At 72.5% G+C, this 163,912-nt stretch carries 142 protein-coding genes and 2 tRNA genes; 97 read left to right on the top strand and 47 right to left on the bottom strand.

Going from position 1 to position 163,912, the window contains the following annotated elements; all coding sequences use genetic code 11:
- Positions 1–262: 262 nt before the first annotated feature.
- The 7 genes from ASG49_RS08470 (at position 263) to ASG49_RS08500 (ending at position 7,030) form a co-directional block, all read left to right on the top strand.
- Positions 263–922 carry an ABC transporter permease gene (locus ASG49_RS08470; protein ID WP_056540227.1) on the top strand — a complete coding sequence of 220 codons (660 nt, stop codon included), beginning with the start codon at positions 263–265 and terminating at the stop codon, positions 920–922.
- A 61-nt stretch (positions 923–983) separates the two neighbouring features.
- Complete coding sequence (locus ASG49_RS08475; protein ID WP_056540229.1) at positions 984–2,168, top strand: betaine/proline/choline family ABC transporter ATP-binding protein; 1,185 nt, start codon at positions 984–986, stop codon at positions 2,166–2,168.
- Entirely contained in the window at positions 2,165–3,013 is an 849-nt protein-coding gene (locus tag ASG49_RS08480) for an ABC transporter permease (protein ID WP_200936258.1), read from the top strand. Before ASG49_RS08475 ends, ASG49_RS08480 begins: the two co-directional genes overlap by 4 nt.
- 248 nt (positions 3,014–3,261) lie before the next feature.
- Positions 3,262–4,200: a glycine betaine ABC transporter substrate-binding protein gene (locus ASG49_RS08485; RefSeq protein WP_056540238.1), complete on the top strand. Its 939-nt coding sequence runs from the start codon at positions 3,262–3,264 to the stop codon at positions 4,198–4,200.
- A gap of 134 nt (positions 4,201–4,334) precedes the next feature.
- Complete coding sequence (locus tag ASG49_RS08490; RefSeq protein ID WP_056541157.1) at positions 4,335–5,489, top strand: CaiB/BaiF CoA-transferase family protein; 1,155 nt, start codon at positions 4,335–4,337, stop codon at positions 5,487–5,489.
- 4 nt (positions 5,490–5,493) lie between these two features.
- On the top strand, positions 5,494–6,255 hold the full coding sequence (locus ASG49_RS08495; RefSeq protein WP_056540239.1) for a pentapeptide repeat-containing protein: 762 nt from the start codon (positions 5,494–5,496) through the stop codon (positions 6,253–6,255).
- 10 nt (positions 6,256–6,265) lie between these two features.
- On the top strand, positions 6,266–7,030 hold the full coding sequence (locus ASG49_RS08500; RefSeq protein WP_056540241.1) for an SDR family NAD(P)-dependent oxidoreductase: 765 nt from the start codon (positions 6,266–6,268) through the stop codon (positions 7,028–7,030).
- Here the strand turns inward: ASG49_RS08500 and ASG49_RS08505 are convergent.
- A complete protein-coding gene (locus ASG49_RS08505) occupies positions 7,027–8,496 on the bottom strand; it encodes a serine hydrolase (RefSeq protein ID WP_056540243.1) in 1,470 nt (489 codons plus the stop codon). The genes ASG49_RS08500 and ASG49_RS08505 overlap by 4 nt on opposite strands.
- Positions 8,497–8,663: 167 nt before the next feature.
- Between ASG49_RS08505 and ASG49_RS08510 the strand changes: the two genes are divergently transcribed.
- From ASG49_RS08510 to ASG49_RS08555, 10 genes are all read left to right on the top strand, one after another.
- Positions 8,664–9,878 (top strand): acetyl-CoA C-acetyltransferase, encoded by a 1,215-nt coding sequence (locus ASG49_RS08510; protein ID WP_056540245.1) that lies wholly within the window; start codon positions 8,664–8,666, stop codon positions 9,876–9,878.
- Positions 9,879–9,919: 41 nt separating this feature from the next.
- Positions 9,920–12,097, top strand: a complete 2,178-nt coding sequence (locus ASG49_RS08515) for a 3-hydroxyacyl-CoA dehydrogenase NAD-binding domain-containing protein (RefSeq protein ID WP_056540246.1) — start codon at positions 9,920–9,922, stop codon at positions 12,095–12,097.
- Positions 12,098–12,275: 178 nt separating this feature from the next.
- Positions 12,276–12,980, top strand: a complete 705-nt coding sequence (locus ASG49_RS08520; RefSeq protein WP_056540249.1) for an ABC transporter ATP-binding protein — start codon at positions 12,276–12,278, stop codon at positions 12,978–12,980.
- A gap of 37 nt (positions 12,981–13,017) precedes the next feature.
- Positions 13,018–14,544, top strand: a complete 1,527-nt coding sequence (locus tag ASG49_RS08525) for a hypothetical protein (protein WP_056540252.1) — start codon at positions 13,018–13,020, stop codon at positions 14,542–14,544.
- Positions 14,545–14,691: 147 nt separating this feature from the next.
- Positions 14,692–14,970 (top strand): LPXTG cell wall anchor domain-containing protein, encoded by a 279-nt coding sequence (locus ASG49_RS08530; RefSeq protein ID WP_056540254.1) that lies wholly within the window; start codon positions 14,692–14,694, stop codon positions 14,968–14,970.
- Between the two features lie 110 nt (positions 14,971–15,080).
- Positions 15,081–16,811: a DUF4012 domain-containing protein gene (locus tag ASG49_RS08535; protein ID WP_056540257.1), complete on the top strand. Its 1,731-nt coding sequence runs from the start codon at positions 15,081–15,083 to the stop codon at positions 16,809–16,811.
- Positions 16,812–16,865: 54 nt separating this feature from the next.
- Positions 16,866–18,134, top strand: a complete 1,269-nt coding sequence (locus ASG49_RS08540; protein WP_056540260.1) for an acyl-CoA dehydrogenase family protein — start codon at positions 16,866–16,868, stop codon at positions 18,132–18,134.
- Positions 18,131–18,916, top strand: coding sequence for an SDR family NAD(P)-dependent oxidoreductase (locus ASG49_RS08545; protein ID WP_056540262.1), 786 nt, complete (start codon positions 18,131–18,133; stop codon positions 18,914–18,916). Before ASG49_RS08540 ends, ASG49_RS08545 begins: the two co-directional genes overlap by 4 nt.
- Positions 18,913–19,989 (top strand): phosphotransferase family protein, encoded by a 1,077-nt coding sequence (locus tag ASG49_RS08550; RefSeq protein WP_056540265.1) that lies wholly within the window; start codon positions 18,913–18,915, stop codon positions 19,987–19,989. Before ASG49_RS08545 ends, ASG49_RS08550 begins: the two co-directional genes overlap by 4 nt.
- A gap of 2 nt (positions 19,990–19,991) precedes the next feature.
- A complete protein-coding gene (locus ASG49_RS08555) occupies positions 19,992–20,684 on the top strand; it encodes a histidine phosphatase family protein (RefSeq protein WP_056540266.1) in 693 nt (230 codons plus the stop codon).
- 149 nt (positions 20,685–20,833) lie between these two features.
- Here the strand turns inward: ASG49_RS08555 and ASG49_RS08560 are convergent, their stop codons facing one another.
- The gene (locus ASG49_RS08560; RefSeq protein ID WP_056540269.1) at positions 20,834–22,918 is read right to left on the bottom strand and encodes an MMPL family transporter; all 2,085 of its coding nucleotides are present in this window, start codon (positions 22,916–22,918) and stop codon (positions 20,834–20,836) included.
- Between the two features lie 50 nt (positions 22,919–22,968).
- Here ASG49_RS08560 and ASG49_RS08565 point away from each other — a divergent pair, with 50 nt between their 5' ends.
- On the top strand, positions 22,969–23,421 hold the full coding sequence (locus ASG49_RS08565; protein ID WP_056540273.1) for a MarR family winged helix-turn-helix transcriptional regulator: 453 nt from the start codon (positions 22,969–22,971) through the stop codon (positions 23,419–23,421).
- 260 nt (positions 23,422–23,681) lie between these two features.
- Positions 23,682–24,443 carry an SDR family oxidoreductase gene (locus ASG49_RS08570; RefSeq protein WP_056540274.1) on the top strand — a complete coding sequence of 254 codons (762 nt, stop codon included), beginning with the start codon at positions 23,682–23,684 and terminating at the stop codon, positions 24,441–24,443.
- Positions 24,444–24,455: 12 nt separating this feature from the next.
- On the opposite strand, the gene ASG49_RS08575 is transcribed toward ASG49_RS08570, so the two are convergent.
- Both ASG49_RS08575 and ASG49_RS08580 read right to left on the bottom strand, forming a co-directional pair.
- Complete coding sequence (locus tag ASG49_RS08575) at positions 24,456–25,997, bottom strand: PH domain-containing protein (RefSeq protein ID WP_056540276.1); 1,542 nt, start codon at positions 25,995–25,997, stop codon at positions 24,456–24,458.
- Positions 25,994–26,557, bottom strand: a complete 564-nt coding sequence (locus tag ASG49_RS08580; protein WP_235561985.1) for a PH domain-containing protein — start codon at positions 26,555–26,557, stop codon at positions 25,994–25,996. The genes ASG49_RS08575 and ASG49_RS08580 overlap by 4 nt, the downstream gene beginning before the upstream one ends.
- 110 nt (positions 26,558–26,667) lie before the next feature.
- Between ASG49_RS08580 and recC the strand changes: the two genes are divergently transcribed.
- The 6 genes from recC to ASG49_RS08610 all read left to right on the top strand — a co-directional run bounded on the left by recC (position 26,668) and on the right by ASG49_RS08610 (position 38,590).
- Positions 26,668–29,973: an exodeoxyribonuclease V subunit gamma gene (recC, locus tag ASG49_RS08585; RefSeq protein WP_056540280.1), complete on the top strand. Its 3,306-nt coding sequence runs from the start codon at positions 26,668–26,670 to the stop codon at positions 29,971–29,973.
- Positions 29,970–33,347 carry a UvrD-helicase domain-containing protein gene (locus ASG49_RS08590; protein ID WP_235561986.1) on the top strand — a complete coding sequence of 1,126 codons (3,378 nt, stop codon included), beginning with the start codon at positions 29,970–29,972 and terminating at the stop codon, positions 33,345–33,347. Before recC ends, ASG49_RS08590 begins: the two co-directional genes overlap by 4 nt.
- Positions 33,344–35,161: an exodeoxyribonuclease V subunit alpha gene (gene recD, locus ASG49_RS08595; protein WP_082533957.1), complete on the top strand. Its 1,818-nt coding sequence runs from the start codon at positions 33,344–33,346 to the stop codon at positions 35,159–35,161. Before ASG49_RS08590 ends, recD begins: the two co-directional genes overlap by 4 nt.
- A 2-nt stretch (positions 35,162–35,163) precedes the next feature.
- Entirely contained in the window at positions 35,164–36,774 is a 1,611-nt protein-coding gene (gene betC, locus ASG49_RS08600) for a choline-sulfatase (protein WP_200936259.1), read from the top strand.
- A 68-nt stretch (positions 36,775–36,842) separates the two neighbouring features.
- On the top strand, positions 36,843–37,904 hold the full coding sequence (locus ASG49_RS08605; protein WP_056540287.1) for a CE1758 family FMN-dependent luciferase-like monooxygenase: 1,062 nt from the start codon (positions 36,843–36,845) through the stop codon (positions 37,902–37,904).
- Positions 37,901–38,590 (top strand): CE1759 family FMN reductase, encoded by a 690-nt coding sequence (locus tag ASG49_RS08610; RefSeq protein ID WP_082533958.1) that lies wholly within the window; start codon positions 37,901–37,903, stop codon positions 38,588–38,590. The genes ASG49_RS08605 and ASG49_RS08610 overlap by 4 nt, the downstream gene beginning before the upstream one ends.
- A gap of 3 nt (positions 38,591–38,593) precedes the next feature.
- Here ASG49_RS08610 and ASG49_RS08615 read toward each other — a convergent pair whose 3' ends face one another.
- From ASG49_RS08615 to glgX, 6 genes are all read right to left on the bottom strand, one after another.
- On the bottom strand, positions 38,594–40,120 hold the full coding sequence (locus tag ASG49_RS08615; protein ID WP_056540290.1) for a long-chain fatty acid--CoA ligase: 1,527 nt from the start codon (positions 40,118–40,120) through the stop codon (positions 38,594–38,596).
- Positions 40,121–40,158: 38 nt separating this feature from the next.
- On the bottom strand, positions 40,159–40,956 hold the full coding sequence (locus ASG49_RS08620) for an SDR family NAD(P)-dependent oxidoreductase (RefSeq protein ID WP_056540293.1): 798 nt from the start codon (positions 40,954–40,956) through the stop codon (positions 40,159–40,161).
- 91 nt (positions 40,957–41,047) lie between these two features.
- Positions 41,048–41,959, bottom strand: coding sequence for a M15 family metallopeptidase (locus tag ASG49_RS08625; RefSeq protein WP_235561987.1), 912 nt, complete (start codon positions 41,957–41,959; stop codon positions 41,048–41,050).
- 157 nt (positions 41,960–42,116) lie between these two features.
- The gene (gene treZ, locus ASG49_RS08630) at positions 42,117–43,874 is read right to left on the bottom strand and encodes a malto-oligosyltrehalose trehalohydrolase (protein ID WP_056540296.1); all 1,758 of its coding nucleotides are present in this window, start codon (positions 43,872–43,874) and stop codon (positions 42,117–42,119) included.
- Entirely contained in the window at positions 43,864–46,197 is a 2,334-nt protein-coding gene (gene treY, locus ASG49_RS08635; protein ID WP_056540300.1) for a malto-oligosyltrehalose synthase, read from the bottom strand. Before treY ends, treZ begins: the two co-directional genes overlap by 11 nt.
- A 14-nt stretch (positions 46,198–46,211) precedes the next feature.
- The gene (glgX, locus tag ASG49_RS08640; protein ID WP_056540304.1) at positions 46,212–48,443 is read right to left on the bottom strand and encodes a glycogen debranching protein GlgX; all 2,232 of its coding nucleotides are present in this window, start codon (positions 48,441–48,443) and stop codon (positions 46,212–46,214) included.
- Between the two features lie 140 nt (positions 48,444–48,583).
- Here glgX and thpR point away from each other — a divergent pair, with 140 nt between their 5' ends.
- Positions 48,584–49,174 carry an RNA 2',3'-cyclic phosphodiesterase gene (gene thpR, locus ASG49_RS08645; protein ID WP_056540307.1) on the top strand — a complete coding sequence of 197 codons (591 nt, stop codon included), beginning with the start codon at positions 48,584–48,586 and terminating at the stop codon, positions 49,172–49,174.
- Here thpR and ASG49_RS08650 read toward each other — a convergent pair.
- The gene (locus ASG49_RS08650; protein WP_056540310.1) at positions 49,153–50,502 is read right to left on the bottom strand and encodes a deoxyribodipyrimidine photo-lyase; all 1,350 of its coding nucleotides are present in this window, start codon (positions 50,500–50,502) and stop codon (positions 49,153–49,155) included. The genes thpR and ASG49_RS08650 overlap by 22 nt on opposite strands.
- A gap of 71 nt (positions 50,503–50,573) precedes the next feature.
- Here ASG49_RS08650 and ASG49_RS08655 point away from each other — a divergent pair, with 71 nt between their 5' ends.
- Complete coding sequence (locus ASG49_RS08655) at positions 50,574–51,320, top strand: CPBP family intramembrane glutamic endopeptidase (protein ID WP_082533959.1); 747 nt, start codon at positions 50,574–50,576, stop codon at positions 51,318–51,320.
- Between the two features lie 4 nt (positions 51,321–51,324).
- On the opposite strand, the gene ASG49_RS08660 is transcribed toward ASG49_RS08655, so the two are convergent.
- Positions 51,325–52,224: an NAD(P)H-binding protein gene (locus tag ASG49_RS08660; protein WP_056540313.1), complete on the bottom strand. Its 900-nt coding sequence runs from the start codon at positions 52,222–52,224 to the stop codon at positions 51,325–51,327.
- Positions 52,225–52,308: 84 nt separating this feature from the next.
- Here ASG49_RS08660 and ASG49_RS08665 point away from each other — a divergent pair, with 84 nt between their 5' ends.
- A complete protein-coding gene (locus ASG49_RS08665; RefSeq protein WP_056540315.1) occupies positions 52,309–52,941 on the top strand; it encodes a hypothetical protein in 633 nt (210 codons plus the stop codon).
- On the opposite strand, the gene ASG49_RS08670 is transcribed toward ASG49_RS08665, so the two are convergent.
- A complete protein-coding gene (locus ASG49_RS08670; RefSeq protein ID WP_056540320.1) occupies positions 52,938–53,333 on the bottom strand; it encodes a hypothetical protein in 396 nt (131 codons plus the stop codon). The genes ASG49_RS08665 and ASG49_RS08670 overlap by 4 nt on opposite strands.
- Before the next feature lie 13 nt (positions 53,334–53,346).
- Positions 53,347–53,790, bottom strand: coding sequence for a nitroreductase family deazaflavin-dependent oxidoreductase (locus ASG49_RS08675; protein ID WP_056541181.1), 444 nt, complete (start codon positions 53,788–53,790; stop codon positions 53,347–53,349).
- 61 nt (positions 53,791–53,851) lie between these two features.
- On the opposite strand from ASG49_RS08675, the gene ASG49_RS08680 reads away from it, so the two are divergent.
- From ASG49_RS08680 to ASG49_RS08725, 10 genes are all read left to right on the top strand, one after another.
- Positions 53,852–54,787 (top strand): 1,4-dihydroxy-2-naphthoyl-CoA synthase, encoded by a 936-nt coding sequence (locus ASG49_RS08680; protein WP_056540323.1) that lies wholly within the window; start codon positions 53,852–53,854, stop codon positions 54,785–54,787.
- 32 nt (positions 54,788–54,819) lie between these two features.
- A complete protein-coding gene (locus ASG49_RS08685) occupies positions 54,820–55,359 on the top strand; it encodes a hypothetical protein (RefSeq protein ID WP_056540326.1) in 540 nt (179 codons plus the stop codon).
- A 70-nt stretch (positions 55,360–55,429) separates the two neighbouring features.
- Entirely contained in the window at positions 55,430–56,341 is a 912-nt protein-coding gene (locus ASG49_RS08690; RefSeq protein ID WP_082533960.1) for a sigma-70 family RNA polymerase sigma factor, read from the top strand.
- Positions 56,338–56,574, top strand: a complete 237-nt coding sequence (locus ASG49_RS08695) for a hypothetical protein (protein WP_056540329.1) — start codon at positions 56,338–56,340, stop codon at positions 56,572–56,574. The genes ASG49_RS08690 and ASG49_RS08695 overlap by 4 nt, the downstream gene beginning before the upstream one ends.
- Before the next feature lie 28 nt (positions 56,575–56,602).
- Positions 56,603–57,286, top strand: coding sequence for an NAD-dependent deacylase (locus ASG49_RS08700; RefSeq protein WP_056540332.1), 684 nt, complete (start codon positions 56,603–56,605; stop codon positions 57,284–57,286).
- Positions 57,287–57,455: 169 nt separating this feature from the next.
- Positions 57,456–58,205, top strand: coding sequence for a VIT family protein (locus tag ASG49_RS08705; RefSeq protein ID WP_056540335.1), 750 nt, complete (start codon positions 57,456–57,458; stop codon positions 58,203–58,205).
- A gap of 116 nt (positions 58,206–58,321) precedes the next feature.
- The gene (locus ASG49_RS08710) at positions 58,322–59,536 is read left to right on the top strand and encodes an NAD(P) transhydrogenase subunit alpha (RefSeq protein WP_082534017.1); all 1,215 of its coding nucleotides are present in this window, start codon (positions 58,322–58,324) and stop codon (positions 59,534–59,536) included.
- Positions 59,533–59,859 (top strand): NAD(P) transhydrogenase subunit alpha, encoded by a 327-nt coding sequence (locus tag ASG49_RS08715; RefSeq protein ID WP_056540337.1) that lies wholly within the window; start codon positions 59,533–59,535, stop codon positions 59,857–59,859. Before ASG49_RS08710 ends, ASG49_RS08715 begins: the two co-directional genes overlap by 4 nt.
- Entirely contained in the window at positions 59,856–61,253 is a 1,398-nt protein-coding gene (locus ASG49_RS08720; RefSeq protein WP_056540341.1) for an NAD(P)(+) transhydrogenase (Re/Si-specific) subunit beta, read from the top strand. Before ASG49_RS08715 ends, ASG49_RS08720 begins: the two co-directional genes overlap by 4 nt.
- Positions 61,254–61,383: 130 nt before the next feature.
- The gene (locus ASG49_RS08725) at positions 61,384–63,561 is read left to right on the top strand and encodes a PAS domain-containing sensor histidine kinase (protein ID WP_056540345.1); all 2,178 of its coding nucleotides are present in this window, start codon (positions 61,384–61,386) and stop codon (positions 63,559–63,561) included.
- A 9-nt stretch (positions 63,562–63,570) separates the two neighbouring features.
- Here ASG49_RS08725 and upp read toward each other — a convergent pair whose 3' ends face one another.
- Positions 63,571–64,212: a uracil phosphoribosyltransferase gene (upp, locus tag ASG49_RS08730; protein WP_056540348.1), complete on the bottom strand. Its 642-nt coding sequence runs from the start codon at positions 64,210–64,212 to the stop codon at positions 63,571–63,573.
- 81 nt (positions 64,213–64,293) lie between these two features.
- Between upp and ASG49_RS08735 the strand changes: the two genes are divergently transcribed.
- From ASG49_RS08735 to ASG49_RS08780, 10 genes are all read left to right on the top strand, one after another.
- Positions 64,294–64,827: a tRNA adenosine deaminase-associated protein gene (locus ASG49_RS08735; RefSeq protein WP_056540350.1), complete on the top strand. Its 534-nt coding sequence runs from the start codon at positions 64,294–64,296 to the stop codon at positions 64,825–64,827.
- A gap of 33 nt (positions 64,828–64,860) precedes the next feature.
- Positions 64,861–65,292 carry a tRNA adenosine(34) deaminase TadA gene (gene tadA / locus ASG49_RS08740; protein ID WP_056541183.1) on the top strand — a complete coding sequence of 144 codons (432 nt, stop codon included), beginning with the start codon at positions 64,861–64,863 and terminating at the stop codon, positions 65,290–65,292.
- 38 nt (positions 65,293–65,330) lie between these two features.
- Positions 65,331–65,420, top strand: a tRNA-Ser gene (locus tag ASG49_RS08745).
- Positions 65,421–65,883: 463 nt separating this feature from the next.
- Positions 65,884–69,114, top strand: coding sequence for a helicase-related protein (locus ASG49_RS08750; protein WP_056540353.1), 3,231 nt, complete (start codon positions 65,884–65,886; stop codon positions 69,112–69,114).
- On the top strand, positions 69,111–71,873 hold the full coding sequence (locus ASG49_RS08755; protein WP_056540356.1) for a DUF1156 domain-containing protein: 2,763 nt from the start codon (positions 69,111–69,113) through the stop codon (positions 71,871–71,873). The genes ASG49_RS08750 and ASG49_RS08755 overlap by 4 nt, the downstream gene beginning before the upstream one ends.
- Before the next feature lie 70 nt (positions 71,874–71,943).
- Positions 71,944–74,943 carry a DUF499 domain-containing protein gene (locus ASG49_RS08760; protein ID WP_056540362.1) on the top strand — a complete coding sequence of 1,000 codons (3,000 nt, stop codon included), beginning with the start codon at positions 71,944–71,946 and terminating at the stop codon, positions 74,941–74,943.
- A 562-nt stretch (positions 74,944–75,505) separates the two neighbouring features.
- Positions 75,506–78,181: a MobF family relaxase gene (gene mobF, locus ASG49_RS08765; RefSeq protein ID WP_056540371.1), complete on the top strand. Its 2,676-nt coding sequence runs from the start codon at positions 75,506–75,508 to the stop codon at positions 78,179–78,181.
- A 188-nt stretch (positions 78,182–78,369) separates the two neighbouring features.
- A complete protein-coding gene (locus tag ASG49_RS08770; protein WP_056540374.1) occupies positions 78,370–78,606 on the top strand; it encodes a hypothetical protein in 237 nt (78 codons plus the stop codon).
- Entirely contained in the window at positions 78,599–78,793 is a 195-nt protein-coding gene (locus tag ASG49_RS08775) for a helix-turn-helix domain-containing protein (protein ID WP_056540377.1), read from the top strand. The genes ASG49_RS08770 and ASG49_RS08775 overlap by 8 nt, the downstream gene beginning before the upstream one ends.
- 36 nt (positions 78,794–78,829) lie before the next feature.
- Positions 78,830–79,582, top strand: a complete 753-nt coding sequence (locus tag ASG49_RS08780) for a helix-turn-helix domain-containing protein (RefSeq protein WP_156384249.1) — start codon at positions 78,830–78,832, stop codon at positions 79,580–79,582.
- A 313-nt stretch (positions 79,583–79,895) separates the two neighbouring features.
- Here ASG49_RS08780 and ASG49_RS08785 read toward each other — a convergent pair whose 3' ends face one another.
- Both ASG49_RS08785 and ASG49_RS18565 read right to left on the bottom strand, forming a co-directional pair.
- Positions 79,896–81,209: a hypothetical protein gene (locus ASG49_RS08785; protein ID WP_056540383.1), complete on the bottom strand. Its 1,314-nt coding sequence runs from the start codon at positions 81,207–81,209 to the stop codon at positions 79,896–79,898.
- 335 nt (positions 81,210–81,544) lie between these two features.
- Positions 81,545–81,928, bottom strand: coding sequence for a hypothetical protein (locus ASG49_RS18565; protein ID WP_156384250.1), 384 nt, complete (start codon positions 81,926–81,928; stop codon positions 81,545–81,547).
- A gap of 144 nt (positions 81,929–82,072) precedes the next feature.
- On the opposite strand from ASG49_RS18565, the gene ASG49_RS08795 reads away from it, so the two are divergent.
- Positions 82,073–82,543: a hypothetical protein gene (locus ASG49_RS08795; RefSeq protein ID WP_156384251.1), complete on the top strand. Its 471-nt coding sequence runs from the start codon at positions 82,073–82,075 to the stop codon at positions 82,541–82,543.
- A 258-nt stretch (positions 82,544–82,801) separates the two neighbouring features.
- The gene (locus ASG49_RS08800) at positions 82,802–85,243 is read left to right on the top strand and encodes a DUF262 domain-containing protein (RefSeq protein WP_082533962.1); all 2,442 of its coding nucleotides are present in this window, start codon (positions 82,802–82,804) and stop codon (positions 85,241–85,243) included.
- A 1,366-nt stretch (positions 85,244–86,609) separates the two neighbouring features.
- Here the strand turns inward: ASG49_RS08800 and ASG49_RS08805 are convergent.
- Both ASG49_RS08805 and ASG49_RS08810 read right to left on the bottom strand, forming a co-directional pair.
- Positions 86,610–87,332 (bottom strand): hypothetical protein, encoded by a 723-nt coding sequence (locus tag ASG49_RS08805; protein ID WP_156384252.1) that lies wholly within the window; start codon positions 87,330–87,332, stop codon positions 86,610–86,612.
- Between the two features lie 255 nt (positions 87,333–87,587).
- On the bottom strand, positions 87,588–88,865 hold the full coding sequence (locus ASG49_RS08810; protein WP_056540394.1) for a site-specific integrase: 1,278 nt from the start codon (positions 88,863–88,865) through the stop codon (positions 87,588–87,590).
- 314 nt (positions 88,866–89,179) lie between these two features.
- On the opposite strand from ASG49_RS08810, the gene ASG49_RS08815 reads away from it, so the two are divergent.
- Positions 89,180–89,617 carry a hypothetical protein gene (locus tag ASG49_RS08815; RefSeq protein ID WP_156384253.1) on the top strand — a complete coding sequence of 146 codons (438 nt, stop codon included), beginning with the start codon at positions 89,180–89,182 and terminating at the stop codon, positions 89,615–89,617.
- A gap of 21 nt (positions 89,618–89,638) precedes the next feature.
- Here the strand turns inward: ASG49_RS08815 and ASG49_RS08820 are convergent, their stop codons facing one another.
- Together ASG49_RS08820 and ASG49_RS08825 are read right to left on the bottom strand one after the other, a co-directional pair.
- Positions 89,639–90,196, bottom strand: a complete 558-nt coding sequence (locus ASG49_RS08820) for a DUF305 domain-containing protein (RefSeq protein WP_056540400.1) — start codon at positions 90,194–90,196, stop codon at positions 89,639–89,641.
- Positions 90,197–90,272: 76 nt separating this feature from the next.
- Entirely contained in the window at positions 90,273–90,701 is a 429-nt protein-coding gene (locus ASG49_RS08825; RefSeq protein ID WP_056540403.1) for a DUF6153 family protein, read from the bottom strand.
- Between the two features lie 54 nt (positions 90,702–90,755).
- Here ASG49_RS08825 and ASG49_RS08830 point away from each other — a divergent pair, with 54 nt between their 5' ends.
- The gene (locus ASG49_RS08830) at positions 90,756–91,244 is read left to right on the top strand and encodes a DUF427 domain-containing protein (RefSeq protein WP_056540406.1); all 489 of its coding nucleotides are present in this window, start codon (positions 90,756–90,758) and stop codon (positions 91,242–91,244) included.
- Between the two features lie 12 nt (positions 91,245–91,256).
- On the opposite strand, the gene ASG49_RS08835 is transcribed toward ASG49_RS08830, so the two are convergent.
- Positions 91,257–91,652: a low affinity iron permease family protein gene (locus tag ASG49_RS08835; RefSeq protein WP_056540407.1), complete on the bottom strand. Its 396-nt coding sequence runs from the start codon at positions 91,650–91,652 to the stop codon at positions 91,257–91,259.
- A 62-nt stretch (positions 91,653–91,714) separates the two neighbouring features.
- Here ASG49_RS08835 and ASG49_RS08840 point away from each other — a divergent pair, with 62 nt between their 5' ends.
- Complete coding sequence (locus tag ASG49_RS08840) at positions 91,715–92,959, top strand: glucose-1-phosphate adenylyltransferase family protein (protein WP_056540410.1); 1,245 nt, start codon at positions 91,715–91,717, stop codon at positions 92,957–92,959.
- Between the two features lie 16 nt (positions 92,960–92,975).
- Here the strand turns inward: ASG49_RS08840 and ASG49_RS08845 are convergent, their stop codons facing one another.
- Complete coding sequence (locus ASG49_RS08845) at positions 92,976–94,085, bottom strand: NADH:flavin oxidoreductase/NADH oxidase (RefSeq protein ID WP_056540413.1); 1,110 nt, start codon at positions 94,083–94,085, stop codon at positions 92,976–92,978.
- A 129-nt stretch (positions 94,086–94,214) separates the two neighbouring features.
- On the opposite strand from ASG49_RS08845, the gene ASG49_RS08850 reads away from it, so the two are divergent.
- The 12 genes from ASG49_RS08850 to araA all read left to right on the top strand — a co-directional run bounded on the left by ASG49_RS08850 (position 94,215) and on the right by araA (position 108,134).
- Positions 94,215–95,180: an amidohydrolase family protein gene (locus ASG49_RS08850; protein WP_056540416.1), complete on the top strand. Its 966-nt coding sequence runs from the start codon at positions 94,215–94,217 to the stop codon at positions 95,178–95,180.
- Entirely contained in the window at positions 95,162–95,770 is a 609-nt protein-coding gene (locus ASG49_RS08855) for a cysteine dioxygenase family protein (RefSeq protein ID WP_235561989.1), read from the top strand. The genes ASG49_RS08850 and ASG49_RS08855 overlap by 19 nt, the downstream gene beginning before the upstream one ends.
- Positions 95,771–95,796: 26 nt before the next feature.
- On the top strand, positions 95,797–96,822 hold the full coding sequence (locus tag ASG49_RS08860) for a substrate-binding domain-containing protein (RefSeq protein ID WP_056540420.1): 1,026 nt from the start codon (positions 95,797–95,799) through the stop codon (positions 96,820–96,822).
- Positions 96,823–96,850: 28 nt separating this feature from the next.
- Positions 96,851–97,903 carry an aldose epimerase family protein gene (locus ASG49_RS08865; RefSeq protein ID WP_056540423.1) on the top strand — a complete coding sequence of 351 codons (1,053 nt, stop codon included), beginning with the start codon at positions 96,851–96,853 and terminating at the stop codon, positions 97,901–97,903.
- A 303-nt stretch (positions 97,904–98,206) separates the two neighbouring features.
- Positions 98,207–99,214, top strand: a complete 1,008-nt coding sequence (locus ASG49_RS08870) for an ABC transporter substrate-binding protein (protein ID WP_056540426.1) — start codon at positions 98,207–98,209, stop codon at positions 99,212–99,214.
- Between the two features lie 76 nt (positions 99,215–99,290).
- Complete coding sequence (locus ASG49_RS08875; protein ID WP_200936260.1) at positions 99,291–100,934, top strand: sugar ABC transporter ATP-binding protein; 1,644 nt, start codon at positions 99,291–99,293, stop codon at positions 100,932–100,934.
- Positions 100,927–101,976 carry an ABC transporter permease gene (locus ASG49_RS08880; protein WP_235561990.1) on the top strand — a complete coding sequence of 350 codons (1,050 nt, stop codon included), beginning with the start codon at positions 100,927–100,929 and terminating at the stop codon, positions 101,974–101,976. The genes ASG49_RS08875 and ASG49_RS08880 overlap by 8 nt, the downstream gene beginning before the upstream one ends.
- Positions 101,973–102,992, top strand: a complete 1,020-nt coding sequence (gene yjfF, locus ASG49_RS08885) for a galactofuranose ABC transporter, permease protein YjfF (protein WP_082533964.1) — start codon at positions 101,973–101,975, stop codon at positions 102,990–102,992. The genes ASG49_RS08880 and yjfF overlap by 4 nt, the downstream gene beginning before the upstream one ends.
- A complete protein-coding gene (locus ASG49_RS08890) occupies positions 102,989–104,095 on the top strand; it encodes a LacI family DNA-binding transcriptional regulator (protein ID WP_235561991.1) in 1,107 nt (368 codons plus the stop codon). Before yjfF ends, ASG49_RS08890 begins: the two co-directional genes overlap by 4 nt.
- A complete protein-coding gene (araB, locus tag ASG49_RS08895) occupies positions 104,092–105,885 on the top strand; it encodes a ribulokinase (protein WP_082533965.1) in 1,794 nt (597 codons plus the stop codon). The genes ASG49_RS08890 and araB overlap by 4 nt, the downstream gene beginning before the upstream one ends.
- Entirely contained in the window at positions 105,882–106,562 is a 681-nt protein-coding gene (locus ASG49_RS08900) for an L-ribulose-5-phosphate 4-epimerase (protein WP_056540430.1), read from the top strand. The genes araB and ASG49_RS08900 overlap by 4 nt, the downstream gene beginning before the upstream one ends.
- 72 nt (positions 106,563–106,634) lie before the next feature.
- The gene (araA, locus tag ASG49_RS08905) at positions 106,635–108,134 is read left to right on the top strand and encodes an L-arabinose isomerase (RefSeq protein ID WP_056540433.1); all 1,500 of its coding nucleotides are present in this window, start codon (positions 106,635–106,637) and stop codon (positions 108,132–108,134) included.
- A gap of 80 nt (positions 108,135–108,214) precedes the next feature.
- On the opposite strand, the gene ASG49_RS08910 is transcribed toward araA, so the two are convergent.
- Positions 108,215–109,459: an HNH endonuclease signature motif containing protein gene (locus ASG49_RS08910; RefSeq protein ID WP_056540437.1), complete on the bottom strand. Its 1,245-nt coding sequence runs from the start codon at positions 109,457–109,459 to the stop codon at positions 108,215–108,217.
- 65 nt (positions 109,460–109,524) lie between these two features.
- Entirely contained in the window at positions 109,525–109,962 is a 438-nt protein-coding gene (locus tag ASG49_RS08915; RefSeq protein ID WP_056541205.1) for a VOC family protein, read from the bottom strand.
- Positions 109,963–110,021: 59 nt separating this feature from the next.
- Between ASG49_RS08915 and ASG49_RS08920 the strand changes: the two genes are divergently transcribed.
- The 11 genes from ASG49_RS08920 to ASG49_RS08970 all read left to right on the top strand — a co-directional run bounded on the left by ASG49_RS08920 (position 110,022) and on the right by ASG49_RS08970 (position 124,392).
- Entirely contained in the window at positions 110,022–110,318 is a 297-nt protein-coding gene (locus ASG49_RS08920; protein WP_056540440.1) for a hypothetical protein, read from the top strand.
- Positions 110,319–110,325: 7 nt separating this feature from the next.
- Positions 110,326–112,017, top strand: a complete 1,692-nt coding sequence (locus ASG49_RS08925) for a hypothetical protein (RefSeq protein WP_056540443.1) — start codon at positions 110,326–110,328, stop codon at positions 112,015–112,017.
- Complete coding sequence (locus ASG49_RS08930; protein WP_156384254.1) at positions 112,014–112,700, top strand: hypothetical protein; 687 nt, start codon at positions 112,014–112,016, stop codon at positions 112,698–112,700. Before ASG49_RS08925 ends, ASG49_RS08930 begins: the two co-directional genes overlap by 4 nt.
- A gap of 68 nt (positions 112,701–112,768) precedes the next feature.
- Entirely contained in the window at positions 112,769–114,685 is a 1,917-nt protein-coding gene (locus tag ASG49_RS08935; RefSeq protein WP_156384255.1) for a KUP/HAK/KT family potassium transporter, read from the top strand.
- A 62-nt stretch (positions 114,686–114,747) separates the two neighbouring features.
- A complete protein-coding gene (locus ASG49_RS08940; protein ID WP_056540452.1) occupies positions 114,748–115,740 on the top strand; it encodes an aldo/keto reductase in 993 nt (330 codons plus the stop codon).
- A gap of 76 nt (positions 115,741–115,816) precedes the next feature.
- Positions 115,817–116,392, top strand: coding sequence for a TetR/AcrR family transcriptional regulator (locus ASG49_RS08945; protein ID WP_056540455.1), 576 nt, complete (start codon positions 115,817–115,819; stop codon positions 116,390–116,392).
- Positions 116,389–117,885 carry an MFS transporter gene (locus tag ASG49_RS08950; protein ID WP_056540458.1) on the top strand — a complete coding sequence of 499 codons (1,497 nt, stop codon included), beginning with the start codon at positions 116,389–116,391 and terminating at the stop codon, positions 117,883–117,885. The genes ASG49_RS08945 and ASG49_RS08950 overlap by 4 nt, the downstream gene beginning before the upstream one ends.
- A 34-nt stretch (positions 117,886–117,919) precedes the next feature.
- Entirely contained in the window at positions 117,920–118,789 is an 870-nt protein-coding gene (locus ASG49_RS08955; RefSeq protein ID WP_056540463.1) for a MoxR family ATPase, read from the top strand.
- The gene (locus ASG49_RS08960; RefSeq protein WP_056540466.1) at positions 118,786–120,216 is read left to right on the top strand and encodes a VWA domain-containing protein; all 1,431 of its coding nucleotides are present in this window, start codon (positions 118,786–118,788) and stop codon (positions 120,214–120,216) included. The genes ASG49_RS08955 and ASG49_RS08960 overlap by 4 nt, the downstream gene beginning before the upstream one ends.
- 107 nt (positions 120,217–120,323) lie before the next feature.
- Positions 120,324–122,444: an AAA family ATPase gene (locus ASG49_RS08965; RefSeq protein ID WP_235561992.1), complete on the top strand. Its 2,121-nt coding sequence runs from the start codon at positions 120,324–120,326 to the stop codon at positions 122,442–122,444.
- A 55-nt stretch (positions 122,445–122,499) separates the two neighbouring features.
- A complete protein-coding gene (locus ASG49_RS08970) occupies positions 122,500–124,392 on the top strand; it encodes an anthranilate synthase family protein (RefSeq protein ID WP_056540472.1) in 1,893 nt (630 codons plus the stop codon).
- A gap of 231 nt (positions 124,393–124,623) precedes the next feature.
- On the opposite strand, the gene ASG49_RS08975 is transcribed toward ASG49_RS08970, so the two are convergent.
- From ASG49_RS08975 to ASG49_RS09015, 9 genes are all read right to left on the bottom strand, one after another.
- Positions 124,624–125,988, bottom strand: coding sequence for a trypsin-like peptidase domain-containing protein (locus ASG49_RS08975; protein ID WP_056540475.1), 1,365 nt, complete (start codon positions 125,986–125,988; stop codon positions 124,624–124,626).
- Positions 125,989–126,032: 44 nt separating this feature from the next.
- Positions 126,033–127,430 carry a cell wall metabolism sensor histidine kinase WalK gene (locus tag ASG49_RS08980; protein WP_056540479.1) on the bottom strand — a complete coding sequence of 466 codons (1,398 nt, stop codon included), beginning with the start codon at positions 127,428–127,430 and terminating at the stop codon, positions 126,033–126,035.
- 21 nt (positions 127,431–127,451) lie between these two features.
- Positions 127,452–128,162, bottom strand: a complete 711-nt coding sequence (locus ASG49_RS08985) for a response regulator transcription factor (protein ID WP_056540481.1) — start codon at positions 128,160–128,162, stop codon at positions 127,452–127,454.
- A gap of 167 nt (positions 128,163–128,329) precedes the next feature.
- The gene (locus ASG49_RS08990; protein ID WP_056540484.1) at positions 128,330–129,184 is read right to left on the bottom strand and encodes a fructosamine kinase family protein; all 855 of its coding nucleotides are present in this window, start codon (positions 129,182–129,184) and stop codon (positions 128,330–128,332) included.
- Between the two features lie 58 nt (positions 129,185–129,242).
- Positions 129,243–129,845, bottom strand: a complete 603-nt coding sequence (locus ASG49_RS08995) for a maleylpyruvate isomerase family mycothiol-dependent enzyme (protein ID WP_082533968.1) — start codon at positions 129,843–129,845, stop codon at positions 129,243–129,245.
- Between the two features lie 4 nt (positions 129,846–129,849).
- Positions 129,850–130,851 (bottom strand): sigma-70 family RNA polymerase sigma factor, encoded by a 1,002-nt coding sequence (locus tag ASG49_RS09000; protein WP_056540490.1) that lies wholly within the window; start codon positions 130,849–130,851, stop codon positions 129,850–129,852.
- A 185-nt stretch (positions 130,852–131,036) separates the two neighbouring features.
- On the bottom strand, positions 131,037–131,546 hold the full coding sequence (locus ASG49_RS09005; RefSeq protein ID WP_056540493.1) for a low molecular weight protein-tyrosine-phosphatase: 510 nt from the start codon (positions 131,544–131,546) through the stop codon (positions 131,037–131,039).
- 1 nt (position 131,547) lies between these two features.
- The gene (locus tag ASG49_RS09010) at positions 131,548–131,931 is read right to left on the bottom strand and encodes a phage holin family protein (protein WP_056540495.1); all 384 of its coding nucleotides are present in this window, start codon (positions 131,929–131,931) and stop codon (positions 131,548–131,550) included.
- 18 nt (positions 131,932–131,949) lie between these two features.
- Complete coding sequence (locus ASG49_RS09015; RefSeq protein ID WP_056540498.1) at positions 131,950–132,660, bottom strand: GntR family transcriptional regulator; 711 nt, start codon at positions 132,658–132,660, stop codon at positions 131,950–131,952.
- A 134-nt stretch (positions 132,661–132,794) separates the two neighbouring features.
- Here ASG49_RS09015 and ASG49_RS09020 point away from each other — a divergent pair, with 134 nt between their 5' ends.
- The 3 genes from ASG49_RS09020 to ASG49_RS09030 are packed head-to-tail and all read left to right on the top strand — an operon-like array spanning position 132,795 to position 135,849.
- On the top strand, positions 132,795–133,724 hold the full coding sequence (locus ASG49_RS09020; RefSeq protein ID WP_056540500.1) for a dimethylarginine dimethylaminohydrolase family protein: 930 nt from the start codon (positions 132,795–132,797) through the stop codon (positions 133,722–133,724).
- A 10-nt stretch (positions 133,725–133,734) separates the two neighbouring features.
- Entirely contained in the window at positions 133,735–134,838 is a 1,104-nt protein-coding gene (gene hisC, locus ASG49_RS09025; RefSeq protein WP_056540503.1) for a histidinol-phosphate transaminase, read from the top strand.
- A gap of 51 nt (positions 134,839–134,889) precedes the next feature.
- Positions 134,890–135,849 carry a glutathione S-transferase family protein gene (locus tag ASG49_RS09030; RefSeq protein WP_056540506.1) on the top strand — a complete coding sequence of 320 codons (960 nt, stop codon included), beginning with the start codon at positions 134,890–134,892 and terminating at the stop codon, positions 135,847–135,849.
- Between the two features lie 75 nt (positions 135,850–135,924).
- On the opposite strand, the gene ASG49_RS09035 is transcribed toward ASG49_RS09030, so the two are convergent.
- The 3 genes from ASG49_RS09035 to ASG49_RS09045 all read right to left on the bottom strand — a co-directional run bounded on the left by ASG49_RS09035 (position 135,925) and on the right by ASG49_RS09045 (position 138,334).
- A complete protein-coding gene (locus tag ASG49_RS09035) occupies positions 135,925–137,553 on the bottom strand; it encodes an MFS transporter (RefSeq protein WP_082533969.1) in 1,629 nt (542 codons plus the stop codon).
- 65 nt (positions 137,554–137,618) lie between these two features.
- Positions 137,619–137,831 carry a DUF2945 domain-containing protein gene (locus ASG49_RS09040; RefSeq protein WP_056540509.1) on the bottom strand — a complete coding sequence of 71 codons (213 nt, stop codon included), beginning with the start codon at positions 137,829–137,831 and terminating at the stop codon, positions 137,619–137,621.
- Positions 137,828–138,334: an SRPBCC family protein gene (locus ASG49_RS09045; protein WP_056540512.1), complete on the bottom strand. Its 507-nt coding sequence runs from the start codon at positions 138,332–138,334 to the stop codon at positions 137,828–137,830. The genes ASG49_RS09040 and ASG49_RS09045 overlap by 4 nt, the downstream gene beginning before the upstream one ends.
- Positions 138,335–138,367: 33 nt before the next feature.
- On the opposite strand from ASG49_RS09045, the gene ASG49_RS09050 reads away from it, so the two are divergent.
- The 8 genes from ASG49_RS09050 to ASG49_RS09085 all read left to right on the top strand — a co-directional run bounded on the left by ASG49_RS09050 (position 138,368) and on the right by ASG49_RS09085 (position 146,923).
- Entirely contained in the window at positions 138,368–139,282 is a 915-nt protein-coding gene (locus ASG49_RS09050) for a DMT family transporter (RefSeq protein WP_056540515.1), read from the top strand.
- Between the two features lie 99 nt (positions 139,283–139,381).
- On the top strand, positions 139,382–140,026 hold the full coding sequence (locus ASG49_RS09055) for a hypothetical protein (protein WP_200936261.1): 645 nt from the start codon (positions 139,382–139,384) through the stop codon (positions 140,024–140,026).
- 277 nt (positions 140,027–140,303) lie between these two features.
- Positions 140,304–141,461 carry a pyruvate dehydrogenase (acetyl-transferring) E1 component subunit alpha gene (gene pdhA / locus ASG49_RS09060; protein WP_082533970.1) on the top strand — a complete coding sequence of 386 codons (1,158 nt, stop codon included), beginning with the start codon at positions 140,304–140,306 and terminating at the stop codon, positions 141,459–141,461.
- The gene (locus ASG49_RS09065; protein ID WP_056540518.1) at positions 141,461–142,438 is read left to right on the top strand and encodes an alpha-ketoacid dehydrogenase subunit beta; all 978 of its coding nucleotides are present in this window, start codon (positions 141,461–141,463) and stop codon (positions 142,436–142,438) included. Before pdhA ends, ASG49_RS09065 begins: the two co-directional genes overlap by 1 nt.
- Before the next feature lie 40 nt (positions 142,439–142,478).
- Positions 142,479–143,996, top strand: a complete 1,518-nt coding sequence (locus ASG49_RS09070) for a dihydrolipoamide acetyltransferase family protein (RefSeq protein WP_056540520.1) — start codon at positions 142,479–142,481, stop codon at positions 143,994–143,996.
- Positions 143,997–144,060: 64 nt separating this feature from the next.
- Positions 144,061–145,020, top strand: a complete 960-nt coding sequence (locus ASG49_RS09075) for an ABC transporter ATP-binding protein (protein WP_056540523.1) — start codon at positions 144,061–144,063, stop codon at positions 145,018–145,020.
- The gene (locus ASG49_RS09080) at positions 145,020–145,820 is read left to right on the top strand and encodes an ABC transporter permease (RefSeq protein ID WP_056540525.1); all 801 of its coding nucleotides are present in this window, start codon (positions 145,020–145,022) and stop codon (positions 145,818–145,820) included. The genes ASG49_RS09075 and ASG49_RS09080 overlap by 1 nt, the downstream gene beginning before the upstream one ends.
- Positions 145,821–145,972: 152 nt before the next feature.
- Entirely contained in the window at positions 145,973–146,923 is a 951-nt protein-coding gene (locus tag ASG49_RS09085; protein ID WP_156384256.1) for a hypothetical protein, read from the top strand.
- A 101-nt stretch (positions 146,924–147,024) separates the two neighbouring features.
- Here ASG49_RS09085 and ASG49_RS09090 read toward each other — a convergent pair whose 3' ends face one another.
- The 6 genes from ASG49_RS09090 to ASG49_RS09115 form a co-directional block, all read right to left on the bottom strand.
- Positions 147,025–148,032 (bottom strand): NAD-dependent epimerase/dehydratase family protein, encoded by a 1,008-nt coding sequence (locus tag ASG49_RS09090; RefSeq protein ID WP_056540531.1) that lies wholly within the window; start codon positions 148,030–148,032, stop codon positions 147,025–147,027.
- A 17-nt stretch (positions 148,033–148,049) separates the two neighbouring features.
- The gene (locus tag ASG49_RS18905; RefSeq protein ID WP_056540533.1) at positions 148,050–148,550 is read right to left on the bottom strand and encodes a GNAT family N-acetyltransferase; all 501 of its coding nucleotides are present in this window, start codon (positions 148,548–148,550) and stop codon (positions 148,050–148,052) included.
- Positions 148,547–149,521, bottom strand: coding sequence for an SDR family NAD(P)-dependent oxidoreductase (locus ASG49_RS09100; protein ID WP_056540536.1), 975 nt, complete (start codon positions 149,519–149,521; stop codon positions 148,547–148,549). Before ASG49_RS09100 ends, ASG49_RS18905 begins: the two co-directional genes overlap by 4 nt.
- On the bottom strand, positions 149,518–150,351 hold the full coding sequence (locus ASG49_RS09105) for a maleylpyruvate isomerase family mycothiol-dependent enzyme (RefSeq protein WP_082533972.1): 834 nt from the start codon (positions 150,349–150,351) through the stop codon (positions 149,518–149,520). Before ASG49_RS09105 ends, ASG49_RS09100 begins: the two co-directional genes overlap by 4 nt.
- 90 nt (positions 150,352–150,441) lie before the next feature.
- Positions 150,442–150,666, bottom strand: coding sequence for a DUF6458 family protein (locus ASG49_RS09110; protein ID WP_056540541.1), 225 nt, complete (start codon positions 150,664–150,666; stop codon positions 150,442–150,444).
- Between the two features lie 147 nt (positions 150,667–150,813).
- Complete coding sequence (locus ASG49_RS09115; protein ID WP_056540543.1) at positions 150,814–152,691, bottom strand: acyl-CoA dehydrogenase; 1,878 nt, start codon at positions 152,689–152,691, stop codon at positions 150,814–150,816.
- A gap of 268 nt (positions 152,692–152,959) precedes the next feature.
- Between ASG49_RS09115 and ASG49_RS09120 the strand changes: the two genes are divergently transcribed.
- The 5 genes from ASG49_RS09120 to ASG49_RS09140 all read left to right on the top strand — a co-directional run bounded on the left by ASG49_RS09120 (position 152,960) and on the right by ASG49_RS09140 (position 156,468).
- Positions 152,960–153,418, top strand: a complete 459-nt coding sequence (locus ASG49_RS09120) for an Rrf2 family transcriptional regulator (protein WP_056540546.1) — start codon at positions 152,960–152,962, stop codon at positions 153,416–153,418.
- A 129-nt stretch (positions 153,419–153,547) separates the two neighbouring features.
- Positions 153,548–153,997: a hypothetical protein gene (locus ASG49_RS09125; protein WP_056540549.1), complete on the top strand. Its 450-nt coding sequence runs from the start codon at positions 153,548–153,550 to the stop codon at positions 153,995–153,997.
- Between the two features lie 74 nt (positions 153,998–154,071).
- Positions 154,072–154,833: a signal peptidase I gene (locus ASG49_RS09130; protein WP_156384258.1), complete on the top strand. Its 762-nt coding sequence runs from the start codon at positions 154,072–154,074 to the stop codon at positions 154,831–154,833.
- Positions 154,830–155,330, top strand: a complete 501-nt coding sequence (locus tag ASG49_RS18575; RefSeq protein ID WP_056540554.1) for a hypothetical protein — start codon at positions 154,830–154,832, stop codon at positions 155,328–155,330. Before ASG49_RS09130 ends, ASG49_RS18575 begins: the two co-directional genes overlap by 4 nt.
- A gap of 52 nt (positions 155,331–155,382) precedes the next feature.
- The gene (locus ASG49_RS09140) at positions 155,383–156,468 is read left to right on the top strand and encodes a hypothetical protein (RefSeq protein WP_056540557.1); all 1,086 of its coding nucleotides are present in this window, start codon (positions 155,383–155,385) and stop codon (positions 156,466–156,468) included.
- A gap of 56 nt (positions 156,469–156,524) precedes the next feature.
- Here the strand turns inward: ASG49_RS09140 and ASG49_RS09145 are convergent, their stop codons facing one another.
- The 4 genes from ASG49_RS09145 to dcd form a co-directional block, all read right to left on the bottom strand.
- Positions 156,525–157,193: a DUF2461 domain-containing protein gene (locus tag ASG49_RS09145; RefSeq protein ID WP_056540558.1), complete on the bottom strand. Its 669-nt coding sequence runs from the start codon at positions 157,191–157,193 to the stop codon at positions 156,525–156,527.
- Positions 157,193–157,268: transfer RNA gene (locus tag ASG49_RS09150), tRNA-Gly, on the bottom strand. Before ASG49_RS09150 ends, ASG49_RS09145 begins: the two co-directional genes overlap by 1 nt.
- Before the next feature lie 42 nt (positions 157,269–157,310).
- Complete coding sequence (locus ASG49_RS09155) at positions 157,311–158,105, bottom strand: SGNH/GDSL hydrolase family protein (RefSeq protein WP_056540561.1); 795 nt, start codon at positions 158,103–158,105, stop codon at positions 157,311–157,313.
- A 4-nt stretch (positions 158,106–158,109) separates the two neighbouring features.
- Entirely contained in the window at positions 158,110–158,685 is a 576-nt protein-coding gene (dcd, locus tag ASG49_RS09160) for a dCTP deaminase (protein ID WP_056540563.1), read from the bottom strand.
- A gap of 123 nt (positions 158,686–158,808) precedes the next feature.
- Between dcd and ASG49_RS09165 the strand changes: the two genes are divergently transcribed.
- The 5 genes from ASG49_RS09165 to ASG49_RS09185 all read left to right on the top strand — a co-directional run bounded on the left by ASG49_RS09165 (position 158,809) and on the right by ASG49_RS09185 (position 163,850).
- Complete coding sequence (locus ASG49_RS09165; protein ID WP_082533974.1) at positions 158,809–159,843, top strand: iron-siderophore ABC transporter substrate-binding protein; 1,035 nt, start codon at positions 158,809–158,811, stop codon at positions 159,841–159,843.
- The gene (locus ASG49_RS09170) at positions 159,840–160,880 is read left to right on the top strand and encodes an iron ABC transporter permease (RefSeq protein WP_235561993.1); all 1,041 of its coding nucleotides are present in this window, start codon (positions 159,840–159,842) and stop codon (positions 160,878–160,880) included. Before ASG49_RS09165 ends, ASG49_RS09170 begins: the two co-directional genes overlap by 4 nt.
- Before the next feature lie 200 nt (positions 160,881–161,080).
- Positions 161,081–162,034, top strand: a complete 954-nt coding sequence (locus ASG49_RS09175) for an iron chelate uptake ABC transporter family permease subunit (protein ID WP_235561994.1) — start codon at positions 161,081–161,083, stop codon at positions 162,032–162,034.
- Positions 162,034–162,888, top strand: a complete 855-nt coding sequence (locus ASG49_RS09180) for an ABC transporter ATP-binding protein (protein WP_056540571.1) — start codon at positions 162,034–162,036, stop codon at positions 162,886–162,888. The genes ASG49_RS09175 and ASG49_RS09180 overlap by 1 nt, the downstream gene beginning before the upstream one ends.
- On the top strand, positions 162,885–163,850 hold the full coding sequence (locus ASG49_RS09185; RefSeq protein WP_056540574.1) for a siderophore-interacting protein: 966 nt from the start codon (positions 162,885–162,887) through the stop codon (positions 163,848–163,850). Before ASG49_RS09180 ends, ASG49_RS09185 begins: the two co-directional genes overlap by 4 nt.
- The last annotated feature ends 62 nt before the right edge of the window (positions 163,851–163,912 follow it).

A 163,912-nucleotide genomic window follows, 5' to 3' on the forward strand; every position in this document is an offset into this window, starting at 1 on the left:
ATGGCGCGGCGCTGATCACCCGGACGTCCGGGTAATCAGGCACTTGTCGGCTGTTGCAACAGCCGACAAGCAGCCGAAAAGGACGTCGAGCAGCCCGAGATGTCCGGTTCCGTCGTACGCCGTGCCGCGCCCGTCGTCGACCGCGGGGTCAGCAGCGCCGTCGAGCCGCGCACACCACGCGAACAGTCGTGCACCGCAATCACCGGCTGGGGGGCACCCGCCTGCGTATGGTGTCCCCACCTATCGAGCCAGGGGGCCGTCCGTGGAGAACATCACCAACTGGTTCACCTACGTCAACGACAACTTCGAGTACATCCTCGAGGAGACGATCAACCACGCGCGGATCGTGCTGATCGTGATCGCGCTGGCGACCGTCACCTCGGTGCTGCTGGGCGTGCTGATCCAGCGCCGCCCCGTCGCCCGGGCGGTCGTGCTGGCGCTGTCGGGGATCGTGCTGACGATCCCGTCGCTGGCGCTGTTCGCGCTGTTCATCCCGGTCGTCGGCATCGGCAACCCCCCGGCGATGCTCGCGCTCTACCTCTACGCATTGATGCCGGTGCTGCGCAACACGGTCACGGGCCTGGACTCGGTCAGCCCCGCGGTCGTGGAGTCGGCCAAGGGGATGGGCATGAGCAGCACCCAGCAGCTGCTGCGGGTGCGGCTCCCGCTCGCCTGGCCGGTCATCATGGCCGGCGTCCGGATCTCCAGCCTGATGACCGTGGGCATCGCGGCCATCGCCATCCTCGTCGGCGGCGACGGGCTCGGGAGCTACATCCAGGGCGGCCTGACCCGCTTCGGCCTGCCCAACTCGGAGAACTCCGTGTGGGCCGGCGTCGTGTTCACCGTCCTGCTGGGCCTGGTGCTGGACATCGCGTTCGCGATCTTCCAGCGCTTCAGCACCCCGCGCGGGCTCCGCGCCTAGCCGCGCCCAGCCGCGCCCGACCGTCCCCGTCGCCCTGAGACGTCCTGAGAGAGGCAGCCAGATGACCACCGAGCAGCAGAGCCCCGGCCAGCAGGCCCGCGAACCCAAGATCCGCCTCGACAAGGTGGGCAAGACCTACCCCGGCACCAAGGTCGCCGCCGTCGAGGAGCTGAGCCTGGACATCCACGAGGGCGAGATCCTGGTCCTGGTCGGCCCCTCGGGCTGCGGCAAGAGCACCACGCTGCGGCTGATCAACCGGATGATCGAGCCCAGCGGCGGGCGCATCCTGCTCGACGGCGAGGACGTCACCAAGGTCAACCCCGACAAGCTGCGCCGCCGGATCGGCTACGTCATCCAGCAGATCGGCCTGTTCCCGCACCAGACCATCGCGCAGAACATCGAGACCGTCCCGCGGATGCTCGGCTGGGACAAGCAGAAGGCCAAGGCCCGCAGCGAGGAGCTGCTCGGCATGGTCGGGCTGGACCCCGAGCGCTACCGCGACAGCTACCCCAAGGCGCTCTCGGGTGGTCAGGCCCAGCGCGTGGGCGTGGCCCGGGCCCTGGGTGCCGACCCCGACATCATGCTGATGGACGAGCCCTTCGGCGCCATCGACCCGATCACCCGCGAGCGGCTGCAGAACGAGTTCCTCCGCCTCCAGGGCGAGCTGCGCAAGACCATCGTCTTCGTCACCCACGACATCGACGAGGCGATCAAGATGGGCGACAAGATCGCGATCCTCGGCGAGCGCAGCACGATCCGCCAGATCGACACCCCCGAGCGGATCCTGGCCTACCCGGTCGACGACTTCGTCGACGACTTCATCGGCACCGGGTCGACGATCAAGGGCCTCAACTTCCTCAAGGTCAGCTCGCTGGCCCTGACCGACTACCCCACCCTGGAGCCGGGCGGCACCGCCGAGGCCGGCCGCGCCGCGCTGCAGGACACCGGCCGCGAGTGGTTGGTCCAGCTCGACGAGAACCGCACCCCCGTCCGCTGGATCCACGCCGACGGCCTCGACTCGGCCGACCACGAGCGCGGCGAGCCGGTCGGCGACCTGCTGCACTCCCAGGACACCTTGTTCCACGCCCTCGAGCTGATGGTGCAGAGCGCGTCCGGCGAGACCTGCGTCGTCGACGACGCGGGCGCCTTCGTCGGCGTGGTCCGGATGGCCGACCTCGCCAAGGCGATCCGCCGGGCGCAGTACGAGGCGCGGATGCACTACGAGCAGATGGAGCGTCAGTCGTGAGCGACGCCGCCTACGGGCCGGCGATGAACCGGGTCGACACCCAGCCCGAGGCCGTCCCGGAGCCCGACGCGACGGCGACGTCCTCCGCACCCCCCGCGACGCGGCGGGCGCGGGCGATCAGGACGGCCGGCCTGTGGCTGGCGCCGGTGATGATCGGGTTGCTCGCGCTGCTGTTCTTCTTCTACTACCGCGGCCTGCAGGCCGACGGCAACAGCACCGTGATCTCGGCCCTGGACTGGGGCGACAAGCTGCTGCCGCAGACCATCCGGATCGTCTACATCGCCTTCTGGTCGACCGTCATCGTGATCCTGGTGGCGGTCCCGCTCGGCATCGTCCTGACCCGTCCCGCCGTACGCCGGATCAGCCCGTTCGTCCTCGCGGTGGCCAACTCCGGCCAGGCGCTGCCGGCGTACGGCCTGCTGGTGATCTTCCTCGGCATCATGGGCCAGGGCCGGTTCACCGTCATCGTGGCGCTCTCGCTCTACGCCCTGCTGCCGGTGCTGCGCAACACCATGGTCGGCCTCGACGGGGTCGACCGGTCGGTCATCGAGGCCGGGCGCGGCATGGGCATGACCAAGATGCAGGCGCTGACCCGCATCGAGCTGCCGCTGGCCGTGCCCATCGTGATCGCCGGGGTGCGCACCGCACTCACCCTCAACATCGGCATGGCCACGCTGGCGTTCCTCATCGGCGGCGGCGGGCTCGGCATCACCATCCAGACCGGCCTGAAGCTCAACCAGGACCCGATCCTGATCGTCGGCGCGTGGCTGGTCGCCCTCGTGGCCCTCAGCTTCGACTGGCTGGGTGCGGTGGCCGAGCGCGTGCTCAAGCCCCGCGGTCTCTGAGCCCACGGCGCCACCGGACGGTTCCGGGCGCAACGGGGCAGACCCGGGCAGACCCGCGCGTGGACGAGACCAAATCGTTGCAACCGCGTGCGATTGCGCCCGGCGGAGGCGACCCTCCACCCCTACTGTGAGCACACCCACGGCACGGCGCCCCGCGTCGCTGCCCGTCGGTCCCGTTCGCGCGGGGCTCGCTCCGGTCGGTGGGTCCGACCGGCAGGGGTCGTTGCTTCCTCACGAAGGGTGAACCGATGCGCAACCACAAGAGACTGATAGCGGCGTCCCTCAGCGTCGCCGTCGCGGCGGCCCTGGCCGGCTGCGGCGGTGGCGGCAGCGGGGGCGGCGGCGGCAGCGCCCTCGACGGCGTCAAGCTGACCGTGGGCTCCAAGGACTTCACCGAGAACATCCTGGTCGGCGAGATGTACGTCCAGGCGCTCCAGAACGAGGGCGCCGACGTGACCAGCCAGACCAACCTCGGCGGTACGTCGGTGGCGCGCGATGCGCTTCTCAACAAGGAGATCGACGTCTACCCGGAGTACACCGGCACCGGCTGGACCGTGCACCTCGGCAACGAGAACCCCAGCCAGGACCCCGCCGAGCTGTTCAAGGTGACCTCCGAGCAGGACATCAAGGACAACAAGATCGCCTGGGTCGGCCAGTCGCCGTTCAACGACACCTACGGCTTCGCGGCCAACGGCGACCTCGCCAAGTCCGACGGTCCCTTCGACTTCGACTCGATGGCGGCCTACCTCAAGGAGAACCCTGACACCACGGTCTGCATGGAGACCGAGTTCCCCGACCGTCCCGACGGCCTCGTGCTGTTCGAGAAGGCCACCGGCTACAAGATCCCGCAGTCGCAGATCCAGATCCTCGACACCGGCCTGATCTACACCGAGACCAGCGACGGCAAGTGCGACTTCGGTGAGGTCTTCACCACCGACGGTCGCATCAAGGCCCTCAACCTCGAGCTCGTCGAGGACCCGGGCGTGATGATCCTCTACAACTTGTCCTTCACCTGGCAGGACGCCGTCTACCAGGAGCACGCCGAGACCTACAAGAAGCTCGCGGACGAGATCTTCAAGGACCTCGACGAGGAGAAGATGGCCGAGCTCAACGCCCTGGTCGACGTCGAGGGCCAGCCGGTCGAGCAGGTCGCCAAGAAGTACCTCGAGGACATCGGGCTGCTCTGAGCCTCCCCGTCCCACCGATCGACCCGTCCACAGCCCCGCGGCACCCGCCGCGGGGCTGTGGTGCGTCCGGGCCTCGTCCGGGGCGACGTCCGGGGGACCTGGACCGTGACAGCAGTTCTGTCATGATCACGGCCATGACGTACGAGCTGGGTCGGGGCACGGGACCGCTGAGCGGGGTCAAGGTCGTCGAGATCGCCGGGATCGGTCCCGGTCCGCACGCCTGCATGACCCTCGCCGACCTCGGTGCCGACGTGGTCCGCGTCGAGCGGCCCGGCGGGTCGATGCTGACCGGTGGGCCGACCGACCTGCTCAACCGCGGCCGGCCCAGCGTCGCGCTCGACCTCAAGCACCCCGACGCCGCCGGGGTCGTCCTCGACCTGGTCGAGCACGCCGACGTGCTCGTCGAGGGGATGCGACCGGGCACCACCGAGCGGCTCGGCATCGGTCCCGAGCAGTGCCACGAGCGCAACCCCGCGCTGGTCTACGGCCGGATGACCGGCTGGGGCCAGACCGGGCCGCTGGCCGCCAGCGCCGGGCACGACCTCAACTACATCTCCATCACCGGGGCGCTGCACGGCATGGGCCAGGACCCCGCCCGGCCGCACTTCCCGAGCAACCTTGTCGGCGACTTCGGCGGCGGCTCGACCTACCTCGTCATCGGCGTCCTCGCCGCGCTGCTCGAGGCCCGCAGCAGCGGCCGCGGCCAGGTCGTCGACGCCGCGATCGTGGACGGCACCGCCCACGCCAACACGATGACCTCGGCCTTCCTCGCCGGGGGCTCGCTGCGCGAGGAGCGCGCCGCCAACCTGCTCGACGGGGGGATGCCCTTCTACGACCTCTACGAGACCTCCGACGGCCGCCACGTCTCGGTCGGGCCGCTCGAGCCGCAGTTCTACGACGAGCTGGTCCGGCTGCTGCCGCTGCCCGACGCGCCCGACCGCTACGACCTGGCCCGCTCCGGCGAGCTGCGCGAGCAGATCGCCGCCGCCTTCGCCACGCGCACCCTGGCCGAGTGGACCGAGGTCTTCGAGGGCACCGACGCCTGCGTGGCCCCCGTGGTGACGCTGAGCGAGGCCCGGACCCACCCCCACATGGCCGCGCGCGAGGTGTTCGTCGAGCACGAGGGCGTGGTGCAGCCCGCCCCAGCCCCCCGCTTCAGCCGTACGCCGAGCACGCTCAGCCTGCCGCCGGCCCCGAAGCCCGGCAACCTGACCCGGGAGGCGCTGGTCGCCTGGGGGGTGGCCGACGTCGACGGGCTGCTGGACCGGGGCGTCGTGGTCCAGTCGTGACGTCGTGAGCTCCGCCCGCACGCACCTGGCCGCCGACTGCGCGGCCTGCGTGGGGCTGTGCTGCGTGGTGCCGGCGTTCTCCACCTCGAGCGAGTTCGCCATCGACAAGCCCGCCGGGACGCCCTGCCCCCACCTCGGCGACCACTTCGGCTGCACCGTCCACGACCGGCTCCCCGAGCTGGGGTTCCGCGGCTGCACGGTCTACGACTGCTTCGGCGCGGGCCAGCGGGTCGCCGCGTCGTACGCCGGACGCGACTGGCGCGACCCGGAGGTGCGGCCCGCGATGTTCGCCGACTTCGAGGTCGTCGAGCGGCTGCACGAGCTGCTCTGGTACCTCGCCGAGGCCGACGCCCGCTGCCCCGACGCCGCCCTGCGCGAGGAGGTGGCCGGGCTGCGCCAGCAGGTCGAGCGGGCCGCCGCGGCTCCCGGCGACGTGGCGGTGCTCCGGCTCCAGCTGCGCGCCGACCCGCTGCTGGGCGAGGTCAGCGCCGCGGTCCGCGGCACGGGCGGCGTCGACCTGCGCGGCCACGACCTGGCCGGGCGCGACCTGCGCGACGACGACCTGGTCGGGGCGACCCTGCGCGGTGCCGTGCTGCTCGGTGCCGACCTGCGCGGCCAGGACCTCACCGACGCCGACCTGCTGGGCGCCGACCTGCGGGGGGCCGACCTGCGGGGCGCCGACCTGGCCGGGTCGCTGTTCTGGACGCGGCTGCAGCTGCGGGCCGCGGTGACCGACGCCAGCACGGTGCTTCCGTCCGCTGGGTAGCGTCGTGGGCATGGCTGACTCACTCGACGGAACAGTTGCCCTCGTCACCGGTGCCTCCAGCGGCATCGGTCACGCGACGGCCCGCTCGCTCGCCGCCCGCGGTGCGGCGGTCGCGCTCGTGGCGCGACGCACGGACCGGCTGGAGGAGCTCGCCGCGGCGATCACGGCCGACGGCGGCCGCGCGCTGACCGTCACCGCCGACGTGAGCGAGGCCGAGCAGGCCGTGGCCGCGGTGGTGCGCACGGTCGAGGCGCTCGGCCGGCTCGACACCGTGGTCAACAACGCCGGCGTGATGCTGCTGGGCCCGGTCGTCGACGCCCCCGTCGAGGAGTGGGACCGGATGGTCGACCTCAACGTCAAGGGCCTGCTCTACGTCGCCCACGCGGCGCTGCCGCACCTCCTCGAGGCGGCGCAGGACGGGCCGCGCCAGGTGGCCGACCTGGTCAACGTCTCCTCCGTCGCCGGCCGCGTGGCCCGCAACGGCAGCGGCGTCTACAACGCCACCAAGCACGCCGTCGGGGCGTTCAGCGAGTCGCTGCGGCAGGAGGTCACCCGCCGCCACGTGCGGGTCTCGCTGGTGGAGCCCGGCGCGGTCGCGACCGAGCTGGTCTCGCACAACCGCGACGAGGTGCAGGAGACCATCAACCAGCGCTTCGCCGACATGGAGCGCCTGGAGTCCGAGGACATCGCCGAGGCGGTCGAGTTCATCGTCACCCGGCCGCGCCGGGTCGCGGTCAACGAGCTGCTGGTGCGGCCCACCGAGCAGGAGGGCTAGCCGGCCGCCGGGCCCCGGTCGAGCGGCCCCCGCGCCGCGGAGTGCCACGGGTCGGGGCCGTTCAGCGGCACCTCGCGCCACCGCAGCCGTGCCTCGGGCGAGCCGGCGGCGTCGGTGCGGACCTCCACGCCGAACCGGTGGGCGGTCTCGACCACGAGGACCTCGGCGACGAACCGGTCGGCCTCGACCCAGCCGCCGCTCGCGGCGACCGGCAGCGACCAGCCGCCGCCCGCCTCGCGTCGCCAGGTCGACTCCGCCCAGCGGCCGTCGCCCAGCGCCACCTCGAAGGCCTCTTCGCCGCGGTGCAGCACCAGGCTGCTGCCGTCGGCCGCCACCTCCACCCGGTCGTACGCCGGGTCGAGGTCGGTCTCGCCGCCGGCGACGCGCGAGGCCGTGACCGACCCGGGCGCGGGGGCGGTCGCGGCGAGCGCCGGCACCCGGAGCCCGGCCAGCCGCTCGACCAGCGCCGCCTCGGCGGGCCCCACGTCGTCGGCCCGGCCGTCGAGCGCGGGCACCAGGTGGCCGCGGACCAGGTCGACCAGCAGCTGCATCTCGGTGGTCGCCGCGGTGGTCGCCACCACGAGGTCGTGCTCGGGCAGCACCACCATCAGCTGGCCGAAGGCGCCGTCGCCGCGGTAGCCGCCGCGCATCTGCCAGAACGAGAACCCGTAGCCCATCCGCCAGTCGGGGCCCGATCCCTCCTCGCGGTTGAGCGGCCCGGCGGCCCGGGTGGCCTCGGCCACCCAGTCCGGGTCGAGCAGCTGCTCGCCCTGCCAGCGGCCGCCGTCGAGGTGGAGCTGCCCGACCGCGGCGATCGCCTCGGTGACCAGGTGGGAGCCGCTGAAGCCGAGCTCGTGGCCCGCCGAGTCGCGGTGCCACGGCACCTCCTCGAGCAGGCCCAGCGGGCGCAGCAGGCGAGGCCGGAGCACGTCGAGGACGCCCTCGCCGGTCAGGTGCGCCACGATCCGCGACAGCACGTAGGTCGCCACCTGGTTGTAGGCGAACGCCTCCCCGGGGGCGTGGTCGAGCCGGGTGGCGACGACGCGGTGGAGCCACTCGTCGGTCGGGGCGGTGCCGCCGCGCAGCCCCAGCGCCGGCCAGGCGTCGACGTCGTGCCCGACCGTCATCGACAGGCAGTGCCGCACCAGCACGGCCTCCCAGCCCGGTGCGGCGTGCGCGCGGACGTCGGTCGGCAGCAGGTCGAGCACCGGGTCGTCGAGGCGCAGGCGACCCTCCTGGACCAGGAGGCCGATCGCGGTGGCGGTCAGCGTCTTGGACAGCGAGTAGGCCAGGTGGGGCCGCGTCGCGGCGTACGGGCTCCACCAGCCCTCGGCGACGACGTGGCCGTGGCGCACCACGACGAGGCTGTGCAGGTCGATGCCGGCGCTCTGGACCGCGTCGAGCAGGCCGAGGACGCCGGCGGCGTCGACGCCCTGGGCGTGCGGGGCGCTGCGGGGGAGGCTCATGCGAGGGACCGTACGCCGCAGCACCGCGCCTCGTGACCTGCCCCACACGCCGTCGTGCGTTGACGTTGACAGCAGTACTGTCACAATGATCGTGACACCGACGAGCCCGGCTCCGCCGCGACGCCGTCGGCCGCCCGTCACGCACCGCTCGAGTAGTTGGGACTCCCATGGCAACTGATGCGTTCGTCTACGACGCCGTCCGCACCCCGCGAGGCAAGGGGAAGAAGAACGGCACCCTGCACGAGGTGAAGCCGGTCGACCTGGTGGTCGGCCTCCTCGAGGCGGTCCAGGAGCGCAACCCCTCCCTCGACGCGAACCGCGTGGACGACGTCGTGCTCGGCGTCGTCTCGCCGGTGGGAGACCAGGGCGGCGACATCGCGAAGACCGCGGCGCTGGCCGCCGGCCTGCCCGAGACCGTCGCGGGCGTGCAGCTCAACCGCTTCTGCGCCTCCGGTCTCGAGGCCGTCAACCAGGCCGCCTCCCGCGTCCGCGGCGGCTTCGAGGACCTCATCCTCGCCGGCGGCGTGGAGTCGATGAGCCGGGTGCCGATGGGCAGCGACGGCGGCGCCTGGGCCATGGACCCCGCCACCGCGTTCGCCACCGACTTCGTGCCGCAGGGCATCGGCGCCGACCTGATCGCGACCCTGGAGGGCTTCAGCCGCGCCGACGTCGACACCTTCGCGGTGGAGTCCAACGCCCGAGCCGCCAAGGCCTGGGCCGACGGGCGCTTCGCCCGCTCGGTGGTCCCGGTGCGCGACCGCAACGGCATGGTCGTGCTCGACCACGACGAGTTCATCAAGCCCGAGTCGACCGTCGAGGGCCTGGCCAAGCTGCGTCCCTCGTTCGCCGGCATCGGCGAGCAGGGCGGCTTCGACTCCGTGGCTCTGGAGAAGTACCACTGGGTCGAGCGCATCGACCACGTCCACCACGCCGGCAACTCCTCGGGCATCGTCGACGGTGCCGCGCTGGTGGCGATCGGCAACGAGCAGGTCGGCTCCGACCTCGGGCTGACCCCCCGCGCGCGCATCGTCTCGGCCGCCGTCTCCGGCGCCGACCCGACGATCATGCTCACCGGTCCCGCCCCCGCGAGCCGCAAGGCGCTGGCCAAGGCCGGTCTCAAGGTCGAGGACATCGACCTGTTCGAGATCAACGAGGCCTTCGCCGCGGTCGCGATGCGGTTCATGCGCGACATGGGCATCTCCGAGGAGGTCACCAACGTCAACGGCGGCTCGATCGCCATGGGCCACCCGCTGGGCGCCACCGGCGCGATGATCCTCGGCACCCTGATCGACGAGCTCGAGCGCCGCGACCTCAAGCGCGGCCTGGCCACGCTGTGCGTCGGTGGCGGCATGGGCATCGCCACCATCGTCGAGCTGGTCTGAGCCGTCGTACGCCGCCCCTCCCCTTCTCGAACAGGACCCCGATGACTGACTCCGCAGTGAAGTACGACCGCGACGCCGACGGCGTCGTGACCCTCACCCTCGACGACCCGCAGTCGAGCGCCAACACGATGAACGAGCGCTACAAGAACGGCATGCACGCGGCGATCACACGGCTCGTGGCCGAGAAGGACGAGGTGCGCGGCGTCGTCGTGGCCTCGGCCAAGAAGACCTTCTTCGCCGGCGGCGACCTCAAGGGCATGGTGACCACCACCCGCGAGGACGCCGAGTCGGTGTTCCGCGAGGTCGAGCAGGTCAAGGCCGACCTGCGTCGCCTGGAGACCCTCGGCAAGCCCGTCGTGGCCGCCATCAACGGGGCGGCGCTGGGCGGCGGCCTGGAGATCGCGCTGGCCTGCCACCACCGGGTCGCGGTCGACGGGCGCTACGAGATCGGCCTGCCCGAGGCGACCCTGGGCCTGCTGCCCGGTGGCGGCGGCGTCACCCGCACGGTGCGGATGTTCGGCATCCAGACGGCGCTGATGGACGTCCTGCTCCAGGGTCCCCGGATGAAGCCGGCCAAGGCCAAGGACAAGGGCCTGGTCGACGAGCTGGTCGCGAGCCAGGACGAGCTGCTCCCGGCCGCGCGCGCCTGGGTGCTCGCCCACGCCGACGACGAGACCCCCTCGGCCAACCCCTGGGACCGCGAGGGCTACAAGCTGCCCGGCGGCACGCCCAGCAACCCCAAGCTCGCGGCGTTCCTGCCCGCGTTCCCCGCGATGCTGCGCAAGCAGGTCAAGGGCGCCGACTACCCCGCGCAGCGCGCGATCATGTCGGCGGCCATCGAGGGCGCCCAGGTCGACTTCGACACCGCCAGCCGGATCGAGTCGCGCTACCTGGCCGAGCTGATCACCGGGTCGAACAGCAAGAACATGATCCAGGCGTTCTTCTTCGACCTCTCCGCCATCAACGGCGGCTCGCTGCGCCCCGCCGGCGTGGAGAAGTTCACCGCCACCAAGGTCGGCGTGCTCGGCGCCGGGATGATGGGCGCCGGCATCGCCTACTCCTGCGCCCGCGCCGGCATGCAGGTCGTGCTCAAGGACGTCGCCCAGGAGTCGGCCGACCGCGGCAAGGCCTACAGCGAGAAGATCCTCGCCAAGGCCGTCGAGCGCGGCCAGCTCGACGAGGCCAAGAAGGCCGAGGTCCTCGACCGGATCACCGCGACCACCGACCCGGCCGACTTCGCCGGCGTCGACCTCGTCATCGAGGCCGTCTTCGAGGACCCCGCCCTCAAGGCCCAGGTGTACGCCGAGATCCAGTCGGTCGTGAGCCCGGACGCGCTGCTGTGCTCCAACACCTCGACGCTGCCGATCACCGAGCTGGCCAAGGCCGTCGACCGGCCGGCCGACTTCGTGGGCCTGCACTTCTTCTCGCCCGTGGACAAGATGCCGCTCGTGGAGATCATCCGCGGCGAGCAGACCTCCGACGAGACCGTGGCCCGTGCGCTCGACGTCGTCCAGGCGATCAAGAAGACGCCGATCGTGGTCAACGACAGTCGCGGCTTCTACACCAGCCGCGTCATCGGCACGATGGTCAACGAGGGCCTGGCGATGCTGGGCGAGGGCGTCCACCCGACCTCGGTCGAGCGGGCCGCCACCCAGGCGGGCTACCCCGTCGGCACGCTGCAGCTCTCCGACGAGCTCAACATGGAGCTGATGGCCAAGATCGCCAAGGCCACCGCCGACGCCGAGGGCGAGTCCTACACCGCCCACCCGGCCTCCCACGTAGTGCAGACCATGATCGACGAGGGTCGCCCCGGTCGGCTGCGGGGCGCGGGCTTCTACGACTACGACGAGAGCGGTCGGCGCACTCACCTGTGGTCGGGCCTGAAGGACCTCTTCCCGCCCGCCGACGAGCCCGCCGACATCGACGACCTCAAGGACCGCTACCTGTTCATCGAGGCGCTCGAGACCGCGAAGTGCTTCGAGGAGGGCGTCATCTCCTCGGCCGCCGCGGCCAACATCGGCTCGATCATGGGCATCGGCTACCCGCCCCTGACCGGCGGCACCGTCCAGTTCATGCAGGGGTACGACGGCCCGACCGGCCACGGCCTCGCCGGCTTCGTCGAGCGCGCCGACCAGCTGACCAAGCTCTACGGCGACCGCTTCGCCCCCACCGACCGGCTGCGCGAGATGGCGGCGAAGGGGGAGACCTTCCCCGCCTGACCCGCTCGTCCCACCGCCCCCGTCGCGCTCCTCGGCGGGGGCGGTGGCGTTCGACGGGCGGCGGGCGGCGGGCGGAGGCGGCGTACGCCGATCTACGAGCCGCACCCCCCGGCCCCGCCGCACCGATCCCCGCAAAACGGACACCTGGGCGGCGCTGCTCGGCGACCATGGTGGGGTGATGAGTCCGAGGGTCGACGTGCGCGGGTTGTGGGTGCGCTTCGGCGAGGTCGACGCCGTGCAGGGGATCGACGTCGCCGCGCAGGCGGGGCGGGCGACGGCGCTGCTGGGTCGCAACGGCGCCGGGAAGTCGACCACGATGCGGGTGCTGGCCGGGGTGATCCCCCCGACCGCCGGGCACGTGCAGGTCGACGGCGTCGACGTCGCCGCCGACCCGATGACGGTGAAGCGGCTGACCGGCTACTGCCCCGACGTGGGCGGCCTGGTCCCGCGCGCCACCCCGTGGGAGCACCTGCAGCTCTCGGCGCGGCTGCGTCGCCTCGACGGCTGGGAGCCCCGCGCCCGTGACCTGCTCGAGCGCTTCGAGCTCGGCGACGTCGCCCACCGGGTGACCTCGGGCTTCAGCCACGGCATGAGCCGGCGGCTCTCGGTCGTCCTCGCGGCGTTCCACGAGCCGGGGGTGCTGCTGCTCGACGAGCCGTTCGACGGGGTCGACCCGCTCGGCGTCGAGGCCACGCTCGAGGTCGTCGCCGACGCCCGCGCCCGTGGCGCCGCGGTGCTGGTCAGCACCCACCTGCGCGAGCTGGCGATGCAGGCGTGCGACCAGGCGCTGGTGCTGCGCGGCGGTGCCCGCGTCGCCACGCTCGGCTCCGACGAGCTCGGTGGCGAACGTGGGGCGGAGACCTACCGCGCCCTGCTCGGATGAGGGGCCAGCCACCCATGAGCACCCCGACGAGCACCCCGTGAGCGGGTCCACCACCTGGCGCGAGCTGCGCGGTGCCCGCCACGACCTGCCTGCGCTGCTCGCCTTCCGACGCTCCGGCCTGACCCCGGCGGCACGACGCCGCGTACGCCTCGGCGCCGCTGCGGTCGCGGTCCTCACCGTGGTCGTCGCGCTCGTCCCGGCGTACGTCGGCGACCCGGCCGACGCCGGCAACGTGCTGGCCCTGCTGCCGGCCGCCGCCCTGGGGTTCGCCGTGGTGGCGATCGTCTCCGCGGTGGCCTCGGCCGGGGGCCGGGAGCTGGTGCCGCGCGACCAGGCCGTGGCCTACCCCGTCTCCAGCGCCGTCGACCACCTCGGGGCGCTGCTGATGGCGCCGCTCAACATCGCCTGGCTGCTCCAGGCGTGGCTGCTGCTCGGGTCGACCGCCTGGGCCCTGGGGCCGACGTCGTGGTGGGCCTACCAGCTGCCCGTGCTGCTGTGGGTGCTGGTCGCGACCGCGCTGGCGCAGGTGGTGGGCTGGTGCGTCGAGGGCGTGCGCCGCGGCCCCCGCGGCCCGCTCGTGTTCCGCCTCGGGGTCGGCGTGCTGGCGGTGGCCGGTGCGGCCGTCGTGCTGACCGGCAGCGTCACCGCCGCGCTGGACCGCTCGCCGACCCGGCTGCTGCTGGGCGGGGTGCTCGACGGGTCGGCCGGCCGCTGGTGGCCCTGGGCTGCCGTGGTCGGTGGGCTGGTCGTCGCCCTGGCGGGGCTCGTGGTCGTCGGAGCCTGGCCGGCCGGCTGGGCGCTGGCGCGGCCGATGCGCGAGGAGCTGCGCCTCGAGGGTGGTCGTCACCGGGCCCGTCGTACGTCCCGCACGGAGCTCGGCGCCCTGGTCCGGCTCGACCGCGCCTCGATCTGGCGGTCGGTGCCGTTGCGGCGGGGCACCCTCGTGCTCGCCGTGATGCCCGGGCTGGTGGCGCTGCTGGGAGGACTGGACTGGCGCACCCTGATGATCCTCCCGGGCCTCGTCGTCTCGGGCGGTGCGCTGCTGTTCGCGGTCAACGCCTGGTGCCTGGACGGTCGCGGCATGCTGTGGCGCGAGAACCTCCCCGTCGCCCCCAGCACCGCGCTGCTCGCCCGGTGCTGGGTGCTCGTCGAGCTGCTCCTCGGGGCCGCCTCGCTCACGCTGCTGCTCGGGGCGCTGCGCGCGGGCGTCCCGACCGCCGCCGAGCTGGCGGCCGTGGTGTCGCTGACGGCCGTGGTCACCCTCCAGGTCGTCGCGGGCGCGTCGCGGTGGAGCGTGCAGCGGCCGTACGCCGCGGACCTCCGCAGCGCCCGTGCCACCCCGGCGCCCCCGGTGGTGATGGTGGGCTACAGCGCCCGGCTGGCGCTGAGCACGACGGTGACCAGCCTGCTGTTCTCCACCCTGGCGCTCCTCGGCAACGTGGCCGCGGTGCTGCTCGTGGCCCTGCTGATGCTGCTGTGGTCGGGCTGGCGCCTGGAGCGGGTCGCCCAGCGGTGGGACGAACCCGTCACGCGGGCCCGGGTGGTGGTGACCGTCGCGGGCTGAGGCGTCCACGTCGCGGACGGCCTGGTGTGACGCCGCACGGGACGGGGTAGGACCTGTGGGCTAGACCGCGAGTGGTCCCGCTGTGACGGGACCTGCCGCTCGCGTGACACGATGCACCATCACGGACCACCGACGGGGGAACGCACGATGAAGAAGCTGTTCGCAGGATCTGGTGTCGCGCTGGTCGCGGCCCTGGCCACCACCTGGGGCGCCGCCCCCGCGCAGGCCTACCCCAACGACACGCCGCCGAGCACCACGACCCCCAGCAGCGCCACGCTGGGCTCGGGTGTGGCCGCCTCCGGCACCGGTTCCGGCGTGCTGCCGCAGACCGGTGGCCCCGACACGCTGCTGCTCGTCGGTGGCGTCGCGCTCGTCGCCGTCGGCGGTGCCGCCGTCGTGGGCGTGCGACGCCGCGCGAACGGCTGAACCGCCCGCCGGCCGACGGCTCCGACCTCGGCGCCCGCCCGGACGCCCCCGCCGGTGAGCACGACCCCGGTGCCGGCCCCTGTGCGGTCAGACGCCGTCCGTGGGGCTGGGTGCTGCGCCTGGTCGCCCTCGTCCTGGTCGTGGCCGTCGCGGTGCTCGCCTACCAGGCCACCCGCACCGGCCTGGCCCTGCGACAGGCCGCGGTCGACGCCACCACCCTCCGCGCCGAGCTGGGGGAGCGCGACCTCGCCGCCGCCGAGCGCACCTCGAGGTCGCTCGCGGCCCGGGCCCACGTCGCCCGGAAGCACTCGGACGGGTTCCTGTGGGCCGCCGCCACCGCGTTGCCCGTCGTCGGGGACGACGCCGACGCCGTACGGCGGGTGGCCGCGGCCCTCGACGAGCTGAGTGCGCGAGCCCTGCCCGGCTCGCTGGACGCCGCCCGCGCGCTGCAGCGCGATCCGCTGCGAGGCGACGACGGGGCCTTCGACCTCGCCGCCCTGCGAGCCCTCCGGGCGCCGGTGACGCAGGTGAGCCGGTCCGTACGACGTGCCGACGCCCGTCTCGAGGACGTCGACGTCGCCGACCTGGCGGGCCCGATCCGCCCCCGGGTGGCCGAGGTCAAGGACCAGGTCGCACGGCTCGACACCGCGATGCTCGCCGCGGCGACCGCGACCGAGGTGCTCCCGGCGATGCTGGGCGGTGACGGCGAGCGGCGCTACCTGCTGGTGGTGCAGAACAACGCCGAGGTCCGGGGCACGGGTGGCCTGCCCGGCTCGGTCTCGGTGCTCCGGGTGCGCGACGGTCGGCTGACGCTCGGACGGCAGGGCTCGGCCGCCGACGCCGGGCCTCCGGGGAGCCCGCCGGCCGGGTCGCTGACGCCGGACGAGGGTCGCCTGTTCGGGCAGCAGATGGTCACGGACTTCCGCGACGCCAACACCACGCCCGACTTCCCGCGGGCGGCCTCCCTCATGGCCGAGATGGCCTCGCGGACGCTCGGCCCCCCGGTGGACGGCGTGGTCTCCCTCGACCCGGTCGTGCTGAGCGCGCTGCTCGAGGGCACCGGCCCGGTGCAGGCCCCGGGCGGACGGCTGGACGCCGACAACGTGGTCCGCAAGGTGCTGTTCGAGCCCTACCAGGAGCTGCCCCCGGAGGGTGGCGTCCAGGACGCCTACTTCGCCGCCACCAGCGCGGCCGTCTTCGACGCGCTGACCGGCGGCACGCTCGACGAGAGCACCGTGCTGGCGGGACTCGCCGCGGGGGCCCAGGACCGCCGGGTGCTGGTCTGGAGCAGGCGTCCGGCCGAGCAGGACCGGTTGCAGCGGGCGGGGCTGGCGGGCGCGGTGCCGCGCGACACCGGTGACCGACCCGCTGTCGGGTTCTACCTCAACAGCGGCACCCAGGCGAAGATCCAGTACTTCCTGCGCTACGGCGGCCGGGTCCGGTCGCTCGGGTGCACCGAGGACGGCCGGCAGGTGGTGCAGGCACGGTTCGCGATGCGGTCGGAGGTCCCCACCCCGGTCTCGCAGCTCGCCCCCTACGTCAGCGGCCTGGGCGACGAGGCCGAGCCCGGCGTCAACCTGGTCAACCTGGCGATGTACGCCCCGACGGGTGGCACCCTCACCGCGCTGCGCGTGGGCGGGGAGGCGGCGCAGGTGGCCACCGGCACCATCGACGACCGCGACGTGGCGGTGGTCCCGGTCGAGCTGGCCCCCGGCGAGCGGACCGAGGTGGTCGCCGACTTCACCACGCGTCGCGGGCAGGACGGCGACCCGGTGATGCAGTGGACCCCCGGGCTCGCCGCGGGCGCGACCCAGGCCGTGGCGACGAGTCGCTGCGGCTGAGCACGGCCCCGCAGCCCCGGGTGTGACGTCCGTCGCCCTCTGTAGGGTCGCGACATGGACTTCTCACCGTCGGACCGGGCCGCCGAGCTGACCGAGCGGGTGAGGGCCTTCGTCACCGATCGCATCGAGCCGGTCGCCGCGGCGTACCACCGCGAGGTGAGCCGGCAGGCCGACCCGGCGCGGTGGCAGGAGTCGCCGCTCCTCGACGAGCTGCGGGCCCAGGCCCGCGAGCAGGGCCTGTGGAACCTCTTCCTCCCGGCGGGGCACGGCGACGCGTGGGCGCAGGAGTACGGCACGGCCGGCGGCCGTGGCCTGACCAACGCCGACTACGCCCCGCTGGCCGAGCAGATGGGCCGGGTCTCCCACCTCGCGCCCTACGTCTTCAACTGCCACGCGCCCGACACCGGCAACATGGAGGTGCTGCTGCGCTACGGCTCGCCGGAGCAGCAGGACCAGTGGCTGCGCCCGCTGCTCGACGGGCAGATCCGCTCCGGCTTCGCGATGACCGAGCCCGGGGTCGCCTCCTCCGACGCCACCAACATGGACGCCAGCGCGATCCTCGACGGCGACGAGGTCGTGGTGAGCGGCCGCAAGTGGTGGACCAGCGGCGTGGGCCACCCCGACTGCCGGGTGCTGGTCTTCATGGGCCGCTCGGTGCCCGAGGACGACACCGAGACCGACCGGCACCGCCGCCACACGATGGTGCTCGTGCCCCTCGACGCGCCCGGCGTGAAGGTCGAGCGGCTGCTGACCACGATGGGCGTCCAGGACGAGCCGGTGGGCCACGCCGAGGTCTCCTTCGACCAGGTCCGGGTGCCGCGCGAGAACGTCCTGCTCGGCGAGGGCCGCGCCTTCGAGATCGCCCAGGGCCGGCTCGGACCCGGCCGGGTGCACCACTGCATGCGGCTGATCGGGCAGGCCGAGGTCGCCCTCGACCTGGCCGTGCGCCGCGGGCTGGCCCGCCAGGCCTTCGGCAAGCGCATCATCGACCTCGGCGGCAACCGCGAGCGGGTGGCCGAGGCCCGGATGGCGATCGACCAGGCCCGGCTGCTCGTGCAGCACGCCGCCTGGAAGCTCGACACCGCGGGCCCCGCGCACTCCCTCGGCGAGGTCAGCCAGATCAAGGTGGTCGTGCCGCGGATGGCGCAGGACGTCATCGACATGGCGATGCAGCTGCACGGCGGCGGCGGGCTCTCCGACGACGTCCCGCTCGCCGGCATGTGGACCACCGCCCGGGCGCTGCGCCTGGCCGACGGCCCCGACGAGGTCCACCGCGGCGTCGTCGCCCGGCTCGAGCTCGCCAAGCACCGGGACGCCCGATGAGCCGCGTCCTGGTCACCGGCGGGGCGGGCGGGCTCGGGGCCGCGCTGGCCGCGGCGTACCGCTCCCGGGGCGACGACGTCGTCGTGGCCGACGTGGCCGACGTGGCCGACGACCCCGGCACCGGACCGTTCCTGCACCTCGACGTCCGCTCCGACGACGACTGGGCCGCGGCCCGGGCGTGGGTCGAGCAGGAGTGGGGCGGCCTCGACGTGCTGGTCAACAACGCCGGCGTCGCCGGCGGCGGCCGGCTCGACGTGGCCACGCTCGAGGAGTGGCAGTGGATCACCGAGGTCAACCTCTTCGGCGCGGTCCGCGGCACCCGCACCTTCGTCCCGCTGCTCAAGCAGCAGGGGTCCGGCCTGATCGTCAACGTCGCCTCGCTCGCGGGGCTGGTGCACCCGGCCGGGATGGGCTCCTACAACGCCGTCAAGGCCGCGGTCGTGGCGCTGAGCGAGACCACCGGGCACGAGCTCGCGGAGTTCGGGGTGCGGTGCGCGGTCGTGTGCCCGTCGTACTTCCGGACCGGGCTGGTGGCCAGCCTCCGCGGCGCCGACCAGCTGCTGGAGCCGCTGATGCGCAGGCTGGTCGACCACGCCCCGCTCGGGGCCGACGACATCGCCGCGGAGGTGCTCGCGGGCCTCGACCGTGGCGACGAGGTGATCCTGCCCGACCCGGCGGCGCGGGCAGCGTACGAGTTGAAGCAGACCGACCGGACGGCGTACGACGAGACCATGCGGCGGCAGGCCTCGCGCCTGCACGACATGGGACGGGAGCAGGGATGAGCGAGCAGGGGACCACGCTGGAGGGCGCCAGCCCGGTGCGCGAGGAGGACGCCTTCGACCTCGACGCCGTGCGCCGGTGGCTGGCCGAGCAGGGCACCGAGCTGGGCGAGGAGGTGGAGGTGCAGCAGTTCGGGGGCGGTGCCTCCAACCTGACCTACTCGCTGCGCGACGGACGCCACGACCTGATCCTGCGGCGGCCCCCGGCCGGCCAGAAGGCCAAGGGCGCCCACGACATGACCCGCGAGCACCGCGTCCAGGAGGGGCTGGCCGGCGTCTTCCCGCTGGTCCCGCGCATGATCGCGCTGTGCACCGACGAGTCGGTCATCGGCGCCGACTTCTACGTCATGGAGCGCGTCGACGGGGTGATCCCGCGGCGCGACTTCCCGCCCGGCCTGGATCTCGACGAGGCGCAGGTGCGGCAGCTGTGCACCAACGCGCTCGACGTGCTGGTCGAGCTGCACGCCGTCGACGTCGACCAGACGCCGCTGGCGGCGATGAACAAGGGCGACGGCTACGTCGAGCGCCAGGTCTCCGGCTGGTCCCGCCGCTTCCGCGACGCCCGCACCGAGGACGTGGGCGACTACGAGGAGGTGATGGGCTGGCTGGAGGAGCACCGTCCCGCCGACGTGGGCCACTGCCTGATCCACAACGACTTCCGCTTCGACAACCTGGTGCTCGACCGCGACGACCCGACCAAGGTCGTGGGCGTCCTCGACTGGGAGATGGCCACGGTCGGCGACCCGCTGATGGACCTCGGCGGCACGCTGGGCTACTGGGTGCAGGCCGACGACGACGACTTCTTCCTGCAGTTCCGCCGCCAGCCCACGACGGCGCCGGGGATGCTGACCCGCCAGGAGGTCGTCGACTACTACCTCGAGCGCACCGGCCGCACGGTCACCGCCGACGAGTGGCGCTTCTACGAGGTCTTCGGGCTGTTCCGGCTCGGTGTCATCGCCCAGCAGATCTACTACCGCTACTTCCACGGCCAGACCACCAACGAGGTGTACGCCGGCTTCGGTCCTGCGGCGCGCTACCTCGAGCAGCGCTGCCGCGCGATCATCGCGGCCGGCTGAGCGTGGGCCAGCTGCTGCTCGTCCGGCACGGCCAGGCCTCCTGGGACGCCGACGACTACGACGTGCTGTCCCCGTCCGGCTGGGAGCAGGGACGGGTCCTGGGCCGTGCGCTGGCGTCCCGCGGCGTCGTGCCCGACCGGGTGGTGCGGGGCTCGATGCGTCGCCACCGTGAGACGACCGAGGCGGCGCTCGGCGAGCTCCCGGGTGCACCCTCGGCCGCCGACGTCGCCGTCGACCCCGCGTGGGACGAGTTCGACCACGTCGCGGTGCTCGAGGGCATGCCCCGGTCGGAGACGGGACCGCCGGCCGAGGCGCCCACCGACAAGCGCGGCTACCAGGCGCTGCTCGAGACGGCCCTGGAGTCGTGGATGCTCCCCGAGCACGCCGACCGCTACGCCGAGCCGTTCGCCGCGTTCACGTCGCGGGTCGACGACGCGCTGCGGCGTACGACCCAGGACGGCGCACCCGGCACCACGGCCGTCGTCACCTCGGGCGGCGCGATCGCCTGGGTGACCGCGAGCCTGCTCGCCGACGGCGACCCCGAGCTCGCGACCCGGCTGTGGCGCAAGCTCAACGTCGTCTGCGTCAACTCCGGCCTGACCCGCCTGGTGGTGGGCCGACGCGGCACGACGCTGGTCACCTTCAACGACCACGCCCACCTCGACGGGATGCCGGAGCTGACGACCTACCGCTGAGCCGCACGCGTGGCAGGTGTGTTTGCTGGCGCCCACCGAACCTGCGGCGACGTGGCTTCGTAGCCGAGCCGCCTCCGACGGGCTCGGGAGAGGGTGGCAGGTGCCACGGTCTCCCGAGCGTGCCCGGAATTCGTCCCCGCCGAGCTCTCCTAGCTGCGCGACCCGCCCACGACGACGTCGTCGGCGCGCTCCCGCGCGTGGTCCGGGCCGACCTTCCGCGGCCACCAGAACCGGTCGCCCAGCAGCAGCGCGAGGGCCGGGACGAGCACGGTGCGGACCAGCAGGGTGTCGAGCAGCACGCCGATGCAGATGACCACACCCAGCTGCGCGAGCACCACCAGCGGCAGCACGCCGAGCACCGCGAAGACCGCCGCCAGCAGCACGCCGGCGCTGGTGATGACGCCGCCGGTCGCGGCCAGCGCACGCAGCATCCCCTCCCGAGGGCCGTGCAGCCGAGCCTCCTCGCGGGTCCGGGTGACCAGGAAGATGTTGTAGTCGACGCCCAGCGCGACCAGGAACAAGAAGGCCAGCAGCGGCATCCCCTGGTCGATGCCGGAGAAGCCGAGCAGCCCGGAGAAGACCCACCAGCCGACGCCGAGCGCCGCGGCGTACGTCGCCAGGACGGTGAGCACGAGCAGCACCGGCGCTACCACCGCCCGCAGCAGGAGCAGCAGCGCCCCGAGCACGAGCAGCAGCACGAGCGGGAAGATCACCAGCCGGTCGCGGGCCGAGGCGTCGGCGAGGTCGACGGCCTCGGCGGTCGCACCGCCGACGTAGGTCGAGTCCACCCCGTCCAGCGCCGTGCGCATCCGCTCCACCGTCGCCTCCGCGGCCTCGGAGTCGGGGGCATCGGCGAGCACCACGCTGAGCTCGGTCCAGCCGTCACCCTCCCCACCCGGGGTCACGGACTGCACGCCGTCGAGGCCGTCGAGGGCGGACCGGGCCGCCTCGGGGTCCTTCGTGACCACGGTCGCCGGGTCGGAGCTGCCGGCGGGGAAGGACTCGGCCAGCCGCTCGCCGGCCGAGATCGCCTCGGGCGTCTGCAGGAACTGCTCGGCCGTGGGCAGCCCGAGTCGGGCGACGCCCAGGCCGGAGGCGAGCAGGGCGAGAGCGACGACGGTGCCCACGGCGAACAGGGCCGTACGCCGCGCCACCGCGTCGCCGACCCGGCGCCACAGCGAGTGGCCCTCGGCCAGCGAGGCGGTCCCGACGTGGGGCACCCGCGGCCAGAACACCCAGCGACCGCAGGCGACCAGCAGCCCGGGCAGGGCGCCGAGCACGAACAGGACGGCGACGACGATGCCGACCGCGCAGGCGATGCCGAGGCCGCGGGTGGTGGGGACCAGCGACAGCGCGAGGCAGAGCACGCCCACCACGACGGTGGTGGCGCTGGCGAAGACCGCCTCGGCCGTACGCCGCAGCGCCAGCCGCATCGCCTCGTAGCGGTCCTCGTGGGAGCGCAGCTCGTCTCGGTAGCGCGAGATCAGCAGCAGCGCGTAGTTGGTGCCGGCGCCGAAGACGAGCACCGAGAGGATGCCGGTGGTCGACTCGTCCCAGGGGACGACGAGCTCCTTGAGCGCCCGGGTCGCGAGCACCGCGGCGGTCTGGTCGGCGATGCCGACGACGGCGAGGGGCACCAGCCACAGCACCGGGCTGCGGTAGGTGATGACGAGCAGGATCGCCACCACGCCGGCGGTGGTGGCGAGCAGCCGGACGTCGGCGCCGTCGAAGACGGCCGCGAGGTCGGCCTGGATGCCGGCCGGGCCGGTGACCTCGGCGGTGACGCCGTCGGGCACGGCCGCGTCGAGGGCGTCGCGCAGGTCGCCGACGGCCGCGGCGGTGCCGGTGGCGTCGTTCGCACGCACCGGCAGCACGCTGATCGCCGCGGTGCCGTCCTCCGCGGCCACCAGCGCCTGCGGTCCGTCCGGCACCTCGACCCGGTCGACGTTGAGCCCGGCCACGGCCTCGCGCAGCGCGCCGACCTGGGCGTCGTCGAGCTCGCCGTTGTCGTCGCGCGTGAACAGCGCGATCGCGGTCGAGCCGTCCTCCTGCGGCAGCGTGTCGCGCACCTGGGCGGCGCGGGTGCTGTCGGTGCCGGCGGGCAGGGCGTCGTCGACCGCGCTGTCGCGGGTCGCCTGGCCGAGGCCGGCGATGGTGAGGACGCCGAGCACGAGCAGCAGCAGGCCGACGAGGAAGCTGGCGCGGTTCACGAGGAACCGACGGAGGGTGGCCACGGAGTAGGCTCCTGGTGTCTCGGTTGATGACTAACTAAGTGAGCAATCTAGTGAGCGAAGATAGCAGGTGGACGGACGCCTGGGAGCAGACCTCCTCGCTGCTGGCGCTGCGGGAGCTCACCCGGCTCGCAGAGCAGGTCGCCCCGGCGGTGGCCAACCGCGCCGGGCTGACCCACAACGAGCTGCGCACGCTCGAGCACCTCGTCGAGGGCCCGATGGGTCCCGGCGAGCTGAGCCGCGTCCTCGGCGTCAGCTCGGCCGCCTCGTCGGGCATCATCGACCGGCTCGAGGCCCGGGGGCACGCCAGGCGCGTCAGCCACGCCAGCGACGGCCGGCGTACGTCGGTGACGATCAGCGACTCCGGCCGCGCCGAGGTCGTGGGTCACCTGATGCCGATGTTCCGCGAGCTCGCCGAGCTCGACGCCGGCCTCACCGACGCCGAGCGCGAGGTGGTCACGCGCTACCTGCGCGGGGCGGCTCGGGCGATGCGGACGGTGACCTGAGCGGGCAGTTTCACCGGTTAGCCGGTGAAACTGCCCGTCGGTGACCGGAATGTCGGGTCTCACGGGCAGTTTTGCCGGTCGAGCCGCCCGACTTGTCCGTACGCCGCCCGGCTGGCCGCCCACCCGCGCCCGGTGTCTCCCGGGGTGGACCGGGGTGGACCGGGTGGACCGGGGTGGACCCGCCGCTGCCCGACCGATCGGCCACCCCCGCTGCGCGACCCGCGCCCGGACCGTAGGCGTCGCCCGGCAGGATGACCCGCATGGCACCCCACCGACAGACGATCCTCATCACCGGCGCGAGCAGCGGGCTCGGCGCCGAGATGGCCCGGCAGTTCGCCGCCCGGGGCCACGACCTGGCGCTGTGCGCGCGGCGCGCCGAGAAGCTCGACGCGCTGCGTGCCGAGATCGCCGCGTCCCACCCGGAGCGCCGCGTCGAGGTGCGGGCGCTCGACGTGACCGACGACGACCAGGTGTTCTCGGTGTTCCGGTCGTTCGCCGCCGACTTCGGCAGCATCGACCGGGTCGTGGTCAACGCGGGCCTGGGCAAGGGGGCGGCGCTGGGCACCGGCCGCTTCGACGCCAACCGGGAGACCGCGATGACCAACTTCGTCGCCGCGCTCGCGCAGTCCGAGGCGGCGATGGAGCTCTTCCGCGCGCAGGGCCGTGGTCACTTCGTCATGGTGAGCTCGATGTCGGCGATGCGCGGGATGCCGAAGTCGATGACGACGTACGCCGCGACCAAGGCCGGTGCGGCGCACCTCGCCGAGGGGCTGCGCACCGAGCTCTACGGCACCGACATCAAGGTCAGCGTGATTTACCCGGGCTACATCTCCTCGGAGATGAACGACCAGGTCGACCCGAGCAAGGTGCGCGGGATGGTCTCCACCGAGGTGGGCGTGCGCGCGATGGTCGAGGCGATCGAGAAGGAGAAGGCCTCGGCGTGCGTGCCGCCGCTGCCCTGGGCGCCGATGAGCGTGGTGATGCGGCACGCGCCGCTGCCGGTGCTCAAGCGGCTGCTCTGACCCGACGCGGCGTCAGGCCGCCAGGAACGGCGTGAGCAGGCCCGGGGTCGCCGCGTCCGCCAGCGCGACGGCGACGTCGACGGGCACGTCGAGCACCTCCAGCGACTGGCCGCCGGCGGCCGTGGTCGCCACCAGCGTGGCCAGCCCCGCACGGCGCTGGAACCAGGTCTGCTGGAGGTTCCAGCCGATGATCCCGGCGGTGTGCAGGGCGACGTGGCGCCCGCCGACGGTGCCCCAGCGCACCACGAGGTGGTCCTCGACCAGGGCGTGCCCGAGCCGCCGGTAGCGGTCGGCCCCGAGCGCGACCCCGAGCGGCAGCAGCACCACCGCGGCCGTCACCGCGGGCCACCACGGCACCCGGTCGAGCACCGCGGCCACCACGAGCGCGACGACGGGTACGCCGGCGCCGACGACCGCGCGCAGCAGCCGCCGACGGCGGGCGGCCGGCCCGTGGGGGCGCAGGGGCGCCTCGAGGCCGCCGTGGCCCAGGACGCGGGCGGCGGTCGCGAGCGCGACCCCGCGCGGAGCGGCGGGGGCCACGGTCGCGGTGCCCCCGGAGAGCACCGACCCGCCAGCAAGGAGGGCCTCGGTGCCGGCGGCGCCGGTGAGCCGCAGCCCGATCGGCTCGGTCAGGCGGGCGCCGCGCACGCGCGCGACCTCGACGCTGGTCTCCGAGGTGGTGGTCAGGCCGCGACGCACCTGCAGCGAGCGGCCCTGGCGGTCGCGCGTCAGCGTGAACCCCCAGTTGGTGACGAGGTAGCCCAGCACGCCCGAGACCGCGGTCAGCACGAGGAACACCAGGAGCCCGACCCCGACCAGGGGCAGCACGCGCACGTCGCCGAGCCGCTCGTCCAGACCGAGGTCGCTGACCGGGTCGATCCCCACGGCGTCGATGCCCTGCGACCCCACGGCCAGCACCGCGCTGGCGATGACCGCGCCCGAGGCGGTCAGCGGCGCGAAGCGGGCCCAGCGCGGGTCGAACCGGAGCAGCACCTCGTCGGGCTCGGCGACCGGGGCCGGAGGCGGCACGGAGGTCGGGTCCGCGGGCGCGGCGGGGGCGTCCGGGACCGCCTCCGAGCGGTGGAGCAGCAGCGCGCGCAGCTCCCGCGCCTCCGAGGCGGCCAGTCCGTCGAGCGCGAAGCCGTCGTCGCCGGTCACCGAGGCGCTGCCGGTGCTGATCCTGACCTGGGTGAGGCCGAGCAGCCGGTGGATCAGCGGCGCCGTCACCTCGACCGAGCGCACCCGGTCGAGCCGTGCGCTGAGCGTGGTGCGCTGCACCAGGCCGCGCCGCAGCTCCAGCTGGTCGGGGGTGATGCGGAACCGGGTGGAGAAGTACGTCGCGACGCCCAGCAGGACCGGGACGACCACGCCGGCGACCTGCCACCAGGTGCCCCGCGACCCGCCCACGACGACCAGGCCGACCAGCACCGGCAGGAACCGCAGCACCTGCTGCACCGGGTGCACCAGCAGCATCTTGGTGTCGAGGCGGCGCCAGGGCTGCTCGGGGACCGGGGTCGGGTTGGCGGCCGGAGCCGGCACCGGGGGCTCGGTCACGTCGCGTCGCCCGCCTCGGCGGTGGTGCGCCGCGTCAGCTCGGCGACCAGCCGATCGGCGGTGGCCGACTCGATGCCCTCGATCTTGACCGGCCCGGCGGCCGAGGCGGTGGTGACGGTGACGGTGGCCAGGCCGAGGAGCCGGGCGAAGGCGCCCTGCTCGACGTCGACGGTCTGCACCTTGGCCATGGGGGCGATCCGGCGCTCCAGGGAGAGCCAGCCCGACTGGGTGTAGACGGCCGAGTCGGTGCTCTCCCAGCGGTGGACCCGGTAGCGCACGAGCGGCGAGACCACGACGCCGACGACCGCGTTGACGGCCAGCAACGCCCAGACCCACCAGGCCAGGTCGAACCAGTCGAACCAGCGCACGACCAGCAGTCCCGCGAGCAGCAGCAGGTTGCCGGACAACGAGCCCAGCGCCCACATCACGGGAGCGCGGGGGGACACCCGGTGGCGCGGAGGACGCAGCCGCTGGACGGGGGCGTCACCGGCCGCCGATCCGATGCCCGTGGTGGCGTCCGGGGCGGCGAAGGGGTCCTCGGCAGGCTCCGTCGTGCTCACGTCACCAGCCTGTCAGACACGGCCGCGGCCCTGTCGGTGGCGAGGACTAGGGTCGCCCCGTCCCGGTCTCCACCGGGGTCCAGACCCGTCCCCGACCCCCAGGTCCGCCCGTGCCCCTGCTCCTCCACCGCGCCCCGCGGGCCGACGCGCTCGCCGACGGCCTCGCGGCGCTGCTCGCCGAGCCGCCGGAGGACCCGTTCGCCCCGGAGCTGGTGATCGTCCCGGCGCGGGGCGTCGAGCGGTGGCTCAGCCAGCGGCTCTCCCACCGGGTCGGGGCCGCACCGGGGCGGGAGGACGGCCTGTGCGCCGGCGTCGAGCTGCGCTCGCCCGCGAGCCTGGTCGGCGAGGTGCTCGGCACCACCGAGGACGACCCGTGGTCGCCCGACGCGCTCGTCTGGCCGCTGCTCCAGGTCGTCGACGAGGCGGCGGGCGAGCCCTGGTGCCAGACGCTGAGCCTCCACCTCGGGCACGAGCACGAGGGCGAGGAGCGCGAGCTGCGTCGGGGCCGTCGCTACGCCACGGCGCGGCGGCTCGCGCGCCACCTCGCGGCGTACGCCGTGCAGCGCCCGTCGCTGCTCACCGACTGGGAGGCGGGCCGCGACACCGACGGCGCCGAGGGAGTGCTCGACCCCGACCTCACCTGGCAGCCCGAGCTGTGGCGGCGGCTGGTCGCCCGGGTGGGGGCGCCGTCGCCGGTGGTGCGGCACCGCGAGGTCTGCGACGCGCTGGGCTCGGGCGAGCTGGACCCCGACCTGCCGGCCCGGCTCTCGCTGTTCGGCCACACCCGGCTGCCGGTCACCGAGGTGCGGCTGCTCGCGGCGCTCGGCGAGCGCCGTGAGGTCCACCTCTGGCTGCCGCACCCCTCCCCGGCGTCGTGGGCGGCCCTCACCGACCTCACCGGTTCGGTGGCCCGTGACGACGACCCCGCCCGGCGCCGGGTGCACCACCCGCTGCTCGCCTCGCTCGGCCGGGACCTGCGCGAGCTGCAGCGCTCGCTGCAGGAGGTCGGCCCCCTCGACGTCACGTCAGCGACGGAGGACCCGGCGGGTCCGGGGGAGACGACGCTGCTCGGCTGGTTGCAGGCCGACCTCGCCGCCGACCGCTCCCCCGACGAGGCCGGGCTCGACCGGGTGCTGCGCGGGGACGACCGCAGCGTCCAGGTCCACGCCTGCCACGGTCCGGCCCGCCAGGTCGAGGTGCTCCGTGAGGTGCTCCTCGGGCTGCTCGCCGACGACCCGACCCTGGAGCCGCGCGACGTCGTGGTGATGTGCCCCGACATCGAGGCCTACGCCCCGCTCGTCTCCGCCGCCTTCGGGATGGGGGAGATCGGCAGCCACCCCGGCCACCGGCTGCGCGTGCGGCTCGCCGACCGTTCGCTGACCCAGACCAACCCGCTGCTCGCCGTGGTGGAGCGCCTGCTCGACCTGGCCGGGGGCCGGGCCGAGGCCAGCGTGGTGCTCGACCTGCTGGCGACCGAGCCGGTGCGCCGTCGCTTCGGGCTCACCGAGAGCGACCTGGAGACCCTCACCGACTGGGTCGAGAAGGCCGGGGTGCGCTGGGCCTTCGACGGCGAGCACCGCCGTGACTTCGGCCTCGAGCGGTTCGTGCAGAACACCTGGCGATTCGGGATCGACCGGGTGCTGACCGGGGTGGCGGTGAGCGACGACGCCGACCGCTACTTCGGCGCCACGCTGCCGCTCGACGACGTCGGCTCCACCAGCATCGACCTCGCCGGCCGGCTGGCCGAGGCCCTCGACCGGGTGCAGCGCCTGGCCGGGGCGCTCACCGGCAGCCACCCGGTCGACCACTGGCTGACCACGATCGGCCGTGCGGTCGAGGAGCTGACGCTCGTGCCCCGGGGCGAGGAGTGGCAGACCGCGCAGGTCCACCGCGAGCTTGCCCAGGTGCTCGACGCCAGCGCCCGCTCCTGGGCCGGCGACCTCGAGCTGCGGCTGCCCGACGTGCGCTCCCTGATGGCCGAGCGGCTGGCCGGGCGCCCCACCCGCGCCAACTTCCGCACCGGCACCCTCACCGTCGCCACGATGGTGCCGATGCGCTCGGTGCCCCACCGGGTGGTGTGCCTGCTCGGGCTCGACGACGGCTCCTTCCCCCGCGTGGGGGCGGTGGACGGCGACGACGTGCTGGCCCGGCGCCCGCTCACGGGGGAGCGCGACGTCCGCAGCGAGGACCGCCAGCTGATGCTCGACGCCGTGGTCGCGGCCACCGAGCACCTCGTGGTGACCTACACCGGGGCCCACGAGACGACCGGCGCCCCGCGTCCTCCGGCCGTGCCGCTGGGCGAGCTGCTCGACGCCGTGGAGCTGACCGTCCCCGGCGGGCGCGACCACGTGCTCCGCTCCCACCCGCTGCAGGCCTTCGACCAGGACAACCTGGTCCCGCCGCGCCCGTTCTCCTTCGACGGCGCCGCCCTCGCCGGGGCGCGCGCAGCGGCCCGGCCCCGGGAGGCGCCGCCCGCCCTGGCCGGGGCGGTGCTGCCGCGTCCGGGGGGCGACGTCGAGCTCGCCGAGCTGTCGGCCTTCCTGCGCCACCCGGTCCGTCACTTCCTGCGCCGGCGGCTCGAGGTGGCCCTGCCCGACGAGGGCGAGGAGGTCACCGACGGGCTGCCCGTCGACCTCGACGGACTGCAGCAGTGGCAGGTGGGGGAGCGGCTGCTGGCCGACCTGCTGCTGGGCCGCACCCCGGGACAGGCGCGCGACCGCGAGTGGCGCCGGGGCGTGCTGCCGCCGGGCCGCCTCGGCTGGGACCTCGCCAAGCGACTGGCCGACCAGGCGCTGCCGGTCGCCGAGCTGGTCGACTCGGTGACGCAGGGCCAGCGCGCGACCGCGCGCGACGTCGACGTCGACCTCGGCGACGGCCGCCGGCTGCGCGGCACGGTGACCGGCATCCACGGCACCCGGGTGGTGCGCCACAGCTACTCCCGGCTCGGTCCGCGGCACTACCTCGACGCCTGGGTCCCGCTCCTCGCGCTGTGCGCCGACAGCCCCGGCCGCGGCTGGACCGCGGGCTCGGTGGGTCGGGGCCGCTTCCGCAGCCAGCCGACCGCCCGGGCCGCCTTCGCGCCCGTCGAGGAGGCCACCGTCCGGCTGCGCGAGCTGGTCGCGATCTACGACGCGGGCACCGCCGCGCCGCTGCCGCTGCCGCTCCGGACCGGCCACGCCTGGGCCGCCAACCCGCGCGCGGCGCGCCCCAAGGCCGAGGCCGAGTGGTCGCGGGCGCGGTTCGGCCCGGAGTGCGAGGACGAGGCCCACGTCCGGGTCTGGGGGGCCGACGCCCCGCTCGCGCGGCTGCTCGAGCAGCGTCCGCTGTCCGGCGAGGAGCGCGAGGGCCAGACCACGCGGCTCGGCGCGCTCGCCACCACGCTGTGGCGCCCCGTCCTGGATCGGGCGCGGTCGTGAGCGCCCCGACCGCCGGCACGCCGGTGCGCCCCGCGCCCACGCCCTTCGACCCGCTCGGCGAGCTGCCGACCGGCACCGCGCTGCTCGAGGCGAGCGCCGGGACCGGCAAGACCTGGGCCGTGGGGGCGCTGGTCACCCGCTACGTCGCCGAGGGTCGTGCCCGGCTCGACGAGCTCCTCGTCATCACCTTCGGCCGCGCCGCCAGCCAGGAGCTGCGCGAGCGCGTCCGCGAGCAGCTCGTGGCCGCGGAGCGGGCGCTCGCCGACCCGGTCGCGGCCCGGGCCGCCGGCGGCCTGACCGGCCTGCTCGCCGGTGCCGACGACGACGAGGTCGCCCAGCGGCGCGAGCGGCTGCGCCAGGCCCTGGCCGACTTCGACGGCGCCACCATCGCCACCACCCACCAGTTCTGCCAGCAGGTGCTGCGCTCGCTCGGCGTCGCCGGCGACACCGACACCGGCGCCGAGCTGGTCGAGCAGCTCGACGACCTCGTGGTCGAGGTGGTCGACGACCTCTTCCTGGCCCGCTACGGCGACCTCGCCCGGCCCCCCTTCACCCGGGAGGTGGCGCTCGGTGTCGCCCGCGTCGCCACCGGCGACCCGCAGTCGCTGCTCGTCGCCGAGGGTGCCGAGGGCTCGCCGGCGGTGGAGCGCCGCGACTTCGGCGAGGCGGTCCGCGCGGAGCTGGAGCGCCGCAAGCGCCGCCGCGGCGTCCTGTCCTACGACGACCTCCTCTCCCGCCTCCGCGACGCGCTGCGCCATCCCGACTCCCCGGCCCGCGCGCGGATGCAGCACCGCTGGCACACCGTGCTGGTCGACGAGTTCCAGGACACCGACCCGGTGCAGTGGCAGGTGCTCGACCTCGCCTTCGGCGGCGCCGCCACGATGGTGCTCATCGGCGACCCCAAGCAGGCGATCTACGCCTTCCGGGGCGGCGACGTGGTGACCTACCTCGACGCCGCCGGCACCGCGGTCGAGCACCGCACGCTGGCCACCAACTGGCGCAGCGACGCCCCCCTGGTCGACGCGCTGCAGGCGCTGCTGGGCGGCGCCGAGCTCGGTGACCCGCGCATCACCGTGCACCCGGTGGCGGCCCACCACGCCACCTCGCGGCTCACCGGGGCCCCGCGCCCGGCGCCGCTGCGGCTCCGCGTGGTCGACGGCCCCTCCGGTGAGAGCGGCGGGGGCACGCTCTCGGTCGACGCCGCCCGGCGCCACGTCGCCACCGACCTGGCCGACGACGTCGCGGCCCTGCTCGGGTCCGGGGCACGTCACGACGGCGAGCCGCTGCAGCCCGAGCACCTCGCGGTGCTGGTCTACAGCCTGCGCCACGTCGAGCTGTTCCAGCGGGCGCTGGCCGCCAAGGGCGTCGCCTCGGTCGTGCACGGGGGCAGCAGCGTGCTGCTGACCGAGGCCGGGCGGGAGTGGCTGACCCTGCTCGAGGCGCTGGAGCAGCCCCACCGCGCCGCCCGGGTCCGGTCGGTCGCCCTCGGCCCGTTCGTCGGCCTGACGCCGACGGCGCTCGACGCCGGCGGGGAGGACGTCACCGACGAGGTCGGCGAGCGGGTGCGCCGCTGGCTCGACCTGGTGCGGGCGCGCGGCATCGCGGCGGTGCACGAGGCCGTGGTGGCCGACGGGCTCGCCGAGCGTGTCCTGGCCCGGCCCGACGGCGAGCGGCTGCTCACCGACCTGCACCACCTCGGGCAGGTGCTCCACGACGAGGCCCACCGCGAGGGCCTCGGCGTCACCGGCCTGCTGGAGTGGCTGCGCAGCGAGCGCCGGGCCGCGGTCGGCAGCAACGCCCGCACCCGTCGTCTCGACACCGACGCCCGGGCGGTGCAGCTGGTGACGATCCACGCCAGCAAGGGCCTGCAGTACCCCGTCGTCTACCTCCCCCTGGCCTTCAACAAGTGGGTGCCCGACGACGAGGTCCCGCTCTTCCACGACGCCGAGGGCCACCGCACCCGCGACGTCGGCGGCACCCGCGACGGCCGCTCGGTGCGGCGCCACCGCGAGGAGCAGGCCGGCGAGGAGCTGCGGCTGACCTATGTCGCGCTCACCCGCGCCCAGAGCCAGGTGGTGGCCTGGTGGGCGCCCACGCGCGACAGCGTCAACGCCGGCTGGTCGCGGCTGCTGCTCGGCCGCACGCCCGGCAGCCCGACCGTGGCGACCCGGCTCGACGCCGTCCCCGGTCCGCGCGAGGCACGCCAGGCCTTCGAGCGCTGGGAGCAGGCCGGTGCCCTGGTCGTCGAGGACTCCGTGCCGACCGGGGCGCCGGCGCTGCCGCCCGGCGAGGGCACCCCCCGTCTCGACGTACGGCGGTTCGACCGGACCGTCGACACCGACTGGCGTCGCACCTCCTACTCCGGGCTGATCCGCGCCGAGGAGCAGGCCGCGACGCCGGGGACCGACGGTGCCACCACCGAGACCGAGCCCGAGCTCGCCGGCACCACCGACGAGCGCGACGGGGCCGAGGACGACCTGCCCGCCACCCCCGCCCCGGCCCGGGAGGACGCCGCCGACCTGCCCTCGCCGATGGACGGCCTGCCCGCCGGCGCGACGCTGGGCTCGCTGGTCCACGGCGTCCTCGAGCACGCCGACCCGGCCGCCCCCGACCTCCTCGCCGAGCTGGAGCTGCGGGTGGAGCAGGAACGCCGCTGGTGGGCGGTGGAGACGCCGACCCCCGAGCTGGCGCAGGCGCTGCTGCCGTCCCAGCACACGCCCCTCGGACCCCTGGTCGGCGACCGCACCCTGGCCGACATCGGGCTGCGCGACCGGCTGCGCGAGCTCGACTTCGAGATCCCGCTCGCGGGCGGCGACCGCCCCGGGGCGCAGGTGCCGCTGGCGGCGATGGCCGACGTGCTGCGCCGCCACCTCCCCGCCGACGACCCGATGCGGCCCTACGCCGAGCGGCTGGAGGCACCCGGGCTCGGCGACCAGCTGCTGCGCGGCTACCTCAGCGGCTCGATCGACGTGGTGCTGCGGGTCGGCGAGGGGGCCGAGCAGCGCTTCGTGGTGGTCGACTACAAGACCAACCGGCTGGGTGAGCCGGGTGCCCCGATCACCGCCCTCGACTACGCCCCGGCCGCGCTCGACGCCGCGATGCTGCACTCCCACTACCCGCTCCAGGCGCTGCTCTACTCCGTGGTGCTGCACCGCTACCTGCGCTGGCGGCTGCTCGGCTACGACCCGGAGGTCCACCTCGGCGGGGTGCTCTACCTCTACCTGCGCGGCCTCTGCGGACCGGAGACCCCGCGCGTCGACGGCGTGCCCTGCGGCGTCTTCAGCTGGCGGCCGCCGGCCGCGCTGGTCGTCGAGCTCTCCGAGCTGCTCGACGGCCGACCCGATCCGGTGCCGACCCCGGGAGGGGCGCGATGACCGCGACCACCACGAGCCCGTGGACCGACCCGGGCGACCGGCGCCGCGTGCTCGGCGCCACCGGGCTGCTGGCGACCTTCAACCACCCCGAGGTGCTGGCGGCCGCAGACGTCCACGTCGCCCAGCGGCTGGGGTCGCTGGCCGAGGAGACCGACGACCAGGTGCTGCTCGCCGTCGCGCTCGCCGTGCGCGCGGTGCGCACCGGCTCGGTGTGCCTCGACCTCGCGACCATCGGGTCGCTGCCGCTCGAGGACGACGTCGCGCTGCCCTGGCCCGAGCCGGCGGCCTGGACCGCGGCGGTGGCGGGCAGTGCGTTGGTCGCGCAGCAGCTGCTGCGCCTCGACGGCACCCGCCTCTACCTCGACCGCTACTGGCGCGAGGAGGGCCAGGTCTGCGACGACCTCGTCGCCCGGGTGCGCCGCGAGCCGCCCGAGGTCGACCTCGGGCTCCTCGAGGCCGGGCTGGAGCGGGTCTTCCCCGGCGAGGGGTACGCCGAGCAGCGCGACGCCGCCCGCGGGGCCGCCGTCCGCTGGACCACCGTGCTCACCGGCGGCCCCGGCACCGGCAAGACCACCACCGTGGCCGGCCTGCTCACCCTGGTCGCCGAGCAGCACGAGCTGCTGACCGGCCGGCCGCCCCGGATGGCGCTCAGCGCCCCGACCGGCAAGGCCGCTGCCCGGCTCCAGGAGGCCGTGCAGGAGGCGACCGAGCGGCTCGCCCCGGCCGACCAGGAGCGGCTCGGCGTGCTGCAGGCCTCCACCCTCCACCGGCTGCTCGGCTGGCGGCCCGACAGCCGGGTGCGGTTCCGTCACCACCGCGGCAACCGGCTGCCGCACGACGTCGTGGTCGTCGACGAGACCTCGATGGTCTCGCTGACGATGATGGCCCGGCTGCTGGAGGCGATGCGGCCCGACGCCCGGCTCGTGCTCGTGGGCGACCCCGACCAGCTGGCCTCGGTGGAGGCCGGGGCGGTGCTGGCCGACCTGGTCGCGGGCCTCGAGGACAGCGCGGACTCCCCGGTGGCCGCGCTGCGCCGCACGCACCGCTTCGGCGCCCGCATCGGCGCCCTGGCCGACGCGCTGCGCACCGGCGACGCCGACGCCGCACTGGCCCAGCTGCGCGCCGGCGGCGGTGAGGTCGAGCTCGTCGACGCCGCCGACGAGGCCGCGATGACCCGGTTCCGCGACGAGGTGGCCGACGTCGCCGTCGAGCTGCGCCGCACGGGCGAGGCGGGCGACCGGACCGGCGCGCTCGCGGCGCTGGGCGGCCACCGGCTGCTGTGCGCCCACCGCGAGGGCCCCTACGGCGTCGGCGGCTGGAACCGCCTGGTCGAGCGGCTGGTCGCGGAGCGCACCGGCGTCACCCACTACGACGAGTGGTACGCCGGCCGCCCGATCCTGGTGACCGCCAACGACTACGACCAGCTGCTCAACAACGGCGACATGGGGGCGACCGTCCGCGACGAGGAGGGCCGGCTGCGCGTGGTGGTCCAGGTCGGTGGCGCCACCCGCGAGCTGGCCACCAGCCGGCTGGCGGGGGTGGAGACCGTGCACGCGATGACGGTGCACAAGTCGCAGGGGTCCCAGGCGCGGGTGGTGAGCGTGGTGCTGCCCGACGAGCAGTCCCGCCTGCTCACCCGCGAGCTGTTCTACACCGCCGTTACGCGGGCCCAGGAGCGGGTCCGCGTGGTCGGCACCGAGGCCGCGGTGCGGGCCGCGGTCTCGCGCGAGGTGCAGCGCGCGAGCGGCCTGCGCGAGCGGTTGCGTGGCGCGCTGGCGGAGACCCCCGGCAGGGGTGTCACACTCCAGGAGTGACCGTGAAGCCTCCCGCGGAGCGACCCAACATCCTGGTCGTGATGTTCGACCAGGTCCCCCCCGACGCCCTCGGGTGCTACGGCAACGCGGCCGCGCGGACGCCCACCATCGACCGGCTCGCGCGCGAGGGCGTGGTCTTCGACGCGGCGTACTCCAACAGCCCGCTGTGCACCCCTGCGCGCTACTGCATGATGACCGGCCAGCTGCCCTCGGCGACCCGCGGCTACGACAACGCGGCCTACCTCGCGACCACCGTGCCGACCTTCGCCCACCTCGCCCGGTCGGCGGGCTACCGCACCGTGCTCGACGGCAAGATGCACTTCGTCGGCCCCGACCAGCTGCACGGGTTCGAGGAGCGGCGCACCACCGACATCTACCCCGCCGACTTCGGCTGGACCCCCGACTGGCTGCAGCCAGACGAGCGCGTCGACTGGTGGATGCACAACATGGACGCCGTCACCCAGGCCGGCGTCGCCGAGGTCACCAACCAGCTGCTCTTCGACGACGAGGTCGGCCACCAGGGCGTGCGGGCGCTGCAGGAGCTGGCCCGCGACGACGACGAGCGGCCCTGGATGCTGGTCGTCTCCTTCACCCACCCCCACGACCCCTACGTCACCCGCTCGCAGTACTGGGACCGGTTCGAGGGCGTCGACATCCCGCTGCCCCGCATCCGCCAGGGCGAGGTGCCGCTCGACCCGCACACCGCGCGGCTGCGCCACGTGAGCGCGATGGACGAGGTCGAGATCACCGAGCGCGACGTACGCCGGGCCCGGCGGGCCTACTACGGCAACGTGTCCTACCTCGACGACTGGACCGCCCGGCTGCTCTCGACCATGAAGGGCCTCGGGGTCGACGACGACACCGTGGTGATGGTCGTGGCCGACCACGGCGACATGCTCGGCGAGCGCGGGCTCTGGTACAAGATGAACTTCTTCGAGGGCGCGGCCCGGATCCCCCTGGTGATCCACAGCCCCTCCCGGTTCGCGCCCAAGCGGGTGGCCGCGCCCGTCTCGCTCGTCGACGTGCTGCCCACGCTGACCGAGCTGGTCGGCGAGGGCGTGCCGACGCTGGTCGACCCGATGCCCGGCCACTCGCTGCTCGGCCTGTGCCGCGACCCCGGCGCCCCGGACGAGCGGCCCGACGTCGAGCCGGTGCCACGCGAGGTGGTCGGCGAGTACATGGGCGAGGGCGCGATCGCGCCGATCGTGATGATCCGGCGCGGCACCTGGAAGTTCGTGCACTCGCCGGTCGACCCCGACCAGCTCTACGACCTCGCCGACGACCCCGACGAGCGGGTCAACCTGGCCGAGGACCCGGCGTACGCCGCCCGCGTGCGCCAGCTGCGCACCGAGGTCGCGGCCCGCTGGGACCTCGACCGGCTCAACGCCGACGTGCTCGCCGACCAGGCCCGGCGACGGCTGATCTGGCACGCGCTGCGCCAGGGCACGGTGACGCCGTGGGAGTACGACCCGCCGTACGACGGCCGGCAGCTCTACATGCGCAACCACCTCGACCTCAACGAGGTGGAGCGCAGTGCGCGCTTCCCACGGCCGACCGAGGTGCCCGACCGGTTCCTCGACCCCGACGTCGTGGAGCCCCAGCGCCCGGCCTGACGCGCGCGTGGAATAGGGTGACGTGTCACGTAGTTGAGCCAGCAACTACCAGCGCACCGGAGGCACCCATGGAGTTCGGCATCTTCACCGTCGGCGACGTCACCACCGACCCCACGACGGGCCGGACCCCGACCGAGCACGAGCGGATCAAGGCCACCGTCGAGATCGCCCGCAAGGCCGAGGAGGTCGGGCTCGACGTCGTCGCGGTCGGCCAGCACCACAACCCGCCCTTCGTCGCGAGCTCGCCCACGACGACCATGGCCTACATCGGGGCGCAGACCGAGCGGATCAAGCTCTCGACCAGCACCACGCTTATCACCACCACCGACCCGGTGCGCATCGCCGAGGACTACGCCACGCTGCAGCACCTGCTCGACGGCCGGATGGACCTCATGCTCGGCCGCGGCAACACCGGCCCGGTCTACCCCTGGTTCGGCAAGGACATCCGCGAGGGCATCCCGCTGGCGATCGAGAACTACGCGCTGCTCCACCGCCTGTGGCGCGAGGAGAACGTCGACTGGCAGGGCAAGTTCCGCACGCCGCTGCAGGGCTTCACCGCGACGCCGCGGCCGCTCGACGGCGAGGCGCCGTTCGTCTGGCACGGCTCGATCCGCAGCCCCGAGATCGCCGAGCAGGCGGCCTACTACGGCGACGGGTTCTTCTCCAACCACATCTTCTGGCCCGCCTCGCACACCGCGCGGATGGTCGAGTTCTACCGCCAGCGCTTCGAGCACTACGGCCACGGCCGCGCCGAGGACGCCGTGGTCGGGCTCGGTGGCCAGGTCTACCTCGGCCGCACCCACGAGCAGGCCGTGAACGAGTTCCGGCCCTACTTCGACAACGCGCCCGTCTACGGCCACGGTCCCTCGCTCGAGGACTTCACCCGGCAGACCCCGCTGACCGTCGGCACCCCGGCCGAGGTCGTCGAGCGCACCCTGTCGTTCCGGGAGTACGCCGGCGACTACCAGCGCCAGCTCTTCCTGATCGACCACGCCGGGCTGCCGCTGAGCACGGTCCTGCACCAGCTCGACCTGCTCGGCGAGGTCGTGGCCTCGCTGCGCACCGAGCTCGGCCTGGCCGCCGTCCCGACGCAGACCCCGGCCGCCTCGGCCTCGGGGAGCGCGGCATGAGCGACCCGATCCCGTTCCGTCGGACCTCGCCGGGTGCGCCCGGCGGGGCCGGCCGGGCGGTCGACGTACGCCGGGTCGTGGTCGTCTCGGCCGGGCTGTCCGACCCCTCCTCGACCAAGCTGCTCGCCGACCTGCTCGCCGAGGCGACCACCCGGGTCGCGACCGAGCGGGGTGCCGTCGTCGAGGTCCAGCACGTCGAGCTGCGGGCCCTGGCCCACGGCCTCACCGACGCGCTGCTGACCGGCTTCGCCAGCGGCGAGGTCGCGACGGCGCAGGCCCAGGTCGCGGCGGCCGACGCCGTCGTGGCGGTGACGCCGGTGTTCAGCGCGTCCTACAGCGGGCTGTTCAAGACCTTCTTCGACGTCCTGGAGCGGGGCACCCTGGACGGGGTGCCGGTCCTGGTCGCGGCCACGGCGGGCACCGCCCGCCACAGCCTCGTGCTCGACCACGCGCTGCGGCCGCTGTTCTCCTACCTGCACGCGGCGGTGCTCCCGACCGGTGTCTTCGCCGCCAGCGAGGACTGGGCGCGCGGGGGCGCCGACAGCGCCCTGCGCACCCGGATCGACCGTGCGGCCGGCGAGCTCGTCGACCGGCTCGTCGGTCCCCGGGCCCAGGCCGAGCGGCTCGACCAGTTCGACCGCGACGTCGCCGCGATGGGGTCGTTCGAGGACCTGCTCGGCGGCTGAGCCTCAGAGGCCGGCCTTGACCTCGTTCTTGAGGACCTTGCCCACCTTGGAGCGCGGCAGGTCGGGCCAGACGTGGACCTGCTTGGGCGTCTTGACCGAGCCGATCCGCGCCTTGACGAAGGCCCGCACCTCGTCGGGGTCGACCTCGGCGCCGGGGTGCGGCTGCACCACCGCCTCCACCCGCTCGCCCCACTTCTCGTCGGGACGGCCGACCACGGCGCAGTCGAGGACGGCGGGGTGGGCGAGCAGCGCCTGCTCGACCTCGGTGGAGTACACGTTGAAGCCGCCGGTGATGATCATGTCCTTGGCCCGGTCGACGACGAACAGGTAGCCGTCCTCGTCGAGGTAGCCGATGTCGCCGGTGTGGTGCCACCCGTGGCGCGAGGCCTCCGCGGTGGCCTCGGGGTCGCGGTGGTAGCCCGCCATCACCAGCGACCCGCGCACCACGATCTCGCCACGCTCCCCGACGGGGAGCAACCCCCCGTCCTCGGCCATCACGCCCAGCTGCACCAGCGGGGTCGGTCGACCGGCCGAGGCCAGCCGCTCGGTCGCGACCGAGCCGTCGGCGCGGTAGTGGTCGGCCGGGGCCATCGTCGAGATCATCATCGGCGCCTCGGTCTGCCCGAACAGCTGTCCCATCGGCCCGATCCGCCGCAGCGCCTCCTCCAGCCGGGTGGTCGACATCGGCGCGGCGCCGTACCAGAAGCACTGCAGCGCCGAGAGGTCCGTGGCGTCCAGCCGCGGGTGCCCGAGCACGAGGTAGACCAGCGTCGGCGGCAGGAAGGTGTGGGTCACCCGGTGCCGCTCCAGCAGGTCGAGGAAGCCCCCGACGTCGGGGCTGCGCATCACCACGACCTCGCCACCCAGGGCGAGCACCGGGAAGCAGAGCACGCCGGCGGCGTGGGTGAGGGGCGCGAGCGCGAGGTAGGTCGGCCGCCCCTCGAACGGGTAGCTCATCAGGGTCAGCGCCGTCATCGTCTCCAGGTTGCGCTGGGTCAGCATCACGCCCTTGGGTCGGCCGGTGGTGCCCCCGGTGCCGACGAGCATCGCCACGTCGTCGGCCCGCGCGGGCGGGGTGTCGATCGGCGCGTCGGCGCCCCTCGCGAGGAACTCCTGCCACGACAGCGCGCCCCCGACCTCGCCGTCGAGGCACACCAGGTGGGCCAGCTGCGGCAGGTCGTCGCGGATAGCGGCCACCAGCGGGGCGAACGCGACCTGGAAGACCAGCACCCGGCAGCCGTAGAGTTCGAGCAGCTCATGGTTCTCGGCCGCCTCGTTGCGGGGGTTGACCGGGCACCAGGTGGCCCCGGCCCGGCTGATGCCGAACACGGTGGTGAACGCGACGGGGTCGTTGGCCGAGAGGATCGCGACGCTCGCGCCGGGGGCGACGTCGAGGGCGACCAGGGACGCCGCGATCCGGTGCGAGAGCGCCTGCGTCTCGGCGTACGACGCGCTGGTGCCGTCGGTGGTCAGGCAGGGTGCGTCGGGCCCGAGCGAGGCGCCCTTGTCGAGGTAGTCGCACAGCCGCACGGGTCAGCCCCCGGCGTACGCGGTCCGGGCCGGGGTCCTCACATGCCCATCCCGCCGTCGACGGGCAGCCCGGCGCCGGTGACGAAGCGCGCGGCGTCGGAGGCCAGGAACACGACCGCGTCGGCCATGTCCTCCACGGTGCCCAGGCGTCCGGCCGGGGTCAGCTCGACGACGGCGCCGACCGCCTCCTCGGCGGAGGGGAACAGCCCGATCTCGGCCACGTCGTTGGCCAGGCCGGCGCCCATCGCGGTCGGCACCAGGCCGGGGTAGACGCAGTTGACCCGGACGCCGTAGCCGAGCTTGCCGGCCTCCGTGGCGGCGACCCGGGTGAGCCGGTCGACGGCCGACTTGGTGGCGGAGTAGACCGAGATGCCCGGGAAGGCGATGGTCGCGGCCACCGAGGCGACGTTGACGATCGCGCCGCCCTGGCCGGCGACGCCACCCGGTCGCATCGCGCGCAGGCCGTGCTTGAGGCCGAGGGTCGTGCCGAGCACGTTGACCTCGAGCATGGTGCGGACGTCGGCCGCCTCGACCTCGGTGATCAGGCTGGTGATCTCCACACCCGCGTTGTTGACGAGCACGTCGAGGCCCCCGAGCAGCCCGGCGGCCTCGGCCACCGCGCTCTCCCAGCCGGCGTCGTCGGTCACGTCGAGGCGCACGAAGCCGTGGCCCTCGCCCGGCAGCGCCTCGGCCACGGCCCGGCCCACGTCCTCCTGGAGGTCGGCCACGACGACGCGGGCGCCGGCGGCCGCCAGCGCCTTGGCCATACCCTCGCCGAGGCCCTGGGCGGCTCCGGTGACGAACGCCTTGCGGCCGGTCAGGTCGAACACGCTCATGACGCTCTCCTCGGGGTCGGTGTGACGTGCACCACCCTCGGTGGTGCCCCCGTGGGCGTCAAGGACCGGCCGGCGGCGGCCCGGCAGAGGTCTAGCGACCGTTCTCGCTGAAGTGCTGGTAGTCCTCCAAGGTGCGCCAGTCGCCGCCCCACTCCCACCCGATCGCGGCGAACGCCGCCACGACCGGCCCGTCGGGCGTGATCACGCCGGGTCGCACCCGGTCGCGGTCGAGGTACGCCGAGGCGAGCTCCGGCAGCACGTCGTCGCCGCGCCGGTAGGGGTTCTGGAACGGGTTGACGTCGACGGCCAGGCCCAGGGCGTGCTGGCTGGTGACGCTCGACCCGCGCACCGGGCGGCAGGCGAGCGCGCCCGTGGTGTTGCCGTCGCCGGTCGGCGGGGCGTCCAGCTCGTCGCGCCGGGTGATCCGCAGCTCCTCCATCGGGAAGCGTGCCTCCCACAGCCGGCGGAAGACGCCGACCAGGTCCTCGGCCACCCGGGCGGCGACCAACAGCTCGCCCGTGTGCCGCTCGCCGTCGAACCCGCGGAAGGTCAGTCGCACCCAGGCCAGGTCGGCCGGCCCGACGGGGCAGCCGGGCCGCCAGGTCGAGCGCCTCACGACTCGCTGCGGCGTCGGGCTGACCACCCGGGAGGCGAACCCCCGGCCGGGCAGGGGGCCCAGGGTGTCCGGCAGCGTGAAGCGTCGTACGCGCAGCTCGGGCGGGGTCGGGCGCACCACCCCGAATCCGTTCTCCTGCAGCGGCAGCACCCGGGTGCCGAGCCAGGCGGGCGGGACGGTGCCGGGCGCCGGGTCGGGGGCGGGCGTCCGGGTCGGGGTGTCCGTCGGGCTGGTCGACGGGGCTGGGCTGGTCGGGGCCGGGCTGCTCGGGCTCGTGGTCGGGCTGGGCGTCGGCGTCGCCTCCGGAGGGTCGGTGCCGCCGCACGCGGCCAGCATCGCCAGGGCGGCCGCGACGAGGGCGGCGGCAGCGCGGCGTACGACGATCACGGGACGAGTCTCGCCGACCGCGGGGGTGGTCGGTCCGGTGCGCGACGGGCCGTCCGCCCCCCGGCGTACGACTCGGCAGCCTTTGCTGGTGCTTGGCGGGCATCGCAACACCTGCCGAGCACCAGATTCCCCGGACGTCCGGGGAACCAGCAGCCGCTCACCCGACCCGCAGCAGCACCCCACCGTGAGCAGGTACGTCTACCCGGTCGGTCTGCAGCGTGACGCCGGACGGGGTGGCGAAGAGCTGCTCGGCGGGACCGGAGAGCGGCACCGAGGCCGGGGAGGAGCCGAAGTTGACCACCATCAGCGTCGCGCCGCGGCGCAGCGTGAAGACCCGCGACTCCTCGTCGGCGGTGCAGGAGACCGCGCCGAAGGACGGGTCGGTCAGGTCGGGCACGACGCGCCGCAGCCGGCCGAGCTCGCGGTAGGCCGCCAGCACGACCGCGTGACGACCCGAGGTGAGCTCCGACCAGTCGAGCTCGGACCGGTCGTAGGTCGCCGGGTCCTGCGGGTCGGGCACCTCCTGCTCGCCCCAGCCGTGGCTCGCGAACTCCGACCGGCGCCCGGTGCGGACCGCCTCGGCGAGCTCGGGCTCGGGGTGGGAGGTGAAGAACTGGAACGGCGTCGAGGCCGCCCACTCCTCGCCCTGGAACAGCATCGGCGTGAACGGGCCGGCCAGCGTCAGCAGCGCCGCGCAGACCAGCTGGTCGTCGTCGAGGGTGGCGGCGAGCCGGTCGCCGACGGCGCGGTTGCCGATCTGGTCGTGGTTCTGGTTGGCGACCACGAGCCGCCAGGTGGGCATCGCGGCGGTGTCGACGGGGCGGCCGTGGCGGGCGCCGCGGAAGCTCGACCAGGTGCCGTCGTGCAGGAAGCCCCGCTCGCACACCTTGGCCAGCGCCGACAGCGGCGCGAAGTCGCCGTAGTAGCCGCTCGTCTCCCCGGTCAGCGCCACGTGCACGGCGTGGTGGAAGTCGTCGCTCCACTGCGCGTGGATGCCGCGTCCGCCGGCCTCGCGCGGGGTGACCATCCGGGTGTCGTTGAGGTCGCTCTCGGCGATCAGCGTCAGCGGGCGTCGCAGGTGGGCCGACAGCGCGTCGACCTCGGTCGCGAGCTCCTCGAGCAGGTGGGTGATCGAGGTGTCGGCCAGCGCGTGGACGGCGTCGAGGCGCAGGGCGTCGACGTGGAAGTCGCGCAGCCACATCGCCGCGTTGTCGAGCACGTAGCGGCGCACCTCCGCCGACCCCTCACCGTCGAGGTTGAGCGAGGAGCCCCAGCTGTTCTGGCCGGTGGCGTGCAGGTAGGGCCCGAAGACCGGGAGGTAGTTCCCGGACGGCCCGAGGTGGTTGTAGACGACGTCCTGCACGACGCCGAGGCCGTGGGCGTGGCAGGCGTCGACGAACCGCTGGTACGCCGCGGGCCCGCCGTAGGGCTCGTGGACGGCGTACCAGAGCACGCCGTCGTAGCCCCAGTTGTGGGTGCCGTTGACCGCGTTGACGGGCAGCAGCTCGACCAGGTCGACGCCGAGGTCGACGAGGTGCGGGAGCCGCTCGATCGCGGAGTCGAGGGTGCCCTCGGGCGTGAAGGTGCCGAGGTGGAGCTCGTAGACGACCGAACCGGCGAGCTGGCGGCCGGTCCACCCCTGGTCGGTCCACGCGAAGTCGCCGGCGTCGAAGGTGCGCGAGCGGGCGTGCACGCCCTCGGGCTGCCAGCGCGAGCGCGGGTCGGGCTTGGGGGTCTCGTCGTCGTCGACGAGGTAGCCGTAGTCGACGACCGCCGCGGTCGGCGCGTCCTCGGCCGTCCACCAGCCGTCCTCGCCCTGCCGCATCGACAGCACCTGCTCGGCCCCGTCGACCACGACGGACAGCCGCACCCGGTCGGCGTCGGGCGCCCAGACGTCGAAGCGGTCACGCACCATCTCGGTCCTCCCTCACCAGCAGCGCGACCGGGAGCCCGGTCAGCAGCGTGCCGACCGGCACCGACCCGCTCAGGCCGGTGGCCGTGCCCAGCACGTCGCGCCAGTGTCCCCCGGGCAGCTCGACGACGGTCTCGCCCCAGCCGGTCTCGGCCAGGCCGAGCGGGAGCCGCGTGGCGAGGGTGACGGCGCCGCCGCGGTCGAAGGCGAGCACGTGGTCGGCGGCGGGCCCGGTCGCGGTGAGCGGGGCGTAGTCCCCGAACAGCTCGGACCGGTCGCGGCGCAGCCGCAGCGCGGTCGCGGTGACCCAGAGCTTGGCCAGCCCCTCGTCGTCGGGGCCCGACGGCGCGGCGGGGACGGCGGCAGCGGCGTCGAGGCCGGCCAGCAGCTCGGCGCGGCGGTCGAGGTCGACCGGGCGCCGGTTGTCGGGGTCGACCAGGCTCTGCTCCCACAGCTCGCTGCCCTGGTAGACGTCGCACACGCCCGGCGCGGTGATCGCGACCAGCTTGGCGCTCAGCGCGTTGCTCCAGCCGGCGTCGGCGAGCCGGGCCACCAGGTCGGTGACCAGCCCGGCCACGGCCGGGTCGTCGAAGGCCGCGTCGACGGCGGCGTGCACGGCCGCCTCGAACTCCTCGTCGGGGTCGGTCCAGGTGGTGCGGTCGCCGGCCTCGCGCATCGCCTTCTCGGCGTACGCCGACAGGCGCGCGCGCAGGTCGGAGGGCGGGGCGCCGTCCACGCGGGCCGGCCAGGCGCCGACCACGGCCTGCCAGAGCAGGTTGGCGAACCCCTCGTCGGGCACGGGCGCCAGCTCGAGCAGCCGGCCCAGTGCCTCCTCCCACACCTGGGGGACCTCGGCCAGGGCCAGGACCCGGGCGCGGACGTCCTCGCCGCGCTTGGTGTCGTGGGTGCTCAGCGTGGTCATCGCGGTCGGCCACGTGGCCTGGCGCTCGACCATCGCAGCGTGGAAGTCCGACGGCGTCACCACGAAGGTGCCCGGGTCGCCGCCCACCTCGTCGTGCGCGGTCAGCCGCGACCAGCGGTAGAACGAGCTGTCCTCGACTCCCTTGGCCATCACCATGCCGCTGGTCTGCTGGAAGCGTCGCGCGGCCGGGGCCTCGGGGTCGGCCAGCACGGGCGCCAGCAGGTCGAGCACGTCGGCCAGGTCGGGCCGGTGCCGCCGGGCCAGGGCGAGCGCCTCGTCGAGGTGCTCGCGCCCGAGCGGCAGGTAGGAGCGGTAGACCGGGAAGCAGGTCAGCGCCTCGGCCACGGCGTCCTCGGCGACGACGGGCGTCAGCCGGGTCCGGAGCGGCTCGGGGAGCTCGCGGACGATCCGGCGGGTCTCGGCCAGCAGGCCACCCGTCGCGACGGCGCGCTTGCTGTCGTGGACGAGCTCGTCCCAGTCCTCGTCGGTGCCGGGCAGGCCGCGCAGCCGGGCGTCGAGCGCGGTCAGCGGGGCCTCGCCGGCCGGGTCGGTCAGCACCCGGTCGAGCAGCGCCAGCACGTCGTACCCCGTGGTGCCGGCGGTGGCCCACGAGGTGGGCAGCTCCTCGCCGGGCTCGAGGATCTTCTCGACGAGCACGTAGGAGCCGCCGGTGAGGCGGGCCAGGTCGTCGAGGTAGGCGCCGGGGTCGCGCAGGCCGTCGGGGTGGTCGACCCGGAGCCCGTCGACCAGCCCCTCGTCGAACCAGCGGGCGACCTCGACGTGCGCGGCGTCGAAGACGTCGGCGTCCTCGACGCGGACGCCGGCGAGCGTGGTGACGGTGAAGAACCGGCGGTAGTTGAGCTCGGCGTCGCCGCGGCGCCAGTGCACGAGGCGGTAGTGCTGCTCCTCGAGCGTCGTCGTCCCGGGCGCCATCGGGAAGCGGTGGTCGTGGTAGCGGACCTCGCCCTGCGCCACCTGGACGGCGTCCTCGTCGTCGTCGCCGACCACGGGCACGAGCAGGCGGCCGTCGCCGGCCTCCCAGTCGACGTCGAAGTACGACGCGTACGCCGAGTCCCGGCCGTGCTGCAGCAGGTCCCACCACCACGGGTTCGCCGACGCGGTGGCGACGCCGACGTGGTTGGGCACCACGTCGACGAGCACGCCCATGCCGAGCCGGTGGGCCTCCGCCGCCACCGCGGCCAGCCCCTCGGGGCCGCCGCGCGACGCGTCGACCCGGGTGGGGTCGACGACGTCGTAGCCGTGGTCGCTGCCGGGCTCGGCCTGGAGCAGCGGGGAGAGGTAGACCCAGTCGATGCCGAGGTCGTGCAGGTAGGGCAGCCGGCGGGCGACCTCGGCGAGGTCGAGGTTGGCGGTGACCTGGAACCGGTAGGTGCTCGCCGGCACGCTTGCAGGGGGTGTCACAGGAGGGACCCCGCCTGCTGACCGGGGCCGGCGAGCGGAGCGTTCTCGCTGGTGTCGATGTTGCTGGCGCCGCCGCCCTGCACCGCGAGCGAGGCCGCGACCGAGTGGTCGGGCTCGCGCTCGGGCTCGTGGTGCTCGCGCAGCACCAGGATGGAGCGGGCGTGCAGCTCGACGGTGTCGCCCGCGGCGTAGGACCGACCGCTGTCGGCCACCCCGCCGGTGTCGACCACGACGTCCCAGGCCGGGGAGTACTCCTGCGGGGGCAGCGTGAGCGTCACCGCGTCGCCGACGTTGAAGAACAGCAGGAAGTCGTCGTCGACCACCGGGTTGCCGCGGGAGTCGCGGCCCGCGATGCCGTCGCCGTTGAGGTACATGCCGACGCTGCGCAGCCCGTCGCTCCAGTCGCCGTCCTCCATGACGCGACCGTCGGGGTGCAGCCACACGATGTCGTCGAGGCGCTCGCCGTCCTTGACGGCCTCGCCGGTGAAGAACTGCTTGCGGCGGAAGGTCGGGTGCCGCAGCCGCAGCCGGATCAGCGCCGCGGTGAAGTCGATGAGCGGCTTGTCGGCGGCGTCCCAGTGCATCCAGGAGATCTCGGAGTCCTGGGCGTAGGTGTTGTTGTTGCCGCCCTGGGTGCGTCCCATCTCGTCGCCGTGCAGGATCATCGGCACGCCCTGGCTCAGCAGCAGCGTGGCGAGCACGTTGCGCTGGTCGCGGGCCCGCAGCGCGCGGACCTCCGGGTCGTCGGTCGGGCCCTCCGCGCCGTGGTTCCAGGAGCGGTTGTGGCTCTCGCCGTCGTTGTTGTCCTCGCCGTTGGCGTCGTTGTGCTTCTCGTTGTAGGACACCAGGTCGGCGAGCGTGAAGCCGTCGTGGGCGGTGACGAAGTTGATGCTGGCGAAGGGACGGCGACCGGAGTTCTCGTAGAAGTCCGAGGAGCCGGCCAGCCGGGAGGCGAAGTCGCCGAGGTCGGGCTCGCCGCGCCAGAAGTCGCGGACGGTGTCGCGGTAGGCGCCGTTCCACTCGGTCCACTGGGGCGGGAAGTTGCCGACCTGGTAGCCGCCGGGGCCGACGTCCCAGGGCTCGGCGATGAGCTTGACCTGGCTCACGACCGGGTCCTGCTGCACGAGCTCGAAGAACGTCGCGAGCCGGTCCACGTCGTAGAACTCGCGGGCCAGCGCGGCGGCGAGGTCGAAGCGGAAGCCGTCGACGTGCATCTCGGTCACCCAGTAGCGCAGCGAGTCCATGATCAGCTGCAGCGAGTGCGGGTGGCGCACGTTGAGGGTGTTCCCGGTGCCCGTGTAGTCCATGTAGTACTGCTGGTCGTCGTCGACGAGGCGGTAGTAGGCCGGGTTGTCGATGCCCTTGAAGCTCAGCGTCGGCCCGAGGTGGTTGCCCTCGGCGGTGTGGTTGTAGACCACGTCGAGGATGACCTCGATGCCCGCCTGGTGCATCGACTTCACCATCTGCTTGAACTCCTGCACCTGCTGGCCCAGGTCGCCCGTCGCGGCGTACGACGCGTGGGGGGCCAGGAAGGCGAGGGTGTTGTAGCCCCAGTAGTTGCGCAGCCCCTTCTCGAGCAGGGTGTTGTCCTGCACGAACTGGTGGACCGGCATCAGCTCGATCGCGGTGATGCCGAGCCGCTTGAGGTGGCTGGTCACGGCCGGGTGGGCGAGGCCGGCGTAGGTGCCGCGCAGCTCCTCGGGCACGTCGGGGTGCAGCTGGGTCATGCCCTTGACGTGGGCCTCGTAGATGACCGACTCGTTGTAGGGGATCGCGAGCGCGCGGTCGCCCTCCCAGTCGAAGAACGGGTTGATCACCACGCCGTGGGTCATGTGCTCGGCGGAGTCGTCGTCGTTGCGCGACTCCGGGTCGTCGAAGTCGTAGCCGAACAGCGACTGGTCCCAGTCGATCTCGCCGGCGGTCGCCTTGGCGTAGGGGTCCAGGAGCAGCTTGTTCGGGTTGCAGCGCAGGCCCTTCTCGGGCTCCCACGGGCCGTGCACGCGGTAGCCGTAGCGCTGGCCGGGCTGCACCGTGGGCAGGTAGCAGTGCCACACGTAGGCGTCGACCTCGGTGAGCTCGATGCGGGTCTCCTCGACGCCGCCGCCCGGGGCCACCTGGAACAGGCACAGCTCGACGCGCTCGGCGACCTCGCTGAACAGGGCGAAGTTGGTGCCGCTGCCGTCGAACGTCGCCCCCAGGGGGTAGGCCTTGCCGGGCCAGATCTCCACGTGTGCTCCTCGGTGTTGCGGATTTGGAACGATCAAACCAAAGGTCGACCGGTCTCGTCGTACCCGCCCCACGCCGGAGTTCACGGCGGTATGGCCCGCGTCACCTCCCCACCCGGTGCCACACTCGCGCCGTGACCCGGATGTTCGTCGCCGTGCTGCCGCCGCCCGCGGTGCTGGAGCACCTCGAGGAGTTCCTGGCCCCGCGCCAGGAGGCCCGGGTCGAGGGGCGGCCGCTGCGCTGGACCCCGGTGGCGCAGTGGCACGTCACCCTGGCGTTCATGGAGCACGTGCCCGACCGGGCGTACGACGCCCTGGTCGACCGGCTCGCCGCCGCGGCCTCGCGCCGTCGGCCGGTGGAGGCCCGGCTCGCCGGGGGCGGGGCGTTCCCGAACCCCGCGCGGGCCCGGCTGCTCTTCGCGGGTGTCGAGACCGACCCGGTCGAGCTGGAGCGGACGGCCGTCGGTGCCCGCCACGCGGCGAGCGGGGCGGGCGTCGAGGTCGACGGCCAGCGGTTCCGGCCCCACCTCACCGTCGCGCGCGTCGCCCGGCCGGTGGAGGCCACCCGGTGGCTGCGGGTGCTGGACACCTACGCCGGGCCGACGTGGACCGTCGAGGAGGTGGCGCTGGTCGCCTCCCACCTCGGGGAGGGACCCGGGGGCAAGGCCCGCCACGAGGTGGTGGACGCCTTCGCGCTCGGTGCGCCGGAGGGTCAGTCGCGCCCACGGCCGTAGCGGTCCAGCGCCTCCTGGCGCTCCTCGGCGTGGTCGACGATGCGCCTGGGGTAGTCGTGGGCGTAGCCGTCCTCGGCGTCCCAGGGCTGGTGCGCCTGCTTGCCCTCGAGGTGGCGCAGCTCGGGGACCCAGCGGCGGACGTAGTCGCCGGACGCGTCGAACTTCAGCCCCTGCGTGACCGGGTTGAAGACCCGGAAGTAGGGCGAGGCGTCGGTGCCGGTGCCGGCCACCCACTGCCAGCCGTGGTTGTTGGACGCGATGTCGCCGTCGATCAGGTGGTCCAGGAAGTGTCGGGCCCCGACCGGCCACCACACGTGGAGGTCCTTGGTCAGGAAGCTGGCGGTGATCATCCGCACCCGGTTGTGCATCCAGCCCTCGTGGAGCAGCTGTCGCATCCCCGCGTCGACGATCGGGAAGCCGGTGCGGCCCTGCTTCCAGGCCTCCACGTCCTCGCCCGGGTCGTCGTAGGTCAGCGCGTTGACCGGGTTGAGGTCGTGCCAGGACGAGCGTGGGTTGTGGTGCAGCACGTCGGCGTAGAAGTCGCGCCAGCACAGCTCGGTGTCGAAGGTCCGCGCCCCGGAGCCGCCCCGACCCTGGGTCTCGGCGAGCAGCTGGCGGGGGTGCAGGACGCCGTACTTGAGGTAGGCCGAGAGCCGCGAGGTGCGGTCGGCGCCCGGGTCGTCGCGCGCGTCGTCGTAGTCGGCGACGTCGTGCTCGAGGAAGGACCGCGCCCGGCGCCAGGCGGCGTCCTCGCCGGCGGTCGGCATCGTCTCGGGCGCCTCCTCGAGGGCCTTGTCGAAGCGGGCGGCGACGCGCTTGTCGTCGTCGTGGTCGACCCAGTCCACGCCGCGGGGCGCCTGGACGGGGTCGTCCCACCCGACGTCGCGCCAGGCCCGGCTGAAGGGGGTGAAGACCTTGTAGGGGTTGCCCGAGCCGTTCTTCACGGTGCCGGGAGCCACGGCGTACGGCGTGCCGGTGGCGACGCCCTCGACGCCCTGGGGCAGCGCGTCGACCACGGCCCGGTCGCGGCGCAGGGCGTAGGGGGTGGAGTCGTTGGTGACGTGGACCCGCTCGGCCCCGACGTCCTCGGCCAGGGACGGCACCAGCGAGGCCGGGTCACCGATGCGGACGCACAGCCGACCCCCCATGGAGTCGTCGAGGGAGCGCAGGTTGGCAGCGAGCCACGCCCGGCGGGAGTGGCCGGCGGTGCGCCACAGCACGGGGTCGAGGACGAACAGACCCAGGACCGGGCCGTCGGACGCGGCGGCCCGCAGCGCCGGGTTGTCCCGCAGCCGGAGGTCGCGGCGGAACCACATGATCGAGGTCATGCGCCGACCCTACGAGGGACCACCGACCGGCCCCGGGGGTCACGTGCCCGGGGCCCGGTTAGGGTCGCTGCATGCGGACAGTCCGGGGCCTGCGCACCACGCTGCGCTCGAGCCTCTGGGACATGACCCCGCGCGACCACCGCCAGTCCGACCGGGAGTTCCGCCGCCGCCAGGTCGTGAGCGTGGTCGTGGTGCTGGTCGGCGCGGTCGTGCTCGGCTACACCCTCGGCTTCATCGAGCCGACCGACAGCAACCGCTTCTACGCCGCCACCGCGATCCTCGCGGGCGTCTGGACCGTGGGCGCGTTCACCTCGGGCCCGCTCCACCTCGGCCGGATCGGCGTCCCAACCCAGCCCGACACCCGTGCCCCGCGCCCCGTCGTGCAGCCGTTCCTGCTGGGGGCCGCGCTGGTGCTCGTCTTCGTGGCCGGGTCGTTCCTGATCCGGGCGGTGCCGTTCCTCGACGACAACCTGACGCCGTTCATCCAGACCGTCCTGGAGTACGCCCGCGAGGGCAACGCCTGGGTCCTGCTGGTCGTGACCGTGCTCAACGGCATCGCCGAGGAGCTGTTCTTCCGCGGGGCGATGTACGCCGCGATCCGCAAGCACCAGGTCGCGATCACGACCGTGGCCTACACCGTCGCGACCCTGGCCACCGGCAACGTGATGCTCGGCTTCGCCGCCATCGTGCTGGGCGTGATCGTCGGGCTGCAGCGCCGGGCCACCGGCGGCATCCTGGCGCCGATCATCACCCACCTGACCTGGTCGGTCTCGATGCTCTACCTGCTGCCGCTGATCTTCCTCGGCACGGCGACCTGAGCGCTCAGGCGCCCTTCTCGGCGGCGGCGCGGTCGCTGACGGCGCGTCGCACGGCCTCCTCGTAGCCCAGCGGCTCGCCGGGCACGACCTCGCGGATCGACTGCTCGCGGACCACGACCTCGATGCCCATCGAGTCGATCAGGTTGCGTCCGGTGGTGACGTCGACGTCGGTGACCAGCGCCAGCCAGCGCGAGGACAACCCGGGGCTGAGCACCGGCACCTTCACGATCGGGACCCGGCGACCGGTCTCGATCTCGGCGGCCACCCGCAGCATGTCGATGTAGGTCAGCTGGTCGGGGCCGCCGACCTCGAAGGTGCGGCCCATCGCGAGGTCCTGGTCGGCGACGCCGGCGAGGTAGCGGACGACGTCGTCGAGCGCGATCGGCTGCGTCTTGGTCGCCGCCCACTTGGGCACCACCATCGCGGGCAGGTTCTTGACCAGCTGGCGCGTGATCTCCCAGGAGATGCCGCCGTGGCCGACCACGATCGCCGCGCGCAGCACCGTGACGGGGACCCCGGTCTCACCGAGCAGGGTCTCGACCTCGCGGCGCGAGCGGAGGTGGGCCGAGAGGTCGCCGTCGTCGCCGAGGCCGCCCATGTAGACGATCTGGCGGACCCCGGCCGCGGCGGCCGCGGCGGCGAAGTTGCGCGCAGCCTGGGCGTCCTTGCGCTCGAAGTCGGCGTCGTCGAGGGAGTGGACGAGGTAGTAGGCGACCTCCACCCCCGCGAGCGGCTCGTCCAGCGAGTCGCGCTCGTCGGTGTTGCCCCCGACGGGCGTGCCCGGGCCGTCGTACTGCTCGGGGCGGCGGGTCATGGCACGGACCTCGTGGCCCTGCTCGATCAGGGCCGGCACCAACCGCCTGCCGATGAAGCCGGTCGCGCCGGTCACGAGGACGATGCTCATGGGTGCAGCCTAGGGAAGGGGTCCCCGCCGGGCCCGCCGGGCGGCGACATCTGGGCGACACGCGAGCGCAGTAGGGTCGCCCTCATGTCGTACCTGCTGCGGGTGGCGCTGCCGGACGTGCCCGGGTCGCTGGGACGCCTGGCGTCCGCGATCGGTACGGCGGGGGGCAACATCGACGCCATCGAGATCGTCGAGCGCACCGCCGACGGTCGGGCCGTCGACGACGTCTTCCTCGCCGCCGACCACGGCGTGATGCCCGACAGCATCATCTCGGCCTGCACGGCGCTCGAGGGGGTGGACGTGCTCTGGATCTCCCACTACGGCGCCGGCTCCAACCTCACCCGCGACCTCGAGGTGGTCGAGGCGATGACCTCGGAGCCCGCGCGGGCACCCGACACCCTGGTCGACCTGCTGCCCGCGACCTTCGTGGTCGACTGGGCCGCGCGGGTGCGGCGCAAGGGCGACGGGGGCGAGCTGGTCCACGGCTCCTCGGCGGCGCCGTCGACGATCCCGCCTGACATCCGCTGGCCCGCCGACCTCGAGCGCGGCGCGCTGATCGAGGTGCCCGAGGAGCTGGGCGAGATGCTGGTGGCCGGCTGCGCGCTGGGCCGCACCGAGATGATCGTCATGGTGCGGCGCGGCGGCCCGGAAATCCTGCCCTCGGAGATCGCCCGGCTCAGCCACCTCGCGGCGCTGGCGCAGTCGATCTCGCGCTAGTCGAGCGTGCCGCCGCCTCCGGTGCGCGGGAGGAAGCCCGAGCACATCAGGTGCAGGGCGTGGATCCGGCCGGCCTCGACGTCGAAGAAGGTGTGCTGCTCGCACACCAGGTCGACGCCGTCCTTGCGCATCTCGAGCTGGTAGCTCGCGCTGTTGACGTCCTCGACGGCGCCGGTGCGCGACCACCGGCAGCCGGTGATCTCCGTCTGGGGGCCGAAGAAGTCACCGAGCAGCACGTCGTCGACGAGGGTGGTGGCGTCGTCGGAGTCCCAGGTGCGTCCCGGGGCCATGCCGCGCATCCGGACCCGCGGGGCCATCAGCTCCAGCAGCGCGTCGCGGTCCTTGGCCACGATGGCTTCGACGAAGCGTTGTGCGACGGGGGGCGCCGTCATGCAGCAGACCTCCTCAGTCGACGGGCGTGAGCTTGAAGACCGGGATCTGGCGGTCGGTCTTCTCCTGGTACGACGCGTACGTCGACCACGTGTCGACCGAGAGCCTCCAGAGGTCCTCGCGCTCCTCGCCCTCGACCAGCTCGGCGCGGTAGGTCTTCTTCTCCGAGCCGTCCTGCAGCTCGACCTCGGGGTGGGCCAGGAAGTTGAAGTACCACTCGGGGTGCTCCGGGGCGCCGCCCTTGGAGGCGATCGCGACGTAGACGCCGTCGCGCTCGACCCGCATCAGCGGCGTCTTGCGCACGTAGCCGGACTTCGCGCCGACGTTGGTGATGACCACGATCGGGTAGTCGGTGCCGGGCAGCGTGTTGGCCTCCTGGCCGTTGCTCGCCTCGAACTGCTCGACCTGCTCGCGGACCCACTGGGCCTTGCTGGGGACGTACTCACCGGTGATCGCCATGCGGTCCAGCACAGCAGACCTGGCAGGTCCGCGCCAGCACCACCCGCTCTAGGGTCGCCCCATGAGTGCGATCGAGGGCGTCAGCGAGATCTTCGACCCGGCGGCCTGGGACGAGGTGCCCGGCTTCGAGGACCTGGCCGACCTGACCTACCACCGGGCCCGCGCCCACGGCACCGTCCGGGTCGCCTTCGACCGGCCCGACGTGCTCAACGCCTTCCGGCCGCACACCGTGGACGAGCTGCTGCGCGTGCTCGAGCACGCGCGCACCACCGCCGACGTCGGGTGCGTGCTGCTGACCGGCAACGGGCCCGGCGAGCGCCACGGCAAGTGGGCCTTCTGCACCGGCGGCGACCAGCGGATCCGCGGGCGGGCGGGCTACCAGTACGAGGACGGCACCGCCGGCGCCACCAGCGACGCCCGCACGCCGGCCGACCAGGCCCGGCTCGGGCGGCTGCACATCCTGGAGGTGCAGCGGCTGATCCGGTTCATGCCCAAGGTCGTCATCTGCGTCGTCCCCGGCTGGACGGCGGGAGGTGGCCACTCGCTGCACGTGGTCTGCGACCTGACCCTGGCCAGCGCCGAGGAGGCACGCTTCAAGCAGACCGACGCCGACGTCGGGTCCTTCGACGGCGGCTTCGGGTCGGCGTACCTCGCGCGGCAGGTGGGCCAGAAGGTCGCCCGCGAGATCTTCTTCCTCGGCCAGGAGTACTCCGCCGAGGACGGGGTGCGGATGGGCACGGTCAACCGGGCCGTCCCGCACGCCGAGCTCGAGCAGGTCGCGCTGGAGTGGGGCCGGCTGGTCAACGGCAAGAGCCCGACGGCGCAGCGGATGCTCAAGTACGCCTTCAACGCGATCGACGACGGCCTGGTCGGTCAGCAGCTCTTCGCCGGCGAGACCACGCGGCTGGCGTACATGACCGACGAGGCCCAGGAGGGCCGTGACCAGTTCCTGGAGAAGCGCGACCCCGACTGGACGCCCTTCCCCTGGTACTACTGAGTCCCCGTCCCCGACCCGCTGGGAGCCCCGTCGTGGCCGTCGCCCGCCGCCGTCCGCCGTACGCCGGGACCGCGCTGTGCCTGGTCACGGCGCTCGCGCTCGCCGGGTGCGGCGGCGACGGGACCACGCCGGAGCTCGGCGCCACCCGGGAGACCCCTCCGGGCGGGACCGCGGTCGCGGACCTCGAGGCCACCTCGGACGCCCTCGTGGAGGCCGTCCGCTCCTTCGCCGAGGACCAGGACGGCCTGCCCCGCACCGTGCGGCTGCGGACGCTGTCCGACGGTGAGGGCCGGTTCGCGCTCGAGGCGAGGCTGCGCAGCGACGCGGGCGTCGCGACGGTCGACGACGACCGGTTGCGGCCGGGGGTGGAGCTCGGGTGGTACGTCCCGTTCGTGCCGCCGGACTTCGCCGGGGTCCAAGCCCCGGGGACGGCTGGGTTCGGCTTCTGCCTGGTGAACCGGAGCGGCCGCCGGGTCACCGCCGGCGGGACCGCTCCGGACTCCTCGACCGCGACGGTGGACCCCGGCGGTGCGGGGGACTGCGGCGAGCCGCCGACGGACCCGGCGGGCTGAGGGCCGCGCGCGCGGGCCGGTCACACCGTCCGCCTCCGACGCGTCGGAGGGGTGGGAGCGAGGAGACGCGATGGATGTGACGACGCAGTTCGAGGGCGAGCGGCCACGCCTGGTGGCGCTGGCGACCCGGGTGCTGGGCGACCGGGACGAGGCCGAGGACGTGGTGCAGCAGGCGTGGCTGCGGCTCGACCGGACCGACCGGGCCGGCACCGGGATCGACAACCTCGCCGCCTGGCTGACCACGGTCACGACCCGGCTGTGCCTGGACCGGCTGCGGGCGCGGGTGCCGGTGCCCGAGGAGGAGCTCGAGCCGGGGGAGACCGCCCCCGACCCGGCCGAGGAGGTGGCACTCGCCGAGACGGTCGGGGTCGCGCTGCAGGTCGTGCTCGACCGGCTGAGCCCGCGGGAGCGGGTCGCGTTCGTGCTGCACGACAGCTTCGGCTTCGAGTTCGGCGTGGTCGCGTCGGTCCTCGCGACCAGCGAGACCGCCGCCCGCAAGCTCGCCTCGCGGGCCCGGGCCAAGGTCGCGCAGCCCGCGGCCGAGGACCCGCTGGCCGACTGGGAGGTCGTCGACGCCTTCATGGCCGCCGCGCGCGGCGGCGACCTCGCCCGGCTGCTCACGCTGCTGGCCCCCGGGGCGGGGGTCACGGCCGACGACGCGGCCGTGCTGGCGGGCACGCCGTCGCGCATCGACGGACGCGAGGCGGTCGCCGCGTTCTTCGACGGGAGCGCCCACGCCGCGTTGGCGGTCCACGTCGACGGCCGACCCGGCTACGCGTGGTTCCACCGGGGCGAGGCCCGGGTCGTGTTCGACTTCGACGTGGCCGACGGCCGGGTGCGGGGGATCGTGTTCCGGGCCGAGCCCGGGTTGCTGGGCCGGGTGGCGCGGCGTACGACGGTCACACCTGCGGCGTCCCACGCGTCGGAGGAGCAGGAGCCCGGGCCGACCGGTCCGGGCCGCGACGGAGAGGACCCACGATGAGGACCATGACCTGCCGCCAGCTGGGCGGCCCCTGCGACCTCGGGCACACCGGCGAGACCGCCGACGACGTCATCAACGCCCAGGACCGGCACCTCAAGGAGGCCGAGAAGGCGGGTGATGCGACGCACCAGGAGGCCCGCGACGCGATGAAGGCGCGGTGGCGGCACCCGAAGCGCTCGATGGACTGGTACCGCGGCGCCAAGCAGGCCTTCGCGGAGCTGCCGGAGGACTGAGCGGCGCGGCGTACGGCACCATGGGCCGGTGCGCGTCGTGGTGCTGACCGGGGCCGGGATCTCCGCTGAGAGCGGGCTCCCGACCTTCCGCGACGCCGACGGCCTGTGGGAGGGCCACGACCCGATGACGGTCGCGACCCCGGAGGCGTACGACGCGGACCCCGACCTGGTGCAGCGCTTCTACGACGAGCGCCGCGCCGCCCTGGCCCGCGTCGAGCCCAACGCCGCCCACCGGGCGCTGGCGCGGCTCGAGGAGCACCTCGGCGACGACCTCCACCTCGTCACCCAGAACGTCGACGACCTCCACGAGCGCGGCGGCTCCCGGCGGGTCCACCACCTGCACGGACGGCTGCGCGCGGCGTGGTGCACCGCGTGCGACGCCCGCCACGAGTGGACGACCACCCTCGCCGACCGCCCGCCCTGCCCGGCGTGCGGCTCCCGCGGGCTCCGGCCCGACGTGGTGTGGTTCGGCGAGGTCCCCCACGACACGCACCTGGTCGAGCAGGCCCTCCTCGACTGCGACCTGTTCGTCGCCATCGGCACCTCCGGGCTGGTCTACCCGGCCGCGGCCTTCGTCCACTACGCGCTCGGCTGCGGGGCCGACACCCTCGAGCTCAACCTGGAGGTCCCCCGGGTCAGCGACTTCGCCGCCTCCCATCGCGGCCCGGCCACCCGGACCGTGCCCGCGTGGGTCGAGGAGCTGGTCGGCTGAGGGGACGAAACGGGCGGGCGATGACCCAAAACTGCCCGTTCGTGCCCGGGATGCGGCTTTCCGGGGGCAGTTTCACCGGTTGGCCGGGGAAACTGCCCCGAACCCTGCCCCGCCCCAGGCCAGCCTCACCTTCGTTGTACGCCGCAACGGTGACCGTCACCATGGAGCGGTGACCACCTCGTCCGCACCCCGCACCGACGGCACCCCCGAGCCCGGGCAGCACGACCACGAGCCCCACGACGACTCCATCAGCGGACGCCTCAACGCGCTGCGAGCCGCGGTGCTCGGCGCCAACGACGGCATCGTCAGCGTCGCCGGCCTGGTCATGGGCGTGGCGGGCGCGACCACCGACCGCAACACGATCTTCGTCGCCGGCATCGCCGGGCTCGTGGCGGGCGCGCTGAGCATGGCGGTGGGGGAGTACGTCTCGGTCAGCACCCAGCGCGACACCGAGAAGGCGCTCGTCGCCAAGGAGACCCGCGAGCTGCGCGAGGAGCCCGAGGAGGAGCTGGCCGAGCTGATCGACCTCTACCGCCAGAAGGGCCTCGACGACGAGCTCGCGCGGGAGGTGGCTTTGCAGCTGACCGAGAAGGACGCCCTGCGCGCCCACCTCGACGTCGAGCTCGGCATCGACCCCGACGACCTGACCAGCCCGTGGCAGGCGGCCCTGGCCTCGATGGTGTCGTTCACGGCCGGCGCGCTGCTGCCGCTGCTCACGATCCTGCTCTTCGGCCCGGGCCTGCGCGCGGTGGTCACGGTCGTCGCGGTGACGCTGGCGCTGGGCCTCACCGGACTCCTCTCCGCCCGGGCGGGCGACGCGCCGGTGCGACCCGCGGTGACGCGGGTGGTGGTCGGCGGACTGCTGGCCATGGCGGTGACCTACGCCATCGGCAGCCTGATCGGCACCGGCACCGCCTGAGACGCGACCGGGGCGACAGCCCGGGAGGAGAGCCCGGGAGAACCGCCTGAGACAGGCGTCACAATCCCCGATCCTGTCGGTGTTCTCCTCTAGGTTCGGCCCGTGAGGTGGCCATCGTGAGGATCGCAGTCGTCCGAGAGACCCGGCCCGGGGAGACCCGCGTCGCGCTGGTCCCCGACCTGGTCCCCAAGCTGACCGCCCTGGGCCACGAGGTCGGCGTCGAGCCGGGCGCCGGCGAGCCGGCCGGCTTCGCCGACGAGCTGTACGCCGAGGCGGGGGCCGGCCTCGTCGACCAGCCGCTCCCCGGCGCCGACGTCGTCGTCAGCGTCAACCCCCTCGACCGCGACCGGCTGCGCCAGCTGCGCGAGGGCACGATCACCGTCTCCTTCCTCCCGGTCTCGACCTCGCTCGACCTCGTCGCCGACCTGCGCGACCTGCGGGTGACCGCGCTGGCCATGGAGCTCGTTCCCCGCATCTCCCGCGCCCAGTCGATGGACGCGCTGTCCTCCCAGGCGCTGGTCTCCGGCTACCGCTGCGCCATCGTGGCCGCGGGGCTGCTGCGCCGCTTCTTCCCCCTCAACATGACCGCCGCCGGCACCGTCCAGCCCGCCCAGGTGGTCGTCCTCGGCGCCGGGGTCGCGGGGCTCCAGGCGATCGCGACCTCCAAGCGCCTGGGCGCCGTGGTCCAGGCCTACGACGTCCGGGCCGCAGCCGCCGAGGAGATCCGCTCGGTCGGCGCCAAGGCCATCGACCTCCGGCTCGAGACCCTCGAGGGCACCGGCGGCTACGCCCGCGAGATGGACGAGGACCGTGCCGCCCGGCAGAAGGACGCGCTGGCCCCCTACATCGCCGGCGCCGACGCGCTCATCACCACCGCGGCCGTGCCCGGTCGCCGGGCGCCGCTGCTGGTGACCGCGGCGATGGTCGAGGCGATGCGCCCCGGCTCGGTGGTGGTCGACCTGGCCTCCGAGACCGGCGGCAACGTGGAGGGCTCGGTCCCCGGCAAGGTGGTCCGCATCGGCCACGCCCAGGTCTGGGGTGGGGACAACGTGCCCGCCCAGATGCCCGGTCCCGCGTCGAGCCTCTACGCCCAGAACGTCGTCAACCTGCTCGCGCTGATGACCCACGAGGGCGAGGTCGTGCCCGACCTCGACGACGAGGTCGTCGCCGGAGCGTGCGTCACCCACGCCGGCGAGATCCGCCACGCCCCGTCCCGCGAGGCGATCGAGGGCCCGGCACCCGCGCCCGTGGTCACCCCGGGCGCGCCGTCGGAGGCGCTGCCGCCCGAGGGCCAGCTCGACCCCACCGACCCGTCTGAGGAGCACCCGTGAACGACGCCGTCGTCTGGCTGACCATCTTCGTGCTCAGCGTGTTCGTGGGCATCGAGGTCATCGCCAAGGTCTCCTCGACCCTCCACACCCCGCTGATGTCGGGCGCCAACGCGATCCACGGCATCATCCTGCTCGGCGCGATCCTGGTCACCGGCACCACCGAGAACACCCTGGCGCTGGTCGTCGGGCTCGTGGCGATCGTGCTCGCGGCGGTCAACATGGTCGGCGGCTTCGTGGTCACCGACCGCATGCTCCAGATGTTCGTACGCCGCAAGCGACCCGCCAAGGTCGAACCCGGCGCCACCGAGGGGGGCGTGCGATGACCGCCGTCCCCGTTTGGGCCCAGCTCGTCTACCTCGCCTGCGCCGTCGGCTTCATCCTGGCCCTCAAGGGTCTGTCGGGCCCCCGCACCGCCCGCACCGGCAACCTCGTCGGGGCCGCGGCCGCGGTGATCGCCTGCGTCGTCCCGTTCTTCTACGTCGACCTCGACCACGTGGTGCTGATCCTGGTCGCGATCGCGGTCGGCACCGTCGGCGGCGTGGTCGGCGCCCGCCGCGTGCAGATGACCCAGATGCCCCAGATGGTGGCGCTCTTCAACGGCGTCGGCGGTGGCGCCGCGGCGCTGGTCGCCCTGCTCGAGCTCCACGAGATCCTGGAGCAGCCCGGCGGCGTGGACGTCGTCGGCTGGTTCGTCCTGGTGGCCACGGCCTTCACGATCTTCGTCGGCTCGGTCTCCTTCGCCGGCTCGGTGATCACCTTCGCCAAGCTCCAGGAGCTGATGAGCTCCGCGCCCCTGGTCTTCCCCGGTCTCGCGATCGTCTTCGGCGCCTCGCTCGTCGCCGGGGTCGGCCTCGCCACCCAGCTGGCGCTCTCGCCGGCGATGTGGGTCGGCATCGTGCTGGCGCTGGTCGGCCTGCTCTTCGGCGCGCTGCTGGTGCTGCCGGTGGGCGGGGCCGACGTGCCGATCGTGATCTCGCTGCTCAACGCCTTCACCGGGCTCACGGTGGCCGCGGGCGGCTACGTCCTCGACAACGTCGTGCTGCTCGTCGCGGGCACCCTGGTCGGCGCCTCCGGCACCTTCCTCACCCTGCTCATGGCCCGGGCCATGGGGCGCTCGGTGTCCAACATCCTCTTCGGCGCGCTCAAGGGCGGCTCGACGCTCGGCGCCGGCGTCGCCTCGGACCGTCCGGTGCGCTCGGCCGGGCCCGAGGACGTCGCGATCATGCTGGCCTACGCCGACCGCGTCATCATCGTGCCGGGCTACGGCCTGGCCGTGGCCCAGGCGCAGCACACCCTGCGCGAGCTCGTCGACGTGCTCGGTGAGCGCGGTGCCCAGGTCGACTACGCCATCCACCCGGTCGCGGGCCGGATGCCCGGCCACATGAACGTCCTGCTGGCCGAGGCCCAGGTGCCCTACGAGCAGCTCAAGGAGATGGACGACATCAACGGCGACTTCAAGGACGCCGACGTCGTCCTGGTCGTGGGCGCCAACGACGTCGTCAACCCGGCGGCCAAGACGACGCCGGGCGCGCCGATCTACGGCATGCCGATCCTCAACGCCGACGAGGCCAAGCAGGTGGTGTTCATGAAGCGCTCGATGCGACCGGGCTTCGCCGGCATCGAGAACGAGCTGCTCTTCGAGGACAACACCACGCTGCTCTTCGGCGACGCGAAGGACTCGATGGGCAAGCTGCTCAACGCCGTCAAGGCCCTCTGAGTCCAGCCCCCTCACCCCTGCGGGTGGGCGTGACCGACCGATCGCACGGTTTTGTGCCGAATCGCCACACAACGGGCGCTCGGCTCCACATACTGGTCGGCGTCCCGTCCGTCCGAGCAGGTGAGGGTGCATGCAGCAGGGCCAGTCGTCCGACGACCCCGTCGTGCTGCGCGCCCACCGGCGTACGCCGACCCCACCCGCTCCGGTGCGGGTGACGCTGCTGCTCCTCGCCGTCGTCGTCGCCGCGTGGCTGGGATCGCTCTCGATCGCCCCCGACGGGCTGGTCCCCGCGGTGTGGCCCGCCGGTGGTCTGGCCGCCGGCATGCTGCTGGTCTCCCCGCGCCGGTGGCGGCTGCCACTGGTCGGCGTGGTCGGCGTGGTCGGGGTGCTGGCCCACGTCGGCGTCGGGCTCCCGCTGCCGGCCGCGGCGGGTGCGGGCGCGGCGTACGCCCTGGCCTCGTGGACCACCCGCTGCCTGCTGGTGCGGGGCCACACCGGCCGCGTGGCGCTGCTCGAGCCGGGCGACGTGTCGCGAATGATCGGCGCGGTCGCTGGCGGCAGCCTGGTCGCGGGCGGCGGTCTGGCGCTCACGGCGGTGCTCACCGGCCACGGGCGACCCTGGCTGACGCTGCTCTCGGGCTTCGGCTCCACCGCCGCGGCCACGCTGGTGCTGCTGCCGCTGTTCCTCCGGACGCTGCCGTACGCCGCCCTCAGCGGCACCCGCGAGCGGCTCGCGCAGGCCGTGATCACCGTGGGCACGACGTCGGCGGTCTTCCTGGCCACCGACGTCCCGCCGGTGGTGTTCGTGGTGATGCCGATGTTCGCCTGGCACGCCTACCGCGGCTCGCTGCGCGGCGCGACGGTGCTGCTCACGGTGGTGGCCGCGATCGGCACCGCCGTCACCGAGCTGGGGCACGGCCCGATCTGGTCGCTGGGCCCGCGCTACGACCTCGCACCCGAGCTGGTCGACGGGGTGCTGCAGCTGTTCGTCATCGACTGCGCGCTGATCCTCCTCCCGCTGTCCGCGATGGTCACCCAGCAGCGCGCCGCGGCCGCCCGGGCGCGCGCGGAGCGGCAGACCCTCGAGCGGGTCGTCTACTCCGCGGCCGGCACCGCTATCGTGGCGACCGACCGCGCCGGGCTGATCACGGTGTTCAACCCGCAGGCCGAGGAGGTCTTCGGCCGCCCCGGCGCCGAGGCCATCGGCCGACCCGCCGACCTGCTGTGGTCCACGACCGAGCTGCGCCAGCAGGCCCGGGACCTCGGCACCGACGCCGACGTCCCGAGCCTGTGCCGCGCCGCGGTCGCCTCGGGGGAGCTCGACCGGCTCTGGCACCTCGGGGCCGGCGAGGAGGCCCGGGTGCTGCGGATGATCGTCTCCCCGCTGCCAGACGCCGACGGCGCCGAGACGGGCTACCTGATGACCGCCGAGGACGTCACCGAGCGCGAGGCGGCGCAGCGGGTGCTGGTGCAGACCCTGGAGCACCAGCGCGTGGCCGTCGCCCGGCTGCAGGAGCTGGAGCGGGTCAAGGGCGACTTCGTATCCACCGTCAGCCACGAGCTGCGGACGCCGATCACCAGCATCATCGGCTACACCGAGGTCCTCGAGGACGGCATGGTCGGTGAGCTGAGCGAGGCCCAGCTCGACATCGTCGACCGGGTCGACCGCAACGGCCGGCGGCTGCTGCTGCTGGTCGAGGACCTGCTGACGCTCTCCCAGATCGAGACCTCGCGGCTGGAGATCCAGCCCGAGCCGATCGACCTGCGCGAGGTGCTGCGCGGTGCCCACGACGCGATCTCGGCCACCGTCGGGCAGCGGCTGCTCGACGTCACCCTCACGCTGCCGGCGGCGCCCGCGCGCCACGACGGCGACCCGCGCCAGCTCGAGCGGATGGTCACCAACCTGCTCACCAACGCGGTCAAGTTCACCCCCGACGGCGGGGAGGTCCGGATCGGGCTGCGCGCCGAGGGGGGCCAGAGCGTCATCACCGTGGCCGACACCGGCATCGGCATCCCCGAGGCCGAGCAGGAGCAGCTGTTCACCCGGTTCTTCCGGTCCAGCACCGCCACCGAGCAGGCCATCCCCGGCACCGGCCTGGGGCTCACCATCGCCCGTGCGATCGTCGCGCTGCACGGCGGGACGGTCAGCATCGCCTCCCGCGACGGGCACGGCACGACGGTGCGGGTGCAGCTGCCGCCCGGCGTGCCGACGGTGGTCGCGGAGCGCGCGCCCGACGTGGCCGCGGGCGACGTGCCGACCCTCGTCGTGGCACCCGAGCCCGGCGGCGTCGGGACCAGCGTCGCCTGAGGCCGGCGGCTACTGCGCCAGGCCGTAGAGCCGGTCGCCGGCATCTCCCAGGCCCGGCACGATGTAGCCGCGCTCGTCCAGCTTCTCGTCCTGCGCGGCGGTCACCACGGTGACCGGCACGTCGACGCCCGCGAGACCGCGCTCGAGGTTGGCCACGCCCTCGGGGGCGACCAGCAGGCAGATGCAGGTGATGTGGTCCGCGCCGCGGTCGGTGAGGAAGCGGATCGCGGCGGCGAGGGTGCCGCCGGTGGCCAGCATCGGGTCGAGCACGTAGCACTGGCGGCCGCTCAGGTCGACGGGCAGCCGTTCGGCGTACGTCGAGGCCTCGAGCGTCTCCTCGTTGCGCACCATGCCCAGGAACCCGACCTCGGCCGTGGGCACCAGCCGCATCATGCCCTCGAGCATGCCGAGGCCGGCGCGCAGGATCGGCACCACCAGCGGACGCGGCCGGCTGAGCACGACGCCCTCGGTCGGGCCGACCGGGGTGGTGATGTGGGACGGCTCGACGCGGACGTCGCGGGTGGCCTCGTAGGCGAGCAGCGTCACCAGCTCCTCGGTGAGCCGCCGGAACTCCGGGGAGGCGGTGTCCTGGTCGCGGAGCGTGGTCAGCTTGTGGGAGACCAGCGGGTGGTCCACGACGTGCAGGCGCATGGCGTCACCGTAGTCGCATCTCGGTGGTCCACCCCCGGCCGCGTCTGACACCATCACGGGTGGAGCGGGAGGCGGTGTCCCATGTCGGGGACCAGTGACGCAGCGAACGGTGCCGGGGACGGCCGGCCGGACGAGGTCGACGAGGTCGACGTCGCCGTCCTGGCCTACCGCGACGAGGGCGACTGGGTCGTCGACGAGCTCCCCGACGACGCGCTGGTGAGCGTCGCGGCGCTGGTGGAGGAGCTGCAGCGCTGGACCGACGAGGACGGCAGCGACGGGGGTGCACTGGCGCTGGTCTCGGTGGCCGAGGACTTCGCCCTGCTGGTGCGGGTGCAGGGCGCCACGACCCGGGTGCTGCTCACCGACGCCAGCGCCGCCACCGAGTGGGCGCTCGCCCGGTCCGCGACCGAGCACCTCGGCATGCTGGTCGAGGACGACGACGAGACCGCTCCGGCCGGCGACCTCGGCATCGTGGCCGACCTGGGCATGCCGGCCAGCGAGCTGGGCGAGCTGCTCGACGACGAGGAGCTCTTCCCCGAGGAGCTGCTCAGCGAGGTCGCCGACGCGGCGGGGTTCGGCGCGGACTTCGACGACCTGGTCGACCTGGACGACTGACCCGTGCCGCCGACCGACCGCTGGGCGGGGCCGATGCGCGAGGCGCTCGCCCTGGCCGCCGAGGCCGCGGGGCGCGACGACGTGCCGGTGGGTGCCGTCGTGGTCGGTCCCGACGGCGAGGTCGTCGGCCGCGGCCACAACGTCCGTGAGCGGGACGCCGACCCGACCGGTCACGCCGAGGTGGTGGCGCTGCGCGCGGCCGCGGCCGCCCGGGGCGAGTGGCGGCTCACCGGCTGCACCCTGGTGGTCACGCTGGAGCCCTGCACGATGTGTGCAGGGGCGGCCGTGCTGTCGCGGGTCGACCGGGTCGTGTTCGCGGCGTACGACGAGAAGGCGGGTGCGGTCGGATCGCTCTGGGACGTCGTACGGGACCGGCGGCTGAACCACCGGCCCGAGGTCGTGGCCGGCGTGCTGGCCGAGGAGTCGGCCCGGCTGCTCGACCGGTTCTTCGCCGGGCACCGCTGATTTCAGCCCCGCCCACCCCGTCCGGTAGCCTTCCCGGCGGTGGCGTGTCCGAGCGGCCTAAGGAGAACGCCTCGAAAGCGTTTGTTGGCGCAAGTCAACCGAGGGTTCAAATCCCTCCGCCACCGCCAGACCAAACAGCCCCCGACCTGCGGAAACGCAGGTCGGGGGCTGTTTGTCTTCCCTGTCGTGCCATCTACGTGCCAGACGCACCCGGCGCACGGGGGCGGCACTGGTCAGTGGACCTCCAACCCGCAGTCTCCCGAGCGACTTCGAGATCGGCCTCCCGGGGGACTGGGGGACTGGGGGAAGGAGGGAGCGCTTCGGGTCACACGGGGCGTCGCTACGGGCCCGCCCGTGCAGTAGGCAGCTTCGGCGATACTGGCGTGCCTGCGCAGATATCTGAAGCGCTGCGGACGACTGCGCGATCGGCTCCTAGGGGGACTCGTGGGGAAACGGTCGGGAGGCGCGCAGGGCAGGCTCGTGGCCGTGTCTTCAGCGCGGACGTACGGCCGATTGTTCAACTCGGATCGTTCATGAGGCAAACTTCGCCCATGACTGGTCTCGCGGCGCTGACAGCGTGAGTCCTAAGCGATGAGCGATCGAGTCGACTACTTCTTCGAGCGCGGACAACTTGTTCGCGTCGCGTTCGAAGGCGTTCCTGAGTTCGCAGTCGTCCGGTACGCGCTGCCTGGTGAAGAGCCGGGATCTTGGGACCTTATTTTGGTCGACGACAACGACCGCAGGCACGAGGTGAACCTGTCCGCCGGCGACATCCACACTGTGCGACCGGTCGTCAGCGACGGCCGCGCGGATTCCGGCCGCGTGCTTGCGGCGATGTGGACCAGGTGGATGGACGCCGCGGCAGCCAACGCCGAGACCAGCGCTATGGCCTCGACACCTTTGAAGCCGTATGCCCATCAGACCACCGCCGTCTACGGCGCGATGCTTCCGCAGCCGCTGCTTCGGTTCCTGCTTGCTGATGAACCCGGCACCGGAAAGACAATCATGGCCGGGCTCTACATCCGCGAGATGCAGCGGCTTGGGCTAATACGACGCGCACTTATCGTGTGTCCGGCCAACCTCGCCACAAAGTGGGTCGACGACTTTCAGCGCCTTCTGGGCGGTGGACTGCGCCAGCTGACATCCGCCACGGTTCGCGAGGACGCGCTGAACTCGAACGACCTGTGGGTCGTCTCCCTCGAGCTCGCCGCGGTGAACCCCGCGGTGCAGGAAGCTATCCGGCCAGACAAGGCTGGCTGGGACCTGGTCGTGTTCGATGAGGCTCACCGACTCACACCCACCGCGGCCGGCTTCCACCAAGTCGGGCGACTGCTGGCGAAGAACACGCCAAGGGTGCTGCTCATGACCGCGACCCCGCACAGGGGCAAGGAATGGCTGTTCCGCCACCTGCTCCACCTGGTGGATCCCGCGATCTACCCGGACCCGGGCAACGACGCGAATGTCCCACTCAACGCTTTGCGCCCGGGACCGATCCACTTCCTGCGCCGCATGAAGGAAGACCTTGTCGACTACGACGGCAAGACGCGACTTTTCAAGGGCCGCACCGCCCATAATCACAACGTCCCCCTCTCGGCCACCGAGTACGGCTACTACCAGGCGGCGCTCGACATGGTCGACCGCTACTTCCCACCGATCGCGCAGCCGTTGGCACGAATGGTGTACGGCAAACGGGCCGCATCGACTTTGCACGCGCTGGCCGAGACCCTGAAGCGTCGTCAGCGCCACATGGGTGAGATGAGCGAGGCCGAGGCCGCGCTCATCGCCGAGCAGGACGGACAGGGCGACGAGACCGAGGTCGAGGAGGCCAAGGTCATCCACACTGGCTCAACGTCGACCAAGGCCGAGCGTGCCGCGATAAGGGTCTTGGTTGAGCAGATCGACACCACCCTTGCCACTCCCAGCTGGCAACCCTCGAAGTGGAGTCGGCTGGTTGATGACTGTCTGACCAAGAACGGCATCCAACCTGACAACTATGAGCAGGCGGTGATCTTCACCGAGTACGCCGATTCGGCCGAATGGATCGCCCGCCGCCTTGGGGCGGAGGGCTACACCGCCAAGATCTACTCCGGGCGCCAGAGCAAGCCCGATCGCGACGAGGTCCGCAAGGCCTTCATGCGCGGCGAATTCCAAATTATCGTGACTACTGACGCAGGGAACGAAGGCATCGACCTCCAGGCCGCCCACGTCCTAGTCAACTACGACATCCCTTGGTCGCTGGTCCGCCTCGAGCAGCGGATGGGCCGCATCCACCGCGTCGGCCAGACCCGGGATGTCTTCCTGTACAACCTGGTAGCCACCGACACACGTGAGGGCGACACTCTCTTCCGGCTGCTAGACAACTTCGTGACCGCAGCCAACGAGCTGCGCGGCCAGATGTTTGACAGCCTCTCTGCGGTTGCTGAGATCACCGGCGTCGACTACGACAAGTGGCTCTCTGACCTGTACGGCAACGACGAGGTCCGCAAACAGCAGGCCGTCGACGCAGCCCGTGCGGTCCGGTCTCATGAACTAGCCCGAGTCGCCCGGCAGGTCCGTGACAACGAACGCCGGCTGGCAAGCCAGGTCGACGCCGTAGCCGCTCTGACTCTTCTGCAGCGCGACTTGTTCGCACGGATCAACCCCGCCATCGTCGAGGCCTACCTCGACCGGCTCGCAGGAGCTGGCGTCGTCCAGTCTTACCCCACCGCAGCCGGCCCAGGATTTCGACGCATCTCACTCCCCGCAGGAAGGCGACTGCCCAACAGCCTCGGAGGCGGAAACTTCGTCCACATCGCCACCAGCGGTGAGGCCTTACGCCAGGCAGAGGCGAGCATCGACGTCGGCGACACGACCACACTCGGCCCAGGCGAGGAAGGTTTCACTGACCTCATCGAACTGGCCAATCAGACCCTCGCCGAGGACTTGCATCAGTCCGGTGCGGCCGCCGACCCAACGAGCCTCACGCCGTACGACCTATACGCCTACGAGGCGACCATGACCGAGAGCGACGGTAAGCGCGCGAGTGTCTGGGCCACTTTGATCAAGGTCGACGACAGCGGCAATGCTCGCGCGGTGCGTTGGGAGACGCTGGCCAACCTGGTCCCCACCACTCAGCACGGCACCTTCGCCCATCCGGCGCGAGAAGGCCGCGCGCTCGAGGCGGCTCACGAGGTCGCGGCAGCCACGGTGGCTGAGCACCGGCAGGTTCGCTCTGACTGGTTCGCCCAAGCCCGCCGCGACCTCACGAACCTCCCGCTCAACCTCACCGAATCTATCGAAGACCGCGACACCCGCGTCGACATGCGGCGACGTCTCAAGCAGCAGACGGAAGAGCGGCTCCAGGAGCTGCAGCGCCTCGTCGACGTTCAGCTCACCAGGCCAAATTTGATCGGTCGCATCCGTGTCATCGCCGCCGCCGACGTCCACGTCAGGGAAGAGATCGACGCGGAGTTCGTTTCCATGCGCCACACCCAGCAGCTTCTCGAGGGTGACGGCTGGGTCGTCGAAGACGTCCACAGCGAGGGCCGCGGGTACGACCTCGAGGCACGCCGCAACAGCCAGGTTCGTCACATCGAGGTGAAGGGCGTAACCGGCAGCGCCGCTAGCGACGGCATCCGGATGACCGGCAACGAGGTCCTCATCGCAACTCAGCACCGTATGGAGTATTGGCTCTATGTCATCGACCATTGTGCCGACGGCAAGGGCCGCTGCTTTGGCGCCTACGCGGACCCCGCCACGCTCTTTTCCAGTGACATGACGGGCGACGCGATCTTCCGTGTGCCAGGTAGTAGCCTTAAAAACGCCCCCGGAAGTAACGCATGACCCGCATGATTGAGCGCTGGTTCCCTTGTTCCCAAGTGAGCCAACAAAGCGCCAAAGGGTGGGGTTCTGGGGTCGCTGAGGCTGCACTGTTCACGTGGTTCGCCAAGCGCCCAACAGCGCAGGCAAAGGCCGCCATTATCTGCAGCCTCCTGCCATGGCCCGATGAGGAGTCAGACCAGGTGCGGCTCCAGAACCTAGTCGCAGAAGCGATGAAGGGTCGATATGCCGCCTGGGATGCGCTGCGCGCCGAAATCCTAAAGACTCATCCCGGAGGAGTCTCTGTGCTGGACCCATTCAGCGGCCGGGGAATGATCCCGCTGGAGGCGGCTCGGCTAGGGTTACAGGCCCATGCGATCGACTACAGCCCCGTTGCAATTATCGGGTCCGAGTTGCTTTCTGACTACATATTCCGTGACTGGTCTGGGGAGCCTCCCCTCTCCTTTGCGAGCACTGAGATAAACGATCAGCTAGACAATACAGTCCCGCGCCTGCAGTTGGACGTTGCCCGGTTCCTCCGCGAGGTTGGAACCAGGTTTTCGGAGGAAATGGACGAGTTCTATCCCAAGATCAGCAGCGAGTATCCCTGGGCGTATTTGTGGGCCGTTTCGTTGCCGTGCGTTGAGTGTGGCTACCGTTATCCGTTGTATGGCAACAATGTGCTGCAGCCTGGCTATTGGCGGGGGAGTGAGCGCAAGGGGGACCGGCGCCTTGACCCGGGGCAATCTTTTTCGATAGAAGCCGACCGTGCCTCGGGCACGTATTCGATCCGCATCCATGATGGCGAGGCTCGGCAGGCACCGACGCTGTCGCGAGTTGCAGGGCACGGGAAAGCCGCAGTATGCCCATTTTGCGGGCATGTGAGCGACCTAGCCGCGTGTCGAGCTCAGGCGAATGATGGTCAGGGACGTGATGAACTGCTCCTGGTGGCGGAGCACGACAAGACCCGAGGAAAGGTCTTCCGAGTCGTGACGAACGTCGAATTGGAAGCGATCGCGGCTGCACGCGACGCCTTGCACAAAGAGAAAGCGTTCGGCAGTTTCCTGCCCGCGGTGCCCAACGAACAGATTGCACCCGGAAACAATAATATAATAGGGCCTTCGATCTATGGGGCTAGGACCTACGGTGACCTGTGCAATTCCCGCCAGACTCTGTCCTTCGTGCGCTTGTGTCGTATCCACAACGAGATCTACCATGAACTTCTCTTGGCCGGGTTCTCCCATGACTACGCGGCGGCCCTATGTAGTTTTGGGGCAGCTGCAATGGGCCGGAAGATCATGCGATCGACGCGTGGCGCGCAGTTGCAGGTATATAAGGACGGCAGGCCGACCGGGATCAACAACATTTGGTTAAACGAGACCAGTCTGAGCTTCTCGTTCGACTATGCCGAGGTCGGTCTAGCCCACGGCGCGGGATCATGGAGTGAGGTGGCTTCGCGAACCGTAAAAGCGCTTGCCAATCTGCTCGAGGGCGCGAGCCGCGGAAGATCTGTAAATGTGTCTCGGGGAAGCGCCACGGCGCTGCCGATGAGGGACCAGAGCCTCACCGCAGTCGTAACGGACCCGCCGTACGATGAAATGATCCCGTATGCGGATGCCTCTGACCTGTATTTCGTTTGGATGCGGCGAGCGCTTTACGCTGCAAAACCGGCGATGGCGGTCAGCGCTGATCCATACGGTGCGCAAGAGAAGCAGGAAGAGATCATTGTCAAGCGTGTGCGAGGGCTAACGAAGCAGACTGAATTTGTGGAGCACCGAACTCGCGAGCATTACGACGCGCGTCTAACGCTCGCTTTCAGCGAGATGCGACGGGTCGTCCAGGGGGATGGCGTCGTCACGATCGTATTTGGGCATGGCGAGCCCGAAGTTTGGCAGCGGCTACTGGGGTCAATCGAAAGCGCTGGGCTTGTGATGACCGGCTCATGGCCAGCCAATACGGAGGCAGGTGGGCAGCAGGGAAAGGCGAACATTGAGACCACGCTGACGATGGCTTGTCGACCAGCACCTGCCGGGCGGCCCTCTGGGCGTAAGGGTGCGGTTGAGGCAGAAATCAAGAGCGTGATCGAGGAACGTTATCCGGACTGGGAGCGCTGGGGGCTAGCTCCAGCGGACATGCTCATGGCAGCGGCAGGTCCCGCCATGGAGGCTGTCGGACGCTACAGCGAGGTGCTCGACGCAAAGGGCGAGCGTGTTGACATTGCGACTTTCCTGCCGCTCGCTAGAGCTGCCGTTCAGGACGCGATGGCCGTCGAGATCAACCATCAGCCGCTTGAGACCTTCGATGCGCGGACCCGGTTTGCCCTTTGGTGGGTTCGCTTATATGGCCGTCAGGTCCAAGCAAAATCGGAACTGCGTTGGCAGGCTCTCGCCTCATCACTTGATCTCGACGCCGTGCGTGACCTAGTTCCCGACGCGGATAAGGGGGTTCGGTTCATGTACGCAAGCAAATTTCAGGGCAAGCTGACGGCCGAGTCGGCAGTTATCGACGTGGCGCTAGCCCTCGCGGCTGCGTCGGAAGACGGCCTCGAGTCCATGGGAGAGGTAATGGTCGCTGCCAAGCGCCATCCTGAGGACTCATATCTTTGGGCTGCAATCCAGTTCCTTGCTGACAGGTTGCCTGACAACGATCCCGATTCCGTTTCCTATACCAGGGTGCTGCGAACGAGGACGGGGATAAGCAACGCCGCAGAGACAGTGGCTGCAACCAACTTCCAGACATCCCGCGAGCAGCGCGAGGATGATTTGCAGTTGAGGTTGCTTTGAGCCAATCGATCGCATTCGCAGTTCGAAGCCCCCAAGGTTGGCAGCACCTCAACGTTCCAGGAGGACGGCAGTGAACATTAACGTGACTCCGTGGTGGAAGGCGCTGAAGATCCGCCGAGAGATACTCAACGCGTCCGGCCAAATCGACGACGTCCAGATGTCTCTGTTCCGCGCTGTTCACGGCACGGGTGCCGATCGACCGGAGTACGCCGATGCGACGTACTACGGCGACATCACCCACCCCACCGAAAGACTCATTGACCTCCTTACCGAGATCGCAGTGCGGATCGGCGGTGGTGACGACTACCTCAAGGCCCGCGCCGTCACGCGCCTAGACCAAGGCATGGGCGGCGGCAAGTCGCACGCTTGCATCGGTGCCTTCCACCTCGCCGCGCATCCGGACGCACTACTCGGTACTGAGCTCGGCCAGCAAGTAGCCGCGCGTGCCAAAGCGAAGACCGGCAAAGTGATCGCCGGTGACCTCCACCGGCCGCATGTCGTTGTGCTGCCCTGCGACAACATGACTCCCGGTGCCGGCGTCCAGGAGCTCGACGGGCCAGCCGTCAGCCTCTACGAAAGGTTCCTATGGCGCCTGTTCTCCAAGGACTACTCGCTCTACGAGCGATACCAGCCTTTCTGGAGCGACAAGCACAAGATCGCCGAGGCCTTACGGGCCGTCAACCGTCCGATCTTGATCATCGTTGACGAGGTCCTCGATTACATCGGCAACGGTCTGGACGGCACCATCAAGCCGGATATCGCCGCCCAGGATATGGCGTTCCTGCGCGCCCTGCTCGACGTTGTCAACGACGTCCCGCACACCGCGATGCTCATGGTCATGATCGCTTCGGACACAGACAAGACCGCCATCTCGCGAGCGGCCCGGGAGCGGCGCGACGATCTCAACAGCCTGCTCGAGCGCAACGGGACTCCGGCCACCGTGACCGAGGTAGGCGACTTCGCCGATATCCTCCGGCGGCGTCTCTTCGACTCAGAGCCTGCCATGGAGGTTCTCGCGGCGACTGCAAAGCTCTTTGACCCTGTGCTCGCGGACAAGGCCTGGGGGAAGTACGTCTGGGACTCGACCGGAGCTGACTGGCGCCGTCAGTGGTCGAGGGACGTCGCAGCCTGCTATCCGTTCCACCCGTTGCTAATGAGCGTGGCGAAGGAAGAATGGAGCAAGGTCACAGGCTTCCAACGAGTTCGCTCGACCATTCGGATTTTTGCGGCGACGGTTTATGCGCAGCAGCAGCGCGGCATGGCAGGAGAGTGGGTGCCAGCGCTTATCGGACCCGGCGACCTTCCGCTCTCTGACAGTGCTGTCCGAGAGGCCATTCTTGGCAGCGGCCTGGTTGAGGACGACCGAACCATCGCGAACTATCGCAGCCTGGCAGAGATCGAGGTTGTCAACCACGACGGGAGCAGCGGGACCGCCCGGCGGCAAGACCTAGACCGTCCCCGGGTCCTTTGGGCCGATAACAATCCGAGGGCGGCCGAGCGCGCTGCGACTTTCATCTTCCTAGCCAGCATTGTCGGCACTCTGCGCCCCGGTCGCGGCCGCGGCGCAAGCGCACCGGAGGTCAAGGCCGCCACGAGCGTCCCAGACACCAACTACACCGTTACCGACGCTGACACGGTCGTTGAGGAGCTGGTAAACCCTGACCGCGGCTTGAGTGCGCTGGACATCATCCCGGGCCAGGGGAATAACAAGCCGGCACGGTACTTTCTCTCCACCCGACTCACGCACCGGATGTTGGTCAACAACATCAAGCGGACCATCACCGAGACGGAACGCAATACGGTGATCGCGGATTTCGCTCAGAAACTCGCCAGCAGCGGCCCCTTCCGTGACCTGAAATTCGTCTCCGCCGACCTCGGCCGGCGTCCGACTGATGTCCTCTCGACCGCTGGCATCGATACTGCTTTCACCACGCGACTTGTCATCCTTGACCCTGCCCAATTCAGCCTCCGCAACGGGATGGAAGCCTCGACCCTGGAAGCCCTAGAGGTCGCCATGGGACTCGGCCAAGGTGCCCAACAACTTCCGATGCAATGGGCCAGCAGCGCGGTATTCGCAGTGGTCAACACCCAGCGCCGCAGCCTCGTGCGCGGGGTCGCCACCGAGTACCTCGCCCGGCAGAAGGCGCTCGCGGCACCCGAAGTTCAGGCCGACGAGGAATTGAAGAACACCGGCACCACAGAGTTGCGCGGCGCCAAGGAACAGTTAGAGAAGGCGATCAAGCGGGCGTACCAGCATGTCGCCTACCTCGCCCAGCCTGACCCTGACGGCGAGCGGTATCTGGACCAGCTGACGTTCGACGATGACAACTTCACAGCCCTGGACGGCACGATCGTGTGGAAGGGCCTGGCGCGCCGCGACAAGGTCCTCGACTCTGGGCAGTTCAATGCCAAGGCCCTACAGCACAACCTGCGCGATCAAGATTACGGCCGTACCCTGTCCGACATCCGCGCGTCGTTCTACAACGCCCCGCGGCTTCCGCTGCTCTACAACGGTGACCGAGACCTGCAGCAGGCGATCTACGACGCAGTCGATGATGGTGCGCTGAGCATCCTCGACGGGTCCGGGTCGGGTGTTGCGGTCACCGCTCCTAACCAGGTGAATCTGACCAGCGCGGGTCTGCGGTTGGCTAAACCGCAGCTGGCCACCTGCCCCAAGTGCGGTCAGTCAGCCCACGAAGGACCTTGTGTTGGCAGCGAATCCGGTGACACCAACAACGGCGGAGCAAACTTCCCGAGCAACCATGGCGGAGGAGGGACGTCTACCTCGGGCGGCAGTGGGTCGAGCAGTTCGGCATCGAGCGACGAGCAGGCAATACTGCCGGCCACGGAAAAGCAGGTCGCTTTCTCCTTCACCAGCAATCTCCTGGCGAGCGCGGACGGCGCCGACGGCTTTGCGGCGCTGTTCCGGTCGTTCTACATGGCCCTGGATGAACGGCAGATTAGCTACCTCCAAGGCGCCCTTCAGTTGGTCGTGGAGGCCGAAGCGGCCGAATCGATTCAGGAGAAGCTGAACGATCTCGGCATTACCGGGACGATAAAGGACCTGTGATTGACCCGGGGCCAGCGACGAGCAAGGCTGCTTCTCTGAGCTCGGTAGAGCGAGCGTGTTCCGATGGGGTGGGCGGCGACCGTCTTGAGCACATCCTTCCTAGCTCTCGCAGCGCCAGCACCTAACGGCAGGACGGAAGGCATCGACGCTAGAGAGTTACTCGACCCCGACTGGCTTGGCGCAGAGACAACGCCTGAAGGCGTTCGCAAAGTCGTACGCGGAGGGTTTGATCCCGGAAAGCAGGGAACGGCCACGTGCCCGACGACAGTGGTGTCGCTGTAGTAGGTGCGTGGCATCGCGCCGGAGGTCTGCATGGAAAGCCTCCGGGCTGCTCCACCCTGAGGGTTGAACTCAGCAGCAGAGGTCCTCGGCTCACACCTTGTCGTGACGACTGTTGACGACTTCCGAAACCACACTGGCCGCGCGCTCGCTGTCCCTCCAAATCAAGCGGCACGCATGCTACGAAGGTCCGTAGATCGGTCCGCCCTCTGGGCGGGCCGAACGTCATTTCAAGGCTAGTTGACGACGAGTGACGGCGGTGAGGCGACGGGTGCATGGCGGTGTGAAGTTCTACCGCGGCTCGGCCGGTGCCGCGCGCTCCTACGTGGAGGCTGACCGCTCGCGGGCCGACGACTACTACCTCGCCGAGGGCAGCGGGGTCGCGGAGCGGTACGTCGCCTCGGTAGACCCCGGGGGAGGTGCACCAACCTGTACCGGCGCGAGCGCTGGGGCCATGGACGGTGACGCCTACGAACGATGGGTCGGCGGATATGACCTCGCTTCCGGAGAGCCGAAGGGCCGGCTGCGCACGGACGCCAACGCGCTGCGGTTCGTCGAGGTCGTCGTCAACGGCCCGAAGACCTGGTCGCTCGTCGCCACCCTCCATCCCGAGATCGCCGCGGCGTACGACGCGGCGCAGGACCGTGCCGCGACAGAGATCATCGGGTGGCTGGCCGAGCATGCGACCACCCGGGTCGGTCCACGAGGTCGGCAGGTGCAGGTCCCGGTCGAGCAGCTCGAGGCTGCGGTGGTGCGGCACTACACCTCCCGGGCCGGGGACCCGCACCGTCATCTGCACCTGCAGGTCAATGCCCGGGTGTTCGCGGCCGGTCGGTGGCGGGGGCTGCACTCGGTGGGTGTGGTGGACAGCATCGAGGCGATCAATGGGATCGGCCACGCCGCCGTCATGTGCGACGCGGAGTTCCGGGACGCGCTCGCCGCGCACGGTTACAGCCTTGACCCCGAGACGGGCGAGGTGGTCCAGCTCGCCCGGTACGTCGGGGCGTTCAGCGCACGGGCATCGCAGATCACCCGGAACATCGACCGCTACGAGGCCGCCTGGCGTGCCGAGCACCCCGACGAGGAACCTGGCCCGCGATTACGTCGCGGTTGGGACCGGCGCGCCTGGGCGCAGGCGCGACCCGACAAGGTCGTCCCGACCAATGGCGCCCAGCTCGCCGGCCGGTGGCGCGACGAGCTGGCCGACATGGGATTCACCCCACCGCTCCGCACTGCTGGACATGGCGCGCGTCTGGGGACGGCGATCGGTCGGATCAACCGCGATGCGGTGATCGACCTGGTCCTCACCCGGTTGGGCGCCCGGCGGTCTGCTTGGAATGGCGCTGACGTCCGCGGCGAGGTCGAGCGGATCGTCGCCGCCGTGGACGTCGTCACCCCGCCATCGGTACGCCGCGAGCTGGTCGAGGACCTGACCAGTCGCACCATTGAGTCGTGCGTGCCGCTGCTGGCCGGCGACGACGTCCCCGAACATGTCCGGGTCCTCACCTCCCGCAACGTCCTCGGTGTCGAGGCCGACCTGGTCGACCGCCTCGCGGCCCGTGCCGAACACCCGACAGTCGCGCAGTGGCTGGGCCCGGTGGCCGCGCAGCAGCGGGGCCTGGTCGACGCGCAACGAGAGGTTGCCATTGCCCTGGCCGGCACCGGAAAGCTGTTGGTGATCGAGGGCGCGGCGGGAGCCGGCAAGACAACCACCCTCGCCGCGGCACGTGAGCTGCTCGACCTGCAGTCGCGGCGACTGGTCGTCGTGACCCCCACCCTGAAGGCCGCAAGGGTCGTCCAAGACCAGGTCGGCGCCGACGCGTTCTCTGCGGCCTGGCTGGTCCATCAGCATGGCTACCGGTGGGACGACAACGGCCGCCGGACCCGCGAGCCCGTCGGTCGCGAGCACGTCGACGCCAGGGCCCGGTTGCTGCCTAAAGACATGTTGCTGGTTGATGAGGCGGGGATGCTCGATCAGGACATCGCTACGGCGTTGCTCACCATCGCCGACGAGACCGGGGCTCGGGTTGCGTTCGTGGGTGACCGGCATCAGCTCCCGGCGGTTGGCCGTGGCGGCGTACTGGACCACGCCGCCCGCTGGGCACCACCCGAAGCGTGTCTGACGTTGGAGAGCGTCCACCGGTTCACCGACGCGACCTACGCCGACCTGACCCTCCTCATGCGGCGTGGTGTGCGCAGTGGCGAGGTCTTCGACGCCCTCGTCGACCGGGGTCAGATCGTCGTGCACCCCACCGACGTCGAACGCCTCCACGCCCTCACCACCTGTCATGCAGCGGACGGGTTGATCGTCGCGGACACCCGCGAACGAGTCGCCGCCCTGAACGCCGCCATCCGTGACCACCGGCTCACCACTGACCCCACCACCTCGCTCACCACCGCCGCCGGTGAGCAGGTAGGGATCGGGGACCGGATCGCCACCCGCCACAACGACCGCGCTCTCGGGGTCGCGAACCGCGACACCTGGACCGTCAGCCGCCTCTCCGGCGACGGGGCCCTGGCCGTGACCGGCCGCAACGGCGACCGGGTCCTGCCCGCGAGCTATGTGCGCGAGCATGTCGAGCTCGCCTACGCCACCACGGTGCACGGCGCTCAGGGCGAGACCGTCGACCAGGCCCACCTGCTTGTCGGCGAGACCACCGGTGCGGCCGCGGCGTACGTCGGCATGACCCGCGGCCGCCACCGCAACACCGCCCACGTCGTCGCCGAGAGTCTCATCGACGCACGCGCGCAGTGGATCGATGCCTTCAACCGCTACCGGGCCGACCTCGGCCCCGGGCACGCCGCCCAGACCGCTGCCGACGACGTCGAACGCTACGGCCCCCAGCTCCTAGCCAAGACGGTCCGCCAGCGCCATCAACTCGAACCCGCCATGTCCGCAACCCACCGGGACGGCCTCTACGCCCGACCTGCCCGTCGCTCGCCAGGGATCGGCTTCTGACATGCGTTGACGAGTTCACCCGAGGGCGTCCACTCAGGCTCCTCAGTGCGCCTGTTCACCACGGGGACAGGTGCCGACGTACGAGGAAGAGCACGGACATGGACCACCGACATCACCCCGCGCGTCCCCATCGCCCGGTCGTAAGTGACCGAGAGGACACCTCCCGACGAGCGAAGAAGGACAAGCAGATGGACCCGATCCAGATCCCCCGCGACTGGGACGACCGAGGCCTGATCACCTTCGAGGAGTTCTGCGACCTCATCCGCATCCCACAGCGCACCGTGCGTGACTGGCGCAGACGAGGCGTCGGCCCCCGGTGGGCACGCTTCAACGGCTGCGGTCGCCTCTACATCACCGTCGCCGAAGCCCGCCGCTTCCTCACCTCCGCGGCACCCACCACACGCAGGGAGCGGACCAATGGCTGAGAAGACCCTGCCGACCTACCTCAGCCTCGACGAGGCCGCCAAGGTCATGTCCCTGTCGGTGAAGACCATCCGCCGTCGCATCGCCGACGGCACCATCCCCGCCTACCAGTGCGGCCGACGCCCCATCCGCATCCGCCTCGACGAGCTCGAAGCCGCACTCCGCCGCATCCCCTCGGCCCGGTGGTGAGCGTGTCGCAAGAGGATCGGGCGCGGCACGGAAAGCATGGTGACGCCAGTCCGTAGCGCCGGTGCACGCACGCTCCCTTTACAGATAATGTCCCTGAGGGGGACAATAACTGTTGTGGCATCGATTGACATCATCACGACGAAAGAGGTCGCCCACCTCCTCGGCGTCACGACCAAGACCGTCTTCCGACTCATCGAGTCGGGTGACCTGACGCGCGCTGCCCGTGGACTCGTGGACCGCGCCTCCGTCGAGCGCTACCTCGCCAACCGGCAGGGTGGACGCACGCGGGTGTGGTCCGAGCACACCGCCTGGGGTGCCCTCGCCCTGCTGTCGGGCCTCACCGCCGACTGGCTCGGATCCGTTCAGACCTCGCGGCTGCGCTCGACGCTGCGAAGCATTGACACCGAGGACCTGATTGTTCGGCTTCGTGACCGTGCCACCGTCCACACCTACACCGGTCACCGCAGCGTCATCACCCGGTTGAGCGCCGACGACCGTCTCGTCGTCGTGGACACCACCGTGCTCGGCCAGGTCGCCGACACCACCCAGGTCAACGCCTACCTCGACCCCGCCCACCTCGCCACGATCGTCGGCAGCCTCGGCCTCAAGCAAGCAGCCGACGGGAGGATGACGCTGCGCGTGACGACCTTCGACATCGATCGAGTACGCCGGATTGCCAACCACGGAACGGCACTGGCCTCCGTCGACGCCGCTACCTCCCTGGACCCGCGAACCCGTGGGCTGGGGGAGCGGACCCTTGCCGACAGCTCGACGAGGCTGACTGCTTGAACGACCGCCCCGTCATCGACGTCCCGGCCGCAGTTGGCGGCTGGCCTGCTCCGTGGCCCAACGTCGCCGGTCTGCCGGCGTTCTGCCCTCAGACAGCTGGACGCTCGTCAGTGGCCTGATGACCCAGGTGCACACCGTCCACTACGGCATCGGCGTGGTCCGACCCACCAACGGCGTCGACATTGTCCTCCACCTCCAGACGTCCCGGCCCGCACCGCCATCACCCTGGAGTCGCTCGGCTACCGCCTGCGTCCATTCGCCATGGTTCGGGCGTCATGTTGCCCGTTGCCATCCGCATCCTCCGGATCTGCGATCAGGAGGCGCGTGCCGGGAGCACGAGAAGTGTTCCGTCCTCGCGCTTCTCGATGTCGATGACGACGTCGACATTCGAACCAGCGACGCCGGGGTCGAGGGCACGCAACCGGTACGACGCATCGAGGAGGCTGTCGACCTGCCTACGGGTCATCATCTTGTCTATGAGCCGTTTGGGGGTGCGGAGTTCGATCGCCGACAACCGTCGGAGGACGTGCTCGATACGGCCTTCTAGGTCGTTGATCCGCTGCTGATCCTCGCGGAGGCTTCTGGCGAAGTTCTCGAATGGGTTCTCCTGGTCGCCTTGGCCGGCTTCCACGCCCTGCAGGACGATCACTCGACGCTTGAGAGCGACGGCGAGCGCTGCCATTTCAAGATGGGCGCGGAATTCCCCGCCGTCTCTGGCAATACCGGGGAACGCCGCTTCTAGCTCTGTTACGTCGACATGGTCGTCCTTGAGGACTGCATCGAGCCCGTCTTCCCACTTCTTCACGCGGGCCCGGGCGCGCTGCGTGGCGATGCTGATCGCATGGACAGCCGAGTCCAAACCCAGGGATGCTCCGACCCTGCCGCGGTCCAGGAGAAGTGCCGTTGCCTTGTCGATGGCGTCGCTGCAGCCATCGAGCTCACTGCGCTCAGACTCCAACTGGTCGTCGTGGAGTTTCTCAAGGAGCTCCGTGATGTTCTCGATGGCTCTCTGCCGCTCGTGATCTGCATATGCACTCGCCCCCACGGCAACCGCCATGAGCACGAGCGGAGCGGCGACGGTCATGGCGGTGCCGGCCGCTGCCGTGCCCGCAGCGGCTCCGACAGCCGTGCCCGTTGCCCCGGCGGCTGCTGTCTCGACGGGAACGAACGTGGCCTTCGCAGCTACAACGCTCTTGCCAGTGCTTGCGACCAGGTCGCCGTAGACGCCGCCGTCGACCACCTTTGACGCCATCGGCTTCACGAGGCCTCTACCGAACTCTGCGGCCACTTTGTCAGGCACGTGCATTCGGTACAGCACTTCGCCGGACTCAACGACCCGAGTGACGGCGGGGACCTTCGACGAGTTGGCGACGAGGCGCGAGATCTCTTGCGCAAGTGGGCTCGTCGCGCCGAGAGGGAGCCCGCTGGTCCGATCACGCTTGACCGGGAGCGGATGAGCTTCCAACGTGACCAGCGGCGCCAACGCAAATGCGGCCAGCGCCGAGCGCAGTTCCGACAGACGTTGAGGCGTTAGTCCGCCCTCGTCGGGAATCGCGGGAACGCCAGTCGAACCCTCAGTCGTGGACAGGGTCCACAGCGGCACTACCGTGCCGTCAAAGTCGCTCATTGGTCTCCTCGCTCAGAATCCACACAGTATCGGCCGAAGCCGACAATCTAGGTGGGGCAACGGGGCTCCTCCCGAGCTCGGGTCGTCCGAGCCGGCGGTGTGACCCGCTCACTCGAGCGCACACCAGCGATGCCTGCGTGACTGTGATCAGTTCTTGTTGTGTCCGACCGATCGCGCGTGAAGCACTTCCTTCCAATACGACTCCCATAGCCGGCACCGATGGGGCATACCCGATCGCTTGGACAACGGGCCAAGACGTCAGCGTGCGCGTGAGGGGCGCGCCGACAGCGCCGGGAATGCCGCACCGAACTCAGAGCCGGGAGGCTGACGTCTGGTCACTCAGCGTCTGTCTCGATCAGCCAGACCTCGATGCGAGCGCCCGGCACCTCGCCGGGCCTTGGCTGGCGTTTGACGGCTCGGATCTCGTCCACCTGGTCATCGGCTGGCTGCGGCGTACCGCGCCACTGACGGAGGCCAAAGACTCCCTCCATGGCGTCCAGCGTGGGCTTCAGGAGATTGTCCAAGTCCCACACCTCGCTCACCCGGCGAGCTTCTCCCAACCGAAACTCCAGATAGACGGCAAAGCGTCCGCTCTGTGGGGAACATCCGGAGTCGGCCACGGCGCGGCGGACTGCCTCCTTCCACGACTTCTCGCCTGCCGTTGCGAAAGTTGCCGGACGGGAGGTCACGTCTAACGTCACCAGATGCCGTCGGGCCACCGACCCACTGTGACCCCGGCAAGTGGGGAGCAGCAAGCCCCAAGTTTGGTTGTGCCTGGGCTGGCGGCCGGGGGCACGCGGCGGCGTAACTCTGTAGAGGGCGTGGTTTCCCTGATCCCAGGCGAACTGACTACCGTCTCCTTCATGTCGGCTGGGATCTTCGCCATCGTCGGAGTCGCACTCGGCTCTGCCCTCGGCTACTTCGGCCAGCGGCTGATGGCCGGACGTGCCGAGGAGTTTGCGAGGAGAGAACGCCTCAGGCGGGAGCGAATGGACGCCTACAGCGCCTTCGCGGCAAGCGCCATGGAGGCACGCCGCGCCCAAATCAACCGTTGGTACCAACGTAGAGACGCGGGATCAGCAAGTTCCGAGTACGACGAGGCGAAGGCCGAGTCGTACCTGGGGCGCTCTGCTGCGTGGCGCGAACGGTACAGGGTCCAGCTGGTTGCTGACGACGAAGGTTTGAGCGGGCTTGCGGAGGCGGCGGTCAAGTCACTTAGGTCAATCCCAAAAGCCGAGACAAAGTCGGGCATGGAGCAGAGCGCAAAAGAGACACGGAGCTTGATCGAGCGCTTCGTGACAGATGCCGCAGCACAATTGTCTTCCCACGACTGATCGCGGCCGCGACGGCGCCCTGAAGCGGCGGAATGGCGCATCGCAAGCTGCTGCTGGCGACGCCCCACCGAATGCTCAACTAGAGATCCGTCTGAGAAAAGCTTGATGTCGCCTTCGTAGATCCCCTGCGGCCGCGGCAATGCCGTGCCCGAAGCAGCCGACCCGCTCTACTGAGGTGTGCATCTGAACCCGGGACCGGAGGCAGTACACGAATCCGATCTTCCGACGGTGAGCTGTCACGTTGCCTAGGCTCTTGACGTGGACACCAACGTACGGACGCCCCAGGAAGTTTTCTACCTGCCGCAGCACCTTGTCGTACCGCTGTTCCAGCGTCCATACGTGTGGACCGAGACAGACCAATGGCTCCCGCTTTGGAGCGACGTCGTCCGGATGGCCGAGCTGCGACTCAAGGAGCCGCACACGTCGGCTCGGCACTTTCTCGGCGCGGTCGTGCTGCAGGCCGGCATCCCGATCGTCGGCACGGTGCCTACCTGGAACGTAATCGACGGTCAGCAACGGATCACGACATTGCAGGTGCTGACGGACGCCGCGGCGCTGGTCTTCGAAAGCCGGGGGATCGACCCGCTCGCACAGCAGCTGGGCGACCTCACGCACAACCGACCGCACTTCGGTAACGAGGGTCGGTCGCGCAAACTGGTGCACACGAATCGGGACGGCGCTGCCTTCGCCGAGGTGATGGAGGCGGAGCCGCCGGTCGACTACGCCGCGCTGTCGCACTCGGGCGCCCTTATTACGAGGGCCCACGCGTTTTTTGCCGACCAGATTGTCCGGTGGCTCGATGAGGACAGCGACGCTGACGGCGCGGTGGAACAAAGGGCCACGGCGTTGACGGGCGTCATCGCGCAGGGCCTGCAGCTGGTCGTGATCGACCTGAAGGCTGACGAGAACTCCCAAGAGATCTTCGAGACTCTCAACGCGCGTGGCACGCCACTGACCGCGGCGGATCTCATCAAGAACTTCGTCTTCCAAAAGCTGGATGGCGAGGGCGGAGACGTGGCGAAGGCATACGCCGAGGACTGGCCCTTCGAAACGCCGTTCTGGGAGGCGGAAGTCAGCGTTGGTCGCTACCTCATCAGCCGCGGCTCACTCTTCCTCTCGCAGTGGCTCCAGTCGCGGGTCGGTGAGGAGATCGGCCCGCGTCAGACCTTCATCCGGTTCAAGCATCACGTCGACCACGAGGCCGGTTCTTCGATGAGCGAGCTCTTGCAGATCATCAAGAAGCAGGCTGGGGCCTATGCGTCCTGGCAGATCAACGCCGATGACACGACGCGCGCGTTGACGGTGCCAGAGAGAGCCTTCTACCGAATGCAGGCCGCCGGTGTTGAGCTCCTAAAGCCCATCGTGATCTGGCTGCACGACCCCTCGCTCGACATCCCCGCCGCCACGGCCGACAAGGTCACCGAGATGGTCGAGTCGTGGGTCGTACGCCGACAAATCCTGCGGCTCACGTCCGCTAACCTAGGCCGAACGGTGGCTGAGATCGTCAGAGCGTTCCGCACCTCGCCGTCCAACGGGTTGGCAGCGCAAGTCCAGGACTACCTGACCGCGCTAAACGCATCCTCGAACTACTGGCCCGGTGACGACGAAATCCGTCGGCACCTGGCAGACGAGCAGGCTTACCGCCGCTATCCCCGGGCCCGGCTTCGGATGTTTCTGGAGACCGTCGAGGATCAGCTACGCGCGACCCACCAATCGCCCAGTGTGCCGCGCAACGGGTTCCCGATCGAGCACATCCTTCCCCAGTCGTGGCAGCAGCATTGGCCGGTCGACGGGCTTGAGAAGGAGGTGGAGCGGGGCGAGCACGTGCACCGGCTCGGCAACTTGACGCTGCTCACGACTAGCCTCAACAGCGCGGTCTCGAACGGTGCGTGGTCCACCAAGCGCTCCAAGCTCGACAGCGCCGACGTCTTCCTTCTTAATCGCGCGGTCAAGCATGTCGACGAGTGGAACGAGGCCAGCATTGATGAGCGCAGCGCTGTCATGACAGAGGCTCTCTTGGCAGCCTGGCCCGTACCTGCAGGCCACATCGGCGCCGTCGCTGACAACGTCCCAGCGGCCGAGAAGTGGGTGGAGATCAAACACCTGCTCGCCGCTGGTCTGCTTGCTCCCGGATCGGTGCTGACCGCACGGCCGGGCAACTGGGCGACGGTGACGGCGACGGTCACACCGACTGGGCTGCTTGAGGTGAAAGGCCGTGTCTACGAGTCGCCATCGGCAGCAGGATCGGCGGTGCGTGGCGGCAGCACCAACGGGTGGAAGTTCTGGCGTCTTGAGGACGGCCGCTTCCTCTCAGACGTACGCGCCTCGCTGCGCGGGGAGAAGCCTGCTCCGCGCAAGAGCGGTTTCGACTGGGCTCCTATGCACGCAATCCTCGAGTCGCTACCAATCGGTCATTGGACGTCGTACACCGAGCTCGCGGACGCAATCGGTACGGCGCCGCAGCCTTTGGGCAACCACATCACCACGTGCCCCCACTGCGCTAACGCGTGGCGAGTTCTGACCTGGGACGGCCGGACCGCACCGCATTTCACCTGGACCGACCCGGAAGACAAGCGCGATCCCCAAGCCCTGCTCCTCGCCGATGGAGTCCGCCTAATTGACGGCAAGGCTGACCCGGCCCAGATGCTGCGCAGCGACCAACTCGCCGGCTTTGCCGAACGACCCATCGCAAACGTCTGAGTGCATCGTGTTCGGTTGGCGCCCGGCTGACGGCTGAGAGTTGGATTTCTGTGGCTTGGCCACTCCAGGTTGCCGCGGTCTGAATCGCGCCAATTGCCCAGGTCCTGATGCGAGCCTGGGACCGGCGGTATCGTCCCCTCCACCCGTCAACCCGCAGGAAACACCAGAACGGTGGATCAACTCGCCGGCTACCTGGACGCGCCCGCAGAGTGGCACATCAGGGCAGGTTTCATGGGTCAAAGCGGCGATATGGTGCGCCTAGGCGCGGGGGCCGAACGGACACGGCGGGCGGAGCCGGTGACACACACTGGAGCGGGACCAACGCAGACGGAACGGATCCCGATGAGCGACTTCTCAGCCGAACAGATTCGCGCAGGCGTTGCGCTGCAAAGCATGCGCGATACGTACCCGGACCTGGACCGGTGGCGTGCAAGATCTGCGCAGATCGAGGAGCCGCAGACCGGCAGTGAACTATATGGGGATGCGCAGATATGGCCCGGCTTCGCGCCGCACCAAGTGGCACGGGTCGCCCTAGTCTCGGCCGTCCAACACCTCAACCTGGTTCGGGCTTCTGTAGAAGCGAAGGAACTCTTCCCGATCGCCATGCCGACCGCACTCAGGGGCGCACTGCTCGGAGCGGCCAGGGGCGTCTGGCTACTAGCGCCAGACCTACGTCACGACCGACAACAGAGAGGACTGCGAACGGTCCACGAAGTCCACCGTCGATACCTCCAGTATCTGGAATCCAATCCTCCAGGCGTCGAAGCCGCCGAACTCGCCACCGCGATAGATCAAGTCAGACGTCGTCGCGATGCCGTCCGCCATCTTTGGTCAGCTTCGTCGGACTTGACGGCGTCCCAGGCTCCAACAGAGACGACCATCGTTGACACAGCAGCTGAAGTGGTTTTTCAAGACGCGCTCCAGCAGGATTCCATCAAAGGCATGTGGCGGACGCATAGTGGCGACGCTCACGGACTCCCTTGGCCTATTTTCACCCGCTCGTCGACGCAGGCCGTGCCCGCGGGACGGGTTGTCGGATATCCCGACCGCATGGCTGAGTACACCTCTGGCGGAGACCTATGGGAGATCTCTGAGTCCTTTAGTGCGTGCTACCGGCTTGCTCGCCGCGGGTGGAGTCTGTTCGATCGGCGTTGCGAGAGCGCAGCATGACTTGAATCGCGGATCAAGGCGGTTGGACACTGGCCGCTGTCTCGGCTGGATAGACGCCCCGGCCGCAGCAACGACGGCGATCGAATCGGCCGCGGCACTCGGCGTCGCTAGGGACCCGCAACGAGCGGCATTCGCCTGTCGCCGCAATGCCAAAGCGGCTCCGTCGAGGCGACGACTCTCGTCAACAGCCGGTGATTTAGCGGAAGTTGAGGGACCGATACAAAGCGTCGAGGTCAGCGGGAACGGCGATGGCGGTCGGTGGCTCTTCGAGGGTGCCGCCGGGTGAAAAAATGACGGCGTTGGCGGGATGGTCGAGGTTTGCAAGCAGGTCGATCACTTCAAGGGCGGTGAGGTCCAACCGTGCCGGAACGACGTTGCTCTCCGCTTCTTGGTGCCGATGCACAAACGCGACTGACTCACTGACAGCTTCGCCATCGAAGTCGTCAAACTGTTGGGAAATCCAGCGGGCTATCGTGTTGGCAGTGAGCAAACCTAGATAAAGATCCCCGTCGTAAATGGGGAGTTGCGAGTAGTCGTGATCGCGCACGTGAACAAGCGCCACGCTGATGGGGTCTTGAAGGCCCACCACAGCCGGAGCCGGCGGGTCGACAGGGCCGTAAATGGCCTCAAGGGCGAGCGGTGGGCTCAGGAGAAGGTCACGAATCTGCTCGATTTGTTCAAGCGTGTCTGGGCGAGGATCGGCGATCGGAAGACCGTTCTGGTAACGGCCATGGCTGATGGCATTGCGAAGGCGCGCGAACGTCTCGAGGGCTGTCTTGTGACGCGCAGGTAGCCGATGCTGTGAGGCGTAGTCGTCCAGCATGGACTTGAACGACGCTCTTGGCGACGCTGCCAAAGCGTCTCGTAGGTGGTTCTCGATGTCGTTGAAGACGGCGATGAACCGCGCGGCTGAAGTCACAGTTCTCACGGTATCGAGTGAACTCGGTGCCGCCAGGCCGAGCCACTGGGTGGCGCCAGTTCCGGCGGTAGGACTCAGGCCAGCCCCGCACATGAGGTTGCCGACGTTGGGTGACAGCGGCACAGTGCGGCAGACCTCCTGGTAGGTCATAGGAGCACAACGCCCGGTGACGGCCCGTCGGTCCTCGGTATGGCTCGTCCGTAGTTCTCTAAGCTCAGTGGTCGGGTTTGTCGGACCGGGGCCATATCGACGGGATCAGCCCCTCCCTCGGGTGCCTCGGGCAGAGAGCCGGCGACCCAGCTCGCGGTCGCGCTCGAGGCGGGAGTGCTGGTACCGCATGGCCATGCTCGGCGTGGAGTGGCCGAGCCGATGCATGAGCTCGGCCAGGCTCGCGCCCTCTTCGCCTGCCCAGCTCGCACCGGTGTGCCGGAGGTCGTGCAGGTCAAGATCGGAGCGACCGGCGACTCGCCTCGCCTCACGCCATCCGAAGCCCGGCCTGATCACGTCACCCTGAGGGTTGAGCACGGCCGCCCGTCCATTGAGTGTCGCCTCGGGCAGCTGTGCCTGAGGATCGCGGCGCGAGGGGAAGAGCAGTCCATCGGACCCGGGAGCCGCGAAGCGAGTCAGATGGTCCTCGACGGTTGACAGAAGGAACTCGGGGATCGAGACCGATCGGACTCCAGCCTCCGTCTTCGGGGCGCCGACCACGTTCGCGGTGAGCAGGCCAGAAGCCGGATCAGCCACTCGGGCGCGGACGACACCGCGGCTGATGTTCACCCAACCCAACGGTTCGCCTGCGCCGTCGGTGCCGAGCATGAGGTCGCCGCGTCGGAGCTCTCGGAGCTCCCCAGAACGCAGTGCGCACCACGTGGCAAGCAGGAGGAGCAGACGGAGCCGTTCGGGCATGGCCTCGACCATGGCGCCCAGCTCATCGAGGCTTGCCGGCCGCAAGTTCTTTCGGCCGTGCCGCGCGCCAGCCCCGCGCAGCTGTGCCGGGTTCTTGCTCAGCAGCTCGTCCTCGTCGACCGCCGTGTTCAGGATCGTGCGAACGGTCGTGTAGGCGTGTGCCTTGGCTGCCGGTCCAGCCGTCAGACCCTCGTGCCACTCCCGAACCGCTACCCGGGTGATCTCGTCGAGCGGAGTGTTGCCGAAGGTCGGATAGACATGGACCCGAAGACTGGACCGGTACTTGTCCCGAGTCGATGGCCGCAGCGGTTCCCCCCGGCTGTTGCGGCGGTTGTGGATCCACCGCTCCGCATACGACTCGAACGTCGGCAGTCGCCTCGCCTCCTCCTCCCTGCGCGCTTCCTCGAGTCGCACCTTCGGCGCCTTCCACACCTCGGGCTCGATGAGCAGCCGCCGCTCGGAGTGCAGCCAGGCCTCTGCATCGATGCGGGAGGAGAACGTGACGGGCGCGGCCACCAGGTCGCCCGACGGACTCGCGTAACGCGCTTGGAAGCTCCCGCTGGGCAGCCGCCGGATGCTGCCGAAGCCCCGCTTCTCGGTCCGCCGTGCCATCGAAATCGCCGCCATTTCGTGCCATCTACGTGCCAGATGACTCGAGTTTCGTGCCATCTACGTGCCATATCGAAGGCTACATCTGGCACGGCCTGACCACTGACATCCGACGGGGCGACCTATATCGTTGCAGGTCAGGGGATTACAAAGTCCAAATCTGGCCACTTCTGACCAAGTGACGGAGGGGCGGTCACGGAACTTTCAAATCCCTCCGCCACCGCCAGTCAGATGTGACCCGGGTCCCGTGTGGGCCCGGGTCCTCTGCGTCGCGGGCTCGTGTGGGTGAGACGCCCCGCGGGCGGCTGGGGGCGGTGTTCCATACTCGCCGGATGGACGACGGACTCGCGGCCGCCCATCCCCGGCTCGTGATGACCGTGACGCACACGTGGCAGTGGGGCCTGGTGACGATCTCCGACCCGCACGCCCTCGAGCCGCCCCGCGGGGAGGGCCGGGTCGTGGCCGACGGCCACTGGGTGGTGCTGCACGTCGCGCACGCCCAGGACACGTCGGCGGTCGAGGTGGGGGCGACGGTGCACGTGGAGGTGCGCGACGCCCCGCACCCGCGCACCGCCCGGCGGGTGCTCTACGACCACGTGCTGCTGACTCCCCGCGGGGCGGTCGCGATCGGCGACGCCGAGCACGAGGTGGTCGTGCCCGCGCACCCCGAGCGGACGGCGGTGCGGGTCAGCATGCGCGCCGGGGACGACCCCGACCGGCTCACCGACGTCTGGGTGGAGCTGGCGCCCGACCCGTACGCCGACCGCTGACCCGCCGCCGCGGCAGCGGCCTCAGCCCTGGTCGAGCAGCTCCTCCATCTCGGCGATCTCGGCCCGCTGGGTGCGCTCGACCTCCTCCGCGAGGGCGACGGCGGCGTCGTAGGTGCCGTCGGCCTGCTCGGCCCGGGCCATCTCGACCGCACCCTGGTGGTGCTCGACCATGAGCTCGAGCCAGAGCCGGTCGAACTCCGCGCCGCTCGCGTCGTCGAGTCGCTGCATCTCGGCCTCGGACATCATCCCGTCCATCCCCTCCATGTCGCCCATGCCGGCCATCCCGCCGGAGGTGTCGGGCACGTCCTCGCCCCACTCCTCCAGCCAGCCGGTCATGGTCTCGATCTCGGGGTCCTGGGCGGCGCGGATCTCCTCGGCCAGGCGGCGCACGTCGGGGTCACGGCTGGTGTCGAGGGCCTGGTCGGCCATCTCCACCGCCTGGGCGTGGTGCGGGACCATCTGCTGGGCGAAGCGGACGTCCGCCTCGTCGTGGTCGCTGCCGCCGCAGGCGGCGAGCAGCAGCAGGGACGCCGCTGCGAGCGCGCGGGTCAGCGTGGTGGTGCGGGCGTGCTGGGACATGGGGTTCCTCCGTCGGGTGGGCGTGCTGGGGGCAGGGGGTCGCGCCCGACCGGGTGAGGGTCGGGGCGCGGTCTGCTCAGCAGCGCAGGACGCAGAGGCGGGACAGGTCGGGCGGGTCGGGGTCGCGGGCCGGCGGCGCCCTGGTCGACGCGACGACCGCGGTCCGGTCGGGCCGGAGCAGCGGCCGGTCGCGGCGCAGCGCGAGCAGGCCGATGAGGCCGAGGAGGAGCACCGCGAGGCACAGCCCGGCGCTGGTGGCCGCCTCGTCCGAGGCGGGCGGGGCGAGCGGGGTGGCGGGCGTGAGCACGTCGGTGACGACGGCGACAGCCTGTTGGGGCTGGTCGACGTGGTGGCCGGCCCCGTGCCCCGCCGCCGTGCTCCCGGTGGGCTCGGCGCCGTGGTGGCCGGCCGCGCCGTGGGCCGAGAGGCCGTGCATGGCGAGCAGGCCCAGCAGGGCGAGCAGCAGCAGTGCCGCGCGGGCGCCCGGGTGCGTCGTCCTGCTCACGACTCCGAGGGTAGCCAGCCGCCGTGGCTTGGCGGGGCGGAGCAGGATCGGGGCATGCGCAAGGAGCAGCGCCGGGTCGAGCCCGGGCCCGGTCAGGAGTCGGTGTGGGACTACCCGAGGCCGCCGGCGCTGGTGCGCTCGGACCGTCGGGTCGTCGTACGACGGGAGGGGCAGCCGGTCGTGGACAGCACGCGCTGCTTCCGGGTGCTCGAGACCAGCCACCCGCCGACCTGGTACGTCGATCCCGCCGACGTCGTGGACGGCGCCCTGACCCCGTCACGGGCCCGCTCGACGTGGTGCGAGTGGAAGGGCGCGGCGACCTACTGGGACGTGCTCGGCCTCGAGGCCGCCGCCTGGTCCTACGAGGACCCGACGCCGGGCTTCGCCGACCTCCGGGGCTTCGTGACCTTCTACCCCTCGCGGCTGGAGTGCCTGGTCGACGACGAGCGGGTGCGGCCGCAGGAGGGCGGCTTCTACGGCGGCTGGGTGACCGACGACGTCGTCGGCCCCTTCAAGGGAGCCCCGGGCACGCTCGGCTGGTAGGTCCCGCCGACCTCAGTGCCGCTCCTCCAGCCCGACCGCCTCGCGCAGCCGTCGCGTGGCCTCCTGGAGCTCGGGGTCGCGCGCGGCGGAGGACTCCATCAGCGAGGCCAGCGCTTCGGCGAGCACGTTGAGCTTCTCCTGCGAGGCCTCCTCCGAGCGTCGGCCGGCGTTCTCCAGCAGCACCAGCAGCAGCAGCGACACCACGCTGGCGACGGTGTGGATCGCGACCTGCCACTCCTTGAGGTTGGGCCACAGCGGGGCGCTGGCGCCCCAGGCCAGCACGACGACGAGGCAGACCACGAAGAACGGGGCGCGGCTGACCTGCATGTAGGTCGCCTCGACGAACCGCTCGAAGGTCGACCGTCCGTCGGTGCTGTGGCGGTCCGAGGCCGCGTCGTTGCGTTCCATGACCGCAGGCTAGGGCCCCCGCCCCTTCCAGCATGCGGACACGACGGTGCGAGGATCACCCGATGAACCCCCTCCAGCGTCTCAAGACGCTCGCGATCATCCAGGCCGGCGGCGCGGGCGGCCGGATGGACGTCCTGACCGCGGAGCGGGCCAAGCCGGCGCTGCCGTTCGCCGGCAGCTACCAGCTGCTCGACTTCCCGCTGTCCAACCTCGTCAACTCCGGGGTGGACGACGTGTGGCTCTCGGTGTCCTACCAGGCCGAGTCGCTGGAGGAGCAGGTCCGCAACGGCCGGCCGTGGGACCTCGACCGCACCCGGGGCGGGCTGCGCCTGCTGATGCCGCGCGAGGGCAACGGCTCGCTCGACGAGGAGGGCTTCGCCCAGGGCAACGCCGACGAGCTGTTCCGGCTGCGCGACGACCTGCGCCGCGCCGCCCCCGACGTGGTGCTGGTGATGAGCGCCGACCACGTCTACCGCTTCGACCTCGGCGAGCTCGTCGCCACCCACCTGGACAAGGGGGCCGAGCTGACGATGCTCGTCACCGACCTCGCCGAGGTGTACGGCGAGGACCCGGCCGACCACGCGGTCGTGACCAGCAACCGGCTGGGTCGGGTGACCGGGTTCGCCTACAAGCCCGAGGAGCCCGACGGCTCGGTCGTCGTGTGCGAGGTGTTCGCCTACGACCCCGTCGTGCTCGTCGAGGTGCTCGAGGAGCTCCACCGCGAGCTGTCGCAGGCCGACTCCGAGCGTCCCGCGGGCGATTCCGGGCTGGGTGACTTCGGCGACCTGCTGGTGCCGCGGCTCGTCGAGCGCGGCAAGGTCTACTCCCACCGGCTCGACGGCTACTGGCGCGACCTGGGCCAGCCCCACCACTACCTCAACGCCCACCTCGAGCTGCTCGAGGGCGACACCGGGCTCTTCGACCCGGCCTGGCCGGTGCTGACCCAGCACCCCGAACGCACGCCGGCCTTCATCGCCTCGGGCGCGGTGGTCTCCGACAGCATGCTCAGCGCGGGCAGCAAGGTGCACGGCACCGTGACCCGCAGCGTGATCGGCCCCGACGTGGTCGTCGAGGACGGTGCCGAGGTGGTCGAGAGCGTGGTGTCCGCCGGGTCGGTGGTCCGGTCCGGTGCCCGCGTCCTGCGCACCCTGGTCGACACCGCCTGCGAGGTGGGTCGCGGCGCCACCGTCGGCAGCGCCGACACCGCCCTCGACGACGCCGACGCGATCACCATCCTGGGTCGCGACGTCGTCGTCGGGAGCGACGTCGAGGCCGGCTCCCGGGTGCCCCCGGGCGGCGTCGTCTGAGCCGCTCCCGACGGCGTCAGCGCCAGGTGCCGCGCGCGTGTTGCGGCGGCCAGGGCGCCTCGTCGACCGGCACGCCCAGCTCGTGGGCGGCGCGCAGCGGCCAGGACGGCTCGCGGATCGCGGCCCGGGCGAGCAGCACGACGTCGGCCTCGCCGTTCGAGAGGACCTTCTCGGCCTGGGCCGGCTCGGTGATCAGCCCGACCGCGCCGGTGGGCACGCCCGCGGAGCGGACGCCGGCCGACAGCGGCACCTGGTAGCCCGGCTCCACCGGGATCGACGCCGCGGCGTTGCCGCCCGAGGAGACGTCGACCAGGTCGACGCCGCGCTCGCGCAGCAGGCCCGCGAGCCGAGTGCTCTGCTCGAGGTCCCAGCCGCCGTCGAGCCAGTCGGTGGCCGAGATCCGCACCAGCAGCGGCATCCCCTCGGGGATCGCGGCGCGCACCGCGTCGGTGGTCTCGAGCAGCAGCCGGGCCCGTCCCTCGAAGTCGCCGCCCCACGCGTCGTCGCGGTGGTTGGACAGCGGCGAGAGGAACTCGTGGAACAGGTAGCCGTGGGCGGCGTGCAGCTCGACGGTGTCGAACCCGACCTCGACGGCCCGCCGGGCGGCGGTGGCGAAGGCCTCGACGACGTCCGCGATCTCCCGGGCGTCGAGCGCGGTCGGGGCGGCGTACCCCTCGAAGGGGACGGGCGAGGGCCCGCGGCTGGTCCAACCGCCCTCGGCCGCCGGGACGGTCCCCTCGGACCCGGCCCAGGGGCGGTAGGTCGAGGCCTTGCGGCCGGCGTGCGCGAGCTGGACGCCGATCGCGGCGCCCTGGGTGTGCACGAAGTCGACGACGCGCCGCCACGCCTGCGCCTGCTCGTCGTTCCACAGCCCGGCGTCCTCGGGGCTGATCCGGCCCTCGGGCACGACGGCGGCCGCCTCGGTCAGCAGCAGCCCGAAGCCACCGCTGGCGCGGGCGCCGAGGTTGACGAGGTGCCAGTCGTGCGGGACGCCGTCGGTCGCGGAGTACTGGCACATCGGCGCCAACCAGACGCGGTTGCGCACGGTCAGGTCACGCAACGTGATCGGCTCGAAGAGCGCGGGCACGGGTCCTCCTGGAGGGGTTGCGGGTCGTGGGACAGTCATGAGGCGTACGACGGGCCACAACCCTCGGCGCGGAGCCGCTGTTCCTCCGGACCGGTGAGACCCGCCCCACCCGCGTCTCAAATACGATAATGTCACTGCACTTACTACGTTTGGAAGGAGGTCAACGTCATGCCAGACCACCACACCACCGGCGCGGTCGACGTCCACCAGCACCTGTGGACCGACGAGCTCGTCGACCGGCTGCGCGCGCGCAGCCGGGCCCCCTACCTGCGGGGCTGGACCCTGCATCTCGAGGGGGAGCCGCCCTTCGAGGTGGACCCCACCCACCACGACGTCGCGACGCGCGTCGCGACCGACACCGACGCGGGGGTGGTCACGGCGTGCGTGGGCCTCTCCTCCCCGCTCGGCATCGAGCGTCTCGGCGGACCCGCCTCCCGGCTCCTGCTCGACGCCTGGCACCGCGGCGCCCGCGACCTGCCCGACCACTTCCGGGCCTGGGCCTCGGTCCCCGCGGTCGACGACGGAGCTCCCGACGTCGACGGGCTCTCCGCGCTGCTCGCCGAGGACCGCTTCGTCGGGCTGCAGCTGCCCGCGAGCGACCTGGCGACGCCGTACGGCTGGGAGGCGCACGCCCCGCTGCTCCGCGCCGCCGAGCTCGCCGACGCGCCGGTGCTCGTGCACCCCGGGCCCGAGCCGCGCCACGTGCTGCCGGGCCGGCTGCCCGACTGGTGGGCGCCGGTCGTCGGCTACACCGCGCAGCTGCAGGCGGCGTACTGGGCCTGGCACGCCGTCTCGGGCCGGGCGCTGTTCCCGAGCCTGCGCGTCGTGTTCGTGGCGGGCGCCGGGCTGGCGCCGCTGCTGACCGAGCGGCACCTGCTGCGCGGTGGCGAGCGCGAGGCGCTCGACCCGCTGCTCTACGCCGAGACCTCCGGGCTCGGCGTCCGGGCGCTGGAGTCGGTGGTGCGGGTGCTCGGGGTCGACGCCCTGGTGCTCGGCAGCGACCGGCCCTACGGCGAGCCGCTCACAGCATTGCTCGGCGACGCCGCCACGCACGCCGTCCGGGTGGCCAACCCGCGGCGCCTGCTGGGCCTGCCCGTGGCGGGGGGTGAGCGGTCGTGGCCGGCAGCGAGCTGAGCACCGAGGCGCGCGACCTCGGACCGGAGCGTGCCACCGGGGTCCCCGCCGAGCGCGCCGCGCCGCTAGCGTCCTACGACGACGACCTGCGGGTCGCCGACCTGCCCGACCGCGACCTCACCGAGGGCGAGCTCGAGGCCCTGGCCGCGAGCATCGCCCAGCAGCCCGCGCTGTGGCGCCACCTGGTGGCGTTCGGCGGTGACGAGCCGGGGGAGCGCGAGCGGGTCTACGCCTCGCTGCACCGCGACGCCCACGTCGACGTCTGGCTGCTGTGCTGGACGCCCGAGAACGACACCGGGTGGCACGACCACGACGTGTCCTCGGGCGCCGTCGCGGTCGTCGAGGGCGAGCTGGTGGAGAACAACCTGACCCTGCTGCACGGCGCGCGGGAGACCCGCGTCGGCGCGGGGTCGGTGTTCTCCTTCGGGCCCGACCACATCCACCGGCTCAACGGCGCGGTGCACGGGTCGGTCAGCGTGCACGCCTACAGCCCGCCGCTGTGGCGGATGGGCCAGTACGCCGTCAACGACGCCGGCGTGCTGCGCCGGGTCTCGCTGTCCTACGCCGACGAGCTGAGACCGCTCGACTAGGGGGTCGTGCCCCTACGATCACCGGCATGACCCCCCGTGCCGCCGGCGGCCAGCGGCCGCCCTCGATGGCCGACGTGGCCGCCCTGGCCGGGGTGTCGCACCAGACCGTCTCGCGGGTGCTCAACGACCACGCGCTGGTGCGCCCGGAGACCCGTGAGCGGGTGCAGGTCGCGATGCAGCAGCTGGGCTACCGGCGCAACGCCGCGGCCCGGGCCCTGGCCACCAACCGCTCGGGCCTGATCGGGCTGGTCGCGGCCCACCTCGGGCTGCACGGCCCGGGGATGATCTCGGTGGCGGTGCAGGACGCGGCCCACGCCGCGGGGTACGCCGTCGCGCAGGTCGGGCTCGCCGAGCTCGACGAGCGGTCGCTGCGGCGCGACGTCGACCGCCTGCTCGACCAGGCCGTCGAGGCGGTCGTGGTCGCGGTGGCCCAGCGTGCCGCGCTCGACACCGTCGCCGCCCTCGACCTCCCGGTCCCGGTGGTGCTGGTGCAGGGCGTCGTGCCGGGCCAGCCGATGGCGGCCGGCATCGACCAGGGCACGGGCGGGCGGCTGGCCACCGGCCACCTGCTCGACGTGGTGGACCGACGGGGTGCGGTGGCGCACGTCGCGGGCCCCGAGGACTGGGTCGAGGCGCAGATGCGGCGCGAGGGCTGGCGCGCCGAGCTGGAGGCGCGCGGCGTCGCGCCCGGACCGCTGCTCGAGGGCGACTGGTCGGCGCGCAGCGGCTACGAGGCCGGGCTCCGGCTGGCCGCCGACCCCGACGTCGCCGGGGTCTTCGTCGGCAACGACGCGATGGCCCTCGGGCTGCTCCGCGCGCTGCACGAGCAGGGGCGACGGGTGCCCGAGGACGTGGCCGTCGTGGGCTTCGACGACGCCCCGGAGTCGGCGTACGCCTGGCCGCCGCTGTCCACCGTGCGCCAGGACTTCGCGGCGCTGGGCCGCCGGGCCGTCGACCTCGCGGTGCGCACCCTCGACGGCGAGGTCGGCGCCACCGTGCCGCTCGTGCCGCCCGAGCTGGTGGTGCGCACCTCCAGCACCCCGACGGGCTGAGGCCGCCGCGCGCGACTAGCGTGCGCGCATGGCCGACTCGCGCGCGTTCCCCTTCGGCAGCTCGCCCCACGGCGAGGTCACCCGCCTCGTCGTCGGCAGCGCCCCCGGCCCGGTGCTGGAGCTGCTCGACCTCGGCGCCACGGTGCACCGGCTCTGGGTGACCGGCGGGGACGGCGTACGACGCGACGTGGTGCTGAGCCACCCCGACCCCGGGTCGCTGCTGGCCTCGACGTCCTACCTCGGCGGCACCATCGGCCGCTACGCCAACCGCATCGCCCACGGCCGCTTCGACGTCGACGGCCGGACCGTGCAGCTCGGCACCAACGACCGGGGCCACTCGCTGCACTCCGGCCCCGAGGGGTTCGACGTGCGGCTCTGGACCGTCGAGGAACAGGGTGAGGACCACGTGGAGCTCAGCCTGGTCAGCCCCGACGGCGACCAGGGCTTCCCCGGCGAGCTGCGCGTGCGCGCCCGGTTCACCGTCACCGCCGACGCGGTGGAGCTCGAGCTCGGCGCCACCACCGACGCCCCCACGCCGGTGTGCCTGACCAGCCACGCCTACCTCAACCTCGACGGCGAGGGGTCCGGCACCATCGACGGCCAGTGGCTGGCGGTCGCCGGAGCGGCGTACGTCGAGATCGACGCCACCGGCATCCCCGTGCCCGGCCCGCCCGCCCCTGTCGAGGGCACGCCCTTCGACCTGCGCGAGCCACGCCGGCTGGGGTCCGTCGTGCGGCTGGACCACCCGCAGCTGCGCGACGCCGGCGGCATCGACCACAACTACGTCCTCGACCCCGGCGAGGGCGTGCGACCCGTGGCGTGGCTGACCTCGCCCGCCACCCGCACCCGGCTGGTGCTGTCCTCGGACCAGCCCGGGCTGCAGGTCTACACCGGCAACGGCCTCGACGGCTCCGAGCCCTCCTCGGCCGGCGGCTGGCACCGCCAGGGCGACGGCCTCGCCCTGGAGCCCCAGGTCTTCCCCGACACCCCCCACCGCCCCGACTTCGGCGACGCCACCCTCCGCCCCGGCGAGACCTACCGCTCCACCCTCCGGTGGGCGTTCGAGTCGCTGGGGGAGTGAGCGGCGGGGCGCCGGCGCTGATCACCCGGACGTCCGGGTAATCCGTCGCTGGACGTCTGTTGCGAAGGCTGCCGAGTAGCCGAGAAGGACGTCCAGTCGCGTCGTACGCCGCCCGCCAGCCGCCGACCCGCCCGGTTTGTCCCGCTCTGGTTGTGAGCGCTCACAATTGAACCGGCAACCGTCACCGCGCAGGTCAGAAAGTCATGCGAAGGTGCTTGACGTCGGTTGATGTTAACGCTCACACTCGACGCAGTGACGTCAGTCACAGGAGCGACCTGGCTCCGAGACCGAGAGGACCTTGCAGTGCTGAAGAAGAGCTTGGTCGCCACCTGCGCGATCACCCTGGGCGCCGTCACGCTCACCGCCTGCGGCAGCTCCGAGTCGGGGGGCAGCGGCTCCGGCGGCTCCGGCGGCTCCGACGGCGGGCTGACGATGGGCTTCGCCCAGGTCGGCGCCGAGAGCGGCTGGCGCACCGCCAACACCAAGTCGATCCAGGACACCGCGAAGTCCGAGGGCGTCGACCTGAAGTTCTCCGACGCCCAGCAGAAGCAGGAGAACCAGATCAAGGCGATCCGCTCCTACATCCAGCAGAAGGTCGACGTCATCGCCTTCAGCCCGGTCGTGGAGACCGGCTGGGACACGGTGCTGCTCGAGGCCAAGCGCGCCAAGATCCCGGTGATCCTCACCGACCGCTCGGTCGACTCCAAGGACGACTCCCTCTACGAGACCTTCCTCGGCTCCGACTTCGTCCAGGAGGGCGAGAAGGCCGGCGACTGGCTGGTCGAGAACGCCGGCGAGTCCGACGTCGACGGTGACGGCAGCATCAAGGTCGTGGAGCTCGAGGGCACCACCGGCGCCGCGCCGGCGATCGACCGCAAGGAGGGCTTCGGCTCGAAGATCGCCGCCGACGACTCCATCGAGGTCGTGGCCTCGCAGACCGGTGACTTCACCCGCGACGGCGGCAAGAAGGTGATGGAGACCTTCCTGAAGTCCGAGAAGGGCATCGACGTCGTCTACGCCCACAACGACGACATGGGCCTGGGCGCCATCGAGGCCATCAAGGCCGCCGGTATGAAGCCCGGCACCGACATCAAGATCATCACCGTCGACGCGGTCAAGGACGGCATGACCGCCCTGTCGAAGGGCGAGATCAACTTCATCGTCGAGTGCAACCCGCTGCTCGGCCCCCAGCTGATGGACCTCGCCAAGAAGGTCGTCGACGGCGAGGAGGTCCCCAAGCGCGTCGTCACCGAGGAGACCACCTTCGACCAGGAGCAGGCCGCCGAGGTCCTCGACCAGCGCCAGTACTGATCCACCCGGCCGGGACCCGGCTCCCCCTCGGAGCCGGGTCCCGCGCCCGTCGTGCAGCAGCCGCGAGAGGAACCCGATGAGCCAGACCCAGACCCCCGCCGCCGTGGGCAGCGGCACCCCCGCCCCGGCGCGCGAGGTCGCGCCCGTGGCGGGCCGTCCCGCCGCGGCTCCCGTGGTGGAGATGCAAGGCATCAGCATCGCCTTCGGCGGCGTGCCCGCCCTCGACGACGTGGCGCTGCGCCTCTACCCCGGCGAGGTCCACGCCCTGATGGGCGAGAACGGCGCCGGCAAGTCGACGCTGATCAAGGCGCTGACCGGGGTGTACGCCGTGGACGCCGGCACCATCGTCGTCGACGGCCGCGAGGAGTCGTTCACCTCCCCGGCGGCCTCCCAGGCCGCGGGCATCAGCACCGTCTACCAAGAGGTCAACCTCTGCACCAACCTGACCGTGGCCGAGAACATGCTGCTCGGCCGCGAGCCCCGTCGCTTCGGCGGCATCCACACCAGGGCGATGAACCGCCGCGCCCGCGCCACGCTCGACCGCCTGGGCCTCGACATCGACCCGGCCTCGGTGCTCGGCCGCCACCCGATCGCGGTGCAGCAGCTGGTCGCCATCGCCCGCGCCGTCGACGTCGAGGCCCGTGTCCTCATCCTCGACGAGCCCACCTCCAGCCTCGACGCCGACGAGGTGGCCCGGCTGTTCACGGTGATGCGCACGCTGCGCGACCAGGGCACCGCGATCGTCTTCGTCTCCCACTTCCTCGACCAGGTCTTCGAGATCAGCGACCGGCTCACGGTGCTGCGCAACGGCCGCCTCGTCGGCGAGCGGATGGTCGCCGAGACCAGCCAGCTCGAGCTGGTGAAGCTGATGCTGGGCCGCGAGCTGGCCACGCTCGAGGAGCTCGACCGCGAGGTCGCCGAGACCGACCTCGTCGACCGCACCGCCACCCCCGTGCTCCAGGTGCTCGGCCTGGGCCGCAAGGGCTCGCTGCAGGCCACCGACCTGTCGGTCTACGAGGGCGAGGTGGTCGGCGTGGCCGGCCTGCTCGGCTCGGGCCGCACCGAGCTGGCCCGGCTGCTCTTCGGCGCCGACACCGCCGACACCGGCGAGATCGAGGTGCACGGCACCAGCCGCCGCTTCCGCTCGCCACGGCACGCCATCGACCGCCGGCTCGCGTTCAGCAGCGAGAACCGCCGCGCCGAGGGCGTCATCGAGGACCTCTCGGTCGCCGACAACATGCTGCTCGCGATGCAGGCCTCCCGGGGCTGGCTGCGACCCATCCCGGCCGCGCAGCGCCAGGCCCTGGTCTCCAAGTACGTCGAGGCGCTCGACATCCGCCCGGCGAACCCCGACGCCACCATGCGCAACCTCTCGGGAGGAAACCAGCAGAAGGTGCTGCTCGCCCGCTGGCTGCTCACCGAGCCCGAGCTGCTCGTGCTCGACGAGCCCACCCGCGGCATCGACGTCGGCGCCAAGGCACAGATCCAGCAGCTCGTCGCCGACCTCGCCCGCCGCGGCATGGCCGTGGTCTTCATCTCCGCCGAGCTCGAGGAGGTGCTGCGCCTCTCCGACCGGCTGGTGGTGATGCGCGAGCGCCGCAAGATCGACGAGCGGCTCAACGACGACGTCTCCGTGAGCGACGTGCTCGAGCTCATCGCCGGCCAGGAGCGTCCGACCGACCAGGAGCGTCCGACCCCCCAGGAGGCCCCCCGTGGCTGAGACCCCCGCCCGTCTGGCGCTGCTCCGGCGCCACCCGCTGCTGTGGCCCGTCGTCGCCCTGGTCGCGCTGCTCGCGATCAACGTGGTCGCCAACCCCGGCTTCCTGTCGCTGCGGATGCAGGACGGCCACCTCTACGGCAACCTCGTCGACATCGCCCGCAACGGCGCCCCGGTGCTGCTCGTGGCCCTCGGCATGACGCTGGTCATCGCCACCCGCGGCATCGACCTCTCCGTCGGCGCCGTCGCCGCGATCTCCGGCGCGGTCGCCTGCGTCTACATCGCCGGCGCCCCCGACGGCGGCAGCGTCGGCACCGCGATCGTGGCCTGCTCGCTCGCCCTGGCGACCTGCGTCGCGCTGGGCCTGTGGAACGGCTTCCTCGTGTCGGTCCTGGGCATCCAGCCGATCATCGCCACGCTGGTGCTGATGACCGCCGGCCGCGGCCTGGCCATGCTCGTCACCGACGGCCAGATCACCACCGTCAACAACAGCACCTTCGCGGGCCTCGGCGTCGGCTTCGTCGCCACGCTGCCGATCGCGATCCTGGTCGCCCTGGGCGTCTTCGCGCTCACCGCGCTCGTGGTGCGGCGTACGGCGCTCGGGATGCTCATCGAGGCGGTCGGCATCAACCCCGAGGCCAGCCGGCTCGCCGGGGTCCGCGCCCGCACCATCATCTGGACGGTCTACGTCTTCGCCGCCCTGTGCGCCGGCCTGGCCGGGCTGATGATCGCCGGCAACACCAGCGCCGCCGACGCCAACAACGCCGGCCTGTGGATCGAGCTCGACGCGATCCTGGCCGTCGTCATCGGCGGCACCTCGCTCGCCGGCGGCCGGTTCTCGCTGGCCGGCACGCTCGTGGGTGCGCTGTTCATCCAGACCCTCGCCACCACGATCCCCAACCTGGGGATCCCGGCGCAGACCAACTACCTGTTCAAGGCCGTCGTGGTGATCCTCGTCTGCCTGCTGCAGTCGCCGCGCGTCCGGCACGCCCTGCGCGTACGCCGCCGCACCCTCCCCATGACCGCGAAGGCAGGTGTGGCATGAGCGCCGCGACCACCACCCCCTCCGGCACGACCGGACCCACCACCTGGGAGCGCCTGCGCGGCTGGTCCCCGCCCTCGCAGTACCTCCCCGTGATCGCCACCGCGGTCGTCTTCGTCAGCCTCTTCGGCGCCGGCGGGGTCCGCTACGAGGGCTTCGCCACCCCCGAGGTGGCCCTCAACCTGCTGGTCGACAACGCCTTCCTGATCGTGCTCGCGGTCGGGATGACCTTCGTCATCCTCACCGGCGGCATCGACCTCTCGGTCGGCTCCGTGGTGGCGCTGTCGACCATGATCGCCGCGCGCACCCTCGAGGCGGGCTGGGCGCCCGGTCTGGCCGTCGCCGCAGTGCTACTCACCGGCACCGTGCTCGGGCTGCTGATGGGCCTGGTCATCCACTACTTCGACATCCAGCCCTTCATCGCGACGCTCGCCGGCATGTTCCTGGCCCGCGGGCTGTGCTACCTGATCGGCGTCGAGTCGATCCCGATCCGCGACGAGACCTTCTTCTCCGTCGCCGCCGCGTCGGTGCCGCTGCCGGGCGGCTACAGCACCACCCCGACCGCGCTGGTGGCGCTCGGCACGGTCGTCGTCGCCGCCTGGGTGCTGCACCGCACCCGGTTCGGGCGCACGGTCTACGCCATCGGCGGCAGCCAGTCGTCGGCGCTGCTGATGGGTCTGCGGGTCGCCTCCACCAAGGTCGGCGTCTACGCCATCAGCGGCTTCTGCGCCTCGCTCGCCGGGCTGCTGTTCTCGCTCTACATGCTCTCGGGCTACAGCCTCCACGCCGTCGGCATGGAGCTGGACGCGATCGCCGCGGTGGTCATCGGCGGCACCCTGCTCACCGGCGGCCGCGGCCTGGTGGTGGGCTCGTTGCTCGGCGTGCTGGTGCTCGGGACCATCCAGACCTTCATCTCCTTCGACGGCACGCTGAGCTCGTGGTGGACCAAGATCACCATCGGCGTGCTGCTGCTCCTCTTCGTCGTCGTCCAGCGCCTCATCACCAGGCGCCAGCCGTGACCGGCACCGTCCCGGCCCCCGGACCGGGGGTCGCAGCCGCCCCGCGCCCGGAGCCGGAGCGGTCGCCGGTGATGGCCGACGTCGCCCGCCTGGCCGGCGTCTCGCTGCAGACCGTCTCGCGCGTCGTCAACGGCGCCCCCCACCTGCGGCCCGCGACGCGCGCCCGGGTCGAGGAGGCCATCCGACAGCTGGGCTACCGGCCCAACGTCGCTGCCCGCGCCCTGGTCACGCGGCGCTCGGCCACCCTCGGGGTGATCGGCACCAAGAGCGAGTTCTGGGGACCCGCGGCCATCCACCGCTCGGTGCAGACCGCCGCCCGCGAGGCGGGCTACTTCGTCAGCGCCATCGACCTGCCCGAGGTGACCCGTCGCGACGTCACCGAGGCGGTCGAGCGGCTGCGCGACCAGCGGGTCGAGGGCATCGTGCTGATCGCCGCCAACGACGAGGCGCTCGAGGCGGTCCGGGCCCAGGAGACCGGCGCGCTGCCGGTCGTGGTCGTCGAGGGCGACCTGTCCCGGGCCCGGCTCACCGCCGGCGTCGACAACCACCTCGGTGCCGTGCTCGCCACCGAGCACCTGCTGGGGCTCGGACACACCCGGATCCAGCACGTCGCCGGGCCCGCCGAGTGGACCGAGGCGCGCGAGCGGCTCGCCGGCTGGCGCACCGCCCTCGGTGTCGGCGGGCTGCGTCCGCCCGACCCGCTGGTCGGCGACTGGAGCGCGGCGAGCGGCCACGCGGCCGGCGTACGCCTTGCGGGGATGCGCGACGTCACGGCCGTCTTCGTCGCCAACGACCACATGGCCATCGGCCTGCTCCGCGCCCTCCACGAGGCCGGCGTGCGGGTGCCCGAGGACGTCAGCGTCGTCGGCTTCGACGACCTGCCGGAGTCGGCGTACCTCATCCCGCCGCTCACCACCGTCCACCAGGACTTCCCCGCCATCGGCCGCCGCGCCATCGAGGTGCTGCAGAGCGCCGTCGAGGACGGCCGCGCGCCCGGCTCCCACCAGCTCGACGACCGGGTCGGCAAGCTCCTCCGCCCCACGCTCGTCGTACGCCGCTCCACCGGCGCGCCCCGCCGCACCCCCGTCGAGAGGACCCCATGAGCACCGCACCGCACGCCTCCGAGGCCGCTCCGCAGGACACCTACGTCGTCGGCGTCGACTACGGCACCCTCTCGGGCCGGGCCCTGGTGGTGCGGGTCGGCGACGGCGCCGAGCTGGGCAGCGCCGTCACGGCGTACCCCCACGCGGTGCTCGAGCAGACGCTGCCCTCGGGCCGGCCGCTCCCGCCCGACTGGGCGCTGCAGGTGCCCGAGGACTACCGGCACGTGCTGCGGACCGCCGTCCCGGCCGCGCTCGCCGAGGCCGGTGTCGACCCTGCCCGGGTCGTGGGCATCGCCACCGACTTCACCGCCTGCACGATGGTCCCGACGCTGGCCGACGGCACCCCGCTCTCGGAGGTGCCCGGGCTGGAGGACCGGCCCCACGCCTACGTCAAGCTGTGGAAGCACCACGCCGCCCAGCCGCAGGCCGACCGCATCAATCGGCTCGCCGAGGAGCGCGGCGAGGCCTGGCTGCCGCGCTACGGCGGGCTGATCTCCTCGGAGTGGGAGTTCGCCAAGGGCCTGCAGCTGTTCGAGGAGGACCGCGAGCTCTACGACCGCACCGAGCACTGGGTCGAGGCCGCCGACTGGATCGTGTGGCAGCTGTGCGGCACCTACGTCCGCAACGCCTGCACCGCGGGCTACAAGGGCATCTACCAGGACGGCACCTACCCGACCCCGGACTTCCTGGGCGCCCTGGCCCCGGGGTTCGAGGCCTTCGTCGCCGACAAGGTCGAGCACCCGATCGGCGAGCTGGGCACGCGCGCCGGCGGACTCACCGCCGAGGCGGCCGCCTGGACCGGGCTGCCCGAGGGCATCGCCGTCGCGGTCGGCAACGTCGACGCCCACGTCACCGCCCCGGCCGCCCAGGCCACCGAGCCCGGCCAGATGGTCGCGATCATGGGCACCTCGACGTGCCACGTCATGAGCTCCGACGTGCTCCGGGAGGTGCCCGGCATGTGCGGGGTCGTCGACGGCGGCATCGTCGCCGGCCGCTACGGCTACGAGGCGGGCCAGAGCGGGGTCGGCGACATCTTCGGGTGGTTCGTCGAGAACAGCGTGCCGGCGTCGTACGCCGAGGCGGCGCGCGCGGCGGGCGAGTCGGTCCACGAGCTGCTGACCCGGCTGGCCTCGGCCCAGCAGGTGGGCGAGCACGGACTGGTGGCGCTCGACTGGCACAGCGGCAACCGCTCGGTGCTGGTCGACCACGAGCTGTCGGGCACGGTCGTCGGCCTGACGCTCGGCACCCGGCCTGAGGACGTCTACCGCGCCCTGCTCGAGGCCACGGCCTTCGGCACCCGCGTCATCGTGGAGACCTTCCGCGATGCCGGGGTGCCCGTCGAGGAGCTCGTCATCGCGGGCGGGCTGTCCAAGAACCACCTCCTGATGCAGGTCTACGCGGACGTGCTGCGGTTGCCGCTCTCGCTCATCGGCTCGGCGCAGGGCCCGGCGCTGGGCTCGGCCATCCACGCCGCCGTCGCCGCCGGCGCCTACGACGACGTCACGGCGGCCGCCGCCCGGATGGGCCGGGTGCAGCGCGACGCCTTCGTGCCCGACGAGGCCGCCGCCCGGCGCTACGACCGGCTGTTCGCGGAGTACGTCGCCCTGCACGACCACTTCGGCCGCGACTCCGGCGCCATGCGCCGGCTGCGTGCCCTGCGCCGCGAGGCGCGCTCCGTCGACCTGGGAGCGACGGAGCCGCCGAGCGGCGCCCCCACCGCGCCACCCACCGCGCCATCCACCGCGTCGTCCGCCGGCGCGACCGACCGGCTGGAAGGGGCTCACGCGTGACCGCCGTGTCCGACGTCCGCACCACCATCGGCGCCCTGCGCCGCGAGGTGTGCGCCCTGCACGCCGAGCTGACCCGCTACCGGCTGGTGGTGTGGACGGCCGGCAACGTCTCCGCGCGCGTGCCCGGCCAGGACCTGCTGGTGATCAAGCCCAGCGGGGTCTCGTACGACGACCTGACGCCGGAGAACATGGTGGTCTGCGACCTCGAGGGCCGCGTCGTCGACGGCGAGCACGCCCCGTCCTCCGACACCGAGGCGCAGGCCTACGTCTACCGCCACCTGCCGCACGTCGGCGGCGTGGTCCACACCCACTCGACCTACGCCACGGCGTGGGCCGCCCGCGCCGAGCCGGTGCCGTGCGTGCTGACCATGGGCGCCGACGAGTTCGGCGGCGAGATCCCCGTCGGCCCGTTCGCCGTCATCGGCGACGACTCGATCGGTCGCGGCATCGTCGAGACGCTCCGCGACAGCCGGTCGCCGGCGGTGCTGATGCAGAACCACGGCGTCTTCTCGATCGGCAAGGACGCCCGGGCGGCCGTCAAGGCCGCCGTGATGTGCGAGGACGTCGCCCGCACCGTGCACGTCGCCCGCCAGCTCGGCCAGCCGGTGCCGATCGCCCAGGACCGGGTCGACCAGCTCTTCGACCGCTACCAGAACGTCTACGGCCAGCCCGGCTGACCTGCGAGCCCCCGTGATCCACCCCGTGATCCATCCCGCTCCCCACCCCCTCCCCGAGAACGAGGCACCCGCATGACGCGTCCGACCCCCCAGATCTGGTTCCTCACCGGGAGCCAGGCGCTCTACGGTCCCGAGACGCTCGACCAGGTCGCGAGCCAGTCGCAGCAGATCGTCGGCCGCCTCGCCGCCGACGGCCTGCCCGCCGAGGTGGTCTGGAAGCCGGTGCTGCTCGACGCCGTGTCGATCCACCGCCAGATGCTGGAGGCCAACGCCTCCGACGACTGCGTCGGCGTCGTGGTGTGGATGCACACCTTCTCCCCGGCCAAGATGTGGATCGCCGGGCTCGACGCGCTGGCCAAACCGCTGCTGCACCTGCACACCCAGGCCGGCGTCGCGCTGCCGTGGTCGACCATCGACATGGACTTCATGAACCTCAACCAGGCCGCCCACGGCGACCGCGAGTTCGGCTACATGCAGTCGCGCCTCGGCGTCCCCCGCAAGACGGTCGCCGGCCACGTCGAGTCGCCGTCGGTGCGCCACCGGATCGAGTGCTGGGTGCGGGCCGCCCTGGGCCGCCACGAGCTCCGCGGTCTGCGCCTCGCGCGCTTCGGCGACAACATGCGCGACGTCGCCGTCACCGAGGGCGACAAGGTCGAGGCGCAGCACCGCTTCGGCGTCTCGGTCAACACCTACGGCGTCACCGAGCTGGTCGAGGTCGTCGACGACGTTGCGGACGACGAGGTCGACAAGCTGGTCGTGGAGTACGCCGACACCTACCGCGTCGCCCCCGAGCTGCTCGCCGGCGGCGACCGCCACGAGTCGCTGCGCTACGGCGCCCGCATCGAGCTGGGCCTGCGGGCCTTCCTGACCGACGGCGGCTTCGGCGCCTTCACCACCAACTTCGAGGACCTCGGCGGACTGCGGCAGCTGCCCGGCCTGGCGGTGCAGCGGCTCATGGCCGACGGCTACGGCTTCGGCGGCGAGGGCGACTGGAAGACCTCGGTGCTGCTGCGCGGCGCCAAGACGATGGCCGCGGGGATGCCCGGCGGCACGTCCTTCATGGAGGACTACACCTACCACCTGGTCGAGGGCGAGCAGAAGATCCTCGGCGCCCACATGCTCGAGGTCTGCCCGTCGCTGACCGCCGACACCCCCTCGCTCGAGATCCACCCGCTGTCCATCGGCGGTCGCGAGGACCCGGTGCGGCTGCGCTTCACCGCCGACCCGGGCCCCGGCGTCGTCGTCGGCATCTCCGACCTGGGCGACCGCTTCCGGCTGACCCTCAACGAGATCGACGTGGTCGAGCCCGACGAGGCGCTGCCCCACCTGCCCGTCGCCTGCGCCGTGTGGGAGCCGCACCCCTCGCTCGCCACCTCGGCCGAGTCGTGGCTCACCGCCGGCGGCCCGCACCACACCGTGCTCTCCACCGCGCTGGACACCGAGATCCTCGACGACTTCGCCGAGATGACCCGCACCGAGCTGGTCGTCATCGACGAGCACACCACCACGCGGTCCTTCCGTGACGGGCTGCGCTGGAACGCGGCCTACCACCGGCTCGCCCGGGGACTCTGAGACCGGGGGCCCGGGGCTCTCGGTCCTCCGACCCGCGCGCGTCCGGCTCGCCGAGCGCGCGGGCGCGACGGGGCCGCGGCTCATCGCCGACCGACCAACGCGAACACCACCGACCCGTCGGGTCGCCACGAGTGGCGGAACCGGTGGTCGTGGATGCGGCGGTGGTGCCAGTGGCACAACGGCACCGCGTCGGCCAGGTCGGTGGTGCCGCCGGTCGACCACGCGGTGCGGTGGTGGAGCTCGCACCAGGCGGTGGGTCGGTCGCACCCGTCCGCTGCGCAGTGCCGGTGGACGGCGGCGACGGCGGTGCGCTGGGTGTCGTTGAACAGCCGGGACGACCGACCCAGGTCGAGGACCCGGGAGGCGCCACCGAGGGTCTTGCCCCACACCGCCGGCAGGAGGTGGGCGTTGCAGGCCAGGCGTCGGGCCTGGCCGGCCGAGATCGGCTGGTCGGTGTCGAGGCCGGCGGTGCGCAGTGCTCCGCGGAGGAGCGTGACGTCCATGGTGACGACGACCTGGGCGCTGGTGGTGCCGGTGAGGTGCTCGGTGGGCAGGTGCTCGAGGAGGGTGGCGAGGGCGATGCCGCGGGCGTGCTCGGGGCTGGTGTGCTCGGTCCCGCGCACCCGTCGGGGTGCCGCCAGGGCCTCGACGGCCTTCTTCAGCATCGCCGCCTGCAGGTGCGGAAGCGTGAAGCGGCCGGTGACCGTGCCGTCGCCGTTGTCGTGGAAGGAGAGTGCGGTCGCGGCGTACGCCCGGTCCTCCTCGGCGGCCACCTGGGCGTCCTCCTCGGCATCGACCGCCTGCTGGTCGGGCTCGACCTCGGCGAGCACCCGGCGGGCGTGGCGCCGCAGCTGGTCGGGGGAGTAGCGCTGGGCGTCGACGACCAGGCGTCGCTCGCAGGCGGCTCGCTGGTCCGTAGTGAGCCGGCCGGGCAGCGTGGCCAGCGCGGCGGTGATGACGGCGGCGTGGGCGGTGGAGACGTCCCCCGCCTCGAGGGCGCGGGCGGTGTCGCCGTGGGGCTCAGCACCGAGCGCGACGGCGAGCCGCGTCTCGCGGGCGGCGTCGACGGTCGACGTGCGGGACTCGCGTGCCGCCCACGCGGCGGTCGTGGGGAGCCCGCGTGCGGCGGCGGTCTGCTGCGCCTCTGCCGCGCCGAGCACCTTGAGCCGCACCGCGGCCAGCCGTCGTTGGGCCCGCTCCACGCCCTGCAGTGCCGTGGTCGGGTCGGTCACGGGCGAGGTGATGGCCAGCAGCCGGTCGAGGCAGTCCTCGAGCCGCGCCAGCTCCTCGAGCACGGGCTCGGACAGGGTGGTCGCGGTGGTCATGTGATCACTTTATTCGAACACCTGTACGAACACCAGACCTGCTCCCGATATGTGGATCGACGACCTCAGCCGATCCGCTCGGCCAGCGAGACGATCACTCCCTCCGGTCCACGCACGTAGGCCATCAACCACACGTCCTCGTGCTGGCCGATGCCCCCGACGAGGCCGTAGCCCTCGCCCGCGAGGCGGCCGACGGTGGCGTGCAGGTCCTCGACCTCGAAGCAGACGTTGCGCAGCCCGGTGCGGGTCGCCATCGCCCCCGGGTCGTCGGGCTGGTGGTCGGGCCGCTCGAAGGTGGACAGCTCGAGCGCCGTGCCCCCGCCGGGCGGGCGCAGCATGGCGATCTCGGTGCGCGCGTCGGGGATGCCGATGACGGTGTCGAGGAACTCCCCCTCCACGGACATCCGCCCCTCGAGCTCCAGCCCGAGGCCGGTGAAGAACGCGATCGCGCGGTCGAGGTCGGCGACGGCCACGCCGACGTGGTCGAACCGGATGGTGGTCATGGCCGCCATGATCCACCGACGGGGTGACCTGGGGCGATGTGTCTGAGACCCTTCTCGACATGTCGGACATCTACGTGCCGCCCGGGCGGCTGCGCGCGTTCGCGGGGGAGTGTCGCGAGGCCGCCGACGCGCTGGGTCGGATCGACGGCGGGTCGATCGGCAGCGGCGTACGCGGTGACCTGCCGTCGACGCGCACCGCCGAGGCCGTGTCGACCGCCGGCCCCGACGTCGAGGGCGCGATGGAGGTGCTGGCGCAGCGGCTGCAGGAGATGGCCGACGTCGCGGACGGCACCCAGGACGACTACGAGGCCACCGAGGACGACATCGTCACGGGCTTCGGGGCGATGAGCCGGTGAGCGCGCGATGACCCACACCCTGTCGTCCGTACGCCGCTGGCGCCCCGCCGGTCTCACGGCCGCCGCCGACGCCGTCGGCGAGCGGACGGAGGAGCTCAGCGTCCAGCTGCGTCGCCACGAGCGGAGCCTGGAGGAGCTGGTCGTGGAGTGGGAGGGCCGGGCCGCGCGGGCGGCGGAGGCCCGGGTGCGCACCGAGCTGGCCTTCGGGCGCCGGCTGCGGGCCCGCCTCGAGGACGTCGAGCAGGCGATCCGCGACGGCGTACCCCGGCTGCAGTCGGCCCGCAGCACCCTCCTGGGGAAGGTCGACGCAGCGGTGGCCGACGGGTTCGCGGTCGCCGACGACTGGATGGTGACCGACTCCCGCACCGTGCCCGCGGACGAGGTCGACGCCCGCCAGGCCGAGCTCGACGCCCACGCCGAGGCCATCAGCGACGCGCTGGGCACGCTGTCGACCGAGGACGCGCAGGTGGCGCACGCGATCGACTCCGCCCTGGACGAGCTGCGCGCGACCAGCGCCGACGTGGACGCCGGGCTGGAGTACTCCCCGCCCACGAGCACCACCGGGATGAGCCAGCAGCAGGTGACCGCGCTGCTCGCGTCGCGCGACTTCCAGCGGTGGATGGCCGCCCATCCCGACGCCGCCAAGGAGCTGCTCGACCAGGCCGTGGACGCCGGGACGCTGTCGGCCCAGGGCAAGCCCTACCGCGACTTCCTGGAGGGCTACTGGCAGGACGAGGCGCTGGAGGCGGCCGGCATCGACGGCGGCGCCTGGGACCCCGCGGCGGGCGCCTCGGCCAACAGCGGCACCATCACCTCGGTCTACGACTACTACGGCCAGCTGTTCCTCGACCACCCCGACCTGCAGTGGGCGGGCATGGCCAACCTGATCGGCCCGAGCTTCGCCGCCGGGTTCTACGACCTCGACATGATCCGCGACCTCGCGCAGGGGGTGGACGGTGCGATCCCCTCGATCCCCAACGCGCCCGGCGACTGGGACGACGACGCCCGCGAGATGCTGGAGACGCTGCGCGACCTGCCCGACTCCGAGGTGCAGTACTACGAGCAGACGCTGCTGTCGATGCAGAAGGAGATCTTCCTCGACCAGGCCTCGATGCACGAGGCCTACCTGCTCGGCGGCACCGACGAGACCGACCGGATGCAGGCCGCCGGCCTGATGGACGGACGCACCGGCACGGCGTGGCACGACATCGCCAGCGGTGACCCCACCCGGGTCGAGCAGGGCAACGAGGCGCTGCTCCAGCGCGAGCAGTTCGACATCATCGCCGACGACTACGACCGGATGCGCGATCGTCCCGGCACCGGTGAGGCGATGACCTGGATGACGACCCTCGTCGGGGCGCCGTCGATCCCCGGCGCGCAGGGGTACGCCGACGTCTTCCCCGAGGTCATCGACCTCAAGACCCCCGGCCAGGTCGGTCCGTTCCACGTGCCGCAGGCCGACCTCGGCGACGTGGTCACCCCGTTGCCGGACGGCAACATCGCCGACCGCTACGACCGGTGGGACCTGATCACCCAGGACACGCTCCCGGCCTACCAGGAGCTGCTGCACGACGACCCCGACCGGTTGCGCGAGCTGGTGGGGAGCGACTTCGACGGCCGCGTCGACGACTACCGCCTGATCGGTCGTACGCCGGGCATCCTCTCCGACCTCGCCACCGACTGGCAGTACCGCCGATGAGCCCCCGTCCCGCCCGGCGCCGCGTCGTGGCCGCCGGCCTGGTCCTGGCCGTGGCCGTGGCCGCTGCCCTGGGCGGCTGCTCGACCAGCGAGGACCCCGACCCCGACCGCAGAGACGAGGCCACCGTGAGCAACTCCCCGCTCGACCGCGAGGGCGTGCAGCAGATCGAGGAGTCGGGCAGCGCCCGCTTCGACCTCCGCGACCTCACCCTGACCAGGTCGGACGTCGGTCTGCCCGAGAACCGGATGGGACCGATCGTCGGACGACCCGGCGGCCGCGAGATCGACCTGGTGCTGCGCGCCCCGGAGGGCGAGGAGCGCGTCGCGACCTCGACCTTCTCGGCCACCTTCTTCAGCAGCGCCGACACCGCCGACGCCGTCACGTGGTTCGAGTCCTACGACACCGAGGCCGACGGCCTGGCCGCCCTCGACGAGGCGGTCGAGCGGTGGGGGCTGCCGCGCGAGGCGGTCGCCACCTGGCGCGAGGCCCTCACCGGCGACGGCGAGCAGGAGGTCAGCCTCACGCCGGGCGTCTCGCCCAGCGGCTTCGTCACCCAGGTGACGGCGCGGGGCGAGAAGGGCGCCGGGCAGACCCACCAGTGGACGGTGCTGCTCGACCCGCGCTACTACGAGGACGGCGCGCTGGAGCGGATCCGCGAGACCGGGAAGCTGCCGACGGGCTGAGGCGCGGGCTGTCCAGAACCAGGTCGTACGCCGCCGCGCGAGACGCTGCGAGTCCTACTGTGGCGAGCATGAGCTCCACGACCGGGCGAGCCGGTGGGCCGATGCTGGTCCTGGGGGCACTCGGGGTCGTCTTCGGCGACATCGGGACCAGCCCGCTCTACGCGTTCACCACGGTGCTCGCCGACGGCTCGAAGGGGCCGGCGCGGCTGACGCCGGAGCTGGTCTACGGGATGACCTCGACGGTGATCTGGTCGATGACGCTGGTGGTCTCGCTGCTCTACGTCCGGCTGCTGCTGCGTGCCGACAACGACGGCGAGGGCGGCTTGCTGGCGCTGCTGGCCCTGCTCCGTCGTACGTCGGGCCGGGGGAGCCGGCTCGCCGTGCTCAGCGTCGTCGCCGCGACCGGCGCCGCGATGTTCCTCGGCGACAGCGTGATCACCCCCGCCATCTCGGTGCTGTCCGCGGCGGAGGGGCTCGAGGTCAGCGACCCCGGCCTGGCGGCGTACGTCGTCCCGATGGCGCTCGTCGTCTTGGCCGCGCTGTTCCTCGTGCAGCAGCTCGGCTCGGGCAGCATCGGCCGTTTCTTCGGGCCGGTGATGGTGCTGTGGTTCGCCTCGCTGACCGTGCTCGGCGCGATCTCGATCGCCCACCACCCGGCGGTGCTGCAGGCGCTGAGCCCCCACTGGATCGTGCTCTTCGTGGCGTCCGAGCCGCTCACCGCGTTCCTCTCGCTGGGCGCCGTGGTGCTGGCCTTCACCGGCGCCGAGGCGCTCTACGCCGACCTCGGCCACTTCGGCCGCCTCGCCATCGCCCGGGCCTGGACCTTCGTGGTCCTCCCCGCGCTCGTGGTCGCCTACCTCGGTCAGGCCGCGGCCGTCGCGGCGGACCCGTCGGCGGCCGCCAACCCGTTCTACGCGATCGTGCCGGGCTGGCTGACGCTGCCGATGGTCGTGCTGGCCACCCTGGCCACGATCATCGCCTCCCAGGCGGTCATCTCCGGGGCGTTCACCGTGGTGCAGCAGGCCTCGCGGCTGGGGCTGCTGCCGACCGTGCACGTGCGGCACACCTCCGAGGAGCAGGCGGGCCGGATCTACGTGCCGGTGGTCAACTGGCTGATCGCGGCAGCCGTGCTCGCGCTGGTGGTGCTGTTCGGCAGCTCGGCCGCGCTGGCCTCGGCGTACGGACTCGCGGTGACGCTGACCGTCACGGTCACCTCCACGATGTACCTCGCGCTGCGCACGCGGCAGGCCCGCGCGTCCGGCGGCGGCTGGCGGGCGAGCCGGGTGGCGGCGGGCCTGGTGCTCGCGCTCGTGCTGGTGTTCCTGGCCGCCAACGTGCCCAAGGTCGCGAGCGGCGGCTGGCTGCCGCTGGGCATCGGCGTCGTGCTCGTCCTGGTGATGACGACCTGGTCGCGGGGGCGGCGCACCATCGACGAGCGCCGCCGGTCGGAGGCCAAGCCGCTGCGCGACCTGCTGGCCGAGCTGTCCGCGCCGGGCTGCGAGGTCGCCCGGGTGCCGGGCGCGGCGGTGTTCTTCAGCCGCGACCCCGAGGTGACGCCGGTGGCGCTGAGCACGATGGCCGAGCAGGTGCACACCCTGCACCGCGTCGTGCTGCTGCTCACCGTCGCGACGGTCGACCGGCCGCGGGTCCCGGCCGAGGACCGGCTCGAGCTGGACCACCTCGGCGACGGGCACGACGGGGTGTGTGCGGCTACGGCCACCTTCGGGTACGCCGACCGCGTCGACCTCCCCCGGCTGCTGACCGACGCGGTGGCGCTGGCCGACGGCGAGCTCGACGGCCTCGACCCCGACACCACGATGTTCTTCGTCTCCGACCCGGTCGTGGTCTTCGACCGCCGGGCGTCGATGCCGCGGTGGCGACAGCGGGTCTACCTCGCGATCGACCGGGTGACCCCCGACGCGGTCGACCTCTTCCGGCTGCCCTCGGAGCGCACCGTGGTGATCGGGCGCCAGGTCTCGCTCTGAGGTCGGCGTCCTGTAGGAACGTCGGGGACGCCGGGACCGGCGCCGGGACGAGGAGGACGACGATGGAGAAGCGCACGCTGGGACGCACCGGACGAGAGGTGTCGGTCGTCGGGCTCGGCACCTGGCAGCTGGGCGCCGACTGGGGCGAGGTCAGCGAGGCCGACGCCCGTGAGGTGCTCGAGGCCTCGGCCGCGGCGGGCGTGACGTTCTACGACACCGCCGACGTCTACGGCGACGGCCGCAGCGAGCGGGTCGTCGGCCGCTTCCTCGCCGACCACGCGGGCGAGGGGTTCACCGTCGCCACCAAGATGGGTCGCCGCGCCGAGCAGCTGCCGGAGAACTACTCGGCCGCGAACTTCCGGGCGTGGATCGACCGGTCGCGCAACAATCTGGGCGTCGACACCGTCGACCTCGTGCAGCTGCACTGCCCGCCGAGCGCCACCATCGAGGACGACGCGACCTACGACGCGCTCGACGCCCTCGTCGAGGACGGCTCGGTCGCGGCGTACGGCGTGAGCGTGGAGACCGTCGACCAGGCGCTCGCCGCCATCGCCCGCCCCCACGTCGCGAGCATCCAGGTCATCCTCAACGCGCTGCGGCTCAAGCCGCTGGAGCGGGTGCTGCCCGCCGCCCAGGAGGCCGGGGTCGGGATCATCGCGCGGGTGCCGCTGGCCTCGGGCCTGCTCTCGGGGAAGTACGACGCGAGCACCACCTTCGCCGCCGACGACCACCGCAGCTACAACCGCGACGGCAGCGCGTTCGACGTCGGCGAGACCTTCTCCGGCGTGCCGTACGACGTCGGCCTGGCCGCCGCCGCCGACTTCGGTGCGCTCGTCCGCGACCTGCCCGGCGAGGTCACCTCCGCCCAGGCCGCGATCGCGTGGATCTGGCAGCAGCCCGGTGTCAGCACCGTCATCCCCGGGGCCCGCAACAGCGAGCAGGCCCGCTCCAACGCGGCCGCCGGCGACGTCGCGCCCCTGGGCGAGGCGTTCCTGGCCGGGGTCCGCGACCTCTACGACGCCCGGGTGCGAGAGCTGGTCCACCACCGCTGGTGACCAGGTGACCGCGTCGAGTTGAGACACCAGCGTCTCGTGTGAGACAGTTGTGTCTCACACGAGACGGAGGTGTCGCATGTCGACGCGCGAGGAGATCCTGGGTGCCGCCCAGCGGCGGCTCAACCTCGACCCGACCAGCTCGATGGCCGACATCGCGGCCGCGGCCGGGATCGGGCGGGCCACCCTGCACCGGCACTTCTCCGGTCGCGAGGACCTGCTGGTCGAGATCGGCACCCGCTCGCTCGACCGCTGGGAGCAGCGGCTCGACGCCGCCCGGGTGGGCGACGTGTGCACCAGCGAGGACGCGGCGCGGCTGCGCGAGACCCTGGTGACCCTGCTCGGGCAGTATCTCGAGGACTCCGACGACTTCGGCTTCGCGCTCACCGACCAGTTTGTGCTGGCCGAGCCCACCCTCACCGCGCGGGGCGAGGCGCTCGCCGAGCGCGAGATCGAGCTCTTCGCCGCGGCCCAGGCCGCCGGCGTGCTGCGCGACGACGTCAGCCCCCGCTGGCTCTCCCAGGCCTGCTACGGCCTGCTCGTCGCCGCCCGCGACGCCCTGCGCGCGGGGGACGTGCCCCGGCGCGACCTCGACGCCGTCGTCTCCTCCTTCTTCCTCCACGGAGCCGCCGCTCCGGGAAAGCCCGTCCGATGACCACCACGCCCCTCACCCGTCCCACCGCCCCCGCGACGCCGGGCCACCCCCGTCGCTGGGCGGGCCTCGCCGTGCTCGCCGCCAGCCTGCTCGTCGTCGTGATGGACATGACCGTCCTCAACGTCGCCCTGCCCGCGCTCGCGGCCGAGACCGGCGCCAGCGCGTTGCAGCAGCTGTGGATCGTCGACGCCTACCCGCTCGTGCTCGCGGGCCTGCTCGTGCCGGTCACCGCGCTGGCCGACCGGGTCGGCCGCAAGCGGATGCTGCTGACCGGCTTCGCGATCTTCGCGGTCGCCTCGACCGTGGTGCTCTGGGTCGACACCGCCGGGACCGTGATCGCGCTGCGCGTCGCGCTCGGCCTGGGCGGAGCGATGATCATGCCCTCGACGCTGTCCCTGATCCGCACCCTCTTCCCCGACCCGCAGGAGCGGGCCTACGCCCTCGGCCTGTGGGCGGCGATGGCCTCCCTCGGTGCGGCCGTCGGCCCGGTCGTCGGTGGCGCCCTGCTCGAGGTCTGGAGCTGGCACGCGGCCTTCCTCGTCAACGTGCCGCTCATGCTCGTCGCGATCGCGGCCGGCCTCTGGCTGCTGCCCGAGAGCCGCTCCGAGCGGCCCGGTCGCATCGACCTCCCCGGTGTCGTGCTGACCGTCGGCGGCATGGTCGCGCTGGTCTATGGCGTCAAGGAGCTGGGCAAGGTCGGCCTCGGCCCGGTCCCGGTCGGAGGCGTCCTGCTCGGTGCCCTCCTGCTCACCGTGTTCGTACGCCGGAGCCTGGGCCAGACCGACCCGATGCTGGCCGTCTCGCTGTTCCGGCTGCCGCTCTTCCGCGCCGGCGTCGTCGCCGCGCTCGCCAGCAGCATCACCATGATGGCGCTGCTCTTCGTCGGCTCGCAGTGGCTCCAGCTGGTCCAGGGGTGGGGCCCGCTGCTCGCCGGCGTCGCCCTGCTGCCGCTGGCCGTGAGCGGCCTGGTCGCCTCGCCGCTGGCGCCCGCGATCGCGTCGCGCTTCGGCGCCCGGCGCGCCGTGGTGCTCGGGCTGCTGCTGCTCGCCGCCGGTCCGCTGGTGCTGTTCCTCACGCCGCGCCCGATGCCCTACCTGTGGGTGGCGGTGGCGCTGACCCTGGTCGGTCTCGGCACCGGGGCCCTGGCCCTGGCCTCGGCGCTGATCGTCGGGAGCGCCCCGCAGCACCAGGTCGGCTCGGCGGCCGCGGTCGAGGAGATCTGCTACGAGCTCGGCGCGGTGCTGAGCATCAGCGTGCTCGGCGGCCTGACGGCGGCGCTCTACCGCGGTGGCCTGCCCGGGTCGGCGTCCGCGGACGCCCGGGAGTCCCTGGCGCTCGCGCTCGACACCCCCGTCGCGGCGGCGGCGCAGGCGGCGTACACCGATGCCTTCGCCTGGGTCGGCCTCGCCGGCGCCCTGCTGATGCTGGTCGCCGCGTGGCTGGTGCACCGGCTGCTCCCCGCCGACCTGGACCTCGCCGAGCTCGAGCACTGAGCACCTCGGCGGGCCCGACTGGCAGCATGGCCCGGTGACCTCCCCGTGGTTCGAGTCCCCCGCCGACGCCGAGAAGCGGCTGGGGGCGGTGGGCTATCTCGCCGACACCGCCACGGCCACCACCGCCTACCTCGCCGGTGCGCTGGAGAAGCCGCTGCTGGTCGAGGGCCCCGCCGGCGTCGGCAAGACCGAGCTGGCCAAGGCGGTGGCCCGGGCGACGGGGGCCGGGCTGGTGCGGCTGCAGTGCTACGAGGGCCTCGACGAGGCCCGGGCGCTCTACGAGTGGAACTACAAGAAGCAGCTGCTGCGCATCCAGGCCGCCGGTGACCAGGCGTGGGACGAGACCCACGACGACATCTTCACCGACGAGTTCCTGCTGACCCGGCCGCTGCTCACCGCGATCCGGCGCGAGGAGCCGACGGTGCTGCTGATCGACGAGGTCGACAAGACCGACGTCGAGGTCGAGGGGCTGCTGCTGGAGATCCTCAGCGACTTCCAGGTCACGATCCCCGAGCTGGGCACCGTCGAGGCCGTACGCCGGCCGCTGGTCGTGCTCACCTCCAACGCCACCCGCGAGCTGTCGGAGGCGATCAAGCGCCGCTGCCTGTTCCTGCACATCGACTACCCCGACAGCGAGCGGGAGCGCGAGATCGTGCTCTCCCAGGTGCCGGAGGTCGAGGACGAGCTCGCCGGCCAGCTCGTCGAGGTGGTCTCCCGACTCCGTGCGCTCGACCTGCGCAAGTCGCCGTCGATCGCCGAGAGCGTCGACTGGGCCCGCACCCTGGTCGCGCTCGGCACCGGCACCCTCGACGAGGCCGCGATCGCGCAGACCCTCGGCGTCGTGCTCAAGCACCACTCCGACCACGAGCGGGCGCTCAAGGAGCTCAAGCTGCGCACGCGATGAGCCTCCTCGACCGCCACCTCGCCTTCCTCCAGGCGCTGCGCGACGCCGGGCTCCCGGTCGCGCTGTCCGAGGGGCTGGACGCCGTGCGCGCCATCGAGGCGCTCGGGCTGCACGAGCGCGAGACGCTGCGGGCGGCGTACTCCGCCACGCTCCTGACCCGCCAGTCCCACCGCCCCTCCTTCGACCAGGTCTTCGACCTCTACTGGCCGGCGGTCGTGGGGGACGGGTACTCCGAGACGAAAAGCACCACCGAGGGGGGTCCTGATGGTGCTTTTCGTCTCGGACTACCCGAGGACCCCGCCCACCCGGAGCACCCCACCCCCCTCGACGACGGGCCGCAGGCGCTGGCCGACTTCCGGGAGGCGCTGGCGACCGCGATGGCGCTGGGCGACCCCGACGCGCTGGCGGTGCTGGCGAGGGAGGGGGTGCAGCGGTTCGGCCGGATCCGGGGCCGCGGTCCGGGGGAGCAGCGCTGGTCGGCGTACAACGTCAGCAACCGGGTCTCGCCCGGCGAGCTGGTGGCGAAGGCCCTCGCCGGCATCGGCATGAGCGACCCGGACGAGGACCCGTCGCTGCGCCGGCTCGTGGAGGCGCAGGCGCGGGCGTTCGAGGACCTCGTCGAGGCAGAGGTACGCCGCCGCGCGGCCGAGGTCCGCGGCCCGCAGCACGTCGCCCGCCACACCGTGCGCCAGGCCGTGGAGCAGATCGACTTCGGCTCGGCCCGTCGCGCCGACCTCGAGCTGATGCGCCGCGAGGTCCAGCCGCTGGCCCGGCGGCTCGCGACGCGGCTCAACCGCGAGCAGCACCAGCGCCACCGCGGGCCGCTCGACTTCCGCCGCACCGTGCGGGCCTCGATGAGCAGCGGCGGCGTGCCCCTGGAGACCCACCACCGCCCACGCCGACCGGGTCGGCCCGACCTCGTCGTGCTGTGCGACGTCAGCGGCTCGGTGGCCGGGTTCGCCGGCTTCACGCTGATGCTGGTCTTCGCGCTGCGCGAGCAGTTCAACCGGGTGCGGGCCTTCACCTTCGTCGACGAGGTCCACGAGGTGACCGACCGCTTCGTCCCCGGCGCCGACCCCGCGACCGTGCTGGCCGACCTCGCGGCGAGCGCGCGGCACGCGAGCCTGTGGGGCCGCACCAGCTACGGCCGGGCCTTCACCCGCTTCGCCGAGCAGCACCCCGACGCGCTCACCCCCCGCACCAACCTGCTCGTCCTCGGCGACGCCCGCTCCAACCACGGCGACCTCGCGCTGCCCGTCTTCCGCGACCTGGTCCACGCCGCCCGGCACACCTGGTGGCTCAACCCCGAGCACGTCCGCAACTGGGACACCGGCGACTCGGCCGCGAGCGAGTACGGCCGGATCGCGGCCATGGTCGAGTGCCGCAACCTCACCCAGCTCGCGGAGTTCGTGCACGACCTGGCCTGAGGCGTCCGCACCTCGGCCCGACGACCGCGCGCAGGACCCTGCCCGAGTAGAGTTGTCGCTTCCCCGGGCAGGATCAGGTCGATGGAGGCACCGCGTTGAGCAGTGACGTGGCCGCGCGCGAAGTCGCGCACGAGCAGGCGTACGTCGACACCGTCTACGCGCAGCTCGAGAAGGCGGCGGCCTCGGCCCAGGAGCTGGCCAAGGAGGGCCTCGAGCGGGGGCGCATCGGCAACGAGGGCGGCCTCGTCGAGCGGGACGCCATGGTCTACCAGGCGGCCCGCCGGATGGCCACGCTCGACGCCGCCCACGAGGGTCTCGTCTTCGGCCGGCTCGACCTGCGCCCCGAGCGCGACGTCCCCCCGCGCTACATCGGCCGGATCGGGCTGCGCGACGACGACTACGACACCCTGCTCATCGACTGGCGGGCGCCGGCGGCCGCGGTGTTCTACCAGGCCACCCAGCACGACCCCCAGGGCGTCGTACGTCGGCGCATCCTCCGCTCGCGCGGGGTGACCGTGCTCGGCGTCGAGGACGACCTGCTCGACGCCGAGGCCGAGACCGACCTCGAGATCGTCGGCGAGGGCGCGCTGCTGGCGCAGCTGTCCCGGGCCCGCGACCGGTCGATGCACTCCATCGTCGCCACCATCCAGGCCGAGCAGGACAAGGCGATCCGGGCCCCCCAGAAGGGCGTCGTGTCGATCTCCGGCGGCCCGGGCACCGGCAAGACGGTCGTGGCGCTGCACCGCGCGGCCTACCTCCTCTACGCCGACCGGCGCCGCTACGAGCGCGGCGGCGTGCTCGTCGTGGGCCCGTCCGGGGTGTTCATGCGCTACATCGAGCGGGTGCTGCCCTCGCTCGGAGAGACCGCCGTGGCGCTGCGCTCGCTCGGCGAGGTCGTCGACGGCGTCAAGGCCTCGCGGCGCGACGACCCGGCCGTCGCCGAGGTCAAGGGGTCCGCGTCGATGGCCGAGGTGCTCCGTCGTACGGCGCGCCAGGCGGTGCCGGACGGACCCGGCGAGTACCGCGTGTTCTACCGCGACGACAACCTCGTCCTCGGCCGTCGCGAGCTCGGCGCGATCCGCCGCCAGCTGCTCTCGATGGGGCTGCGCAACCGCTCCACGACCAAGGTCGCCTCCACGCTGATCGACGCGCTCTGGCGGCAGGTGCGCTCCGAGCGCGGCCGCGAGCGGACCAAGGAGGACTTCTCCGAGGAGATCCGCACCCGCGACGACTTCCTCGAGTTCGCCGCCGCCTGGTGGCCGGTGCTCGACGCCCCGACCGTGCTCGGCTGGCTGCGCGACCCCGACCTGCTCGCCCGCGTCAGCGAGGGCGTGCTCGACGACGAGGCCGTCCGCGTGCTGGCCAAGTCGTGGGGCGAGACGCTCAGCGTCGAGGACGTCGCGCTGCTCGACGAGCTGCGCTACATGCTCGGCGACCCGCCGCTGGTCAACACCGGCTCGGTCGACGACGAGTGGCTCAGCGCCGAGGACTCCTCGCTCGTCGAGGTGACCACCGCCTCCGACCGGGAGTACGCCGGCCCCCGCGGCTGGACCCCGCCCACCCACCGCGTCGAGGACGACGGCTTCGCCCACGTGCTCGTCGACGAGGCGCAGGACCTCACCCCGATGCAGTGGCGGATGCTCGGTCGCCGCGGCCGCACCGCCACCTGGACCATCGTCGGCGACGCCGCCCAGTCGTCGTGGCCGGTGCCCGCCGAGGCCCGCCGCGCCCGCGCCGAGGCGCTCGGCGACAAGCAGGTCCACGAGTTCCACCTCTCGACCAACTACCGCAACTCCTCGGAGATCTACGACTTCGCCGCGGCGTACGCCGAGCGGGTCGGCCTCGACGCCGACCTGCCCGACGCCGTCCGCTCGACCGGCGTCGCGCCCGCCGAGCTGGTGGTCGACGACCTCGAGGCCGCCGTCCACCAGCACCTCACCGAGCTGGCCGGCTCGCTCGAGGGCACCGTCGGCATCGTCGTGCCCGTCGCCCGCCTCGGCGAGGTGACCCGCTGGGTGTCCTCGTGGGAGGAGTTCGCCGCCGAGACCGGCACCCCGGAGTCGCGGATCGTGGTGCTCCCGGGGCTGGACACCAAGGGCCTGGAGTTCGACGGCATCGTCGTCGTGCAGCCCCAGGAGATCGAGGACGAGGCCCCCACCGGCCGCGCCACCCTCTACGTCGTCTACACCCGCGCCACCCAGCGCATGGTCACCCTCACCACCCCCTGACCCGGCCCTGGACTCAGCACGGGTGCCCGGTCGGCGTACGGGTAGCGTTCGGGCCATGCCTGCCCCGCTCGACGCCCGGTCCGCTCTCGAGGAGCTGATGGGGCACGAGGCGTGGGCCGTCGTGCGGCTGCGCGACTCGCCGACGGTCACCCTCGTCGGCGGTCCGGTGAGCCACCTCGAGACGTTGCGCGACATCCCGCTCGAGGAGGGGGTCCCCGAGGCCGGGCGCCGCTTCGACCGCCTGGTGGCGGTGCCGTTCCGGCAGGTCGCCGAGCGCGGGTTCGTGGCGCACGACGACGGGGCTCCGCTGGCCGTGGTCGACATCGCGACCGAGCGCGAGGTCCCGCTGGAGGAGCTGCTGGCGGAGCTGCCCGAGGTCGACCTGGCGTACGACGACACCGGCGGCTTCGAGACCAGCGACGCCGACTACGCCGCGGTCGTCGAGCAGATCATCCGCGACGAGATCGGCCGGGGCGAGGGGGCCAACCTCGTGGTCGGCCGCCACTACCGCGCCAAGCTGAAGGACTGGGACTCCCGCCAGGCGCTCGGCGTGCTGGCGCGGCTGCTCACCCGCGAGCGCGGCGCCTACTGGACCTACTGCTTCTGGACCGGCGAGCGGTTCCTGATCGGCGCCTCGCCCGAGCGGCACGTCAGCGTGCACGGCGGCGACGTGCGGATGAACCCCATCTCGGGCACCTTCCGGCTGCGCGGCCACGAGCGGGCGGAGCTGAAGCCGCGGCTGCTGGACTTCCTCGCCGACGAGAAGGAGGTGTTCGAGCTCTTCATGGTCGTCGACGAGGAGCTGAAGATGATGTGCGACATCTGCCACGAGGGTGGCCAGGTGCTCGGACCGTTCCTCAAGCCCATGACGCACCTCGTGCACACCGAGTACCTCCTGGCCGGCCGCACGCGCTCCGACGTGCGCGACGTGCTGCGCGACACGATGTTCGCCGCCACCGTCACCGGTGCCCCCGTGGAGAACGCCTGCCGGCTGATCCACCGCTACGAGTCCGAGGGGCGCGGCTACTACGCCGGCGCGCTCGCGCTGCTCGGCCGCGACGAGCAGGGCGCCCCCACCGCCGACAGCCCGATCGTGATCCGCACCGCCGACGTCAGCGCCGACGGGCACCTCAAGGTCACCGCCGGGGCGACGCTGGTGCGCGACTCCGAGCCCGACTACGAGGTCGCCGAGACCCACGCCAAGGCCGGCGGCATCCTGTCGGCCTTCGGGCTTGCCCCCGGCGCGACCGCGGCGCCCACCGACGTCGCCGACCTGATCGCCGACGAGGACGTCCTGATCGCGCTCGGCTCGCGCAACCAGCGGCTCGCGAAGTTCTGGCTCACCGACCAGTCCGGCGCCGACGCCGCCCCCTCGCTGCAGGGGCGGAAGATCGTCATCCTCCACGGCGAGGACGACTTCGTGAACATGCTCGCCCACGTGTTCTCCGTGATCGGGATGGACTCGACCGTCGTGCGCCACGAGGAGTACGCCGCCGGCGCGTTCGACGGTGCCGACCTCGTGGTCGTCGGTCCCGGACCGGGCGACCCGCGCCAGCACGACCACCCCAAGATCGCGGCGTACCGGACCGCGGTCGGCGACCTGCTGGAGGCCGAGCAGCCCTTCCTCGCGGTCTGCCTCGGCCACCAGGTGCTGTGCGACGTGCTCGGGCTCGACCTGGCCTTCAAGGACATCGTCTTCCAGGGCACGCAGTCGCGCGTCGAGCTCGACGGCCGCACCGAGCCGGTCGGGTTCTACAACACCTTCGTGGCCCGGGCGGGCGACACGCTGCCGACCGGCGTACGCGTGCAGGCCGACGCCGCGACCGGCGACGTGCACCAGGTCGAGGGCCCGCACTTCCGCGGCGTCCAGTTCCACGCCGAGTCGATCCTCACCGAGAACGGCTTCGCCCTGCTCCGCCGGCTGCTGCTCGACCTGCTCGACGGCTGAGGGGCGGGTCCCTGGGCCCGGTCCGACGTTCGTAGACGCGCGGACACAAGTCCTGGTCGGTGTCCGGTTGCTCCCGCTCTGCCCGCGTGTCGCGACCGGCTGCCCGAACTTGTGTCCGCGCGTCTACGTGATCGCGCCGACGTGCGCCGACGGCCCCGCCAGGGGGGAGGAACGCCCGAGCTCTCGGGTTCTCGGGCGCTCCACCGCCGTGGCGGGGCCGTGCGGGGTGGGTCAGGAGGCCGGGGTGCCGGCGTCCGAGCCCAGGTCGGCCTGGGTGGTGGCCGTCCTGCCGTCGCGGACGTAGGTGATGGTGACGTCGTCGCCGGGGCGGTGGCCGCGGATGGTGGCCACGAGCGACTCGGACCCGTCGATGACCTCGTCGTCGACCTTGGTGATGACGTCGCCGTTGCGGAGGCCGGCGGAGTCGGCCGCGCCGCCGTTCTCGACCTCGCTGACCAGGGCGCCCTGGCTGGGCTGACCGGTCTGGCCGCCCTGGCCGTCCTGACCGGTGTCGCCGACCGAGACGCCCAGCCGGGCGTGGGTCGGGGTCTCGCCGTCGATGATCTGGTTGACGATCGGGAGCACCTCGTCCATCGGGATCGCGAAGCCGAGCCCGATCGAGCCGCCCTGCCCGCCGCTGAGGCTGCTGCTGCTCGAGGTGCGGATCGAGGAGTTGATGCCGACCACGCGACCGGAGAGGTCGACCAGCGGCCCGCCGGAGTTGCCGGGGTTGATGGCCGCGTCGGTCTGGATCGCGGGGTACGTCGTGGACTGGCTCTGCTGGGAGGTCTCGTCGGTGCCGACCGAGACCGGTCGGTTGAGCGCGGAGACGATGCCCGAGGTGACCGTGGCGTTGAGGCCGAACGGCGAGCCGATCGCGACCACGGACTGGCCGACCCTGAGGTCGCCGGACTTGCCGATCGCCGCGGGGGTGAGGTCGGTGGCGCCCCGGGCCTTGATCACCGCGATGTCGACCAGGGGGTCGGTGCCCACGACGGTGGCCTGGAGCGTGGTGCCGTCGTTGAGGCTCACGGAGATGTCGCCACCCTCGCCGGCACCGGCGACCACGTGGTTGTTGGTGAGGATCTCGCCGTCCTTGCTCAGCACGATGCCCGAGCCCGAGCCCGCTCCCTGGGAGCTGCTCACGTTGACCTTGACGACCGAGGGGAGCACGGCCGAGGACACCTTCTCGACGGTGCCATCCTCGACGACGGCGGTCTTGGTCGCCTCGACCCCGCCGCTGCTGGTCGACCCGGCCACGCCGTCGTCGGTGACCGCGTCGTACAGCGCCGCCCCGCCGACACCGGCGCCGCCGCCGACGAGGAGGGCGCCCACGAGGAGGGCCGCGGCGTACTTGCGGCCACGTGCCCGCGGGGGCACGGTCGCCAGCGCCGGGGAGGTGTAGGGGTCCTGCGGGGGCGGCGGGTAGGAGCCCTGCCAGATCGGGGGCTCGGAGTAGCCGCGCTGGCCCTGGGGGGCGCCGGTGGGCTGGTAGGGCGGCAGCGGGCGGGTGTGCTCGTCGTCGGCCCGGGGAGTGCGGGGACCCTCGGGCCCGGAGGGCTGGTAGGGGTCCTGGGGCGGGTTCTGCTCGGTCATGGCTCCAGTCTGGGAGGCCACCCTGAGAGGGCGCTTGGAACCCCCTACGACCGCGCCAAGACCTCGGGCGGGGCCATGGTGCCGGGCACGCTGAACCAGAACGCCGCGCCCCCGTCGGGCGCGGTGCCGGCCGTCACCTGCCCGCCGTGGCGGTCCGCGACCGCCTTGACGATGGACAGGCCGAGGCCCGAGCCGGGCATGGTGCGCGACTCCGCGGAGCGGTAGAAGCGCTCGAAGACGTGGGGCAGGTCGCCCGGGGAGATGCCGCGACCCTGGTCGGCGACCATCACGGTGCCCTCGTGCAGCTCGACGGTCACGGTGGCGCCCGGGGGGCTCCACTTGGCGGCGTTGTCGAGCAGGTTGGTCACGGCGCGCTCCAGGGCGGCCGCGTCGCCGGTGACCCACCAGGGCTCGGTGCGGACGTCGAAGGAGACGGTGGTGGTGCGGCGGCGCACGCGCGTGACCGCCTGGCCGACCACGGCCGCCAGCTCCACCGGCTCCACCGCGGGGGTGGCGGGGTCCTCACGGGCGAGCTCGGTGAGGTCGCCGATGAGGGTGGTCATCTCCGCGATCTGGGCGCGTACGTCGGCCAACAGCTCGGCCCGCGACTCCGCCGACAGGTGGGTGCTGGCGTCGGCCTGGGCCAGCAGGTCGAGGTTGGTGCGCAGCGAGGTCAGCGGCGTGCGCAGCTCGTGGCCGGCGTCGGCGACGAGCTGGCGCTGCCGCGTCTGGGAGGCCGACAGCGCGGTCAGCATCGAGTTGAACGCCACCGCGAGCCGGGCCACCTCGTCGTTGCCCTCGATGGTGATCGGGTTCAGCCGCTCGGTGCGGGCGATCTGCTCGACGGCGGTGGTGAGGCGGCGTACGGGACGCAGGCCGTTGCGCGCGACCGCCCACCCCGCGAGGCCCGCGGTGACCATGCCGGCGATGCCGAACAGCAGCATCACCAGGCCCAGCCGGTCGAGCATCCGGTCGGTGGGCTGCAGGGACTGCGCCAGGATCAGCGACTCCCCGGGCTGCGCGGGCACCGCGACGACGCGGTAGCGCTCGGACTCGATGAGCACCGTGCGCGCCGACCACGGCCGCTTGCCCAGCGCCACGTCGGCCTCGGGGCTGTAGATGCGGGTGCTGGCCTGCACCGCGCCGTTGGTGGTGCGCATCTTGTTGGTCTGGGCGTCGAGGAACAGGATCTTCACGTCGGCCGCACCGAGCGCCCAGGCGGGCACGCGCTGGCGCTGGAGCTCCTCGAGGGTGTCGGTGTGGGCGGCCTGCGCGGCTCGCGACCGCAGCGACTCGTCGAGGCTGGACAGGCTCTGCATCCGCACCGTGGCGTACGCCGCGAACGCCACCCCGGTGACGGCCAGGCCCACCGCGATCGTGGTCAGCAGGGTGACGCGGCCGGCCAGCGAGCGGCGGTAGCGCAGCGGCACCAGGAAGCTCATCGGGACATCACGACGTCTCCATCAGGGCGCCTCGCGCAGCACGTAGCCCACGCCGCGCACGGTGTGCAGCAGCCGGGCCTCCCCCTCGGCCTCGGTCTTGCGGCGCAGGTAGCCGACGTAGACCTCGAGGCTGTTGGCGGTGGTGGGGAAGTCGAAGCCCCACACCTCCTCGAGGATGAACGAGCGCTCGAGCACGCGGCGCGGCCGGCGCAGGAACAGCTCGAGCAGCGAGAACTCGGTGCGGGTCAGCTCGATGAGGCGGGCGCCGCGGCGTACCTCCCGCGAGGCGAGGTCCATGCTCAGGTCGGAGAAGGCCAGCGTCTCGTCGGCCTCGCCCTCGGCCGGTGTCACCCGCCGCAGCAGCGCCCGGAGCCGGGCGAGCAGCTCCTCGAGCGCGAACGGCTTGGCGAGGTAGTCGTCGGCCCCGGCGTCGAGCCCCTCGACCCGGTCGCCCACGGCGTCGCGGGCGGTCAGCACCAGGATCGGCACGCTGTTGCCGACCTTGCGCAGGGCGCGGGTGGTCTCCAGCCCGTCGAGCCGCGGCATCATCACGTCCATCACCACGGCGTCGGGGTTGGTGCCGCTGATCCCGGCCAGCGCCTCGGCCCCGTCGGAGGCGGTGGAGACCTGGTAGCCGTTGAACTCCAGCGACCGCCGCAGCGACTCCCGGACCGCCCGGTCGTCCTCGACGACGAGCACGTGCTGGCGGGAGGCAAGGCTGTCCGGTGTCACGGCACCAGGGTGCCACCAGGGCCTGAGTGCTCGCTGAGACGCGCGGCCGGTCGGTTGATTGGTTTCACAGGGTCCCCTGTGAAGCTCCCGCTTCCCGGTCGAAGTTCACAACGGGAAGCAGCAGTTTCACTAGGTCCCCTGTGAAACCGACGACGACGCGGCCGCCCTCACAGCCGCCGCGCGAGCTCACCGGCCCGGGCGCCGTACCCCCCGCCGAACATCGCGGCGTGGAGCAGCACCGGGAACAGCTGGTGGAGCGGCTGGCGGTCGCGCCAGCCGTCGGCGAGCGGCCGCTCCTCGTCGTACGCCGCGACCAGGCGGTCGAGGTGGGGTGCGCCGAAGAGGGCGAGCAGCGCCAGGTCGGTCTCGCGGTGGCCGCCGTGGGCGGCGGGGTCGATCAGGTGGGCGCGCTCGGTGCCCCAGACCACGTTGCCCGACCACAGGTCGCCGTGGAGCCGGGCGGGCGGCTCGGTGGGTCCGGCGAGCTGCTCGATCCGGCGTACGACGCCCTCGACGGCCGCCGCGTCGCGGGGCTCGACGTGGCCGCGGTCGACCGCCACCCTGAGGTAGGGAAGCACCCGTCGGACCGCGAAGAACTCGGGCCAGGTGGGGACGGGCCGGTTGGGCAGCGGCAGTGCGCCGACAAAGCCGTCCTGCCCGGCCCCGAACCCCTCGGCACCGCTCGCGTGCAGCAGGGCCAGGCCACGGCCGAGGTCGGCGGCCGCCTCGGGGCTCGGGCGGCCGGGCTCGACCCAGGCGACGACGAGGCAGTCGTGGTCGACGGCGAGGACCTCGGCGACGGGCACGACGTCGGGCTCGGCCAGCCACCGCAGCCCGCGCGCCTCGGCTGCGAAGAAGTCCTCCGGCGCCCCGGACCGGGTCTTCACCAGCGCGGACCGGCCGTCCCCGAGCCGCACGCGGGTCGTCACGCAGGTGTCGCCCCCGGCGACCGGCGTGGTCGCCGCGACCGGGGTGCCGAGCAGCCGCTCCACGAGGTCGGCGACCCCTCGGCTGCGTGCCATGCCCCCAGGGTGCCGAGCCGGGCCAAGCGCCGCCACGCCGACCGGCGGCGGCCACCCGTCAGGAGCGAGGCGGGGCGCCCGCGCTCCAGCCCGGGTCGCGCCCGACGTGCGCCAGCAGCCGGGCGGCCGCGGAGGAGTCGGCCGGGACCATGGCCGGCCCGAACCGGCGGCCGCGCTCGCCCTCCGGCACGGCGTGGCGGGCGACCGGGAGCAGCCGGGCGGCCAGGTCCTCCGGCGGACGGGGCGCAGGACCGACGGCGGCGGCGACGTCCCAGCCGTGCACGGTCACCTCGAGCGCCCCGACCAGGGCGAGGGTGTCGCGGTCGAGCGCCAGCACGTCGACCTCGACGGGGCCGCCGGCGGGGAGGACCTGCCAGCGGGCGCGCAGGTCGCAGGCGCGGCGTACGACCCGCTCGACCAGCACCGCGGGATCGCGGCCCACCGTCGACGGCAGGGCGTCGAGCGCGACCCGGCCCAGGGCCGCCTCGGCGAGGGCCGCGAGCGAGTCCTCCATGTGGACGAGGAGGTCGCCGAGGTCCCAGCCGGCGCACGGCGTGGGCAGGCCCGCGTCGGCGGTGCGGGCCGCCTGGAGGCGGTCGTGGGTCCAGACCACAGCAGCGTCGAGCACCGCGAGGGCACGCGGCGCCGAGAGCGTGGGCACGGCCCTAGCCGGCGGCGTACGACGCGGGCAGCGTGGCGGGCAGCCCGAAGGTCTCGAACAGGCCGTCCTCGAAGAAGGCCACCACGTGCCGCACCCGGCCGTCGACCAGCTGCAGCACCTGCAGCTGGAAGGGCCGGAAGTCGCCCTCGGGGGTGCGCATGTAGAGGCCGTACGCCGGCTGCCCGTTGGCCGACGTCCGCAGCATCGGCATGTCGTGCGCCCCGCCGGGGCAGTTGTGCTCGATCAGCTCCGCGATCGTCTCGGCGCCGCGGTACCAGCCGGTGAAGGGCGGCATCTCCCAGACGGCGTCGGCGGCGAGCATCGTCACCAGCGCGTCGACGTCCTTGGCCCAGAAGGCCTGCACGTAGCGCTCGAGCATCTGCTCGTGCTCCGGCGTCAGCGTGTCCTCGACGGTGCCCTCGCTGAGCTGCTTCTCGGCGAGCTGGGCGTGGGCCCGCTGCAGCGCGCTGTTGACCGCGGCGACCGTGGTGTCGAGCGCGGCGGCGGTCTCCTTGGCGGTCCAGCGCAGCACGTCGCGGAGCACGAGCACCGCGCGCTGGCGGGGAGGCAGGTGCTGGAGAGCGGCCACGAAGGCGAGCCGGATCGCGTCGCGGTTGCCGACCACCTCGGCGGGGTCGACGTTGGCGACGTCGACCATCACGTCGGGCATCGGCTGCAGCCACGGCACCTCGTCGGCGGTGACCAGCTCGTCGCGCGCCTGGGAGTCGGGCATCCCCAGGCCGGTCGGCAGCGGCCGTCGTCCCCGGCCCTCGAGGTTGGTGAGGCAGACGTTGGTGGCGATCCGGTAGAGCCAGGTGCGGACCGACGAGCGCCCCTCGAAGTCGTCGAACGCCTTCCAGGCCCGCAGGTAGGTCTCCTGGACCATGTCCTCCGCGTCGTACACCGACCCGGTCATCCGGTAGCAGTGCGCGGTCAGCTCGCGGCGGTAGCGGTCGGCCACCTCGGGGAAGTCAGCCGTCGGCACGCGGTCGTGGAGCTGGGTCATGGGTCCTCCTCCAGAGGGTCCAACTGTAGGCAGGGGAGGAGACTCCGCGGCACCCCCGAACTCATCGGTCGGTGGGCGGCGGTGGGTGCCGGCGGGCCGGCGTACGGCCGGCGTACGACATGTAACGCGGTGTTACAGCAGACAAATCGCCCGCACAGCCCTTGTTCAGACGCGATAACTCCGCGTTACATGCGGGTCGGGTCGAGCCCCAGGAGGCCGTCGACCAGGACGGCGCAGGTGCGCTCGACCATGGCGAGGACGTCGGTGAAGCCGTCGTCGCCGCCGTAGTAGGGGTCGGGCACGTCGGGTGCCGGGCCGGCGTCCACCTCGGGGTCGAAGGAGCGGAACAGCCGGACCCGGTCGGACTCCCCGCCGATCTCGGCGAGGTTGGCGGCGTCCATGGCGAGCACGAGGTCGAGCCCGGCCCAGGTGTCGTCGTGCTGCTGGGCCCGGTGGCGGGTCGCGTCGTACCCCGACCGCGTCAGCCGGGCCGCCGCGCGCTCGTCCATCGGCTGGCCGACGTGCCAGCCGCCGGTGCCGCTGCTGCGCACCGCCACGCGGTCGGCGAGACCCGCGTCGGCGACCAGCGAGGTCATCACGACGTCGGCCATGGGGGAGCGGCAGATGTTGCCCAGGCACACGAACCCGATCCGGTACGGCGCGCCCAGCGGCGGCGGCAGCGCGGGTGCGGCCACCTCAGCGCCGCCGCTCGGGGTCGGGCAGCACGGCGTTGACCAGCAGGCTCACCAGCGAGATCACGATCGACCCGAGCAGCGCGGTGCCGAACCCGTCGACGCGGAAGTCGAGCCCCACGGCGTCGGAGATCGCGCTGGTGAGCAGCAGCATCGCGGCGTTGACGACGAACCAGAACAGGCCGAGCGTCAGCACGATCAGCGGCAGCGACAGGAGCCGTACGACGGGCCGCACGACCGCGTTGACCACGCCGAAGATGACGCCGACGACGAGCAGCTCGACCGCCAGCGTGGTGTCGTCGGGGGTGGGCAGGGTGATGCCCTCGAACAGCCACACCGCCGCGCCGACGGCCAGCGCGTTGGCGATGACGAAGAGCAGGAACCTCATGCCGGTGAGCGTAGAGGCCTACTCCGCCCGGAGCCGCCGCTCGACCTCGTCGGTCATCGACTCCTCGGCCTCCTCGAGGTGCGCCGCCAGCTCGGCGGCCGCGGCCTCGGTGTCGCCGGCCTCGAGCAGGTCGAGCAGGTGGCTGTGGGAGTGCACCTGCTCGGCGGCGTTGCCGCGGGCACGGTCGACCTCGGCGAGCGCGAGCCGGACCTCGGCGTGCAGCCCGTCGACGAAGGCCAGCAGCCGGCTCGACCCGGCCAGCCCGGCGAGCGCCCGGTGGATCCGCAGGTGGGCGGCCACGAACTCTGCGGTGGTGCAGTCGCTGCCCCGCAGGTCGGAGTAGCCGGCCAGCGCGTCGCGCAGCTCCTGCCGCTCCTCCTCGGAGGCGTCGGGCCAGCGGCGTACGCCGGCGCTCTCGACCACCACCCGGGCCCGGCAGACGTCGGCGACCTGGGCGCTGTCGAGGCGGCGCACCTGCGTGCCGCGGTTGGGCAACCGGTCGGCCAGGCCCTCGGCGACGAGCACGCCCAGCGCCTCGCGGACCGTCGAGCGCGAGACCCCCAGCGCGTCGGCGATCGCCACCTCGCGCAGCGGGGTGCCGGGCTCGAGCTCGCCCTCGAACAGCGAGCGGCGCAGCTCCTCGGCGACCCGCTCGACCGTGGTCATCGGCTCGATCCGCAGGCCCGCGAACGGGCTGGGCGGGGCGCCTTCGCGCGAGGTGGCCGACATGGGACCCCCATCATCGCGCGAGTTCTTTGGCGAAGCACACCCCTGTAGGTCACACTGGTGCTGAGATTGTCCGACAATCAGTCAATACGTGATCGGCGTCACCTGCTGATGCCCCGCACCGCCGAGGAGGCCCCATGAGCACGCGCCCCGAGACCCTGCCCGACCAGCCCGTCCCGACCCAGCCGCTGCCCTGGGGTCGCCGCTACCTCGCGGTCTCGCCCGACCACTTCCGCATCGACTACGCGATCAACCCGTTCATGCACCTCGACGACCAGCCCGACCCGGTCCGCACCCGCGAGCAGTGGGCCGCGATGGTGGCCGCCATCGAGGCCGCCGGCGCCACCGTGGAGGTGCTCGGCCAGCTCGCCGAGGCGCCCGACATGGTCTACGCGATGAACCTCGGGCTGGCGCTCGAGCGTGAGGACGGCTCGCCCCACGTCGTGCTGTCCCACATGCGCTACGCCGAGCGGCGGATGGAGACCCCGGCCGCCGAGCGCTGGTGGGCCGACCACGGCGCCACCACCCAGCGCACCGGCCGCGACGGCGTCGGCGCCCACCTCGAGGCCGGCGACGCCTTCGCCTGGCGCGGGGACCTGGTCGTCGGCTACGGCCCCCGCACCGAGGAGCTGGCGCTCAAGCACCTCGCGACCGAGCTCGGCACCACGGTCCGCGGGTTCCGCATCGTGCACCCGGGGATGTACCACATGGACCTCGGCTTCTGCCCGCTCGACGACACCCGGGCGATGGTCTGCCCCGCGGCGTACGACGAGGCCTCGGCCGCCGCGCTGCTGGACCTCGTGCCCGAGCCGCTCGTGCTCACCGAGGCCGAGGCGATGACCTTCTGCGCCAACTCGGTGGTGGTGGGCCGCACCGTGGTGATGCCGGCCTGCCCCGACCGGGTGCGCGCGCAACTGGAGGAGTGGGGCTTCGACGTCGTCGTGGTCGACGTCTCCGAGCTGCTGAAGGGTGGCGGCGCGGTGCGGTGCCTGACCAACCCCCTCGACGTACGCCTCGGCCGGGACCTGCGACCGGTCCCCGGGGGCAGCGTCGTGCTGCCGTCCTAGAGTCCTGCGGGTGAGCACCCCCCACGACACGGCACCATCCCCCCGCACGACGATCGCCGCCATCCCGGCGTACGTCGCGGGCAAGCCGCCGACGCCGCGACCCGGCCAGCAGGTCTTCAAGCTCTCCTCCAACGAGAACCCCTACCCACCGCTGCCGGGCGTGGTGGAGGCGGCGCACGCCGCGGTGGCGCGGATGAACCGCTACCCCGACATGGGCAACACGGCGCTGTACGCCGCGCTGTCGGACAAGCTGGGCGTCGCCCCGGAGCAGCTCGCCGCCGGCACCGGCTCGGTGGCGGTGCTCTACCACCTGCTGCAGGCGTTCTGCGAGCCCGGCGACGAGGTCGTCTACGCCTGGCGCTCGTTCGAGGCCTACCCGATCGCGGTGTCGGCCAACGGCGCCACCTCGGTGCGGGTCCCGGTCACCGCGGCCGGTCGTCACGACCTCGCCGCGATGGCGGCGGCGGTCACCGACCGCACCCGGGTGGTGGTCGTGTGCACGCCCAACAACCCGACCGGCACCGCCGTCAGCGACGCCGAGCTGCGCGACTTCGTGGCCCAGGTGCCCCCGCACGTGCTGGTCGTCGTCGACGAGGCCTACCGCGAGTTCGTCCGCGACGAGGACCCCGTGGACGCGCTCGCGCTGGCCGCCGAGCACGCCAACGTCGCGGTGATGCGCACCTTCGCCAAGGCCTACGGGCTGGCCGGCTTCCGCGTCGGCTACCTCGTCGCCCACCCGGACGTGGCGGCGGCGGTGCGTGCGTGCGCCCTGCCCTTCGGCGTCTCGAGCGTCGCCCAGGCCGCGGCCGTCGCCTCGCTCGACGCTGAGGAGGCGCTGCTCGAGCGCGTCGACGCCCTCGTCGCCGAGCGCACCCGCGTCGTGGACACGCTGGCCCGGCAGGGCTGGGAGGTGCCCGAGGCCCAGGGCAACTTCGTCTGGCTCCCGCTCGGGGACCGCTCCCTGGAGTTCGCGGCGTCGGGCGAGCAGGCCGGCATCTCGGTGCGGCCCTTCGCCGGCGACGGCGTGCGCGTCAGCATCGGCGAGCCCGAGGGCAACGACGTCCTCCTCGAGGTGACGGCGGCCTGGCAGGCCGGCGGCCCGGCCCCGGAGTAGCCGGTCCGCACCCAGGCGGTTGAACCTTCTCCCATCCGGGAACATGGGGGCATGGCAGACGAGACCGGCGGCACCTACGTCGAGCAGGGCAAGTCCTTCGACCGCGACATGAACTACATCCCCGACCGGATCGTGCGCGAGCCCGCCGAGGGCTCCGACCCGCCGCAGTGGCCGGTCGAGCCCGGCCGCTACCGGTTGGTGGCCGCCAAGGCCTGCCCGTGGGCCAACCGCGCCATCATCGTGCGCCAGCTGCTCGGCCTCGAGGACGTCATCTCGCTGGGCCTGACCGGCCCGACCCACGACCAGCGCAGCTGGACCTTCGACCTCGACGAGGGCGGCGTCGACCCCGTCCTCGGGATCGAGCGGCTGCAGCAGGCCTACTTCGAGCGCTACCCCGACTACCCGCGCGGCATCACCGTGCCGGCGATCGTCGACGTCCCGACCGGCCAGGTCGTCACCAACGACTTCCCGTGGATCACCCACGACCTGTTCTTCGAGTGGACCGAGCACCACCGTGCGGGCGCGCCCGACCTGTGGCCCGCCGAGGTCCGCGACGAGATGGAGGAGGTGATGCACCGCGTCTTCACCGAGGTCAACAACGGCGTCTACCGCTGCGGCTTCGCCGGCTCCCAGGAGGCGTACGACGAGGCCTACGACCGGCTGTGGGCGGCGATGAACTGGCTGGAGGACCGCCTGGCCGACCGTCGCTACCTGATGGGGTCGAGCATCACCGAGGCCGACGTCCGGCTGTTCACCACGCTGGCCCGCTTCGACGCGGTCTACCACGGCCACTTCAAGTGCAACCGCCAGAAGCTGACCGAGCTGCCGAACTTGTGGGGCTACGCCCGCGACCTGTTCCAGCAGCCCGGCTTCGGCGAGAACACCGACTTCGCGCAGATCAAGGCGCACTACTACGTCGTCCACACCGACGTGAACCCCAGCGGCATCGTGCCCAAGGGCCCCGACGAGTCGGTCTGGCTCACCCCCCACGACCGGGAACGCCTCGGCTGACCCCCCGTTGGAGTCGTGTGCGTGAGAGGGCGCCAGGGCGCCCTCTCACCCTCACGACTCGGCGCGAGCAGCGCGTCACTCCGCCGGCGGGCGCGGGCCGCCGCGCACCACGAAGTCCTGCTGTCGGATCAGCACCAGGCACAGCACGCCGGCGACGAAGGCCAGCGCTGCCGCGATCGCGGTGATGTGGTTGAGGGCGTCCACGACGCCCGAGGTGCCGACCCGGGTGACCAGGTCGAAGGCCTGCTGGCCGGCGCTCGCGCCGCCGTCCTGGGCGGCCGCGGCCTGGGCGCCCTGCGCGGCAGCGTTGACCTGGCCGCCCGAGAGCGCGGCGGTGAGCGGCTCGAGCGCGGCCCCCGGGACCTGGCCCTCGAGGCTCGGTCGCACGGCGTCGGCGACCTGGCGGCCGAAGATCGAGCCGAGCGCGGCGATGCCGGTGGCGATGCCGACCTGGCGGAAGGTCGAGTTGACGCCGCTGGCCATGCCGGAGCGCTCGACCGCGACGACGCCCACGGCCGTCGAGGCCAGCGGCGGGTTGATCATGCCGATGCCCACACCCGCGACGGTCAGCCCCGGGATCAGGTGGGTCCAGGACGAGTCGACCTCGATGCCGAGGAGCAGCAGCAGCCCGACCCCCAGGACCAGGAAGCCGGGCCCGATCAGCCACTTCACCGGCACCTTCTCGGTCAGCCGGCCCGCCACGGCGGCGGCCACGAACGAGGCGCCCGAGAGGAACAGGAAGCGCACGCCGGTCTGCACGGCGGAGTAGTCGAGGACGTTCTGGACGTAGATCACCAGGAAGGTGAGCAGCGAGAAGATCGACGCCGAGACCCCGAACGCCGCGACCAGGCCGCCGACGAAGGTGGGCTTGCGCAGCAGGGTCAGGTCGAACATCGGGTGCTGCTGGCGCAGCTGGCTGACCACGAACAACACCAGCAGCACGGCCGCGGTGACCAGCGAGACCACGACCACCTGGGCGCCCCAGCTCTTCTGGCCGGCCTCGATCAGGCCGTAGACGAGCGCACCGAGCGCGAGGGAGAAGGTCACGAAGCCGATCCAGTCGGGGCGGCCGGCGTGGGGGTTCCTGGACTCCTGCACCTTGAGCACCGTGACACCGATCGCGACGAGGCAGATCGGGATGTTGACGAAGAAGATCCAGCGCCACGACAGCCCGCTCGTCAGGACGCCTCCGAGCACCGGGCCGATCGCGACGGCCACACCGGTGACGGCACCGAAGACGCCGAACGCGGTGCCGCGGTCCTTGCCGTGGAAGGCGCTCGCGAGCAGGGCCAGGGCGGTCGCGAACATCGCCGCGCCGCCGATGCCCTGGAACGCGCGTGAGACCGTCAGCAGCGTGATGTCCTGCGCGGCGCCGCAGGCGATCGAGCCGAGGGTGAACAGCACCACCCCGATCACGAAGACCCGTCGCCGCCCGAACAGGTCGGCCAGGGAGCCGGCGGTGAGCAGCAGCGCCGCCAGGCTCAGCGCGTAGGCGTCGATGACCCACTGCAGGTCGGACAGCGACGCGTCGAGCTCGCGCTGGATGTCGGGCAGCGCGACGTTCACGATGGTGATGTCGAGCAGCAGCATGAACACGCCCGTGCAGACGGCTACCAGCGTCCACCACTTGGGGTCGCGGGCCGGGGTCGCGACGTGGCGTCCGGTGCCCGGTGCGGGTCGCTCGGCGGTGGTGTCCTGGCTCATGCGTGCTCCTGCATCGTTGACGGGGTCAACGACCCCGGAGCGAGCCTAGGACCCGCCGCCCACACCTAGCCCTGCTCGACCTCGCTCTTGAGCTTCAGCACGGTGGTGCCGTCCTCCTGCTCGATGACGTACGCCGGGTCGTCGTCGGTGCCGTTGCGGGTGATCTCGCTGCCCTTGGACTTGCGGGTGACCTTCTCGTGGTGGACCTCGGTGACCTTGCCCTCGGCCTCGTTGTCCCCCCACTTCCAGGTGACGGTGGATCCCTTGCGGATGCTCATGGCTGCTGTCCTCTCGGTCGGGTGGAGCCGGCGTCGTGCTCGGCGGCGTGCTTGAGCTCGACCAGCGTCCCGGCGATGCCGCGTCGGTTGCGCCCGGGGAAGCCGGCCAGCTCGACGAACAGCCGGGGCAGGAGCCCGTAGCGGCTGTAGTCGAACGACTCGGTCACGCGCGTACCCCGCGCGGTGGGTTCCAGCACGTAGCGCCACCGATGTCCGCCGAAGTGCCGCCAGGCGATCCGCCGGTCCTCCTCGAGCTCGACCACGGTGTTGCGGATCTTGTAGGGCAGACCGAACAGCACCATGTCCATCCCGAAGTGCGCCCCCTGCGTGAGGCGGTCGGGGCCCGAGATCGAGCCGCGCAGCGAGCCGGACCCGTCGATGCGCGGGTGCTGGCGGGGGTCGGCGAGGATGGCGAAGACCGTCGCCGGGGGCGCGTCGACGTCGATCGAGCCGCTCACGACGCGGGGGTGGTCGCTGCTGTCCTGTCCGGACGGGGAGGTCATGGGCTGAGTCAAGCAGCCGTAGCGTGACCGACGATGACCTCCCGGACGACGGCCCCGACCCCCAACCAGGGGCGGTTGCCGTTCGTGCCGGCGGCGGCGTTCGTCGTGATCTGGTCCTCGGGCTACATCGTGGGCCCCTTCGGCGTCGAGGCGATGGACCCGCTGATGCTGGTCGCGTTCCGCTTCCTGCTGGCCGCGGGTCTCGCCTGGGCGCTGGCCCGCGCGCTGCGCGGGCCGCTGGAGGTGCCGCGCGGTGACCTGCTGCGGATGGCCGCGACCGGGCTGGTCCTCAACGGCGTGCAGTTCGCCGCGATGTACCTCGCGTTCGAGCGCGGCCTCGGCGCCACCCTCGGTGCGCTGCTGCACTCCCTCAGCCCGGTGCTGACCGCGGTGCTGGCCGCCGCGCTGCTGCACGAGCGGCTGCGGCCGGTGCAGGTGCTCGGCTTCGTCGTGGGGGTCGGCGGGGTGCTGCTCGTGCTCGGCCCCGACCTCGACCAGGCGGGCGGGCCGGTCGCGGTGGCGTGGGCGGTGCTCAGCGTGCTCGGGCTGAGCCTCGGCACGCTCGGCCAGCGCTGGATCGGCCACGCGCCCGACCCGCTGTGGTCGGCCGCCGTGCAGTTCGGGGTCTGCGGCCCGCCCCTGCTCGTGCTCGCGCTGGCGACCGAGGGCACCGACGTGGTCCGTGACCCGGTCGACGCCGCCGTCGCGGTGCTGCTGCTCGCGGTGGTCAATTCCATCGTCGGCCTCGGGTTGCTGGGCCTGCTGGTGCGGGCGCGCGGGGCCGGCGCCGCGGCCAGCGTGTTCTTCGTGATGCCGCCGGTGACGGCCGTGATGGCCTGGGTCGTGCTGGGCGAGACCCTGGGGGTGCGCGAGCTGGTCGGCCTGGTGGTGACGATCGCCGCGGTGGCGGCGGCGACCCGGGGTCCCCGGGCCGTGCCCGCCCCGTGAGGCCTCCGTGCGCGCGTCGCTCTCGTTTCACACCCGCCCCAGGGGGCACCCTGGAACCGGGCGAACTCCCTCGCCCGGGGGGCAGTCGCAGGAGGAACCATGGCCAGCTTCGGACGCAAGCACGAACCGGTGGACGGCGAGCGCGAGCACGCCTACGAGCAGGGGGTCCGTGACGGGGTGCGCGAGGGCGACGTACGCCGCGACGACACCCACGCGCGCGAGAAGTTCGGGGGTGCCAACCTCGGAGCCGCCTTCTTCGGCTGGATGGTCGCCGTCGGCATGACCGTGCTGCTGACCGGCATCCTCGCGGCGATCGCGACGGCCGTCGGCTACTCCGGCACCTTCACCCAGACCGACGCGGAGAACAACGCCGAGACCATCGGACTGGGGGCGGCGATCGCGCTGCTCGTGGTGCTGCTGATCGCCTACTACTCCGGGGGCTACGTCGCCGGGCGGATGTCGCGCTTCGACGGCGGCCGCCAGGGCCTGCTCGTCTGGGTCATCGCCCTGGTCGTCACCGTGGCCGCTGCCGCGCTGGCCGCCGTCGCGGGCGACCAGTACAACGTGCTCGACCGCGTCGACGTGCCGCGCATCGGCCTGCCGAGCGCCGGCGACGTGACCACCGCCGGCATCGTGGTCGGGATCGCCGTGCTGCTCGGCACCCTGCTGGCCGCCATGGCCGGCGGCAAGGTCGGGCAGCGCTACCACCGTCGCGTGGACCGCGCCGCCGAGCGGGTCGTCTGACCTGCACCGCGCCGCACCGCACCTCTCGCACGGCCGTCGTCCCGCTCCGGGACGGCGGCCGTCGTGCGTCCGCGGGGCGGTTTGGCGAGCGTCACCGGGGGCCGGTAGGTTGACGGCGCTCCTGTGGTCCCGGTCACACCCGTCCCACCACGACGTCCGTGACCGTCGCCGCAGGGACCCGCACTGTTGCGCCACGCTCCGGGCCACCCCCGGCGCCGGCGACCACGGCGCCGGACCGGTGATCCCGGCGTCGGCCCAACCCAGACAGGAGTGACGCGTGAGCCAGTCCCGTGAGGCCTTCGGGCCCGATCTCGTCGAGGTGTTCGGTCCCTCGCAGCGCGACGGCGGCCCCGACCTGGTGCAGCTGCTCACCCCCGAGGGCGAGCGCACCCACCACCCCGAGTTCGACCTCGACTTCTCGGCCGACCAGCTGCGCGGCTTCTACCGCGACATGGTGCTGACCCGGCGGATCGACACCGAGGCCACCGCGCTCCAGCGCCACGGCGAGCTCGGCATCTGGGCCCAGCTGCTGGGCCAGGAGGCCGCGCAGATCGGCGCCGGTCGCGCGCTGCGCCCCCAGGACTACGTCTTCCCGACCTACCGCGAGCATGGCGTCGCCTGGTGCCGGGGGGTCGACCCGCTCGACCTGCTCGGGCTCTTCCGCGGCGTCGACCACGGCGCCTGGGACCCGCGCGAGAACAACTTCGGGCTCTACACGATCGTCATCGGCGCGCAGGCGCTGCACGCCACCGGCTACGCCATGGGCATCCAGCGCGACGGCGCGGTCGGCACCGGCGACCCCGACCGCGACGCCGCCGTGGTGGCGCACTTCGGCGACGGCGCGTCCTCGCAGGGCGACGTCAACGAGGCCTTCATCTTCGCCGCGTCCTACAACGCGCCCGTCGTGTTCTTCTGCCAGAACAACCAGTGGGCGATCTCGGAGCCGATCGAGCGACAGTCGCGGATCCCGCTCTACCAGCGCGCGCTCGGCTTCGGCTTCCCCGGCGTCCGCGTCGACGGCAACGACGTGCTGGCGACGTACGCCGTGACGCAGGCCGCCCTGCAGCGCGCCCGCGAGGGCAGCGGACCCACCCTCGTGGAGGCCTACACCTACCGGATGGGCGCCCACACCACGACCGACGACCCCACCCGCTACCGGCTCTCCGACGACGTCGAGCACTGGAAGCTCAAGGACCCGATCGCGCGCCTGGAGGTCTACCTGCGGCGCAACGGCCTGGTCGACGATGACTTCGTGGCCGACCTCAAGGTCGAGGGCGACGACCTCGGCCACCGGCTCCGCGAGGGCTGCAAGGCGCTCGCCGACCCGAAGGCGCTCGACCTCTTCGCCCACGTCTACGCCGAGGAGACCGAGGAGCTGCGCCACCAGCGCGAGGGCTACGCGGCCTACCTCGACACGTTCGAGGGGGCACGCTGATGAGCCGGATCACGCTGGCCAAGGGCCTCAACGCGGGGTTGCGCAAGGCCATGGAGGACGACCCCAAGGTCCTGGTCATGGGCGAGGACGTCGGCAAGCTGGGCGGCGTCTTCCGGATCACCGACGGGCTGCAGAAGGACTTCGGCGAGGACCGCGTCATCGACTCCCCGCTGGCCGAGTCGGGCATCGTCGGCACGGCGGTCGGCCTGGCACTGCGCGGCTACCGGCCGGTGGTGGAGATCCAGTTCGACGGGTTCGTCTACCCGGCGTACGACCAGATCGTGTGCCAGGTCGCGAAGATGCACTACCGCTCCAAGGGCCGCTCCCCGATGCCGATGGTCATCCGGATCCCCTTCGGCGGCGGCATCGGCGCGGTCGAGCACCACTCCGAGAGCCCGGAGGCGCAGTTCGCGCACACGCCCGGCCTCAAGGTGGTCGCGTGCTCCAACCCGGTCGACGGCTACTGGATGATCCAGCAGGCGATCGCCAGCGACGACCCGGTGGTCTTCCTGGAGCCCAAGCGGCAGTACCACGCCGACAAGGCCGAGCTCGACGAGACCGCCACCCCCGAGCCGCTGTTCACCAGCCGGGTGGTGCGGCGCGGCACCGACGCCACGGTGGTGGCCTACGGCCCCACGGTGAAGACCGCGATGGCCGCCGCCGAGGCCGCCGCCACCGACGGCACCTCGCTGGAGGTCATCGACCTGCGCACGCTGTCGCCGCTCGACATGGGCCCGGTGCTCGAGTCCGTACGCCGCACCGGCCGGCTGGTCGTGTGCCACGAGGCCCACGTCAACCTCGGCATGGGTGCCGAGGTGGCGGCGCGGGTGACCGAGGAGTGCTTCTACTCGCTCGAGGCGCCGGTGCTGCGGGTCGGCGGGTTCGACACGCCGTACCCCGCCTCGCGCATCGAGGAGGACTTCCTGCCCGACCTCGACCGGCTGCTCGACGCCGTCGACCGCTCCCTGGCCTTCTGACGTCGTCGGTCGAGCCCGTCGAGACCCGAGAGGAACAGCAATGTCCGAGTTCAAGCTGCCCGACGTCGGCGAGGGCCTGACCGAGGCCGAGATCGTGTCGTGGCGCGTCAAGGAGGGCGACACCGTCGAGATCAACGACGTGGTCGTGGAGATCGAGACCGCCAAGTCGCTGGTCGAGCTGCCCTCGCCGTACGCCGGCACGGTGACCGCGCTGCTGGCCGCCGAGGGCGAGATGGTGCCGGTGGGCACCCCGATCATCGCGATCGGCGATCCCGCCGCTGCGCCGGTCGACTCCGCCCCGTCGGCCGCACCCGCCCCGCCGGTCGAGCCGGTCGAGACCCCGCCCGCCCCGGTGTCCGACATGGTCATCGACCTCTCCAACCCGGCCGCCAGCGGCGGCGGCGAGGGCGAGAGCCTGGTGGGCCGCAACAAGGCCGACCGGGGTCCCGTACGCCGCCCCCGCCGCGGCTCCGCGTCGCCCGCCACCGAATCGGCGGCGGCGACGCAGATGCAGGTGCAGGGCGCCTTCTCCCAGGGGGGAGCGCAGTCACAGGACGTCGTCGAGTCCGACGAGCCGGCCGTGCCTGCGCACGAGGCGCCCGCGCCTGCCGTCGCCGACGCGTTCGTGCCGCGGGAGGCGCTCACGGGCGAGCGGGCCCGCGTGCTGGCCAAGCCGCCGGTGCGCAAGCTGGCCCGCGACCTCGGGGTCGACCTGACCTCGCTGACCGGCACCGGCCGCGAGGGCACTGTCACCCGCGAGGACGTCGAGCGGGCGACCAGCGGCCCGTCCGCCGCGGCGCCGGTGGTGCGGACGTCGTACGAGCCCGCGCCCGCGCAGGGCCGGGGCGAGCGCGAGCGCCGCGAGCCGGTCAAGGGCGTGCGCAAGATGATGGGGCAGGCGATGGTCGACTCGGCCTTCTCGGCGCCGCACGTCACCGAGTGGGTCACCGTCGACGTCACCCGCACCACCGAGCTGGTGGAGCGCCTCAAGGCCCACCGCGACTTCCGCGACGTCAAGGTGAGCCCGCTGCTGGTGCTGGCCAAGGCGGCGCTGCTGGCCGTGCGGCGTACGCCCGAGGTCAACTCGACCTGGGACGAGCAGGCCCAGGAGGTCGTCTACAAGTCCTACGTCAACCTCGGCATCGCCGCCGCCACCCCGCGGGGCCTCGTCGTGCCCAACGTCAAGGACGCCGACGCGATGACGCTGCGCGAGCTGGCCGACGCGCTCGCAGCGCTGACCGCGACCGCCCGCGAGGGACGCACCCAGCCCGCCGAGATGGCCGGGGGCAGCTTCACCATCACCAACGTGGGCGTCTTCGGCGTCGACGCGGGCACCCCGATCATCAACCCCGGCGAGTCCGCGATCCTGTGCTTCGGGGCGACGCGGCGGCAGCCGTGGGTGGTCGGCACCGGCGCCGACGAGCGCCTGGAGATCCGCGACGTCTGCACACTGGCGCTGTCCTTCGACCACCGCCACGTCGACGGCCAGATGGGCTCGCGGTTCCTCGCCGACGTCGCGGCGATCATGGAGGACCCCGCCACCGCACTGCTGTTCTGAGGAGGCCCTCACGTAACGTGCCGCGCGGGAGGACCGCGGGGGAGCGGTCCGGACAGGGGACCAGATGAGCACGCACGAGCGTGGCGCCCGGGTCGAGTTCCGGGGCCTGACCAAGAGGTTCGGCGGCTTCACGGCCGTCGACGACCTCACCTTCACCGTGGAGCCGGGACGCATCACCGGCTTCCTCGGCCCCAACGGGGCCGGCAAGACCACCAGCCTGCGGATGGCGCTCGGACTGGTGCGCCCGACCTCGGGCACCGTCACCATCGACGGCCAGGCGTACGCCGACCTCGCCGACCCGCTCGGCACGGTCGGCGCGGCCCTGGAGGCGACCAACTTCCACCCCGGCCGCTCCGGGCGCGACCACCTCCGGGTGCTCGCCGCCACGTCGGGCATCCCCGCCACGCGGGTCGACGAGATGCTCGAGCTGACCGGCATCCCGGCCTTCGCGCGCCGCCGCGCCGGGGCCTACTCGATGGGGATGCGTCAGCGGCTGGCCCTGGCGGCCGCGCTGCTCGGCGACCCGCGCGTGCTGGTGCTCGACGAGCCGGCCAACGGCCTGGACCCCGAGGGCATCCGCTGGCTGCGGGGGTTCCTGTCGATGCTGAGCCGCGAGCAGGGCAAGACCGTGCTGGTCTCCAGCCACCTGCTCCAGGAGATCGCGCAGACCGCCGACGACGTGGTCATCATCGCCAACGGCCGGCTGGTGCGGCAGGGCTCGGTCGCCGACCTCGACGGCGACGCGCACGTGGTGGTGCGGACCTCCGAGCCGACCGCGCTGGCCGCGGCCCTCGAGCAGGCCGGCCTGTCCGCCGTCCCCGAGGAGGAGGGCGCGCTGCTGGTGCACACCGACGACCTGCGCCGGGTCGGGGAGGCGGCCCACGCCGCAGGGCTGCCGGTCTGGGAGCTGAGCCGGCGCCGCGCCGACCTCGAGTCGTTGTTCTTCTCGCTGACCGAGGGCACCAACCGCAACCTCGGGTCGGAGCAACCCGGCGCCGCGTCGGGTGCAGGGGAGGTGGCGTGATGGCGAGCGCCGTGCGGGCCGAGCTGCTGAAGTTCCTCACCACCCGGCTGTGGTGGGGCATGGCGATCGCGGTCGTGGTGGCCGGGGCCGTCTTCGCCGGGCTGTTCGCCTGGGTGCTGACCTCCGCGCCCGAGGGAGCGGGCGGGCCGGGCGGCGTACCGGGGGGAGACGCGGTGCAGGTCGCCAACAGCGTCTACACCGGCGGCCTGAGCGTCGGCTACCTGCTGATGCTGACGATCGGCGTGATGCAGATCGGGTCGGAGTACCGCCACCACACCATCACCTCCACCTTCCTCGCCCAGCCGAGGCGGGCACGGGTGATGGCGGCCAAGGTGGTCGCGCTGCTGGTGATCGGCGTCGGCTACGGCCTGCTGAGCCTGGTCGGCTCGGTCGTCGTCGGCGCGATCGGGCTCGACCTGGTCGGCGAGGACCCGTTCCCCTCGACCGAGATCCTGCGCACCCTCGCACTGAGCCTGCTCGTGCTCGGGCTGTGGGCGCTGATCGGCCTCGGCGTCGGCATCCTGATCCCCAACCAGGTGGCCGCGCTGCTGATCGGCGTCGGCGTCGCCTGGATCGTCGAGCCGCTGCTCGGCCTGGCGTTCCGCGCCTTCGAGTTCGGCCGCGAGCACATCGCGCCGTACATGCCCACCGAGGCCACGAACGCCATCGTCAACGCGGTGGAGAGCGGCCCCGACTCCGTCCGGCTGTCCTGGTGGGGCGGCGCGCTGGTCCTCACGGCCTGGGCCGCCCTCCTCGCCGGTGTCGGGTCGTTGCTGACGGTGCGGCGGGACGTGAGCTGAGGGCAGTTTCACCGGCTGGCCGGTGAAACTGCCCCCACTGCCGCACCAGCGTCGCGGCCAGCTCGCCTCCACGGCCCTGCTGTGGCACTCGGTCGTCCACAGACCTCCCCTCCCACCTGTACGCCGCGGCGCGCGACGGCGAGGGTGCCGCCGTGGACCGACCCTTCCGACCTCGTGCCCGGCCACCCCGCGGGCTGGTGCTTCCCGTCCCGGTCGACCCCGCCGGCGTGTCCGGGCCGACGCCGGGCCAGGCCCGCGGGCCGGGGTGGCGCCGTACGACCCCACGCCTCTACGTGCCGGCCGACACCCCGACCGAGCCGGAGCAGCGCATCCTCGAGCAGGCGCAGCGGTTGCCGCCCGAGGGCGCCGTCGGGGGCTGGGCCTCGCTGCGCCTCCACGGGGTGGCGTACGTCGCCGCGCCCGACCTGCCCGTGCCGCTCCTCGTCCCGCCACCCCGACGGTTGCGGGAGCTGCCGGGTGGAGTGGTGCGCCGGGAGGAGCTGTCGTCACGCGAGGTCGTCCGGCGCCACGGCGTGCCGTGCGTCGAGCCGGTCCGTGCGGCCGTCGACGAGGCGGCCCGCGCCGCCGACCTGCGCGCGGCGATCGTGCAGCTCGACATGGTGCTGGCGGCGGGCGTCACCACGCACTCGGCGTTGGCGTCGTACGCCGCCCGCTCCCGGGGCCGCGGCGCGTGGCAGGTCCGGACCGCGCTGCTCCTGGTCGACGGTCGCAGCCTGAGCCCGGCCGAGAGCTGGCTGCGCACGGTCTGGGTGCTCGACGCCCAGCTCCCACGTCCACTGTGCAACTGGCCCGTCCTCGACGCCGCCGGTCGCTACGTCGGCAAGGCCGACCTGCTGTGCCCAGCGCTGGCCACGCGCGGGGAGTACGACGGCGCCGAGCACCGGCGCGCCGACCGGAGGGGCATCGACCTCGACCGCGACGACCGCTTCGCTGCCGTGGGGCTCGAGGGCTTCACCGTCGTCGGACGGGACCGTCACGACGTCGGCAAGGTCGTGGCCCGGATGCACGCCGCCGTCGAGCGGGCCCGCGTCTCGGGACGCCCGAGGACCTGGCGGCTCGCGGTCGACCCGGGTCCACCGTGACGATCGAGTGCCACACCAGCGTCGTCGTACGCCGCTGCGCGCGGCGCTCCCGTGGCACTCGCGGCAGTTTCACCGGCCAGCCGGTGAAACTGCCCGGGCCCCTACTCGATCGTGTGCCAGTCGTCGAGCAGCTCCTGCTCCTCGGCGCGGGTCATGCCGGTGACGGTGACGCGGCCCTGCTCGGAGCGCAGCCAGGTCAGCGTGTCGGCGGCGGTCTCGCTGATCGGGCGGGTGCGCAGGCCGGCGTCGAAGGCCTCGCTGACGTCGTGGGTGAGCATCCCGGACATCTCCTCGGGCAGCCACAGCGGCAGCGAACGGGGGCCCGACCAGGGCTGCACGTGGTGGCGGCGCAGGAAGGCCGGGGCGGCCCAAAAGAGGGTGGCGCGGGAGCCGGGGCCGTGGCCCTCGACACCGCGCTGCACCTCCTCGAGCACCTCGCCGAGCCCGGTGACGCGGCCGGTGGCGTCCAGGACGCCCTCGCGGCGCTGCTCGGCCGCGTCGACGAGGAAGGTCGCGAGGTCGCGCACGTCGATCAGCTGCACGTCGCGCTCGGGGTGGTCCGGGGCCAGCACGTCGCCACCCTCGGCCAGCCGCTCGGGCCAGTAGGAGAACCGGCCGGTCGGGTCGCCGGGGCCCACGATCAGGCCGGGGCGCACCACGAGCGAGGACGTGGCGCGCTGCCGCACCAGCTGCTCGCAGGCGACCTTGGCGCCGCCGTACGCCTCGGGGGTGTCCTGCGCGACGTCCCCGTCGGAGGGGCCGACGGGGTCGAGCAGGGGCAGCGTGGCCGGGGTGCCGTGGAGGGTGGCGTGGTCGGCGTACACGCTGATGGTGGAGACGAAGACCCAGTGCGGCACCCGGTCGACCAGGTGGTCGAGCGCGTCGCGCACCCAGCCCGGGCTGCGGGCGATGTCGACGACGGCGTCCCAGTCGCCCTCGAGCACCGACCAGTCGGGCTCGGCGCGGTCGAGGGCGACCAGCGTGGCCCCCTCGGGCACCCCGCCGGAGTGGCCGCGCGCGGCGCAGGTGACCTCGTGCCCGCGGGCGACGGCCTCGGCCGCCACGGCGCGCGACAGGAACAGCGTCCCTCCCAGGACCAGCAGCTTCATCGTCCCAACCTCCCTGGTCACGGCTCCCGGGGCAAGTCAGGGGCCAGTCGCTTGACCAGCATCGACACCAGGTGGCCGCCCGACTCCCGCTGACCGACCTCGGCGTAGCCCCGGGCCCGGTGGAAGGCCAGCGACGGCTCGTTGGGCGGGTCGAGGTTGACCTCCAGCGCCATCACCGGCCGGCCGCAGCGGGCCTCGACGTCGTCGTAGAGCAGGGTCGCCAGCCCCCGCCGCCGGAAGTCCTCGTGGACGACGACGCGGTCGAGGTAGGCGAGGTCGTCGTAGCGCGCGGAGAACCAGCCGAAGTTCTCCCCGTCGTACGCCGACCCGCTGGCGTAGGTCAGCACGAACCCGGCGAACGCCCCGTCGGCGTCGAGCACCAGCGCCCGGTCGGCCCACCCCACCAGCTCGACCAGCCGGGGAGCGTCGAGCGGGGCGGTCAGCTCGACGTGGCGCTCGTTGAGGCCGAGCACGTCGTCGTGGTCGGCGGGCTCGATCGGGCGCAGCCGGGTGGTCACGAGAGGTACTCCACCCCGGTCGCCGCCTCGGCCAGCTCCCACAGCCGCGACCGGGCGTCGCGGTCGCGGGCGCGCTGCGGCGGGTTGACGATGCGGGCGGCGCCGTTGAGGCCGAGCGGCCCGCCGGGGCCGACCACGGTCGACCCGGGCAGGTCGGCGGTCGCCGCCATCAGCGCCGGCCACGGGGCGAGCTCGCTGCGCTGCTCGACCGCGCCCAGCGCCGCGCGCAGGATCCCGGGTCCGCGCCGGGCGCGCTGCGTCAGCGCCTGCGCCTGACCGCCCTCGCCGAGCACGCCGGAGGCGTCGAGCCCGGCCACGGCCGCGAGGCTGTCGAGCGTGGTCAGCCCGTGCTGCCGGGCCCGCGTGTCGAGCTCGAGGGCGAACATCAGCGCGGCCAGGGCCGCCTCGGCAGGAGCCGCCCACGCCGTACGCCGCCGCAGCTGGTCGTCGCCCGCGTCCGGAGCACCCTCGGGGCCGGTCGGCACCTCGCGCGCGAGCCGGTGCGCCGGCGAGACGACCGTGACCACCCGGGCGCGGGTGGCCCCGCGCAGCCGTGGCAGCAGCAGCCCGGTCAGCGCGAACGGGCCGAGGAACCGCGCGGTGAGCGCGGGATCGAGGTCGTCGGCCGCCCGGGCGACCGACCGGGGCCGGGCGCCCTCGTCCAGGACGAGCAGGTCGAGCGGCCCGTCGGGCCCGGCCAGCACCGTGCCCGCCGCGTCGCGCACGGAGTCGAGGTCGGCCAGGTCGAGACGCACCGCGACCGGCCGGGGAGCACCCTCCGCGTCGAGGGTGCGGACCAGGTCGGCGAGGGCGTCGAGGTCACGGTCGGCGACCACCAGCGTGGCGCCGTGGCGGGCCAGCGTCATCGCGACCTCGCGGCCGGTGCCCGTGGTCGCGCCGGTGACCAGGGCACGACGCCCGGTCAGGTCGGGGACGTCGTCGGGGGTCCAGCCGTCGCCGCGGGGGCTCACGGCGTCACCGCCAGCGAGGCCAGCAGCCGCTCCCCGGTCGCGACGTCGCCCTCGACGCGGGCCTGCACCTGGTCGGGTCCCCGGCGTCCGGCGCCGAGGACGACGAGGTCCTCGGCGGACAGGGTCACGGTCGTGGTCGCCGGGTCCGCGTCGGTGCCGGGCACGGCGCGGCCGTCCTGGCCGACGACGAGGGTCCAGCGACGGCCGGCGTCGGGCACGACCACCCGCACGGTGCTGCCCGGGGACGGGGCGACCCGCTTGCCCACGACCATCGGCAGGCCCGAGCCGAGCACGTCGAGGGTGTGGGCGGCGGCGGGGGAGTCGTAGCCGCCGGGGCGGCCCACGGCGCGGCGTACGTCCTGGTCGTGGAGCCAGACGTCGAAGGGTCGGTTGCGCAGCAGCAGCCCGGTCGGCCAGCCCTGGTCGGCGGGCGTACGCGGCGCCGGGGCGGACGCGTCGGTCGGCGGGTCGGCGCGGAGCGCGGCGAGGCGGGTGGCGACGGCCTGCTCGAGCTCGTCGGCGAGCTCGGCCAGGGTGCGTCCGCGTCGGGCCAGCACGCCCTGCTCGGTGTAGCGGCTGGTCGGGCTGGTCAGGTGGGCGGCGTCGGGCACCTCGACGGTGTCCTCGGGGGCGCCGGCCAGCACCGCCTCGAGGTGCGTGGTGTGGGCGACGTTGGCGTGCACGTCCCAGCCGGGCAGGTCGGTGGGCAGCGAGCCCTGCGCCTCGTCGAGGCTGCGGACCAGGACGAGGAAGTCCGCGCAAGCCCGCTGCCAGGTCTCCACCAGCCGCCACAGCGCGGGATTGGGGGCAGCCGGCGGGTGAGGTGACATGGGGTCAAGATACGCAGTCGGCGCGGCCCGTGACGCACCTCGGCCCGCCCACCCGGGAGGGTGGACGGGCCGGTGCGTGCGGTGGGCCGGTCAGTAGCGGCGGTCGTCGAGACGGCGCTCCTCGACCCGGGTGGTGGTGCGGCTGCGCTGGGCGTTCATCACCAGCGCGAGCACGATCGCCAGGGCGCCGACGATGATGAAGATCCAGCCGAGGGTGTTGGTGTCGACCACGTTGTTGACGGCGTCGATGGTGATGACGTCGAAGGCGAGGATGAGTCCGACCAGCAGCAGGACGACTCCGAGTCCGATTCCCATGACGTGCTCCTTCGTGAGGGTCGCGGGCCGGGGCGGCCGCACGGGGCTGTGCAGAAGTGTGCCCCAACCGGGCCGCTCCATGCGTGGAAGCGACGAACCCGGCCCCCAGGGTGGGAGGGGCCGGGTCCGGTGGCGCGGTGGTGCTGCCTAGAAGGCGGCCTCGTCGAGGTCCATCAGCGACAGGTCGGTGCCCTCGGCGATGGCGAGCTCGGAGCTGGTCCGGGGCAGGTTGTGCTGCGCGAAGAACTGCGCGGCCGCGACCTTGCCCTCGTAGAACGCCTTGTCCTTGGCCGAGACCTCGCCGCCCAGCTTCTGCAGGGCCACGTCGGCACCCTTGAGCAGCAGCCAGGCGCAGACGACGTCGCCGAGCACCATCAGCAGGCGGGAGGTGTTGAGGCCCACCTTGTAGATGTTGCGGATGTCGCCGCCCTCGGCCGACTCGTCGGCGCTCATCAGGGTGTTGATCATCAGCCCGACCAGGGCCTGGGCGTCCTGGAGCGACTGCGCCAGCAGCGCCCGCTCGTTCTTGAGCCGGCCGTTGCCCGCCTCGCTGGTCAGGAACGCCTCGATCTCGCCGGCGAGGTGGCCGAGGGCCTGCGCCTGGTCCTTGACGATCTTGCGGAAGAAGAAGTCCTGGCCCTGGATCGCCGTGGTGCCCTCGTAGAGGGTGTCGATCTTGGCGTCCCGGACGTACTGCTCGATGGGGTACTCCTGCAGGAAGCCCGACCCGCCGAAGGTCTGCAGCGACTCGGTGCCCAGCAGGGTCCAGGAGCGCTCGGAGCCGTAGCCCTTGACGATCGGCAGCAGCAGGTCGTTGACCCGCATCGCCAGCTCGTCGGTCTCGCCGCGGTGCTCGGCCAGCTGCACCCGGTCCTGCCACGAGGCGGTGTAGAGCACGAGCGAGCGCATCGCCTCGGAGAAGGACTTCTGCACCATCAGCGAGCGGCGTACGTCGGGGTGGTGGGTGATCGTGACGCGCGGAGCCGTCTTGTCGGCCGCCCGGGTGAGGTCGGCGCCCTGGACGCGGGTCTTGGCGAACTCCAGCGCGTTGAGGTAGCCGGTCGAGAGCGTCGCAATGGCCTTGGAGCCGACCATCATGCGGGCGTTCTCGATGACCTGGAACATCTGCGCGATGCCGTTGTGCACCTCGCCGAGCAGCCAGCCACGGGCGGGCTCGCCGCCGCCGACCGACGGGTCGCCGAAGGTGACCTCGCAGGTGTTGGAGACCTTGATGCCCATCTTGTGCTCGACGTTGGTGACGTAGACGCCGTTGCGCTCGCCGGTCAGCTCGCCGGTCTCCACGTCGAAGTGCGTCTTGGGCACGATGAAGAGGCTCAGGCCCTTGGTGCCGGGGCCGCCGACGCCGTCGACGCCCGCGGGGCGGGCCAGCACGAGGTGGATGATGTTCTCGGTCAGGTCGCTCTCGGCCGAGGTGATGAAGCGCTTGACCCCGGTGATGTTCCAGGTGCCGTCCTCGTTGGGGGTGGCCTTGGCGCGACCGGCGCCGACGTCGGAGCCGGCGTCGGGCTCGGTGAGCACCATCGTGGTGTGCCACTGGCGGTCCACGATGTGCTGGGCGATCTGCTTGTCGCGGTCGTTGCCGTTGCGGTGCACGATGCCCGCGAAGGCCGGGCCGGCGCCGTACATCCAGATCGGGGCGTTGGCGCCGAGCACCATCTCGCCCAGGGCCCAGATCAGGCTCGCGGGGGCGGGGGTGCCGCCGAGCTCCTCGCTCAGCTGCAGCCGCCAGTACTCCGCGTCGCGCCACGCCTCGTAGCTCTTCTTGAAGCTGGCCGGCACGGGGGCGGTGTGGGTCGCGGGGTCGAAGACCGGCGGGTTGCGGTCGCTGTCCTCGTACGACGCGGCGAGGTCCTCGCGAGCCAGCCGCTCGACCTCGCCGAGGATCGACCGGGCGGTCTCGCCGTCGATCGCCTCGAACGGGCCCTGTCCCAGGACCTCGTCCCGGCCGAGCACCTCGAAGAGGTTGAACTCGATGTCCCGCATGTTGGTCTTGTAGTGGCTCATGGGCCCACCCATCTCGTCTCGGTGCCCGGTCGCGGGCGTCCTACTGCTGAGTTCTACCGCTCAGTAACTTGAGTATCCGTCGTCCGGGACGGCCACGCAAGCGCAACCGCCGAATGTGTCCGGGCCGACTTTCGCCCGTCCTGGTGGGCGAAACTCCTCGCAGACAGCGCGGGGAGAGCCCCGAGGTACGGCCCCGGAGGACGGCGCGCGGCAAGACGACCTACTCGATCAGCTCGGGTAAGCCGAGCGTTCTGCCAGACTTGCGACCATGCGCGTCTCCGCCAAGGCCGACTACGCCCTCCGGGCACTCATCGAGATCGCCAACCGTGACGACGGGCGGCCGGTGAGCGCGGAGGAGCTGGGACGACTCCAGGAGATCCCGCACGGGTTCCTGCAGGCGATCCTGGCCGACATGCGCCGGGCCGGCATCGTGGTCAGCCAGCGCGGCCAGTCCGGCGGTTGGCGGCTCGCCGCACGCCCGGCCGACGTCACCGTCGCCGACGTGATCCGCGCCGTCGACGGTCCCCTGGTCAGCGTCTACGGCCTGCGGCCCGAGGCCGTGCAGTACAACGAGTCGGCCCAGATCCTCCAGCACGCCTGGATCGCGGCCCGGAGCGCGCTGCGCGAGGTGTTCGAGAACGTCACCATCGAGGCGCTCGCCACCCGCACGCTGCCGCCCGAGGTCGAGGCGCGCACCACCGACGAGGACGCCTGGCAGCCGCACTAGGTGCGCGCTTTTCATCAATTCTGACGATGCCCCGAGGGGGTCGTCGCGACGAACCTTGGACCCGTCGCCGCAGTGCTCGCGAGGAGTGGCGGGACGCAGGGGGAACCCCCGCTCATCCGAGGAGACATCATGAAGAAGCTCATCGTCGTGCCCGTGGTGGCCGTTGTCGCGGCCGTCGGTGCCGCCTCCGCCGCCGGTTTCGCTGGTGGCGTCAGCGCGAACCCGGTGCAGACGGGGACGACCGACAAGCTCACCTGCGCGAGCAGCGCGAAGGTCGTCGAGTGGGGTTTCCGCGACGATCTCGCGGTGCCCACCGTGGACACGGCCCTGGTGAAGCTCACGGGTGCGCAGTGCTCGGACCAGGCCGTCACGGTCCTGTGGACCAACGAGGACGGGTCGGCCAAGGTGCAGAACGGTAGCAACGTCCGCGCCTCGGGCCGGGTCCCCGCGCAGAGCGCCGGCAACCAGTACGTCCGCCTGTCGTTCAACCAGGCGTTCCCGGCCGAGGACCTGACCGCGGTGCGCGTCAGCATCGACCCCGGCTTCGAGAACCAGGCCTACGGCACCCGCCGCAACTAGCAGCATCCTGGGGCGGCGGCGCGTCCACGACGTGCCGCCGCCCCGTCCGGCCCCTCCTACACCTGCGAGTGTCGATGTCGATCGTGCGCCTGATCCGTGGTCAGCTGACGAACCTTGGCGTAGTCGCGTTGCTCGGGGTGTGGTTCTTCACCCTGGCGCCCACCGTCATCGGGGGGCCGGCGGCATACATCGAGGTGTCGGGCCACAGCATGGACGGCACCTACGCGACCGGTGACCTGGTCGTGACCCGAAAGCAGGACACCTACGAGGTCGGCGACATCGTCACCTTCGAGGTCGCGGGTGGTGGCCGGGTCATCCACCGCATCATCGGCGGCGATGGAGTTCGTGGCTACACGATGCAAGGCGACAACAACCCGACCCCGGACCCGTGGCAACCGACCGATGACGAGGTCGTCGGGGCCTCGTGGCTCTACCTTCCACAGAAGGCCTGGGTCCTCCACCTTCCGCAGCATCCCTGGTTCCCGGGGGTCGCAGCCGGATTGGCCACGCTGCTGGTCCTGGGCTGGGACAGCCGTCCCCGCCGCAAGGACCAGGAGCAGGTCGACTCCTGCGACCGGCCGACGCCCGACCCGGCGTCGATCACCGTGCCTGCCCCCGACGACCGCGACCTGGTGCTCGTGGCGACAGGCGTCCACCCGGTCATCCCGACCCAGCGCACCGGCGACCACGCCGAGCTCGGGCGACCGTCTCCCTCCGCCCTGCGGCCCACCGGTCGCCGCGTCCCGGCCCCGCGCACTGCGGCTCCCAGGGGCGTGCTGCGACCGACCGGCCGTCGCGTCGCACCCCCGCCGCCGCGCAAGGTGCTCGTCCCGTGAGGCGGCTCTGGGCGGCGTTCACCCTCGCCGCAGTGCTGGTCGGGCTGCTGGCGCTCCCGGCGGCGCTGACGTCCGGAAGCGCGGCCCGGTTGATCGTCTCCGCCGCCCCGCTGCAGGTGTGGTCGATGCCGGTCCACCTCGCGCTCCCCGACGTCGACGAGGACGACCAGGACGAGCAGGACGAGCAGGACGACGACGACCAGGGCGTCGGGCAGCCCGGTCCGGGCAACCAGCCCGGACCACCCGGCCAGCCGAACGGCCAGCTCAACGGGCAGCCGAACGGGCAGCCGAACGGGCAGCCGGGCAACAGCCACCCGAACGGGCAGCCGGGAAACGGGCAGCCGGGCAGCTCGGGTCCCCAGCCCGGAAAGGGCCAGACGGGTGGCGGCAAGGCGGGGAGCAACGCGCCGAGCCCGGCCCCGACGCAGACGGCCACCACGGCACCGGAGGTCGCGGGTGCGGCCGAGGAGACCACGGTCCCCACGACGGTTCCCTGACGGACCTCCACCGTTCACCGCGCGGACGCGTAGCACCCCCAGGCTCGGAGCCATGGCACGACGCAGGCTGGTCTGGCACCTCGGGCTGCCCCACGCGGCACGGCCCGTCATCCCCGCGACCCTTGAGCACCACGCCGACGCGCTCGGCGAGGCCGGCGTCCGGGTCGTCGCGACCCGCGACGAGGCCGGGCTCGCGACGCACGAGCTGCTGCGCACCCACCGCGACGCCGACCTCGCCCGACGCGACGTCGAGGGCCGCTGGGCGCGGATCTGCGACCGGGTCTGGGAGCACCGCGGCACCAGCGTCGTCTCCACCCCCGACCTCGGCGCCGCCGACAAGGACCAGCTGCGCCTCGCCCTCGACCCGCTGATCGGCGTCGAGGTGCACCTGGTGCTCACCCTCGACGCGTTCTCCGCGCAGCTCTACGGCGCCTGGCTCGCCGAGCTGCGACGGGGCTCGGGCACCGGGTGGGAGAAGTACGCCGCCCGCGTGCTCGCCCACGCCACCGGCGGCGCCCGCGAGCACCGGCAGGGCGAGGACTACTGGGCCGGCCACGAGCTCGGCTCGCTCGTGGCGCGCTGGGCGTGGACGCTGCACCACGACCGGGTCCACGTGGTCGCCGACCGCGACCCGGCGCGCCAGTGGGCGGGCGTGGTCCGTGAGCTGCGCCTCGACGAGGAGGTCGCCGCCCGGCTGCCCGTCCGCGTCCCGTCGTACGCCGATCCGGCCGGCGTTGCGGTGCTGCGTCGCGTAAACCGCCAGCTCGACGCGCCGCTCGCCCGGGCGAGCACGGGGCTCTTCGTGCCCGACGCCTCGGACGCCCGCGCGGACGCGGAGGCCGCCGCCATGCCGACCGTGGCGACCGACACGCTCGCCCCGCTGGTGGAGCGGTGGCGAACCACGCTCGAGGCGGGCGGCTACGACCTCCAGGGCGACCTGCTCGGCCTCCTCGAATCCGGCGAGCCCACCACGCTCCCGAGCGCCCGCGACCAGCTCGCCGTCGCCGTCGACGCCCTGGGCGACGCCCTCGGCGACAACACCACCCTCCGGGCGCGGGTCAGCGTGCTGGAGACCGAGGTCGAGCGCCTCGACCGCAAGCGCCGCAAGTGGAAGCGGCGGGCGACCCGGGACGAGTAGCCGGGTCGCCGGCTGGGCCGGCTGTCCCGCCGGTCGAGACGACCCGACCCGCCCCCTCAGCCCAGCACGCCGACGCGGGCGGTGAGCCACTCCACGAGGGGGCGGAGGCGGCGCCAGTCCTCGCGGACGTGGTCGAGGAGCTCGGGAGTGTGCACGAACGGCTCGAAGCCGTAGTGGCGGCCGACGAAGAGCGACTTGTGGCGCAGCAGGTCGATGCGGGGGTGGTCGGCCGACCAGCCGCGCGGCGTGGTCTTGAGCCGCTCGCCACCGACCTCGAAACCCTCGGAGGTCAGCCGCTGCAGGAGGCGCTCGAGCTCGCGGCCGGAGTGGTCGGCGTCGATGGCGGCGCGGATCCGGGCGAGGTCGGGGCCGTCGGCGCGGTAGGAGCCGGCGCCGACCCGGACGCCGGGGGCGGCGACCTGGACGTACCACCCGGTGGCCGGGGCCGTGCTGACGATCGCCCCCTGGTGCTCCTTGTAGGGCGTCTTGTCCTTGGAGAAGCGCACGTCGCGGTAGGGGCGGTAGACCTTGGCCGGGCCGAACTCGGGCGCCAGCGCCTCGGTGAGCGCGAGCATCGGGGCGCGGACGTGGTCGGCGTACGCCTGCTTGTGCGCCTCCCAGAACGACCGCGTGTTGTCGAGCTCGAGGTCGTCGTAGAAGTCGAGCGCGGCGGGCGGGAACCCCGCGAACGCGCCGGTGGGACCGGCTGCCGGGGAGGAGGACATGGAGCGGATGACGAGACTCGAACTCGCGACATCGACCTTGGGAAGGTCGCGCTCTACCAACTGAGCTACATCCGCGTGGTCGTCGCCGTGGTGGAGCGGGCGACGCCAGCGCCGAGGTTACCCGACGCGGTCGGTGCGCGGCAGCACCGGTGCGAGGGTCGGGCGCCGCGGGGCCAGCCCGTCGCCCGAGGAGCGACCGGTGAGGCGGCGGTGCACCCACGGGACGAGGAACTCCCGGGTCCAGCGGGCGTCCTCGCGCAGCTGCTCGCGGCGCGACAGCGACAGCGCGACGAACGGCTCGGGCGGCGGCACGGCGTGGGCGACGTCGAGCTCGGCGAGCACCGCCCGCGCGATCGCGTCGTGGCCGCGGGCGTTGAGGTGCATCCGGTCGCTGTCCATCAGCTCGTTCACCGGCTGGTCGCGCATCCGCCACATGTCGACGAGGTCGGTGCCGTGGCGGTCGCTGATCTCGCGGACGTGCTCGTTGAAGACCGCCATCCGGCCGCGCAGCGCGCCGTAGATCCCCGACCCGCCCGGGTCCCAGATGGTGAAGACGACCACCCGGGCGCCGGTGGCGGCGAGACGCCCCACCCCCTCGTCGTACGCCGCGGCGAGGGCGTCGAGGTCGACCCGCGGGCGCAGCACGTCGTTGGCTCCGGCGTGGACCGTCACCAGGTCGGGGGCGAGCGCCAGCGCGGGCTCGAGCTGCTCGTCGAGGATCGGCAGCAGCTTGCGGCCGCGGATGGCCAGGTTGGCGTAGCCGAAGCCGGTGCCGGCGTCGCGGGCCCGGTCCTCGAGGACCTCCGCGACGCGGTCGGCCCAGCCGCGCAGGCCCGCGGGACGGTCGGGATCGGGGTCGCCGACGCCCTCGGTGAACGAGTCGCCCAGGGCGACGTACCGCTGGAACGTCATGCGCTCAGATCTGGGTGCGGTGGAAGTTGGCGAACGACTTCGAGGGCGTCGGGCCGCGCTGGCCCTGGTAGCGCGAGCCGTACTTCGCCGAGCCGTAGGGGTGCTCCGCGGGCGAGGAGAGCCGGAAGAAGCACAGCTGGCCGATCTTCATGCCGGGGTAGAGCTTGATCGGCAGCGTCGCGACGTTGGCCAGCTCGAGCGTGACGTGGCCGCTGAAGCCGGGGTCCACGAAGCCGGCCGTGGCGTGGGTGAGCAGGCCCAGGCGGCCCAGCGACGACTTGCCCTCGACCCGCGCGGCGACGTCGTCGGGCAGCGAGACCGTCTCGTAGGTCGACCCCAGCACGAACTCGCCCGGGTGCAGGATGAACGGCTCGTCGCCCTCGGCCACGACCTCGCGGGTCAGGTCGGACTGGTCGGCCGCCGGGTCGATGTGCGGGTAGCGGTGGTTCTCGAAGACGCGGAAGAAGCGGTCGAGCCGGAAGTCGATGCTCGAGGGCTGGATCATCGCCGCGTCGTACGGGTCGAGCGCGATCCGTCCCAGGTCGATCTCGGCGAGGATGTCGCGGTCGGAGAGCAGCACGGGCGCCAACCTAACCCAGCCGGGTCGGGGGCACCCCTTGCGTCCGGGGGTCGCGGTCAGGTTAGGGTGCCCTAAGTAAGCCAAGGCTTACCTATCCCACCCATCTTCCCCGAAGGACACCTGATGACGCGACTGCGGCACCTCGCCCTGGCCGCCGGTCTCGGAGCGCTCGCCCTCACCGGCTGCTCGACCGGCTCGACCGAGGACGGCGGCGACGCCGCGGCCTCCAGCAGCACCACGAAGGCCGACGCCGGGGCCTACCCCGTGACGATCGAGCACGCCCTCGGCGAGACCACGATCACCGAGGAGCCCACGCGCGTGGCCACCCTCGGCTGGGCCGACCAGGACGTCGCCGTCTCGCTGGGCGTCGTCCCCGTGGGCGCGACCAAGCTGACCTGGGGCGGCAACGAGACCGGCAGCTCGGACTGGTTCGACGCCGCCGTGGCGGACCTCGGCGCCGAGGCTCCGGTGCGGTACGACGACGCCGACGGCGCGCCGATCGAGGAGGTCGCCCAGACGCGACCCGACCTGATCCTCGCCACCAACTCGGGCATCACCGAGCAGGAGTACGAGAAGCTCTCCAAGATCGCCCCGGTCGTGGCCTACCCCGAGGCCCCCTGGACCACGCCGTGGCAGTCCTCGCTGGAGACCGTCGGCCAGGCGCTCGGCCGCACCTCGCAGGCCGAGGAGGTCGCCGCCGAGACCGAGGACCGGATCGAGCAGGCCAAGCAGGACAACCCCGCGCTGCAGGGTGCCTCGATGATCTTCGGCTACCTCGCCACCACCGACCTCTCGACCGTCGGCATCTACGCGCCGCAGGACCCGCGGGTCTCGTTCATGCACGACCTCGGCCTCGAGGACGCCCCGGCGGTCGCGGAGGCGATCAAGCCCGGCGAGTTCTACAGCACCGTCTCGGCCGAGCGGGCCCCCGAGCTGGACTCCGACGTGTTCCTGACCTGGGCGGAGACGCCGGAGGACATGGAGAAGTTCACGCAGGACAAGCTCGTCGGCAAGCTGCCCGCCATCGCCGAGGGTCGCGCCTACGCCGAGTCGGACAAGCAGGTCGCGATGGCGGTCACCAACCCGACGCCGCTGTCGATCCCGTTCGTCATCGACGAGTTCGTGCCCGAGGTCAGCAAGGCCGTCCAGGGCTCGTGAGCACCGCCACCAGCACCCCCGTCACCCCCTCGGGACGCCTCGCGCGGCCCGCGGGGGTGCGGCGCGCGTCCGCGGTCACCGCCGTCGCGGTGCTGGTGGTGGCGCTGCTCGTGGCCGCCGTCGCCTCGGTGCTGCTGGGCGCCCGCTGGATCGGGCCCACCTCGCTGCTCGACCCGACGAGCCCGACGCACGAGATCGCCGCGGTCCGGCTCGACCGCACCCTGCTCGGGCTCGCCGTCGGCGGGGCGCTCGGCCTGGTCGGCGCGCTGATGCAGGGCCTGACCCGCAACCCGCTCGCCGACCCCGGCGTGCTCGGCGTCAACGCGGGCGCCTCGCTGGCCATGGTGGTCGCGATCTCGGTGATGGGCGTCTCCGACATGCGGGCCTACGTCTGGTGGGCCTTCGCCGGCGCGGCGATCGCCCTGGTGCTGGTGCACGCCATCGCCTCGGTCGGCCGCGACGGCGCCACCCCGGTCAAGGTCGCGATCGCCGGCGCCGCGCTCACCGCCGCCGTCACCAGCTGGGTCTCCGGACTGCTGCTCGTCGACCGCAAGACCGTCGAGTCGTTCCGGCTCTGGCAGGTCGGCACCGTGGCCGGGCGCGGCGACGAGGTGCTGCTGATCGGGCTGCCGTTCCTGCTCGTCGGGGCCGTGCTCGGCCTGGCCTGCGCCCGGACGCTCAACGCGCTGGCCCTCGGCGACGACCTCGCCCGTGGGCTGGGTCGCCACGTGGTCCGCGACCGGCTCGTCGTCGGCGTGGCCACGGTGCTGCTCGCCGGGTCGGCCGTCGCGCTGGCCGGCCCGATCGCCTTCGTCGGGCTGATCGTGCCGCACGGCGTACGCGCCCTGGTGGGTCCTGACTACCGGCTGGTGCTGCCGCTGAGCCTCGGCTTCGGCGCGGTGCTGGTCGTCGCCGCCGACACCGTCGGCCGGCTGGTGCTGCCGCCCGGCGAGGTCCAGGTGGGCATCATGAGCGCCGTCGTCGGCGTCCCTGTCTTCCTGCACCTCGTCCGTCGCGGCCGGATCGGCGCGCTGTGAGCGGCCGGGTGGGTGGGCTGACCCGTGCGGTCGCGCCCCCCGGCGGCGTGGTCCGAGACGAAGAGCACCGTCCCGGGCCGACCGATGGTGCCTCTCGTCTCGGAGCATCCCGACCTGGGGCCGCTCGCTCGTCGACGGCCGACCCGCGTGAGGTCGTACGCCGCGCCCGCCGGCGGCCGCAGCGGCGTACGCGTCTCGTGGTGGCGTTGCTGTCCGCCCTGCTGGTGACCGTCTTCCTGGTGCGGATCACGCTGGGCGACTTCGTCGTCACGCTGCCCGACGTGGTGCGGATCGTGACCGGCACCGAGATCCCCGGGGCGTCGTACATCCTGATGGAGAGCAAGCTGCCGCGCGCCGTGCTCGGCGTGCTGGTCGGGCTGGCGTTCGGGGTCGGCGGCGCGATCTTCCAGACCACGTTGCGCAACCCGCTCGCCAGCCCCGACGTGGTCGGCGTGAGCGTCGGCGCCAGCACGGCCGCGGTGTTCACCATCGTGGTGCTCGACCAGCGCGGCGTCGCGCTGGCCGCCGCGGCGGTCCTCGGCGCCGTCGGCGTCGCGGTCGGGGTCCGGCTGCTGGTCGGGGCCCACGCCGGCACCCGGCTGGTGCTGGTCGGGGTGGCGCTGAGCGCAGGGCTCTACTCGGCCGTGCAGTACCTCTTCACCCGCGCCGACGAGTGGGACACCCAGATCGTGCTGCAGTGGCTGATCGGGAGCCTCAACCGGGTCGACTGGCCGACCATCCAGGTGCTCTCGCTGCTCCTGCTCGTCGTGGTGCCGGTGCTGGTGGTGCTCTCGCGCTCGGCCCGGGCCTCCGAGCTCGGCGACGACGCCGCCGCCGGGCTCGGGGTGCCCCCGCGACGGGCCGACCTGCTGCTCCTCGTCGCCGTGCTGCTCGTCGGCGTCGGCGTGGCCGCGGCCGGCCCGATCTCGTTCGTGGCGTTCCTGGCCGGGCCGATCGCCCGGTCCCTCAACGGCGGCCGCACCACGCTGCTCGGCGCCGGGCTCGTCGGCGCGATCATCGTGGTCGCGGCCGACCACGTCGCGGCGTACGCCGTGCCGGACGTGAACTTCCCCGTCGGCGTGGTCACCGGCGCCGTCGGCGCCCCCTTCCTGCTGTGGCTGCTCGCCACCGGACGCACCTCCCGGAGGTCCTGATGCCCGACCTGCCCGCCCTGCCCGACCGGTCCCGGACGGCCGGGGCCCGGCTGCGCACCGAGCGCGTGACGCTGGGGTACGGCGACCGCGCGGTCGTCACCGACCTCACCACCGCCGTCCCCGACGGCAAGGTCACCGTCATCGTCGGCGCCAACGCCTGCGGCAAGTCGACGCTGCTGCGCGGGATGGCCAGGCTGCTCAGGCCGACCGGGGGATCGGTGCTGCTCGACGGCGAGGCGATCGCGTCGCTGCCCTCGCGCCAGGTCGCCCGCACCCTCGGCCTGCTGCCGCAGGACCCCGTCACGCCCGAGGGCGTCAGCGTCGTCGACCTGGTGGGGCGCGGCCGCCACCCCCACCAGGGTGCGCTGCGCCGCTGGTCGGCGGCCGACGAGGACGCCGTCGCCGAGGCGCTGCGGCTGACCGACACCCTCGACCTGGCCGAGCGGCTCGTCGACGAGCTCTCCGGTGGCCAGCGCCAGCGGGTGTGGATCGCGATGGCGCTGGCCCAGCAGACCGAGCTGCTGCTGCTCGACGAGCCCACGACGTACCTCGACGTGGCCCACCAGGTCGAGGTGCTCGACCTCCTCGCCGAGCTCAACGAGGCGCGCAGCACGACCGTGGTGATGGTGCTGCACGACCTCAACCTCGCGGCGAGGTACGCCGACCACCTCGTCGCCATGCGCGCCGGTCGCATCGTCGCCGCCGGCACGCCCGCCGAGGTGATCACCGAGCCGTGCGTCAGCGAGGTCTTCGGCATGGCCTGCCGCGTCGTGCCCGACCCCGTCACCGGCACCCCCATGGTCGTCCCGCTGGGGCGCGCCGCCCGCCACCGGACCCAGGAGGTCCCCGCATGAGCCCGACCACCACCGCCGCGTCGCCCGTCCTGCCGCTGGTGCTCACCGAGGTCGAGGCCGTCGAGGTCACCCGGCTGTCCCCGTCCTTCGTCCGGGTCGTCTTCGCCGGCGACCAGCTCGCCGACATGGGGGTCGACGGCCCGTGGCTGGACCAGCGCATCAAGCTGGTGCTGCCCGAGGAGCACGGCACGCTGCCCTCGCTCGAGGGCGTCGGGGAGGACTGGTACGCCGACTGGCGCGCGCTCCCGCCGCCGCAGCGCGGCCACATGCGCACCTACACCGTCCGCGAGCTGGAGGGGTACGGCGCCGACACCCGCCTCGTCGTCGACTTCGTGGTCCACGAGGACGGCCTCGCCGGGCCCGGTGCCGGCTGGGCGCTGCGGGCCCGACCGGGGATGCGCGTGGTGCTGCTGGCCCCGCGGCGCGGCGTGCCGTTCGGCGGCATCGAGTTCACCCCGGGCGAGGCCACCTCGCTGCTGCTCGTGGGCGACGAGACCGCCGTCCCGGCCGTCGCCGGCATCCTGGCCGGCCTGGGCTGCGGCGCGTCCGGCACGGTCTTCCTCGAGGTGCCCGACGCCCTCGACATCCAGGACCTGCCCGCCCCCACCGGCGTCGAGGTCCGCTGGCTGGTCCGTGGCCACCGCGACGTGGGCAGCCGGCTGGTGCCGGCGGTGCGGGAGTGCCTCGGGCTGCCGGCGTCGGCGCCGGGCGCCGACCCGGCGGTCGTCGAGGTCGACCCCGAGCTGTGGGAGACCCCGGCGTACTCCAGCTCCGGCGAGGAGGTCGCCGGCCGCGCGACCAACCCCACCTCCGGCCCCCTCGACGGCGTCTTCGCCTGGATCGCCGGCGAGTCCACGATGGTCACCCGCCTACGCCGCGCGCTGGTCCAGGAGGTCGGCGTCGACCGCCGCCAGGTCGCCTTCATGGGCTACTGGCGGCGGGGGGTGGCGATGCAGTCGTAGGGGTTGGTTGGCGGGGTGGCGGCAGGCGGGGCAGTTTCACCGGCCAGCCGGTGAAACTGCCC

The sequence above is a fragment of the Marmoricola sp. Leaf446 genome (assembly GCF_001424755.1).
Taxonomy (GTDB): domain Bacteria; phylum Actinomycetota; class Actinomycetes; order Propionibacteriales; family Nocardioidaceae; genus Marmoricola.

Excerpts from the sequence above, each read along its gene's own strand:
- ASG49_RS08475 (WP_056540229.1), top strand. The coding sequence starts at position 984 with ATGACCACCGAGCAGCAGAGCCCCGGCCAGCAGGCCCGCGAACCCAAG.
- ASG49_RS08485 (WP_056540238.1), top strand. The coding sequence starts at position 3,262 with ATGCGCAACCACAAGAGACTGATAGCGGCGTCCCTCAGCGTCGCCGTC.
- ASG49_RS08490 (WP_056541157.1), top strand. The coding sequence starts at position 4,335 with ATGACGTACGAGCTGGGTCGGGGCACGGGACCGCTGAGCGGGGTCAAG.
- ASG49_RS08500 (WP_056540241.1), top strand. The coding sequence starts at position 6,266 with ATGGCTGACTCACTCGACGGAACAGTTGCCCTCGTCACCGGTGCCTCC.
- ASG49_RS08505 (WP_056540243.1), bottom strand. The coding sequence starts at position 8,496 with ATGAGCCTCCCCCGCAGCGCCCCGCACGCCCAGGGCGTCGACGCCGCC.
- ASG49_RS08510 (WP_056540245.1), top strand. The coding sequence starts at position 8,664 with ATGGCAACTGATGCGTTCGTCTACGACGCCGTCCGCACCCCGCGAGGC.
- ASG49_RS08515 (WP_056540246.1), top strand. The coding sequence starts at position 9,920 with ATGACTGACTCCGCAGTGAAGTACGACCGCGACGCCGACGGCGTCGTG.
- ASG49_RS08520 (WP_056540249.1), top strand. The coding sequence starts at position 12,276 with ATGAGTCCGAGGGTCGACGTGCGCGGGTTGTGGGTGCGCTTCGGCGAG.
- ASG49_RS08530 (WP_056540254.1), top strand. The coding sequence starts at position 14,692 with ATGAAGAAGCTGTTCGCAGGATCTGGTGTCGCGCTGGTCGCGGCCCTG.
- ASG49_RS08540 (WP_056540260.1), top strand. The coding sequence starts at position 16,866 with ATGGACTTCTCACCGTCGGACCGGGCCGCCGAGCTGACCGAGCGGGTG.
- ASG49_RS08545 (WP_056540262.1), top strand. The coding sequence starts at position 18,131 with ATGAGCCGCGTCCTGGTCACCGGCGGGGCGGGCGGGCTCGGGGCCGCG.
- ASG49_RS08550 (WP_056540265.1), top strand. The coding sequence starts at position 18,913 with ATGAGCGAGCAGGGGACCACGCTGGAGGGCGCCAGCCCGGTGCGCGAG.
- ASG49_RS08570 (WP_056540274.1), top strand. The coding sequence starts at position 23,682 with ATGGCACCCCACCGACAGACGATCCTCATCACCGGCGCGAGCAGCGGG.
- recD (WP_082533957.1), top strand. The coding sequence starts at position 33,344 with ATGACCGCGACCACCACGAGCCCGTGGACCGACCCGGGCGACCGGCGC.
- ASG49_RS08605 (WP_056540287.1), top strand. The coding sequence starts at position 36,843 with ATGGAGTTCGGCATCTTCACCGTCGGCGACGTCACCACCGACCCCACG.
- ASG49_RS08610 (WP_082533958.1), top strand. The coding sequence starts at position 37,901 with ATGAGCGACCCGATCCCGTTCCGTCGGACCTCGCCGGGTGCGCCCGGC.
- ASG49_RS08620 (WP_056540293.1), bottom strand. The coding sequence starts at position 40,956 with ATGAGCGTGTTCGACCTGACCGGCCGCAAGGCGTTCGTCACCGGAGCC.
- treZ (WP_056540296.1), bottom strand. The coding sequence starts at position 43,874 with ATGGTGCGTGACCGCTTCGACGTCTGGGCGCCCGACGCCGACCGGGTG.
- thpR (WP_056540307.1), top strand. The coding sequence starts at position 48,584 with ATGTTCGTCGCCGTGCTGCCGCCGCCCGCGGTGCTGGAGCACCTCGAG.
- ASG49_RS08650 (WP_056540310.1), bottom strand. The coding sequence starts at position 50,502 with ATGACCTCGATCATGTGGTTCCGCCGCGACCTCCGGCTGCGGGACAAC.
- ASG49_RS08655 (WP_082533959.1), top strand. The coding sequence starts at position 50,574 with ATGCGGACAGTCCGGGGCCTGCGCACCACGCTGCGCTCGAGCCTCTGG.
- ASG49_RS08660 (WP_056540313.1), bottom strand. The coding sequence starts at position 52,224 with ATGAGCATCGTCCTCGTGACCGGCGCGACCGGCTTCATCGGCAGGCGG.
- ASG49_RS08665 (WP_056540315.1), top strand. The coding sequence starts at position 52,309 with ATGTCGTACCTGCTGCGGGTGGCGCTGCCGGACGTGCCCGGGTCGCTG.
- ASG49_RS08670 (WP_056540320.1), bottom strand. The coding sequence starts at position 53,333 with ATGACGGCGCCCCCCGTCGCACAACGCTTCGTCGAAGCCATCGTGGCC.
- ASG49_RS08675 (WP_056541181.1), bottom strand. The coding sequence starts at position 53,790 with ATGGCGATCACCGGTGAGTACGTCCCCAGCAAGGCCCAGTGGGTCCGC.
- ASG49_RS08680 (WP_056540323.1), top strand. The coding sequence starts at position 53,852 with ATGAGTGCGATCGAGGGCGTCAGCGAGATCTTCGACCCGGCGGCCTGG.
- ASG49_RS08690 (WP_082533960.1), top strand. The coding sequence starts at position 55,430 with ATGGATGTGACGACGCAGTTCGAGGGCGAGCGGCCACGCCTGGTGGCG.
- ASG49_RS08695 (WP_056540329.1), top strand. The coding sequence starts at position 56,338 with ATGAGGACCATGACCTGCCGCCAGCTGGGCGGCCCCTGCGACCTCGGG.
- ASG49_RS08720 (WP_056540341.1), top strand. The coding sequence starts at position 59,856 with ATGACCGCCGTCCCCGTTTGGGCCCAGCTCGTCTACCTCGCCTGCGCC.
- ASG49_RS08725 (WP_056540345.1), top strand. The coding sequence starts at position 61,384 with ATGCAGCAGGGCCAGTCGTCCGACGACCCCGTCGTGCTGCGCGCCCAC.
- upp (WP_056540348.1), bottom strand. The coding sequence starts at position 64,212 with ATGCGCCTGCACGTCGTGGACCACCCGCTGGTCTCCCACAAGCTGACC.
- ASG49_RS08735 (WP_056540350.1), top strand. The coding sequence starts at position 64,294 with ATGTCGGGGACCAGTGACGCAGCGAACGGTGCCGGGGACGGCCGGCCG.
- tadA (WP_056541183.1), top strand. The coding sequence starts at position 64,861 with ATGCGCGAGGCGCTCGCCCTGGCCGCCGAGGCCGCGGGGCGCGACGAC.
- ASG49_RS08750 (WP_056540353.1), top strand. The coding sequence starts at position 65,884 with ATGAGCGATCGAGTCGACTACTTCTTCGAGCGCGGACAACTTGTTCGC.
- ASG49_RS08755 (WP_056540356.1), top strand. The coding sequence starts at position 69,111 with ATGACCCGCATGATTGAGCGCTGGTTCCCTTGTTCCCAAGTGAGCCAA.
- ASG49_RS08770 (WP_056540374.1), top strand. The coding sequence starts at position 78,370 with ATGGACCCGATCCAGATCCCCCGCGACTGGGACGACCGAGGCCTGATC.
- ASG49_RS08775 (WP_056540377.1), top strand. The coding sequence starts at position 78,599 with ATGGCTGAGAAGACCCTGCCGACCTACCTCAGCCTCGACGAGGCCGCC.
- ASG49_RS08780 (WP_156384249.1), top strand. The coding sequence starts at position 78,830 with ATGGTGACGCCAGTCCGTAGCGCCGGTGCACGCACGCTCCCTTTACAG.
- ASG49_RS08785 (WP_056540383.1), bottom strand. The coding sequence starts at position 81,209 with ATGAGCGACTTTGACGGCACGGTAGTGCCGCTGTGGACCCTGTCCACG.
- ASG49_RS08795 (WP_156384251.1), top strand. The coding sequence starts at position 82,073 with ATGTCGGCTGGGATCTTCGCCATCGTCGGAGTCGCACTCGGCTCTGCC.
- ASG49_RS08810 (WP_056540394.1), bottom strand. The coding sequence starts at position 88,865 with ATGGCGGCGATTTCGATGGCACGGCGGACCGAGAAGCGGGGCTTCGGC.
- ASG49_RS08815 (WP_156384253.1), top strand. The coding sequence starts at position 89,180 with ATGGACGACGGACTCGCGGCCGCCCATCCCCGGCTCGTGATGACCGTG.
- ASG49_RS08820 (WP_056540400.1), bottom strand. The coding sequence starts at position 90,196 with ATGTCCCAGCACGCCCGCACCACCACGCTGACCCGCGCGCTCGCAGCG.
- ASG49_RS08830 (WP_056540406.1), top strand. The coding sequence starts at position 90,756 with ATGCGCAAGGAGCAGCGCCGGGTCGAGCCCGGGCCCGGTCAGGAGTCG.
- ASG49_RS08835 (WP_056540407.1), bottom strand. The coding sequence starts at position 91,652 with ATGGAACGCAACGACGCGGCCTCGGACCGCCACAGCACCGACGGACGG.
- ASG49_RS08840 (WP_056540410.1), top strand. The coding sequence starts at position 91,715 with ATGAACCCCCTCCAGCGTCTCAAGACGCTCGCGATCATCCAGGCCGGC.
- ASG49_RS08845 (WP_056540413.1), bottom strand. The coding sequence starts at position 94,085 with ATGACTGTCCCACGACCCGCAACCCCTCCAGGAGGACCCGTGCCCGCG.
- ASG49_RS08850 (WP_056540416.1), top strand. The coding sequence starts at position 94,215 with ATGCCAGACCACCACACCACCGGCGCGGTCGACGTCCACCAGCACCTG.
- ASG49_RS08860 (WP_056540420.1), top strand. The coding sequence starts at position 95,797 with ATGACCCCCCGTGCCGCCGGCGGCCAGCGGCCGCCCTCGATGGCCGAC.
- ASG49_RS08865 (WP_056540423.1), top strand. The coding sequence starts at position 96,851 with ATGGCCGACTCGCGCGCGTTCCCCTTCGGCAGCTCGCCCCACGGCGAG.
- ASG49_RS08875 (WP_200936260.1), top strand. The coding sequence starts at position 99,291 with ATGAGCCAGACCCAGACCCCCGCCGCCGTGGGCAGCGGCACCCCCGCC.
- yjfF (WP_082533964.1), top strand. The coding sequence starts at position 101,973 with ATGAGCGCCGCGACCACCACCCCCTCCGGCACGACCGGACCCACCACC.
- araB (WP_082533965.1), top strand. The coding sequence starts at position 104,092 with ATGAGCACCGCACCGCACGCCTCCGAGGCCGCTCCGCAGGACACCTAC.
- araA (WP_056540433.1), top strand. The coding sequence starts at position 106,635 with ATGACGCGTCCGACCCCCCAGATCTGGTTCCTCACCGGGAGCCAGGCG.
- ASG49_RS08910 (WP_056540437.1), bottom strand. The coding sequence starts at position 109,459 with ATGACCACCGCGACCACCCTGTCCGAGCCCGTGCTCGAGGAGCTGGCG.
- ASG49_RS08915 (WP_056541205.1), bottom strand. The coding sequence starts at position 109,962 with ATGACCACCATCCGGTTCGACCACGTCGGCGTGGCCGTCGCCGACCTC.
- ASG49_RS08920 (WP_056540440.1), top strand. The coding sequence starts at position 110,022 with ATGTCGGACATCTACGTGCCGCCCGGGCGGCTGCGCGCGTTCGCGGGG.
- ASG49_RS08925 (WP_056540443.1), top strand. The coding sequence starts at position 110,326 with ATGACCCACACCCTGTCGTCCGTACGCCGCTGGCGCCCCGCCGGTCTC.
- ASG49_RS08930 (WP_156384254.1), top strand. The coding sequence starts at position 112,014 with ATGAGCCCCCGTCCCGCCCGGCGCCGCGTCGTGGCCGCCGGCCTGGTC.
- ASG49_RS08935 (WP_156384255.1), top strand. The coding sequence starts at position 112,769 with ATGAGCTCCACGACCGGGCGAGCCGGTGGGCCGATGCTGGTCCTGGGG.
- ASG49_RS08940 (WP_056540452.1), top strand. The coding sequence starts at position 114,748 with ATGGAGAAGCGCACGCTGGGACGCACCGGACGAGAGGTGTCGGTCGTC.
- ASG49_RS08945 (WP_056540455.1), top strand. The coding sequence starts at position 115,817 with ATGTCGACGCGCGAGGAGATCCTGGGTGCCGCCCAGCGGCGGCTCAAC.
- ASG49_RS08950 (WP_056540458.1), top strand. The coding sequence starts at position 116,389 with ATGACCACCACGCCCCTCACCCGTCCCACCGCCCCCGCGACGCCGGGC.
- ASG49_RS08960 (WP_056540466.1), top strand. The coding sequence starts at position 118,786 with ATGAGCCTCCTCGACCGCCACCTCGCCTTCCTCCAGGCGCTGCGCGAC.
- ASG49_RS08970 (WP_056540472.1), top strand. The coding sequence starts at position 122,500 with ATGCCTGCCCCGCTCGACGCCCGGTCCGCTCTCGAGGAGCTGATGGGG.
- ASG49_RS08975 (WP_056540475.1), bottom strand. The coding sequence starts at position 125,988 with ATGACCGAGCAGAACCCGCCCCAGGACCCCTACCAGCCCTCCGGGCCC.
- ASG49_RS08980 (WP_056540479.1), bottom strand. The coding sequence starts at position 127,430 with ATGAGCTTCCTGGTGCCGCTGCGCTACCGCCGCTCGCTGGCCGGCCGC.
- ASG49_RS08990 (WP_056540484.1), bottom strand. The coding sequence starts at position 129,184 with ATGGCACGCAGCCGAGGGGTCGCCGACCTCGTGGAGCGGCTGCTCGGC.
- ASG49_RS09000 (WP_056540490.1), bottom strand. The coding sequence starts at position 130,851 with ATGACCCAGCTCCACGACCGCGTGCCGACGGCTGACTTCCCCGAGGTG.
- ASG49_RS09010 (WP_056540495.1), bottom strand. The coding sequence starts at position 131,931 with ATGAGGTTCCTGCTCTTCGTCATCGCCAACGCGCTGGCCGTCGGCGCG.
- ASG49_RS09015 (WP_056540498.1), bottom strand. The coding sequence starts at position 132,660 with ATGTCGGCCACCTCGCGCGAAGGCGCCCCGCCCAGCCCGTTCGCGGGC.
- ASG49_RS09020 (WP_056540500.1), top strand. The coding sequence starts at position 132,795 with ATGAGCACGCGCCCCGAGACCCTGCCCGACCAGCCCGTCCCGACCCAG.
- ASG49_RS09030 (WP_056540506.1), top strand. The coding sequence starts at position 134,890 with ATGGCAGACGAGACCGGCGGCACCTACGTCGAGCAGGGCAAGTCCTTC.
- ASG49_RS09035 (WP_082533969.1), bottom strand. The coding sequence starts at position 137,553 with ATGAGCCAGGACACCACCGCCGAGCGACCCGCACCGGGCACCGGACGC.
- ASG49_RS09040 (WP_056540509.1), bottom strand. The coding sequence starts at position 137,831 with ATGAGCATCCGCAAGGGATCCACCGTCACCTGGAAGTGGGGGGACAAC.
- ASG49_RS09045 (WP_056540512.1), bottom strand. The coding sequence starts at position 138,334 with ATGACCTCCCCGTCCGGACAGGACAGCAGCGACCACCCCCGCGTCGTG.
- ASG49_RS09050 (WP_056540515.1), top strand. The coding sequence starts at position 138,368 with ATGACCTCCCGGACGACGGCCCCGACCCCCAACCAGGGGCGGTTGCCG.
- ASG49_RS09055 (WP_200936261.1), top strand. The coding sequence starts at position 139,382 with ATGGCCAGCTTCGGACGCAAGCACGAACCGGTGGACGGCGAGCGCGAG.
- ASG49_RS09065 (WP_056540518.1), top strand. The coding sequence starts at position 141,461 with ATGAGCCGGATCACGCTGGCCAAGGGCCTCAACGCGGGGTTGCGCAAG.
- ASG49_RS09070 (WP_056540520.1), top strand. The coding sequence starts at position 142,479 with ATGTCCGAGTTCAAGCTGCCCGACGTCGGCGAGGGCCTGACCGAGGCC.
- ASG49_RS09075 (WP_056540523.1), top strand. The coding sequence starts at position 144,061 with ATGAGCACGCACGAGCGTGGCGCCCGGGTCGAGTTCCGGGGCCTGACC.
- ASG49_RS09080 (WP_056540525.1), top strand. The coding sequence starts at position 145,020 with ATGGCGAGCGCCGTGCGGGCCGAGCTGCTGAAGTTCCTCACCACCCGG.
- ASG49_RS09090 (WP_056540531.1), bottom strand. The coding sequence starts at position 148,032 with ATGAAGCTGCTGGTCCTGGGAGGGACGCTGTTCCTGTCGCGCGCCGTG.
- ASG49_RS09105 (WP_082533972.1), bottom strand. The coding sequence starts at position 150,351 with ATGTCACCTCACCCGCCGGCTGCCCCCAATCCCGCGCTGTGGCGGCTG.
- ASG49_RS09110 (WP_056540541.1), bottom strand. The coding sequence starts at position 150,666 with ATGGGAATCGGACTCGGAGTCGTCCTGCTGCTGGTCGGACTCATCCTC.
- ASG49_RS09115 (WP_056540543.1), bottom strand. The coding sequence starts at position 152,691 with ATGAGCCACTACAAGACCAACATGCGGGACATCGAGTTCAACCTCTTC.
- ASG49_RS09120 (WP_056540546.1), top strand. The coding sequence starts at position 152,960 with ATGCGCGTCTCCGCCAAGGCCGACTACGCCCTCCGGGCACTCATCGAG.
- ASG49_RS09125 (WP_056540549.1), top strand. The coding sequence starts at position 153,548 with ATGAAGAAGCTCATCGTCGTGCCCGTGGTGGCCGTTGTCGCGGCCGTC.
- ASG49_RS09130 (WP_156384258.1), top strand. The coding sequence starts at position 154,072 with ATGTCGATCGTGCGCCTGATCCGTGGTCAGCTGACGAACCTTGGCGTA.
- ASG49_RS09140 (WP_056540557.1), top strand. The coding sequence starts at position 155,383 with ATGGCACGACGCAGGCTGGTCTGGCACCTCGGGCTGCCCCACGCGGCA.
- ASG49_RS09145 (WP_056540558.1), bottom strand. The coding sequence starts at position 157,193 with ATGTCCTCCTCCCCGGCAGCCGGTCCCACCGGCGCGTTCGCGGGGTTC.
- ASG49_RS09155 (WP_056540561.1), bottom strand. The coding sequence starts at position 158,105 with ATGACGTTCCAGCGGTACGTCGCCCTGGGCGACTCGTTCACCGAGGGC.
- ASG49_RS09165 (WP_082533974.1), top strand. The coding sequence starts at position 158,809 with ATGACGCGACTGCGGCACCTCGCCCTGGCCGCCGGTCTCGGAGCGCTC.
- ASG49_RS09180 (WP_056540571.1), top strand. The coding sequence starts at position 162,034 with ATGCCCGACCTGCCCGCCCTGCCCGACCGGTCCCGGACGGCCGGGGCC.
- ASG49_RS09185 (WP_056540574.1), top strand. The coding sequence starts at position 162,885 with ATGAGCCCGACCACCACCGCCGCGTCGCCCGTCCTGCCGCTGGTGCTC.